The 227,346-nt window shown below is 71.6% G+C and carries 210 protein-coding genes, 2 tRNA genes and 5 pseudogenes (1 of these 217 cut by a window edge); 94 read left to right on the forward strand and 123 right to left on the reverse strand.

The features are described 5' to 3' along the window. Window positions 1-43 precede the first annotated feature (43 nt). Entirely contained in the window at window positions 44-853 is an 810-nt protein-coding gene (locus QQG74_RS25715) for an SURF1 family protein (RefSeq protein WP_341717269.1), read from the forward strand. 55 nt (window positions 854-908) lie between these two features. Here QQG74_RS25715 and QQG74_RS25720 read toward each other — a convergent pair whose 3' ends face one another. From QQG74_RS25720 to QQG74_RS25735, 4 genes and pseudogenes are all read right to left on the reverse strand, one after another. After that, window positions 909-2,615 carry an ATP-dependent DNA ligase gene (locus QQG74_RS25720; protein WP_341717270.1) on the reverse strand — a complete coding sequence of 569 codons (1,707 nt, stop codon included), beginning with the start codon at window positions 2,613-2,615 and terminating at the stop codon, window positions 909-911. Between the two features lie 159 nt (window positions 2,616-2,774). Beyond that, on the reverse strand, window positions 2,775-2,981 hold the full coding sequence (locus tag QQG74_RS25725; RefSeq protein ID WP_341717271.1) for a hypothetical protein: 207 nt from the start codon (window positions 2,979-2,981) through the stop codon (window positions 2,775-2,777). Between the two features lie 145 nt (window positions 2,982-3,126). After that, window positions 3,127-4,467: pseudogene (locus QQG74_RS25730) on the reverse strand (dipeptidase); the annotation flags it as partial. Between the two features lie 66 nt (window positions 4,468-4,533). Then, on the reverse strand, window positions 4,534-5,178 hold the full coding sequence (locus QQG74_RS25735; protein WP_341717272.1) for a hypothetical protein: 645 nt from the start codon (window positions 5,176-5,178) through the stop codon (window positions 4,534-4,536). 92 nt (window positions 5,179-5,270) lie between these two features. On the opposite strand from QQG74_RS25735, the gene QQG74_RS25740 reads away from it, so the two are divergent. Next, window positions 5,271-5,672: a rhodanese-like domain-containing protein gene (locus QQG74_RS25740; protein WP_341721382.1), complete on the forward strand. Its 402-nt coding sequence runs from the start codon at window positions 5,271-5,273 to the stop codon at window positions 5,670-5,672. A gap of 122 nt (window positions 5,673-5,794) precedes the next feature. Here the strand turns inward: QQG74_RS25740 and QQG74_RS25745 are convergent, their stop codons facing one another. From QQG74_RS25745 to ssb, 3 genes and pseudogenes are all read right to left on the reverse strand, one after another. Next, window positions 5,795-7,336, reverse strand: a complete 1,542-nt coding sequence (locus tag QQG74_RS25745; RefSeq protein WP_341717273.1) for a cobyric acid synthase — start codon at window positions 7,334-7,336, stop codon at window positions 5,795-5,797. Beyond that, complete coding sequence (locus QQG74_RS25750; RefSeq protein ID WP_341717274.1) at window positions 7,333-8,427, reverse strand: cobalamin biosynthesis protein; 1,095 nt, start codon at window positions 8,425-8,427, stop codon at window positions 7,333-7,335. Before QQG74_RS25750 ends, QQG74_RS25745 begins: the two co-directional genes overlap by 4 nt. A gap of 752 nt (window positions 8,428-9,179) precedes the next feature. Further along, a pseudogene (gene ssb, locus QQG74_RS25755) lies at window positions 9,180-9,626 on the reverse strand (single-stranded DNA-binding protein); the annotation flags it as partial. A 347-nt stretch (window positions 9,627-9,973) separates the two neighbouring features. On the opposite strand from ssb, the gene QQG74_RS25760 reads away from it, so the two are divergent. The 6 genes from QQG74_RS25760 to QQG74_RS25785 all read left to right on the forward strand — a co-directional run bounded on the left by QQG74_RS25760 (window position 9,974) and on the right by QQG74_RS25785 (window position 13,311). Further along, the gene (locus tag QQG74_RS25760; protein WP_341717275.1) at window positions 9,974-10,399 is read left to right on the forward strand and encodes an HPF/RaiA family ribosome-associated protein; all 426 of its coding nucleotides are present in this window, start codon (window positions 9,974-9,976) and stop codon (window positions 10,397-10,399) included. Window positions 10,400-10,457: 58 nt separating this feature from the next. Beyond that, window positions 10,458-10,664, forward strand: coding sequence for a hypothetical protein (locus tag QQG74_RS25765; protein ID WP_341717276.1), 207 nt, complete (start codon window positions 10,458-10,460; stop codon window positions 10,662-10,664). Between the two features lie 140 nt (window positions 10,665-10,804). Beyond that, complete coding sequence (locus tag QQG74_RS25770; RefSeq protein WP_341717277.1) at window positions 10,805-11,794, forward strand: alpha/beta hydrolase; 990 nt, start codon at window positions 10,805-10,807, stop codon at window positions 11,792-11,794. 61 nt (window positions 11,795-11,855) lie between these two features. Next, window positions 11,856-11,928, forward strand: a tRNA-Arg gene (locus QQG74_RS25775). A gap of 252 nt (window positions 11,929-12,180) precedes the next feature. After that, window positions 12,181-12,738, forward strand: coding sequence for a hypothetical protein (locus tag QQG74_RS25780; RefSeq protein WP_341717278.1), 558 nt, complete (start codon window positions 12,181-12,183; stop codon window positions 12,736-12,738). Window positions 12,739-12,831: 93 nt separating this feature from the next. Then, window positions 12,832-13,311, forward strand: coding sequence for a GNAT family N-acetyltransferase (locus tag QQG74_RS25785; RefSeq protein WP_341717279.1), 480 nt, complete (start codon window positions 12,832-12,834; stop codon window positions 13,309-13,311). A 15-nt stretch (window positions 13,312-13,326) separates the two neighbouring features. On the opposite strand, the pseudogene QQG74_RS25790 reads toward QQG74_RS25785, so the two are convergent. Together QQG74_RS25790 and QQG74_RS25795 are read right to left on the reverse strand one after the other, a co-directional pair. After that, window positions 13,327-13,782 (reverse strand): annotated as a pseudogene (locus tag QQG74_RS25790) (XRE family transcriptional regulator); the annotation flags it as partial. 66 nt (window positions 13,783-13,848) lie between these two features. Continuing rightward, a complete protein-coding gene (locus QQG74_RS25795; RefSeq protein WP_341717280.1) occupies window positions 13,849-14,928 on the reverse strand; it encodes a helix-turn-helix transcriptional regulator in 1,080 nt (359 codons plus the stop codon). 262 nt (window positions 14,929-15,190) lie between these two features. Between QQG74_RS25795 and QQG74_RS25800 the strand changes: the two genes are divergently transcribed. After that, the gene (locus tag QQG74_RS25800; protein WP_341717281.1) at window positions 15,191-16,372 is read left to right on the forward strand and encodes a helix-turn-helix domain-containing protein; all 1,182 of its coding nucleotides are present in this window, start codon (window positions 15,191-15,193) and stop codon (window positions 16,370-16,372) included. Here QQG74_RS25800 and QQG74_RS25805 read toward each other — a convergent pair. Further along, window positions 16,353-16,607, reverse strand: a complete 255-nt coding sequence (locus QQG74_RS25805) for a hypothetical protein (RefSeq protein WP_341717282.1) — start codon at window positions 16,605-16,607, stop codon at window positions 16,353-16,355. The genes QQG74_RS25800 and QQG74_RS25805 overlap by 20 nt on opposite strands. A gap of 122 nt (window positions 16,608-16,729) precedes the next feature. Then, on the reverse strand, window positions 16,730-18,277 hold the full coding sequence (locus QQG74_RS25810) for a PQQ-dependent sugar dehydrogenase (protein ID WP_341717283.1): 1,548 nt from the start codon (window positions 18,275-18,277) through the stop codon (window positions 16,730-16,732). A 221-nt stretch (window positions 18,278-18,498) separates the two neighbouring features. Between QQG74_RS25810 and QQG74_RS25815 the strand changes: the two genes are divergently transcribed. The 4 genes from QQG74_RS25815 to QQG74_RS25830 all read left to right on the forward strand — a co-directional run bounded on the left by QQG74_RS25815 (window position 18,499) and on the right by QQG74_RS25830 (window position 22,455). Next, entirely contained in the window at window positions 18,499-19,707 is a 1,209-nt protein-coding gene (locus QQG74_RS25815; RefSeq protein WP_341717284.1) for an ATP-binding protein, read from the forward strand. Further along, window positions 19,697-20,992, forward strand: coding sequence for a hypothetical protein (locus tag QQG74_RS25820; protein ID WP_341717285.1), 1,296 nt, complete (start codon window positions 19,697-19,699; stop codon window positions 20,990-20,992). Before QQG74_RS25815 ends, QQG74_RS25820 begins: the two co-directional genes overlap by 11 nt. Then, on the forward strand, window positions 20,965-21,678 hold the full coding sequence (locus QQG74_RS25825) for a response regulator transcription factor (protein ID WP_341717286.1): 714 nt from the start codon (window positions 20,965-20,967) through the stop codon (window positions 21,676-21,678). The genes QQG74_RS25820 and QQG74_RS25825 overlap by 28 nt, the downstream gene beginning before the upstream one ends. A gap of 75 nt (window positions 21,679-21,753) precedes the next feature. Then, window positions 21,754-22,455, forward strand: coding sequence for a hypothetical protein (locus tag QQG74_RS25830; protein WP_341721383.1), 702 nt, complete (start codon window positions 21,754-21,756; stop codon window positions 22,453-22,455). Window positions 22,456-22,462: 7 nt separating this feature from the next. On the opposite strand, the gene QQG74_RS25835 is transcribed toward QQG74_RS25830, so the two are convergent. The 5 genes from QQG74_RS25835 to QQG74_RS25855 all read right to left on the reverse strand — a co-directional run bounded on the left by QQG74_RS25835 (window position 22,463) and on the right by QQG74_RS25855 (window position 27,471). Then, window positions 22,463-23,212: a lysophospholipid acyltransferase family protein gene (locus QQG74_RS25835; protein ID WP_341717287.1), complete on the reverse strand. Its 750-nt coding sequence runs from the start codon at window positions 23,210-23,212 to the stop codon at window positions 22,463-22,465. Window positions 23,213-23,242: 30 nt separating this feature from the next. After that, window positions 23,243-25,303 carry a glycogen debranching N-terminal domain-containing protein gene (locus tag QQG74_RS25840; RefSeq protein ID WP_341717288.1) on the reverse strand — a complete coding sequence of 687 codons (2,061 nt, stop codon included), beginning with the start codon at window positions 25,301-25,303 and terminating at the stop codon, window positions 23,243-23,245. Continuing rightward, window positions 25,303-25,671 carry an SCP2 sterol-binding domain-containing protein gene (locus QQG74_RS25845; RefSeq protein WP_341717289.1) on the reverse strand — a complete coding sequence of 123 codons (369 nt, stop codon included), beginning with the start codon at window positions 25,669-25,671 and terminating at the stop codon, window positions 25,303-25,305. The genes QQG74_RS25840 and QQG74_RS25845 overlap by 1 nt, the downstream gene beginning before the upstream one ends. A 230-nt stretch (window positions 25,672-25,901) precedes the next feature. Continuing rightward, complete coding sequence (locus tag QQG74_RS25850; protein WP_341717290.1) at window positions 25,902-26,318, reverse strand: CBS domain-containing protein; 417 nt, start codon at window positions 26,316-26,318, stop codon at window positions 25,902-25,904. 130 nt (window positions 26,319-26,448) lie between these two features. Beyond that, window positions 26,449-27,471, reverse strand: a complete 1,023-nt coding sequence (locus QQG74_RS25855; protein WP_341717291.1) for an aspartate-semialdehyde dehydrogenase — start codon at window positions 27,469-27,471, stop codon at window positions 26,449-26,451. 285 nt (window positions 27,472-27,756) lie between these two features. Between QQG74_RS25855 and QQG74_RS25860 the strand changes: the two genes are divergently transcribed. Continuing rightward, window positions 27,757-28,305 (forward strand): hypothetical protein, encoded by a 549-nt coding sequence (locus QQG74_RS25860; protein ID WP_341717292.1) that lies wholly within the window; start codon window positions 27,757-27,759, stop codon window positions 28,303-28,305. A 57-nt stretch (window positions 28,306-28,362) separates the two neighbouring features. Here the strand turns inward: QQG74_RS25860 and QQG74_RS25865 are convergent, their stop codons facing one another. Further along, window positions 28,363-29,715, reverse strand: coding sequence for a pitrilysin family protein (locus tag QQG74_RS25865; RefSeq protein WP_341717293.1), 1,353 nt, complete (start codon window positions 29,713-29,715; stop codon window positions 28,363-28,365). After that, window positions 29,712-31,004, reverse strand: coding sequence for a pitrilysin family protein (locus QQG74_RS25870; protein ID WP_341717294.1), 1,293 nt, complete (start codon window positions 31,002-31,004; stop codon window positions 29,712-29,714). Before QQG74_RS25870 ends, QQG74_RS25865 begins: the two co-directional genes overlap by 4 nt. Before the next feature lie 142 nt (window positions 31,005-31,146). Between QQG74_RS25870 and QQG74_RS25875 the strand changes: the two genes are divergently transcribed. Continuing rightward, window positions 31,147-31,875 (forward strand): phosphodiesterase, encoded by a 729-nt coding sequence (locus QQG74_RS25875; RefSeq protein WP_341717295.1) that lies wholly within the window; start codon window positions 31,147-31,149, stop codon window positions 31,873-31,875. On the opposite strand, the gene QQG74_RS25880 is transcribed toward QQG74_RS25875, so the two are convergent. Then, window positions 31,842-32,057 carry a hypothetical protein gene (locus tag QQG74_RS25880; protein ID WP_341717296.1) on the reverse strand — a complete coding sequence of 72 codons (216 nt, stop codon included), beginning with the start codon at window positions 32,055-32,057 and terminating at the stop codon, window positions 31,842-31,844. The genes QQG74_RS25875 and QQG74_RS25880 overlap by 34 nt on opposite strands. 135 nt (window positions 32,058-32,192) lie before the next feature. Continuing rightward, window positions 32,193-33,344, reverse strand: a complete 1,152-nt coding sequence (locus QQG74_RS25885; protein WP_341717297.1) for an alkaline phosphatase PhoX — start codon at window positions 33,342-33,344, stop codon at window positions 32,193-32,195. A 299-nt stretch (window positions 33,345-33,643) separates the two neighbouring features. On the opposite strand from QQG74_RS25885, the gene QQG74_RS25890 reads away from it, so the two are divergent. The 3 genes from QQG74_RS25890 to QQG74_RS25900 all read left to right on the forward strand — a co-directional run bounded on the left by QQG74_RS25890 (window position 33,644) and on the right by QQG74_RS25900 (window position 35,578). Next, window positions 33,644-34,756, forward strand: coding sequence for a 3-deoxy-7-phosphoheptulonate synthase (locus tag QQG74_RS25890; protein WP_341717298.1), 1,113 nt, complete (start codon window positions 33,644-33,646; stop codon window positions 34,754-34,756). 335 nt (window positions 34,757-35,091) lie between these two features. Continuing rightward, window positions 35,092-35,313: a hypothetical protein gene (locus QQG74_RS25895; protein ID WP_341721384.1), complete on the forward strand. Its 222-nt coding sequence runs from the start codon at window positions 35,092-35,094 to the stop codon at window positions 35,311-35,313. 67 nt (window positions 35,314-35,380) lie between these two features. Continuing rightward, a complete protein-coding gene (locus QQG74_RS25900; protein ID WP_341717299.1) occupies window positions 35,381-35,578 on the forward strand; it encodes a hypothetical protein in 198 nt (65 codons plus the stop codon). Between the two features lie 105 nt (window positions 35,579-35,683). Here QQG74_RS25900 and QQG74_RS25905 read toward each other — a convergent pair whose 3' ends face one another. The 3 genes from QQG74_RS25905 to QQG74_RS25915 form a co-directional block, all read right to left on the reverse strand. Further along, window positions 35,684-36,211, reverse strand: coding sequence for a DUF1360 domain-containing protein (locus tag QQG74_RS25905; protein WP_341717300.1), 528 nt, complete (start codon window positions 36,209-36,211; stop codon window positions 35,684-35,686). A gap of 65 nt (window positions 36,212-36,276) precedes the next feature. Then, window positions 36,277-36,594, reverse strand: coding sequence for a hypothetical protein (locus tag QQG74_RS25910; RefSeq protein ID WP_341717301.1), 318 nt, complete (start codon window positions 36,592-36,594; stop codon window positions 36,277-36,279). Then, window positions 36,594-36,917: a DUF6158 family protein gene (locus QQG74_RS25915; protein WP_341717302.1), complete on the reverse strand. Its 324-nt coding sequence runs from the start codon at window positions 36,915-36,917 to the stop codon at window positions 36,594-36,596. Before QQG74_RS25915 ends, QQG74_RS25910 begins: the two co-directional genes overlap by 1 nt. Before the next feature lie 124 nt (window positions 36,918-37,041). Between QQG74_RS25915 and QQG74_RS25920 the strand changes: the two genes are divergently transcribed. Together QQG74_RS25920 and QQG74_RS25925 are read left to right on the forward strand one after the other, a co-directional pair. Beyond that, window positions 37,042-37,527: a hypothetical protein gene (locus tag QQG74_RS25920; RefSeq protein ID WP_341717303.1), complete on the forward strand. Its 486-nt coding sequence runs from the start codon at window positions 37,042-37,044 to the stop codon at window positions 37,525-37,527. A 25-nt stretch (window positions 37,528-37,552) separates the two neighbouring features. Next, on the forward strand, window positions 37,553-37,888 hold the full coding sequence (locus QQG74_RS25925) for a DUF3817 domain-containing protein (RefSeq protein WP_341717304.1): 336 nt from the start codon (window positions 37,553-37,555) through the stop codon (window positions 37,886-37,888). Window positions 37,889-37,918: 30 nt separating this feature from the next. On the opposite strand, the gene QQG74_RS25930 is transcribed toward QQG74_RS25925, so the two are convergent. Continuing rightward, window positions 37,919-38,470, reverse strand: coding sequence for a DUF6232 family protein (locus QQG74_RS25930; protein ID WP_341717305.1), 552 nt, complete (start codon window positions 38,468-38,470; stop codon window positions 37,919-37,921). 457 nt (window positions 38,471-38,927) lie between these two features. Here QQG74_RS25930 and QQG74_RS25935 point away from each other — a divergent pair, with 457 nt between their 5' ends. Beyond that, complete coding sequence (locus tag QQG74_RS25935; protein WP_341717306.1) at window positions 38,928-39,899, forward strand: NlpC/P60 family protein; 972 nt, start codon at window positions 38,928-38,930, stop codon at window positions 39,897-39,899. Between the two features lie 98 nt (window positions 39,900-39,997). On the opposite strand, the gene QQG74_RS25940 is transcribed toward QQG74_RS25935, so the two are convergent. Beyond that, window positions 39,998-40,999, reverse strand: coding sequence for a sigma-70 family RNA polymerase sigma factor (locus tag QQG74_RS25940; RefSeq protein ID WP_341717307.1), 1,002 nt, complete (start codon window positions 40,997-40,999; stop codon window positions 39,998-40,000). Between the two features lie 464 nt (window positions 41,000-41,463). Here QQG74_RS25940 and QQG74_RS25945 point away from each other — a divergent pair, with 464 nt between their 5' ends. Continuing rightward, complete coding sequence (locus tag QQG74_RS25945; RefSeq protein ID WP_341717308.1) at window positions 41,464-42,159, forward strand: SDR family NAD(P)-dependent oxidoreductase; 696 nt, start codon at window positions 41,464-41,466, stop codon at window positions 42,157-42,159. On the opposite strand, the gene QQG74_RS25950 is transcribed toward QQG74_RS25945, so the two are convergent. Further along, a complete protein-coding gene (locus QQG74_RS25950; RefSeq protein ID WP_341721385.1) occupies window positions 42,144-42,833 on the reverse strand; it encodes a thymidylate kinase in 690 nt (229 codons plus the stop codon). The two genes, QQG74_RS25945 and QQG74_RS25950, sit on opposite strands and share 16 nt — an antisense overlap. Window positions 42,834-42,997: 164 nt before the next feature. Between QQG74_RS25950 and QQG74_RS25955 the strand changes: the two genes are divergently transcribed. The 10 genes from QQG74_RS25955 to QQG74_RS26000 all read left to right on the forward strand — a co-directional run bounded on the left by QQG74_RS25955 (window position 42,998) and on the right by QQG74_RS26000 (window position 52,047). Next, on the forward strand, window positions 42,998-43,636 hold the full coding sequence (locus QQG74_RS25955; RefSeq protein ID WP_341721386.1) for a nucleotidyltransferase: 639 nt from the start codon (window positions 42,998-43,000) through the stop codon (window positions 43,634-43,636). After that, a complete protein-coding gene (locus QQG74_RS25960; RefSeq protein ID WP_341717309.1) occupies window positions 43,633-43,908 on the forward strand; it encodes a hypothetical protein in 276 nt (91 codons plus the stop codon). Before QQG74_RS25955 ends, QQG74_RS25960 begins: the two co-directional genes overlap by 4 nt. Before the next feature lie 10 nt (window positions 43,909-43,918). Continuing rightward, window positions 43,919-44,695, forward strand: a complete 777-nt coding sequence (locus tag QQG74_RS25965; RefSeq protein WP_341717310.1) for a metallophosphoesterase — start codon at window positions 43,919-43,921, stop codon at window positions 44,693-44,695. After that, window positions 44,686-44,829, forward strand: coding sequence for a GPGG-motif small membrane protein (locus tag QQG74_RS25970; RefSeq protein ID WP_018786997.1), 144 nt, complete (start codon window positions 44,686-44,688; stop codon window positions 44,827-44,829). Before QQG74_RS25965 ends, QQG74_RS25970 begins: the two co-directional genes overlap by 10 nt. A gap of 191 nt (window positions 44,830-45,020) precedes the next feature. Then, the gene (locus QQG74_RS25975; RefSeq protein WP_341717311.1) at window positions 45,021-45,521 is read left to right on the forward strand and encodes a TspO/MBR family protein; all 501 of its coding nucleotides are present in this window, start codon (window positions 45,021-45,023) and stop codon (window positions 45,519-45,521) included. Window positions 45,522-45,806: 285 nt separating this feature from the next. Continuing rightward, window positions 45,807-47,159, forward strand: a complete 1,353-nt coding sequence (locus QQG74_RS25980; RefSeq protein ID WP_341717312.1) for an ABC transporter substrate-binding protein — start codon at window positions 45,807-45,809, stop codon at window positions 47,157-47,159. Window positions 47,160-47,223: 64 nt separating this feature from the next. Next, window positions 47,224-48,276 carry a sugar ABC transporter permease gene (locus tag QQG74_RS25985; RefSeq protein ID WP_341717313.1) on the forward strand — a complete coding sequence of 351 codons (1,053 nt, stop codon included), beginning with the start codon at window positions 47,224-47,226 and terminating at the stop codon, window positions 48,274-48,276. A gap of 1 nt (window position 48,277) precedes the next feature. Further along, entirely contained in the window at window positions 48,278-49,243 is a 966-nt protein-coding gene (locus tag QQG74_RS25990; RefSeq protein ID WP_341717314.1) for a carbohydrate ABC transporter permease, read from the forward strand. A gap of 57 nt (window positions 49,244-49,300) precedes the next feature. Beyond that, window positions 49,301-50,335 carry a LacI family DNA-binding transcriptional regulator gene (locus QQG74_RS25995; RefSeq protein WP_341721387.1) on the forward strand — a complete coding sequence of 345 codons (1,035 nt, stop codon included), beginning with the start codon at window positions 49,301-49,303 and terminating at the stop codon, window positions 50,333-50,335. Window positions 50,336-50,391: 56 nt separating this feature from the next. Beyond that, a complete protein-coding gene (locus QQG74_RS26000) occupies window positions 50,392-52,047 on the forward strand; it encodes a glycoside hydrolase family 13 protein (protein WP_341721388.1) in 1,656 nt (551 codons plus the stop codon). 137 nt (window positions 52,048-52,184) lie between these two features. On the opposite strand, the gene QQG74_RS26005 is transcribed toward QQG74_RS26000, so the two are convergent. The 3 genes from QQG74_RS26005 to xylA all read right to left on the reverse strand — a co-directional run bounded on the left by QQG74_RS26005 (window position 52,185) and on the right by xylA (window position 56,337). Further along, window positions 52,185-53,609 (reverse strand): MFS transporter, encoded by a 1,425-nt coding sequence (locus QQG74_RS26005; RefSeq protein ID WP_341717315.1) that lies wholly within the window; start codon window positions 53,607-53,609, stop codon window positions 52,185-52,187. An 87-nt stretch (window positions 53,610-53,696) separates the two neighbouring features. After that, a complete protein-coding gene (gene xylB, locus QQG74_RS26010; protein ID WP_341717316.1) occupies window positions 53,697-55,139 on the reverse strand; it encodes a xylulokinase in 1,443 nt (480 codons plus the stop codon). Window positions 55,140-55,149: 10 nt separating this feature from the next. After that, on the reverse strand, window positions 55,150-56,337 hold the full coding sequence (gene xylA, locus QQG74_RS26015; protein WP_341717317.1) for a xylose isomerase: 1,188 nt from the start codon (window positions 56,335-56,337) through the stop codon (window positions 55,150-55,152). A 76-nt stretch (window positions 56,338-56,413) separates the two neighbouring features. Here xylA and QQG74_RS26020 point away from each other — a divergent pair, with 76 nt between their 5' ends. Continuing rightward, window positions 56,414-57,649: an ROK family protein gene (locus QQG74_RS26020; protein ID WP_341717318.1), complete on the forward strand. Its 1,236-nt coding sequence runs from the start codon at window positions 56,414-56,416 to the stop codon at window positions 57,647-57,649. Window positions 57,650-57,806: 157 nt separating this feature from the next. Beyond that, a complete protein-coding gene (locus tag QQG74_RS26025; RefSeq protein WP_341717319.1) occupies window positions 57,807-59,465 on the forward strand; it encodes a PP2C family protein-serine/threonine phosphatase in 1,659 nt (552 codons plus the stop codon). Between the two features lie 123 nt (window positions 59,466-59,588). On the opposite strand, the gene QQG74_RS26030 is transcribed toward QQG74_RS26025, so the two are convergent. Continuing rightward, window positions 59,589-60,149, reverse strand: coding sequence for a MarR family transcriptional regulator (locus tag QQG74_RS26030; RefSeq protein ID WP_341717320.1), 561 nt, complete (start codon window positions 60,147-60,149; stop codon window positions 59,589-59,591). Between the two features lie 92 nt (window positions 60,150-60,241). Between QQG74_RS26030 and QQG74_RS26035 the strand changes: the two genes are divergently transcribed. After that, window positions 60,242-61,390 (forward strand): PP2C family protein-serine/threonine phosphatase, encoded by a 1,149-nt coding sequence (locus QQG74_RS26035; RefSeq protein WP_341717321.1) that lies wholly within the window; start codon window positions 60,242-60,244, stop codon window positions 61,388-61,390. Window positions 61,391-61,415: 25 nt separating this feature from the next. Here the strand turns inward: QQG74_RS26035 and QQG74_RS26040 are convergent, their stop codons facing one another. The 7 genes from QQG74_RS26040 to QQG74_RS26070 form a co-directional block, all read right to left on the reverse strand. Then, window positions 61,416-62,894, reverse strand: a complete 1,479-nt coding sequence (locus QQG74_RS26040) for a sugar transferase (protein ID WP_341717322.1) — start codon at window positions 62,892-62,894, stop codon at window positions 61,416-61,418. Between the two features lie 207 nt (window positions 62,895-63,101). Next, window positions 63,102-64,865, reverse strand: a complete 1,764-nt coding sequence (locus QQG74_RS26045) for a substrate-binding domain-containing protein (protein ID WP_341717323.1) — start codon at window positions 64,863-64,865, stop codon at window positions 63,102-63,104. 145 nt (window positions 64,866-65,010) lie between these two features. After that, window positions 65,011-66,048, reverse strand: a complete 1,038-nt coding sequence (locus tag QQG74_RS26050) for a lactonase family protein (protein ID WP_341717324.1) — start codon at window positions 66,046-66,048, stop codon at window positions 65,011-65,013. Between the two features lie 103 nt (window positions 66,049-66,151). Continuing rightward, complete coding sequence (locus QQG74_RS26055) at window positions 66,152-66,754, reverse strand: ATP/GTP-binding protein (RefSeq protein WP_341717325.1); 603 nt, start codon at window positions 66,752-66,754, stop codon at window positions 66,152-66,154. Then, on the reverse strand, window positions 66,735-67,124 hold the full coding sequence (locus QQG74_RS26060) for a DUF742 domain-containing protein (protein ID WP_341717326.1): 390 nt from the start codon (window positions 67,122-67,124) through the stop codon (window positions 66,735-66,737). The genes QQG74_RS26055 and QQG74_RS26060 overlap by 20 nt, the downstream gene beginning before the upstream one ends. Beyond that, the gene (locus tag QQG74_RS26065) at window positions 67,114-67,533 is read right to left on the reverse strand and encodes a roadblock/LC7 domain-containing protein (protein WP_341717327.1); all 420 of its coding nucleotides are present in this window, start codon (window positions 67,531-67,533) and stop codon (window positions 67,114-67,116) included. Before QQG74_RS26065 ends, QQG74_RS26060 begins: the two co-directional genes overlap by 11 nt. Continuing rightward, the gene (locus QQG74_RS26070) at window positions 67,533-70,529 is read right to left on the reverse strand and encodes a nitrate- and nitrite sensing domain-containing protein (protein WP_341717328.1); all 2,997 of its coding nucleotides are present in this window, start codon (window positions 70,527-70,529) and stop codon (window positions 67,533-67,535) included. The genes QQG74_RS26065 and QQG74_RS26070 overlap by 1 nt, the downstream gene beginning before the upstream one ends. Before the next feature lie 452 nt (window positions 70,530-70,981). Between QQG74_RS26070 and QQG74_RS26075 the strand changes: the two genes are divergently transcribed. The 3 genes from QQG74_RS26075 (at window position 70,982) to QQG74_RS26085 (ending at window position 73,167) form a co-directional block, all read left to right on the forward strand. Next, entirely contained in the window at window positions 70,982-71,650 is a 669-nt protein-coding gene (locus tag QQG74_RS26075) for a hypothetical protein (RefSeq protein ID WP_341717329.1), read from the forward strand. A gap of 10 nt (window positions 71,651-71,660) precedes the next feature. Beyond that, window positions 71,661-72,605, forward strand: coding sequence for a hypothetical protein (locus QQG74_RS26080; RefSeq protein WP_341717330.1), 945 nt, complete (start codon window positions 71,661-71,663; stop codon window positions 72,603-72,605). Between the two features lie 181 nt (window positions 72,606-72,786). Continuing rightward, on the forward strand, window positions 72,787-73,167 hold the full coding sequence (locus QQG74_RS26085; RefSeq protein ID WP_341717331.1) for a hypothetical protein: 381 nt from the start codon (window positions 72,787-72,789) through the stop codon (window positions 73,165-73,167). A gap of 313 nt (window positions 73,168-73,480) precedes the next feature. Here QQG74_RS26085 and QQG74_RS26090 read toward each other — a convergent pair whose 3' ends face one another. Beyond that, window positions 73,481-75,292 (reverse strand): glycoside hydrolase family 6 protein, encoded by a 1,812-nt coding sequence (locus tag QQG74_RS26090; protein WP_341717332.1) that lies wholly within the window; start codon window positions 75,290-75,292, stop codon window positions 73,481-73,483. A 505-nt stretch (window positions 75,293-75,797) separates the two neighbouring features. On the opposite strand from QQG74_RS26090, the gene QQG74_RS26095 reads away from it, so the two are divergent. Together QQG74_RS26095 and QQG74_RS26100 are read left to right on the forward strand one after the other, a co-directional pair. Next, window positions 75,798-76,892 (forward strand): hypothetical protein, encoded by a 1,095-nt coding sequence (locus tag QQG74_RS26095; protein ID WP_341717333.1) that lies wholly within the window; start codon window positions 75,798-75,800, stop codon window positions 76,890-76,892. Continuing rightward, window positions 76,876-77,583, forward strand: a complete 708-nt coding sequence (locus tag QQG74_RS26100; protein ID WP_341717334.1) for a class F sortase — start codon at window positions 76,876-76,878, stop codon at window positions 77,581-77,583. Before QQG74_RS26095 ends, QQG74_RS26100 begins: the two co-directional genes overlap by 17 nt. A 53-nt stretch (window positions 77,584-77,636) precedes the next feature. On the opposite strand, the gene QQG74_RS26105 is transcribed toward QQG74_RS26100, so the two are convergent. Beyond that, window positions 77,637-82,691: an NAD-glutamate dehydrogenase gene (locus QQG74_RS26105; protein WP_341717335.1), complete on the reverse strand. Its 5,055-nt coding sequence runs from the start codon at window positions 82,689-82,691 to the stop codon at window positions 77,637-77,639. A gap of 304 nt (window positions 82,692-82,995) precedes the next feature. Between QQG74_RS26105 and QQG74_RS26110 the strand changes: the two genes are divergently transcribed. Beyond that, window positions 82,996-84,936 (forward strand): penicillin-binding transpeptidase domain-containing protein, encoded by a 1,941-nt coding sequence (locus tag QQG74_RS26110; protein ID WP_341717337.1) that lies wholly within the window; start codon window positions 82,996-82,998, stop codon window positions 84,934-84,936. Between the two features lie 50 nt (window positions 84,937-84,986). Here QQG74_RS26110 and QQG74_RS26115 read toward each other — a convergent pair whose 3' ends face one another. The 6 genes from QQG74_RS26115 to QQG74_RS26140 all read right to left on the reverse strand — a co-directional run bounded on the left by QQG74_RS26115 (window position 84,987) and on the right by QQG74_RS26140 (window position 91,935). Continuing rightward, on the reverse strand, window positions 84,987-86,294 hold the full coding sequence (locus QQG74_RS26115; protein ID WP_341717338.1) for an arginase family protein: 1,308 nt from the start codon (window positions 86,292-86,294) through the stop codon (window positions 84,987-84,989). Between the two features lie 131 nt (window positions 86,295-86,425). Continuing rightward, on the reverse strand, window positions 86,426-87,337 hold the full coding sequence (locus QQG74_RS26120; protein WP_341717339.1) for a tetratricopeptide repeat protein: 912 nt from the start codon (window positions 87,335-87,337) through the stop codon (window positions 86,426-86,428). Window positions 87,338-87,436: 99 nt separating this feature from the next. Then, window positions 87,437-89,125: a methylmalonyl-CoA mutase family protein gene (locus QQG74_RS26125; protein ID WP_341717340.1), complete on the reverse strand. Its 1,689-nt coding sequence runs from the start codon at window positions 89,123-89,125 to the stop codon at window positions 87,437-87,439. Window positions 89,126-89,227: 102 nt separating this feature from the next. Beyond that, window positions 89,228-89,632: an Asp23/Gls24 family envelope stress response protein gene (locus QQG74_RS26130; protein ID WP_341717341.1), complete on the reverse strand. Its 405-nt coding sequence runs from the start codon at window positions 89,630-89,632 to the stop codon at window positions 89,228-89,230. A 93-nt stretch (window positions 89,633-89,725) separates the two neighbouring features. Next, complete coding sequence (meaB, locus tag QQG74_RS26135) at window positions 89,726-90,724, reverse strand: methylmalonyl Co-A mutase-associated GTPase MeaB (protein ID WP_341717342.1); 999 nt, start codon at window positions 90,722-90,724, stop codon at window positions 89,726-89,728. An 11-nt stretch (window positions 90,725-90,735) separates the two neighbouring features. Beyond that, window positions 90,736-91,935 (reverse strand): acetyl-CoA C-acetyltransferase, encoded by a 1,200-nt coding sequence (locus QQG74_RS26140; protein WP_341717343.1) that lies wholly within the window; start codon window positions 91,933-91,935, stop codon window positions 90,736-90,738. 61 nt (window positions 91,936-91,996) lie between these two features. Here QQG74_RS26140 and mce point away from each other — a divergent pair, with 61 nt between their 5' ends. From mce to QQG74_RS26160, 4 genes are all read left to right on the forward strand, one after another. Beyond that, window positions 91,997-92,458, forward strand: coding sequence for a methylmalonyl-CoA epimerase (gene mce / locus QQG74_RS26145; protein WP_341717344.1), 462 nt, complete (start codon window positions 91,997-91,999; stop codon window positions 92,456-92,458). Between the two features lie 438 nt (window positions 92,459-92,896). Continuing rightward, on the forward strand, window positions 92,897-94,162 hold the full coding sequence (locus tag QQG74_RS26150; protein ID WP_341717345.1) for a DivIVA domain-containing protein: 1,266 nt from the start codon (window positions 92,897-92,899) through the stop codon (window positions 94,160-94,162). A 214-nt stretch (window positions 94,163-94,376) separates the two neighbouring features. Beyond that, window positions 94,377-96,578 (forward strand): hypothetical protein, encoded by a 2,202-nt coding sequence (locus QQG74_RS26155; RefSeq protein ID WP_341717346.1) that lies wholly within the window; start codon window positions 94,377-94,379, stop codon window positions 96,576-96,578. 132 nt (window positions 96,579-96,710) lie between these two features. After that, window positions 96,711-97,907 carry an AI-2E family transporter gene (locus QQG74_RS26160; protein ID WP_341717347.1) on the forward strand — a complete coding sequence of 399 codons (1,197 nt, stop codon included), beginning with the start codon at window positions 96,711-96,713 and terminating at the stop codon, window positions 97,905-97,907. Window positions 97,908-97,913: 6 nt separating this feature from the next. Here QQG74_RS26160 and QQG74_RS26165 read toward each other — a convergent pair whose 3' ends face one another. The 4 genes from QQG74_RS26165 to QQG74_RS26180 form a co-directional block, all read right to left on the reverse strand. Beyond that, window positions 97,914-98,723: an alpha/beta hydrolase gene (locus QQG74_RS26165; protein ID WP_341717348.1), complete on the reverse strand. Its 810-nt coding sequence runs from the start codon at window positions 98,721-98,723 to the stop codon at window positions 97,914-97,916. A gap of 72 nt (window positions 98,724-98,795) precedes the next feature. Continuing rightward, entirely contained in the window at window positions 98,796-99,122 is a 327-nt protein-coding gene (locus tag QQG74_RS26170) for a hypothetical protein (RefSeq protein WP_341717349.1), read from the reverse strand. A gap of 169 nt (window positions 99,123-99,291) precedes the next feature. Continuing rightward, a complete protein-coding gene (locus QQG74_RS26175) occupies window positions 99,292-100,947 on the reverse strand; it encodes a 3-hydroxybutyryl-CoA dehydrogenase (RefSeq protein ID WP_341717350.1) in 1,656 nt (551 codons plus the stop codon). Between the two features lie 116 nt (window positions 100,948-101,063). Further along, window positions 101,064-101,546, reverse strand: coding sequence for an FHA domain-containing protein (locus QQG74_RS26180; RefSeq protein ID WP_341717351.1), 483 nt, complete (start codon window positions 101,544-101,546; stop codon window positions 101,064-101,066). 211 nt (window positions 101,547-101,757) lie between these two features. Here QQG74_RS26180 and QQG74_RS26185 point away from each other — a divergent pair, with 211 nt between their 5' ends. After that, window positions 101,758-103,254 carry an aldehyde dehydrogenase family protein gene (locus QQG74_RS26185; RefSeq protein ID WP_341717352.1) on the forward strand — a complete coding sequence of 499 codons (1,497 nt, stop codon included), beginning with the start codon at window positions 101,758-101,760 and terminating at the stop codon, window positions 103,252-103,254. Window positions 103,255-103,304: 50 nt separating this feature from the next. On the opposite strand, the gene nucS is transcribed toward QQG74_RS26185, so the two are convergent. Next, on the reverse strand, window positions 103,305-103,964 hold the full coding sequence (gene nucS, locus QQG74_RS26190) for an endonuclease NucS (protein ID WP_341717353.1): 660 nt from the start codon (window positions 103,962-103,964) through the stop codon (window positions 103,305-103,307). Between the two features lie 71 nt (window positions 103,965-104,035). Between nucS and QQG74_RS26195 the strand changes: the two genes are divergently transcribed. From QQG74_RS26195 to QQG74_RS26205, 3 genes are all read left to right on the forward strand, one after another. Next, window positions 104,036-104,656, forward strand: coding sequence for a DUF4126 domain-containing protein (locus tag QQG74_RS26195; RefSeq protein ID WP_341717354.1), 621 nt, complete (start codon window positions 104,036-104,038; stop codon window positions 104,654-104,656). Between the two features lie 95 nt (window positions 104,657-104,751). Beyond that, a complete protein-coding gene (locus QQG74_RS26200) occupies window positions 104,752-105,717 on the forward strand; it encodes a polysaccharide deacetylase family protein (RefSeq protein ID WP_341717355.1) in 966 nt (321 codons plus the stop codon). Between the two features lie 75 nt (window positions 105,718-105,792). Continuing rightward, on the forward strand, window positions 105,793-106,092 hold the full coding sequence (locus tag QQG74_RS26205) for a DUF1540 domain-containing protein (RefSeq protein ID WP_341717356.1): 300 nt from the start codon (window positions 105,793-105,795) through the stop codon (window positions 106,090-106,092). A gap of 45 nt (window positions 106,093-106,137) precedes the next feature. Here QQG74_RS26205 and QQG74_RS26210 read toward each other — a convergent pair whose 3' ends face one another. The 4 genes from QQG74_RS26210 to murA all read right to left on the reverse strand — a co-directional run bounded on the left by QQG74_RS26210 (window position 106,138) and on the right by murA (window position 110,484). Then, complete coding sequence (locus tag QQG74_RS26210) at window positions 106,138-106,983, reverse strand: ABC transporter permease (protein ID WP_341717357.1); 846 nt, start codon at window positions 106,981-106,983, stop codon at window positions 106,138-106,140. Next, window positions 106,980-107,864: an ABC transporter ATP-binding protein gene (locus QQG74_RS26215; protein ID WP_341717358.1), complete on the reverse strand. Its 885-nt coding sequence runs from the start codon at window positions 107,862-107,864 to the stop codon at window positions 106,980-106,982. Before QQG74_RS26215 ends, QQG74_RS26210 begins: the two co-directional genes overlap by 4 nt. 195 nt (window positions 107,865-108,059) lie before the next feature. Beyond that, window positions 108,060-108,908, reverse strand: a complete 849-nt coding sequence (locus tag QQG74_RS26220; RefSeq protein WP_341717359.1) for a 3-hydroxyacyl-CoA dehydrogenase family protein — start codon at window positions 108,906-108,908, stop codon at window positions 108,060-108,062. A gap of 133 nt (window positions 108,909-109,041) precedes the next feature. Beyond that, entirely contained in the window at window positions 109,042-110,484 is a 1,443-nt protein-coding gene (murA, locus tag QQG74_RS26225; protein ID WP_341717360.1) for a UDP-N-acetylglucosamine 1-carboxyvinyltransferase, read from the reverse strand. On the opposite strand from murA, the gene QQG74_RS26230 reads away from it, so the two are divergent. Both QQG74_RS26230 and QQG74_RS26235 read left to right on the forward strand, forming a co-directional pair. Next, the gene (locus QQG74_RS26230) at window positions 110,483-111,055 is read left to right on the forward strand and encodes a cob(I)yrinic acid a,c-diamide adenosyltransferase (RefSeq protein ID WP_341717361.1); all 573 of its coding nucleotides are present in this window, start codon (window positions 110,483-110,485) and stop codon (window positions 111,053-111,055) included. The genes murA and QQG74_RS26230 overlap by 2 nt on opposite strands. Further along, complete coding sequence (locus QQG74_RS26235; protein ID WP_341717362.1) at window positions 111,031-111,471, forward strand: VOC family protein; 441 nt, start codon at window positions 111,031-111,033, stop codon at window positions 111,469-111,471. Before QQG74_RS26230 ends, QQG74_RS26235 begins: the two co-directional genes overlap by 25 nt. 260 nt (window positions 111,472-111,731) lie before the next feature. On the opposite strand, the gene QQG74_RS26240 is transcribed toward QQG74_RS26235, so the two are convergent. The 13 genes from QQG74_RS26240 to QQG74_RS26300 form a co-directional block, all read right to left on the reverse strand. Next, on the reverse strand, window positions 111,732-112,322 hold the full coding sequence (locus tag QQG74_RS26240) for a hypothetical protein (RefSeq protein ID WP_341717363.1): 591 nt from the start codon (window positions 112,320-112,322) through the stop codon (window positions 111,732-111,734). 474 nt (window positions 112,323-112,796) lie between these two features. Continuing rightward, a complete protein-coding gene (locus QQG74_RS26245; protein WP_341717364.1) occupies window positions 112,797-113,252 on the reverse strand; it encodes a DUF2550 domain-containing protein in 456 nt (151 codons plus the stop codon). Between the two features lie 12 nt (window positions 113,253-113,264). Beyond that, window positions 113,265-113,546, reverse strand: a complete 282-nt coding sequence (locus tag QQG74_RS26250; RefSeq protein WP_341717365.1) for a F0F1 ATP synthase subunit epsilon — start codon at window positions 113,544-113,546, stop codon at window positions 113,265-113,267. Between the two features lie 88 nt (window positions 113,547-113,634). Beyond that, entirely contained in the window at window positions 113,635-114,792 is a 1,158-nt protein-coding gene (locus tag QQG74_RS26255; protein WP_341717366.1) for an LCP family protein, read from the reverse strand. Window positions 114,793-115,019: 227 nt separating this feature from the next. Continuing rightward, on the reverse strand, window positions 115,020-116,456 hold the full coding sequence (gene atpD, locus QQG74_RS26260; RefSeq protein ID WP_341717367.1) for a F0F1 ATP synthase subunit beta: 1,437 nt from the start codon (window positions 116,454-116,456) through the stop codon (window positions 115,020-115,022). Continuing rightward, entirely contained in the window at window positions 116,456-117,394 is a 939-nt protein-coding gene (locus QQG74_RS26265; RefSeq protein ID WP_341717368.1) for a F0F1 ATP synthase subunit gamma, read from the reverse strand. The genes atpD and QQG74_RS26265 overlap by 1 nt, the downstream gene beginning before the upstream one ends. Before the next feature lie 9 nt (window positions 117,395-117,403). Then, on the reverse strand, window positions 117,404-119,050 hold the full coding sequence (gene atpA / locus QQG74_RS26270) for a F0F1 ATP synthase subunit alpha (protein WP_341717369.1): 1,647 nt from the start codon (window positions 119,048-119,050) through the stop codon (window positions 117,404-117,406). Between the two features lie 93 nt (window positions 119,051-119,143). Beyond that, window positions 119,144-119,965 carry a F0F1 ATP synthase subunit delta gene (locus tag QQG74_RS26275; protein ID WP_341717370.1) on the reverse strand — a complete coding sequence of 274 codons (822 nt, stop codon included), beginning with the start codon at window positions 119,963-119,965 and terminating at the stop codon, window positions 119,144-119,146. After that, a complete protein-coding gene (locus QQG74_RS26280) occupies window positions 119,965-120,495 on the reverse strand; it encodes a F0F1 ATP synthase subunit B (RefSeq protein ID WP_341717371.1) in 531 nt (176 codons plus the stop codon). The genes QQG74_RS26275 and QQG74_RS26280 overlap by 1 nt, the downstream gene beginning before the upstream one ends. Window positions 120,496-120,526: 31 nt before the next feature. Then, entirely contained in the window at window positions 120,527-120,754 is a 228-nt protein-coding gene (locus QQG74_RS26285; RefSeq protein ID WP_341717372.1) for a F0F1 ATP synthase subunit C, read from the reverse strand. 95 nt (window positions 120,755-120,849) lie between these two features. Next, complete coding sequence (gene atpB / locus QQG74_RS26290; protein ID WP_341717373.1) at window positions 120,850-121,671, reverse strand: F0F1 ATP synthase subunit A; 822 nt, start codon at window positions 121,669-121,671, stop codon at window positions 120,850-120,852. Further along, the gene (locus tag QQG74_RS26295; RefSeq protein WP_341717374.1) at window positions 121,672-121,893 is read right to left on the reverse strand and encodes a hypothetical protein; all 222 of its coding nucleotides are present in this window, start codon (window positions 121,891-121,893) and stop codon (window positions 121,672-121,674) included. A 172-nt stretch (window positions 121,894-122,065) separates the two neighbouring features. Further along, complete coding sequence (locus QQG74_RS26300) at window positions 122,066-122,530, reverse strand: hypothetical protein (RefSeq protein WP_341717375.1); 465 nt, start codon at window positions 122,528-122,530, stop codon at window positions 122,066-122,068. A 35-nt stretch (window positions 122,531-122,565) separates the two neighbouring features. On the opposite strand from QQG74_RS26300, the gene QQG74_RS26305 reads away from it, so the two are divergent. Next, complete coding sequence (locus QQG74_RS26305; RefSeq protein ID WP_341717376.1) at window positions 122,566-124,044, forward strand: SDR family oxidoreductase; 1,479 nt, start codon at window positions 122,566-122,568, stop codon at window positions 124,042-124,044. Window positions 124,045-124,104: 60 nt separating this feature from the next. Here QQG74_RS26305 and QQG74_RS26310 read toward each other — a convergent pair whose 3' ends face one another. From QQG74_RS26310 to prmC, 4 genes are all read right to left on the reverse strand, one after another. After that, window positions 124,105-126,216, reverse strand: a complete 2,112-nt coding sequence (locus QQG74_RS26310) for a transglycosylase domain-containing protein (protein WP_341717377.1) — start codon at window positions 126,214-126,216, stop codon at window positions 124,105-124,107. 203 nt (window positions 126,217-126,419) lie between these two features. After that, the gene (locus QQG74_RS26315) at window positions 126,420-127,031 is read right to left on the reverse strand and encodes a phosphotyrosine protein phosphatase (RefSeq protein WP_341717378.1); all 612 of its coding nucleotides are present in this window, start codon (window positions 127,029-127,031) and stop codon (window positions 126,420-126,422) included. Next, a complete protein-coding gene (locus tag QQG74_RS26320) occupies window positions 127,032-127,676 on the reverse strand; it encodes an L-threonylcarbamoyladenylate synthase (protein WP_341721389.1) in 645 nt (214 codons plus the stop codon). It abuts the gene before it with no gap. After that, the gene (prmC, locus tag QQG74_RS26325; protein ID WP_341717379.1) at window positions 127,676-128,629 is read right to left on the reverse strand and encodes a peptide chain release factor N(5)-glutamine methyltransferase; all 954 of its coding nucleotides are present in this window, start codon (window positions 128,627-128,629) and stop codon (window positions 127,676-127,678) included. Before prmC ends, QQG74_RS26320 begins: the two co-directional genes overlap by 1 nt. A 73-nt stretch (window positions 128,630-128,702) precedes the next feature. Here prmC and QQG74_RS26330 point away from each other — a divergent pair, with 73 nt between their 5' ends. Continuing rightward, entirely contained in the window at window positions 128,703-130,256 is a 1,554-nt protein-coding gene (locus QQG74_RS26330) for a GGDEF domain-containing protein (protein ID WP_341717380.1), read from the forward strand. A 78-nt stretch (window positions 130,257-130,334) separates the two neighbouring features. Here the strand turns inward: QQG74_RS26330 and prfA are convergent, their stop codons facing one another. The 4 genes from prfA to thrB all read right to left on the reverse strand — a co-directional run bounded on the left by prfA (window position 130,335) and on the right by thrB (window position 135,333). Then, entirely contained in the window at window positions 130,335-131,423 is a 1,089-nt protein-coding gene (gene prfA, locus QQG74_RS26335) for a peptide chain release factor 1 (RefSeq protein ID WP_341717381.1), read from the reverse strand. Between the two features lie 93 nt (window positions 131,424-131,516). Beyond that, window positions 131,517-131,741 (reverse strand): 50S ribosomal protein L31, encoded by a 225-nt coding sequence (gene rpmE / locus QQG74_RS26340; protein WP_091103487.1) that lies wholly within the window; start codon window positions 131,739-131,741, stop codon window positions 131,517-131,519. Between the two features lie 265 nt (window positions 131,742-132,006). Next, window positions 132,007-134,085: a transcription termination factor Rho gene (gene rho / locus QQG74_RS26345; protein ID WP_341717382.1), complete on the reverse strand. Its 2,079-nt coding sequence runs from the start codon at window positions 134,083-134,085 to the stop codon at window positions 132,007-132,009. 294 nt (window positions 134,086-134,379) lie between these two features. After that, window positions 134,380-135,333: a homoserine kinase gene (thrB, locus tag QQG74_RS26350; RefSeq protein ID WP_341717383.1), complete on the reverse strand. Its 954-nt coding sequence runs from the start codon at window positions 135,331-135,333 to the stop codon at window positions 134,380-134,382. Between the two features lie 120 nt (window positions 135,334-135,453). On the opposite strand from thrB, the gene QQG74_RS26355 reads away from it, so the two are divergent. Further along, complete coding sequence (locus tag QQG74_RS26355; protein WP_341717384.1) at window positions 135,454-135,864, forward strand: hypothetical protein; 411 nt, start codon at window positions 135,454-135,456, stop codon at window positions 135,862-135,864. An 11-nt stretch (window positions 135,865-135,875) separates the two neighbouring features. Here QQG74_RS26355 and QQG74_RS26360 read toward each other — a convergent pair whose 3' ends face one another. The 6 genes from QQG74_RS26360 to argS all read right to left on the reverse strand — a co-directional run bounded on the left by QQG74_RS26360 (window position 135,876) and on the right by argS (window position 146,272). Continuing rightward, window positions 135,876-137,120 carry an MFS transporter gene (locus QQG74_RS26360; protein ID WP_341717385.1) on the reverse strand — a complete coding sequence of 415 codons (1,245 nt, stop codon included), beginning with the start codon at window positions 137,118-137,120 and terminating at the stop codon, window positions 135,876-135,878. A 113-nt stretch (window positions 137,121-137,233) separates the two neighbouring features. Next, window positions 137,234-140,503 (reverse strand): efflux RND transporter permease subunit, encoded by a 3,270-nt coding sequence (locus tag QQG74_RS26365; RefSeq protein WP_341717386.1) that lies wholly within the window; start codon window positions 140,501-140,503, stop codon window positions 137,234-137,236. A 223-nt stretch (window positions 140,504-140,726) separates the two neighbouring features. Then, on the reverse strand, window positions 140,727-141,776 hold the full coding sequence (gene thrC / locus QQG74_RS26370; RefSeq protein WP_341717387.1) for a threonine synthase: 1,050 nt from the start codon (window positions 141,774-141,776) through the stop codon (window positions 140,727-140,729). Between the two features lie 133 nt (window positions 141,777-141,909). After that, the gene (locus QQG74_RS26375; RefSeq protein WP_341721390.1) at window positions 141,910-143,211 is read right to left on the reverse strand and encodes a homoserine dehydrogenase; all 1,302 of its coding nucleotides are present in this window, start codon (window positions 143,209-143,211) and stop codon (window positions 141,910-141,912) included. Window positions 143,212-143,219: 8 nt separating this feature from the next. After that, complete coding sequence (gene lysA / locus QQG74_RS26380; RefSeq protein WP_341717388.1) at window positions 143,220-144,605, reverse strand: diaminopimelate decarboxylase; 1,386 nt, start codon at window positions 144,603-144,605, stop codon at window positions 143,220-143,222. A 2-nt stretch (window positions 144,606-144,607) separates the two neighbouring features. Then, on the reverse strand, window positions 144,608-146,272 hold the full coding sequence (gene argS, locus QQG74_RS26385) for an arginine--tRNA ligase (protein ID WP_341717389.1): 1,665 nt from the start codon (window positions 146,270-146,272) through the stop codon (window positions 144,608-144,610). A gap of 100 nt (window positions 146,273-146,372) precedes the next feature. Between argS and QQG74_RS26390 the strand changes: the two genes are divergently transcribed. The 4 genes from QQG74_RS26390 to QQG74_RS26405 all read left to right on the forward strand — a co-directional run bounded on the left by QQG74_RS26390 (window position 146,373) and on the right by QQG74_RS26405 (window position 148,833). Then, the gene (locus QQG74_RS26390) at window positions 146,373-147,179 is read left to right on the forward strand and encodes a DUF3105 domain-containing protein (RefSeq protein WP_341717390.1); all 807 of its coding nucleotides are present in this window, start codon (window positions 146,373-146,375) and stop codon (window positions 147,177-147,179) included. A gap of 1 nt (window position 147,180) precedes the next feature. Beyond that, window positions 147,181-147,831, forward strand: coding sequence for a DUF305 domain-containing protein (locus tag QQG74_RS26395; protein ID WP_341717391.1), 651 nt, complete (start codon window positions 147,181-147,183; stop codon window positions 147,829-147,831). A 178-nt stretch (window positions 147,832-148,009) separates the two neighbouring features. Beyond that, the gene (locus QQG74_RS26400; RefSeq protein ID WP_341717392.1) at window positions 148,010-148,702 is read left to right on the forward strand and encodes a winged helix-turn-helix domain-containing protein; all 693 of its coding nucleotides are present in this window, start codon (window positions 148,010-148,012) and stop codon (window positions 148,700-148,702) included. A 59-nt stretch (window positions 148,703-148,761) separates the two neighbouring features. Further along, window positions 148,762-148,833 (forward strand) — tRNA-Arg (locus QQG74_RS26405). 245 nt (window positions 148,834-149,078) lie between these two features. Here QQG74_RS26405 and QQG74_RS26410 read toward each other — a convergent pair. The 4 genes from QQG74_RS26410 to QQG74_RS26425 all read right to left on the reverse strand — a co-directional run bounded on the left by QQG74_RS26410 (window position 149,079) and on the right by QQG74_RS26425 (window position 150,664). After that, the gene (locus QQG74_RS26410; protein ID WP_341717393.1) at window positions 149,079-149,561 is read right to left on the reverse strand and encodes an SRPBCC family protein; all 483 of its coding nucleotides are present in this window, start codon (window positions 149,559-149,561) and stop codon (window positions 149,079-149,081) included. Further along, window positions 149,558-149,881: a metalloregulator ArsR/SmtB family transcription factor gene (locus tag QQG74_RS26415; RefSeq protein ID WP_341717394.1), complete on the reverse strand. Its 324-nt coding sequence runs from the start codon at window positions 149,879-149,881 to the stop codon at window positions 149,558-149,560. The genes QQG74_RS26410 and QQG74_RS26415 overlap by 4 nt, the downstream gene beginning before the upstream one ends. 60 nt (window positions 149,882-149,941) lie before the next feature. Beyond that, window positions 149,942-150,199 (reverse strand): glutaredoxin domain-containing protein, encoded by a 258-nt coding sequence (locus QQG74_RS26420; RefSeq protein WP_341717395.1) that lies wholly within the window; start codon window positions 150,197-150,199, stop codon window positions 149,942-149,944. 198 nt (window positions 150,200-150,397) lie between these two features. Then, entirely contained in the window at window positions 150,398-150,664 is a 267-nt protein-coding gene (locus QQG74_RS26425) for a helix-turn-helix transcriptional regulator (protein WP_341717396.1), read from the reverse strand. A gap of 73 nt (window positions 150,665-150,737) precedes the next feature. Between QQG74_RS26425 and map the strand changes: the two genes are divergently transcribed. Continuing rightward, window positions 150,738-151,556: a type I methionyl aminopeptidase gene (map, locus tag QQG74_RS26430; protein ID WP_341717397.1), complete on the forward strand. Its 819-nt coding sequence runs from the start codon at window positions 150,738-150,740 to the stop codon at window positions 151,554-151,556. A 53-nt stretch (window positions 151,557-151,609) separates the two neighbouring features. After that, window positions 151,610-152,269 carry a 4'-phosphopantetheinyl transferase superfamily protein gene (locus QQG74_RS26435; protein WP_341717398.1) on the forward strand — a complete coding sequence of 220 codons (660 nt, stop codon included), beginning with the start codon at window positions 151,610-151,612 and terminating at the stop codon, window positions 152,267-152,269. A 69-nt stretch (window positions 152,270-152,338) separates the two neighbouring features. On the opposite strand, the gene QQG74_RS26440 is transcribed toward QQG74_RS26435, so the two are convergent. The 3 genes from QQG74_RS26440 to QQG74_RS26450 form a co-directional block, all read right to left on the reverse strand. After that, window positions 152,339-153,745: an acyl-CoA synthetase gene (locus QQG74_RS26440; RefSeq protein ID WP_341721391.1), complete on the reverse strand. Its 1,407-nt coding sequence runs from the start codon at window positions 153,743-153,745 to the stop codon at window positions 152,339-152,341. 14 nt (window positions 153,746-153,759) lie between these two features. Then, window positions 153,760-154,722: an ATP-dependent DNA ligase gene (locus QQG74_RS26445; protein WP_341717399.1), complete on the reverse strand. Its 963-nt coding sequence runs from the start codon at window positions 154,720-154,722 to the stop codon at window positions 153,760-153,762. 66 nt (window positions 154,723-154,788) lie between these two features. Further along, window positions 154,789-155,559, reverse strand: coding sequence for an isocitrate lyase/phosphoenolpyruvate mutase family protein (locus QQG74_RS26450; RefSeq protein ID WP_341717400.1), 771 nt, complete (start codon window positions 155,557-155,559; stop codon window positions 154,789-154,791). 127 nt (window positions 155,560-155,686) lie between these two features. Between QQG74_RS26450 and QQG74_RS26455 the strand changes: the two genes are divergently transcribed. Together QQG74_RS26455 and QQG74_RS26460 are read left to right on the forward strand one after the other, a co-directional pair. Further along, complete coding sequence (locus QQG74_RS26455; RefSeq protein ID WP_341717401.1) at window positions 155,687-156,235, forward strand: TetR/AcrR family transcriptional regulator; 549 nt, start codon at window positions 155,687-155,689, stop codon at window positions 156,233-156,235. A 36-nt stretch (window positions 156,236-156,271) separates the two neighbouring features. Next, window positions 156,272-158,566: an MMPL family transporter gene (locus tag QQG74_RS26460; RefSeq protein ID WP_341717402.1), complete on the forward strand. Its 2,295-nt coding sequence runs from the start codon at window positions 156,272-156,274 to the stop codon at window positions 158,564-158,566. A gap of 125 nt (window positions 158,567-158,691) precedes the next feature. Here the strand turns inward: QQG74_RS26460 and QQG74_RS26465 are convergent, their stop codons facing one another. Further along, window positions 158,692-159,948 carry an erythromycin esterase family protein gene (locus QQG74_RS26465; RefSeq protein ID WP_341717403.1) on the reverse strand — a complete coding sequence of 419 codons (1,257 nt, stop codon included), beginning with the start codon at window positions 159,946-159,948 and terminating at the stop codon, window positions 158,692-158,694. An 85-nt stretch (window positions 159,949-160,033) separates the two neighbouring features. Between QQG74_RS26465 and QQG74_RS26470 the strand changes: the two genes are divergently transcribed. Next, window positions 160,034-160,225 (forward strand): DUF2795 domain-containing protein, encoded by a 192-nt coding sequence (locus QQG74_RS26470; protein ID WP_341717404.1) that lies wholly within the window; start codon window positions 160,034-160,036, stop codon window positions 160,223-160,225. Between the two features lie 9 nt (window positions 160,226-160,234). On the opposite strand, the gene erm is transcribed toward QQG74_RS26470, so the two are convergent. Both erm and QQG74_RS26480 read right to left on the reverse strand, forming a co-directional pair. Next, window positions 160,235-161,032 (reverse strand): ErmE/ErmH/ErmO/ErmR family 23S rRNA (adenine(2058)-N(6))-methyltransferase, encoded by a 798-nt coding sequence (gene erm / locus QQG74_RS26475; RefSeq protein WP_341717405.1) that lies wholly within the window; start codon window positions 161,030-161,032, stop codon window positions 160,235-160,237. A gap of 357 nt (window positions 161,033-161,389) precedes the next feature. Continuing rightward, the gene (locus QQG74_RS26480) at window positions 161,390-162,292 is read right to left on the reverse strand and encodes a Gfo/Idh/MocA family oxidoreductase (RefSeq protein ID WP_341717406.1); all 903 of its coding nucleotides are present in this window, start codon (window positions 162,290-162,292) and stop codon (window positions 161,390-161,392) included. 118 nt (window positions 162,293-162,410) lie between these two features. Here QQG74_RS26480 and QQG74_RS26485 point away from each other — a divergent pair, with 118 nt between their 5' ends. Then, complete coding sequence (locus QQG74_RS26485) at window positions 162,411-162,818, forward strand: hypothetical protein (protein ID WP_341721392.1); 408 nt, start codon at window positions 162,411-162,413, stop codon at window positions 162,816-162,818. Between the two features lie 19 nt (window positions 162,819-162,837). Continuing rightward, a pseudogene (locus QQG74_RS26490) lies at window positions 162,838-163,215 on the forward strand (hypothetical protein); the annotation flags it as partial. 146 nt (window positions 163,216-163,361) lie between these two features. On the opposite strand, the gene fabG reads toward QQG74_RS26490, so the two are convergent. Together fabG and QQG74_RS26500 are read right to left on the reverse strand one after the other, a co-directional pair. Then, entirely contained in the window at window positions 163,362-164,120 is a 759-nt protein-coding gene (fabG, locus tag QQG74_RS26495) for a 3-oxoacyl-ACP reductase FabG (protein WP_341717407.1), read from the reverse strand. A gap of 216 nt (window positions 164,121-164,336) precedes the next feature. Next, on the reverse strand, window positions 164,337-165,989 hold the full coding sequence (locus QQG74_RS26500; RefSeq protein WP_341717408.1) for an alpha-amylase family protein: 1,653 nt from the start codon (window positions 165,987-165,989) through the stop codon (window positions 164,337-164,339). A gap of 61 nt (window positions 165,990-166,050) precedes the next feature. On the opposite strand from QQG74_RS26500, the gene QQG74_RS26505 reads away from it, so the two are divergent. After that, window positions 166,051-166,647, forward strand: coding sequence for a DUF1349 domain-containing protein (locus QQG74_RS26505; protein WP_341717409.1), 597 nt, complete (start codon window positions 166,051-166,053; stop codon window positions 166,645-166,647). A 61-nt stretch (window positions 166,648-166,708) separates the two neighbouring features. Here QQG74_RS26505 and QQG74_RS26510 read toward each other — a convergent pair whose 3' ends face one another. Next, the gene (locus QQG74_RS26510; protein ID WP_341717410.1) at window positions 166,709-168,118 is read right to left on the reverse strand and encodes a cellulose binding domain-containing protein; all 1,410 of its coding nucleotides are present in this window, start codon (window positions 168,116-168,118) and stop codon (window positions 166,709-166,711) included. A 152-nt stretch (window positions 168,119-168,270) separates the two neighbouring features. Beyond that, window positions 168,271-169,686, reverse strand: a complete 1,416-nt coding sequence (locus tag QQG74_RS26515) for a carbohydrate-binding protein (protein WP_341717411.1) — start codon at window positions 169,684-169,686, stop codon at window positions 168,271-168,273. Window positions 169,687-169,887: 201 nt separating this feature from the next. Between QQG74_RS26515 and QQG74_RS26520 the strand changes: the two genes are divergently transcribed. The 4 genes from QQG74_RS26520 (at window position 169,888) to QQG74_RS26535 (ending at window position 174,905) form a co-directional block, all read left to right on the forward strand. Beyond that, window positions 169,888-171,036 (forward strand): glutamate--cysteine ligase, encoded by a 1,149-nt coding sequence (locus QQG74_RS26520; protein ID WP_341717412.1) that lies wholly within the window; start codon window positions 169,888-169,890, stop codon window positions 171,034-171,036. Window positions 171,037-171,049: 13 nt separating this feature from the next. After that, window positions 171,050-172,420 carry an FAD-dependent oxidoreductase gene (locus QQG74_RS26525; RefSeq protein WP_341717413.1) on the forward strand — a complete coding sequence of 457 codons (1,371 nt, stop codon included), beginning with the start codon at window positions 171,050-171,052 and terminating at the stop codon, window positions 172,418-172,420. Between the two features lie 80 nt (window positions 172,421-172,500). Beyond that, complete coding sequence (locus tag QQG74_RS26530) at window positions 172,501-173,922, forward strand: WGR domain-containing protein (RefSeq protein ID WP_341717414.1); 1,422 nt, start codon at window positions 172,501-172,503, stop codon at window positions 173,920-173,922. Between the two features lie 38 nt (window positions 173,923-173,960). After that, on the forward strand, window positions 173,961-174,905 hold the full coding sequence (locus QQG74_RS26535) for an aminoglycoside phosphotransferase family protein (protein WP_341717415.1): 945 nt from the start codon (window positions 173,961-173,963) through the stop codon (window positions 174,903-174,905). A 53-nt stretch (window positions 174,906-174,958) separates the two neighbouring features. Here QQG74_RS26535 and QQG74_RS26540 read toward each other — a convergent pair whose 3' ends face one another. The 3 genes from QQG74_RS26540 to QQG74_RS26550 all read right to left on the reverse strand — a co-directional run bounded on the left by QQG74_RS26540 (window position 174,959) and on the right by QQG74_RS26550 (window position 176,960). After that, window positions 174,959-175,765 carry a DNA-formamidopyrimidine glycosylase family protein gene (locus QQG74_RS26540; protein ID WP_341717416.1) on the reverse strand — a complete coding sequence of 269 codons (807 nt, stop codon included), beginning with the start codon at window positions 175,763-175,765 and terminating at the stop codon, window positions 174,959-174,961. A gap of 161 nt (window positions 175,766-175,926) precedes the next feature. Beyond that, entirely contained in the window at window positions 175,927-176,121 is a 195-nt protein-coding gene (locus tag QQG74_RS26545; protein WP_341717417.1) for a DUF397 domain-containing protein, read from the reverse strand. Further along, window positions 176,109-176,960 carry a helix-turn-helix transcriptional regulator gene (locus QQG74_RS26550; protein ID WP_341717418.1) on the reverse strand — a complete coding sequence of 284 codons (852 nt, stop codon included), beginning with the start codon at window positions 176,958-176,960 and terminating at the stop codon, window positions 176,109-176,111. The genes QQG74_RS26545 and QQG74_RS26550 overlap by 13 nt, the downstream gene beginning before the upstream one ends. Window positions 176,961-177,061: 101 nt before the next feature. On the opposite strand from QQG74_RS26550, the gene QQG74_RS26555 reads away from it, so the two are divergent. From QQG74_RS26555 to rocD, 8 genes are all read left to right on the forward strand, one after another. Beyond that, on the forward strand, window positions 177,062-177,421 hold the full coding sequence (locus QQG74_RS26555; protein ID WP_341717419.1) for a hypothetical protein: 360 nt from the start codon (window positions 177,062-177,064) through the stop codon (window positions 177,419-177,421). Then, window positions 177,418-177,675, forward strand: a complete 258-nt coding sequence (locus tag QQG74_RS26560) for a flavin reductase (protein ID WP_341717420.1) — start codon at window positions 177,418-177,420, stop codon at window positions 177,673-177,675. Before QQG74_RS26555 ends, QQG74_RS26560 begins: the two co-directional genes overlap by 4 nt. A gap of 152 nt (window positions 177,676-177,827) precedes the next feature. Continuing rightward, window positions 177,828-178,424, forward strand: a complete 597-nt coding sequence (locus QQG74_RS26565; RefSeq protein ID WP_341717421.1) for a type II toxin-antitoxin system antitoxin SocA domain-containing protein — start codon at window positions 177,828-177,830, stop codon at window positions 178,422-178,424. After that, window positions 178,411-178,998 carry a Fic family protein gene (locus QQG74_RS26570; RefSeq protein ID WP_341717422.1) on the forward strand — a complete coding sequence of 196 codons (588 nt, stop codon included), beginning with the start codon at window positions 178,411-178,413 and terminating at the stop codon, window positions 178,996-178,998. Before QQG74_RS26565 ends, QQG74_RS26570 begins: the two co-directional genes overlap by 14 nt. Before the next feature lie 183 nt (window positions 178,999-179,181). Then, entirely contained in the window at window positions 179,182-179,871 is a 690-nt protein-coding gene (locus tag QQG74_RS26575; RefSeq protein ID WP_341717423.1) for an SDR family oxidoreductase, read from the forward strand. A 149-nt stretch (window positions 179,872-180,020) separates the two neighbouring features. Further along, window positions 180,021-181,022, forward strand: coding sequence for a thrombospondin (locus QQG74_RS26580; RefSeq protein WP_341717424.1), 1,002 nt, complete (start codon window positions 180,021-180,023; stop codon window positions 181,020-181,022). A gap of 438 nt (window positions 181,023-181,460) precedes the next feature. Next, complete coding sequence (gene ddaH, locus QQG74_RS26585; RefSeq protein WP_341721393.1) at window positions 181,461-182,276, forward strand: dimethylargininase; 816 nt, start codon at window positions 181,461-181,463, stop codon at window positions 182,274-182,276. Then, the gene (rocD, locus tag QQG74_RS26590) at window positions 182,273-183,487 is read left to right on the forward strand and encodes an ornithine--oxo-acid transaminase (RefSeq protein WP_341717426.1); all 1,215 of its coding nucleotides are present in this window, start codon (window positions 182,273-182,275) and stop codon (window positions 183,485-183,487) included. Before ddaH ends, rocD begins: the two co-directional genes overlap by 4 nt. 80 nt (window positions 183,488-183,567) lie before the next feature. Here the strand turns inward: rocD and QQG74_RS26595 are convergent, their stop codons facing one another. The 8 genes from QQG74_RS26595 to QQG74_RS26630 form a co-directional block, all read right to left on the reverse strand. Beyond that, window positions 183,568-184,716 (reverse strand): FHA domain-containing protein, encoded by a 1,149-nt coding sequence (locus QQG74_RS26595; protein ID WP_341717427.1) that lies wholly within the window; start codon window positions 184,714-184,716, stop codon window positions 183,568-183,570. Continuing rightward, window positions 184,713-185,006 (reverse strand): 4a-hydroxytetrahydrobiopterin dehydratase, encoded by a 294-nt coding sequence (locus QQG74_RS26600; RefSeq protein WP_341717428.1) that lies wholly within the window; start codon window positions 185,004-185,006, stop codon window positions 184,713-184,715. Before QQG74_RS26600 ends, QQG74_RS26595 begins: the two co-directional genes overlap by 4 nt. 87 nt (window positions 185,007-185,093) lie before the next feature. Beyond that, complete coding sequence (locus QQG74_RS26605) at window positions 185,094-185,282, reverse strand: hypothetical protein (RefSeq protein ID WP_341717429.1); 189 nt, start codon at window positions 185,280-185,282, stop codon at window positions 185,094-185,096. Between the two features lie 43 nt (window positions 185,283-185,325). Next, a complete protein-coding gene (locus tag QQG74_RS26610; protein ID WP_341717430.1) occupies window positions 185,326-187,545 on the reverse strand; it encodes a hypothetical protein in 2,220 nt (739 codons plus the stop codon). Continuing rightward, entirely contained in the window at window positions 187,542-187,757 is a 216-nt protein-coding gene (locus QQG74_RS26615) for a hypothetical protein (RefSeq protein ID WP_341717431.1), read from the reverse strand. The genes QQG74_RS26610 and QQG74_RS26615 overlap by 4 nt, the downstream gene beginning before the upstream one ends. Further along, complete coding sequence (locus QQG74_RS26620) at window positions 187,742-189,316, reverse strand: hypothetical protein (protein ID WP_341717432.1); 1,575 nt, start codon at window positions 189,314-189,316, stop codon at window positions 187,742-187,744. Before QQG74_RS26620 ends, QQG74_RS26615 begins: the two co-directional genes overlap by 16 nt. A gap of 84 nt (window positions 189,317-189,400) precedes the next feature. After that, window positions 189,401-190,405: a 1-acyl-sn-glycerol-3-phosphate acyltransferase gene (locus QQG74_RS26625; RefSeq protein WP_341717433.1), complete on the reverse strand. Its 1,005-nt coding sequence runs from the start codon at window positions 190,403-190,405 to the stop codon at window positions 189,401-189,403. After that, window positions 190,405-191,235, reverse strand: coding sequence for a patatin-like phospholipase family protein (locus tag QQG74_RS26630; protein WP_341717434.1), 831 nt, complete (start codon window positions 191,233-191,235; stop codon window positions 190,405-190,407). The genes QQG74_RS26625 and QQG74_RS26630 overlap by 1 nt, the downstream gene beginning before the upstream one ends. Window positions 191,236-191,448: 213 nt before the next feature. Between QQG74_RS26630 and QQG74_RS26635 the strand changes: the two genes are divergently transcribed. Then, window positions 191,449-193,068, forward strand: a complete 1,620-nt coding sequence (locus QQG74_RS26635) for a protein kinase (protein WP_341717435.1) — start codon at window positions 191,449-191,451, stop codon at window positions 193,066-193,068. Between the two features lie 43 nt (window positions 193,069-193,111). Here the strand turns inward: QQG74_RS26635 and QQG74_RS26640 are convergent, their stop codons facing one another. The 7 genes from QQG74_RS26640 to QQG74_RS26670 form a co-directional block, all read right to left on the reverse strand. Then, window positions 193,112-194,173, reverse strand: coding sequence for a glycosyltransferase family 4 protein (locus QQG74_RS26640; RefSeq protein WP_341721394.1), 1,062 nt, complete (start codon window positions 194,171-194,173; stop codon window positions 193,112-193,114). Window positions 194,174-194,332: 159 nt separating this feature from the next. Next, a complete protein-coding gene (locus tag QQG74_RS26645; protein ID WP_341717436.1) occupies window positions 194,333-195,004 on the reverse strand; it encodes a BON domain-containing protein in 672 nt (223 codons plus the stop codon). A gap of 169 nt (window positions 195,005-195,173) precedes the next feature. After that, window positions 195,174-196,841: a trypsin-like peptidase domain-containing protein gene (locus tag QQG74_RS26650; RefSeq protein WP_341717437.1), complete on the reverse strand. Its 1,668-nt coding sequence runs from the start codon at window positions 196,839-196,841 to the stop codon at window positions 195,174-195,176. Between the two features lie 62 nt (window positions 196,842-196,903). Next, entirely contained in the window at window positions 196,904-198,478 is a 1,575-nt protein-coding gene (locus QQG74_RS26655) for a HAMP domain-containing sensor histidine kinase (protein WP_341717438.1), read from the reverse strand. Next, entirely contained in the window at window positions 198,475-199,176 is a 702-nt protein-coding gene (locus QQG74_RS26660; protein WP_341717439.1) for a response regulator transcription factor, read from the reverse strand. Before QQG74_RS26660 ends, QQG74_RS26655 begins: the two co-directional genes overlap by 4 nt. 80 nt (window positions 199,177-199,256) lie before the next feature. Continuing rightward, complete coding sequence (locus tag QQG74_RS26665; protein WP_341717440.1) at window positions 199,257-200,177, reverse strand: lysophospholipid acyltransferase family protein; 921 nt, start codon at window positions 200,175-200,177, stop codon at window positions 199,257-199,259. Then, window positions 200,174-200,932 (reverse strand): GNAT family N-acyltransferase, encoded by a 759-nt coding sequence (locus QQG74_RS26670; protein WP_341717441.1) that lies wholly within the window; start codon window positions 200,930-200,932, stop codon window positions 200,174-200,176. Before QQG74_RS26670 ends, QQG74_RS26665 begins: the two co-directional genes overlap by 4 nt. Window positions 200,933-201,097: 165 nt before the next feature. Here QQG74_RS26670 and QQG74_RS26675 point away from each other — a divergent pair, with 165 nt between their 5' ends. From QQG74_RS26675 to QQG74_RS26700, 6 genes are all read left to right on the forward strand, one after another. Beyond that, complete coding sequence (locus QQG74_RS26675; RefSeq protein WP_341717442.1) at window positions 201,098-201,745, forward strand: hypothetical protein; 648 nt, start codon at window positions 201,098-201,100, stop codon at window positions 201,743-201,745. 146 nt (window positions 201,746-201,891) lie between these two features. Continuing rightward, window positions 201,892-202,827 carry an ATP-binding cassette domain-containing protein gene (locus tag QQG74_RS26680; RefSeq protein ID WP_341721395.1) on the forward strand — a complete coding sequence of 312 codons (936 nt, stop codon included), beginning with the start codon at window positions 201,892-201,894 and terminating at the stop codon, window positions 202,825-202,827. Next, window positions 202,824-203,639, forward strand: coding sequence for an ABC transporter permease (locus QQG74_RS26685; protein WP_341717443.1), 816 nt, complete (start codon window positions 202,824-202,826; stop codon window positions 203,637-203,639). Before QQG74_RS26680 ends, QQG74_RS26685 begins: the two co-directional genes overlap by 4 nt. Window positions 203,640-203,933: 294 nt before the next feature. Beyond that, window positions 203,934-207,704 (forward strand): multifunctional oxoglutarate decarboxylase/oxoglutarate dehydrogenase thiamine pyrophosphate-binding subunit/dihydrolipoyllysine-residue succinyltransferase subunit, encoded by a 3,771-nt coding sequence (locus QQG74_RS26690; RefSeq protein ID WP_341717444.1) that lies wholly within the window; start codon window positions 203,934-203,936, stop codon window positions 207,702-207,704. Between the two features lie 78 nt (window positions 207,705-207,782). Beyond that, window positions 207,783-207,965 (forward strand): DUF6104 family protein, encoded by a 183-nt coding sequence (locus tag QQG74_RS26695; protein ID WP_341717445.1) that lies wholly within the window; start codon window positions 207,783-207,785, stop codon window positions 207,963-207,965. 45 nt (window positions 207,966-208,010) lie between these two features. After that, complete coding sequence (locus tag QQG74_RS26700) at window positions 208,011-209,036, forward strand: glycoside hydrolase family 6 protein (protein ID WP_341717446.1); 1,026 nt, start codon at window positions 208,011-208,013, stop codon at window positions 209,034-209,036. 39 nt (window positions 209,037-209,075) lie between these two features. Here the strand turns inward: QQG74_RS26700 and QQG74_RS26705 are convergent, their stop codons facing one another. After that, the gene (locus tag QQG74_RS26705) at window positions 209,076-211,229 is read right to left on the reverse strand and encodes a glycosyltransferase (protein ID WP_341717447.1); all 2,154 of its coding nucleotides are present in this window, start codon (window positions 211,227-211,229) and stop codon (window positions 209,076-209,078) included. Between the two features lie 120 nt (window positions 211,230-211,349). Between QQG74_RS26705 and QQG74_RS26710 the strand changes: the two genes are divergently transcribed. The 3 genes and pseudogenes from QQG74_RS26710 to QQG74_RS26720 all read left to right on the forward strand — a co-directional run bounded on the left by QQG74_RS26710 (window position 211,350) and on the right by QQG74_RS26720 (window position 215,292). After that, window positions 211,350-211,799 carry a hypothetical protein gene (locus QQG74_RS26710; RefSeq protein ID WP_341717448.1) on the forward strand — a complete coding sequence of 150 codons (450 nt, stop codon included), beginning with the start codon at window positions 211,350-211,352 and terminating at the stop codon, window positions 211,797-211,799. A 227-nt stretch (window positions 211,800-212,026) separates the two neighbouring features. Then, window positions 212,027-214,075 (forward strand): annotated as a pseudogene (pta, locus tag QQG74_RS26715) (phosphate acetyltransferase); the annotation flags it as partial. Window positions 214,076-214,173: 98 nt separating this feature from the next. Continuing rightward, complete coding sequence (locus QQG74_RS26720) at window positions 214,174-215,292, forward strand: acetate kinase (protein WP_341717449.1); 1,119 nt, start codon at window positions 214,174-214,176, stop codon at window positions 215,290-215,292. Window positions 215,293-215,551: 259 nt separating this feature from the next. Here QQG74_RS26720 and QQG74_RS26725 read toward each other — a convergent pair whose 3' ends face one another. Then, on the reverse strand, window positions 215,552-215,719 hold the full coding sequence (locus tag QQG74_RS26725; protein ID WP_341717450.1) for a hypothetical protein: 168 nt from the start codon (window positions 215,717-215,719) through the stop codon (window positions 215,552-215,554). Window positions 215,720-215,844: 125 nt separating this feature from the next. Between QQG74_RS26725 and QQG74_RS26730 the strand changes: the two genes are divergently transcribed. Together QQG74_RS26730 and QQG74_RS26735 are read left to right on the forward strand one after the other, a co-directional pair. Then, window positions 215,845-216,738 carry an alpha/beta hydrolase gene (locus tag QQG74_RS26730; RefSeq protein ID WP_341721396.1) on the forward strand — a complete coding sequence of 298 codons (894 nt, stop codon included), beginning with the start codon at window positions 215,845-215,847 and terminating at the stop codon, window positions 216,736-216,738. 148 nt (window positions 216,739-216,886) lie between these two features. After that, window positions 216,887-217,891 (forward strand): chlorophyllase, encoded by a 1,005-nt coding sequence (locus tag QQG74_RS26735; RefSeq protein WP_341717451.1) that lies wholly within the window; start codon window positions 216,887-216,889, stop codon window positions 217,889-217,891. A 173-nt stretch (window positions 217,892-218,064) separates the two neighbouring features. On the opposite strand, the gene QQG74_RS26740 is transcribed toward QQG74_RS26735, so the two are convergent. The 3 genes from QQG74_RS26740 to QQG74_RS26750 all read right to left on the reverse strand — a co-directional run bounded on the left by QQG74_RS26740 (window position 218,065) and on the right by QQG74_RS26750 (window position 220,772). Beyond that, a complete protein-coding gene (locus QQG74_RS26740) occupies window positions 218,065-219,027 on the reverse strand; it encodes a zinc-binding dehydrogenase (RefSeq protein ID WP_341717452.1) in 963 nt (320 codons plus the stop codon). 76 nt (window positions 219,028-219,103) lie between these two features. Then, the gene (locus tag QQG74_RS26745; protein ID WP_341717453.1) at window positions 219,104-220,282 is read right to left on the reverse strand and encodes an NADP-dependent malic enzyme; all 1,179 of its coding nucleotides are present in this window, start codon (window positions 220,280-220,282) and stop codon (window positions 219,104-219,106) included. Between the two features lie 139 nt (window positions 220,283-220,421). Then, window positions 220,422-220,772 carry a S24/S26 family peptidase gene (locus tag QQG74_RS26750; protein ID WP_341721397.1) on the reverse strand — a complete coding sequence of 117 codons (351 nt, stop codon included), beginning with the start codon at window positions 220,770-220,772 and terminating at the stop codon, window positions 220,422-220,424. 69 nt (window positions 220,773-220,841) lie between these two features. On the opposite strand from QQG74_RS26750, the gene sodN reads away from it, so the two are divergent. Together sodN and QQG74_RS26760 are read left to right on the forward strand one after the other, a co-directional pair. Further along, window positions 220,842-221,246, forward strand: a complete 405-nt coding sequence (gene sodN / locus QQG74_RS26755; RefSeq protein WP_111245248.1) for a superoxide dismutase, Ni — start codon at window positions 220,842-220,844, stop codon at window positions 221,244-221,246. Window positions 221,247-221,347: 101 nt separating this feature from the next. Then, window positions 221,348-221,755: an ATP-binding protein gene (locus QQG74_RS26760; protein ID WP_341717454.1), complete on the forward strand. Its 408-nt coding sequence runs from the start codon at window positions 221,348-221,350 to the stop codon at window positions 221,753-221,755. Between the two features lie 37 nt (window positions 221,756-221,792). Here QQG74_RS26760 and QQG74_RS26765 read toward each other — a convergent pair whose 3' ends face one another. Next, window positions 221,793-222,182: a hypothetical protein gene (locus tag QQG74_RS26765; RefSeq protein ID WP_341717455.1), complete on the reverse strand. Its 390-nt coding sequence runs from the start codon at window positions 222,180-222,182 to the stop codon at window positions 221,793-221,795. A 42-nt stretch (window positions 222,183-222,224) separates the two neighbouring features. On the opposite strand from QQG74_RS26765, the gene QQG74_RS26770 reads away from it, so the two are divergent. Continuing rightward, a complete protein-coding gene (locus QQG74_RS26770) occupies window positions 222,225-223,169 on the forward strand; it encodes a diacylglycerol kinase family protein (RefSeq protein ID WP_341717456.1) in 945 nt (314 codons plus the stop codon). 444 nt (window positions 223,170-223,613) lie between these two features. After that, complete coding sequence (locus tag QQG74_RS26775; protein ID WP_007072794.1) at window positions 223,614-223,871, forward strand: WhiB family transcriptional regulator; 258 nt, start codon at window positions 223,614-223,616, stop codon at window positions 223,869-223,871. Window positions 223,872-224,008: 137 nt separating this feature from the next. Here QQG74_RS26775 and QQG74_RS26780 read toward each other — a convergent pair whose 3' ends face one another. The 4 genes in view from QQG74_RS26780 to QQG74_RS26795 are tightly spaced (at most 59 nt apart) and all read right to left on the reverse strand, a layout consistent with a single transcriptional unit that may run on beyond the window. Beyond that, window positions 224,009-224,734, reverse strand: coding sequence for a CbiX/SirB N-terminal domain-containing protein (locus QQG74_RS26780; protein WP_341721398.1), 726 nt, complete (start codon window positions 224,732-224,734; stop codon window positions 224,009-224,011). A gap of 59 nt (window positions 224,735-224,793) precedes the next feature. Beyond that, window positions 224,794-225,552 carry a phosphoadenylyl-sulfate reductase gene (locus tag QQG74_RS26785; protein WP_341717457.1) on the reverse strand — a complete coding sequence of 253 codons (759 nt, stop codon included), beginning with the start codon at window positions 225,550-225,552 and terminating at the stop codon, window positions 224,794-224,796. After that, window positions 225,549-225,710 (reverse strand): hypothetical protein, encoded by a 162-nt coding sequence (locus QQG74_RS26790; RefSeq protein WP_341717458.1) that lies wholly within the window; start codon window positions 225,708-225,710, stop codon window positions 225,549-225,551. Before QQG74_RS26790 ends, QQG74_RS26785 begins: the two co-directional genes overlap by 4 nt. Before the next feature lie 13 nt (window positions 225,711-225,723). Beyond that, window positions 225,724-227,346, reverse strand: the 3' portion of a protein-coding gene (locus tag QQG74_RS26795; RefSeq protein ID WP_341717459.1) for a nitrite/sulfite reductase. It continues 99 nt past the right edge of the window; 1,623 of the gene's 1,722 nt are visible here — the last part of the coding sequence; the start codon falls outside the window, past its right edge; it ends in the stop codon at window positions 225,724-225,726.

Here is a 227,346-nt window from a genome sequence, read left to right on the forward strand (position 1 = left end):
GGCGCGGCACAGTGGCGGCGGTCATAGCGGTAGCCTTCCAGGGGTGTACCGGTTCCTGCTGACGCCGCGCTGGCTGGGCATCCTCGCGTTGACGCTGGTCGCCGCCACGGTGATGGTGCTGCTCGGCAACTGGCAGCTGGACCGCTACCACGGCCGTACCGCGGTAAACGAACGGATCGACGCCGGCCTGCGGATGGCACCGGTACCGCTGCGCGAGGCGTTGCCCGCGCCGACCGGCGGCCCGGGCACGGTCGGCCCGCCGCCGGCCGAGGAACGGACCTTCACCCGGGTCACCGTGACCGGCCGCTACGACACCGAAAACGTCGTCCTGGTCCGGGGCCGCACGGTCGAGAGCAAGGTCGGCTTCGAGGTGGTCACGCCGCTGGTGCTGGCCGACGGCACGGCGGTGCTGGTGGACCGGGGCTGGATCCCGCCGGCCCCCGGCGGGGCGACGGCGCAGCCGGAGGTGCCGGCGGCACCGGCCGGTGAGGTGACCGTCGAGGGACGGGTGCACGCGAGCGAGAGCGGCGCCGGCACGGTGACCAGGCGTGACGGCCGGTTGGAGACCCGCCGGATCGCAGTCTCCCAGCTCGCCCGGGAGCTGCCGTACCCGGTGCACGGGGCGTACCTGCTGCTCGACGAGCAGACCCCGGCCGCCGACCCGGTGTTCAAGGCGATCCCGGTCGGGCACGCCAACAACTGGCAGAACCTCGGCTACGTCGTCCAGTGGTGGATCTTCGCCGCGATGACCCTGTTCGGCTACGGCTGGATCGCCCGCCGCGAGGCCCGCCGGCTGGCCGGTGTGACCGACGACCGTCCCCGCGACCGGGCTGCCGAGACCTCCGCCAGCTGACCGTTGCCAGCCAGCACCACCGGCACCCGCCACCGGGCCCGCGCCAACCGCGTCGTCAGCCGCCGCTGCGGGCGGTGTGGATGGCGCGGACCGCGTCGATGGTGTCGGCCTCGGCGGCGGTCTTGTCGTCGCGGTAGCGGACCACCCGGGCGAAGCGCAGGGCCACCCCGCCCGGGTAGCGCGAGCTGCGCTGCACGCCGTCGAAGGCGATTTCCACGACCTGCTCGGGACGGACCCGGACCACCCAGTCGCCGCGTTCGGTGGCCAGGCCGAGGAAGCGTTCGGTCTGCCAGCGCAGCAACTCGTCGGTGAGCCCCTTGAAGGTCTTGCCGAGCATCACGAACCCGCCGGTGGCCGGGTCACGGGCACCCAGGTGCAGGTTGGACAGCCAGCCGGTACGCCGCCCGCTGCCCCACTCGACGGCGAGCACGACCAGGTCCAGGGTGTGTCGGGGCTTCACCTTGACCCAGGCGGCACCACGCCGACCCGCGTCGTACGGTGCGTCGGGCGCCTTCACCACCACGCCCTCCTGGCCGGCGTCGAGCGCGGCGGCGAACGCCGCCCCGGCCTGCTCCGGCCCGTCCACCTCCACCCGCCCCACCAGCAGCGACGCGTCCACGGTGCCGCCGAGGGCGGCCCACCGGTCCCGGCCGGGCAGGTCGATCAGATCCGTGCCGTCGAGGTGCAGCAGATCGAAGAAGTACGGCGTGAGCACCGTCTCGCCGGTGCGTGCGGCGGCGGCGCGGACCGCCGGAGCGACCGGCGGGCCCTCGGCACCGCTGCCCGACCCGATGCCGTCTGGCCCGGTGTCATCCGGCGCGGTGTCATCCGGCGCGGTGTCGTCCGGCGCGGTGTCGCCGTCGTCGGGTTCCGTGCCGTCCGGCTCACCCGGTCGGGTGCCGGCCGACCCGGAGCGGCGGGCCGCGGCGCTGGAGGTCTGCTGGAACGGCAGCGGCCGACCGGTCTCGTCCAGCCCGATCGCCTCCCCATCCAGGACCAGTTCCCGGGCGGGCAGGGCGCGCACGGCCGCGACCACCTCGGGTACCCGGGTGGTGATCTCGTCCAGGCTGCGGGTGAAGACGGCGATGTCCCGGCCGCTGCGATGCACCTGGATGCGGATGCCGTCGAGCTTGACGTCGACCACTGCCGGTGTGCCGGTGGCGGTGAGCGCCTCGTCGACCGACGACGCGCTCTGCGCAAGCATCGGCGCCAACGGCCGACCGACCCGTAGCCCGAAGCCGGCCAGCGCGGCGGCCCCGCCGGTCAGCGCGGCCACCGCCACCTCCCGCAGGTCACCCGCGAGCAGCAGGGCCCGACGCACCGCAGTGACTGGAACCCCGGCCGCCCGCGCGATCGCGTCGGCGAGCAACCCCGCCTGGGCACCGTGTCGCAGTTCGCCGAGGAAGAGCCCGGTCAGCAGGCGCTGCTCGTCGGCGGTCGCGGCGGCGTAGAGGGCGTCCACCAACCCCCGGCGGCGGGCCTGCGACCCGGTGCCGCGCACCGCCGCGATCCGGTCGATGGCGGCGTCGACCGCAGCCACGGTCAGGGTCGGCTCCGCTGCCGGCGGCGGCAGGTCGCGCAGGCTGGCCCAGCCCACCCCGGTCTGCCGCTGCCGCAGCTCACCGGCGAGCCAGCCGGATCCCGCCGCGACCTCGGCCGGTTCGAGCCGGCGGAGCGCGTCGGCGAGCAGCTCGACCTTGGCCCGCCGGCCGCTGGTGGCGCCGACGGCCGCAGAGGTGGCAGCCACATCGAGGAATCGCATCGCCCCAGCGTAAGGAAGGGCCCCCGGTTAACGCCTGGTGTATAGCAGGGGACCCCTCCTAACCACCGGGTGGGACACCAGGTGCTGGGCCAGTGCTGTGCAGCGGGCTCGGGTCGGCACCCGCTGCACACACCACGTCGTCCAGGGTGGCGGTGTCGGTCAGGCCGGCACCGGTTCCTCGACGCGCAGGCCGCGGGCGCGGACCTCCTCGGCGATGCGGGACAGCGACGTGTCCAGGGCGACCAGGGCGGCGGACAGCTCACCGAGCTGTTCCTTGAGCGTGTCCTCGGGCCACGCGGAGACATCGACGTCCCCCAGTGCGCTGACGGCGGCCTCCAGGCGGGCCATCACCTCATTCGTACGCATGTTCGAGAGGCTGCAACAGCCTGACGTCCGACACACCGGAAACGCCCACCTCAACCGCGAAGTTACGGATTCACCCGCGATCCGTCTCGGCCCCTGCGGCGCGACCGGCCTGCGCCGCTGCGGCGCGACCCGCCTGAGGCGCTGCCCGACCCGCCTGCGCCACTGCGGCCAGCAACAACGCCTCGGCCAGGCAGACCCGGGCGAACTCGCCCAGGTGCAGGCTCTCGTTCGGCCCGTGCGCCCGGGCGTGCGGGTCCTCCACCCCGGTCACCAGGATCGCCGCCTGCGGGAACAACTCCTGGAACGTGGCGATGAACGGGATCGAGCCGCCGACGCCGATGTCCACCGGGTCGGTGCCGTCCCAGGCGGCCCGGAACGCCGACCGGGCCACGTCGAACACCGGCCCGGTCGCGTCGATGACGCAGGGGGCGCCGTCGTGCTCGAAGGTGACGCTCACCTGGGCACCCCACGGGACGTACCGCTCCAGGTGGTCGCGCAGCGCCGCGTACGCCCGGGTCGGCTCGTCGCCCGGCGCCAGCCGTACGCTCAACTTGGCCTTGGCGGCCGGGACCAGGGCGTTCGGTGCCTCCCCGGTGGCCGGGGCGTCGATCCCGAGCACCGCGAGCGCCGGCTTGGTCCAGAGCCGGTCGGTGATCCGGCCGGTGCCGATCAGCTGTACGCCCGGAGCCAGCCCGGCCTCGGCGCGGAACCGCAGTTCGGGGTAGTCGACGGTGGCGGTCTCCGCGCCGACCAGTCCCGCCACGGCGACGTTGCCGGCGTCGTCGTGCAGCGTGGCGAGCAGCCGGACCAGGGTGGTGAGCGCGTCCGGCACCGCACCGCCGAACATGCCGCTGTGCACCGCGTGGTCCAAGGTGCGTACCTCGACGAAGCAGTTGACGATGCCGCGCAGCGAGGTGGTCAGCGCCGGTACGCCGACATCCCAGTTGGCCGAGTCGGCGATCACGATGACGTCCGAGGCGATCGCGTCCCGGTGCTCGACGAGCAACTGCTCCAGCGAGTCGGAGCCGTACTCCTCCTCACCCTCGACGAAGACCACCACGCCGACCGGCAACCGGTCACCGAACGCGCGCAGCGCCGCCACGTGGGCCATGATGCCGGCCTTGTCGTCGGCGGCACCGCGCCCGTAGAGCCGGCCGTCCCGCTCGACCGGCTCGAACGGGTCGGAGTCCCAGAGCGTCCGGTCCCCGACCGGCTGTACGTCGTGGTGGGCGTAGAGCATGACCGTCGGCGCGCCGGGCGGCGCCGCCTTGCGGCCGATCACCGCCGGCTGGCCACCGGCCCGCACGATCTGCACGTCGAGCCCGCAGCCGCGCAGCAGTTCGGCCACCGCCTCGGCGGACCGTTCCACGTGCGCGTGGTCGAAGCCGTCGAAGGCGATGCCGGGGATGCGGACCAGCCGCTCCAGGTCGGCCCGAACGCCGGGCAACTCCCGCGCGATGGCGGCCCGCAGGTCAGCCTCGGTCATGATCGGTATGGTCATGCCCGGCATCGTATGCCGAGCTCACCGGCAGGCAGCGCCGGCATCCGCAGGTCAGCCCAGCGAGGTGCGAGCGCCGGGGCGGTCGATCCGCAGGTAGTAGCGGTCGGCGTCGTGCGGCAGCGTGGGGGCACCGTCGATCACCACGTCGGCTCGGGCCTCGGTGCCGTCGGCGGCGAAGTGGACCTGCTCGCCGACGTGCCAGCGGCGCAGCTCCGGCAGGATCGACGGGCCGTCCCGGGTCACTGCCCGGGTCAGCCGCAGCGGTGCCGGGGCGGTGACGAAGACCGCCAGGGTCAGGTCGGGACCAGCGGTGGCGCGGGCCGCGCTCACCCCCTCCAGGATCAGCACCGGCGCGGCCGGCACCGGCACCGGCTGGGGCAGGAAGCGGCGGCGTACCCAGCTGTAACGGTGGTACGCCCCGGCCCGGCCGGCGCGTACCGGCGCCAGCACCGACTCCTCCAGCCGGGGCCAGAAGGTGAGCTGGTCGTCCCACCCGTCGAGCAGGTCATCGGTGTGCACCACCGGCACCCGGCCGCTGCCGACGGCGGCGAGGGCGTCGGCCAGGCGGGCGGCGAAGGCCGTCTTGCCCGCGCCGCTCGGCCCGTCGACCGCCACCAGCCGGGTACGCCCCAACCGGGCCGGCCGGACCAGCAGCCGTCGGGCCAGTCCGGTGTACGCCTCGAAGACCGCCACCACGGGCACCGACGTTACCGATCGGGTTGTCCCGCACCGCTTTGGACCGCAACCATTCAGGCGGGCGGCATGATCGTGCCGTGTCCCATTCCGTGATGAGTCCCGGCGTCGAGGCGTTGCTGGAACAGGCCCGCGCGGGCATGAACCGGTTGACCCCACAGGAGACGGTGCAGGCCGCCACCCGGGGTGCGCTCGTGATCGACACCCGTACCGAATTGCAGCGTCGGGAGCAGGGCGACCTGCCCGGCGTCATCGTGATCGACCGGACGGTGCTGGAGTGGCGGCTCGACCCGGCCAGCGACTGGCGTATCCCCGAGGCCACCGGGTACGACCTGGAGATCGTGGTGGTGTGCCGCCAGGGCTACAGTTCCAGCCTCGCGGCGGCGAGCCTGCGTGCGCTCGGCCTGCACCGGGCCACCGACATGATCGGCGGGGTGGACGCCTGGCGGTCGGCGGGCCTGCCCTTCTCCGACCAGCCCGCCGACGTCCGCTACTGATTCACCCGGCCAGGCTCTGTTCGGCGGGCCTCCTCCGGCGACGGTCATCGATCACCGCGAGATGGTGACCACCCGGATTCGCGCCCTGGCTGCCCGGCGGTGGAGCAGATCGGCTCACGGACTCATCGGGGTGGCGCGCCGGGCGGGACGAAAGGTAGGTCGGCGGGGGGTCCGGACTCGATCAGCCGCCACAGCGCCGTCGTGTCCAGGTGTTCCTCGACCAGGTCGCCGAGCAGGTCGAGGGTGCGTTCGCGGGCGGCGGCGAACGAGGTGCCGGGCGCGACCCGGAAGCCGGTACGCCCGGCGAGGCCGGCCACCCGGGTGAGGAACCAGCGACGGAACTCGTCGGACTCGAAGGTGCCGTGCCAGTGGGTGCCGTGCACGACGCCGTGCAACGCACCCTCACCGGCACCGCCGGTCGCCCGCAGCAGCGGGGACAGGTCCGGGTCGGTGGCCGAGACGTACCCGTGGTGGATCTCGTAGCCGCGCACCGGGAGGCCGTCGACGGCGCTGCCCTGCGCCAACCGGACGGTTTTGCGCGGCTCGAAGGTGATCTCGATGGGGAGCAGGCCGAGGCCGGGCACGCTGCCCTGGCGGCTCTCCACCTCGTCGTGGATGGCCCGGGCCAGCATCTGGAAGCCGCCGCAGATGCCCAGCACCGGCCGGCCGGCCGCCACGTGCGCGGCGATCGCGTCGGCGAGGCCGGTCGCGCGCAGCCAGGCCAGGTCGGCCACGGTCGACTTGGAGCCAGGCAGTACGACCAGGTCGGCGGCGGCCAGTTCGGCCGGCTCGACGGTGAGCCGCACCCGTACTCCCGGCTCGGTGGCGAGCGCCTCGACGTCGGTGGCGTTGCTGACCCGGGGCAACCGGACCACTGCCACGTCCAGCCACTCGGTGCCGTGCGGGGCGGCCGGGCGACCGAGCACCCGCCCGTAGGCGAGTGAGTCTTCCGCGTCCAGCCACAGGTCCAGCGCCCAGGGCAGCACGCCGTACGTCGGCCGCCCGGTGAGCTGGCGCAGCATCTCCAGCCCGGGAGCGAGCAGGCCACGGTCACCCCGGAACTTGTTGACCACGAAGCCGGCGATCAACGCCTGGTCGGCGGGGTCGAGCAGGGCCAGGGTGCCGAACATGGCGGCGAAGACACCGCCCCGGTCGATGTCGCCCACCACGACGGTGGGCAGCCGGGCGTGCCGCGCCAGGCCCATGTTCACGTAGTCGCCGTCGCGCAGGTTGATCTCCGCAGGGCTGCCGGCCCCTTCACAGATCACCACGTCGTACGCCTTCCGCAGCTCCGCCAGCGCGGCGTACGCCGTCTCCGCAAGCCGGGGACGCAGCGACCGGAACGTGTCGGCGGTGATCGTGTCGACCGCCTCGCCCAGCAGCACCACCTGGCTGGACAGGTCGCTGCCCGGCTTGAGCAGCACCGGGTTGAACCGCAGGTCCGGGGCGAGCCCGCAGGCTGCCGCCTGCATCGCCTGGGCCCGACCGAGTTCACCGCCCCGACCGTCCGGCCCGACCACGACGGCGGAGTTGTTGGACATGTTCTGCGCCTTGAACGGCGCCACCTTCACACCCTGGCGGTACAGCCAACGGCAGATCCCGGCGGTGAGCACGCTCTTGCCGGCGTCGGAGGTGGTCCCGGCGACAAGCAGCCCCCCGCTCATCCCCGCTGCCCGCCCCCGTCGGCACCGATCGCCGACCGGCCGACCGTACCGGCCACACCGCCCCGGGACCGGCCGCTCAACCGGCCCACCGCATCGGCGGCGCCGGCCCGTGCGGCTCGGCGGGTCAGGGCACCGGCCAGGCGGCCGACGGTAAGTGGGTACGCCGCGGCGAGCCCGAGTGCCGCCAGCCCGACCGCGCCAGAGATCCGGGCCGCCCGGGGTAGGTGCCGCGCCTCGGGCCGGGGACCGTCGCCGAGGAACGGGCGCACCTCGGAGCGGCCGAAGTAGACGTTGCGCCCGCCCAGCCGTACGCCAAGCGCCCCGGCCATCGCGGCCTCGCACTGCCCGGCGTTCGGGCTGGGGTGATCGGCCCGGTCCCGCCGCCACACCCGCCAGGCCCGTCCCCGGTCGCCGCGCCCGAGCGGAGCCACGGCGACGGTCAGCAGGCCGGTCAGCCGCGCCGGCACCAGATTGAGCAGGTCGTCCAGGCGGGCGGCCGGGGTGCCGAAGCGGGCGTAGCGGGTCGACCGGTGCCCGACCATCGCGTCGAGGGTGTTCGCCGCGCGGTAGCCGAGCAGACCCGGCAGCCCGGCGACCGCGCCCCAGACCAGCGGGGCCACCACGGCGTCGGAGGTGTTCTCCGCGACCGACTCGACCGTCGCCCGGGCCAATTCGGGCTCGTCAAGCGTCGACGGGTCCCGCCCGCAGAGGTTTCCGAGCCGCTGCCGGGCGGCCGGCACGTCGCCGTCGCGCAGTGCCCGACCCATCGCGTCCGCCTCGTGGCGCAGGCTGCGCCCGCCGAGCGCCGCCCAGGTGCCGGCGGCGACCAGTACCGCCCGAGCCACCGGCCGACGCCGGGTCCCGAACGCGGCAGCCGCCCCGATCAGCACCGGCCCGCCGACGGCGAGCGCGGTGAAGGCGGCACCGGAGCGCCGGTCGGGCCGGTAGAGGCGACGTTCCAGGGCGGCGGCGGCCCGACCGAAGCCGGCGACGGGATGACCGCGACGCGGGTCACCGAAGATCGCGTCCAGCGCGTAGCCGGCGACCAATCCCGCCGCGTCAGCCCCCGCGCCCGCCTGCCACTCCCGCATCCCGCACCCCCGTCGCCCCCGATCGGCCAACCACCCTAACCCGCCCCGGCACTGATCACGTCCCGGTGCGATCCGCCCGTAGATCTTGGTCCGAAACCGCCCTTCCGGGGGCACTTTCGGACCAAGATCTACTCGATCCGAGGCAGGCGGAGTGGGTCACCTGGTTAGGCCGGCTGGGGCTGGCGTGCGCGTCCCCGTCGACCGCGACCGGTGACGCCCGCCCCCGATCCCTCCGGGCGTCCCGCCGGTTCGTCGCCGGTCACGCTGATCTCGCCGGCCGCTGCCAGCTCGTCGGCCGATGTCGCCCGCCCGCCAGCGGATGCCGGCAGCGCGTCGACCGATGTCGCCAGTTCGTCGGCGGATACCGGCTCGTCGGCCGATGTCGCCAGTTCGTCGGCGGGGGCCGGTCGGAAGTCCAAGCCGGCCGCCGCGTCCGGGCCGTCGGTGTCCACCGCGGCCAGGTCGTCGGCGGGCCCGGCCGACTGCTCCTCGACGTGCACCGCGGCCAGGTCGTCGGCGATCTCGGCCGGCTGCTCCTCGACGTGCACCGCCAGCTCGTCGGGGAAGGTCGGCCCGGCGTCGACCCGGGTCAGCTGGTCGGCGCGGTTCTGCCCGCGACCGACGATGTCGTCGTACGGATCGTGCGGCGGGTGACCGGGGAGGCGCCGGGCCCCGTCGCCCCGCGACGGCAGGAAGCCGCGCAGCTCGAATTCGTCGTCCAACCGACCGTCGTCCAACCGGGCGGGCGCCTCGTCGTCCGGCACCGGCTCGGTGGCCTCACCGTGCACCCGCTGCTCGGCCTCGGCGTCCGAGACGACGCTGGTGCTGAGACTGGGCCGGTTGCGCAGAAACCGGCCCCGCCCCCGGGACAGGTCGTGGCCGACCGCGACCGCCTCCAGCTCGTACAGCGTGCGGTGGTTGCCGGCGTCGTCCGTCCAGTCCCGGGTGTAGAGCCGCCCGCAGACCACCACCGGATCGCCGACCATCACCGAGGCGGCCACCCCCTCGGCGAGCTTGCGCCAGCAGTTCACGCGTACTCGCAGGCTGTTGCCGTCCACCCAGCGCCCGCTGTCCCGGTCGAGTCGCCGGGCGGTCGAGGCGACCTTGAAGTTGGCCACCAACGTGTTGCTCTGGGTGGTACGCCGCCACTCGGGCGCCGTCAGAACATTTCCGACAATTGTTACATGGGTATCGAACATCGTCCCTCCAGTGGGGGTCCGGGTCTGCCTCGGCGAGCCGACTCGGGACCGAGCCTGCGTCCCGGTGGCGCGGCGGCGCAGCCCCGGACCCCACGCCTGTGGACAACCAGGCCGCCTGTGGACGAACGCCTGATCAAGGTCCCGGTGTGATAGGGGCCTACGGCCCTGGGACGCCGCCGGACAACGCTCGATGATCAAAAGGCAACGGAAATACTCACGTTCCGGACGCACCCGACCTGGGTAGAGATCCTTTCAACCGCACCTGTGCACACGACGTCGAACGAAAGGTCAACGATCATGAAGATGGCCGCCATCCGTTCCGCCCACGTCCCCGGTCAGGTGCAGCGATGACCGAGAACCCGGCCACCGCCGCGAAGTGCCTCCGGTTCAACGCCGGCTTCTCCCAGGGCGACCGGGAGTGGATCGTCCCGCTGTTCGGCACGCTCGATGCCCGGCTGGCCACCTTCGACGCCGACGCCACCGACCTCGAACTCTCGGTCAAGGACCGCGAGGCCAAGGGCCAGCGGGTCACGCTGGAATGCCGGGTCGCCGGCCTGCCGAAGATCGTCACCACGTCGAGCGAGGAGGATCTGCGGGCCGCGCTCAACGACGTCCGCGACGACCTGCGCCGCAAGCTCAACGACGCGAAGACCCGGCAGGAGCCACGCAACAACAAGCACCTGCGGGTCAGCACCCCGCCCGGCCAGACCGAAGCGCCGACCGAGCCGCCGGTCGACGACCTGGCCGGCGTCGGGACGACCGACGAGAGGTGACCACGCCGCCGGCCGGGACCGACCGGCCGGCGCGCCGACCAGGAAAGAGGTGATCGGCATGCCAAACGTGCAGCAACCGGAAATGCGCCGCAGCGGCGAGACCCGACTGGTCCAGGACAGTGACGGCCCGATCGAGGGCGGCGGTACCTCGGCCAGCCGGGAGCACCGCTCGGTGCCGGTGGACCAGATTTCCCCGTACGGTCCCGACCGGGGCCGGGCCACGACCTCGCACGAGCCGACCGGCCGCGAGACCCAGGGCGACTGAGCGCGTACGCCCCCGCCCGCTGCGACCTGCGGGCGGGGGCCGCCCGGCCGACGGGGGCCGCAGGTCCACCGGGTGACGCCCGCGCCACATGCGAGGAGCCGGCCTACCGTCCGGTAGCTTGCCGGCGTACCGTCGGCGAGGTGGAACCGGATCTGCTGGGACCGCCGTACGAGCGGCACACCATCGACCTGGGCAGCGACGACGAGGGCCCGGTGATCGCCACCCTGGTCCGCCGCCGAGCCGAGCGCCCCACCCGACGGGCCGTGCTCTACGTGCACGGCTTCGTCGACTACTTCTTCCAGACCCACGTGGCCGACTTCTTCGCCGCCCGGGGCTGGGACTTCTACGCGCTCGACCTGCGCAAGTACGGTCGCAGCCTGCTGCCGCACCAGACCGCCAACTTCTGCCGCGACCTCGGCGACTACTTCCCCGAACTGGACGCCGCCGCACAGATCGTCCGCAACGAGGACGGGCACGACACCCTGCTGGCCATGGGCCACTCCACCGGCGGCCTGATCGTCTCGCTCTGGGCCCACGCCCGCCGGGACGCCAACCTGATCGACGGAATCTTCCTCAACAGCCCCTTCTTCGACCTCAACGCCCCCTGGTTCGTGCGCAGACCCATCGCCGCCGCCGTCGCGCGCCTGGGCCGCCGCGCGCCGCACCGCATCCTCCCGCTCGGGCTTGGCACGGTGTACGGCGAGAGCATCCACGCCGATCATCGCGGTGAGTGGACGTACGACCTGACCTGGAAGCCGCTCGCCGGCTTCCCCGTCCGGGCCGGCTGGCTGAACGCCGTACGCACCGGCCAGCGCCGGCTACGTGCCGGCCTGGACATCCCGGTCCCGGTGCTGCTCGCCTGCTCGACCCGCTCCTACCGGAGCACCAAATGGCACGAGTCAGCCACCCTCGCCGACGCCGTCCTCGACGTCGAGCACATGGTCCGCTGGGCGCCCCGCCTCGGCCGGCACGTCACCCTGGCCCGCTTCGACGGCGGCCTGCACGACCTGACGCTCTCCGGCCCCGCCGTACGGGAAAAGGTCTTCACCGAGGTCGGACGCTGGGCCGAAGGGTTCCTCTGCGCGGGCCCCACCGCCACCCACCCCGACACCCCCGGCATACGAAACTGACCCGGCCACCCGTTTCCGCACGCCGGGCCCGGGCGGCGGTACCCTTCTCGCGCGGTACCACGCGCCCGTAGCTCAGCGGATAGAGCAGGGGACTTCTAATCCCAAGGCCGCAGGTTCGAATCCTGCCGGGCGCACCCTCACCACAGCACGAGAGGACCGCCCGGTCGCACATCCTGGTCCGTGCGGAAACCGCCCACTTCCGAGTCACCCTGCGGGCTCCGGATGCGGGTACGACGTCCGCGCCGAGCGGCCAACTCGCGTCGCGAGGAGGCGGACGCCCCGTAATGGCTAAGCTGCGCGGGCAAGGATGTCGTCGCCGTGCCTGCCGAAGGATCGCGCCGTTGGTGGCGCTCGTTACGATGCCGGCGAGGCGACAGGGGGATGCTGTGACAGTTCACGCCACGGGCCGGCCGATCACCCGGCTGGAGGCCGCCAGAGCACAGGCGGAGCGAGCGCTCGGAGCGCGAACGGCCAAGCGGATCGCGATGTTCGACAACGGTGCCCTGTACGTAGGGGCGGGTTCGGGGCGTCAGTTCCTGGCCTGGCTCATCGACTTCACGGTCTACCTGTTCGGCGTCGGGGCGGGTCTCGTCGCGGTGGCCTTGGCGGACCGAGCGATGGACCTCTCCGACGACATCGTCACCGTACTGTTTCTCTCGATGTTCGTCCTGATCCCGCTGCTGTACAGCCTGTGCTTCGGCAACGGCCGGGCGCTCGGCGCGGTCCTCACCGGCACGCAGCTCGTCCGGGTCAAGGACGGCAGCCGAATCGGGCTCAAGGCATGGTGGGCCATGCTGGTCCGGACGCTCTTCCTGCCGGTAATGATCATCGTGGCGATGTTGAACGCCTTCAACAACGGAGGCGGGCAACTGGCCGGCTCGCTGGTGCGGATCAGCATCGACCCCACCGCCACCCGGCAGCTCCACACCGCTGGCATCCGTTGACCCGCTGCTCTCCACGGAAGATCATGGTCGGGCGGTAGGAGGCACCGCCATGGGCGGCAGACGAGTATCGGCACGGCGTGCCAGCATGTTCGGGTGAATTCACCGACTGTCACCCTGCGCCCGATGCGTCAAGACGAGTACGAAAAGTACACGACGCGACGTGACCTGGAATATGTCCAGGCCCTCGCCGAGACGATGCCGGCCGAGGCGGCGCGGGAGAAGGCGCGACAGGATCGAGCCCAGTTCCTGCCCCGGGGACTGGCGACGGAGCGCCAGCGGATTCTGGTGGCCGAAGACACCGAAGGTCAGGTTGTCGGCTACGCGTGGGTCGGGTTGGAGGAACCCCGAACCAAGACGACCGACACCGCGTGGCTCTACGACATCAGCGTGGAAGAGCCCTACCGGCGGTCCGGCTACGGGAGAGCGATCCTGGCGGCAGTAGAGGCGGTGGCCCGGGAAGCGGGTGCAGATCGGCTGGGGCTCAACGTGTTCGGCGACAACACGCCCGCGATCTCGCTGTACCGGGCGTGCGGCTACGAGGTCACCGCCCAGCAGATGGCAAAGCGCCTGTAGCGAGCGGTCCGAGCTTCATTCCCGCGTGTGGTACCGGTCGAGCGTGGCCTTGGACGTCGAGGCATCCTGAAAGATCAGTTCCCATGGGCCGGTGTTGACCTCCATGTCCTTGCCGAACCCGACCTACTTTCCGGCCATCCGCCGCCCCGTGGGCTCGGCCAGGAGTTGGATTGCGCCGTGATAGCGAGCGCCCCGGTAGTAGCCGGCCGGCTCGGTCTGCTCCACCCACGTGCCGGTGATGACGGAACCGTCCACAGTGAGATCGAGTGACAGCGACGATGCCGCTGAGCCGGGCAGGCTGCGCGCGGTCAGCCGGTCGCCGTGCTGAAGCAGAACCACGAAGTGCTGCCCGGCGAAGGACTCCCCCCGACCGCTGGAGTAGTACTGGTAGCGGCTCAGCCAGACACCCTCGAATGACCTGAGGGCCGTGACTGGCCCGGACGTTGGCGTCGGTGTGGACATGGATGTCACTTCCTGTGTCGTAACGGTCGACGTCATTCAGGCATCGCGAGCCCTTGGGCGGGCCTGTCTGTGAGTTCAGCGTGGCCGTCGGGCGGCTCTCTCGACTTCTCGCAGGACGAGTCCGAGGGTTTGTGAGCGGCGGTCTGCTGGTAGCGCGGTCCAGGCTCGTCGGGCGTAGGCCAGTCCGGCGGTTCGGTCGCCGGCCTTGGTCATCATGAGTGCGCGGTGAAGTTCGATGTGCGTGGCGAAGCGGGTAAGCGACGGTGGTCGGAGGCGGTCGGCGTCGGTCTGGGCTTGTTCGCCAGCGCGGGTGATGCCAAGGCGGGCGTAGAGCATGGATCGAAAGGTGGCCATGCGCCAGGCCGGTACGGCGGCGTCGGAGATCTCGTTGTCGGGCGAGGCGGTCTGGTCGAAGACTCGTTGGGCTTCCTGGTCGGCGGCGATGGCTGCGGTGGTATCGCCTCGCCCGGCGGCGACGTGCGCGCGGGCCATCAGCGCTTGAAGGCGACCGAGTGACGGGCGGCCGGACAGAGCGAGTGCTTCGTCGGCATAGCGCTGGGCGACGGGAAGTGCGGCACCCTCGTAGGCCAGGGCGATGGCGGCCCGACCGCGTACCCAAACTCGGACGGCGAGGTCGTCGGAGCGGTCGGCGGCGATGCGGGCGGTGTCGTACCAGCCGACGGCCTCAGTTGGGTCCTTTGTGGTTTTGCCGTAGGTGGTGAGGGCACGGGCGGCGGTGGCCCACATGGTGGGGTTGTCGAGTTGTTGTTGCATGACCACGAGGTCGTTGGCGAGCCTGGTTTGCAGGCAGTCCGCGCCGATCTCCATGTAGTCGCGGCCGTACTGGTCGACGCGGTCACGCCACCGATCGGGGCTGTCGCGATGTCCGGCGAGGGCGGCGGTGAAACCGCTCCGGATCAGCTCGTTGGCCGCGATCGGGCCGATGGTGGCAGCAGCTAGCAGGTCTCTGCGTCTCACGTCGGCTTCTCCCAACGCTCGCGCATAGGCGAGCACGATGTCCGGCGTCGCGGTCCGGCGTCCCGCTTCGACGTTGCTCAGGTGCGAGGCCGAGTAGCAGGTGCGCGCCGCGATAGCGGCAAGCGTTACGCCAGCCTCAACGCGAGCGTGCCTCAATTGCGCACCGAGGTCATCCATCCGAGCCCCTGTGAAAGGTCTTGAAAGCATCGAGATACTTCCGAGCGTAGTCGCGCGATTACCAGAGTAGATCCCGTACGAGGCAGGGCCGGAAGCACTGCGGAGGTAGGGATGAGCGACAGCGGTTCCCGCGACAGCATTGGCGAGCGGGTGCAAGAAGCGGAACGGGAAGCAGCCAAGCAGCGGCTTCTTGCGCAGGCTGAGGCGGAGCGGGTTCCGGTTGAGGAGACGACTCGGGCGGTGCCGGATCGACGGTGGCGTCGTGACCGGTGACCGGGTGCCGATCGGTCGGCGGGTGGCGTATCTGCGGGCGCGGCGGCGGTTGTCGCAGCAGACGCTTGCCGACCGGTTGGGCAAGTCGAAGAGTTGGGTCGACAAGGTCGAGCGTGGGGTTCGCCGCCTGGAGCGGGTGTCGACGATCCGGGAGATCGCTACCGTGCTGCGGGTCGACGCGGCGACGCTGCTCGGTCGGGACGCCCAGCCCGCCGACGCGGCCGAGCGGGACGAGGACGTGGCGTCGATCCGGGCGGCGTTGTCGGCGTACGAGGAGGTGCGTGACCGGCCGGCGCCGGTGCTGCCGGTCGATCGGGTGGCCCGGCACGTCGCGTACGCCTGGACGGCATTTCAGCATGCTCGGTATCCGCAGGTGGTGGAGCTGCTACCGAGCCTGCTGGGCGGCGTGCAGCGCACCTACGCCCGGGAACCGGCGGCTGGCCGGGCAGCGGTGGTGGAGGCGCATCGGTTGACCGCAGCGCTGCTGATGAAGCTGGACGAGGCGGATCTGGCCTGGCTGGCTGCCGATCGGGCGATGTCTGCCGCTGCCGGTGATCCGGTGTTGGTGGCATGCGCGGCGGTGCAGCTTGGGCAGGTGTTGCGGGGCTCGGCGCGGGCGCGGTCGGTGCTGCTGGCTGCCGCGTACCGGATTGCTCCGCCGGATCTTGCGGGTGGCTGCCCGCCGGAGTTGGCGCTCTGTGGGGCGCTGCTGGTGCAGGCGGCGTTGGTCGCGGCCCGGTCCGGTGCCGAACGCGCGAGCGGCGAGTTGCTGGACGAGGCTGCGGAGTTGGCGGCCCGGGTGGGTGACGGGCTCGATTTTCATCGGACGGCGTTCGGGCCGACGGCGGTCGAGTTGGCCCGGTGTGCCGCTGCGGTGGAGTTGGCTGACGGGCCGGCAGCGGTCGCCCGGCACCGACAGGCGATCCGGCGGGACGGGTGGCGGTTGCTGCCGGTCGAACACCGGGCGGCGCACCTGATCGACGCCGCCCGCGCCTACCTTCAGGCCGACGATCCGGCCAACGCGGCGCGGGTCCTGCTCGCTGCGCAGCGGCTGGCACCGTACGAGGTACGCCGCCGGCCGTCCGGGCGGAACGTCCTCGCCCAGGTGGCTCGGGACCCGAAGGCCCCGGCGGCGGTCGCCGAGCTGGCGCTCAGTCTCGGGTTGGTGTGACGGGTGCCCGGCCCTGGTTGCGCAGGTTGCGGAACAACCACCAGACGCCCTGATGAATCAGTACGCCGACGCCGGTGTTGAGGAGCGCGAACCCGGTCGCGATGAGCAGTCTCGGCTCCACGCCAAGCGTGCTGGTGGCCACGAGCAGGGCGGGCCAGCCGATGGCGGTCACCGCGAGGGCGGAGCGCCACCAACGACCGAACACCAGGCCGAACAGGATCAGCGTCGGAATCATCGCAGCCTCCCTCCCGCACCCAACCTTATGCCGGTAGTCGATGGAAGGGTGACCCAATCTTGGTACGAAAACGCCCCTGGAGGGGCACTTTCGTACCAAGATCTACCGCGCTTCGGGTCGGGTCAGGCCGGTTGGCAGGGGGTGTTGTTGAGGCGGAAGTCGGTCGGGCGGTTGTTGGTGCCGGAGTAGGTCGCCTGGAAGCCGAAGCTGGCCGTGCCGTTTGTGGGCAGGTTGCCGTTCCAGGCCACGTTGCGGGCGGTCACGTTCTGGCCGGACTGGGTGACCTGGGCGTTCCATGCGCCGGTGACCTGCTGGTTGCCGGTGAACGACCAGGTGAGCGTCCAACTGGTCAGGGCGGCTCCCCGGTTGGTGACGCGGACCTCGGCGGTGAAGCCGTTGTTCCACTGGTTGACCGTCCAGTTGACCGTGCAGGCGCCGGGGCCGGTCGTGGGCGCCGGGGTGGTCGGCGGCGGCGTCGGGGTCGGGCTGGACGTCGGGGGCGGGGTCGGGGTGGGCGACTGCGTGCTGCCGTCGCGGGGCGGGAAGCGCAGGATGCGGTCGTCGGTGGCCGCCGGGTTGCCCCGGCCGTCACGGTTGCTTGTGGTCACCCAGAGCCAGCCGTCCGGGCCGTACTCCACTGTGCGCAGCCGTCCGTAGCTGCCGAGCAGTTCGGCGGTGGGGGTGCCGACGCCACCGGAACCGGTAAGCGGCACGTTCCACAGGCGGTTGCCGCGCAGGCTGGCCACGAAGAGGCGATTGCCGGCGATGGTGGCGCCGCTTGGCGACGCCTCGGCCGGGGTCCAGACCAGCAGCGGGTCACGGAAGCGAGGGTCACCGGCACGTCCCTCGACCGTGGGCCAGCCGTAGTTGCCGCCCGCGACGATCAGGTTGATCTCGTCCCAGGTGTTCTGGCCGAACTCGGTGGCGTACAGCCGGCCCTGGGCGTCCCAGGCCAGGCCCTGTACGTGCCGGTGGCCGAGGCTGTAGACCGGCGAGCCGGCGATCGGGTTGCCCGGCGGGACCGTGCCGTCCGGCCGGATCCGCAGGATCTTGCCGTTGCGGCTCTGCGGGTCCTGGGCGGTGGCGGTCTGGCCGGCATCGCCGACGCCGACGTAGAGCAGCCCGTCGGGTCCAAAGGCGATTCGTCCGCCGTTGTGGATCGCGGCGCGGGCCAACCCGGTGAGGATGGGCTCCTGGTTCTGCGGAGCGGTGAGCCGGAAGCGGGCGATCCGGTTGTCGGTCGCGGTGGTGAAGTAGACGTAGATCCAGCCGTCCTGCGCGTAGCTCGGTGAGACGGCGAGGCCGAGCAGGCCACCTTCGCTTGTCGCGGTCACGCCGGCGATCTGGGCCACCGGCTCGGGCGACTGCCCGGGGCGTACCCGCACCACCTGGCCGGTGGGACGCTGGGCGACCAGGGCGCTGCCGTCGGGCAGGAAGTCCATCCCCCACGGCACCTGGAGCCCGGTGGCGACGGTCTCCGGCCGGGTGAAGTCGAAGTCACCGACGGCGAGTGCGCCGGGTGGCCCGCCGGCTGCGGCACCCGGTGCCGGGTCGCCGACGGCGGGTGGGCCTTCGGTGCTCGGTGCCGCGCCGGCCAGCCCGCCGACACCGACGCCGCCGGCCAGCAGCCCGGCGGCGAGTGCGGCACCGACCGCGAGTCGGATCTTCATGCCACCTCCTTACATATCGACAATTTTGAATAGAATACGTCGAACCTGCGTCGGGCGCCCGGCGGGCGACATCGAGTGGCGCGAGAGGCTCGGCACGGGCGACGCGGCCGACCCGATCGTCACCCAGCGCCACCGGGCCACCTGCCCCGTGTTATTCTCCGACGTCGATCTCCGCAGCGCGGACCCGGATCGGGTCGTTTGTCGCAAAGGACGCCTGCCCGATGCCGGCCTTGCCCAACCTGAGCGTGCCGCCACCGGTCGGACCGGCGCTGCCGGGCTGGTCGACGCCCGAGACAGTCGAGCGTCCGGCCGCCAGTGCGTTGGCGTTCATCTTCACCCGATTACCGGCGCTGCTGCGGCTCACCTGCGGCCTGGCCAGCGCGGTGGTGTCGCTCGCCGTGCGTACGCCGCCGGTGCGGACCGAGTTGCTGGTGCCGGCGGTGGCGGTGCTTACCGCGTGGTCGGTCTGGTACGCGCTACGTGCCTGGCGACACGGCATCGGCGCGGCACTGATCGCCGGGGACGTGGCGCTGACCACCGCCGCCTGTCTGGCGATCCCGGTCCTGGTCGCGCCCGAGGTGCTGCCCGGCGAGGCCAGCTGGATCGCGGTACTCGCCAGCACCACCGTGATCAACGCGCAGGCGACCGCACCGGCGCGCTTGTCGATCCCGGCGGGCCTGCTGGTCACCGTCGGGTACGTGATCGGCGCCCACGCGGCCGGCGACAGCACCGAGGCCAGCGCCCACGCGGCGACCCTGCTCGGACAGATCGGCTGCACGGCACTGCTGAGCACGGTGATGCGGCGGCGCATCGCCCGGGCCGACACCGCCTTCCTGGCCAACCAGCGAGCCAACCGGGAGGCGCTGATCGCGCGTACCGCCCGCGAGGCGGAACGGCAGCAGAACCGCGACCTGCACGACACCGTCCTGGCCACGCTCACCATGGTCGGGCAGGGCGCGGTCGCCGGCCCGTCCGTGGCGCTGCGCGAGCGCTGCGCCGCCGATCTGCGTACCCTCGCCGCGTTGGCCGAGGCCCGGTCGACGCCGGGTACGTCCCGGGTGGACGAACGGCTGCGGGCGGTGCTGAAGCGCCTGCCCGGCCTGCCCGTCAACGCCGACCTGCCGCCGTGCACGGTGCCACCGCCGGTCGCCGAGGCGATCGCCGAGAGCACCCACGCCGCCCTGGCCAACGTGGCGCTGCACGCGCCCGGCGCGGCGACCCGGCTACGCCTGCGGCAACTCGCCGGCACCGTCTCGGTCGAGGTGATCGACGACGGTCCCGGCTTCGACCCGGCCACCGTCCCCGCCCACCGGTACGGCCTACGCGAGGCGGTACGCGGTCGGATGGCGACTGTCGACGGGCGGGCCGACATCGACTCCGCGCCCGGTCGCGGCACCCGGATCCGGCTGGAGTGGTCCGATGTCGGCTGACCCGGGCCTCGCCGGCCAGACGCAGAGCCTGCCGGCACCGCGTACCCCCGAACTGGTCCTGGCGACCCGGGCGGGCCGGGCGGCCGCTGCGGTGGTCCGCATCTCCGACCGGGGCGCCCGGATCGTGGTGGTGACCATCGCGCTGGTCTGGCACCTGGCCATCGGGCTGCCCGCGGTGCTGGCCAACCGGGCGGAGTTGACCCTGCCGCAGGTCGTGATCGGCGGCTGGCTGCTGGTGGCGGTGCTCGGGGTGATCGCCGGCGGCCGGCTGCTGCGTGACGCTCCGCTACCCGCACCACCGCTGGCCGCGCTCCTGCTCACCGTGGACGTGGTGGTCTTCGCCGCGGTGGGCCGGTCCCAGCTGTTCGGCCCAGCCAACTGGGTGTGGGGCGGGCTCGCCTGGTTCTTCGTGGTGGTTATCTGGCGACAGCCGGTGCGCTGGATCTTCGCCCTGCTGGCCGCCCACGCCTGCACCGGGATCACCGCCGTGGTGTGTTACGGCGCCATCGCGGCTGCCGACCTGGCCCGCGCCACGATGGCGCTGTACGGCACGTCCTCGTTGCCGGCGGCCGTCTTCGCCGGGGCCGCCACCCTCGCGGCGCTCTCCCGGGACCGGGCCGCCACCGCCGCCACCACGAACACGATGGTGGCCGAACGCGAGGCCGCCGAGCGGGCCCGGCGGGACCGGCACGAGCGGTTGGCACTGGTCAGCGCAGCCGCCGGAGAGGTACTGACGGAGCTGGCGCAGGGACGGGCCGAGCCGACCGACCCGCAGGTGCAGCGACGCTGCGCCCATGCCGCCGCCCGGCTACGCCGGCTGATCGCGGAATCCGACGATGTGCCTCATCCTCTGCTGCACGAGTTGCGGGCCGCCGCCGATCTGGCCGAGCGCAACGGTTTGCGGATCGACCTGGTCACCATCGGCAACCCGCCGCCGTTGCCGGTGCGGATCCGCCGGAAGCTGACCGACCCGCTCATCGCCGTGCTCGCCGACGCGCGGGACTGGGCCCGGCTGACCGTCGTCTCCAGCTCGGACGAGGTGGAGGTCGGTCTGGTCACCCCCGACGACGGTCGGGCCCCCACCGACGGCGGTCCGGCCGCCCCGGACGGCGTTCCGGTAGCCGCCGACGGCGGTCCGGCCACCGTCAGTGGCGGTCTGGTGACCTTCGCTGCGGCGGGCCACGATGCCAATGGGCCTCCATCGGCGCATGGTGAGGGACAGGTCGAGCACCTCTACGAACGGGACGGGAAGATCACATGGACGCAGACGCGCTGGCACCGGTGACGCCGGAGCGGCCCGTCGGCGTGGCGATCGTGGACGACCACCCGGTGGTCATCGACGGGGTACGCGCCTGGCTGGCCACCGAGCCGCGGCTGACCGTACTGGCCACCGGTGACGATCCCGACGAGGTGCTGCGAGCCGCCCCCACCGCCGACGTCATCCTGCTCGATCTCCGGCTGCGCGGCCGGCTCGTGCTGGACAAACTGGCCGAGCTCAGCGCCGCCGGCCGGCGGGTGGTGGTCTACTCGGAACACTCCGACCCGCCGACGATGCTCGCCGCCCTGGATGCCGGGGCGGTGGCCTTCCTCGCCAAGCACGAGGGACGGGAACACTGCGTGGCGACGGTCCTGGACGCGGCGGCCGACCGCCCGTACGTGGCGCCCGCGTTGGCCGGCGCGATGGTCGGCGACTCACGGCCGGACCGGCCGGTGCTCTCCGACAAGGAACGCCAGGCCCTGCTGCTGTGGTTCCAGTCGATGTCGAAGGCGTCGGTGGCCCGCCGGATGCGGATCAGCGAACACACGGTCAAGCAGTACGTCGACCGGGCGAGGATCAAATACAGCCGGGTGGGCAGGCCGGCGGCGACGAAGGCGGCGTTGCTCGCGCGGGCGATCGAGGACGGGCTCATCCGACCGGAGGAGATCGGCATCTACCGGTCGCACGCGGCGACCGATTGGCCGACCCCCTAACAGGCGTCATGACACCGCCGCCGGACCTGGGCGAGGCTCGTCCACAGCTGCCGTCTGCACCGGAGGTCCATGACGATGCACGATGACGCGTCCCCCTTCTTCATCACACCGCATCGGTTCGATGTGGAGGACGACGGCACCGGCCCACTGTTCGACCGGCGGCACGAGTTGGTGCCGGAGAACGGTGAGCAGGTGCTCGGGCGCCACCGCCTGGAGGTGGCGGGCTACCTGCTCGGCCCGACCGAGACCTGGCTGCGGTGGACGCTGCCGGCTCCGGTCACCCTCACCGTCACCGACCGTCGGATGGTCTACATCGGCACCGGCTCGCAGCTGGCCCTCGTCGATGCCGGACACCGTCGAGGGCGGCGGATGCCGGCGCTGGTGAGCGGGCAGATCCGCTGGCAGTGGCCGTCCCGGCTGGAGTCGGTGCCGGCCACCGAACAGACGCCCGCACGGCTGCTCGTGGTCTGCGACGCACTGCGTACCATCCAGCAGCCCGCGCTCGCGCTGATCGGCCCGGGGACCCAGATCACCGAGCTGGGCCAGCGGATCCGCCGGGCGGTGGCCACGTTCCGGCTGACCCGGCCCGAACTGGTGGACCTCTCCCCGCCCGAGCGGGACGCGCTGTCCCGGCTCGCCCGCGTCGCGCCGCGTCCCGGCCAGGCGCGGGTGGTTCTGCCCGGCTCGCTGCCGGTCGAGTTCCATTCCCGGGACGACTACTACCGGCCACGGCACGCCGACCAGATTCCGTACGGCGCGGCGTCGGGGCAGCGGTAGCCGCCGGTCAGGCGGTGCGGGAGTGGCGCTCCTCGGCGTCGAGCGCGGCGGCCTGCTCCGGCGTCGGGGCGGTGCCGCCGAGGTGTGCCGGCAGCCACCAGCGGTCCGTCGGCCCGGCGGGCTGGTCCGGGTACTCCCGCTGGGCCCGGTCGACAAGCGCGTGCAGCCGACTGGCCAGCTCCGCGTTCATGGCGGCGGCGTCCGGGAACGCGGCGGGCTCCATCGGCTCGCCGACCAGCACGGTGATCGGCGTGTGCCGGCGGGTCAGGGTGCGCGGGCGGCCCTTGGTCCAGAGCCGCTGGGTGCCCCAGAGCGCCACCGGCAACACCGGTACGGCCGCCTCGCGGGCCATCCGGATGGCCCCGCTCTTGAGTTCCTTCACCACGAAGGAACGGCTGATCGTCGCCTCCGGGAAGACGCCGACCACCTCGCCGGCCCGCAGCGCGGCCAGCGCGGCGGCGTACGACTCGGCACCCGCGCGCCGATCCACCGGAATGTGCCGCATCCCGCGCATCAGTGGCCCGGACACCCGGTGCCGGAACACCGAGTCCTTCGCCATGAACCGGACCAGCCGCTTGGACTCCAGCGCCCCCAGCCCGCAGAAGATGAAGTCCAGGTAGCTGACGTGGTTGCTGGCCAGCACCGCCCCGCCGGAGCGCGGCACGTGGTCGGAGCCCACGACGGTGAGCTTCAGGTCGAGCACCCGGAACATCGTCTTGGCGGCGGCGATCACGGGTGGATACACGAGTTCCGGCATGCCGGAGACTTTATCCCGGGTAGGTCCGGCTCACTCGGCGAGCTTGTGCAGGTCCATGCGGCCCCGGGCGAAGGCGTCCACCCGGCCCCATCGGCCCGGGATGTCCAGCACCTCGATCCGGCCCATGCCGATCGGCAGCCGAGGCTCGACCGCCAGGTGCCCCTCGTGCGGTTCCAGGCCGAGCATCGTACGCAGCAGCAACAGCGGGGCACCCGTCGACCACGCCTGCGGGCTGCACGCCGTCGGATACTCCACCGGGAACTTCGTCTGCTCGCGCGGATAACCGCCGAACGCCTCCGGCAACCGGCCGTCGAAGTAGCGGGCGGCGTCCAGGATTCCGCTGGCGATGGTGGCCGCCTCCTCGGCGAAGCCGTAGCGGCGCAGTCCCCAGGCGCACAAGGAGGTGTCGAAGGGCCACACCGTGCCGTTGTGGTAGCCGATCGGGTTGTACCGGACCTCGCCCTCGGCCAGCGTACGCACGCCCCAACCGGAGAAGAGCCGCTCGCCGACCAGGTGCTGGGCGACCTGCTCGGCCCGATCGGCGTCGACGATCCCGCTCCAGAGCAGGTGGCCGATGTTGGAGCTGAGCACGTCGCACTGCCGCCCGTCCGGGTCGAGCGCGAGCGCGTAGTAGCCGCCGTCGGCGACCCACCAGTCCCGGTTGAACCGCTCCTTCAGCGCCGCGGCCTCCCGCTCCAACTGCTCGGCGTACGCCGGGTCGTCCCAGAACTCGCGGGCCATCCGGGCCGCGCGCATCTTCGCGTCGTACGCGTACCCCTGCACCTCGCAGGTGGCCCGGGGAAACGGCGGCAGCGTGCCGTCGGCGTACGAGATCGAGTCCCAGGAGTCCTTCCAGCACTGGTTCTCCAGGCCGGTGTCGGTGTTGCGGCGTTCGTACCAGATGTAGCCGTTGCCGACCAGGTCGGCGTAGTCGTCGATCCAACGCAGCGCCCGGCGGCACTCCTGCTCCAACTCCTTGACCAGCGCGACGTCGCCGGTCCACCGCTCGTACTCGTCGAGCAGCACCACGAACAGCGGCGTCGCGTCCACCGAGCCGTAGTACGGCGAGTGCGGTTGTTCCTCGAACGCGGCGCTCTCGCCGTAGCGCATCTCGTGCAGGATCCGGCCCGGATCCTCCTCCCGGAAGTCGTCGAACCGGGTGCCCTGGAGCGCGGCCAGGATCCGCAGCGTGGTGGTGCTCAGATCGGGCGTGAACGGCAGGGTCTGTAGGCAGGTCAGGATGCTGTCCCGGCCGAACATGGTCATGAACCAGGGCAGCCCGGCGGCGGGCAGCGTCTGGCCGCCGAGCGACAGCGGCGAGAAGCGCAGCGCGGCCAGGTCGATCATGCATCGCCGGTAGGTGGCGGCGAGTTGGTCGTGCTCGCTGTTCACCTTCGGCGCGTTGGCGATCCACTCCTCCAGGTCCTGCTCCAGGGCGAGCCGTTCCGCACCGTGCACCCGCAGCCCCATCCGCAGGTCCCGGCCCCCCGGGCCGAGCGCTCGGGTCTGCACGTCGATGGCGGTGTGCCACTGTTCGTTCGGCTCCAGGTGGATGGAGTACGCGAAACCGTTGCGGTCGTACCGCGCCGGCACGGAGGAGGAGATGATGGTCTCCCGGTTGAAGTTCCCGCGCCGGTAGCCCAGGCGCAGCCGGTCCGATTCCACCTCGGTGTAGATCTCGCCCTTCTTGTTCAGGATCTCGTCCTTGACCTCGAACAGGTCGGCGAAGTCGCAGCCGGCGTCGATCCTGATCTCCAGGTCGACCGCCTTCTCGTCGTGGTTGAGGATGGTGATGCCCTCCCGGAAACTGCCGCCAACGGCCCGCTCCCGGATGATCGACAGCTTCGCGTCGACGTAGTGCGTGGCCAGGCCGGGCACCAGGAAGAAGCGCGACTCGTAGTACTGGAGGTCGTCGTAGGACAGGGCGTTGAGCCGCTCGCCGTTGACCGTGAGCACCCACTTCGACAGAAACCGGGTGTCGAGGGAGAACAGTCCGGTGGGTTCGGTGGGCGTGGCCTCGATGTCGCCGGTGGCCTCGCAGACGACGAAGGTGTTGCCGTCCAGGATCCGGACGGTGTGGGAGGGGGCCATCAGCGCACCCCCGTCCGGTAGCGGCGCGGCCCGAGGGCGTGCGCAGGTCCGGGGAAGATCCGTTCCAACTGCACGAGTATGCGGGCGTCACCGCTCACCGTCATGTCCCCGCGCAGCAGCGCCGCCAGCCCGTTCTCCCGGCCGGTGACCAGATCCTCGAAGATCGCCGGACTGACGCCGACCACCGTGTCCGCCTCCAGGTCCTGCCGGTCGACCTGGATCGTCCCCCGATCGATGCGTACCAGCCAGTGCGTGGTTTGTGGCCCTTCGTGCAGGTCGAAGCGCAGGGTTCCGGAGGACTTCGCCAGCAACGGGTCGTACCCCCGCTGGTCGAGATCCTCGAAGAACCGCATGGTCGCGTCCGCCATCGGATCCTGTCCTCCCCGTCGGTCCCGGCCGGCTGCGGGCGGGCGTCCTGCTCCCCCCGCCGACCGGCTTCTCGCGTCCGACGAGGGTCCCCGCCCGGTACGCGGTCAATCTCGCCCGGATCGGGTGAGATCCGTTCGCGGGGACGCCGGCTGGTCGGCACCGGGGGACTCGCAAGCGGGGAAAGCCGGCTCCCCGGGTCGGGGTAGCCGGCTTTCGCCTGCGGTACGGGTCAGTTGTTTGGCTCGTCGGCGCTGATGTCGGCGAGCACCGACTGCGGTTCACGCTCGACGGCCAGGTCGCCCATTGACACGAGGCCGATCAGCCGGCCGTCATCGATCACCGGCAGTCGCCGTACGGCGTACGTCCGCATCAGGTCGGCGGCGGCGACGGCGTCGTCGTACTGGCTCACCGTCACCACGTCCTTGCTGGTGATCTGGTTGAGCCGGGTGGTGTTCGGGTCCATGTTCTCGGCCACGGCCCGAACCGCGATGTCCCGGTCCGTGACGATGCCGACCACGTTGTCGCCGTCGGTCACCACCACGTCGCCGATCGCCGAGTCACGCATTTCCTGGGCCGCTGCGGCAAGCGTGTCGTTGCCGTCCATGGTCACCAACCGGGTCGTCATGAACTCTCCGACCGTTGTCATGGCGCCTCCCTCTCGGTGTAGGGCAACCATGCGTCTACCCGACCGCCGCGACCAGTAACGCCGCCGCCGACCGGCCCGGACGCGGGGCACGGTCGGCGGCGGATGCGGCGCTCGACGGGCGGGGCGGTGCTCAGCGCTCGGCGGCCACCAACTCCGCCAGCTGTACGGCGTTGAGGGCGGCACCCTTGCGCAGGTTGTCGTTGGAGCAGAACAGCGCGAGCCCGTGCTCGACGGTCTGGTCGGCGCGGATCCGGCCGACGAAGGTCGGGTCCTGCCCGGCGGCCTGCAACGGGGTCGGCACGTCGGTAAGCGTCACCCCGGGCGCGTCGGCAAGCAGTTCGTGGGCCCGCTGCGGGCTGATCGGCCGGGCGAACCGGGCATTGATCTGGAGCGAGTGCCCGGTGAAGACCGGTACCCGGACGCAGGTGCCGGAGACCTTCAGGTCCGGAATCTCAAGGATCTTGCGGCTCTCGTTGCGCAGCTTCTGCTCCTCGTCGGTCTCCGCCGACCCGTCGTCGACGATCGAGCCGGCGAGCGGAAGCACGTTGAACGCGATCGGCTGGGCGAACGAGCGGGGGGCGGGAAACTCCACGGCACTGCCGTCGAAGGTCAACCCGGACGCGCCCTCGGCGACCTTGCGGACCTGCTCGTCCAACTCGGCGACGCCGGAGAGCCCGGCACCGGAGACCGCCTGGTACGTCGAGACGACCAGGCTGACCAGCCCGGCTTCGGCGTGTAGCGGGCGCAGCACCGGCATCGCGGCCATCGTGGTGCAGTTGGGGTTGGCGATGATGCCCTTCGGCCGGTCGGCGGCGGCGTGCGGGTTCACCTCGGCGACGACAAGCGGCACCTGCGGATCCATCCGGAAGGCCGACGAGTTGTCGATGACCACCGGACCGGCGGCGGCAACCCGCGGCGCCAACTCCTTCGCGGTGCTCTTGCCCGCGGAGAAGAGCACGATGTCCAGCCCCGAGTAGTCGGCGCTGGCCGCGTCCTCGACGGTGACCTCCTCGCCGCGCCACGGCAGGGTACGCCCGACCGACCGCGCCGAGGCGAACAACCGCACCTGCTCCGCCGGGAACTCCCGGGCCGCCAACACCTGCCGCATGACGCCACCGACCTGGCCGGTGGCCCCCACAATGCCGATCCTCATGCCCGCGAGGCTACCCATTGCGGCAGGTCGACCGGGAATGCTTTCCCACCGCCCGGGCCCGACACCGGCGGCGTGACCTGCCGCTGGCCGGACAGCCACCCGGTGGGCGGCCGGATCCGGCGGAAGAACGACGCCGCACCGCCCTCCCCCACCGCAACATCTCAGCCGTCCCAGCAGACCGCCGCGACCGACATCACACCCCGAGCGCTCGGTAGGCTTGCCCAAGCGTGGCGGGAAGCACAACCGACGAGCCGCCTCGACCGTGGCCCGGGCGATGGAGGTGCCATGAGACCGGAGATCCGGACCATCCTCGCCGCCAGCGGCATCGCCGTGGGCGCGGCCGGCAACCTGCTGGCGATCGTGTCGCTGCCCTGGTCCGCCTACGGGGCCATCGAGATGCGCCTCGACCGGTTCCCCGGCTGGCGTTGGCACGTCGCCGCCGTCGCCGCGCTGTACGTCGCGGCGGTCTGGGCGCTGCTGGCACCGGCGGCCCGACGACGACTGCCGATCGCGACAAGCGCGGTGGCCGGGCTCGCCGCCGCCGGGTCCGCCATCGCCCTCGCGACCCGGTACGACGACAGCAGCCTCTTCTTCGACACGTTCGTTCCGGCGATCAAGCCGCTGATCGGCACCGGCCCGGTGCTCGCCGTGCTCTGCGTACTGGTCTGTCTCGCCTCGGTCGCCGCCTGCTGGCCGCGATCGGGCGTACGTCCGGCGCCGCACCGGCCCGACCCGGCGGTGCCGCAACCGCCCTCGACGGCGCCGCACCGGCCCGACCCGGCGGTGCCGCAACCGCCCTCGACGGCGCCGCACCGGCCCGGCCCGCCGGGCTGACCCGACGGGCGGAGCGACGGCGGCGGAGCGGGCCGGGAGCGGGCCGGAGCGGTCGGGTCAGTCCGGCGGAGCGTGGTCGATCAGATCGCCGAGACCGGTGGCGGCCAACTCGTCCCGGATCACCGCGGCGTCGCCCTCCACCACCAGGGTCAGCGACTCCGGATGCAGGTGGCTGGCGGCGGCGGCGGAGACCTGCGCGACGTCGGCGGCGAGCAGGGACTCGCGCAGCCGGGCGTGATAGTCGTCCGGCAGATCGTGCACCACAAGCGTGGTGAGCGCCCCGGCGATCGCCCGCGGGCTCTGCAACTCGACGGAGAGCTGCCCCGCCCGCCAGGACCGGGCCACCGCAAGCTCGTCCTCGGTCACCCCACCGGCCTGGGTACGGGCGATCTCCCCGACCGACTCCACGAGCGCCGGCGCGGTGACGGCGGTCTGCACGCCGGAACTGACCGCGAACCGGCCGAACCGGCGGGACGAGGCGAAGTCGCCCCGGATGCCGTACGTGTAGCCGCGTACCTCCCGAATCAGGTGGTTCAGCCGCGAGGTGAACGCGCCGCCGAGCACCGTGCCGGCCAGCGCGATCGGCACGTGGTCCGGGTGGGCGCGATGCGGCGCGGGATGGCCCAGGCGCAGCGTGGACTGCACCGAGCCGGGCCGGTCGACCAGGATGATCCGGCGGGTGGTGTGCAGCGGCACCTCGATCGGCGCGCCCCGGTCCACCGGCCCGCCGACGGTGCCGGCGAACGCCGTCGCGGCCAGCCCGTCCAGGTCGATCCGATCCAGGTCACCGGCGACCACAAGGGTCCCGGGCCGGATGAACCACTCGGAATGGAAGACGGTGACGCCCTCCACGTCCAGCGCGGCCACCGAGTCCGGGGAGCCGTACAGCGGACGGCCCCACCGGTTGTCGGCACCGAACAGGTCGGCGCGCAGCACCGCGTCGGCGCGCGGCCCGGGATTGGCCCAGTCCATCCGCAGCGCGGTCGCCTCGTCGTCGCGGACCCGCCGGACGTCCTCCGGGTCCAGTTTCGGGGTGCGGACCGCCTCGGCGAGCAGTTCCACTGCGGCGCCCAACCGGTCCACCGGCACCTGCACACTGGCCTGGAAGGTGTCCCAGTCCAGCCCGGTCACCAGTTCCGTGCCGAGTGCCTCGATGGCCAGCGCGTACGCGGTGGCGTTGCGCTGGACGGTGCCCTCCTCCAGCGCCTTGGCCAGCACCCCACCGAGCCCCTCGGAGCCCACCGGCTCCCGGCCGGCCCCCGCGTCCAGCAGCAGCAACGCCACGGCGAGGTTCTGCCCCGGCAGGTGCGCGGCGACGACCTGGCCGCCCGCCACGCTGCGCCGGAGCACCTGGGGAAAGCGGTACGGGCGGGCCGCGCCCGGACCGGGACGATCGGCGATCAGAGTCACGGCTGCTCCTCGGGCTGGTAGGTCAGGGTCACCCGGTCGTCGGCGCCGAGCAACTCGGCCGCCGCCTCGGTGATCTGGTCGGCGGTCACCGCCAGCCAGGCCGGCAGGCGCTCGGCCACGGTGGCCGGGTCGCCGAACTGCGTGGCGTACCGGCCCAGCGCGTCCGCCCGACCGTCCACCGTGGACATCTGCCGCCACCAGGCGGTGGTCAGCAGCGCCTTCGCGCGGTCCAGCTCGGCGGCGGTCACCGGCACCGTGGCCAGTTCGTCGACCACCTCGGCCAGCCCGGCGGCCAGCCGCTGCCCACTCACCCCGGGCCGAGCGGTGGCGGTGGCGATAAGCGGCGCCGGCCCGTGCGCCAGGTCCACCCCGTACGCGCCGACCAGATCCGGCTGGGCGATCCGCTCACCGTCGGCGAGCCGCTGGTAGAGCCGGCTGCCCCGGCCACTGCCGAGCACGGTGGCGAGCACGGTCACCACGTCGTACCCCGGGCTGCCGTACGGGTGGGTGCGGTGCGCGACGTACACCCGGGGCGCCGGCACGTCGGTGATCACCGTCTCCTGGACCGGCACACCGCTTGCCGGCACGACCCGGCCGTCGGGTGCGGACGGGATCTCCGAGCGGGCCGGGATGGCCCCGAAGTACTTCTCGGCCAGCGCCACGACCTCGTCGGTGTCGGTGTCGCCGACGACGGTCAGCACCGCATTGTTCGGCGCGTAGTAGGTCTGGTGGAACGCCTGGAAGGTGGCCAGGTCGGCGGCGTTCAGGTCGGCCATGGAGCCGATCGTGGGGTGATGGTACGGGTGCCCCGGCGGATAGAGCAGCGGCAGCAACCGCAACCAGGCATCGCCGTACGGCACGTTCTCGTAGCGCTGCCGACGTTCGTTCTTGACCACGTCACGCTGGTTGTCAAGCGTCTCCTGGGTCAGCGCCGGCACCAGCCCGCCCATCCGGTCGGCCTCCAGCCAGAGCGCCAGTTCGAGGTGCTCGGCCGGAACCGTCTCGAAGTAGTTGGTGCGGTCCGGGTTGGTGGTCGCGTTCAGCGATCCGCCCGCACCCTGCACCAGCTTCATGTGCTCGGTCTTCGCGACATGCTTCGAGCCCTCGAACATCAGGTGCTCGAAGAGGTGCGCGAAGCCACTCTGTCCGGTCGGCTCGTGCCGCGAGCCGACGTCGTACCAGAGGTTGACCGCGACCGCCGGGGCGGTGCGGTCCTCGCTGACCACCACGCGCAGGCCATTGTCCAGTCGAGTCGTCGAGATGGGCCAGGGGTAACCGCTGTCGGGCATGGCTCCGACGCTATCCGATCGCCCGCCCAGGCACGTTCCGAGACGTCCACCGGCGAGCCGGGTGCGCCCCGAGACACCGCCCTGCGGCCGAACCCGCGGGCGGGCAGGCATCGACGGATGCGGGCCGGGTACTCCGCACGTCATGCCGCCGACCATCACCCCGCCGCGCCCCGCCGACCTCGTCGAACGCACGGCTCGGGCGCTGGCCCGACTGCGCCGGGGACGCCTGCTGCATCCGGCCGGTCGCTCCTTCGCCGGTGAGGTGGTCGTCTGGGATACGCCGGGCCCGCCGACCGGCGTCCGGTTGCTGGACCTGCCGGATCGCTACCCGGCCACGATCCGCCTCTCCAAGGGCACGCCCACCCCGGGCAGTTGGCCTGACGTGCTGGGGCTGGCCGTGCGGGTGCACCGCCCGACGGGGCGACCGTTCGACCTGCTGGTCAGCTCCAGCGCCGCCGCGCCGGTGTTGCGACAGCTGCCCCTGCCCCGGCGGCGCTTCGCCGGGACGTACAGCTCGATCATGTCCTACCGGGCCGGCCGGCGGCGGCTCTGGCTCGCCGCCCTGGCCGACCCGGACGCGCCCGACCTGGGCCGCGACCTGGCCTCGGTGGCGCGGGCGGACGCGCCCCGGCTGGTCCTCGCGGTCGCCTCCGCCACCGGGTCGTGGCGACCGTTCGGGCAGGTCATCCTCGGCGACCAACTCGACGCCCGCGAGGACGCCGCGCTGGCCTTCGATCCGGTGGGCAACCTGCCCGAGGAACTGCGCCTGGTCGGACCGCTGCGCTGGCTGCGCCAGCACTCCTACCGGGGCTCCCGCCGGGGACGCGGTGCCGGCGCTCAGTCCGGCGGTTCGATGGGGGTCACGGTCTGATCCGAGGTACGCCGCTCCAACACGGTGTCCGGGGCGGCGTTCCGGTCGGCCTCCCGCATGTCGGACTCGGTGAGGATCGCCTCGGCCTGTGCCTGCGCGTCGTCGCTGCCGGCAGCGGCCTCCTCGGGCAGCAGGTGGGCACGGGACTGCACCCGCTCCTGGTCGCTCAGTTCATCACTCATGCCGCTCCTCATACCCCACCCCACCCGCCCGCACGCGAGAAAGGAAGGGCCCCTTGTTAACGCCTGGCGTAGTAAACGGGCCCCCTCTTAACACTTTCGACGGCACCGGCCGTCCATCCCAGCGGACCGCGTACCTCAGCGGAAGGGGCCGCGTACCTCGTAGGTGATCCCGCCGGACGACGAGCCGGAGGTGCCGCGCTGTGAGGAGAAGTAGAAGCGGGTGCCGTCCGGGGAGAAGGCCGGCCCGCAGATCTCCGAGGCGGACTGGCCGGTGATACGCAGGAAGGGTGCCACCACCTCGTCGGGCGTGATGACACAGATCTCCATGTCGCCGCCGTCCTCGGCGACGTACAGGTCGCCCGACCGGGCACCGGTGATGTTGTCCACTCCGGTCAGCGGCGCGGTGCCGGAGACGAGTGAGTCGTCGTACGCCAGGGCGATGCGCTGGTTGACCGCGTCGTACGCCCAGACCCGGTTGTCGCCCTTCGTGGTGAACCAGCAGGTGCCGTCGGCGTACCAGCAGCCCTCCCCACCGTTGAAGCGCTTGGCGCCGGAGACCTGGCTGCGGGTCTGCGTGCTCGCCGCCGCGGGGTCGGGCACCCGTGCCCAGGTCACCGGGCCGCTGGTGGCGGTACCGGCGACCAGCACCTCAAGCGTGCCGCTGGCGAGGTTGCCCCAACTCGTCGGGCGGAACCGGTAGAAGCAGCCGTTGCTCTCGTCCTCGGTCAGGTAGATCACCCGGCGGTCCGAGTCGCAGGCGGCGGCCTCGTGCTTGAACCGGCCCATCGCGTCCCGGCGCACCGCCGACGTGCCGCCCTGCGGGTACGTCTCGTAGACGTACCCGCGACTGACCTCCTCGCAGGAGAGCCAGGTCGCCCACGGGGTGGCGCCGCCGGCGCAGTTCTGGTTGGTGCCGGAGAGGATCCGGTACGCCGAGGCGATGCTGCCGTCGGCGTTGAACCGGATCGCCGACGCCCCGCCGCCCGGGGTGATCTCAGAGTTCGAGACGTAGATCCAACCCGTGCCGGCGGCGAAGCAGGCACCGCCGTCGGGCGCGTCATGCCAGGTGTACGACGTGCCGGCGACTGCCTGGCGGGACCGGGCCACGACCCGGCTGGTGAAGCCGGCGGGCAGCCGGATGCCGTTGGCGTCGGCGGCACCGAGCGGCCCGTACGGGCCGGGACCGGGCTGGGCGGGAGCGGCCAGGGCGGCACCGGCCCACAGGCTGCCGGAGAAGGCGGCGGCGCCACCGGCGACGGTGGCACGCAGCAGAGTACGACGATCCATCGGGACCTCCGGTCGATGACGTTCGCGAGCGGACCTATCCGCGACCCTCATCGACGGGGGTGAACACTGAACGAGGCGCTGCCGACCAGGGGGTGATGGCTCGGCCACGGTCGGGTACGCTTACCGCCGTGACACGGTCGTATCGATGGTTTAGGCAGCCGGCTCGCAGGCCGGTGACCTCACCATGATCTGACGTCACCGTTTTCGAGCCGGCCGGGCAGGAGCTTTCGTTCCTGCCCTTTCGCGTACGAGCAGCCGGCTCGACCCGGGCACCGGCCCCGGGAACGGTCGGCGAAAGGATGCCCACCGTGACGACCCCGGACAATCACCGGGTCATCGACCAGCGGATCGACCGTGTCGTGCCGCTGACCACCCCGGCGCTGCTGCACCACGAGCTTCCTCTGGACGACCACCTGACCTCGGCCGTGTTGGCCGGCCGACGGGCCGTCGGCCGGGTACTCGACCGACAGGACGACCGGCTGCTGGTGGTGGTCGGACCCTGTTCGGTCCACGACCCGGCCGCGGCCCTGGACTACGCCCACCGGCTCCGCGAGGCGGCCGAGCGGGTCGCCGACGACCTGCTTGTGGTGATGCGGGTCTACTTCGAGAAGCCGCGCTCCACGGTGGGTTGGAAGGGCCTGATCAACGATCCCGCGCTGGACGGCTCCGGTGACGTCAACACCGGGCTACGCAAGGCCCGCGCGCTGCTGCTCGACGTGCTGCGCCTCGGCCTGCCGGTGGGCTGCGAGTTCCTCGACCCGATCACTCCGCAGTACATCGCCGACACCGTGGCATGGGGTGCGATCGGGGCGCGTACGGTCGAGAGCCAGGTGCACCGCCAGCTCGCCTCCGGCCTGTCCATGCCGATCGGCATGAAGAACCGCCCCGACGGCAGCATCGCCACGGCGGTGGACGCGATCCGCGCGGCCGGCGTACCGCATGTCTTCCCCGGCATCGACGTCTCCGGCACGCCAGCGATCATGCACACCCGGGGCAACGCCGACGGTCACCTGGTGTTGCGCGGTGGTGGCGGCCGGCCGAACTACGACGCGGCCTCGGTGGCGGGCGCGCTGGACCTGCTGCGCGCGGCGGGCCTGCCGGAACGGCTGGTGGTGGACGCCAGCCACGCCAACAGCGGCAAGGACCACCGCAACCAGCCCGCGGTGGCCGCCGACGTGGCGGGGCAGATCGCTGCCGGGCAGCGGGGCATCGTCGGCATCATGCTGGAGAGCTTCCTCGAAGCTGGCCGCCAGGACCTCGACCCCACCCGCGAGCTGACCTACGGCCAGTCCATCACCGACGCCTGCATCGGCTGGGACACCACCGACGAGGTGCTCACCCACCTCGCCACCGCCGTCCGTGCCCGCCGAACCACCTCCACCCACCCCACCCCCACCCCCGCCCCGGCCTGATCACCGCCGCCCTGCCGCCGCGCCGGTCATGAAGTTACTGCTACGGAAAGCGCCTTCCGGTGGCCATAACTTCATGATCGACGGGGGCGGAGACGGGGAGACGCGGAAGGGAGTGGGCGGGCAGGGAGCCGGGGAGGGGGTGGGAGTTTGGTGGGTGGGGGTGCGGGTAGCTGACGGGGGTGACCGACGACGTACCCGTGACCAGGGCGCCTACGGCACCCACGGCACCCACGACCGAGGCGCGGCTGCCGGACGCCATTCTGGCCGACGTGCCGGTGGTCGACACCGCCGCGATCGATCCACCCAGCACCGACCTGCCGGGTACGGCCGCCGCCGTGCCCGACGAGGTGCAGACCGAGGAGGTGGACACTCGACCGCTTGACGAACTGCTCGACGATCTCTACCACGGTCAGGAGCGGATCAGCCAGGTCGACATCTACCGCCGGGCGGTCGCCGCGGAACTGCCGGCACAGCTGCTCTCCCGGCTGAACGCGCTGCCACAGGGCGAGTACGCGGTGGACGAGCTGACCGATCTGCTGGGTGGCTCGATGAGCTGAGTCAGCGCATGAGCCGATCCGCCACCGCCGTGCGGAAGGTCCGCCCGCCAGCGACGAGAGGAGCGCAATGTCGCAGCCTGAGGAACAGCACCACGAGCCGGTCCCCGCGCTCGGCCAGCCCCCGGAGGGTACGGACACCCTGCCCGAGGCGGACTTCGCCAACGAACACGACCGTACCGCCGTCGACCGGGACATCATCACCGGCGCCGACGAGGACGAACGTGAGCCCGAGTCGCCGCGCGGCTGGTCCGGCATGCAGCGCTGACCGCGGCTCGGGCAGGCAGCGCTGACCGCGGCTCGGGCAGGCAGCTTGCGGAAACGACGATGCCGCCGGCCGGAACAACCCGGGCCGGCGGCATCGCACTGCTGATCAGTCCTTGTCACCCTCCGCGCTCTGCTGGGCCGTCGCGTACGCCATCTGGAGGAAGTCCGACGCGGCGACCGCGGTGAGCGCGGTGGCCACCAGGCGGGTCAGTCTCGGAGCCAGCACCAGGCCGCCGGTGAAGCCGGTGGCCACCCAGACCGCCAGGCAGAACGGGCAGCTGAGCAGCTCGCCGATGGCGTGTCGGGTGGCGCTGCCCGAGTCCCGGACCTGCTCCATCACCTCGCCGCTGCCGATCGGCCGGTCGTAGCGGGTGAACGGCGCACGCAGCGGGCTGGTCACCGCGTCCTTGGACAGCAGTCGGCTGAGCTTGTGGGTGGCGATGGAGAGCAGCACCACGTCGGACGTGGCGGGCCGCTCCGGCACGCTCCGGCCGGTCGCCTTGACCAGGGCGGCGATGGCACCGGCCACCCCGGCGTAGGTGCCCATCGCCACCAGGTAACCGCCGAGCGGGCGGTGCTCGTGCGGGGCGTACGCCTGGCGTAGTCGTGTCACCTTCTGCTTGAGTTCGCTCACCCGGCCTCCTTCGGGTCACATGAACTTCTCAACCGCCCCGGGGAACAGGGGCGGGCTGGGCCGGGTCAGCCGGCCTGGAGGTTGTCGGCCACCTCGCGGGCGAGGTTGGTCAGGGCCTCCTCGGCCAGCCGGTCGGTCCCCTGGTCGTCGCCGACCAGGTCGAGCCGGAGCCGGGCGCCGCCGGCATCGACCGGTTCCACGGTCAGCTCGGCCGACCAGGCTGTGCTCGACGCTTCCCAGCGGGCCCACAACTGCTCGGCGTTTCCGTCGCGGGACGCCGACAGCAACGGCTCGGGCAGCCAGGCCGGGCTCCGCTGCGGGTCGGTCGCCGTGTTGAAGACGACCTCGGGTGGGGCGGAGACGCCCCGTTCCGCGTACGCCATCAGGCGTCCCGCAGCCGGCTCGGGTCGACCTCCCGGCCGGGGTGCCGGGCCAGGTACTCGGTCTCCAGATCGGCGGTGCGCCGCAGGTGGGTGGCGAGCGCCGAGTCGGTTGCGTGCCGCAGCGTGTCCAGCCGGGTGCGGTGCAGGCTCTGCATCTCCCGGATGAGGTCCTCCTCGGGCAACTCGGCCGGGTCGATGCCGGGCAGGTCCGCGTCGAGGGCCGGCGTCGCGACCCGGTCGTCGCTCCACTCGGGGATCCGCTGCTCGGGGCTCACTTCCGTGCCACCGGCGGGGAATCCGTCCTGCTGTCCCGATGCGGTCATCTCGCGCCCCCTCGTGCGTCATGGGCTGGCGTCTGTACGGTTGCCCACGCCGGCTGCGGCCAAACCACCGCCGCCACTACGACACCGCGTCGGAGAGCGGTGCCGGTCCCGGTACCCTCGTGGCATGAAGCGGCTCTGGACCCCGGCGTGGATAGCCCGCCACGTGGCCATGGTCGTGCTTGTGACGTGCTTCCTCGGGCTGGGCTGGTGGCAGGTCAGCCGGGCCGCTGCGGGCAACGCCATCAGTTGGGGCTACGCCGTGGAGTGGCCGATCTTCGCGGGGTTCGTGGTGTTCGTCTGGTGGCGTGAGGTCCGACACGCGCTGCGTGGGGCGTCGGGGACCGGGGAATCCGGCCCGGCCGGTGCTCGGCAGCCGGAGGACGCCGGTGCGACGGCCACCGCGAGCACGCCGGGCACCGCCGGGCCGGCCGCTCGCACCGCGGATTCCGACCGTACGGTCCGGACCCGACCCGCGATCCGCCGGCCGGTACGGGTCACCCGCGCCGTCGTCGACGACGGCGGGGAGGACGCCGACCTGGCTGCCTACAACCGCTACCTGTCATGGTTGAACGCCAATCCGGGCGCGAAGCCCGGTGACTATCCCGGCTGAGCCGGCCCGGAAGGACGGACGAGAAGTGCGTGCTGCCCTCACCCGCTACCGAGTGATCGCCTGGATCGTCGGTGTGGTGCTGATCCTGCTGGTCGTGATCGGCATGCCGCTGAAGTACGGCTTCGACGAGCCGATCGTGGTGGAGACCGTGGGCCAGGCACACGGCTTCCTCTACATGGTCTACCTGGTCGCCGCCTTCGATCTGTCCCGGCGGGCCAACTGGCCGCTCAAGCGCATGATCCTGGTGATGCTTGCCGGCACCGTGCCGTTCCTCTCGTTCTGGGCCGAGCGCCGGGTGAGTTCCCTGGTCATGGCCGAGCAGCGGGAAGGCGAGCAGGCCCCGGAGCCGGTGGCCGGCTGATCACCGCGCCGACCGACCGGACCGGCTCGGTCAACGCTGCGGTCGCCACGGGCGCGTGCTGCGCAGCGGATCGTCCCAGCCGCCGTAGCTGTGCATTTCCCGCGCCCGCCGCACCGCCCGGCTGACCTGGCCGAACTGCTGCTCGTTGTCGCTGCTGAACAGCAGCTCCTCCGCGTCTGCGCGCCGGCCCCACAGCTCGTACGGGGGCGGACGCCACCGGTTGCCGGCTGCGGCGAGCAGCACCGGCACCAGGAACACGGCACCGAGCAGCAGGTACGCCTCGGCGGTGAGCCGTTGCAGTCCGCCGGTGAAGCCGAGCACCAGGCCGGCACCGGTGATCACCGCTGCGGAGATCAGTGCGGCCCGGGTCGCCAGTCGGTCGTGCGGTCCCCGGGTGGTGTGCAGGTGGGTCAGCTCGGCGATCCGCCAACTGGTGCTGCCGACGGTGAACCGGTCGGCCGTGACGATGATCCCGGGTCGGGCGTAGAGCAGCGTCGGCTCCGGGCCAGCGGCGCGTCGGGGTGCGCCGGTGGTGGCGTGCGGAGAGCGCAGCGGTCGGGTGGTCGTGCGGTCAGGATTCACGGTCCCTCCCTTCACGGCTGGTGTAGCCGGGCCGGTCCCCGCCGCCGGCCATTGACAGCAGGCTCGCGGGAATTGCGACCGTGCGATTCATTGTGTGCCGCGTTCGCCACCTGCGCCGTACCGTTTCCGGTGGTCAACGCGTTGGTCCGGGACCAGGTCGGCGGGATCGCGGGCAGCAAGTCCGGGTTGTCGGTTATGGGCAGCACGTTTGCCGACGTCATGCGTCGAGACCGACCATCCGGACAATCCTCCCAGAACGGCCCCATCCCGTCGTAAGTGAATGAGCTTCGTCTCAGGCTCACCATTGGTCCCGTCTTTCCCTGCGCATCACACCTGCCCCGTACTACCTTGGGCGGGTCGGCCCGGTCGGCCGCCGTCCATCCGGACGGCACCGGGTCGGTGCCGTCCGCAGCGCCTCAGCAACCCCGCGACGGCCTGGGAGAGGAGCAACCCGCTCTTGTCGCCCCTGATCCACACGCTGCGCGCCCTGACGGTCGCCGCCTGCACGCTGGCGCTGGTGGCGCCCGCGACGGTGGCCCGGGCCGAGCCTTCGCCCGCCGAGCTGACCCGGCGGATCGAGAAGTCCTCCGCCGAGTTGGAACGGGTGGTGGAGGCCCACAACGAGCTACGCGAAAAGATCAAGGACAACCGGGCTGCCGTCAGCCGGCTGCGCAAGCAGATCGGCCCGCTGGAGCAGCAGGCCGCGCAGAGCCGCGCGGATGTGGGCGAGATGGCCGCCACCGCGTACAAGACCGGCAACCTCGGCGCCGTGGACGCACTCATGCACGCCGACGACCCGGCGTCGGTGCTCGACCGGCTCGGCACGCTTGACCACCTGACCCGACAGCGCCAGGCGAGCATCGCCAGCTACACCGCTGACCAGCAGCAACTGCTCGACCAGAAGACCCGGCTCGACGTGACGCTCAGCCAGCAGGCGGCGCGGTCCAAGGAACTGAGCACCACGAAGCAACGGATCGAGCGCGACCTGGCCAAGCTCTATGAAATGCGGCGGCAGGCGTACGGCCGGGCCACCGAACGTCCGGCCAGCCGCGCGAACAGCGCCGATGACGCACCCGCGGTCTCCGGCCAGGCAGGTGCCGCCGTGCGGTACGCCTACGGGGCGCTGGGCAAGCCGTACGCCTGGGGTCAGGACGGGCCGAACGGCTACGACTGTTCCGGGCTGACCTCGGCGGCCTGGCGGGCGGCGGGCAAGCAACTGCCGCACAACACCAAGATGCAGTGGGGCGTGGTGTCGCACATCAGCCGCAGCCAGCTACGCCCCGGTGACCTCGTCTTCTATCGCAGTCTCGGGCACGTGGCGATCTACGTCGGCGACGGGCAGGTGATCCACGCGCCGACCTTCGGTCGCAACGTGGAGAAGCGGAGCGTGGACCTGATGCCGCCGTACGGCTACGGCCGGGTCCGCTGAGCTAGGTGACGCGAACGGCCGGCGTCCCCCTATCGGACGCCGGCCGTTCGTCGTCATTCCTACCAGGCCAGGCCGTTTACCGGCCCTGCACTGCCAGGTCAGGCCGCCTGTAGGCCCTCCGCGCGAGCCAACTCCCGGAGCCGGCCGAGCGCCTGGATCTCCAACTGCCGGATCCGCTCGCGGGACAGCGAGAACCGCGACGCCACCTCGGTCAGCGAGTGCTCCCGACCGTCCTCAAGGCCGTAGCGGGCCCGCATGATGCCGGCGGAGCGGTCGTCCAGGTGGTTGAGCAGACCCTCGATCCGCTGCCGCTCCAGGCCGGTGAGCACGATCTCCTCCGGCGACGGCGCGTCGCTGTCGGCGACCAGGTCACCGAGGTTGGTGTCGCCGTCGTCGCCGACGGGTGTGTCCAGCGACACGGTGTCCTGCGACCAGCGGACCAGTTCGTTGACCCGCTCGACGGTCACCCCGAGCGCCGCCGCGATCTGCTCCGGCTCCGGGTCGCTGCCCAACTCGCGGGTGAGCTGACGGGCCACGTTCCGCATCCGGTTGACGTCCTCCACCAGGTGCACCGGCAGCCGCACGGTGCGCTCCTGCTGGGCGATGGCCCGGCTGATCGCCTGCCGGATCCACCAGGTCGCGTAGGTGGAGAACTTGTAGCCGCGCTCGTAGTCGAACTTCTCGACCGCCCGCACCAGACCGGTGTTGCCCTCCTGGATCAGGTCCAGCATGGGCATGCCGGAGCGGACGTAGCGCCGCGCGATCGACACGACCAGCCGCAGGTTGGCCCGGATGAACAGGTCCTTGGCCCGCTCACCCTCGGCCACCAGCCGGCCCAGTTCCTCCCGGGTGGCGCCGGCGGGCACGCGGTCCTCGCTGAGCAGGTGCTCGGCGTAGAGGCCCGCCTCGATGGCCTTGGAAAGATCGACCTCCTTGGCGGCGTCCAGCAGTGGCGTCCGGGAGATCTCGTGCAGGTAGACTCCGACCAGGTCGCGCTCCTCGGCGACCTCATCAGTTCGCATACCGATGTTCTTGTCCACGTTGCCCACGGTCCCCTCGCTCGCGCCGGTTGCCCGGTTCCTTGCCGTCTCCACGCTCATCAGCCCTCCCCCGTAACCTCCGCTGTGCCCACCGGTGCTGACACCTACACAACAGATGAGACGTGTCGGGGATTCCATGTGATGGGTCGAAAGTGTCACGAATGCCTGATAATCAGCTGAGAGCACGGTCCATATTTGCTGTCAGCACCCTGCCCGCCGCTGGCTGACAGGTGCCCCGTGAGGCGGACGGATCGACGGATCGCCGATCCTCCCGGTCCATGGCAACACTGCCTGGCCACCGGCACAGCGACCCGGGTCACCGCCGTGCTGCGATCCTGGTCACTGCCAGATACGCGCAGGCGGACCGGTTGGTTCATCCACGCTGGTGGTATTACCCCACGCCCTGATGAACAATCGGCGACCCGGTCCTATGCCCGCTTTCGACCAGCCGGTCCCGCACCCCGGCAGAACCGATGGGCGGGGCGGGTCAGCAGCCGACCGGCTGTGCGGACTAGCGTGGGCCCATGGCGGATCGCAGTGTGCTGATCACGGGAGGCACGGGCGGGCTCGGCACGGCGGTCACCGCCGTGTTCGCGGCAGCGGGCTGGCGGGTGATCGCACCGCAGCGCCGATCGCCCGCCCCGATCCCGGACCCGGGTGCCAACGCACCGGTCCGGCTGGTCGCGGATCTCACCGACGCCGCCGATGTGGCGCGGGTGGCCGAGGTGGCCGCCGGTGATCCCGAGGCACCACTGCGCGCCGTGGTCAACCTGGTCGGCGGGTACGCCAACACCGGGCGGGTGCACGAGACCCCGGTCGAGGAGTTCGACCGGATGCTCACCCTCAACCTGCGTCCCACCCATCTGGTCACCCGGGCCACGCTGCCGCACCTGGTCGCCGCCGGCGGCGGTGCGGTGGTCTGCGTGGCGGCCCGCGCCGCGCTGAGCCCCTTCCCGGGCGTCGCCGGCTACGTGACCGCGAAGGCCGCGGTGCTCGCCTTCGCCGCCGCCGTGGCGGTGGAGTACAAGGCGTCCCGGGTGCGCTGCAACACCGTGCTGCCGAGCGTCATCGACACCCCGGGCAACCGCGCCGCGATGCCCGACGCCGACCACTCGCGTTGGGTGGACCCGGCCGAGATCGCGGCGGTGATCCGTTTCCTGGCCTCGGACGAGTCCGCGCCGACAAGCGGTGCCGCCGTGCCGGTCTACGGCCGGGCCTGAGCCGGGATCAGACCGGGCGCCGGGGCGGCGACCCGCGACCTCTTCCGCCCGGAATGACGGCCGGTCGGCCCGTCGCCGGCCGTCAGCCAGCCGGCCAGATGCCCCTCGATCTCCCGGGCCACGTCGGCCGCCGGCCGACCCGCGTCGACCACCACGAAGGTGGGGTACTCCGGCAGGGTGCGGTAGGCGAGGTCGGCCGCCGTGAGGTAACCCAGGCTCTCGTGGTCGGTGCCGCGCCGCTCGATCCGCCGGTACGCCTCCGTCGGGTCCACCGCGAGCAGGAAGGTCACCTGGGGTCGCGGAAAGAGCCGGTACCCGGCGCGGACCAGTCGTTCCCAGCTCCGGCCACCGCCGTGCGCCCGCAGGCTGGCGTACTGGCAGACGGCGTACCGGTCCATCACCGCCACCCGGCCGGTCAGCAGGCCGCCGAGCAGCGCGATCGCGATGGCCAGCCAGCGCAGCACGGACTCCAGCACCAGCAGGCCGTCCCGGCCGAGCAGCGCCTGGGCGTCCGGCCGGCCCAGCCGGTGTGCCGCGCGCCCCAGCCAGCGCCGTCCCCCGGCGTTGCGGTGATAGGTGGCGGCCCGGCCGGCCGCGGTGAGTGTCCCCGCGAGTTGCTGGGCCTGAGTGGTCTTGCCCGAGCCGTCGATGCCGATCAGAGCCACTGTGCGCAGTCGGGGGCGGCGGCCTTCCGTGGCTGGTGGGACCGGTTGCCTGACTCGCGTTGATCTGGCCACTCTCGACAGACTATCCGACCCGTGCATGCTCGCTGCGTAGTTGATCCCGGTTCCACACCGTTCGCGCCCTTCCGCAAGCTACCCAGGTGTGGACGACCGGAATGCCGGGTACCGATCCGCCATCCACCCGGTGCCGATTCGACGGGAGAGGCGAGATGGCCGAGCGCGACGACGAGACTCTCCTACACACCCTGAAGAAGGTCGCCGCCGTGCTCAAGCAGGCCGACATCCCGTTCGCGCTCGGCGGCAGCTTCGCCGTCTACGCCCACGGCGGCCACTCCAGCGAGCACGACGTCGACTTCCTGATCCGGGAGCCGGACGTGGAAGCCGCGCTGGAAGCGCTGGTGGCGGCCGGTTTCACCGCCGAGCGACCGCCGGAGGACTGGCTGGTCAAGGTCTACGACGGCGGGCGGATGGTCGACCTGATCCACCGGCCGATCGAGACGCCGGTGACCGAGGAGACCTTCACCGACACGGTGGTCCGCCCGGTCGACGCCATCCACATGCCGGTGCTGTCGGCCACCCAACTGATGGTGCACAAGTTGCTCAGCTTCTCCCAGCACTACTGCGACTTCGCCCGCGGGCTTCCGTTGGCCCGGTCGCTGCGGGAGCAGATCGACTGGGAACGGGTACGCAAGGAGACGCAGCACTCGCCGTACGCCGAGGCATTCCTGGTGCTGCTGGACAGGCTGGACGTCGTGCCGCAACCGGGCACGGCCGACGGGAGGGAACTACCGTGACCACCGACCGCGACCTCGGCCCCGGGCCACCTGACGAGTACGTCGAGGCGGAAATCCATCGGCTGCTCACCGAGGATCCGGCCGTCGCCGAACAGGGCATCACCGTGGTCCGCACGGAGCGTGCCCTCGTGTTGTACGGCGAGGTGGAGAGCGCACACCGGCGGGACGAGATCCTGCGTCGGGTGTCCGAACGCTTTCCCGACGTGCCGATCACCAGTGACATCGGGGTGATCCGCAAGCAGGCGCCCACGGAGATCGAGCAACTGCCCTGAGGGAGGTTCGATGGTTATCCGGATCGCCGCCGTGGGCGACGTGCATCTGGACCAGGACGTGGTCGGCCGGTTCCGGCCGGCCCTGGAGGAACTGCCCGGCAACGCCGACGTGTTGCTGCTCGCCGGTGACCTGACCCGGCACGGCACCGAGGCCGAGGCGCGGTGCGTGGCGCAGGAGTTCGGCGGGCTGGGCGTACCGGTGATTGCCGTGTTGGGCAACCACGATCACCAGTGTGACCAGGTGCCGCAGGTGATCGGCGCGCTGGAGGAGGCCGGCATCATTGTGCTGGAGGGCAGCGGTGTGGTGCTGGACTGTCCCGGCGGCCGGCTCGGAGTGGCCGGCGTCAAGGGCTTCGGTGGCGGTTTCGCCGGGCGCTGTGCCAGCGACTTCGGTGAGCCGGAGATGAAGGCGTTCGTGCGGACCACGACCGACAGCGCCGACCGACTGGGCGAGGCGCTGCGCTCGCTGGACTGCGACGTGCTGGTGGCGCTGACCCACTACTCGCCGGTGCCGGACACGCTCGCCGGTGAGCCGCTGGAGATCTACCCGTTCCTCGGTTGCTACCAGTTGGGCCAGGCGATCGACGCCGCGCCGACCGCGCTGGCCCTGCACGGCCACGCACACCACGGCTCGGAGCGGGGCACCACGCCCGGTGGCGTCCGGGTACGCAACGTGGCGCACCCGGTGATCAAGCAGGCGTACAGCATCTTCCACCTGGGTGATCACCTCGATCAGCCGCAGGTTTCCGGGATCGGGGCAGGGGGTACTCAGCAACCATGGAGCTGATTCTCTGGATTCTCGCAGTCGTACTGGTGGTTGCCGGCATTCTCGCGCTGTTCCGCCGGCAGATTCTCTGGGGCATCGTCCTCATCGTGGTCGGGCTGTTGGTCGGCCCGGGTGGTGTCAGCATCTTCAGTTGACGCGGCGGCGCAGGGCGCCGCGGCACACCGGACCCGCCGGGGTCGTCGCGACCGGAACTCCGTCCTCCCGACTGGAGCCACCGGACGCGGCGACCTCGGCGTGTTTGTCGTCGGTTTGTCGCACGCCGACGGCGGGTGAGACGCGGCCGGATGGCAGGTTTGCCGGCCCGGCCGGTGGAGAAACCAGAGCCATGTCGACGACTGCGGAACACACCCGGCGCCCCACCCAGGGAGCCCGCCGGTGGTGGGCACTTGCCGGATTCGCTGCGGCGGTGCTCGTCGCCGCCCTCGTCGGCAACCTGGCCGCCTCGAACTCCTCGGCCGAGTACGCCCGCATCGAACTGCCCGCCTGGGCGCCGCCGTCCTGGCTCTTCGGGCCGGTCTGGACCATCCTCTACGTGGCGATCGCGGTGGCCGGCTGGCTGGCCTGGCGACGGGTCGGCTTCGGCCCGGCGCTTGTCGCCTGGGTGGTCCAACTCGTCCTCAACGCCGCCTGGACCCCGCTCTTCTTCGCGGCCAACCGCTACGGGCTGGCCTTTGCCGAGATCGTCCTGCTCTGGCTGGCGATCGGCGCGACCGTGCTGTTGTTCTGGCGGGCCAGCCGTCCGGCGGCGCTCCTGATGCTGCCCTACTGGGCCTGGGTCACCTTCGCCGCCGCGCTCAATTTCGCCGTCTGGCAGCTGAACAGCTGAGCCCTCGGCTCTCGCCCACTTCCCTTCCGGTCACCGGATCCTGCCTGAGTTGATACATCGATGCCCCTGGCCGGCGCGCTGGCCAGGGGCATCGACGAAACCATTTCGGCCTGCTGGGAGCGCGCCCAGCCGCTCCTGGGCAGGTTTCTGGATTGTTACTCGGTCGTGTCCCGCCAAGGTCTGGACCCCACCCGATGCAAGCGCTTACATGTGGAAACGCCCATCGGACCGGCGCCAGGTCACTGGAGCGACCCTCGGCCAGCGCCGGATAGGAAGGAGGACGGCATGGCGTTTCACGCCAGGCCCCGCCAGGCCCTCGCGATCGCCGGCGCGATCGGGCTGGCGCTCAGCGCTGCCGCCTGCGGCACCGGGAGCAGCGACAACAGCAGCGGCAACAACAACGCCGGTTCCGCAGAGTGCGCGCCATACGAGAAGTACCAGGGCCACGACGGCAAGAAGGTCGGCATCTACTCGTCGATCCGGGACATCGAGGCCGATCGGCTCGACCAGTCCTGGAAGCAGTTCGAGGAGTGCACCGGGATCGACATCACCCACGAAGGCAGTGGTGAGTTCGAGGCCCAGCTGCCCGTACGCGCCGACGGCGGCAACGCCCCCGACATCGCCTTCATCCCGCAGCCCGGTCTGCTCCAGCGGTTCGCCGAGCGCGGCCAGCTGAAGCCGGCCAGCGCCGAGACCAAGGCGATGGCCGAGGAGAACTACCCGGCCGACTGGCTGAAGTACAGCACCGTCGACGGCACCTTCTACGGCGCGCCGCTCGGGTCGAACGTGAAGTCGTTCGTCTGGTACTCGCCGAAGATGTTCCAGGAGAAGGGCTGGACCGTCCCGGAGACCTGGGACGACCTGATCAAGCTCAGCGACACGATCGCCGACAGCGGCATCAAGCCGTGGTGCGCCGGCATCGAGTCCGGTGACGCCACCGGTTGGCCGGCCACCGACTGGATCGAGGACGTGCTGCTGCGGACGCAGACCCCCGAGGTCTACGACCAGTGGACCACGCACGAGATCCCGTTCAACGACCCCCGGATCGCTGACGCGCTGGACCGCGCCGGCACCATCCTGAAGAACGAGAAGTACGTAAACGGTGGCTTCGGCGGGGTCCGCAGCATCGCCACCACCGCCTTCCAGGAGGCCGGCGTGCCGATCACGCAGGGCAAGTGCGCGCTGCACCGGCAGGCCTCGTTCTACGCCAACCAGTGGCCGGAGAACACCAAGGTGGCCGAGGACGGCGACGTCTTCGCCTTCTACTTCCCGGCCATCGACCCGGCCCGGGGCAAGCCGGTGCTCGGCGGCGGCGAGTTCGTCGCGGTCTTCAACGACCGTCCCGAGGTGCAGGCGGTGCAGACGTACCTCGCCTCCGGTGAGTACGCCAACAGCCGCGCGAAGATCGGCGACTGGGTGTCGGCGAACAACAAGCTCGACCTGGCCAACGTCGCCAACCCGATCGACAAGCTCTCCGTGGAGATCCTTCAGGACGAGAACTCGGTCTTCCGGTTCGACGGTTCCGACCTGATGCCCGCCGCCGTCGGCGCCGGGACCTTCTGGAAGGGCATGGTCGACTGGATCAACGGCAAGGACACCGCCGCCGTGCTCCAGGGCATCGAGGGCAGCTGGAAGTGAGTCCAGTGGGGGGCCGGTCCGCGCACGCGGGCCGGCCCACCGGCTCCGTCCCCTGGGAGGGTTGATGAACTTCGACTTCGCCGCTCAGTCGCCGAAATTCATGATGCTGCTGTGGGGGCTGGTCGCCTTCGCGGTGGTCATCGGCGGCCTGCTCGTCCTACTCGACGCGGTACCGGCGTTCTTCGCCCGGCGCCGCGAGGCGCAACTCGTCGCCGCGTCCGCCAGCGGAGCCCCGCTGCCCGCCCGGACCAAGCCCAGGGAAGGACTGTTCGCGCTCTTCTTCCTGCTGCCGACGGTGTTGCTGCTGCTGATCGGCCTGGTCGTCCCGGCGATCCGGACCACCCTGCTGTCATTCATGGACGGCAGCAGCCAGAACTGGGTCGGCCTGGACAACTACCGCTGGATGTTCGCCGAGGACGCGATCGAGCGGGTGCTGCTCAACACGCTGATCTGGGTGGTCCTGGTCCCGCTGGTGGCCACCACCATGGGCCTGCTCTACTCCGTACTGGTCGACAAGGCCCGGTTGGAGGTGGTGGCGAAGTCCCTGATCTTCATGCCGATGGCGATCTCGTTCGTCGGCGCCAGCATCATCTGGCGATTCGTGTACGCCTACCGCGGCGAAGACCAGGAGCAGATCGGCCTGCTCAACCAGATCGTGGTGAGCCTCGGCGGCGAACCCCGGCAGTGGTTGCTCGACTCGCCGCTGAACACGCTGCTGCTCATCGTGATCATGGTGTGGATCCAGGCCGGTTTCGCAATGGTGGTGCTCTCCGCGGCGATCAAGGCCATCCCGGCCGACATCGTCGAGGCGGCCCGCCTCGACGGGGTCAGCCCGTGGCAGATGTTCTGGCAGATCACCCTGCCCAGCATCCGGCCCGCGCTGATCGTGGTGGTGGTGACCATCTCGATCGCCACGCTGAAGGTCTTCGACATCGTCCGCACCACGACCAACGGCAACTACGACACCAGCGTGATCGCCAACGAGATGTACAACCAGGCGTTCCGGTACGGCCAGAACGGGCAGGGCTCGGCACTTGCGGTCTTCCTGTTCGTACTGGTGATTCCGATCGTGATCTTCCAGATTCGCAACCTGCGTCGGCAGCGCCGGGAGGGCTGAGATGACCACCACCACTCCCCCCGCCACCGTCGGGACGCAGGCCACCGAGAAGCGGCCCACCCGGGCCGCACGGGTCGGCAAGCGACTGAACAGTCGCATCGCCACCCTGGCCGCGATCGTGATCGCGGTCGTCTGGACCATCCCGACCTTCGGTCTCTTCGTCTCCTCGTTCCGCCCGGAGGAGCAGATCAAGACCACGGGCTGGTGGAACTTCTTCACCGACCCCCAGTTCACCCTGGCCAACTACCAGGACGTGCTGTTCGGGCAGTCCGCCTCGTCCGGTCAGCTCGCCAACTACTTCATCAACTCGCTGGTGATCACCGTGCCGTCGGTGCTCTTCCCGATCGCCTTCGCGTCCCTGGCCGCGTACGCGCTGGCCTGGATGAACTTCCGGGGCCGGGACTGGGTGTACATCAGCATCTTCGCGCTCCAGATCGTGCCGTTGCAGATGGCCCTGGTGCCGCTGCTGAGCTTCTTCTCGCGCGGGGTCAGCCTGGGCGGCATCACCCTGCTACCCGCCTGGAACCTCGACGGCGCGCAGAACTTCGCCCAGGTGTGGTTCGCGCACACCTGCTTCGCCCTGCCGTTCGCCGTGTTCCTGCTGCACAACTTCATGTCGCAACTACCCAGGGACCTGATGGAGGCGGCCCGGGTCGACGGGGCCACCCACCCCAAGATCTTCCGCACCATCGTCCTGCCCCTGGTCGCCCCGGCGCTGGCCGCGCTCGGCATCTTCCAGTTCCTCTGGGTCTGGAACGACCTGCTGGTCGCGCTCATCTTCGCCGGTGGCAGCGACGTCACCGCACCACTCACCGTCCGCCTGGCCGAACTCGCCGGCACCCGGGGCAACGAGTGGCAACGGTTGACCGCCGGAGCGTTCGTCTCGATCGTCGTACCGCTGATCGTGTTCCTGTCGTTGCAGCGCTACTTCGTTCGTGGACTGCTCGCCGGCAGCGTCAAGGGCTGATCCGTCGTGGTGCCGCCGCCGAGGCGGCGGCACCACGACGACATGAGCGGGGTTAGCGTGACGAGGATCGACGACGTCGCCCGGCTGGCCGGAGTCTCCACGGCCACCGTCTCCCGGGCGCTACGCGGACTGCCGACGGTCTCGGCGGCCACCCGCCGTCGAGTGCTGGCAGCCGCCGAGCAGTTGCAGTACGCCGTGTCGCCCAGCGCGTCCCGGCTGGCTGGCGGCCGGACCGGTAGCGTCGCCGTGGTGGTCCCCCGGATCACCCGATGGTTCTTCGGTGTCGTCGTCGAGTCGGTCGAGGACTTCCTGCACGAGTCCGGCTACGACCTGCTGCTGCACAACCTCGGTGGGCGGGAGCAGAACCGACAGCGGGTGCTGCGCACCACCGCCCTGCACAAGCGGGTGGACGCGATCATCCTGGTCGCCACCCCGCTGCGCGATGCCGAGGTGGACGCCCTGACCGCGCTCGACCTGCCCGGCGTCACCATCAGCTCCGGCACCCAGATGCCCGGCTGGCCCTGCGTACGCATCGATGATGTGGCCGCGGCGCGGACCGCCACCCGGCACCTGCTGGATCTCGGCCACCGGCGGATCGCGCACATCTCCGGCGACCCCGACGACGAACTCGCCTTCACCGCGCACCTGGACCGGCGTCGGGGCTACCAGGAGGCGTTACGCGAGGCCGGGCTGCATCCGGACCCGGGCCTCGACGTGGAATCCACATTCGACATCCCCGGCGGCACCCGGGCCACCGAGGAACTGCTGCGCCGCGGCGACCCGCCGACGGCCATCTTCGCCGCCTGCGACGAGATGGCGATGGGCGCGCTTACCGCGCTGCGCGATGCCGGCCTGCGGGTGCCGGAGGACGTCAGCGTGATCGGGATCGACGATCATGCCCTCTCCGGCGTACTCGGCCTGAGCACCATCGCGCAGCCGGCGGCGGAGCAGGGTCGGCTGGCCGCGAAGATGCTGCTGGACCCGCTCGCCGGCCCGACCGGCGGAACCGGCATGATCACTACAGATACGCCGGTGATCCTGCCCACTCGGCTTGTCGTGCGTGAATCGACCGGACCTGCGCGGGCACACTGAACGACAGTCACCACCGTCGCCCGGAGGACCCACCGGCTCGACCACGGGAGTACGCCCTGAACGACATCGCGACCCGCCAGGAACAGCACGCCGACCGCACCACCCGCTGGTGGACCGAGGCGGTGATCTACCAGATCTACCCGCGCTCGTTCGCCGACTCCGGCGGCGACGGCATCGGTGACCTGCCGGGCATCACCGCCCGTCTCGACCACCTGGCGGAGCTGGGGGTCGACGCGATCTGGCTTTCCCCGTTCTACCCGTCACCACAGGCCGACGCCGGCTACGACGTGGCCGACTACCGGGACGTCGAGCCGCTGTTCGGCACCCTCGCCGACGCCGACGAGCTGATCGCCCAGGCCCGAGCCCGTGGCCTGCGGGTCATCGTCGACCTGGTGCCCAACCACACCTCCAGCGCCCACCGGTGGTTCCAGGCCGCGCTGACCGCCGAACCGGGCAGCGCCGAACGGCAGCGCTACATCTTCCGCGACGGCCGGGGGCCGGACGGTGCCGAGCCGCCGAACGACTGGCAGAGCGTCTTCGGCGGGCCCGCCTGGACCCGGGTCGCCGACGGGCAGTGGTACCTGCACCTGTTCGACCCCGCACAGCCCGACCTGAACTGGGACAACCTCGAGGTGCGGGCGGAATTCCTGGACGTACTGCGATTCTGGCTGGACCGGGGCGTGGACGGCTTCCGGGTCGACGTGGCACACGGCCTGATCAAGCAGGCCGACCTGGCCGACTGGCGGGAGCCGCAGGAGATCCTCTCCGGGCAGGAGGTGGACAAGCCGCGCCCGCCGATGTGGGACCAGGACGGCGTACACGAGATCTACCGAGAGTGGCGGCGGCTGCTGGACGGCTACCCCGGCGGCCGGATCCTGGTGGCCGAGGCCTGGGTGGAACCGGCCGAGCGGCTGGCCCGGTACGTCCGCCCCGACGAGATGCACCAGGCGTTCAACTTCGAGTACCTGCTCGCCTCGTGGACGGCCCCGGCCCAGTACGCGGTGATCACCCGGTCGTTGGCGGCCACCGACGCGGTCGGCGCCCCGACCACCTGGGTACTGTCCAACCATGACGTGGTGCGGCACGCCTCCCGGCTGGGACTGCCGATCGGCACCACCCGCCCCAACGGCATCGGCGTCGGCGACGAACAGCCGGACCCGGCGATCGGCCTGCGCCGCGCCCGCGCGGCCACCCTGCTGATGCTCGCCCTGCCCGGTTCGGCCTACCTCTACCAGGGCGAGGAACTCGGACTGCCGGAGCACACCACCCTGCCCGACGAGGCCCGCCAGGACCCCACCTGGGAGCGCAGCGGTCACACCCAGCGGGGCCGGGACGGCTGCCGGGTACCGATCCCGTGGGAGGCCGACGCCCCGTCGTACGGCTTCGGGCCGACCGACGCGAGCTGGTTGCCGCAGCCCCCCATCTGGGCCGAGTACGCCCTGGACCGCCAGCGCGCAGTGCCCGGTTCGACGTACGAGATGTACCGGACCGCACTGCGCCTGCGACGCGAGCACGGGCTGGGTCGGGGCACCCTGGAGTGGCTCTCCTCCGGCGACGAGGTGCTGTCGTTCCGCAACGGCAACCTGGTCGTACTGACCAACTTCGGCACCGCCGCCGTACCGGCGCCGGCCGGCAAGCTGCTGCACAGCAGCGGCCCACTCGACGAGTCCGGCCACGTCCCCACCGACACCACCATCTGGGTCCAGGTGTAAGGAAGGGCCCCTTATTAACGCCTCCGGTAGAGGAAGGGTCCCTTATTAACAACGCGCCGGGTTGGACGTGGTGGTGTGTTAATAGGGGGCCCTTCCTCTACACCAGGCGTTAAAAGGGGGCCCTTCCTTACATCCGGCTAGAGCTTTTGGGCGCGGGTGTGCAGGAGGTCGCGTACGTCGGCGATGTCCTTGGGTGAGCTGCGGGCGGCCAGCCAGTACATGATGCCGGTGGGGATGAAGAAGAGCTGGAACGCGGCCAACCCGACCGCGTAGTTCAGCGGCGGCGGGAACGCCGCCCGGAGCGCGTGGAAGGCCACCCCGACCAGGCCGTTGCCGGCGGCCCGGCCGACCCCGTTTACCAGGTTGCCCAGGCTGTAGACCGTGCCCCGGTGCTCGGGCGGGTTCGCGTCGGCGATCAACGCGAACCAGTTCGGCGAGTTGGCCGAGGTCAGCGCCAGTGCGAGCAGCGCGGTGAGCAGGCTCAGCCCGACCGTGGGCTCGGTGAAGACGCTGCCGAGTACGGCTGCCACCACCGCGCCGGTGCCGGCCCCGTCGGGCACGTCGATGCGGATCGGCACGAAGAAGAGCACCAGGTAGAACGGCAACGCGGCGAGCACACCGACCGCCGCGACCAGCGCCCGGCCCGAGGGCGTACGCCGTTGCAGGGCGTCGCCGACCAGTCCACCGACGATGGAGAGCACCCCGCCGAGCTGGAACAGGGTGGCGAAGACGCTGCCCACCACGATCGCCGTCGCCGAGGAGTATCCCTGGTCGCGGGCCCGCTCGGCGAAGAGCACCGGCAGCCAGACAAGCGATCCGAAGGCGGCCTGCGCGGTGAGGCCCTGGAGGATCAGCCAGCGGTTGGTCCGGCGGCGCAGGATGGCGGGCAGGTCGGCGCGGCTGATCCGGTAGTCGTACTCGGCGCCGGTGGCCATCGCGCCGGCCAGTTCCGGTTCGCTCTGGCCCCGCCGGATGTCGTACGTGAACAGGTACGCCGCCGTGGCGGCCAGGCCGACGACGGTGAGCAGCAGGAACGGCCGCCGCCAGTCGGTCGCGCCGAGCAGCCCGCCGACCAGGGTGCCGGCCAGCGTGCCGGCGCCCTGGGACAGCCCCCAGAAGCTCATCACCAGCCCTCGCCGCCGGGGCGAGATCAGGTCGGTGACGACGGAGAAGCCGACCGAGCCGACCGCACCCAGTCCGATCGCCGCCAGCAGCTGCGCGGCCAGGAAGGTCGGATAGTTGCCGGCGAGGCCACTGCCGCCGGTGCCGGCCGCCCAGAGCAGGGTGCCGATCATGAGCAGCGGCTTGCGGTTGGTGCGGTCGCCGAAGTACGCCCAGCCGACCGCCGCCACCGCGCTGACCAGGAAGCTGACCGCCGTGACCAGGCCGAGCAGGCGCTGCGGCACCGCGAAGGACTCGGCGATCGCGCCGTACAACGGCGGGACCAGGCCGATCGCCACGTTGTCCAGCGAGGCGAGCAGCACGAACACCACGACGCTGTAGAGCCGGTGCGCGGCACCCCCGCCCCACGCCCGCGCGGGTCTGCCCCTGCTCAAGGTCATGCGGGCAGCCAACCAGGGCCGGATAACGAGCCGATCACCGGGTCGACACCGCGCCCGGTCGGACGCGGTGTCGAAGCCCGGGTGAACTCACCCCTTGGTCGGCCGGTCCAGGTGGTGTTCCCGGGCCTGCGCGTAGCGCTCCCGGATGGCGCCCACCGGTGCGGCGGCGTACTCCTCGGTGCCGGCCGGTGTCCAGGACGGCGGCTCGGATCCGCCGAGGGCGAGCCAGGCGGCCTGGCGGGCGGCACCGTCGGCGACGTACTCGCCGGGCGGTGGGACGACCACCGGGCAGCCGAAGACCTGCGCGGCGATCCGGCGGACCGCAGCGGAGCGGGCCCCGCCGCCGACCAGGATCACCCGGCGGGCGGCGGCCCCCTGCGCGACGAGGGCGTCCAGACCGTCCGCGAGGGCGCAGAGCATCCCCTCGACCGCCGCGCGGGCCAGGTGCGCCGGGGTCGAGGTGCGCAGGGTCAGTCCGTGCACCGACCCGGTCGCGTCCGGCCGGTTCGGGGTGCGTTCACCCTCCAGGTACGGGACCATGACCAGCCCGTCGGCGCCGGGCGGCGCGGTGAGCGCCAGCTCCGCCAGCTCGTCCAGCCCGACCCGCAGCATTGCTGCGGCGGCGTCCAGCACCCGCGCCGCGTTCAGCGTGCAGACCAGCGGCAGGAACCGGCCGGTCACGTCGGCGAAGCCGGCGACGATGCCGCTCGGGTCGGCCGCCGGGGCGTCCGCGACGCTGAACACGGTGCCGGAGGTGCCGATCGAGACCACCACGTCGCCGGGGCGGGCACCGACGCCGAAGCCGGCGGCGGCGTTGTCACCGGCACCCGGCCCGAGCAGCACCCCGCCGGAGCCGGCCGCCGCCCCGCCGCCCAGCACCGCCGGATCGAGGTGGCCGGCGGCCTCGGCCGGGCCGAGCACCGTGGGCACCCGCAGCTGCCGGCCGAATGCCTGCTCCAGCAGGTCGAAGCGGTACTCGCCGGTGGCCGGTGACCAGTAACCGGTGCCGCTGGCGTCGCTGCGGTCGGTACGCAGCGCGGCGAGCCCGGGTGCACCGGCCAGCCGCCAGGTGAGCCAGTCGTGCGGCAGGCAGACGGCAGCGACCCGGTCGGCGTTCGCCGGCTCGTGCCGGGCCAGCCAGCGCAGCTTGGTCACGGTGAAGCTGGCCACCGGCACGCTGCCTACCGCGTCGGCCCAGTACCCTCCACCGCCGGCCTCGGTCACCAGGTCGGCGGCGGCGTCGGCGGACCGGGTGTCGTTCCACAGCAGGGCCGGGCGGACCACCTCGCCCGTCTCGTCCAGGCAGACCATGCCGTGCTGCTGGCCGGCGACGGAGACCGCGGCGACGTCGGCCAGCCCGCCGGCGGCGTCGACCGCCGCCGCCAGGGCGGACCACCAGGCCGCGGGGTCGACCTCGGTGCCGTCCGGGTGCGGGGCCCGGCCCTGCCGGACCAGGGCACCGGTCTCCGCGTCCCGGACGACCACCTTGCAGGACTGGGTGGAGGAGTCCACCCCGGCGACGAGCGGCATGCCGACCGCCTCAGCGTGCGCCGAGCACGTGCTCGACGGCGAGTTGGTTGAGCCGGACGAAGCCGAAGCCCTTGGCGGCGGTCGCCTCGACGTCGAAGTTCTCGAACGCGGCGGTGTCGGCGAGCAACTCGGAGTAGCCCTCGCCGTCACCCAGGGTCGGCACGCCCAGCTCGGCGACCTTGCTCGCGGCCAGCGCCTCGGCCACCTCAGGGTCGGCCCGGAACGCCGCCGCCCGCTCCTTGAGCAGCAGGTAGGTACGCATGTTCGCCGCCGCCGAGACCCAGACCCCGTCGACGTCCTCGGTACGGGACGGCTTGTAGTCGAAGTGCCGGGGCCCGTCGTACGCCGGGCCGCCACCCGGTGCGCCGTGCTCCAACAGGTCGACCAGGGCGAAGGCGTTGAGCAGGTCACCGTGACCGAAGACCAGGTCCTGGTCGTACTTGATGCCACGCTGACCGTTGAGGTCGATGTGGAACAGCTTGCCCTGCCAGAGCGCCTGGGCGATGCCGTGGGCGAAGTTCAAGCCGGCCATCTGCTCGTGGCCGACCTCCGGGTTGACGCCTACCCGCTCGGGGTGGGCGAGGGTGGAGATGAAGGCCAGCGCGTGTCCGACGGTGGGCAGCAGGATGTCGCCACGCGGCTCGTTGGGCTTCGGCTCCAGCGCGAAGCGCAGGTCGTAGCCGCGGTCGATGACGTACTGGCACAGCAGGTCCACCGCCTCGCGGTAGCGCTCCAGCGCGGCCTGCACGTCCTTGGCCAGGTCGTACTCGGCGCCCTCCCGGCCGCCCCACATCACGAAGGTCTTGGCACCCAGTTCCGCGGCGAGGTCGATGTTGCGCAGCACCTTGCGCAGCGCGTACCGCCGCACGTCGCGGTCGTTGCTGGTGAAGCCGCCGTCCTTGAAGACAGGCTGCTGGAACAGGTCGGTGGTGACCATCGGCACCACCAGGCCGGTTTCGTCGAGCGCCTTGCGGAACCGGGCGATCTGGGCGTCGCGGGTGGCCGCGTCGGCACCGAACGGCACCAGGTCGTCGTCGTGGAACGTGACGCCGTACGCGCCCAGTTCGGCGAGCCGGTGCACCGACTCCACCGGGTCCAACGCCGGGCGGGTGGCGTGACCGAACGGGTCTCGGCCCTGCCAGCCGACCGTCCAGAGCCCGAAGGAGAACTTGTCGGCAGGGGTGGGACGGGGTGCCATGGCAGACCTCCGGTGGTGTCGTCCGCTATTTGTTCAGTGGTTGAATTAAATGGCCGCGATGTGGCAGTGTCAAGGGGTGAACGCAACCGCTGCCCCGGCCGGCGGAGTGCGCCAGGGCAGCCTGCGCGAGCTGAATCTCGCCCTCGTCCTCGGCCGGATCGCCGCCGCGTCGCGCCCGCCGTCGCGGGCCGCGCTGGCCACCGAGACCGGCCTGACCCGGGCGACCGTCTCGGCCGTGGTGGAGGATCTCGTCGCCGGCCGGTTGGTCACCGAGGCGGAGCCGACACCCCGCGCCGGTGCCGGCCGGCCGGCCCGTGGGCTGGTGCTCGCCGGTGACGGCCCGGCCGGGCTCGGCTTGGAGATCAATGTCGACTACCTGGCCGCCTGCGTCGTCGACCTGGCCGGCACGGTACGCCACCACGTGGTGCACCGTGCCGATCTGCGGCCCGTCAGCCCGGCCGACGCACTCGGCCGGTTGGCCCGGCTCGCCGCCGAGGCCCGCGCCGCCGCCGACGCGCAGGGCCTCACCCTGGCCGGTGCCGCCCTCGGGGTACCCGGGCTGGTCGACGCGGCCGGCCAGGTCCGGCTCGCGCCGAACCTGGGCTGGCGCGACGTACCCGTGCCGGAGCTGCTCGCCGACCATCCACCGCTCACCGAGTCCGTGCCCGGCGTGCCGGCGCTGGTGGTGGAGAACGAGGCCAACCTCGCCGCCCTGGCCGAGTTGCACGCCGGTGCCGGTCCGGGCAGTTTCCTGCACATCTCCGGTGAGGTCGGCATCGGCGCCGGGATCGTGCTCGACGGGGCGCTCTACCGGGGCAGCCGCGGTTGGAGCGGCGAGATCGGCCACATCCCGGTCCGCCCGGACGGCCCGCCCTGCCGCTGCGGCGGGCGGGGTTGTCTCGAACGCTACGCCGGGCAGGAGGCGATCCTCTCGGCCGCCGGCCTGGTCGGCGCCGACCTCCCGGCCGACACCGCGCCCACCCGGCTGGTCGAGCTCGCCGAGGCCGGCACGGTCGCCGTGCTTGACGCACTGCACGAGGCGGGTACGGCGCTCGGCGTCACCGCGGCAAGCGTGGTCAACCTGCTGGACCTGGACACCGTGGTACTCGGCGGCGGATACGCCCCGCTCACCCCCTGGCTACGCCCGCCGATGCTCGCCGAGATCGACCGCCGGGTGCTCACGGCGGCCTGGTCACCGGTCACCGTCCGGCCGGCCACCCTCGGTGCCACCGCCGCCGCGGTGGGCGCGGCCGGATCGGTGGTACGCCGGATCATCGCGCGTCCCGCCGGCTGGCTGACCCGGGCCGGCTGACCGCCTTCGGACCCCGCGCCCGTACGCAGGTCCGGCTCGGCGGGCATACCCTGAGGCGCCTCGGTACTCTTGCCCGGGAGCAACCAACCGTCGAATTCGAGGAGTGCGGTACCGGCATGCGCAGAGGCCGACAGCGCAGGGCGTACGGCGACCGCCGGTGACCGGCACCCGGGAGGGCACAGTCGCCGGGCCCACCGGCAGCGGGCGGACGGGCACCCGGTCGTCCCGTACGACGGAGCCCGTTGACGCGGACCTGGCGCGGGAACTTCTCGACGGGCTCGCCGACGCGGTGCTGACCACCGACGAGGCCGGGTTGGTGGTGCTGCGCAACGCGTCGGCCGCGGCGTTGCTCCCCGAACTCAACGCCGGCACCGACCTGGCCGGCTGCTCGGTACCTGCCCTGGCGGCGGCGGTCGTCGACGGAGTCGGCGTCTTCGAGGCAGAGCACCGTCAGCGGCGGCTGCGCGGCTTCCGCCGTCCCCTCTCCGGCGGCGGCTCGGCCTGGTACGTGCGCGACGTGACCGACGAACACGGCCGCGTCGAGGCGCTGCTGGCCGAGCGACGGCGCACCGCCTTCCTGGCCCGTGCGGGTCACCGGCTCGGGTTGACGCTGCACCGGGCCCAGGCCCTCCGGGCCGCCGTGACGCTGCCCGTGCCGTTCCTGGCCGACCTCGCCCTGATCGTGCACCTGCCGGTACTCCCCGGGGATCACCGGCCGCACTGGATCCGGCACACCGACAAGCAGCCGGAGCCGGTGGAGGAGGTCGCCGACTGGGCGCTGACCACCGCCGTACCCGGGCTCGCCGAGGCGCTCGACGGGCAGGCCACGCCGCCGATGTCCTGGCTGCCCGCGGCGGGAGACGGCCTGACGATCATTCCGGCGGGCTTCGATCCGGCCGCGACGCTGCTGGTCAGCCCGATGCCCGGCGCCGGGCAGGTGGCCGGCGCCCTGGTGCTGCTGCGACGCGCCGGGCGGGCCGGGTTCGAGCCGCGCGACGTCGAGCTGGCCCGGGAGTTCGCCGCCCGGGCCGGTGCCGCGCTGGCCCTCGCCGAACTGTACGACGAGCAGGCCCAGCTGACCCGGGTGTTGCAGACCAGCCTGCTACCGCCGCGACTGCCCCGACTCACCGGCATGGATTTCGCCGGCGGCTACCGCGCGGCCGGTGACAGCCTGCGCATCGGCGGCGACTTCTACGACGTCCTACCGACCACCGGCGGCGCGCTGTTCGCCCTCGGCGACGTCGCCGGCAAGGGGGTGGCCGCAGCCGTGCTCACCGGGCGGGTCCGCCAGTCATTGCAGACCCTGCGGCTGGTCGAGCAACGCCCACGGAAACTGCTGGAGTTGCTCGACCGGGCGCTGCTGGGCATGCCGGACGCCGCCCGGCGCAGCCAGTTCACCACCCTGCTCCTCGGCACGCTGCATCCGGAACCGGACGGCGGGTTGCAGGTCCGGATCGCCGGTGGCGGGCACCCGGACCCCGTCGTGCTCGGCAGCGACGGCACGGTGACCGCGGTGCGGGTCGGCGGCATGCCGGTCGGCGCGCTGCCCGCGGCCCGGTTCACCGAGGCCACGCTGCGACTGTCCGGGGATGACGTGCTGTTCGCCCACACCGACGGCGTCATCGGGGCCTGGGGCGGCCCGCAGGGCACGGAGATGTTCGGTGAGCGGCGCCTGCACCAGGCGCTCACCTCGGCCGCCGGGCTGGCCCCGGCCGCCCTTGTCGACCGGATCCTCCACCTGCTCGACGAGTGGTGCGGCGGGCATCGGCACGACGACGTCGCAATGCTGGCGGTGGGCCCGGCCGCACGCGCCTGAGGCCGGCGGTCGGTCAGGCCGCACGCGCCTGAGCCCGGCGGTCGGTCAGGCCGCACGCGCCTGAGCCCGGCCACACGTCGCAATGCCGGGCCGGTCGTGGGCCGGCTACCGGCGGGTGGTCGGTCAGGCCGTCCGGGACACCGCGGTCTCCCCTGCCGACCAGCTCCGCAGCGGCTGGTCGGTGCCGCTGCGGGCCTCCGGCAGCGGCGTCGGGTGGTCCGGTTGCTCGTCGGGCTGTGGCACCAACGGTGACACCGGGCGGACGACCCGGGCGCGAGCCGCCTCGTCGAACTCGCGGAGCCCGCGCAGCAGCGCCTGACGCCCCTCGGGCGTCATGTCACCGAGGATCTTCGCCAGATGCTGCCGGCGATCGTCGCGCAACTCGGCGAGGAGTCGACGGGCCTCGGCGGTCAGGTGCAGCGAGATCTCCCGCCGGTCGGCCCGGCCGGGCTCGCGCTCCAGCATCCCGGCAGCGACCAACCGGTCACAGAGCCGGCTGGCCGAGGAGAGCAGCATGTCCAACCCGGCGGCCAATCGGCGCAGGTTGATCCCGTCCTGCCGTTCGACGAGCATGACGGCACGAAGCTGGGCGGTGGAGATCCGGTTCGCCGTCCGCTCCCGGGCACCGTCCCAGACGGTCAGCAGGGCGCCTGCCGCAGTGTCCAGCTCGGCAGCCATACTCATCTCGGGTCCTGGTGGACCTTGCAGTTCCGCCATGGTGGGCCTGAGCGTACTCCGATTCTGTCGGTCAATGGGCTTGTGATCAAGGAGAGACCATGAGCGAGTCGGTCGACCGGGCCCGGTCCGCCCTGCTCACCGCCCCGGTGGACCTCCTGACCAAACGGGTCGCGACGCTGTTGGAGCGGGAACACGGCATCACCGAGACCGAACTCCTCCAGGTCGACTACCGGCTGGCGGCGTTGCTTCCGCTCGGCGGCGGCGAGGAGTTGCGCGCCCCCGGACATCCCGCCTGGCGCTGCTTCGACCATCAGCAACCGGTGTACGCCGACGGCACCGGCTACCTGCCGGTCAGCATGCGCGGGGAACGGCGTGGGGTACTCCGGGTGGCCCCGGTCGCCGACGAGGGCCGGCTGACCGGCCTGGTGGGGATTGCCACCGCGTTGGCGCACGAAATCACCGCTGTCGACCCCGGCACCGACGTGTACCGGGTCGCCCGGCGCAGCCGGCGGCTCACGCTCGCCGCCGAGATGCAGTGGGAGTTGCTACCCGGGCGCAGCCGGACCCGGCCCTCGTTCAGCCTGGCCGGGCAGCTGGAACCGGCGTACGCGGTGCGCGGCGACAGTTTCGACTGGTCCGACGACGGCACGCAGGTCTGGACCGCGACGATCAACGGCATGGGCGAAGGGGTCGTCGCGTCGATGCTCACCACCCTCGCCACCTGCGCGCTGCGCAACGCCCGCCGGGCCGGCATCTCGCTGGCCGACCAGGCTGCGCTGGCCGATCAGGCGATCTACGACCTGCATCGGGGCGAGCAGTACGTCGCCACGCTGCTGCTCCGACTCGACCTGCACAGCGGACTGCTCACCGCCATCGACGCCGGCTCGCCCCGACTCGTCCTGCTCCGCGACGGCGAGGTGAGCGTGCAGGCGCTGGAGGCGCAGTTCCCGCTCGGCATGTTCGAGGGGACGCACTACCGTGAGCAGTACATCCAGCTTGAGCCCGCCGACCGACTCTTCATGATCAGCGACGGCGTGCTCGAGGCGACCGGCAGGAACGTGCGGTACGGCGAGACCGCGCTGGACCGGATGTTGCGGCGTACCGCACCGATGAGCCCGCTGGACGCGGTGCGCTCCGTCCTCGGCGATCTGCGGGCGTTCGTCTCCGGCGATCTGACCGACGACGCCGTGGTGGTCTGCCTGGACTGGTTCGGACCGCAGGCCGGCCCGAAGCACGGGTCGGCCTGACCGTCGACGGCCCCGCCGAGCGTGCTCAGTACGCGCCCCGTCCGTTGACCACCGCGCCGACGGTCTTCCAGAGGATGCTCAGGTCAGCCGCCAGCGACCAGTTCTCCACGTAGTAGAGGTCCAGCCGGATGCCGTCCTCCCAGCTGAGGTCGGACCGGCCACTGACCTGCCAGAGCCCGGTCATGCCGGGCTTGACCAGCAGCCGGCGGGCCACGTCGCCGTCGTAACGGGCGACCTCGGAAGGCAGTGGCGGCCGGGGGCCGACCAGGCTCATCTGGCCCCGCACCACGTTGAGCAACTGCGGAAGCTCGTCAAGTGACCACTTGCGCAGCAGCCGGCCGACCCGGGTGACTCGCGGATCGTCGCGCATCTTGAACATCAGACCGTCGGTCTCGTTGCGGGAGACCAGTTCCGCCAGGAGCGCGTCGGCGTTCGTCACCATGGTCCGGAACTTGAAGACCGCGAACTCCCGGCCGCCCTGCCCGACCCGGACCTGCCGGAACAGCACCGGCCCTCGGCTGTCCAGCCGGACCGCGAGCGCGATGACCAGCAGCAACGGCAGCAGCAGGGCGAGCGCCAGCAGCGAGCCCAGCCGGTCCACGAAGCCCTTGACCAGCTGACGCGGCCCGCGGAACTCCGGCGCCTCCACGTGGATCAGCGGCAGACCGGCGACCGGGCGGGTGTGGATGCGGGGACCCGCGACGTCGGTCAGCGCCGGGGCCAGCACCAGGTCGATGCCGGTGCCCTCCAGTTGCCAGCCGAGACGGCGCAGTCGGGTGGCGGTGAGTTCACCGGAGGCGGTGACGGCCACCGTGTCCGCGCCGATCGTGTCCGCCGCCTCCGGGATGCCCCGGAACGAGCCGACCACCGGTACGTCGCCGAGCCGCTGGGCCACCGGAGCCAGCAGGCCGTCCGGGATGCACGCGCCCACCACGTGATAGCCCGCGTACGGCTCGCGCCGCAGGGTGTGCACCAGATCCAGCACATGCGTGGCGTCGCCGACCACCAGCACCCGCCGGGACCAGCCGCTGCCCCGGGACCGGGCCCGGTGCAGGCGCTTGCGGGCGACGAACCGGGCCGCTTCGAGACCGATGATGCCGACGGCGAACGAGATCGCCAGGAAGCCCCGGGAGACACCGAGGTCGGCCACGTAACCGGCGATGGCGACTGCGCCGGCCAGCCGGAGACTGGCCATGCTGACCCGGCGGTACTCGTCCGCGCCGTAGCCGATCACCCGGTTGTCGTAGCAGCGCATGACCTTGAGGCTGACCAGCCAGGCCAGGACGAGCCCGGGGGCGAACAGGACGTACGGCACGCCGCTCGGGGTGGAGTCACCGAACCGGGCCGCGTAGCCGATCAGCACCGCGACGGTAAGCACGCTGGTGTCCAGCACGACCAGGCTGCGGACGTAGCTGCGCAGATCGCCGCGCACGGACGCGAAGGACGAGACGCCCTCCGGCCGCGATGACGATCTGGCGGGGGTCAATAGCGTCGTCGAGGTCACCAGGCCTCCCACATCGCTCGCCGACGGCAGGAACCCGCCCCGAACCCGGGGCGGATCCACCGGTGCACGACGACATCCTGCCCTGACAACTATGGCCACCGATTGCGTCCGACTTATTGCCGTCACTTTCCGAGGCGGCGGACAACCCAAAAAGGACCGGTGGTACCGGATTTCCGGTACCACCGGCCCATTGCCGGCACGATCAGCTCAGGCAGGCGCCTTCCGCAGCGCGATGGCCCGGAGGAAGATGTCGCTGATCTTGGTGGGGTCGGCGGCGATGAAGGCACCACCACCGGCGCTCTCCGCGATGGTGTCCAGCTCCGCCTTGCTGACCTCGGTGCCGATGCCGATGATGATCACCTGGATCGGCTGGTCCGGATCCTTGAGTTGCTCCAGCTCGGCGAGCAGTTGCCGCTGCGAGATGCCGTCGTCGTCCTCGTTCTTGCCGTCGGTGAAGAGCACGATCGAGTTGACCTTGCCTGGCTCCCAGCTCTGCTGCACGTCCTTGTACGCAGCCAGCAGCGTGTCGTACAGGCCGGTGTCGCCGCTTGAGGAGACGACCGTGTCCAGTGAGCGTTCCAGGGTGCCGCGCTGGCGCGACAGCGGCCCGATGGGCACCAACTCGCGGTAGTCACGGGAGCCTTCGAGCTTGGTGGAGAAGGTCCAGAGACCGATCGACCAGGAGTCGTCGAAGAGGTTCAGACCGCGCCGGGCCGCCTCCGTGGTGACCTGCTGACGGGTCGCGCCGTTGGCGGTCGGCACCGGCTTCTTCATCGAACCGGAGACGTCGATGATGCAGAGCATCCGGCCGGAGAGGGTGGCGATGGACCAACTGGAGACAGCACGCTCCACCGCGTCCGGTGCCAGTCCGCCGGCGGCGACCCCGCCCTGCGGCGGCGGCGCGGCGGAGGCGTCCCCGCCCGCCGGGCTCGGTGCGCCCTGCGGCGGGCTGAAGCCGTCGCCCCAGTTGCCGTCCGGCGCCCGCAACGACTGCGCAGCCAGCCGGTTCTTGAACGAGGGCGTGGTGAGCGCCTCGAACAGCACCCGCGCCGCCGAGGCCTTGGCCGGCTCGATGCCGGGCAGCACCGCGTACGGGTAGTCCAACGGCAACGGGGCCGGCTTCAGGTAGAGCGCCGCCAACGGCACGGGCGGCTTCTTGGCGTTGTACTCGATGACGTCTTCCTCGGACAGGGCAGCCGCGCCGAGCGCGCTGGCCAGCGTGGTGCCGTCCGTGGCGGTGGGGAACTTGGCGAGCAGGTCCTGCCGCAGCGCCGAGGCCCCCGAGGCCAGGGCGCGCAGCGCACCGATGCGGTCCTGTTCGGCGGTGGCACCGCCGGTGGACGCGGCGGCCGTCATCAGCGAGAGCAGGCCGGACAGGCCGGCGGCGTCCCGGGTCGGCTCGACGATGCCGGTCTTGAGCGGCCGGTCGCTGTTGACCCGGGTCAACAGGTCGGTCCAGCCCAGTTCCTTCTGCGGCCAGCCGAGCCGGGCGGCGATCGGCTCCGGCATGGCGACGACCACCGGGCTGCTCGCGATGGACGCGCCGTTGCCCGGTTCGAAGGCCGCGGCACCACCGGTCTTGAGCCGCAGCAACCAGGTCGACGAGTCCGGAATCCAGACGTCGGGGCTCACCGCCGTGCCGCTGGCCTGGCCCACCCCGGCCAGGGTCGCACCGTGCTTGGCCGCCACCACCGCGGCCACCTCGACCGGGTCGGAGGCTGCCACGGTCACGTCGATGCAGGTGCCGTCGACGAACGCGCCCTTTTCCTCCCAGTCGGAAGCGGCCTCGTCGACCGCCGGCGCGAGTTCGCTCGCCACCGCCACCGACAGTTCGATCTTGCCAGAGCAGTCGGGTCCAGCTAGTTGACGGTAGCCCACCCACCCTCCGGCGGTGACGACGAGCACGCCGACCGCGGCTGCGGCGGCGGCACCGTGAATACCTGAACGCATGCGATGGCGGCCTGCTGACACGCTGACCATCTTGCGTACCTGATTGAGCGACTGCCATGGCCGTTCGGTCGAAAGTTACAGAGGAGAAACAGTTCACCCCGATTTAGTAACTCTGAGTAATGTGCCAGCGCCACAATGTAGGCGCATCAATGTCCAACGCCCACGATCAGGGCAGAACGCAAGTAGGGCTCGGAATCTCCAACGGCTCGCCGACCGGAGCCGGCACGCCGGTGGTCCGGTCGACCCGGAAGGTACGCACCATGTCCGCCCGCTCGTCGGCTACGTAGAGGTGCTCGCCGATCAAGGCGAAGTGCCGGGGCCACTCACCGCCGGTCGCCACCTCGTCGACAAGTTCCGGCAGACCGGACCCCAGCGCGAAGACGGCCAACGTGCCCACTCCCCGGTTCGCCACGTAGAGGAAACGACCGTCGGCACCCACGGCGATCTCCGACGGCTGCACATGCCCGGCCCGCTGGCTGGCGTCGACACGACCCCGCTGGTGCAGGGCACCGTCGTCGGTCAGGTCGTAGGCCAGCACCGAACCGTCCAACTCACCGGAGACGTAGCAGCGCCGCCCGTCCGGATGCCGGGCCAGATGCCGTGGCCCGACACCCGACGCCGTACGCACCCGGGGCGCGCGGGGCACCAACCGGCCGGTGGCGGCGTCCAGGTCGTACCGGTAGATCGAGTCGGTGCCCAGGTCGACCGCGAGCAACGGCTGGTGCCCGGTCCCCGGCGAGACCATGTGCGCGTGCGCCCGCTCCTGACGCTCGGGGTCGGCGCCGTGCCCCTGGTGCTCCACCAGGTCGGTGCGTTCGCCGGGTACGCCGTCGGCAGCCAACGGGAGGACCGCCACGCTGCCGCCGCCGTAGTTGGCCACGAACAGGTACCCGCCGTCCGCGGCGACCGCCAGGTGACACGGCTCCGCGCCGCCGGTGGGCCACGAGCCGAGCGCCGTCAGCCCGCCGTCGTCCGCCATCCGCCACGCGCTGATCTCGCCGCCGGGCAGCTCGTTTACCGCGTACAGGACGGGTCGGCTCGGATGGCGGGCGAGGAAGGACGGCGACGCGGTGGCCGCGACCGTGCCCAGCGAGGTCAGTTCGCCGCTTCCCGGGTCGCGCCGGGCTGCCACGATGCCGGTGGCCCGCCCTCCGCTCTGCGCGGTGTACCCGCCGATGTACACGACCTCGCCTCGACCTGCCACTGCTTCCGCCTTTCCCCGATCCTGCGTCGATCCCACCAGATCCCTTCCCCCGACACCTGTGGGTTAGACCTGGTATCCCGCCGGTGCCGCCACGGACCGCCGGTCAGGCCGCCGGAACCGGCTCACCGCGCTGCCGGGCCACGTGCTCCACCAGGGAGATCAGCACGGTCTTTCCGGACTGCCGGTCGCGGGCGTCGCAGAGCACCATCGGCACCTCGGGGTCGAGATCCAGGGCCCGGCGCACCGCCTCCAGGCTGAACCGGCGCGAATCGTCGAAACAGTTCACACCGACCACGAACGGGATACCCCGCTGCTCGAAGTAGTCGATCGAGGGGAAGCAGTCGGCGAGCCGGCGGGTGTCGGCAAGCACCACCGCGCCGAGAGCACCGAAGGCCAGTTCGTCCCAGAGGAACCAGAACCGGTCCTGTCCCGGCGTACCGAAGAGGTACAGCTGTAGATCATCGTTGATGGTGATCCGCCCGAAGTCCATCGCCACCGTGGTGGTCGACTTGGTCTCCACCCCGGAGAGATCGTCGGTGTCGATGCCGGCACCGGTCAGGATCTCCTCGGTCTGCAACGGCCGGACCTCGCTCAACGCGCTCACCAGCGTCGTCTTGCCGGCGCCGAAGCCACCGGCGATGAGTATCTTCAGCGCGATCGGGACGTGGTGGCCCCGCCGCTCGGCGTCATAACGCACGGAGTCCATCGACCACCGCCTTGAGGATGTCGTTGTCGGGCAGGTACGTGGCACGCGGCGGCTGGTGCACGGACACCAGCCCCCGGGACAGCAGATCACCGAGTAACACCCGGACCACACCGACGGCAAGATCCAGATCGGCGGCGAGTTCCACCAATGGCGTTCCCCGACCGGCCAGCTCCACCAGCAGCCGGTGCTCCGGGTGCAGCTCCGGGTACGCGGCGAGATCCGGCTCCGGCCGGGCCAGCACATAGGCCACCAGGTCGAAGCCGTCCGCGTCGGGCCACACCCGGCCGCCGGTCAGGGTGTACGGCCGCACCACCGGGCCGGCGTCGTCGTCGAGCCACTCGTGCTGGTGCCCGGGTAAGTCAGTCCGCATCGGCGACACCCACCGACGCACGGGCCGGCGCTTGCAGGTTCTCACCCACCCGGGTCACAAGCATTGCCATCTCGTACGCCACCAGGCCGATGTCCGCGTCGGTGTCGCTGGCCACCGCCAGGCAGGTGCCCTGGCCGGCCGCGGTGACGAAGAGGTACGCGGACTCCATCTCCACCACCGTCTGCCGAACCGGCCCACCGGCGAGCTGCCGGCTGGCACCCCGGGCCAGGCTGGCCAGGCCGGAGGCCAGGGCGCACAGGTGTTCGGCGTCGGCCCGGTCCAGCTCCGCGGAGCAGCCGAGCAGCAGGCCGTCCGCCGAGAGCACCACCGCCTGCCGCGCGGCCGGCACCCGCTCCAGCAGGTCGTCGAGCAACCAGTCGAGATCGGCACTCTGCCTCGTCGATCGCATCAGGCGTCCCTCTCAGTCGTGGTCGGCGATTGCGCGGTCACCGGGCCGCCAGCCGGCCGGCGGGTCTGCTCGGTGCCCCGGTCCGCTCTGCCCCGGTCATCATCGGTGCCCCGGTCCGCTGGGCTCGGGGCATCATCGGCACCCCGGTCCGCTGGGTCCGGGTCGTCGGTCCGCTGCTTCTGCTGCCCGGCAGCGGTCGCCTCCCGGCCAGCGGCGGTCGCCTCCCGGCCAGCAGCGGTCGCCTCCCGGCCAGCAGCGGTCGCCTCGCGGTCGGCGGCGGCCAGTCTGCCGCGCGCAGTGCCGGCCTGTAGGGCCGACATGACCCGGCGCGCCTCCTCCGGGCTGCGCGGTGCCGGGTCGCGGACCGGCATCGTCCGGGGCGCCACCACGGGCTGCCGCACGGTCGGTTCGTCAAACGTCGTCCGCCGTGCCGTTCGTGCGGTCAGTGCCGGCAACCGGACCGTCGGCGCGTCCACCGAACCGTAAGCGTCGTCGGTGCCGGGCGGCACCGCTCGCCGGTTCGCCCCGCCGGTCGAACCTGCCGTGCGCGCCGACCCCGCCGGGGCGGGGTCCGGCCCGGCTGCCGATTCCAGCACGCCGTCCGGGTCCGACCCGGCAACCGGCGTGGAATCGGCAGCCGGCGTGGGATCTGTGGTCCGCGTGGGATCGGTGGTCCCCGTGGGATCGATGGTCCGCATGGGATCGGTGGTCCGCGTGGGATCGGTGGTCGGCTCCGCGACGGCAGTCGGCTCCGATTCGGCTGCCGGCTCCGCAGCGCCGGCCGGACCCGACACGGCGGACGACGGATCGGCGGCCCCGGTCCGGCGGTGCCGCCGGATCCGGCGGGGCAGCCCGTCGACCTCCGCCGCCTCGACCGTCGAGTTCTGGTCCGGGCCACCCCACTGCGCTGCGGATTGGCCGGGCGAGCGTTGCGGATCAGCGGACGCACGTTGCGGCCGGCTCCCCGAGCGGGACCGCTGCCGGGGCACCGTGGTCAGCCGCGTCGCCCGGGCCAGCCGTCGCTGCTGGAGGGTGCCGCCGGCCTCCTCCGCCGGTGGTACCTCCGGCTCGGGCAGCGGCGAGGGCTCGGCGGTGATCAGCTCGGTGGGGATCAGCACGACCGCGGTCAGGCCGGCCCCGTCCGAGGCGCGCAGCCGCACCCGTACGTTGTGTCGCGCGGCCAACCTCGCCACCACGAACAGTCCCAGCCGGGCGGTCTCGGCGGGGTCGAACTCCGGCGACCGGGCGAGCTTGCGGTTGGCCTCCTCGATGGCGGCCGGACTCATGCCGAGCCCCTGATCGGAGACGGAGAGCGCGTACCCGTGCGCGACGTGTTCGCCGGAGACCTCCACCCGGGAGTCGGGCGGCGAGAACGCGGTGGCGTTCTCGATCAACTCGGCGAGCAGGTGGATGATGTCGCCCACCACCCGGCCGAGCGCGCCGGCGGCCTGCACGGTGGTGATGTCCACCCGGTCGTACGACTCGACCTCGGAGATCGCTCCCCGGATGAGATCCACAATCGCGACCGGGTTGCGCCAACCGCGCCCCGGTGCGGCTCCGGCGAGGATGACCAGGTCCTCCGCGTGCCGTCGTTGTCGGGTGGCCAGGTGGTCGACCCGGAACAACTCGGCCAGGTGGTCCGGGTCCTCCGCGTCGCGTTCAAGCCGGTCGAGCAGGGCGAGCTGACGATGCACCAGCCCCTGGCTACGGCGGGCGATGTTCAGGAAGACCTCGTTGAGCCCTCGGCGCAGCGAGACCTCGACCATGGCGGCCTGGATCGCGACCTTCTGCACCTCCGTGAACGCCTGCGCCACCTGGCCGATCTCGTCGGCCCCCCGGTCGGCCAGCGACGTCTCCCGGGCGACGTCCACCTGCTCGCCCCGTCGCAACCGCTCCACCACGTCCGGCAGCCGCCGTTCGGCGGTCTCCTTCAGCGTTCCGCGTACCAGGGTGAGCCGCTGCGCGAGGGAGCGACCGACCCGCAGCGCCACCACCACCGAGACCACGACGGCGATCAGGCCGAGCAGGCCGGAACCGGCCAACCGCGCCAGGGTGCGTACCGCCATCGGCACCGACCGGTCGGCCAGCCCGTCGGCCTGGGTCAGTTCGAAGTCCCGCAACGACTGCTGGACGGTGTCATAGCTCGCCTGCCACGCCTGCGGGTCGACGCTGGGCCGGGCGGCGGGGCCGCCCGCGATCAGCTCGTCCTGCATCGTCCGCAGCCGGTCGAACGCTGTCTGCCCGGTCAACCGCTGGTAGGCCGCCTGGTCCGGTTCGGGCAGGTCGGCCACTGCGGACTCGGCGAGGAACCACTGGTTACCGATGCTCCGGACGAGCAACGTGTGCTCCCCCTCGGCGAACCGGCCGCTGGCCAGCGCCCCGGCCAGCAACGCGTCGGTCTGCCCGAGCAACTCCCGCGACCGGCCGAGGTCGGTCAGGGCCAGCGCCTCCCGGTTGAGATCCTGGTCCGGCAGGTTGGCAAGCGCCTCGAAGGTCTGGAACGCGGCACCGACCATGCCGCTGTAGAGGTCGAGCACACCGACCCGGTCCAACTCCCGGCGGTCGATGGAGTCCCGGCCCGTCGGCAGCGTCTCCAGTTGCTGGAGCAGCCGGTCCAGCCGGGCTTCGAGCAGTTCACCGGCGGCGTCCCGCAGCTTTTCTCCACCGACCCGTCGGCGCAGCTCGGCCACTGCCGAGTCGGTACGGGTCCGCTGCTCCGCCAGCGCGGGAAGCACACACCCTGCCGCTGACTGCGCACACGCCGAGCGGGTCGTGGCGAGCTGCACCACCGAGAGCCGCCGCTCCCGTTGCAGCTCGGCCACCACCGTCTCGCCCGGCCGGCCCAGGTCATAGAGGAGGGTCCGGGCGGCGAGCAGGTCGAGCGCCGGTCCGAAGGTGAGGGTGGTGGCGAATATCCACAGTGCCAGCAGCGCGGTCACCGGCACGACGACCAGGGCGGTCAGCTTGGAGCGGATCGGCCAGTCGCGGGTGTTCAATCGGACCTCGCCCGGAAGGGGTGGCTGGAAGGGCTCCGGCACGGCCGGGCAGCGCCATCGCCGGTGCGCACCCCGGTTGCCCCGCCGGGACGCCGGCTCGGGCGCCTTGGGCAGGATACGTAATCCGCGCCGAGCGCACTACCGTCCGTCGAGACTACCGGTACGTTGACGAACGTCCCGACCGCCCCGACCCGGCCGGATTGCGACCCGCGCTGTCTCGCTCCGGCCATCCGGAAGGCTGGCCGGGGTGTCGCCGCCACGGCCTTCGTCCGTCTCGCCACCCGGCCACGCTCTTTCGGATGGATCACACCTTTTTGGCCGGTTCGTCTGGTGGGTACGGCAGCCGGTACCCGAGATCCGCCCGCCGCCACCCAAGCCGGGCGAGGAAAGTGCTCCGGAACGGGATTGGCGATCAGTGGCCGGAGGGAATACCTGCAGGCGAAGGAGGAGCCATGTCGCCCACGCAGATAGTCGTCACCGTCCTCGTCATCCTGCTCGTCGCCGCCATCGTCGCGGCCGTCGTCGTCGCGGCTCGCCGCCGCTCGCTGCGGCAGCGGTTCGGCCCCGAGTACGACCACGTGGTCGCCGAGCGGGACAGCCGCAGCGAAGCCGAGCGGGAACTGCGCGAGCGGGAACGCCGGCACGCCGAACTCCAGCTGGTTCCGCTCGCCCCCGAATCCCGCGCCCGGTACGCCGAGGCCTGGGAGGAACTCCAGGTCCGTTTCGTCGATTCCCCCGCCGAGACCGTCGGCCAGGCCGACGAACTGGTCACCCGACTCATCGCCGAACGCGGCTACCCCACGGGTGACTTCTCCGACCAGATCGCCCATCTCTCCGTCGAGCACGCCCGCACGCTCAGCCACTACCGGGACGCCCACGAGATCCACCTGCGCAACTCCCGGGGCGAGGCCAGTACCGAGGACCTCCGCCAGGCCGTCGTCCACTACCGCGCACTCTTCGCCGACCTGCTGGGCGACGAGCCGGTCGCGACCCGTACACCGGACGAGCCGACCGTGACCCGCACACCGGACGAGCCGGTCGCGACCCGTACGCCGGACGAGCCCGTCCGGACGCCGGAGCAGCGCCACGCCGACGCCACCCAGGACGCCACCAACCGCTGAGGAGACCACCATGCGGCAGCAAGAGCAGCAGCTCAACAACGACCACCCCGAGGCCGTCCGGTCCGCCCCGGTAGCGGTGCCACCGGTCGACGACCGGGACCTCGCCGACGACGTCGACGAGCCGACCGACCGCGACCGGTCGGAGACTGACGCCGACCGGGCCCGCCCGTGGGACGGCCGTCCCGGCGAAGACGGCGAGCGGCCCGAGTTCCACGAGCCCGCGCCCGTGCCGACGGCCTTCGGTGCGACCACCGTCGGCGGCGCGGTGGCCGCCTCGGCGCTGGCCAGTCCGCGTCCCGAGGACGAGCCCGCCCCCCGCGAGGAACGCACCGCGCAGCCCGGTGACGGCGCCCTCGACGGCGAGCGCGAGGGCCTGCGGGCCGACCCCGAGGCCGAGTTCGGCCGCCGGGACGAGCGGACGGAGCACGACGTCGACGCGACCGGTGACACCCGGGAGGTGGACGCGGACCTCAGCGGCGACGAGGTGGCAGCAGACGACCTGGACCGGCGCGCCGGTACGCCGGACGCCACCGAGGACGCATCGGAGCGGACCGCAGTAGTCGACCCGGTCGCGGCGGAGACGGCCGGCGGCGCCGGCTACGGCAGTGCCGCCCCGTCGATGGTGGACCCGGACACCCGGCCGGCGAGCGACGACACCTCCGACACCCCGGCGACCGTGCCGGCCGGTGCCGCGACCCTGTTCGACGAGACGACCGCGCAGGGCTTCCGGGACCGCTGGCGCGATGTCCAGCTGCGCTTCGTGGACGATCCGCGGGCCGCCGCCGGTGAGGCGCAGTCGCTTGTCGACGAGGCGATGCAGGCCCTCTCCGCTGCGCTGGCGGAGCACAAGAAGAAGCTCGGCGGCTGGCAGGAGGCCGGCTCGACCGACACCGAGCAGCTGCGGGTGGCCGTACGCGGGTACCGCGACTTCCTCGACCGGGTACTCGGGCGCTGATACCGCGCACACCAGGGCGGGCGTTCGGGAGCGGACGCCCGCCCTCGTCGTGCCGGCCGCAGGTTCGCCACCGCAGCCGATGGCCGGCCCGCTGCCGCTACCGGCGGCAGGCATGTCGAGCGGTCAGCCGGGTACGCGCAAGCAGCCGCGGAGACCGGCTGCGGACAGGAGGGCAGCAACGATGACGGATCGGGACCGGCAACGGCCGCTGGAGGAGCGCCCCGAGGTGGCCGCGGCGGTGGACGACGACACCGGCATTCCGGAGCTGATGGCCGAAGGTGGACCCGGCCGGAACAACCCGGCCTTCGCCGAGCCGGGCGAACAGCCCGACGGTGCTGGGACCGAGGACATCATCGGCGACCCGTACGCCGCCGGCACCGGGGCGACGGGGACCGGCACCGGTGCCGGCGGAGACAACATCCGTACCGGCGCGGAGCAGCCCTGGGACCCGGAGGACCTGGTGCTGGCCCGGGGCCAGGACCCGACACCGGAGAACATCGAGCGGGCCCGCCGTGACCTGACCGAAAACGGTCAAGCCGCAATCGAACGGACCGTCCCGTAAGGAAGGGCCCCTTATTAACGCCTGGTGTATAGGAAGGGCCCCTTCCTAACATCCGCCACGCGGCGCGGGCGCCACCGCAGCGCGGCGGGCGCCACCGCCACGCGGCGCGGGCGCCACCGCCACGCGGCGCGGGCGCCACCGCCACGCGGCGCGGGCGCCACCGCCACGCGGCGCGGGCGCCACCGCCACGCGGCGCGGGCGCCAGCGGTAGGCGGCGCGAGGGCCCTGGTCCGACCGGTGCGGTCGGACCAGGGGCCCGGGGAACCTGCCGCCGCAGTGCCTCACCTACTGTGGCGGCGGGTGTGCCTGGCTGTCAGGACAGCGGCGGGTAGGCGTTGCGCATCAGCTCGGCGAACTGCGCCGGGAACCAGGCGCCCGAGATCGGGGCGTCGGCCAGGGCACCGCTGCGGCTGTTGCCGTTGCGGTCGTTGCCGGTGTAGGTCGGGTCGCACATCCGGTCGAAGCCCTTGCCGTCGGTGTTGGGGATCTCGCGGCTGGAGCCGTCCGACTCACCCGGGGGCTTGATCCAGACGTACGCGTCGATGCCCGACGCCGGCGCGGCCTTCGGCCGCTCGCCCATACCCGCACCGGCCTGGTTGCACCAGTTGCCCTTGTGGATACGACGGTCCACCCGGCCGCCGTCCACGTAGGCGTCCACGCTGGTCGTCGGGCCGGCGGCGGTGGGCCGGTTCGGGCCACCCCAGCCGTTACGGGAGGTGTCGATAAGCATGCCGATGCCGCTGGGGAAGCCCTGCCGGACCAGTTCCTGACGGAACGCCTGAGCGAAGCTCTGCTCGTCGTTGTACTGGTTCCAGTCGATCCACTTCGCCTGGCGCACCGTCTGCCCGTTCACCGAGTCGGTGACCTTCGCGTACGGCTCGATCAGGGCGGAGTAGTTCGCCGTGTTGGTGATGAAGCCGTGCACGTTGTTCACGGTGCTACCGGAGGCGGTCGCGGCCTCCTTCAGGACCTGGGCGGTCGGGGTGAAGTTGCTGTCCCAGCCGAGCCAGCCGTGGTGCCCGGCGTCGACGTAGTTGTAGACGTTCGGGATCGCGCCCAGCTTGGCCAGGGCGTAGCCGACACCCTGCACGTAGGCCCCGTTGGCCTTCACCGTGTCGCACATCGCGGTGCCACCCGGGTTGTTCGAGGTGTTGGTGACCAGGTTCGGCAGCGAGTCGACCTCGATGACGTTGATGATCCGCAGGTTGCGGTACTTCGCGTCACCCTGAATCGCCGAGATCGGGTCGATGTACTCGGCCTTGTACCTCGGCAGCTCGTCGGCCTTCAGCTCACCGTTGGAGGCGAGCGCCGCGCAGTCGCGGCCGGGCAGGTTGTAGATGACGAACTGGATGTACTGCGCGTTCTGCCGCAGCGCCTCGTCCAGGTGGTCCCGAATGCCCATCGGGCCGTTGGACTGGCTGTCCTCGGTACCCTCGATCGCGGCGATCCGGTCGATCCAGACGGCGGTCGAGATGCTCGACACCCGGTTACCGCCGCTTACCGACTCGGCCTTGGCCTTCCACTCCGGGTTCACGTACCCCTGGGCGTTGACGTACGGGTTGTCCACCCGCTGGCCAGGAGGCGGCGGAGTCGTGGTGGGCGGCGGCGGCGCGGTCGTGGTGGGCGGCGGCGGGGCCGTGGTCGTGGGCGGCGGCGGCGCGGTCGTGGTGGGCGGCGGCGGGGCCGTGGTCGGGTTGGCACCGTTGCAGGCCACCCCGTTGATCGTGAACGCGGTGGGGCTCGGGTTGCTACCGCTCCAGCTGCCGTTGAACCCGATGTTCGTGCTGGCGCCGGTGGCGAGCGAGCCGTTGTAGGACTCGTTCTGCGCCGTCACGTTCCGGCCCGACTGGCTCCACCGAGCCGACCAGCCCTGCTGGACGCGCTGGTTGGCGTCCGGGAAGGTGAAGCCGAGGGTCCACCCGTTCAGCGGGTCGCCCACGTTCCTGATGGTGATGTTGGCGGTGAAGCCGCCCTGCCACTGGTTTGCGGAGTAGGTCACGCTGCACTGCGTAGCCGCGTGCGCCGCAGTGACCGGAATCGTCACCAACCCGCCCGCGACCAGCGCGCTCGCGCCGGCTAGCGCGACGGCCCGGCGTGGGCCGGACAGTTTTCTCCACACATTCATGCCACTGATCTCCTTGGGCGAGACCGGATCCGCGTACGGCCCGGCACGTGGCGCCAGGGCGTCCGTCCTGTATGGACTACCGCCGGTGCCAACGGGATTTTCGGAGACGCCCGACCCGGACGGGCGTTGGTGGTGGTGCGACGGCCGGACGTGCCGGCCGGTACGGCGAGTGGTCGTCCGGTCAACCCGGTGCCCTCGACCTCCGCCTGCGCGGTGTCAGCTCCCCAACCGCGTGCAGCGATTCTTGCATGGGAGCGCTTCCATGGCAATGGTTCGATATTTTCGAAACTCTACCGGACAAACGGCCCACCTCGCGCAGCCCGCGCACCGGGCGCAGCCATCCCACCGGACGCCACAGGCGCGACCAACAGCCCTTATGGCCGCAAGAGCGGACTAATACCAAAACACGAATCTTTCCCTGCATAAGTCATGAATCGGTCTAACGTCGGTTCTGGCTCGGTTGTTGCCGGCCGCAGGACAAACCAGGGATGGAGTGACGCAGGTCATGGCTAAGAAGATGCTTGGGAAGGTGGTAGCGGGGGCCGCCCTCGGCGGCGCCTCCCTGCTGGTGTTCGCGCCGGGGGTCGCGTACGCCGACGGCCAGCCACACGAGGATGAGGGCAAGGTCTTCGCCAAGCCGCACGCGGTCAAGCCCGGCGAAGAGGTCAAGCTGGTGGAGATCTGCGCGGAGCCGCAGGAGAACGCCTTCGTCTGGTCCAAGGTCACCGGCAAGGTCAAGCTCGAACCGGCCCGCGACGGCCATGAGCGGGGTGCGGACCGCAACAGCCGGGGCGAGGAGGACTCGTACGAGCACGGCAAGAGGGACTTCTACGAGCACCGGAAGGACTTCTACGAGCACGGCGAGGACGGCGCCTACGAGCACGGCAAGGGCGACCAGGGCTGGCCGGGCGAGGAGAAGGACTGGCAGGGCGACAAGGACTGGCAGGGCGACAAGGGCGAAGAAAAGGACTGGAAGGGGGAAGACAAGGACTGGCAGGGCGGCGAGGGCCGCGAGGAAGGCCACGGCCCCGAGGAAGGCCGCGGACCCGAGGAAGGCCGCGGACCCGAGGAAGGCCACGGCCCCGAGGAGGGCAAGGACGGCGCGAAGCCCGGCGAGGACGCCGCCAAGCCGAAGCCGAAGGACGGTGCCGGTGGCGGTGCCATGGCCGATGGCGACCGCGACTGGAGGGGCGAGGAGCACGGCCAGGACCCCGAGGGCCGCGACTACACCGAGCGCGAGAGCTACGAGCGCGGCGAGAAGTCGGGCTACGAGGGCGGCCGGTGGGCCGACGGTGGCTGGGAGGACGAGAAGTCCGGGGAGTACGGCGAGAGCGACCGCTGGGAGCACAAGAAGGACTTCGTCTACTACGGCGAGGCCCGGGTCGCCGAGCACGCCGAGCCCGGGACGTACAAGCTCAAGGGCTCCTGCGGCGAGGGCGAACTGGTAGTCCTGCCGCGCGGTGGCGTGCATGCCGGCGACGGCGGTGCCACCGGAGCCGACCGGGGCCTGGCCACCGCCGGGGTGAGCCTGGTCGGCGCGGCCGCCCTCGGTGGCCTCGTGCTGCTGCGCCGGCGTCGGGCCGATGAGTTCGCGGCCTGACCCGACGGCGAGACGGGCCGGCGGCCGTCACGGCAACCCGTGGCGCGCCGCCGGCGCCGCCGTCGTCGTCCTACTGGCCATGGTCGGCTCCGGACTGGTCGGCGCCGCACTGAACGGCACCGCACCGCCGCCGCAGCCGATCGCACACGCCGGGACCGGGCTGCCCGATCCCCGACCCGCCGACCCGAGGGCGCACGCCGAACCCGGCGACGCCGGGCAGGGCCCGCTGGGGCTGTCCCGCTCCGCCCCCGTCAAGATCAGCATCCCTCGCATCGGCGTCGACGCGGACATCATGTCGCTGGGCACCAACCCGGACGGCACGGTGCAGGTTCCCCCGCTACAGCAGGCCCTGCTCGCCGGCTGGTACGAGCCAGGACCGAGCCCGGGCGAAGTGGGCAACGCGGTGATCGTCGGACACGTCGACTCGGCCGCGATCGGACCGGCGGTCTTCTACTCCCTCGGTGCCCTGCAACCCGGTGACACCATCACGGTCAGCCGGCAGGACGGCAGCTCGGCGAGCTTCCGGGTCGACTCGGTCTCCGCCCACCCGAAGGACGACTTCCCCACCGAGCAGGTGTACGGCCCGAGCGACCGGCCCGGACTGCGGGTGATCACCTGCGGCGGCCAGTTCGACGAGGCGAGCGGCGACTACCCCGACAACGTGATCGTTTTCGCCTCGCTGCTCGACTGAGCGAACCCCCCACGACGGTGGCCCGGCGGCTTTGCCGCCGGGCCACCCGGCCGTCAACTGGCTGCGGAGGTGCGGACCAGGGTGCGGATCTGGCGAAGCAGGACCGACAGGGCCGCGAGGTCGGCGCGGGACTCGTCGAACTCGTCCATCGCCCGTTCGGCACGGTGGATCGAGGTCGCGTTCGACTGTTCCCACTGCTGCACCCGCTCCTGCGGCGGCAGGTCGACCGGCGTCGAGTCGAGCACCTCCGCAGTGAGCGCGGCCAGCGCGGCGTACAGGTCGTAGCGCAGCGCCATCCGGGCGAGGGTCTGCCAGCGGTCCTCGCGCGGCAACAGCGAGATCTTCGACAGCAGCGCGTCCACCCGGAACCGGTCCGAGAGTACGAAGTAGACCGAGGCCACCTCGCTCACGTCGCGCCCGGTCCCGGCGGCGGTCTCCACCACGTCGAGCAGACCGAAGCTGTACATCAGGCGGGTGCTCTGCTCGGCGAGCTCGCGGGGCAGACCGCGCTCGGTCATCGAGTCGATGTGCGCCGCGATGGCCGCCCGCTCGTCGCCGAAGAAGAGCGTCTCCAGGTCAGGTAGCAGCTGAGCCACGCCGGCACGCAGCCGATCGATCTCCGCCGGCACGTTCAGCGGCGAACGCCGGTTGGTCACCAGCCAGCGCACCGCCCGGTCGAGCAGCCGACGGGTGTCCAGGTAGACGTCGGTCTGCAACTGCGGGTCGACCTTGTTGTCCAGCGCCTCGACCGCGTCCCAGAGCTCACGCAGCCTGAACACGTCGCGGACCACCACGTACGCCCGGATCACGTCGGCCGCCGACGCGGCGGTCTCCTCCACCACCCGGAAGACGAACGAGATGCCGCCCCGGTTGATCGCCTCGTTGACCAGCACCGTGGTGACGATGTCACGGCGCAGCCGGTGCCGGCCCATCCGCTCGGCGAAGCGCTCGCGCATCGGCGTCGGGAAGTAGTTGGTCAGGACCTCGTTGGTCCACTCCTCGTCGGCCAGCCCCTCGCCGAGGATCTCCTTCTCCAACGCGATCTTCACGTACGCCAGCAGCACCGCGAACTCCGGCGCGGTCAGCCCGGCCTCGGCCCGTACCGCCAGTTCCTCGTCCGCGGGCAGCCCCTCAAGCGCCCGGTTCAGCGTCCCGGAACGCTCCAGCTCGATGATCATCCGGCGGTGCACCGGGAGCAACGAGGCGGCCTGGGCCTGCGAGTTGTTGATCGCCCGAGCCTGGTCGTAGTTGTCCCGCAGCACCAGCTCGGCGACCTCTTCGGTCATCTGGGCGAGCAGCTCGTCCCGTTCGGGGACGGTCAGTTCACCGTCGGCGACCGCGGTGTTCAGCAGGATCTTGATGTTCACCTCGTGGTCGGAGCAGTCCACCCCGGCCGCGTTGTCGATGAAGTCGGTGTACATCCGACCGCCCGACTGGGCGTACTCGATCCGGCCATGCTGGGTGAAGCCCAGGTTGCCACCCTCGCCTACCACCCGGCAGCGCAGGTGGCGGCCGTCCACCCGGATCGCGTCGTTGGACTTGTCACCCACCTGCGCGTTCGTCTCGCTGGACGCCTTCACGTACGTGCCGATGCCGCCGTTCCAGAACAGATCGACCGGCGCGGTCAGGATCGCCTTCATCAGCTCCTGCGGGCTCAACTGCTCGACCTCGTCGGGCAGTCCGAGTACCGCGCGGACCTGCGGCGACACCGGCACCGACTTGGCCGTACGCGAATAGACCCCGCCGCCGGCCGAGATCAGCTCGGCGTTGTAGTCCTCCCAGCTCGAACGGGGCAGCTCGAACAGCCGCTTCCGCTCGGCGTACGAGGTGGCCGCGTCCGGATCCGGGTCCAGGAAGATGTGCCGGTGGTCGAAGGCGCCCACCAGCCGGATGTGCTTCGACAGCAGCATGCCGTTGCCGAACACGTCACCGGACATGTCACCGACGCCGACCACGGTGAAGTCCTGGCTCTGGGTGTCGTGGCCCAGCTCGCGGAAGTGCCGCTTGACCGACTCCCAGGCGCCCCGGGCGGTGATGCCCATCTTCTTGTGGTCGTAGCCGGCCGAACCGCCGGAGGCGAAGGCGTCGCCCATCCAGAACTCGTGCGCGATGGAGATCTCGTTGGCGATGTCGGAGAAGCTCGCGGTGCCCTTGTCCGCCGCCACCACCATGTACGGGTCGTCGCCGTCGTGCCGGACCACGTCCTCGGGCGGCACGATCTCACCGGCCACGATGTTGTCGGTGACGTCGAGCAGGGCGCCGACGAACTGCTGGTAGCAGGCGACGGCCTCGTCCCGGTCACCGGGCTTCTGCTTGAGCACGAAGCCACCCTTGGCGCCCACCGGCACGATCACGGCGTTCTTCACCATCTGCGCCTTGACCAGGCCGAGCACCTCGGTACGGAAGTCCTCCCGCCGGTCGGACCAGCGCAGGCCACCCCGGGCCACCGGACCGAACCGCAGGTGTACGCCCTCGAACCGGGGCGAGTACACGAAGATCTCGAACTTCGGGCGGGGCGCCGGCAGCTCCGGGATCGCCTGCGGATCCAGCTTGAACGCCACGTACGGCTTGGGCCGTCCGCCGACCGGCTTCTGATAGAAGCTGGTCCGCAGGGTGGCCTGGATCAGCGACAGGTACGACCGCAGGATGCGGTCCTGGTCGAGGCTGGCCACGTCGTCCAGCGCGGCCTGCAACTCGTCGACCAGCTCGGCGCTGCGCTGCGCACGCTGTTCGTCGGTGAGCGACCCCGGCTGGAACCGCGCCTCGAAAAGCTGCACCAGCAGGGTGGCCAGGCGCGGGTACGCGATGAATGTCGACTCCATGTAGTCCTGGGAGAAGACGGTGCCGGTCTGGCGCAGGTACTTCGCGTACGCCCGCAGCACCACCACCTGCCGCCAGGTCAGCCCGGCGCGCAGCACCAGCTCGTTGAAGCCGTCCACTTCGGCCTCGGCCCGCCACGCCGCGGCGAAGGCGTTCTCCACGTGCGGACGTACCTCGGACAGTTCCTGGTGTCCCTCGGGCAGTTGCAGCCCGAAGTCGTACAGCCAGATCCGGCCGTCCACCCGTTCCACCTCGTACGGGTGCTCGTCGACCACCCGTACGCCGAGCGAGTGCAGCACCGGCAGCACCGCCGAGAGCATCATCGGCTCGCCGTACCGGTAGACCTTGAACCGGACGTCCATCGACTCGTCGACATCCGGGCCCCGGCCGCCGGCACGCGGCGTCAGCTGCTTGCGGAACAGGTGCATCTCCAGCTGGCCAGGCTCCTCCAGCAACTCCAGCTTGGCCAGGTCCTTCATCGCCTCGTACGGCGTGTGAGTGTCCTTGTAGCCCTCCGGGAAGGCGTCGGCGTACCGACCGAACAGGTGCTTGGCCTGCTCGTCGCCGAGCTTGCGCTCCAGCACCAGCCGGTAGTCGTCGTCCCAGAGCCGGGTGGCGTCGGCCAGCTCCTCGGCGAGCAGATCGGCATCGATGTCGCCGGGCGGCCGGGTCGGGTCGGTACGCACGATGAAGTGCACCCGGGCCAGCATCGACTCGGTCACCCTTGTGGTGTAGTCGACCCCGACGCCGTTCAGCTCACGGAGCAGGATGTCCTGCATGCGCAGCCGGTTCTGGGTGGTGAACCGGTCCCGGGGCAGGTAGATCAGGCAGGAGATGAACCGCCCGTACGCGTCCCGGCGCAGGAAGACCCGCAACTGCCGGCGCCCGGCCATCCGCAGTACGCCGATCACCGCGTGGTACAGGTCGTCGGTCTTGATCTGGAACAGCTCGTCGCGCGGGTACGTCTCCAGGATCTGCAACAGGTCCTTGCCGGAGTGGCTGCGCAGGCTCAGGCCCGACCGGTCCAGCACCTCGGCGACCTTGCGCCGGACCACCGGCAGCTCCTGCACGCTGGTCCGGTACGCGGCGGTGGAGAAGAGGCCGAGAAAACGCCGCTCCCCCACCACGTCGCCGTTGGCGTCGAAAATCTTGAAGCCGATGTAGTCCAGGTAGGCCGAGCGGTGCACGGTGGCCCGCGAGTTGGCCTTGGTGATGATCAGCAGGCGCTTCTCGGTGACCTTCTCGTGCGCCTCCGGCGTCATCGACGACAACGCGCGGGCCTCCGGCGAGTCCTGCCGCAGGATGCCCAACCCGGTGCCGAGCACCGCCTCCAGCGCCGGCCCACCCTGGGCCGAGTCCGGCACCAGCCGGTACTCCCGGTAGCCGAGGAAGGTGAAATGGTCGTGGGCGAGCCAGCGCAGCAGCTCCACCGAGTCGGTGATGTCCTTCTCCGGCACCGGCGGTCGGTTGTCGCCGGTCCGTGCGGTGGCCAACTCCTCGGCGAGCGCGAGGGCCCGCTGGCGCATCTTCGGCCAGTCCTCCACGGCCTCCCGCACGTCGGTGAGCACCCGCTGCAACTCCCGGCGCAGCCGGTCCCGTTCCTCCGGGTCGCGGACCGGGTCGATCTCGATGTGCATCCAGCTCTCGACCAGGTCACCGGAGATCGCATCGTCCGGCTCCACGTCGGCGGCCACCTCGACCAGCCGGCCCAGCGGCTCCCGGCGCACCACGACCAGCGGGTGCACCAGCAGGTGCACGTCCAGGTGGTGGGTGTTGAGCAGGGCGGTCACCGAGTCGACCAGGAAGGGCATGTCGTCGGTGACGATCTCTATGACGCTGTGGTGCTGTTCCGCGTCGGGTGAGTGGATCCGCAGCTTCAGCTCTCCCGGCACCCGCTGAAGGGCCAGCTCCCGGTGGGCCCGGGCGGCGTCGAGCATCTCCTCGGCGGTGAACCCGATCAGCTCCTCGTCCGGCGCGAACCGCCAGAACCGGCTGACCAGGGTCGCCGCGTCGTGGTCGTCGCCGGCCAGCGCCACCGCCTGGGCCACCAGCCGCTCGGCGTTCGGTACCGGCTCGTCGAGCTCGGCGTCCTCCACGTCGTCCGCCAGCGCATCCGGCGGCAGGCCCAGATCGTAGAGGGTGTCCATGCTCGAACCGGTCATGCCGGTCACTCCTGAGTCGAGCCGGCCGAAGCCGTCCCCGTCGGTCGCCGTGTCGAAGCTGTCGTCCCGGCCGGTATCAGCCTGCCGGAGGTCGGGTTCCGGTTTTATCGCCGGACGCCGGTCCATCGGTGCCACTCCCCTCGACCCACCGCGTTGTGGGTCACTCTGCCGCCAAGCCTAGGCCGACCGACCGGTTCCCACGTCGGCGGACCCCGGCCGGACTTCCGGTTCGAGACGGTCGTCCTTTCACCCGTTGCGGTACGAGGTTCGGCCGGCTCCGGAGTACTCGGCCGGCTCCGGAGTACCCCGCCTGATGTTGTTCATCACAACCCGCTGGCTCGTCTTTTCCCCCGTCGCGGGCCGACCGGGGCGATGCGGGGCGCCGACACGTACTAGCGTGCAAGTCACCCGACCAGGAGGAAACCACCCGATGCACCGGCCTCGTCACCCCCTGTCACGACTCGCCGCCGCCACCGTCGGTCTGCTGGCCTCGACCACCCTGGTCGCCTGCTCCGGCGAGGACGGCCCGCAGCGCAGCGTGGACGCCTTCCTGGCCGGCTGGCACTCGGGCGACCTGAACGCGGTCGGCTTCGTGGACCCGACCGGTGCCAAGATCGCGGCAGCGGACGTCGTGCGGGAGATCAAGACGCTCTCCGGCGAGCTTGTCGAAACGCCGCCCAAACTGACCCGGCAGGGCGACCCGAAGGTGGTCCAGAACACCGCCACCGCAACCATCCGGATCGAGTGGGCGCTGCCGGGCGAGACGAGCTGGGCGTACGACCGCCCGGTGCGGCTCGCTCAGGGCCGCGACGACGAGTGGCAGGTGATCTGGGAGCCCTCGCTCGTGCACGAACAGCTCACCAGCGGCGACCGGCTCGGCCTGCGGCGGGTGCCGGCCGCCCGGGCCGGCGTGCTCGACGGTGCCGGCGAGCAACTCGTCACGGCGCGCCCGGTGGTCCGGGTGGGCGTGCAGCCGAACCAGGTGACCGACCTCAAGGCGTTGACCCGCCAACTGGACAGCGCGTTCCGCGCGATCAAGCCGGCGATCACCCCACCGGTGGACCTGTCCGGCCTGGCCAAGCGGGTCGACGAGGCGCAACCGACCGCGTTCGTCGAGGTGGTAACCCTGCGCGACGAGGCGTACCGGCAGATCAAACCGCGGATCCACGGCCTGTCCGGCACGAAGTTCGTCACCGACGAGTTGGATCTCGCCCCGACCCGCGAGTTCGCCCGCGCGGTGCTCGGCACCGTCGACCCGGCCCAGGCCGACGACCTGGCCAAGTTCCCCGACCGCTACTCCCCCGGCGACATGGTGGGGCACGGCGGATTGCAGGGCCGGTGGGACGAGCGGCTGCGCGGCGTACCGGGGCTGAGCGTGATCATCAAGCGACCGAAGCAGGACGGGACCCTGGAGGCCACCGGCACCGAGGTGTTCCGCCGCGAGCCGCAGGCCGGCGAGCCGGTCCGGTCCACCCTCGACGTGGCCACCCAGAAAGCTGCCGACCAGGCCCTGCGCGGGGAACGCCGACGCTCCGCCCTGGTGGCCGTACGGATCAGCGACGGCGCGGTGCTCGCCGCCGCGAACGGTCCCGGCGCCGCCGGGGAGAACCTGGCCTTCACCGCGCAGGTGCCGCCGGGCTCCACCTTCAAGATGGTAAGTGCGCTCGGGCTGGTGGAGCGCGACGCCGTCACCCCGGACACCACTGTCGACTGCCCCAAGACCGCCACCGTGGACGGCCGCTCGTTCAAGAACTCCGACGACTTCGCCCTCGGCAAGGTGCCGTTCCGCACCATCTTCGCCAAGTCCTGCAACACCGCCTTCGCCACGCTGGCCCCGCAGCTCGGCCCCGACGGGCTCGCCGCCACCGGCCGGACGCTGGGGCTGGAGGGGCAGTGGCAGGTGGGCCTGGACGCCTTCACCGGCAAGGTCTCCGCGAACGGTGGCGCCACCGAGCAGGCCGCCGCCGCGATCGGGCAGGGCACCACCCTGGTCAGTCCGCTGGCCATGGCCGCGGCGACGGCGGCGGTGGCCAAGGGCGGTTTCATCCCGCCGAAGCTGATCCTCGACCCGGCTCCCGAGCCGGCGGCCGAGCCGGGCCCGGAGCTCAACCCCGAGGCGGTGGCGGCGGTACGGGCGATGATGCGCGAGGTGGTCACCAGCGGCACCGGCAGCGCCTTGCGGAACGTGCCGGGCGAGCCGGTGCACGGCAAGACCGGCACCGCCGAGTACGACGACAATCCGAAGAACACCCATGCCTGGTTCGTCGGTTGGCAGGGCGACATCGCGTTCGCGGTCTTCGTCGAGCAGGGCGGCTCCGGCAGCGGCACCGCCGCACCCATCGCCGCCCGTTTCCTGCGCGCCCTGTCCTGATCCGGCGGTTCAACCGGGACCGGCCGGTCCGGCCGCCAGCAAGAACCAGCTCAGGCGGTCAGGCCGCCGGGAGTGGACGCGGAACGGATCTCCTCGGCGGGGTCACCGGTGCCGCCCAGGCCCGACTCGTCGTCAACCGGATCGTGGCCGCCCAGTGCCGGGCTCCATTCGTCCGGGCTCGCCTGCACCGGCCGCTCCTGCTCGTCGAACCGCGACGGCTCCTCGAACGCCGGCGGCTCCTCGAACGCCGGCGGCTCCTCGAACGCCGGCGGCTCCTCGAACCTCGGTGGCTCGTCGAAGGTCGGCGGCGGGAGCAGTTCCGTCGGCACCTCGACGCCGACCGCGCCCGGTGTGACCGGCGGGCCGGTGCGGTCGGCGGGACGGCGGGGCGGCGGGGCGGCCCGGTCGGCGGTCTCGGGGCGCAGCCGGGGCGGCACCGAGCCGGGGGCGGTGACCGGGCGCAGACCGGCGACCACGGTGTTGACGATCTCGGCGGCGTACGCGCCGTCCGGGTCGTAGTCGGGGTCGAAGACGGTCAGCTCGACGCCGAGGCAGTGTGGGGTGTCCACCAGGCCGGCGAGCAGGATCTCCAGCTCGGCGAAGGCGATGCCGCCGGGGTCGGGGGCGTCGACCGCCGGCATCACCGCCGGGTCGAGCACGTCCACGTCGACGTGCACCCAGTAGCCGGCGCAGTCGGCGAGCTGCTCGTGCGCCCACTGCGCGGTGCGCGCCGCACCCTCGGCCCGCAGCGCCGGCACCGGTCTGGTGATGATCCCGGCGGCTTGCAGGTCGAGCCGGTACTCGTCCTGGGCGCGGATGCCGAGCACCACCACGTCGATGTCGCGGAAGTAGGGCCGCCGGCCCTCGATGGCCGCCAGGTCGGCCTGACCTCGGCCGGTGACCAGGGCGAGGTCCTCACCGGCCGCCGCGCCCACGTACGAGGCGTTGCCCGGGTGCCGGAAGTCGGAGTGGCCGTCGACGAAGACCAGCCCGATCCGGCCGCCGACCGCCTCGCCGAGCCGGTGCATGGCCAGCGCCGAGCCGAGCAGGATCGAACAGTCGCCGCCGAGGACCACGGGAAACTCGCTGCGGTCGATGATCTCGCCGATCCGGTCGGCCAGTGCCACCGAGTAGTCGGCGATCTCCCGCGCGTGGCACACCCCGTCGCCCGGCCGCCAGTCACCGGCGTCGTAGCGGGGCGGCGTCAGGCAGCCGGCGTCACGCGCCCGCAGCCGGGGCAGCAGACCCTGGTCGCGTAGGGCACCGGGGGCCTTCCCACAGCCCGGCACCGAGGTCGGCGTGGGTGGGCGCAGGCCGAGGTTGCTCGGCGCGTCGAGGACGGCGATCCGGCGCATCATGGGCTGCTGTCGTTCGCGACTGCGGGGCTCGCAAGCTCACTCCTCGGCGCACTCACCTGGGCTCCCGTCCTCGGTGTGTTCTGGGGCGGGCCGGCGGCGCTACGCCGGCCCGCGCTGGCGTGGCAGTGCTTTCAGAACAGGGCGCTGGCCAGGGCCCGGCGAGCCGAGGCGACCGCGGGATCCTCCGGGCCGGCGATGCTGAAGAGGCCGACGAGGTGCTGGCGTACCTTCTCCCGGTCGTCGCCCGCGGTGCGCCGGACCAACCCGACCAGCCGCTGGTACGCCTGCTCGGCCAGGCCACTGAGCACCTCGATGTCGGCCGCCAGCAGCTGGGCGTCGACATCGTCCGGCGCGGTCGCCGCGGCGGTGAGCGCCGCCTGCGGGTCGGTGCCGGCCACCCGGCGGGCCAGCCCGACCTGCGCCAGCCCGGCCTCCGCCGCGGCGTCCGCCGGGGTCTCCGCCAGAATCTTGCGGTACGCCTGCTCGGCCGCGTCCAGGTCGCCGCTCATCAGGGCGTCGTCCGCCTCGTTCAGGCGCGGGTCCTCGGGTGCCGCCACGGCCACCCCACCGGCCTTGAGCACGGCCTGGATCCACTGCCGCAGCTGCTGCTCGGGCACCACTCCGGAGAAGGCGTCGACCGGCTGCCCGCCGACCACCGCGTACACCATCGGGATGCCCTGCACCCGGAACATCTGCGCGAGCCGCGGATTGGCGTCCACATCGACCTTGGCGAGCACCCAGGCGCCGCCGCCCTCCACCGCCAGCCGCTCCAGCACCGGCGAGAGCTGCTTGCAGGGCTCGCACCACTCCGCCCAGAAGTCCACCACCACTGGTGTCGTCAGCGAGCGCTCCAGCACCTCGGACTGGAAGGTCGCTTCGGTCACGTCGATGACGGTGACGCCGCCGACGGCGCCGCCGGGCGCACCGGCGGGTGGACCCGCCTGTGCCGGGGCCGGGGCGGAACTGGGGGCAGGGCTGCGCAGCGCGCTGAGGTCGACCGCGCCGCGGGTGAAGATCGACGAGGTGATCCGTGGGTCGCTCATGGTTATCTAGTCTCGCACGCGATTTGCCGAACTCAGATCAACCGCGGCCCGCGCAGTTACGCCCGTCACCGCTGCCCAGCCGCCCTGATGGGGCGGATGTCAGAACCGCGCGGGCTCGCGGTAAACGCCCCATTCGGCGCGCAATGCGTCACAGATCTCGCCGAGGGTGGCCTCGGCCCGGACCGCGTCGAGCATCGCCGGGATCATGTTCTCCCCGGTCCGGCTGACCGCCACCATGGCCTCGATCGCAGCGCGTACCCGGGCGTCGTCGCGGCCGGCCTTCCGCTCGGCGAGCACCCGCCGCTGCTCCACCTCCACCTCGTGCGAGATGCGCAGGATCTCCAGATCCTTGGCGACCGTCCCGGTGTGGCAGTTGACCCCGACGATCTTCTTGTCGCCCTTCTCCAGCGCCTGCTGGTAGACGAACGCCGACTCGGCGATCTGGCCGGTGAACCAGCCGTCCTCGATGCCGCGCAGGATGCCTGCGGTCATCGGGCCGATGGCGTGCGGCCCCTCGCCGCCCAGCGCACGGATCCGGGCGAAGATCTCCTCCGCCTCGGCCTCGATCCGGTCGGTGAGCGCCTCGACGTACCACGAGCCGCCGAGCGGGTCGGCCACGTTTGTCACCCCGGTCTCCTCCATCAGCACCTGCTGGGTACGCAGGGCGATCTCGGCGGAGGAGTCGGTGGGCAGCGCGAGGGTCTCGTCGAGCGCGTTGGTGTGCAGCGAGTTGGTCCCGCCGAGCACCGCGGCGAGTGCCTCGACGGCGGTCCGGACCACGTTGTTCACCGGCTGCTGCGCGGTCAGCGACACCCCGGCGGTCTGCGTGTGGAACCGCAGCCAGAGGGCCTTCTCGCTGGTGGCGCCGTAGACGTCGCGCAGCCAGCGGGCCCAGATCCGGCGGGCGGCCCGGAACTTGGCGATCTCCTCGAAGAAGTCGACGTGCGAGTCGAAGAAGAAGCTCAGCCCGGGCGCGAAGACGTTGACGTCCAGGCCGCGCGACAACCCCAGCTCGACGTAGCCGAAGCCGTCGGCGAGGGTGTACGCCAACTCCTGCGCGGCGGTCGAGCCGGCCTCGCGGATGTGGTAGCCGGAGACCGAGAGCGGCTTGTAGCGCGGGATCTCGGCCGCGCAGTACGCCATCAGGTCGCCGATCAGGCGCAGGTGCGGCTCGGGGTCGAAGAGCCACTCCTTCTGCGCGATGTACTCCTTGAAGATGTCGGTCTGTAGGGTGCCGTCGAGGGTGGACAGGTCGGCGCCCTGCCGCTCGGCGGCGACCAGGTACATGCAGAACACCGGCACGGCCGGACCGGAGATGGTCATGCTGGTGGTGACGTCGGCCAGGTCGATGCCGTCGAAGAGCACCTCCATGTCGGCGGCGCTGTCCACCGCCACCCCGCAGTGCCCCACCTCGCCGAGCGACTGCGGGTCGTCGGAGTCGCGCCCCATCAGGGTGGGCATGTCGAAGGCGACCGAGAGGCCACCACCGCCGGCACCGAGGATCATCCGGTAGCGCTCGTTTGTCTGCCGGGCGTTGCCGAACCCGGCGAACTGCCGGATGGTCCAGGTCCGGCCACGGTAGCCGGTCGGGTGGAGACCTCGGGTGTAGGGGAACTCACCCGGCCAGCCGATCCGCTCGAAGCCCGGGTACGCGGCACCCTCCGGGGGCCCGTAGACCGGCTCCACGGGCATCCCGGAGAGCGTGGTGAAGTCGGCGTCCCGCTTCCGGGCGGCGTCGTACCGGGCCTGCCAGCGGGCCCGTCCGGCAGCGATCTCGTCGGCGTTCATCCCGGGGCTCCTCCTCGAGTCCTCGACTGACGTCGAGTCTAGAGCCCCACCTGAACGATCGCTAAGGAAGTTCGTACCGGGCGGTAACCGAGCTGGGTCGGCTCAGCCGGCCGGCCCGTCGATGGCCACGTCGTCGACCCGGATGTTGATCTCGTCGACCCGCAGCCCGTACGCCTCGACCGCCTGGGTCACCCCGGCCCGCACCGCCGTGGTCACCTCCGGCACCGGATGCCCGGCGTCGATCACGATCACCAGGTTGATCACCGCGCCACCGTTTGTGACATGGGCGGAGCAGCCGCGCCGGGCGTCACCCACCTGGTCCAGCCCGACCCGGTCGAGCACCGCGTTGAAGAACCGGGCGATGTCCCCACCCAGCTCGACCACGCCGGGCACGGCCTTCGCCGCAGCCACCGCGATCTTCTCCACCACCTCGTCCGAGATGTGCGTACGCCCACCCGCCACCGCGTCCGGCGTCATCGCCAACTCCTGCGTCATCTCGTGGTCCATGCTCTCCCCAGCGACCGTCACCCCACCCGCGCGGCTGCGCCGGCGGTGCGAGCGTAACCGCCAACGCCGGTCCGCAGTGGACGTCGGACCCGCTCAGAGCGAGGCGAGCAATGCGTCGGCGGCGGTGTACGGATCGGTGGCGCCAGTGGCCACCTCGGCGGCGAGCGCCGACAGCTGCGTACCGTCGCGCAGCGAGCCGATCCGAGCACGCAGCGCGCCGAGCGCGATCGCCTCGATCTCGGCGGCGGCCCGCGTCTCGCGGCGGCGGCGCAGCTCGTCGTGCTCCATCAGCCAGCCACGGTGCTTGTCGATCGCGGCGGCGACGTCGTCGATTCCCTCGCCCCGGACCGCCACCGCCCGCACCACCTGCGGACGCCACTGGCCCGGGCCGCGCTCGCCGAGGGCGATCATGCCCTGGATGTCCCGGACGGTGGCGTCGGCGCCGTCCCGGTCGGCCTTGTTGACCACGAAGATGTCCGCGATCTCCAGGATGCCGGCCTTCACCGCCTGGATCGCGTCGCCCATCCCGGGCGCCAGCAGCACCAGCGTGGTGTCGGCAAGCGAGGCCACCTCGACCTCGGCCTGCCCGACTCCGACGGTCTCCACAAGCACCACGTCGCAGCCGGCGCCCTCCAGCACCCGGACCGCCTGCGGGGTGGCCGCCGACAGTCCGCCGAGATGCCCCCGGCTGGACATCGAGCGGATGTAGACGCCCGGGTCGGTGGCGTGGTCCTGCATCCGCACCCGGTCACCGAGGATCGCCCCGCCGGTGAACGGGCTGGACGGGTCGATGGCCAGCACACCGACCCGGTGACCCCGCGCCCGCAGGGCGCGCACCAACTCGTTCGTGGTGGTCGACTTGCCCACGCCCGGCGAGCCGGTCAGGCCGACCACCTGGGCGTGACCGGTGTAGGGGGCGAGCGCGGCGGCGATCGCCGGCAGCGTCTCGTCGCCGGACTCGACCAGGGTGATCAGCCGGGCCACCGCGCGCGCGTCACCCTCGCGGGCCCGCGCCACAAGCATCGGTACGTCCCGGCTGCGCCGCACCGAACCGGTGGCCGCGCCCGGCCCGCCGCCGTCGGACCGGCTCATACTCCTCGCGGTCACTGACCACCCTCGGCGGGGGCGGGCACGTGGATGATCAGGGCGTCGCCCTGGCCACCGCCGCCGCAGAGCGCCGCCGCCCCGGTGCCACCGCCGCGCCGCTTGAGTTCCATCGCGAGGGTGAGCACCAACCGGGCACCGGACATGCCGATCGGGTGGCCCAGCGCGATCGCGCCGCCGTTGACGTTGACCTTGTCCGGGCTGACCCCGAGGTCACGCATGGACTGGATGCCGACCTGGGCGAACGCCTCGTTGATCTCGATCAGGTCGAGGTCGGAGACGCTCAGCCCACCCTTGCGCAGGGCGTGCTGGATGGCGTTGGACGGCTGCGAGTGCAGGGAATTGTCCGGTCCCGCGACGTTGCCGTGCGCCCCCACCTCGGCCAGCCAGGCCAGGCCGAGTTCCTTGGCCTTCGCCTTGCTCATCACGACCACCGCGGCGGCGCCGTCGGAGATCGGCGACGAGCTGCCGGCGGTGATGGTGCCGTCGGCGCTGAAGGCCGGGCGGAGCTTGGCCAGGGAATCGACGGTGGTGTCCGGCCGGATGCCCTCGTCCTCGCTGATCACCAGCGGGTCACCCTTGCGCTGCGGGATGACCACCGGGGTGATCTCGTCGGCGAAGTGACCGTTCTTCTGCGCGGCGGCGGCCCGCTGGTGGCTGGCCGCGGCGAACTCGTCCTGCTCCTGCCGGCTGATGCCACGGGCACTGCCGTGCCGCTCGGTGGACTCACCCATCGAGCAGCAGTCCCAGGCGTCACTCAGGCCGTCGAGCGCCATGTGGTCCTTGAGCGTCACGTCGCCGTACTTGTAGCCGCCACGCTGGCCGAGCAGCAGGTGCGGGGCGTTTGTCATCGACTCCATGCCGCCGGCCACCACGATGTCGAACTCGCCGGCCCGGATGAGCTGGTCGGCCAGGGCGATCGCGTCCAGGCCGGAGAGGCAGACCTTGTTGATCGTCAGGGCCGGTACCGACATCGGAATGCCCGCCGCCACCGCCGCCTGGCGCGCCGGGATCTGGCCGGCGCCGGCCTGTAGCACCTGCCCCATGATCACGTACTGCACCTGGTCCGGGGCGACCCCGGCCCGCTCCAGCGCCGCGGAGATGGCAATCCCACCCAGCTTGGTCGCCGGGAGGTCCTTGAGGTTGCCCAGCAGGCGGCCCATCGGGGTCCGCGCGCCGCTGACGATCACCGAAGCCATACCTGCCTCCGAGGGGGTGCCGACCTGTACGCCTTAACGACTATTCGGCCAGACTAACGTCATGCCTGAGAACTCCCCCGTCGAGCCTGCTGCCGACTATGTCACAGACATCGGCCTGCTCCGCATCGACCATGTCGGGATCGCGGTCGCGGACCTGGACGCCGCGATCGACTTCTATCAGCGGACGTTCGGCATGCGCTGTGTGCACACCGAGACCAACACCGAGCAGGGCGTACGCGAGGCGATGCTGGCGGTCGGGCCGACCGCCGAGGGCGGCTGCGTACAGCTGCTCGCCCCGCTGACCCCCGAGTCGACAATCGCGAAGTTCCTCGACCGCAACGGTCCGGGCGTACAGCAGGTCGCCTACACCGTGGCGGATCTCGACGTCGCCTGCACCGCGCTGCGTGCCCGCGGTCTCCGGCTGCTCTACGAGACACCGCGGCGGGGCACGGCCGGCTCGCGAATCAACTTCGTCCACCCCAAGGACGCCGGCGGCGTCCTCATCGAACTCGTCCAGCTGTAAGGAAGGGGCCCTTCCTAACGCCTCGTGCACTGTAAGGAAGGGGCCCTTCCTAACGCCTCGTGCATAGGAAGGGCCCCCTTTTAACAAGGCCCTGCTCGCCACGCTGCCCGGCTCCGACGCAGACTCCGCCGGGCACCGCGACAGCATCGACCGGGTTCTGCGGACGCTGGCCTGACGGCCGAGTCGGCGATGGCCATTCGGCGAACCCGATTGGCTTTCACTCACGCGACCGGACACCCATTCGTGGGATGGAGAACAATGGGCCGGGCCGGCGGCCCGCACTGTCCTATTCCACGTCACGCTCCGTGCCACCCTGCTCGCCCCGGAGCTGGCAAGATCGCCCCTCGACACGACCCCGCGACGGCTCGTCGTGTTGACCATGTAATGAGGACGGCCCGCTCTTGCGAAGCACCCCGGGGGGTCTGCCAGTATGTCCCAATGCCCCAGCAACCGTCCTCCCCTCTCGCGTTCTTCGATAACGCGAACTCGCAGCCCGATTTCACGGTTGGCCTGCGCGGATACAACACCGGTCAGGTCGACGACTTCATCGGCCGGCTGAACGCCGCGCTGAGCCAGGCCAACAAGGACCGCGCCGACGCCGAGCAGGCGCTCAACGACGCGCAGCGCCGGCTCCGGCAGTCCGAGCAGCGGCTCACCGCCCTGGAGCAGAAGCTCACCGACACCAGCAAGCAGCTGGAGGAGAACAGCCGGCCCACGCTGTCCGGCCTCGGCACCCGGGTGGAGCAGATCCTCCGGCTCGCCGAGGAGCAGGCCAACGACCACCGCAACGAGGCCAAGCGTGAGTCGGAGGGCATCCTCTCCGCCGCCCGCCTGGAGGCGCGGGAGATCACCGACAAGGCACGCGCCGAGGCTGCGGCGATGAAGGCCACCGCCGAGCGGGAGGCGGGCAACGTCCGCACCGCCGCCGAGCGGGAGGCCGCCGAGGTCCGGGTGCAGGCCCGCCGTGAGGCCGACACCCTGCGCGCCGACGCGGAGCGGGAGACGAAGCAGCTGCGCACGGTGACCGCACACGAGGTCGCCGAGCTGAAGTCCACGGTCGAGCGGGAGGTGGCCACCCTGCGGGCCACCGCCGAGCGGGAGATCACTCAGCAGCGGGCCAAGGCCGCCCGCGAGGCGGAGGAGAAGCGCGCCGAGGCGACCAAGCTGCTCACCGACGCCCGGGACAAGCGCGACAAGGACCTCCAGGCCCTTGAGCTTCAGCTCGCCGAGCGGCGGGAGAAGGCCGAGCGCGAGGAGTCGGAGCGGCACGCCGCCCAGGTGGCGCAGACCCAGAAGCTGGTCAACGAGGCCGAGCAGCGGGCCCGGGCCGCGCAGGAGCGGGCCAAGGAGATCGAGCAGCGCGCCGAGGCCCGTCGGGTCGAGTCGGAGCGCACCGCCACCGAGACCGTGGAAAAGGCCAAGGCGCTGGCCGACCGGACGTTGAACGAGGCCCGGGCCGAGTCCCAGCGCCTGCTCAACGAGGCCCGCACCGAGGCCGAGCTGACCACCCAGGCCGCTCGCCGCGAGGTCGAGGACCTCACCCGGCAGAAGGACGCCGTCACCTCCCAGCTCGGGCAGATGCTCTCCGGCCTGGCCGGCATCGTGCCGGGCGTGCCCAACTCGAACGCAGCCGCCGCGGAGAAGGCGCCGGCCAAGAAGGCGGATGACGCCGACGAGAAGGTGACTGCGGAAACCTCCAGCTGACCAGAACCCACCGGGGCATGATCCACGGCGCGGGGTGACACCGGTCGACCGGTGTCGCCCCGCGCCGCCCTGCCGTTGCCGACGGGCACGCCGACCTGATGATCGACCGCTGCCGAACTGCCGTCCGAGCACCTGTCCCGAGGCGTGAAACAGCTCGCCAATCCTGGGCGTCCGTATCGCCCCAGCCGGGTCGGATGCGTGTGAGGATGGGTGTATGTCGCACGGCGAGGAACTGTTCGCCCTCGGCGGGGATGTGACCACGGAGCCCAGCTTCGAGTCCGCCCTGCGGGGGTACGAGAAACGGCAGGTGGACCGGTACGTCGCTCGGGCGGAGCACGAAATCGCGGCGCTCGCGGCCGAGCGGGAGCAGGCGTACACCCAGATTCACAAGCTGGCCGGCCAGGTCGAGGTGCTGCAACGTGACCTGGCCCAGGTACGCAAGCAGGTCGGGGTGGTCGACCGGGCCGCGTTCCGACACCTGGGCCCGCGGGTCGAGCAGATCCTCGGGCTGGCCGAGGAGCAGGCCGAGGACATTCTCGCCGCCGCCAACGAGGAGATCGAGGCCCGCCGAGCCGCCGCCGAACACATCATCGAGGAGGCCCGGGGCGAGGCCGCGAAGGCACTCAAGGACTTCGAGATCGCGCTTGCCGCCCGCCGGGCCGAGGAGGAGCGGCAGGCCGCGGCGCGACGGGCCGAGTCGGAGGCCGCCGCCCGCTCGGCCAAGGAGGAAGCCGCCCGGCTGCGCAAGGCCGCCCAGGAGGCGCTGGCCCGAGCCGAGCAGGAAGCCACCCAGCTACGCGACGCCGCCAAGGAGATCCACGCCCGCGCCCAGCAGGAGTCGACAAAGCTCCGCGAGGCCGCACGCACCGCGCTGGCCACCGCCCAGCAGGAGGCGACCCAGCTGCGCGACGCGGCCAAGGAGGTGCACGCCAGCGCCCAGCAGGAGGCGAAACGGCTGGTCGACCAGGCCACCGAGGCGGGTCGGGCCACCCACGCCAAGGCGCGCCAGGAGGCCAAGCAGATCATCGACGACGCCGCAGCGGCCGGGCGGGCAACCCGCGACAAGGCCCGCCAGGAGGCGGAGCGGCTGACCCTCCAGTCCACCGAGGCGGCCAAGCGCACCCGTTCCGAAACCGAGGCGTACGCCCAGCGCATGCGCGGCGAGACCGAGGCGTACGTGCAGCACGCGCGGGCGCAGGCGCAGCAGGAGTTGGGTGCCTGGCGGGCCGGGGTGGAGAAGGAGGTGAACGCCCGACGCGAGGCGGCCGACCGCGAACTGACCGAGCGCAAGGCGACCGCCGAACGCGAGTTCACCAGCCGCCGCGACGAGTTGGAGAAGCAGTACAAGAACCGTAACGCCGAACTGGATCAGCGGATCGCTGCCCGCACGGCGGAGCTCGACGAACAGATCCGCACCCGCACCACCGAGTTCGAGGCACAGCTGCGTACCCGCACCGCCGAGCTGGAGTCCGGGTTCGAGAACCGCCGGGCGGAGCTGGAGGCGGATTACACCACCCGGAAGAACGAGATCGAGCAGGGTGCCGACCAGGTCCGGCAGGCCGCCGAGCAGGATGCCGTCGCGCTGCGCGAAGAGGCCGAGGAGTACGCCGCCACCACCCGCCGGGAGGCCGACGAGTACGTCACCAGCACCCGACGCGAGGCCGAGGAGTACGCCGCGACCACCCGCCGCGAGGCCGACGAGTACGTGGCCTCCTCCCGCCGCCAGTTCGAGGAGTACGCGGCCACCACGCAGCAGCACCTGGCCACCACCCAGCAGCACCTGGCCGCGACGCAGCAGGAAGCGGCGGCCAGCCGCCAGCAGCTCGCCCAGGTGATGCTGGAGATCGCCAAGGCCCAGCAGCAGTTGGCCGATCTGCGCCAGGAGACCTGGAAGTCCCGCCAGGAGTCCGACGAGTTGCAGCGCAAGCTGCTCGAACTACGTCTGGAGACGGCCACCACGCCGCCGGCTCCGACCTCGCCCGCTGGTGCGGGCCCGGGTACGCCGTTGTCCGCCGGTGCGACCGCCCTGGCCGCTGCCGCCGCGACCGTCGGCGACACGTCGGCCGACGGCGGGCGGCCCGACTCGGCCGCGCCGGTCACCGTTCCCGCTGGTGCCTCCGCCAACGGCACCGGACCTGGCACGGATGCCGTCCCGGCGACGAAGCCGGTCGCGGAGCCGGTCACCACGGTCGAGGACGCACCGGTGACGAAGCCGGCCGCCGAACCGACCACCGTCGATGGCAGCGCCGCGAGCGCCGGGGTGGACGGCGAACCGACGGTCGCGGCCATGCCGGGCGAGGGTGGCCGGGGCGCCACCCCGACGAAGATCACCAGCACCGGTGAGAACGGCAAACGCCGCACCAAGCCGACCACCGACGAGCGCAGCGCCAAACCGAGCAAGGTCACCTCGGACTGATCCGGACGGCCCACTCGCCGACACCCCGGCTCGGTGACCCGGTCGACGGCGGCGATCTCGCTACCCTGTCGGCGCGGTGCGGGGCGGTGGCGCGACGGGCACTGAGCCACCGGACGCGAACGGGGAGGCTCAATGGTTCAGGACGAGGCGAAGCAGTCGGCGCCGGACGCGGCCGGCAGCGACGAGAAGGCGGAGCAGGCCACCTCGGCGCCTGCGGCAGCCGCCCCGGCAGTGCCGGCACAGCGCCCGGGTGCCGAGGAGAGCACGGTGGGCGGGGACGCCGGCCGGTTCGGCACTCCCGGGCGTCCGCTGCGGCGCAACAGCTTTCTGGTCGGCTTCACCGGTGCGCTGGGCGTACTGCTCGCGTACGCCGTCTATCTGGGCCTGCGTAACGCGGCCGGGATCCTGGTCCTGGTGGTCATCGCGTTGTTCCTCGCGGTGGGCCTGCACCCGGCGGTGGTCCGGCTGCGGTCCTTGGGGCTGCCGCGCGGGCTGGCCGTGACGGTCGTCGTGCTGATCATGCTGGCGCTGCTCTGCGCCGGGGTGCTGGCTCTGGTGCCGCCGATCGTGACGCAGACCGGGCAGTTCATCGAACAACTGCCGAGCTACCTGGAGACGCTGCGGCGCAACGAGACCATCAACGACCTGGTCGTACGCTTCGACCTGATGCGCCGTGCGCAGGAGGCGGCAAGCGCGGACGTGGTCGGCCGCGCGCTGGGGGGCGTGCTCGGCGGCGCCCAGTTGGTGTTCGGCACGGTGTTCCGGGTGCTGACCGTGCTGGTGCTGACCATCTACTTCCTGGTCTACTTCGATCGGATGCGCGATCTCGGCTACGCGCTGGTCCCCCGGTCCCGGCGCGAGCGGGTGCAACTGATCGGCGACGAGATCCTCACCAAGGTCGGGGCGTACATGGTCGGGGCGCTTACCATCGCGGTGCTGGCCGGCGCGGTCGCGTTCGTCTTCGCGCTCGCGGTCGGCCTGCCGTACCCGTTCGCGCTGGCGGTGGTGGTCGCGGTGACCGACCTCATCCCGCAGATCGGCGCGACGCTCGGCGCGGTGGTCGTCAGCCTGGTCGGCTTCGCCACCAGCCCGTCCGTCGGCATCGCCTGCGTGGCCTTCTTCGTGGTCTACCAGCAGATCGAGAACTACCTCGTCTACCCCAAGATCATGAGAAGGTCGGTGCAGGTCAACGAGGTCGCCGCGCTTGTCGCCGCGCTGCTCGGGGTCTCCCTGCTGGGCGTGATCGGCGCGCTCATCGCCATCCCGACCGTGGCCGCCATCCAGCTCATTCTGCGCGAGGTGGTGATCCCCCGTCAGGACGCCCGCTGAGCCGCGCTACTCGGCCTGACGCTGTTGCGGGCCGGTCACCGGGACGTCCGCGAAGGCGGCCACCGTGCGGTCGGCGTACGCGCTGGCGTCGCCGGTCTCCATCGGGCCGTCCCAGGTGGTGGGGAGCGGCACCGGCACCGCCGGGTTGATCCGCCGGACCACCTCGTCGAGTACGGTCTCGGCATCGCCCACCCAGAGGTGCTTCGCGCCCGGCACCCCGACCACCTCGGCCTGCGGCACCGCGGCGAACCGCTCACGGGCCTGCTCCGGGCGCAGGTAGTCGTCGAACTCCGGCACCAGCGCGGTCAGCGGCTTGCCGGACTCCGCCCAGTGGGTCAGGTCGGCCGGCGCGGAGAAGCGCAGCGGCGGAGAGAGCAGGATCGCCCCGGTCACCGCCGGGTCGCAGCCGTACTTGAGCACCAGGTCGGTGCCGAACGACCAGCCGAGCAGCCAGATGTCGGGCAACTCGTGGAACTCGGCGTACTCGATGGCGGCGGCCACGTCGAAGCGCTCACCGACGGCCGAGTCGAAGGCACCCTCGCTGGTGCCGCGCACGCTGCTGGTGCCGCGCGTGTTGAACCGGAGCACCGCCACGTCGGCCAGGGCGGGCAGCCGCCAGGCCGCCTTGCGGAAGACGTGGCTGTCCATCATCCCGCCATGGGTGGGCAGCGGGTGCAGGCAGACCAGGGTGGCCGCCGGCTCCCGGTCGACCGGTCGGGCCAGCTCACCGACCAGACGCAGGCCGTCCGCGGTGTGCAGCTCGATATCCTCACGGTGGCCGGGCAGTATCGAGGACGCGCGGATGGTTCTGCTCATCCCCACAGTCTCCCGTCTGTCCCGCTGTGCCGCCCGCCGAGCCACCGAGGTGTAAGGAAGGGCACTGCCGGGTCAGCCGTGCCGGGGTGCACCACGACCGCGTTGGATGAGCGGAGCACGCCGGTCGCGGGCCCGCCAGCACCCACTGTGCCAGTGCCGCCGGTCGGTGAGGTCGCCCCGGTCGTCCGCCGGCCACGCCACCACATGCGCCACGCCGGGGCGAATCTCCTGGTCGCAGCCGGGACAGCGGTACGTCTTCACCGACGCCCCGCCGCTGATCCCGCGTACCTGCCAGTCGCCGTCGCGCCAGCGCTGCACCGCGGCCACGCCGTGCCGGGCCCGTTCGACGTCCAGGCCTTCGGCGTCCTCGCGGCGGGGGCGGTTACGACGGGGGCTCACAACATCCAGCGTACGACCGGGGCGGCGACGCCCCGGCGCGGGCTCCAGCATCGATCCGGGCCCGGTCGGCGGCGCCGGCCGACCGGCCGAGGGTCAAGCCGGCCAGCTGAGTGTTAAGAAGGGGCCCTTCCTATACCGCAGGCGTTAATAGGGGGCCCTTCCTTACACCTCAGCGGAAGCCGCGGCCGGTTTTCTGGCCGAGGTGGCCGGCGGTGACCAGATGCTCCAGCAGCGGTGCCGGGGCCAGGCCGGGTTCGCGTGATTCCAGGTAGAGCTTGCGTTGGATGTCCAGCGCCACGTCCAGGCCGACCGCGTCGAGCAGCTCGAACGGGCCCGTCGGGTAGGCGCAGCCGAGCTTCATCGCGTGGTCGATGTCGTCGACGGTCGAGTAGTTGGCCTCCAGCATCCGCACCGCGTCGTTGAGGTAGGGGAACAGCAGCGCGTTGACGATGAACCCGGCCCGGTCGCCGCAGGTCACGCCGGTCTTGCCGAGGGCGGCACAGACCGCCCGAGCGGTGGCGGCGGTCTGCGCCGAGGTACGGATGGTCCGCACGATCTCCACCAGCGGCGTGGTCGGCGCGGGATCGAGGAAGTGCAGGCCCAGCACGTCCGCCGGACGCTGGGTGGCCATCGCCACCTCGATCACCGGCAGCGACGAGGTGGTGGTGGCCAGCACGACGCCCGGCTTGCAGGTCTCGTCCAGGCTGGCGAACAGCGCCTTCTTGGCAGCCAACTCCTCGGCCACCGCCTCGATCACCAGGTCGACGTCGGCCAACGGCTCCAGCGTCGCCTCCGGCGCGACCGAGACGACCTCGTAACCGGCCTTGGTGAAGACCTCGATGAGGCCGGCGGCTCGCGCGCCGGAGCCGACCACGCCCACCTTCGCGATGCCGCGCGCCTCGGCTGCCGCCGCCTGCGCCGGGTTCGGCGTCTGCTCGTCCGGTACGACCTTCGGCGAGCCGGGCCGTTCGTAGGTGTAGAAGCCCCGGCCGGACTTGCGGCCGAGCAGCCCGGCGGTGACCATCTGCCTGAGCAGCGGCACGGGGGCGTGGCGGCGGTCGCGCCCGCCGCGCCGGTACATGGTGTCCAGGATTTCGTACGCGGTGTCCAGGCCGATCAGGTCGAGCAGGGCGAGCGGCCCCATCGGCAGCCCGGCACCGAGCTTCATCGCCGCGTCGATGTCCTCGCGGCTGGCGTACCGGGCCTCGACCATGTCGACGGCATGGTTGAGGTAGCCGAACAGCAGCGCGTTGGCGATGAACCCGGCCCGGTCGCTGATGGTCACGTCGACCTTGCCGAGACGCCCGCAGAGCGCCTCCACGTCGGCCACCACGTCGGCGGAGGTGACCACCGTACGCACGACCTCGACCAGCTTCATCACCGGTGCCGGGTTGAAGAAGTGCAGCCCGACGACCTGGCTGGGTCGGGCGGTGGCCACGGAGATCTCGGTGACGCTTAGCGACGAGGTGTTGGTGGCGAGGACGGCCTCCGGTCGGCAGACCCGGTCCAGCTCGGCGAAGAGCCGCTGCTTGATGTCGAGGCGCTCGGGCACCGCCTCGATCACCAGATCCACCGGGCGCAGCGCGTCCAGCCCGACGGCGAAGGTGATCCGGCCCAGCAGCGCATCCCGATCGGCCTCGGTGAGCTTGCCCCGGGCCACCGCCCGGTCCGTGGAGCCGGTCAGGTTGCTCCGCCCGCGGTCCAGGGCCGCCTCGGAGATCTCCACCGCGACCACGTTCACGCCGTTGCGCGCGAAGACCTCGACGATCCCGGCACCCATGGTGCCCAGACCCACCACACCCACGCTTGTGAACTCACGTGCCATGCCCCGGCCTCCCCTGTCCGCTCGACATCGGCCGGAATTGAACGGCCGCTAAGGTCATGCGCGCGAGTCTGCCACGTGGCAGCTGGTTGGTGCGGCGTGGTGGGTCACGTCACCGGCTAGGAGGTGACCGCCGAAGCGGGTGCCCGGTCGCCGGCAGCGGATGGGTACCGCTCGTCGACGTCCGGCCCGGCGGTCGCGTCGGCCGTGGTCAGGGGAAGCATCAGGGTCTGTTGTCGAGTCGTCCGGGCCGCACCGAAGCTCAGCCCCACCGGATCGGTCCGCGCCACCCCCGGATCATGGAACCGCAGCTCGGTACGGCCGAGCCGGATCACGTCACCGTCGCTGAGTCGGGTCACGCCGGTGCTCCGGTCGCCGTTCACCCAGGTGCCATTCGTGGAGCCCAGATCCTTCAGCGCCACCCCTTCGTCGGTGAGCCGGATCTCGACGTGCCGCCGGCTCAGGTGCGGGTCGCGCATGACGATGTCGACCCTCGGGTCCCGGCCGATCACCTGCGGCTGCCGGCTCAATCGGAACCCGACCCCGCGCATCGGGCCCTTCGATACTGTCAGCAGCGGCGATAGCTGCGGATTCTCCTTCATGGACAGTTCAACTCCCCCAACACCGTACGATCACCCTGCGTCAGGGTGCCATCACCAGATGATCACCTGCACCGCCGCCCGGCTACCCATAAGTGACCGGGCGGGCACTTTCCGTTCGACCCTTGCGGTGCTCAGGCTCGGCACCGACCGGGTGCCGCCCCGCCCACCCACTCCCCTACCGGCCGGTAGCATCCGGGTCTAGACTTCCGCCATGAAGGCTGTGCAGCTGGCCGGCAGCGTGGTGATCGAGGGCAACCAGCTGGTTTCGACCAGCCCGGCGACGGGCGGCGAGGCGGGACGGGTCCCGATCGCCGACACGGCCGAGGTCGTACGCGCCGTCGAGCAGGCCCGCGCCGCAGGTCAGTGGTGGGCGGGGCTCGGCTTCACCGGCCGGCGCGAACGGCTCATGCGCTGGCGACGCCTGCTCGCCCAGCGGATGGAGCAACTGGCGGAGCTGGTGCACGCCGAGGGCGGCAAGCCGATCCCGGACGCGCTCGTCGAGATCGTCACCTCGGTGGAGCACGTCGACTGGGCGGCGCGCAACGCACGTCGGGTGCTCGGTCCCCGCCGGGTCCGCTCCCGGCTGGTCCTGGCCGAGTTCTCGGCCCACCTGGAGTACCAGCCGTACGGGGTGGTCGGGGTCATCGGCCCCTGGAACTACCCCGTTTTCACCCCGATCGGCTCCGCCGCGTACGCGCTTGCCGCCGGCAACACGGTGGTCTTCAAACCCAGCGAGTACACCCCGGTCGTCGGGCAGTGGCTTGTCGACACCTTCGCCGAGGTGGTGCCCGAGCAGCCGGTGTTCACCGCGGTACACGGGCTCGGCGACGTCGGCGCGGCACTGTGCCGGGCCGGTCTCGACAAGCTCGCCTTCACCGGTTCGACGGCGACCGCGAAGAAGGTGATGGCGGCCTGCGCCGAGACCCTGACTCCGGTGCTCGTGGAGGCCGGCGGCAAGGACGCGATGATCGTGGACGCCGACGCCGACCTGGACGCCGCCGCCGAGGCGTGCGTCTGGGGCGCGATGACCAACGCCGGCCAGACCTGCATCGGCATCGAGCGGGTCTACGCCGTCGAGCCGGTCTTCGACGCCTTCGTCGAGAAGGTCGTCGAACGCGCCGGGCGGCTCACCGTCGGTGCGGAGGGTGCCGACATCGGCCCGATCACCATGCCGAGCCAACTCGACGTCATCCGCCGGCACATCTCCGACGCCCTGGCCCGGGGCGGTCGGGCGGCCCTGGGCGGGCCGGAGGCGGTGCAGCCGCCGTACGCGCACCCCACCGTGCTTGTGGACGTGCCCGAGGACTCCGCCGCGGTCCGCGAGGAGACCTTCGGGCCCACCCTCACCGTCAACCGGGTCCGCGACCCGGACGAGGCGATCGCCCGCGCCAACGCCCTGCCGTACGGTCTGGGTGGCTCCGTCTTCGGTCGACGCCGCGCGGTGGCCATCGCGCGGCGCTTGCGCTCCGGGATGGCCTCGGTCAACTCGACCCTCACCTTCGCCGGGATGTCCACCCTGCCGTTCGGCGGGGTCGGCGAGTCCGGTTTCGGCCGGATCCACGGCGAGGACGGGCTGCGCGAGTTCGCCCGCGCCAAGGCGGTCACCCGCCGCCGGGCCCGGTCGCTGCTGCCCTCGACGACCTTCGAGCGGACCCCGACCGACGTCGCCCGCCTGGTCAGGGTGATCAAGACGCTGTACGGCAGGTGACCCGTACCGTTGCCCGGTTCGGGCAGCGACGGCCCGGCAGCGCGGGCGGGCTAGAAGAGGGTGAGTTCGTCGCGCTCGATGCCGCGTAGCCGGTGGTAGTCCAGCACCACGCAGCGGATGCCGCGGTCCGTGGCGAGCACCCGAGCCTGCGGTTTGATCTCCTGCGCGGCGAAGATGCCGGTCACCGGGGCGAGCAGCGGGTCCCGGTTGAGCAGTTCCAGGTAGCGGGTGAGCTGCTCCACGCCGTCGATCTCACCGCGGCGCTTCACCTCGACCGCGACGGTGCCCTGGTTGGCGTCCCGGCAGAGCAGGTCGACCGGGCCGATGGCGGTCATGTACTCGCGCCGGATGAGGGTGAACCCCTCGCCCAGGGTCTCCGGGTTGGCCGCCAGCAGTTCCTGTAGGTGCGCCTCGACGCCGTCCTTGCGCAGCCCGGGATCGACACCCAGGTCGTACGAGGTGTCCTGGAAGATCTCCTCCAGGGTGATCCGCAGTTCCTCGCCGGCCTTGTTCACCACCCGCCAGACCCCGGGCGCCTCCTCCAGCCGGCACGGCGGACTCATCCAGTTCAACGGCTTGTACGCCCGGTCGTCGGCGTGGATGGAGACCGACCCGTCCGCCTTCACCATCAACAGCCGGGTGGCCGGCGGCAGGTGGGCCGAGAGTCGTCCGACATAGTCCACCGAGCACTTCGCAATCACCAACCGCACCCGACGAGGGTAGCGGAGCCGGCGGGAATCGCCACCGAGCACCGCTGGCGTGCCGGTGCGATGCTGAGATCGTGCTCGAATTGCTCACCGGTACCGGCCTCGCCGCCTCGGCGGGACTCAACGCGTACGTTCCCCTGCTGGTGACGGGTCTGCTGGCCCGCTACACAAGCGTGATCGACCTGCCCGGCGGCTGGCAGTGGCTCGGCAACGAGTGGGTGCTGGGCATCCTCGCCGTGCTGCTCGCCGTGGAGGTCGTCGCGGACAAGGTGCCGGTCGTCGACCACATCAACGACGTGGTGCAGACCGTGGTCCGACCGACCGCCGGCGGACTGGCGTTCGGCGCGGGTTCCGCCGCCGAAACGGTGACGGTGACCGACCCGGACAGCTTCTTCGGCAGCACCGGCCAGTGGCTGCCGGTGCTGGTCGGGGTGCTCATCGCGCTCGGCGTACACCTGCTCAAGTCCGCCGCCCGACCGGTGATCAATGCAACCACGGCCGGCTTCGGCGCCCCGGTGGCCAGCACCGCCGAGGACGCCACAAGCGTGCTGATGTCGCTCGTCGCGATCATCCTGCCGGTGCTGGTGCTGGCGTTTCTGGTCGGCTTCGTCCTCTTCCTGCCCTGGTTCCTCAGGCGGCGGGCGGACCGCCGCCGGGAGCGCCAGGCCGCCCGGGACGCCGGCTTCCGGGTCTGATCGACGGTACGCGCCAGCCGTCTGCACCATGCCGGCCGCGGTAACCAACCGCTCGGCGGTCGCCACCCGCCGAACGACGTTGAGAAAATCTCGCGGTGTCCGGAAGAATCTCCCGCGGTCCGCTCATCGCGACCGCCGCCGCCGTGATCAGTGCGGTGGCCCTGCTGGTCGTCACGAATCCACTTAGGCAGCCCGACGGCGTCGGCGCCTTCGTCGACCCCGCCGCCGGAGACCGGGCGGCTCTCGTCGACCAGAGCCAGGGGCCGGACGGGTCCGCGACGACTGGCACTCCGACCCCCGCCGGGGCGGGTCCGGCGGACACGTCGGCCCCGCCGACCGACACCCCGCCCGGGGCGACCCCGCCGGGAACCCTGCCGCCGGTGGTCGACCACGGCCCGCGTACCGGCAACAAGGTGGCGCTCACCTTCGACGCGGACATGACCGACGCCATGCGGTACCAACTGCGCAGCGGTGCCGTCCGGTCGTACGCGAATCTGAAGATCATCGAACGGCTGGAGCAGGACGCGGTGCCGGCCACCTTCTTCCTGACCGGCAAGTGGGTCGAGCAGTACCCGGAGGTGACCCGGCGGATCGCCGACAATCCCCGCTTCGAGTTGGCCAACCACACCTACGGGCACCTGGCCTTCACCGGGGACTGCTACGGGCTGCCCCGGATCGCGCGGCGGAAGATGACCGACGACGTGGCTCGCACCTTCGACATCGTGGCCGCGTACGGCGGTCGGCAGACCCGCTACTTCCGCTTCCCCGGGCTCTGCCACGACCGGACCGCGCTCACCGAACTGGCCCCGCTCGGCCTCACGGTCGTCGACGGCGACGTGGTGAGCGGAGATCCCTTCGCGACCGCCTGGCGACCGATCGTGCGGGCCGTACTGGACGGAGTACGACCCGGCTCGGTGATCGTCCTGCACGTGACGGAGGCCAACGCGCCGATGACCGACGAGGCGCTGCCGCACATCCTGGCCGGACTCGCCGAACGCGGCCTCGAACCGGCACCGCTCTCCGAGGTCCTCGGCGCCCCGGCGGTCGCGCCAGCCAGGTAGCGAACAATCGGGCGAACCAGGTCAGCCGACTCCGTCAAATGCCTAAAATCAGGCAACAGCCTAGAGGAGGTCGCGATGACCGCAGCGATGGAGATGCCCCGGGTCCAGGAATGTGTGGTGGCCGCCTGCGCGTACAACCACACCGGCGACTGCCACGCCTTCGCCATCACGATCGGCAGCATGGACCACGCCCACTGCCACACCTTCATCGAGATGCCCACCGTCCGCGCGGGCGCGGACGGGCAGGTCGCCCAGGTGGGCGCGTGCCAGCGCGCCGACTGCCGCCACAACGAACAGCTGGAGTGCCACGCCCCGTCCATCCGGGTCGGCCCGGACGCAGACATGGCGGACTGCATGACGTACGCCAGCCGCTGAGGCCGCGCCCGACGAGCCGCTGACGGCGCCGTCCTTCCCTGGCCGTCAGCCGTCGCGGCGGGCGGTCCAGCGGAAGGTGGTGACACAGAGCACCAGGCCGATCACGCACCAGGCCGCCAGGACCAGGGCGACCCGGGTCAACTCGAACGAGCCGCCGGGTTCCTGGGCGCCGAAGCTCTCCGGCAGGAAGACCGCGCGCAGCCCCTGGCACATCCACTTGAGCGGGAAGATCGCCGCCACCTGCTGCATCCAGGTCGGCAGGTTGGTGAAGACGAAGAAGACCCCCGAGATGAACTGAAGCACCAGCGCCACCGGGGTGACCACGGCCGAGCCACTGCGGGCGGTACGGGCCAGCGACGAGATCGCGATGCCGCAGAGGGTGCAGGCGGTGATACCCAGGGCGCTGACCCAACCGAAGGTCAACCAGGCGGTCGCGGTGCCCGGCAGGTCCAGGTCGAACAGGACGACCGAGACGGCAAGCAACAGGGCCGTCATCACCACGCCGGTCACCAACACCATGATCACCTTGCCGGCGAACCACACCCACTTCGGCATCGGCGTACCCCGGTAGCGCTTGAGCACGCCACGGTCCCGCTCGATCGGGATCCAGATGCCGAGGTTCTGGAAGCTGACGGTCATCAGACCGGTCGCGATCATGCCGGTGACGAAGTACTGCGTGTAGCTCACCCCCGGCGCGATCTCGTCGTTGAAGATCGACGCGAAGATCAGCACCATGATGATCGGGAAGCCCAGGGTGAACACCACGGATTCCCGGCTGCGCAGGAACTGCCGGATCTCCAGCCGCCCCTGCCGCAGCGCCAGGCTGGCCGGACCGAGCCGACGGGACGCCGGGGCGGTGACCGGCGTCGCCGGATTCGTCGTGGTGGTCATCGGTGTCCGATCATCCGCAGGTAGATGTCTTCCAGGGTGGGCCGGGTGACGGTCAGGCCCGGCACCTCGCCACCGAAGCGCGTGGCCAACTCGGTCACCAGCGCCGTCGGCGTCGCGCTCTGCGCGCTCTCGACCCGACCTTCCGGCGTACGCCAGGAGACCGTGGCCAACGCATCCTGCCGGTTGCCCAGGCTGGCCGGGGTGGCCACCTCGATCAGCCGACCACCGGCGATCACGCCGACCCGGTCGGCTAGCGCCTCGGCCTCGTCCAGGTAGTGCGTGGTGAGCACGATTGTGGTGCCGGCGGCGGAAAGATCCCGGATCAGCTCCCAGAACTCCCGCCGGGCCTCCGGGTCGAAGCCGGTGGTCGGCTCGTCCAGGAAGAGCAACTCGGGGCGGCCGATGATGCCCAGCGCCACGTCCAGCCGCCGCTTCTGTCCGCCGGAGAGGCTGTGCGTACGGGCGCGGGCCTTGCCAGTCAGTCCGACCCGCTCGATCACCTTGTCCGGATCGTCACCGCCCGGGTAGAAACCGGCGAAGTGGCTGACCACCTCGGCGACGGTCAACTCGTCGAACTCGCCGGTGCCCTGCAACACGATGCCGACCCGGCTCCGCCAGTCCGCCGCCGAGCACCCCTGCGAGCCTCGCGGGCGCGAACCGAAGACCAGGTCCGGGTCCAGGCCCAGCACCTGCACCTCGCCGTCGTCCCGGCGACGGTAGCCTTCCAGGATCTCCACCGTGGTGGTCTTGCCCGCGCCGTTCGGCCCGAGCAGGGCGAACACCTCGCCCCGATGGACGTCCAGGTCCAGCCCCGCCACCGCGACGTTCGCGCCGTACGCCTTGCGCAACCCCCGGACCCGGATCGCGACCTCGTCACTCATGCCCTCAAGTGTGCGACCTGCTCCTACCCCCCGTTCGAGGGGGGTGCTGGTGTAAGGAGGGGCCCCTTATTAACGCCTCGGGTAGAGGAAGGGCCCCTTATTAACAATCCACCCGTGCCGGCATCACGCGTTGTTAAAAGGGGGCCCCTGCTATACACCAGGCGTTAACAGGGGGCCCTTCCTTGCACCCCACCCTCAGTAGGAGTAGAAGCCCTGGCCGGTCTTGCGGCCCAGGTCGCCGGCGGCGGCCATGCGCTGGAGCAACTCGGGCGGGAAGAACTTCTCGTCGGCGGTGTCGGTGTAGATGTTGCGGGTGGCGTTGAGCAGCACGTCGACGCCGGTCAGGTCCACGGTGGCGAGCGGGCCCATCGCGTGCCCGAAGCCGAGCTTGCAGGCGGTGTCCAGGTCCTCGGCGGAGATCACACCTGCCTCGACCAGCTTGACCGCCTCCATCGCCAGGGCGCAGATCAGCCGGGTGGTGACGAAGCCGGCGATGTCCCGGTTGACCACCACGACCGTCTTGCCGATCTCCTCGGCGAACGACTTCGCCGTGGCCAGGGTGGCGTCGCTGGTCTTGTAACCGCGGACCAGTTCGCAGAGCTTCATCATCGGCACCGGCGAGAAGAAGTGAGTGCCGACGACCGCCTCGGGACGGTCGGTGGCCGCCGCGATCTGGGTCACCGGGATGGCCGAGGTGTTGGTGGCCAGGATCGCGTCCGCCTTGCAGATCTTGTCCAGCGCGCGGAACACCTCGTGCTTGAGGTCCAGCCGCTCGAAGACCGCCTCCACCACGATGTCCGCGTCGGCCGCCGCTTCCAGTTCGGTCGTCGGGGTGATTCGCCCGATCGTCGCCTCGACGTCGTCCGGGGAGATTTTCCCCTTTTCGGCGAACTTCTCCAGCGACTTCCGGATGCCGTCCACGCCGCGGCGCGTCGCGGCGTCGTCCAGGTCCCGCAGGGTCACCTGCCAGCCTGCCTGCGCCGCCACCTGGGCGATGCCCGAGCCCATCAGTCCGGCACCGACGACCGCAAGTCGACCCGCCATCTGCCTCTCCCTCGCTGCTGATCGAGTGTCTACCTGCACCCTAGTCGGCGAGCCTGAACGGAGGCTAAGGCGGCACCGTCGACGGCCATGTCGAGGCGGAGCCGCCAGCACCGGCCCGGCGACGGACGGCGGGTCAGATGGCCAGGTCGGGTTCCTCGGGCGCGGTGGCCCGTTCGACCTCGATGCCGAGCGCCCGCAGGTCGGCGACGAAGTCGGGATAGCCCCGGTCGACGTGATGGACGTGGGAAACCTCGGTCATCCCGTCTGCGCAGAGCCCGGCGATGATCAGCCCGGCGCCGGCCCGGATGTCGGTGGCCCGTACCGGCGCGCCGGAGAGCCGCTGCCGGCCGCGTACCACCGCATGATGCCCGTCGGTCTTGATGTCCGCGCCCAGCCGCATCATCTCGTTTGCGAACATGAACCGGCCGTCGAAGATGTTCTCGGTGATCAGGGAGGCGCCGTCGCTGAGTGCGGCGAGCCCGATCGCCATCGGCAGCAGGTCGGTGGCGAAGCCCGGATAGGGCAGCGTCACGACGTCGACTGCGGTGGGTCGGTCGTCCATGCGTACCCGGAAGGCGTCCGCCCGGGTCTCCACCAACCCGCCGGCCGCGACCACCTTGTCCAGCGCAACCTCCAGAAACGCCGGGTCCACGCCGGTCACCGTGACGTCGCCGCGGGTCATCGCCGCACCGAAGGCCCAGGTCCCGGCGACGATCCGGTCGCCCACCGTCGCGTGTCGGACCGGTTGCAGCCGGGGTACGCCGACGACCGTGATGGTGGAGGTGCCCTCCCCCTCGATCAGCGCACCCATCCGGATGAGCATGGTGCAGATGTCCACGATCTCCGGCTCGCGGGCGGCGTTGTCGATCACGGTGGTGCCGTCGGCCAGCACCGCCGCCATCAGCAGGTTCTCGGTCGCCCCGACGCTGGGAAAATCCAGGGTGATCTCCGCGCCGTGCAGGCCGTCGGGCGCGGACGCGATCACGAAGCCGTGCTCGCCGGAGATGTCGGCACCCATCCGGGTCAGCCCGGAGACGTGCATGTCCAACCCGCGCGAGCCGATCGCGTCGCCACCGGGGTGGGCCACCCGCACGTAGCCGCGCCGGGCCAGCAGCGGGCCGAGCACGCAGATTGACGCGCGCAGCCGGCGGACCAGGTCGTAGTCGGCCTCGACGCCCGGCCGTTCGGGCACGTCGATGGTGACCGAGCGGGATCGGGCCACCCCGCCGCCGGCAACCATCGGATCGACCGGGTCGTCCGCGTCGAACCGTACGTCGCAGCCCAGCCGGCGCAGCACCTCACCCATGATGGCGATGTCGGTGATCCGCGGCACGTTGGTGATCATGCTTCGGCCGGGGGCGAGCAGCGCGGCGGCCATCAGCTTCAACGCCGAGTTCTTCGCCCCCACCACGTGTACGGTGCCGGCGAGCCGGGCTCCGCCGGAGACCCGGATGACGTCGACGTCGGCGATCCCGGGATCACCCGCGTCACCCGGCCCTACTCCGACGACGCGGCCCGGGCCAGGCTCCGGTCGCGCGGGGATGGTCAGGTCCGGTATCCGTAGGCTGTGCGTCATGGCCGTCCACCTCACGCGCATCTACACCAAGGCCGGCGATGCCGGCATGACCAGGCTGAGCAACAACGAGCAGGTGCCGAAGACCGATCCCCGGATCGCCGCGTACGCGGACGTCGACGAGTGCAACGCGGCGCTCGGCGTGGCCCTCGCCCTGGGCCAACTCGACGACGAACTACGCGCGCTGCTCGGGCAGGTCCAGAACGACCTGTTCGACGTCGGGGCCGACCTGTCCACCCCGGTCGAACCCGAGCCGAAGTACCCACCACTGCGGGTCACTGAGGGATACGTCGAGCGCCTTGAGGGCTGGTGCGACGAGTACAACGGGCGCCTGAGCAAGCTCGACTCCTTCATCCTGCCCGGCGGCACCCCGGGCGCGGCACTGCTGCACGCGGCGCGGACGATCGCCCGGCGCGCCGAGCGGTCGGCCTGGGCCCTCGTCGCACACGACCCCGACCGGACCAGCACCCTTCCGGCAAAGTATCTCAACCGGCTCTCGGATCTGCTCTTTATCCTGTCAAGAACGGCAAATCCCGCCGGAGATGTGCTATGGGTACCCGGCGGAGGCCGGTGACGGTCGGTTCGCTGCACCACGTGGAGCTCTGGGTACCCGACCTGGGCGCCGCAATGCACAGTTGGGGCTGGCTGCTCGGTGAATTGGGCTGGACGCCCTTCCAGGAGTGGCCGGCCGGTCGCTCCTGGCGGCTCGGCCCGACCTACCTGGTACTGGAGAAATCCCCCGCACTCTCCGGTCGGCGGCATGACCGGCTCGCGCCCGGCCTGAACCACCTGGCCTTTCACGCCGGTCCACCCGCCGCGGTGGACCGGCTGGTCGAGCAGGCCCCAGCGTACGGCTGGGAGTTGCTCTTTCCCGACCGCCACCCGTACGCCGGCGGCATCGACACCTACGCCGCGTACCTGACCGACGGGCAGGGTTACGAGGTGGAACTGGTGGCATCCGATGGCGAGCCGCCCGGCCCGTCGCGCTGAGCGGGCTCGGCCGGGAGCAGGACGGTGCGGCCGGGCCGGAAAGGAGTTCGTCAGCGTCCGCGCTAACCAACCGGCCGTGCGCATCACCCTGACCGGCCAGCGGTACGAGGCACTGGTCGTCGGTGTCGACGACGCGGCGGCCGTGGCGGCTGCGGTACGCCGATGAGCACCGACCGCGCACTCGATACGAGCTGACCTGACCCGAAGACGCCGGAAAGCCGGCACCCGCTCCCGGGTGCCGGCTTTCCGTTCGTCTGTGGTCAGCTGTTCCAGTGTTCGGCGACCAGGTCAGCGGCCTGCTGCTCCCACTGGGCGTACAGGAACGGGTGCGCCGACACCTGCACCGTCTGCGCGGCCTCGGTCAACGGCATCTCCTGCCACCCGTCGACCTGCTTCAGACCCTTCAGGAACGCCGTGGTCGAGTACTGCGGATCGGTGATCTGCTCCACCGTGCCCCAACCCGAGGACGGACGCTGCTGGAACAGGCCCTGCGAGTCGTGGTCGTTGCGGTCACCGAGGTGACCCAGGTTCTCCAGCTTCGACTCCTGCAACGCGGTCGCGATCGACACCACCGCGGCCCGCTCGTCCATACCGGCCTTCTTCGTCGCCGCGATGATCGCCTTCACGTTCTCGGTCTGCTCATCGGTCAACTCGATCCGCGACTGCTCACCCTGCACACCATGCGGAATCAGCTTGCTGTTGTCGGGCTTGTCGGCCTGCACCACACCCACCGGCTTACCGGCAGCCAGCGCGCCACCATCGACGTGCGCCGCGACCGGACCGGCGACCATGCCACCGGCAAAAGCCAGACCAGCAATACCCAACACACTCTTACGCAGCATCGTGTTCATGACAAAGGCTCCATTCGGGGGTTGGCGCACACACCGACGACACGGGGGATGCCGGGCGCACGCAAGCACCGTCCGGCGCTCACAAACAAGGGAAAGATCAGAGATCCAGCACGCGGGGCCAGAAAGCCACTTCGCGACGCCGGGACCAGGTATAACCACCGCCGGCCCGCCATCATTCCGGGCCCCACGACCCGGGGCACATCCCAGGGGCCTGCTGCGGTCGGTCACCCGGTTACAACGCCCCGGCCACCCCGCCGATTCCGCGCCCAGGATGCCGCCGGTCACAGCGGGATACGACAGCCGGCAGGGCATCTGACATACCACGCGAAGACCCCGGTCGAGCGAAGGCGGACACCTGGCACATCCGGGCAGAGCGCACGCAGCGCGCGGTCTGGCCCGCCGTGCCCGGCGGAGGGATCACGCCTGACCGCCCGGAGCCGGGCACGGCGGGCCACACCCCTCAAGCGGTGGAGATCAGGCCGCCGGCCAGTCCTGGGAGGCCACACGTGGCGAGACCGCCCCCGGAGGGGCGGCCTCAAGCCAGGAGAGGAATCCGGTGACCGTGGACCGCGCCATGGCGATCTCGACCGGAGCGTGTCGACTGGTACAGCGGAGGATGATCCAGTCAGCCGGCATGGACATCCGTTCCTGCCCCTCGGGCAGTCGCCGTCGCTCCACGGCGAGCGTGTCGCGGGACAGCACCCGCCGGGGGCGTACCGCGAAACTGAACATCCGGTACCAGCGGAGTTCGTCGCCGACGAACCGGCCGAAGCCGGGCGCCCAGCCACGACCGTCGAGCACGGTGGTGGTACGGACGCTGAGCCGGATGATGCCCCCGCTACGCGTGACCAGGGCCCGCCGAATGAAGAGGAACAGGATCGCGCCGAGGACTACGGCGAATCCGATTCCGATTCCTTCGACGATCTCCATCGGCGGGTCGGCTCAGTTGCCCGCAGCGGAGGTCGGGGTCGCGGTCTCGGCCAGCACCGTGACACCCCGGTCGCTCACCGACAGGAAACCGCCGGCCACCTCGTAGGCGATCTGCTCGCCACCGGGAAGCTTGATGCGTACCTGACCGGGCTCGGCGAGTTGACCGAGCATGGGCGCGTGACCCGGCAGCACGCCCAGCTCACCCTCGGTCGTCCGGGCGGTGACCAACTCGGCCTTGCCGGACCAGACCTTCTCCTCGACGGCCACGAGCTGGACGTTAAGCGGCTCTGCCACGCTGTCTCCTTGCTGAGCGGCGGATTGGGGAAATTCTAGTCGCGCCTCGGACCTGTTCATCATGCGGGTGCCGAGACCTGCGCCACGATCAGCCCTTGTTCACCAGCTTGGGATGTTCCAGCAGGAAGTGATCCAGCAGATTCCGTTCCAGGGCGACGAAGAAATCCTCGACCTCGGGCTCGAACCGCTCACCGCGGTACTTCCCGTTCTCGAAGACGCCACCGCCCGGTAGCTTGATCATCTGGATGTTTCCGGGACGGATGTCCTTGAGTGCGAGGCCGAAGTCGACCACGCTGTGGCCCCGACCGCTGAAGATCAGCGACTCGCCGGCCGCCCGGAGCACCCGGTCCAGCTTCACCGGGTTGGTCACCACGTCGGCGCTGAACGCCTGGCCGGCCATCGCCTTGACGAACTGCTGCTGGTGCCGCTGCCGTCCGTAGTCACCGTCGGGCACCCCGTTCTCCGGGTACCGCTGGCGGACGTAGTCAAGCGCCTGCCAGCCGCTCAGGTGCTGCTTACCCTTCGGGTAGACCGCCTGTGGCCCGATGTAACCCTCGCCGTTGGGGTTGCCCTTGCGATGCTTGCCGTCCGGTTCGCGGTGTTCGGAGCGGACCTCCCGCTCGATGTTCATGGTGACGCCACCCATGGCGTCGACGATCTTCCTGAATCCGGCGAAGTTGATGATCGCGCCAGCGTCGAAGCGCTTGATCCCGGTGACCTTCTGTGCGGTGAGAGCGAGCAGTTCGAAGCCGCGCGCCGGGTCCGGCTTCCCGTCGGGCACCCGGCTGCCGAACGACATCGCGTCGTTCAGCTTGCTTGTGGTGCCGTTGAAGCCCGCCTTGGGAAACGGCGGGATCTCGACGTAGAGGTCTCGCGGCAGCGAGAAGAGGTACGCCCGGTCCAACTCCTCGGGCACATGCAGGACCATGATCGCGTCGGCCAGGGGCGGGGTGTCGTCGTCCCGCGGGTCGATGCCGACCAGCAGGATGTTGAGCGGACCCTTGATGTCGCTCTTACGTTCGCTGGCACCGGCCGCCTGATCGCCGAAGAGGTCCGCCTTGCCGACCGCGCCCTCGTAGCGGGCCATCAGCGCCTCGGCACCCACCAGGGACGTGCCGCTGAGCACCATCAGGACGACACCGAAGATGGTGCAGAGCTGCGCCCAGCGGGGCACGCCCCGCCACACGGACGGTTTACCGCCACGCCTGCCGCGCCTGCCACCCCTGCCGGCCTTGCCCACGAGCATCTCCGTTTCGTCGCGCCCCCTGGGGGATACGTGCGCGCGTAGCCGATTGGTTGAACATTCTCGCCGCCCACTTGCAAAGAGCGTGGCTAGACGGTATCTCGCGATCGACCAGATCGCCGAGCACCGAACCGTCGCCGACGGCACCGGGTGGCTCGGCGCGACAATGCGGAAGGCCGCCCCGGCGTTCACCGGGACGGCCTTCCTGCGTCGGGTCGAGGACCCGGACGTCAGCTCTTCATCAGCTCGGCGGCCTTCTTCTCCAGGTCGTCGAGCCCACCGCACATGAAGAACGCCTGCTCGGGGAAGTGGTCGTACTCACCCTCGCTGATCTTCCGGAACGCCTCGATGGTCTCCTTGATCGGGACCGTCGAGCCCGGCACACCGGTGAACTGCTCCGCCGCGTAGGTGTTCTGCGACAGGAAGCGCTCGATCCGACGGGCCCGCTGGACCGTGATCTTGTCTTCCTCGGAGAGCTCCTCGATACCGAGGATGGCGATGATGTCCTGTAGGTCCTTGTAGCGCTGGAGGATCCGCTTCACCTCACTGGCCACCTGGAAGTGCTCCTGGCCGACGAACTCGGGAGCCAGGATCCGCGACGAGGACGCCAGCGGGTCCACCGCCGGGTAGATGCCCTTGTCGGAGATGGAACGCTCCAGGTTGGTGGTCGCGTCCAGGTGGGCGAAGGTGGTCGCCGGGGCCGGGTCGGTGTAGTCGTCCGCCGGCACGTAGATCGCCTGCATCGAGGTGATCGCCTGGCCCCGGACCGAGGTGATCCGCTCCTGGAGCTCGCCCATCTCGTCGGCAAGCGTCGGCTGGTAACCCACCGCGCTCGGCATCCGGCCGAGCAGGGTGGAGACCTCGGAGCCGGCCTGGGTGAAGCGGAAGATGTTGTCGATGAAGAGCAGCACCTCCTGCTTCTTCACGTCCCGGAAGTACTCCGCCATGGTCAGCGCGGAGAGGGCGACCCGCAGCCGGGTGCCCGGCGGCTCGTCCATCTGGCCGTAGACCAGCGCGGTCTTGTCGATGACGCCGGAGTCGGTCATCTCGTGGATCAGGTCGTTGCCCTCGCGGGTGCGCTCACCCACACCGGCGAAGACCGAGGTGCCACCGAAGTTCTTGGCGACCCGGGTGATCATCTCCTGGATGAGCACCGTCTTGCCCACGCCGGCACCGCCGAACAGGCCGATCTTGCCGCCCTTGACGTACGGGGCGAGCAGGTCGATGACCTTGATGCCGGTCTCCAGCATCTCGGTCTTCGGCTCCAGGTCCGCGAAGGCCGGGGCCTTGCGGTGGATGCCCCAGTGGTCGTCGGCCTGGATGGTCTCACCCTCGGTGAGGTTGAGGCACTCGCCGATGGCGTTGAAGACGTGGCCCTTTACCGCGTCGCCGACCGGAACCCGGATCGGGAAGCCGCTGTCGCGCACCTCGGCACCACGGACCAGACCGTCGGTGGGCTGCATCGAGATCGCGCGGACCAGGTTGTCACCCAGGTGCTGGGCGACCTCCAGGGTCAGCGTCTTCTCGCCGCCGGAGAGGGTCACGTCGACGTTCAGGGCGTTGAACAGGTCCGGCATGGCGTCGCGCGGGAACTCGGCGTCGACGACCGGGCCGATGACCCGGACCACGCGACCCGTGGCCGTCTTGGTCTCTACTGGGGCAGTCATCACACTTCACTTCCCGACGCGGCCAGCGCGTTCGCGCCGCCGACGATCTCACTGATCTCCTGGGTGATCCCGGCCTGGCGGGCCGAGTTCATCTCACGCGTGTACTTGTCGATCATCTCTTCGGCGTTGTCGGTGGCGGCCTTCATCGCCCGCCGACGGGCCGCCGACTCGCTCGCCGCCGACTCCAGCAACGCCGCGTAGATCCGCGTGTTGATGTACTTCGGCAGCAGCGCGTCGAGCAGCGCCTCCGGGTCCGGCTCGAAGTCGTAGTCCGGCAGGGCACCGGGCGCCGCCTCCGCGCGGGGACGCTCCTCGACCTGCAACGGGCCGATGATCCGGGTGACCGGAGTCTGGGTCATCAGCGACTTGAACTCGGTGTAGACGATGTGCAGCTCGTCCACCCCACGCACACCGTCCGGGCCGGGGCCGCCGTCGACGTCGTCCGCGCCGGCGGTGAACGCCTTGATCAGCGTCTCACCCACCTCGCGGGCGTCGGCGAACGACGGCTGCTCCGAAAAGCCCGTCCAGCTGGCCTCGATCGGCCGGTTGCGGAAGCGGTAGAACGACACCCCCTTGCGCCCGACGACGTAGAGCACCGGCTCCTTGCCGTCGGCCTGAAGGCGGGCGATCAGCGACTCCGCCGTACGGATGGCGTTGGAGCTGTAACCGCCGGCCAGACCCCGGTCGGCGGTCACCAGCAGCACGCCCGCCCGCCGCACCTGCTCGCGCGGGGTCAGCATCGGGTGGTCGATCCGCGCGTTGGAGGCCAGCGCCGTGAGGACGCCGGTGATGGCCCGGGCGTACGGCAGGGACGCCTCCACCCGGGCCTGGGACTTGGCGATCCGGCTCGTCGCCACGAGCTCCATCGCCTTGGTGATCTTCTTCATCCCCTTCGCCGAGCGAATGCGTTGACGAAGAACACGTACCTGCGCCGCCATGGCCCGGCCCTACTGCTTCTGGGCCGGAGCCCCGCCGCTGTAGCGAGTGACCGTCTCGTGCTCGGCCTCGCCCTCCAGCGGCGCCGCCGGCGCCTCGTTGATCGAGCGCTCGTCCTCGCGGCCGAGGAAGCCCTGCTTGAACTCGGTGACGGCCGCGTCGAGGGTCGCGATGATCTCGTCGTCCCACTTGTTGTCGGCGATCGCCTGGAGGGTGGCGCTGTGCTTACGCCGCAGGTGCTCCAGGAACTGCGTCTCGAAGCGCCGCACGTCGCCGACCGGGACGTCGTCCAGCTTGCCCTCGGTGCCGGCCCAGACCGAGACGACCTCGTCCTGCACCGGGTACGGCGAGTAGTTCGGCTGCTTGAGCAGCTCCACCAGCCGGTAGCCGCGGTCGAGCTGCGAGCGGGAGGCCTTGTCCAGGTCGGAGGCGAAGGCGGCGAACGCCTCCAGCTCACGGAACTGGGCCAGGTTCAGCCGCAGCGAACCGGCGACCTTGCGCATCGGCTTCACCTGGGCGGCGCCACCGACCCGGGAGACCGAGGTGCCGACGTTGATGGCCGGCCGGACGCCCTGGTTGAACAGGTCGGTCTCCAGGAAGATCTGACCGTCGGTGATCGAGATGACGTTTGTCGGGATGAAGGCCGAGATGTCGTTGGCCTTCGTCTCGATGATCGGCAGGCCGGTCATCGAGCCGCCGCCCATCTCGTCGGAGAGCTTCGCGCAGCGCTCCAGCAGCCGGGAGTGCAGGTAGAAGACGTCACCCGGGTACGCCTCACGGCCCGGCGGGCGACGCAGCAGCAGCGACACGGCCCGGTACGCCTCGGCCTGCTTGCTCAGGTCGTCGAAGACGATCAGGACGTGCTTGCCGCCGTACATCCAGTGCTGGCCGATGGAGGAGCCGGTGTAGGGGGCGAGGTACTTGAAGCCGGCCGGGTCCGAGGCCGGGGAGGCGACGATTGTGGTGTACTCCATCGCGCCCGCCTCCTCCAGCTGCCCCTTGATCGAGGCGATGGTGGAGGCCTTCTGGCCGATCGCGACGTAGATGCAGCGGACCTGCTTCTTCGGGTCGCCGGAGGCCCAGTTCTCCCGCTGGTTGAGGATGGCGTCCAGGGCGACCGTGGTCTTGCCGGTCTTCCGGTCACCGATGATCAGCTGCCGCTGGCCGCGACCGATCGGGGTCATCGCGTCGATGGCCTTGATGCCGGTTTGCAGCGGCTCGAAGACGGACTGCCGGGCCATCACGTTCGGAGCCTGCAGCTCCAGCTCGCGGTAGCCCTCGTCGGCGATCTCACCGAGGCCGTCGATCGGCTGGCCGAGCGCGTTTACCACGCGGCCGAGGAAGGCGTCACCGATCGGCACCGAGAGCACCCGGCCGGTGCGCTTGACCCGCTGCCCCTCCTCGATACCGGAGTAGTCGCCGAGGACGACGACACCGATCTCCCGGACGTCGAGGTTCAGCGCCACGCCGAGCGTGCCGTCCTCGAACTCCAGCAGCTCGTTGGTCATGGTCGAGGGCAGGCCCTCGACGTGGGCGATGCCGTCACCGGTGTCGGAGACGGTGCCGACCTCCTCACGGGAGACGTCGGGCGAGTAGGAGGAGACATAGCGCTCCAATGCGCCGCGGATCTCCTCCGTCGAGATGGTCAGCTCGGCCATCCTCTGCTTCCTTAAGTATCAGGGGCCCGGGATACCTAGTACCGACCGGTCCTCGGGGCGACTGTCGTTTCCGGGCGCTTCGCGGGGTGCTGGTCAGCGCTTCGCGAGCGCGTTACGGGTCTCGTTGAGGCGGCGCAGGATCGTCCCGTCGTACAGGTCCGAACCCACCCGGACGCTCGCTCCGCCGAGGATCGTCGGGTCAACCGTAAGCTTGACAGCGACCTGTCGATCGTATATGGCGGAAAGCTGATCGCCCAGCCGTCGCTCCTCGTCCTCACTGAGCGGCGCCGCGACGGTCACGTACGCGACCTGCCGGTCGCGCCGCTCGGCCGCCAGCTCCACCAGGCGGGACAGCGCGACGGAGAACGTCCGACCGCCGAAGCCGGCCAGCGCCGCCTCGATCAGCCGCACCGTCGCCGGCCGGGCCTTGCCCGTCAGGAGCATCCCGACCAGCTCGGCCCGCTGTGGCACCGGCGCGTTCGGGTCGGACAGGGCGTTCGAGAGCTGCGGGTCCGCGGCGACCACCTGGCCGAAGCGGAACAGCTCGTCCTCCACCTCGCTCAGCTCACCGGCGCGGTCAGCGCTGCCGAGCAGCGCCTGCACGCCGAGGCGCTCGGCGCCGTCGAGCAGCTCCGACGGCGCCGACCAGCGGCCGGCCACAAGCGCACCGAGCAGGTCGAGCGTCTCCGCGCCGACCTTGCCAGCGAGCACCGAGGTCAGCAGCCCGGTCCGGTCCGCACCGTCCCGGGCCGGGTCGGAGAGCGCCCGGCGCAGCCGGACCTCCCGCCGCAGCAGGTCCGCCACGGCGAGCAGTTCGCCGCCGGTGGTGGCCACCGTCGACGCCTCGGTGCCCCGGACGTACTCCTCCAGCCGCTGGGCCGCGGCGGCGTAGGACTCCCGGCTGGCGGCCTGCATCAGCGGGCCCCCGCGCTCTCGAGATCGGTGAGGAACCGCTCGACGGTGCCCTTACGGCGGGCCTCGTCGGCGAGCGACTCGCCCACGATCCGGCTGGCCAGGTCGACCGCGAGGCCGCCGACCTCCGCGCGCAGCTCGCGCACGATGGTCTGGCGCTCCACGGCCAGCGACTCCCGGCCGGCGGCGATGATCCGGTCCGATTCCTCCCGGGCCTTGGCCAGGATTTCGGTACGGATCGACTCGGCGTCGGCGCGAGCGTCGTCCCGGATCTGCGCCGCCTCGGTACGCACCTCGGCGAGCTGGGCCCGGTACTGCTCGAGCAGCTGGTTGGCCTCGGCCTGAGCAGCCTCCGCGCGCTTGAGGCCGCCCTCGATCGCGTCGACCCGCGCCTGGTACATCGTCTCCATGCGCGGCATGACGAACTTCAGCAGGACGAAGCAGAGCAGGGCGAAGGCGATCGACCCGATGACGAGCTCCTGCCAGATCGGCACGAGCGGGTGGTGCTCCACGCCTTCAGCGGCGAGATTCATGTCAGACCTCCGGGTCGAGGAGTGCGGCGCGTCAGCCGCCGACTGCGAACGCGAGCACCAGGCCGAACAGCGCGAGCGCCTCGGCCATGGCGAAGCCCAGGATCAGCCAGGTGCGGTTGTAGCCGGCCGACTCCGGCTGGCGGGCGCTGGCCTGGATGTAGGCCGAGAAGATGATGGCCACACCAATGGCACCACCGATGGCGGCGAGGCCGTAGCCGATGGTGTTGACGCTGCCCTCGACGGCGGCAATAACGTCCATTGCGGGTATTCCTCCTAGTAGACGCGTGACTTCTCACGCGTACGCGGTCGTGCCGGAAGCTTGGTCGGGCCGGGCGGCCCGCCGGGGTCTGTGGATCAGTGCTCGTCTGCCAGCGAGCTGCCGATGTAGTTGGCGGACAGGATCACGAAGACGTACGCCTGCAACAGCGAGACGAGCACCTCGAAGAAGGCCATCAGGATCGCCATCAGGAACGCGGCGACCGAGGACACCTGAATGAAGAGGTTGTCCGAGGCGAGCATCACGAAGCCACCGACGGTGAAGACCAGCAGGATCAGGTGGCCGGCAAACATGTTTGCGAAGAGACGCACCGCAAGCGTGAACGGCCGGACGATGAACGTCTGAAGGAACTCGATCGGGATCAGCAGAATGTGCATCGGCCACGGCACGCCCGGCAGGATCAGGCTCTGCTTGAGGTATTGCCCAAGACCGTGCTTGCGGGCTCCGATGTAGATGTACATCACGTAGGAGACCAGGGCGAGCACGATCGGGAAGGCAATGTGCGAGTTCGGCGAGATCTGCAACCCGGGGGTGATCCCGAAGAGGTTGGTCAGCGCGATAAAACAGAACAGCACCGTGAAGTAGGGCGCGAACTTGATGCCTTCCTTGCCCATCTGTTCCCGGGCGATGTTGTCCCGCACCAGGCCGTAGATCGACTCCGCCATCCACTGGCCCTTACTCGGCACCAGCTTCGGGTTCCGGTAGGTGGCCATGAAGAAGATGATCAGCAGCCCGACGGCCAGCCAGATCATGAGGGTGAACTTCGTGACCCACGGACCGGCGACATCCGGCAGGTAGAAGTCTTCGACCCTCGGGGGCCAGGGAAGGCCCTCAGCGGCGACAAGCTGTCCGCTCACCGTGTCATCCTCCGCACTCGACAGACCCGCGCGTGCCGGCACTCAGGCACTGAGCCTCTTCATGATCAGGTAGATCGCTCCGGCTGCGCCGAGCATCATGCCCACGGCGATCCCGATGCCGGTCGGCAATCCGAGGAGGTCCCCCGCCAACCAGCCGAGGAATCCCCACACCACGATGCCAGCGAACAGGTAGCCAAATACGGCTCCGGCTGCGCCCTTTGACGGGTATCCGTCGGGGCGGTCGCGGTGTGGGTTGTCGGCCATGACGAGGCGAACACTATCAGCCGAGTGTTTCGCGAGTGTGCGGCACCCCCCACACTGCGAACAGCGTGCGGGCGGCGGGTACGGGCGCGTCAAGCCGTGCGTCAGCCTACTCCTGTCCAGCCAGCCGGACAGGCCGACGAAACACCCGGAAACGCCAGCCGTACGGACAGTGCTACGGCGAACGACGCACGGTGGGCAGCGGCGTGCGCAATGCCCAGGTCAGGTGGGCTCCGGTCCAGACAACCACGGCCGCGATGGCGGCCACTCCCAGATCCGGCAATCCGGGCCAGCCGGCCGCCGCGAGGGCCATCATCACCAGGCCCAGGACAACGATCTTCACGCCGTAGGTGGCAAGTCCCACCGGCATGATCAGCTTGGGGTGCACCGCGTCGGCCCAGGCGACCGAGAGGCCGGAGATCAGGTAGCTGACCACCACCAGGGCGATCCCGGCGGCCACCCCGGCCGCGCCGGTCGGACCGCGCAGCCAGGCCGCGGCCGGCACGCCGAGCACGGCCAGCACGGCGCAGGCGAACAGCGGCAGCCGGAGGTAGGGCAGGCGGGCGCGGATGGCGCCCGGTTCCCCGGCGCTGGGCTGCTCGGCGTACGGCCCCCAGACGGTGTCCTTGGCGGTCTCCACAACGCCCGAGTCTATGCGGCCTCAGACTGGAGACCGTGAGATGCCTGGTCACCGGTGCCACGGGGTACATCGGCGGGCGCCTGGCGCCCCGCCTGCTCGCCGAGGGATATGAGGTGCGCTGCCTGGCCCGCCGGGCCGGACGGCTGCGCGACGTGCCCTGGGCCGGCGCGGTCGAGGTCGTCGAGGGCGACCTGAGCCGGCCGGAATCGCTCACCGGAGTGTTCGACGGGGTAGACGTGGCGTACTACCTGGTGCACTCGCTCGGGCAGGCCGGCTTCGAGGCGGCCGATCGGCAGGCCGCCGAGAACTTCGCGACGGCGGCCCACGCGGCCGGCGTACGCCGGATCGTCTACCTGGGTGGGCCGGAGCCGGCAGCCGACCAGGGCGCCTCGTCGGCGCACCTGCGCTCCCGCGACGAGGTGGCGCGGATCCTGCTGGCCAGCGGGGTGCCGACGGTGGTGCTCCGGGCGGCGGTGGTGATCGGCTCCGGCTCGGCCTCGTTCGAGATGCTGCGCTACCTGACCGAGCGGCTGCCGGTGATGGTCACCCCGCGTTGGGTGCGCAACCGGATCCAACCGATCGCGATCCGCGACGTGCTGCGCTACCTGGTCGGCTGCGCGACGCTGCCGCCGGAGCTCAACCGGGGCTTCGACATCGGCGGCCCGGACGTGCTCACCTTCGCCGACATGATGCAGCGGTACGCCCGGGTCGCCGGCCTGTCCCGCCGGCTCCTGCTGCCCGTGCGACCGCTGACGCCCACGCTCTCGTCGTACTGGGTCGGGCTGGTCACCCCGGTACCCAACGCGCTGGCCCGGCCGCTTGTGGAGAGCCTGGTGCACGAGTCGGTGGCGCACGAGCACGACATCGCGGCCTACCTGCCGGACCCGCCGGAGGGGTTGACCGGCTTCGACCGGGCGGTCGAACTGGCCCTGGCCACCATCCGCGACGCGGAGGTGGAGACCCGGTGGTCGACCGCGGCCGGGCCGGACGCCCCCGCCGATCCGCTGCCCAGCGACCCCGGCTGGAGCGGCGGCAGCACCTACACCGACATCCGGGAACGGCCGGTGGCGGCACCCCCGGAGGTGCTGTGGCAGGTGATCGAGGGCGTCGGCGGCGAGCACGGCTGGTACTCGTTCCCGCTCGCCTGGTCGGTGCGGGGCTGGCTGGACCGGCTGGTCGGCGGGGTGGGCCTGCGGCGCGGCCGGCGTCACCCGCACCGGCTGCGGGTGGGCGAGGCGCTGGACTTCTGGCGGGTGGAGGAGATCGTGCCGGGCGAGTTGCTGCGGCTGCGCGCCGAGATGCGCCTACCCGGCCGGGCCTGGCTGGAGATGCAGGTGCAGCACGACGGCGACGTGGTCCGCTACCGGCAGCGCGCCGTCTTCCTGCCGCGCGGGCTGGTCGGGCACGCGTACTGGATCGCGGTGGCACCGTTCCACGCGCTTGTCTTCGGCGGGATGGCCCGCAACATCGCGGCAGGCGCCGAACGCCAGATGCAAGGAAGGGCCCCTAGTTAACGTCTCCGGTATAGCAGGGGCCCCTGCTTAACATTTCCTCCGGCTTAACATTTCCTCCGGTCACTCGCCGGTACGTTGCCCGGTGGCCTGCCAGGCCGTCCGCTCGCTGGGCGGCACGAAGTCGCGTACCGGCTGATCCCGCAGCGCGAAGGCGAGGATCTCCCCCACCGACTCGACCATGCCGCTCTGCACCGTCCGACCGACCCCGTCGCGGGGGTTGTCCGGGTTCGTGGCGATCGCGGCCACCGCCAGTTGCGGGGTGAAGGCCACCACGGTCTCCGTGGCGTACCGCTCGGAACTGCCGGTCTTGCCGCCCACCGGGCGGCCGAGCTGGCTACGCAGCCGGGTGGCCGTGCCGCCCGCGCAGGCGTGGTACATCGACTGGTCGCCGACCGGGCAGCGGGCGGCATCGGCCCCCGCCCGGGCCACGTCCACGTCGAGCACCTGCCGGCAGTCCGGCTGCCCGGCGAGCACCCGGCGGCCGGCCGCGTCGGTGATCGAGCTGATCGGCGTGGGTGCGCACCAGGTGCCCTCGGCCGCCAGTGTGGCGTACGCGCCGGCCAGGTCCAGCGGGGTGGTGGCGGCCACGCCCAGGGTGAACGGACCCCACTCACGCGCGCCGTGCCGGGCCAGTTGCGCGTCCTCCTCGGCCCGCAGCACGATGCCCAGCCGCTCGGCCATCTCCACCACCCGGTCCGCGCCGACCCGCTCGGTGAGCCAGGCGAAGTACGTGTTTACCGAGCGACCGAACGCGGTCCACATGTCCTGTTCGCCGGTGGTAAGCGAGTTCGCGTTCTGCGGGCACCAGTAACCGCCGCAGCTCGCCTCGCCGCTGACCCGGAAACCGGTGACGATCCGCCGGGGGGCGTCGAAGACGGTGTTCAGCGGCATCCCGGCCTCCAGGGCGGCAAGCATGGTGAAGAGCTTGAACGTGGAGCCGGCCTGGTACCCGACGATCGTGCCGCCACCGGCCACGAGCTGGTTGACGGTGTTCGGGTGATTCTGCTGCCCGGGCGGGTTCGCCGCCACGCTGTAGACCCGGTTGACCGACATGGCCAGGACCCGCCCGGTGCCCGGCTGGACGACCGCGGTCGGCATGGCGAACCGGTCCTCGGCCGAGTAGATCCGCCGGACCTGTTCGGTGGTCGCCCGCTGCACCCCCGGGTCGAGCGAGGAGACCACGGTGAAGCCGCCCCGGCGCAGCGTGCGCTGGCGTTCGTCGACGCTGCCACCGAACGCCGCCTGGTCGTTCCACCAGCGGGTGAACCAGTCGCAGAAGAAGCCCCAGTCGTTGTGCCCCTCGGGCACCGCCGTGCAGTCGTTCGGGGTCTCGCTGGGACGCAGGTTCAGCGGCTCGGCCTTGACCCGGGCCGCCAGGTCGGGCGCCAACTGGCCGGCCTCGACCATCCGATCCAGTACGTAGCCACGGCGGGCCAGCGCGCTGTCCGCGTCGCCGTTGATCGGGTCGTCGGTGTGCGGGGAGCGGACCAGCCCGGCCAGCAGTGCCGCCTCGTCCAGCGTCAGCTCCGCCGGTGAGCTGGAGAAGTAACGTTTGCTGGCGGCGGCGATGCCGTACGCACCGGCGCCGAAGTAGGCGATGTTGAGGTACCGGGTGAGGATCTGGTCCTTGCTCAGCTCCCGTTCCAGCGCCAGCGCGTACCGGATCTCCTGGAGCTTGCGGGCGGTGCTCACCTCGGTGGCTGCGGCCCGCTGCGCCTCGCTCAGCCGGGGATCGGTGCTCAGCACATTGCGGACGTACTGCATGGTCAGCGTGGAGGCACCCTGCCGGGTGGCCCCGTCGCGCCGGTTGGCGGTGAACGCCCGCGCGATGCCGCGCAGGTCCACGCCGCTGTGCTGGTAGAAGCGGGCGTCCTCGGCGGCGATGATCGCCTGCCGCAGCACCGGTGCCACCTCGCCGAGCGGCACATCCACCCGGTCCTCCTGGTAGAAGGAGGTGATCAGGGTGGTGCCGTCGTTGGCGTACAGGTTCGTCCGTTGGGCGGTCGGCGGCGTACGCAGGGTGTTCGGCAGCTCCGCGTACGGCGCGGCGAGCGCCGAGAAGCCGATTCCGAAGACCAGCGCGGCCGGCAGGGCCGCTGCGGCCAGCACCAGCCCGGCCAACGTGCCGGCCAGCAGGACGGTGAACACTTTCGGCAGAAACGCCCGGGTCATCAGCTCTCCCCGCAGGAGCCGGCAGGACCCTCCCAGAATGGCGCTAATCGCCCTTCGGGCCGCCCTTTCCACCAACCCGGAGGAAATTCACACTTTCAGGGCAACAGGCCCCCGTCAGGCAACGCGCACCGTCAGGGCAACAAGCCCCCGTCAGGCAACGCGCACCGTCAGGGCAACAAGCCCCCGTCAGGCAACGCGCACCGTCAGGGCAACAGGACAGCGGCCAGCGGGTGCACGGTCTCCTCGATCTCGTCGGCCACCCGGGTGAAGCACTGGTCGCCGCGTCCCCACGGGTCGTCGAGATCGTCGGTGGGCAGCGCGGTACTGCCCTGGCGGGCCGCGTGCGCGGCGTCCACCAGCGCCACGCCACGGGCGTAGACCGCGTCCGGGGTGGCTTCGGCCGGCGGCAGTCCGGCCGGATCCAGGGCCGCCAGCAGCCGGCCGAACTCACCAAGCACGAAGGTGCGGGAGGCGGCGTCGGGACGCAGTGCCACCACGTACTCCTGCTGGTCGGCGGTGGCGGTCAGGACCAGGTCGGCCGCGTCGATGTGCTCCGAGCGCAGCCGGCGCGCGGCGAACCCGGAGACGCTGCCGCCCCGGCTGGCCACCTGGCGAGCCGCGGGCGGGTTCATCTCCTCACCGGCGTGCCAACCACCGGTGCCCGCGCTGTGGCTGTGCAGCAGTTCGTCGGCCCGGCCCGGGTCAGCGTCGCGTCGACTCAGCCGCTGTCGCACGGCGAGGGTGAGCAGCCGCTCGGCCATCGGCGAGCGGCAGATGTTTCCCATGCAGACGTGCAGGACGGTGAAAGGAGGCACCTACGCCACCTGGCTCTCGCGTAGCTCCGGTACCACGTCGCGCAGTCTGGCCAGGGTGATCGCGCCCTCCCGGACGAGCACCGGTTCGTCGCCGGTGAGGTCCACGATCGTGCTCGGCACCGGGTCGACGGCCGGCCCGGCCTCCAGGTACGCCCGCACCGAGTAGGCCAGTTGGTCGCGCGCCTCGTCGGCGGTGAGCGCGGGCGGCTGACCGGTCTTGTTGGCCGAGGCGACGGCCATCGGGCCGGTCTCCCGCAGCACCTCCAACGCCACCGGGTGCAGCGGCATCCGCACCGCGACCACGCCGCTGTCGTCACCGAGGTCCCAGCGCAGGCTCGCCGAGTGGCGCACCAGGATGGTCAGCGCGCCCGGCCAGAACGCCTCCACCAGGTCACGCGCCGCGGCCGGCAGCGTGTAGACCAGGCCGTCGAGGGTGTGCCGGGAGCCGATCAGCACCGGCGGCGCCACGTGCGCCGCACCCTTGGCGTCCAGCAGTGCCTTCACCGCGTACGGCGTGAAGGCGTCCGCGCCGATCCCGTAGACCGTGTCGGTCGGCAGCACCACCAGCTCGCCGTTGCGGACCGCCTCAATGGCCGCAGCGATGCCGCGGTCCCGGTCGGCGAGCGACCGGCAGTCGTAGAGCATCACGAGGAGCCAGTCTGCCACGTGTCGGCCGGTGCGGGCGGCGGGCGGTCCGCGCGGCGGGACGCGGTCGCGAATCGGGGCCGCCCGGCGAGGTCCGCGTGGTCGGCGATCGAGCCGTAGCGACCGTCCGCCGCGAGCAGTTCGGGCAGCACCTCGCCGTGCGTGTCGTCGTGCTCGATGCCGAGCCCGCCGCCGGGACGCAACAGCGCCGCCGCCCGGTGGATCACCGGACGGATGACGGCCAGGCCGTCCGCCCCGCCGAACACCGCCTGCGCCGGATCGTGCCCGGCCACCTCGGGCGGTACCGCCACCGACCGCGGCACGTAGGGCGGGTTGCACACCAGCACGTCCACCTGGCCGACCAGCTCGGCCAGCAGGTCCGGATCGGTCGCGTCCGCCTCGACCACCTCGATCGGCCGGTCTCCGGCGGCAACCCGGGCCGCGGCGTTGCGGCGCAACCAGGAGAGCGCCGCCGGGGATCGTTCCACCGCCACCACCCGCGCGGCCGGTACCTCTTGGGCCACCGACAACGCGATCGCCCCGGAACCGCTGCACAGGTCCACCACCAACGGCGTCGGCCGGGCACTGGCGCGGGCCTGCTCGATGGCCCAACCGGCGAGCAGCTCGGTCTCCGGGCGCGGCACGAAGACGCCAGGCCCGACGGCCAGGTCCAGATGCCGGAAGCCGGCGCTGCCGGTCAGGTGTTGCAGCGGTTCCCGGCGGGACCGGCGGGCCACCAACTCTCGGTAGCGATCGAGTTGACCTTCGGTGAAACCGTCGGCGAGGGCCAGCCGTCCCCGGGGCACCCCGAGCACGAACGCGGCCAACAGTTCGGCCTCGGCCCGCGCCGAAGTCACGCCGGCTTCGGCCAGGTCACGGGCGGCGTGGGCCACTATGGGAGTGGGACGTCGCCGTCTCGTCCCTTCGGACGGGTGTTGCGGCTCGGTGGTCACGCAATAATCATGAGGCGTCGCATGCACGTGCATAAGCAGGTGCAGCCGGCGACACACCGACGGGAGGTCGCGGGTGGGCTGGCTCGACCGGGTCGATGACCAGGTTGACGCCCTGACGCAGGCGCGGGCGTTGCAGGAGGTGAGCCGTTCGGTCGAGGCGTGCACGATCCTGGACCGGGTGATCTGCACCACTCGGGATCCACACGCTCGCGCCGATGCGCTGGTGCAGCGCCTCTCGGCGCTGATAAATCTGGGCCGGACAGCCGAGTACACCCGGGCCATCGAGGAGGCCGCCGCGACGGTGCGCGACCTCGCCGAGCCCTACCTGCACGGGCACCTCAACGCGCTCGCCGCACTCGCCGCGCACCACCAGGGCGCGTTGGACCGCTGCGTGACGCACCTGGTCAAGGCCGCCCGCGCGCTGAGCGCGGTGGACGACTCGGACCGGGACACCGCCTGGGGCTGGCACGACCTGGCGATGGCCTACTCGTACCTCAGCTTCCACGGGTACGCGCTCGGTGCGATCGAACGCGCCCGGCAGCTCGGCACCGCCGCCGGCATTCCGGAGGAGACGTTCGCCGCACCGGGCATCCGGCTGCGCAACGCGGTGGCGCTGGACCACACCGGCGACAGCGACGGTTGCCTGCGCGTACTGCGCGATGTCGGGGTCGACCTCGACCGGTTCGTCGCGGCCGGGCGCGCCGACCGGCTACGCCCGAGCAGCCTGGCCGCCTACGGGTACGCCGCCGCCCGCCGGGCCGCCCTCGGCGACAGCGTGGACGAAGCCGGCGGGGACACCGACCCGGCCTGGCTGCTCGGGCACGGCGCGGACAGCGCCCGGGCCCGGGACATGCGCCAACTCGGTCAGGTCTGCCTGGCCATCGCCGCCGGTCGGCCGATCGAGGCGGTCGCCCGGCTGGACACCGTCCAGGTCTCCGCCGAGACCCTCGGTGCCGCCGAGGCGGCCCGGCTGCGCAGCATGGCGCTGAGCCGGGCGGGTGATCACGCCGCCGCGCACCGCACCGACCGGCTGGCCTTCCGACTCGCCGCCCAGCGGCACGACCGGCTCCGGGACGTCTACATCGACGGCATCGCGGCCCGGATCGACCACGAGGAGATGCGCCGCGAGGCGGCGCGGTTCGAGGGCGAGGCGCTTACCGACCCGCTCACCGGGCTGCCGAACCGGCGTCGGCTGGAGCGCTACATCGCGGCGGTGGTCTCCCGGGGCGAACGGGTGGTGATCGGCGTCTGCGACCTGGACGGGTTCAAGGCGGTGAACACCCGGCACGGGCACCACTCCGGCGACCTCGTCCTTCAGCGGATCGCCGGGGTGATCAACCGGGTGATGCGCCGGGGTGACTTCGTGGCCCGCTACGGCGGCGACGAGTTCGTGGTGGTGCTACCGGGCGCCGGAATGACCGAGGCGACGGAGGTGGCCCGCCGCATCGACGCCGCCGTACGCACCGAGGACTGGGAGTCCCTCGTGCCCGGCACCCCGGTCGGCGTCAGCATCGGCTTCTCCGAGGTGGGCTCCGGCGGACCGGGCCAGCGGGACGCGCTCAGCGCCGCCTTCGAGGCCGCCGACCGCGAGATGCTCCAGGCGAAGGTCCGTCCACGCAGCGCCTGAGGCTGATCAGCACGCAGCACCACACCCACATCAGCGCGCGGCGCCGCAGCCACGTCAGCGCGCGGCGCCGCAGCCACGTCAGCGCCTGGCGAGTTCCGCGTCGCCGGCCAGGCGGGCCGCCCGGTCCGCCTCGCTGAGGGCGTCGAGCACCCCGTCCAACTCTCCGGCGAGGGCCAGGTCGAGGTTGTACGCGGTATAGCCGATCCGATGATCGGTGATCCGGTTCTGCGGGAAGTTGTAGGTGCGGATGCGCTCCGAGCGGTCGACCGTACGCACCTGCGCCTTGCGGGCGTCCGAGGCGGCCGCGTCGGCCTGCTCCTGAGCCGCGGCGAGCAACCGCGCCCGCAGGATGCGCATCGCCTGCTCCCGGTTCTGCAACTGGGACTTCTCGTTCTGGCAGGAGACCACGATGCCGGTGGGCAGGTGGGTGATCCGCACCGCCGAGTCGGTGGTGTTCACCGACTGGCCGCCCGGCCCGGACGAGCGGAACACGTCGATACGCAGCTCGTTGGGATCGATGGTGACGTCTACCTCCTCGGCCTCGGGCAGCACGAGCACACCGGCGGCACTGGTGTGGATGCGCCCCTGCGACTCGGTGACCGGCACCCGCTGGACGCGGTGCACGCCGCCCTCCCACTTCAACCGGGACCAGACCCCGTTGCCGCCCTCCGGCACCCCCTTGGCCTTGATCGCCAGCGAGACGTCCTTGACCCCACCGAGGTCGGAGTCCTGAGCGTCGATCACCTCGGTGAGCCAGCCGCGCCGCTCCGCGTACCGGGTGTACATCCGCAGCAGGTCACCGGCGAACAACGCCGACTCCTCACCGCCCTCGCCGGCTTTGATCTCGACGATGACGTCCTTGGCGTCATGCGGATCACGTGGGATCAGCAGCTCGGCCAGCCGCTCCTCCAGCTCGGGCAGGGTCGACGCGATCGCATCGGCCTCGGCCGCGAAGGACGGATCCTCGGCGGCCAGTTCCCGGGCCGCGGCCAGATCCGCCCGAGCCTGTGCCAGCTCGGCGGCGGCCTTGTGCAGCGGGACCAGTTCGGCGTAGCGCCGTCCCACCCGGCGGGCGGTGCCCTGGTCGGCGTGGATGGCGGGATCGGCCAACCGCTTCTCCAGCTCGGCGTACTCGTCGAGGAGGGCGGTCAGGCGCTCGCTGCTCATGTGGGGGATCGCTCCTTGCACGCGGACAGACCGGGACAGATACGGCCGACGCCCGCGCCCGGCGGAAACCGGACGCGGGCGTCGAACGAGGAGCTACTTGGCCTTCTTGGCCTGAACCTTGGCGTACTTCTGCTGGAACTTCGCGACCCGCCCAGCGGTGTCCAGGACGCGCTGCTTGCCGGTGTAGAACGGGTGGCAGGCGCTACAGGTCTCGACGTGGATCGAGCCGCCCTTGGCGGTGCTGCGGGTGGTGAAGGTGTTGCCGCAGGAGCAGGTGACGTCGGTGGTCACGTACTCCGGGTGGATGTTGGGCTTCATGTCGCCTCGGTCCTCTCGTGATGGTCGCCGGGTCGCCCTCGCGCACCAGGCGCGCTGATCAGGGCGTGAACCGGAACCGGTGGCCGATTGACCAGTCTGCCATGGGCCGGGGCCGACCCCGGAGGCGGCCCGCACCGGACTGGTCGCCGGTAGCAACATCGGGCCGTCCGTCAGCATTCCCGCCGCCCGGCGGGAGCATTCCTGGTACGCCGAGGGGCGTGGCCGATGTCGGCCACGCCCCTCGGTCGATCGTCGTCGGGAGAGCTCACTCCCCCGGCGTCGACTTGGCGATCTGCATCAGGAACTCGATGTTCGTCCGGGACTGCTTGAGCCGGTCCAGCAGGAGGTCGAGCGATGCCTGCGAGTCCAGCGAGTGCAGCACCTTGCGGAGCTTGTGCACGATGGCCAGCTCCTCCGGCGCGAGCAGGATCTCCTCCTTGCGGGTGCCGGACGCGCTGACATCCACGGCCGGGAAGGTCCGCTTGTCGGCGATCTTCCGGTCCAGCTTCAGCTCCGCGTTACCGGTGCCCTTGAACTCCTCGAAGATGACCGTGTCCGCCATCGAACCGGTCTCCACAAGCGCGGTGGCGAGAATGGTGAGCGAACCGCCGTTCTCGATGTTGCGGGCCGCGCCGAGGAAACGCTTCGGCGGGTAGAGCGCGGTGGAGTCGATACCACCCGACATGATCCGGCCGCTGGCCGGCGCCGCCAGGTTGTACGACCGACCGAGCCGGGTCACCGAGTCGAGCAGTACGACCACGTCGTGGCCCAGCTCGACCAGGCGCTTGGCCCGCTCGATGGCCAGTTCGGCGACGGTGGTGTGGTCCTGCGGCGGACGGTCGAACGTGGCCGCGATGACCTCGCCCTTCACCGACCGCTGCATGTCGGTGACCTCTTCGGGTCGCTCGTCCACAAGCACCACCATCAGGTGGCACTCCGGGTTGTTGTGCGTGATCGCGTTCGCGATCGCCTGGAGCACCATGGTCTTACCGGCCTTCGGCGGCGAGACGATAAGCGCCCGCTGGCCCTTGCCGATCGGCATGACCAGGTCGATCACCCGGGTGGTGAGGATGTGCGGCTCGGTCTCCAACCGCAACCGCTCCTGCGGGTAGAGCGGGGTGAGCTTGTAGAACTCCGGCCGCCGCTTCGCCTCGTCCGGCTCCATCCCGTTGATGGTGTCCAGCCGGACCAGCGGGTTGTACTTGTCCCGCCGCTGCTCACCGTCGCGGGCCGCGCGGACCGCGCCGGTGATCGCGTCACCCCGCCGCAGGCCGTACTTCTTGATCTGGGACATCGACACGTACACGTCGTTCGGCCCGGCCAGGTAGCCGGTGGTCCGGACGAAGGCATAGTTGTCGAGCACGTCCACGATGCCGGCCACGGGGACCAGCACATCGTCCTCGCCGACCTGCGGCTCGCGGCCGCTGTCGCCACCGGACTCGCTGCGGTCGCCACGACCACGGCGACGGTCCCGGAAGCGGCTGCGCCGGCTACGCCGACCGCCGCCGTCACCGTCGTCATCACCGTCGTTGTCCCGCTCGGCCCGCTGCCCGCGCTCGTTACGGTCACCCCGGTCACCCCGGTCACCGCGTTCGTTACGGTCGCCCCGCTCGGCGCGGTCGCCGCGCTCGTTACGCTCGGCCCGCTCGCCCCGGTCGCCGCGCTCGTTACGGTCGGTGCGCTCAGCCCGCTCGCCCCGCTCGTTACGGTCGGTGCGCTCAGCCCGCTCGCCCCGCTCGTTACGGTCGGTGCGCTCGGCCCGGTCGGCACGCTCGTTCCGGTCGGCCCGGTCCGCCCGCTCACCACGCTCGGCGCGGTCGGCACGCTCGGCGCGCTCCTCACGCTCCGCCCGGTCACTCCGCTCGGCGCGATCACGGCCCGTACGGCCCTCGGCCCGCTCGCCGGACTCGGCGGCGGCCTCCTCGGCGCGGGGCTCAGCCGCCGCAGCTGCCCGGCTGCGCCGGGTCCGGGTGGTACGCACCTCGGTCTCGGTGCCCGCCGCCGGCTGCTCGGCGCCACGCCGTTCGGCCTGCGGCTGCTCAGCCGTGTCGCGTACCTCCGCGTGGACCTCCTCGCGGACCGGGGCGGCGGCCGCCGCGACCTCGGCCCGTGGTCGAGGGGCCCCGGCGGCGCTGCCCTGCCGCTCGGTGATCGCGCTGATCAGCTCGCCTTTGCGCATGCGAGCCGTACCAGAGATGCCGAGCGACGCGGCCAGGCTCTGCAACTCCGGCAGCAGCATCGCCGACAGGCCGGTGCCGCTGCGCCGGCGGCGGGCAGGGGCAGCGGTGGTGGCATCGCCAGCGACGTTGGAAACATCCGACGTCACGTCGGTGGTGTCGCTCAATGGATTCCTTCCCTCGATAGGCCGGGACTGCCCGGTGTCGAAATCAGGTGGCCGGGCGGCCTCGGTGCACCCGCCTCGCATGACGCTATGCGGGAGTCTGTGACACAGCAGCCGGTCGGTCGCCCGACCCACCAGGAGACCGGTGAGCGGGTTTCGCCGTCTGCGGCGACCGGTGAAGACTGCGGTGCGGCGTGGGCCTAGGCAGGGATGACGGGCTTACCGCCGAAAGCTTCGGGGGTGCGCCGACCCGCAGGAGATCGCATGCTTCGCGGCTGTGCTAGGTCTAGAGCGTAATCAACTCTTCCGACCTGCGGCAACAGGGTCCCGCTCCGCGTGTCCGAGTCTACCCTGCCCGACCTGGGCACCGGGTACGTCTATCGCCAACCGCAGGACTTCCCAATTTGTTCCCGGATCGAAGCCTTCGGGCAGCTCAGACAGGGCGAGCACGGTCGGCCCGGCCCCGCTGACCACGGCGGCCACACCAGCCTCACGAAGCTGCCCGACCAGGGCTGCGGTGGCGGGCATCCCGGATGCGCGGTAGTCCTGATGCAGCCGGTCGACCGTGGCCGGCAGCAACAGCGCCGGCTGTGCGGTAAGCGCGTGCACCAACAGGGCCGCCCGGCCGGCGGTCAACGCGGCGTCGGCGTGCGGCACGGTGGCCGGCAGGGCCGCCCGGGCGGCGGCGGTCAGGCCACGCTCGGCGGGAACCAGGACCGTGGGGCGTACGCCGTCGGCCACCGGCAACGACACGGCCCGCGCGCCGGCCGGTTCCGTCCAGGCCACCGTGAAGCCGCCGAGCAGGCAGGGCGCCACGTTGTCGGGGTGCCCCTCGATCCGCGCGGCCAACCGCAGCGCGTCCTGCTCGTCGAGCCGCTGCACCCCGTCCGTGACCAGCGACCGGGCCAGCAGCACCCCGGCGACGATGGCCGCCGACGAGGACCCGAGGCCACGAGCCTGCGGAATCCGGTTCACGCACTCCACCGCCAGCCCCGACGGCTGCCCGCCGAGTTCGTCGAAGGCCGCCCGCATGGCGCGTACCACCAGGTGCCCGTCGTCCAGCGGCAGGTCACCGGCGCCCTCACCGACCACCGAGACGGTCACGCCGCTCGTGGTCACCTCGGCGGCCACGTCGTCGTAGAGCGCGAGGGCGAGCCCCAGCGCGTCGAAGCCGGGGCCCAGGTTCGCACTGGTGGCGGGGACCCGGACCCGGACCGGGCCGGCGGCGAATGTGGTCGGCACGTCGCCCATGCTAGGGCTCCACCGGGGACGTCCGGCGCGCGGTCCGTCCCCTGGGACGCGTGCCGTGCCTGAGCACGCTTGCCCACAGGCTCTAGAGTCTGGCCCGGTCGACGGCTTCGGGAGGACTGCGTGAAGGACTTCGGTTATCTGCTGGTGCAGCTGGCGCTGCAACTGCCCACGCTTGTGGTGCTTATCGTCGGAGGTGCGCTGGCGGCGTCCGCCCGGGGCCGGCTACCACGGGCAGCCCGCCGCCTGCTGGTGGCCGGGCTCGCCGTCCTGCTGGTCGTCACGCTGATCAGCACCGTGTGGTCGGTCACACTGCCCTGGACGGCCGACGGCGGCGCCCAACGGCTCGGCGCGCTGTCCATGCTCGTCGGAGTGGTCCACGCGTTGCTCTTCCCGGTCGGGGTCGGGCTGCTGATCGCGGCCGCGTCGGCCGGCCGCCGGACCGGGTCGGCACCCGGCCCGGCCGTCCCCAGCGCCCCCGCAGCCTGGGGCCCGCCGGCCGATCCGCACCTGTCTCCCACCGGCACCCACTAGCGCGACGGGGCCTAGCGAGTTCCGGTCTCGGCGACGGCCGGTGTCACGGCGGCGAGCGAGAGTCGCCGGGTGGCGATCCGCCAGCCGATCGCGTAGACCAGGGTGACCAGGCCACAACCGGCCAGCACCACCCGCTCGTCCACCAGGTCCACCACCCCCGCGACCACCAGCTGGCTGACCGAGATCGCCAGGGTCGCCAGCATCATGTCGGTGGCGAAGACCCGTCCCCGTAACCGGTCCGGCACCTGCCCCTGCAACGCGAAGTTCGACATCACCCAGTTGCTGCCACCGGCGAAGTGCGCCACGAAGACCAGGACCAGCACCAGCCAGAACCAGGGCGCCACCGAGGCACCGAGGTAGGCCAGCCCGTACGCCGACATGGACAACGCCAGCCCCGGCAGCAGCCAGGCCCGATTGGTCAACACCCGGCGCATCAGGATCGGGCCGAACAGGGCACCCGCGCCGCGTACCGCAAAGAGCAGGCCGGCACCCACCGGACCGACCGCGTACACCCCGGCGAGCAGCGGAAAGACGGTGAGTACGCCGTTGCCCAGGCCGACCGCCGACTTCACCGTCACCAACGCCAGCACCGGCGGGCGGTGCCCGATGTAGCCAAGTGCCTCGCGGATCGCGGCCCAGGTCTGTGGCGTCGCGGCGCCCCGCTCCCGCGGTGCCTGCAACGGCCGGCGGATGCGCGTGGCCAGGCCCGCCGCGCCGATCAGGGCCACCGCGCCGACCCAGAAGCAGACGTACGGCCCGACGGCGGCGCTGAGCACGCCGCCGAGCGACGCGCCGACGATTGTCATCGTGCCCCAGGCCGACCCCGCCACCGCGTTACCCGCGGCCAGTTCCGCCGGGTCGAGCACGTTGGGCAGCGCGGCCTGGGCAGCCGGCGAGTAGAACGCCTTCGCCACCGCGACCACCCCGATGCCGAGCATCGCCAGCCAGGCGGTGTCGGCGCTGCGCACGCCGAGCAGCAGCAGTACGCCGACCAGCGCGGCGACGTTCGCCACCATCATGATCTTGCGACGGTCGAAACGGTCCGCGATGGTGCCGGTGTACGGCAGCAGCAGCGCCACGATGCCGGTGTCCACGGCGAGCACCAGGGCACCCCACACGCCGCTGCCGGTCAGTTTCGGCAGCAGCACCAGCAGCGGCACCATGACGAACCAGTCGGCACCGAACATCACCAGTTGGGCCAGGAACAGGTTGCGGAAGTTCCGGTTACCGGTGAGCACGGAGCGGGTGGACGCCACGGAGCCGAACCATACCTGGCGACCGGCGGCGGTCGAATCCCAGCTGGGACGGCAGCTTGGCAGGGCGACGCCCCCGGCGGGCCGGGACCCACCGAGGGCGTCGGGTCACCCGCTCAGCTGTTGGGCGGGAAGGGCGACTGGCGACTCTTCGGCAGCCGGAGCACCTCGAACTGGTCGGTGCCGTCCACCAACGCACCCGAGGGTGCCGGCGGCACCGGTCGGCTCTGCGGCGCACCGTCTCCGGTCGGCGTCGGCTCGGCCGCGGCCGGCTCGGCACCGGCCTGCTCCGGGTCGACCGGGGCGTCCTGCCGCTCGTCGGCGGAGCGCGGCTGGCGCCGGCCCCGCAGCGCCTGCTTGGTGTCCTCCACCATCGCGTAAAGCGTCGGCACCAGGATCAGGGTGAGCAGGGTGGAGCTGATCAGCCCGCCGATCACCACGATCGCCAGCGGCCGGGAGATGAAGCCGCCCTCGCCGGTGAGCCCGAAGGCCATCGGCGTCAACGCGAAGATGGTGGCGATGGCGGTCATCAGGATCGGGCGTAGCCGGTGCCGGCCACCCTCGACCACCGCTTCCCGCACCCCGAGCCCCTGGGCCCGGTACTGGTTGACCAGGTCCAGCAGCACGATCGCGTTGGTCACCACGATGCCGACAAGCATCAGCACGCCGATCAGCGCCGGCACGCTCAGCGCGGTGCCGGTGACCAGCAGCAGGGCGACCGCGCCGGTGGCCGCGAACGGGATGGAGACCAGCAGGATCAACGCCTGCACCACGCTGCGGAAGGTCGCCATCATGATCAGGAACACGATCGCGATCGCGGCCAGCACCGCCAGACCCAGGTCGGCGAAGGTTTCCCGTTGTTCTTCGCTGACCCCGCCGAGGGTGAGCGTGGCACCCGGCACGTCGATCGCGTCGAGCCGGCTCTGCAACTCGGTGCTGATCGCGCCGAGGTCGGAGCCGGTGACCGTACCGGTCACCGAGGCGCTGCGCTCACCGTCGATCCGCCGGACCTGCTGCGGTCCCTCGGTCTCGGTGACCTGGGCGATGGCGTCCAGCCGCACCGGGCCGACCGGCAGCGCCTTCAACTCCTCCACCGTCACCGGCGGCTGCGCCGACAGCCGCAGCACGATGTCCCGCCGGTCGCCGTCCAGGCTGACCTGACCCACCGGCGTACCGCGGAACGCCTGCCCCACCAGCTCGCCGACCGCAGCCTCGGTGAGCCCGGCCCGGCTGGCGGCGATCCGGTCGACGGTCACGTCGATCCGTGGCACCCGGTCGGCCAGGGTGGTCGACACGTCCTCGACCCCTCCGATACCGGCAAGTGCCGCCTGGGCCTGCTCCGTGGCGCGGGCCAGCGCCTCCGGGTCGGCGGCCCGGACCACCACCGCCAACTCGTTTGCGGCGGCGCCACCCTGACCCGCCGGGAAGGTGATCTCACCGGCCGCCGGTCCGAGCTGCGCCAATCGTTCCCGCAGGATGCCGCGCATCTCGGTGGCGTCGGTGTCGCCACCGAGCCGCAGCGCGTAGCTGGCCACGTTGTTGCCGGCGCTGCCGGCCCACGGGTTGTCTCCGCCCCCGGCGGTCACCTGGTACGACTGGATGCCCGGGGTCTCCGCCAGCACCGCCTCGACGCGGCGGGCCGCGGCGTCGGTACCGGCCAGCCCGGTACCGACCGGCAACTCCTGCCGGATGTTGAGCGTGTCCTGACCGGAGTCGTCGAGGAAGTTCGTCTCCAACTGGCGGGCCAGGCCGAAGGTGCCGAAGAGCACCAGCAGGCCGGCGGCCAGGGTCGCCCAGCGGTACGCCCGCCGCCCGGTGGCGAACCGGATGATCGGCAGGTACGCCCGCTGCAACGGGCTGCGCAGCTCGCGCTCCTCGGCGGCCCGGCGGATCGCGGCCCCGTCGGCCCCGGTCACCGGCTTGAGGAACCAGTACGCGAGCACCGGCACCACCGTCAGCGAGACCAGCAGCGAGGCGAGCAACGCCACGGTGACGGTGATCGCGAACGGCGCGAACAGCTGGCCGACGAAGCCGCCGACCAGGGCGATGGGTGCGAAGACGGCCACCGTGGTGAGGGTGGACGCGGTGACCGCCCCGGCCACCTCGCGGACGGCGGTGAGGATCGCCTCCCGCTTCGACCCGCCGTACGTCAGATGGCGTTTGATGTTCTCCAGCACGACGATCGAGTCGTCCACCACCCGGCCGACCGCGACGGTCAACGCGCCGAGGGTGAGCAGGTTGAGCGAGTAGTCGCCGATCCAGAGCGCGAGCAGTGCCACCACCACGGACAGTGGAATGGAAACCGCGGTGACCACCGTGGAGCGCACCGAGAGCAGGAACACCAGGATGACCACCACGGCCATGATCAGACCCAGCAGGCCCTCGGTGCTCAGCGTCTTGATGGACTTCTCCACGAAGGGGGCCTGGTCGAGCACGACGGTCAGCTCGGTGCCGGTGGCCTCGCGTAGCTCGGCGAGCCGGTCGGTGACCGCGTGCGAGATCTCCACGGCGTTGCCGTCCGGGTCCGCGGTGACCGCGATGCCCAGACTCTCCTCGCCGTTGGTGCGGGTGATCGCGGTGGGTGGGGCGAGCTGTTCGGAGACCGTGGCCACGTCGCCGAGGAGCACCGGGCCGGCCCTGCGGTTCGGCGGCGGCCCGACGACGATCGCCCGCAGCTCGTCAAGTGTGGTCAGCGGGGCACCGACCTGCACCGGCAGGGTGCGCTCGCCGTCGACCACGGCACCGGCCGGCACCGTCACCCCGTTGGCCCGCAACGCCGTGCCGATCGCGGTCGGCTGCACCTTCGCCCGCGCCAGCTTGGCCGGATCCGGCGTGATCACCACAAGGTCGTCCCGGACGCCGGTCAGCTCGACGCTGCGGACGCCCTCGATCGCCGCCAGCTCCGGCACCACCGTGTCCCGCAGCTTGCCGGCCAGGGCACGCGCGTCGGCACCGCCGCCGGTCGCGGCCAGGACCACCGCGGGCAGGTCGTCGGTGCTGCCGGCGAGCACCTGCGGCTCGACGCCGTCGGGCAGCCGGGTGCGGTTCAATGCGTTCTGCATCTTGTTGACCACGTCGTCCAGGTCGGTGCCGAACTCGTACTGGACGGTGATCGTGGTGAGGCCCTCGCGAGAGGTGGAGGTGACCGTGTCGAGCGCGGGAATTCCCCGCAGGCTGTTCTCGATCGGCTCGGTCACCTGCGCCTCGACGACCTCCGGCGCGGCGCCGGGGTACGAGGCCACGATGAAGGCGGCGGGGAACTCCAGCGACGGCAGGAGTTGCTGCTTCAGCGACGGCACGGCGTACGCACCGAACGCCGTGGTCACCACCGCGATGAGGGCTACCAGCCCCCGGTTGGCGAGGCTGAATCTGGCGAGCAGCGACATCGGCGTGGCTCACTCCTGAAGGAGACGGACCTAGGGTACGAGCAGTGTGCCCGACCCGGTTCGCCCACCGGTTTCCGGGGCAGTGCCGATCCGTAACGACGCCACCAGATCCCGCCCCACCCGGTTGATCATGAGGTTAGCGGCAGTTGTTGATCTTCAAACTGCCGCTAACCTCATGATCAACCGGGTGAGGGTGGGGTGGGGGTGGGGGTGGGGGTGGGGGTCAGGTTAGGTCTAGGGAGCGGGCGGCGGCGAGCGGGTCGTTGGCGATGGTGACCGGGGTCGGGGCGGTGGAGATCGCCCATTCCGGATCCTTCAGGCCGTGCCCGGTGACCGTGCAGACCACTGTGGAGCCGGCCGGCACCCGACCGGCCGCGGCCTGCTGGAGCAGCCCCGCCACGCTGGCTGCGCTGCCCAGTTCCACGAAGACACCGACCTCGCGGGCCAGCAGCCGGTACGCGGCGAGGATCTCCCGGTCGGTGACCGCGTCGATCAGACCGCCGGAGGCGTCCCGGGCATCCAGCGCCTTGGTCCAGCTCGCCGGGTTGCCGATCCGGATGGCGGTGGCGATGGTGGACGGCTCGGCGACCACCTGACCGGTGACGATCGGCGCGGCACCGGAGGCCTGGAAGCCGTACATCTTCGGGGTGCGGCTGGCGTTGCCGGCGGCGGCGTCCTCGGTGTAGCCCATCCAGTAGGCGGTGATGTTGCCGGCGTTGCCCACCGGCAGGCAGTGGATGTCAGGCGCGTCACCGAGCGCCTCGACGATCTCGAACGCCGCCGTCTTCTGGCCGTGCAACCGGTCGATGTTCACCGAGTTGACCAGGGCCACCGGGTAATCCTGGGAGAGCTTGGCGGCCAAGGCCAGGCAGTCGTCGAAGTTGCCGTTGATCTGGAGCAGCTTGGCACCGTGCACCAGCGCCTGAGCCAGTTTGCCCAGCGCGATCTTGCCCTGCGGCACCAGCACGGCGCAGGTCACCCCGGCCCGGGCCGCGTACGCGGCGGCGGAGGCGCTGGTGTTGCCGGTGGATGCGCAGATGATCGCCTTGTTGCCGGCCTCGACCGCCTTGGAGACCGCCATCGTCATGCCACGGTCCTTGAACGAGCCGGTCGGGTTCGCACCCTCCACCTTGAGGTAGACGTCGCAGCCGAGCCGGGCGGAGAGCACCGGTGCGGGCAGCAACGGGGTGTTCCCCTCGTGCAGGGTGACGACGGGCGTGGCCGCGGTGACCGGCAGCCGGTCCCGGTAGGCGTCGATCAGGCCCCGCCACATGTCGCTCTCCTCGTCTGTGTCCCGTCCGGGTCACCATCAGCCTCGCGTAGCCCGGCGGACCGCGTCCCGCCGCACCCTCGCGCACCCATCTGGCGGGACACCGGATCCCGCCGCACCAGCCGATCAGCTGCGGTCAGAGACCGCCCTCGACCCGCAGCACGCTCGCCACCGACCGGACGATGTCCAGGCCCCGCAGCTCCTGGACGGTCGCGGCGAGTGCCGCGTCCGGCGCCACATGAGTCACGATCACCAGTACGGCGTCGCCGTTGCCGCCGCCCGACGGGCCCTGTCGCACCGTGGCGATGGAGACGTCGTGCCGGGCGAAGACGCCGGCCACCGCCTCCAGCACACCCGGCCGGTCGGCCACGTCGAGGCTGATGTGATAGCGGGTGAGCGCCTCCCCCATCGGCCGGACCGGCAGGGCCGCGTACGCGGACTCGCTGGCCACCCGGACCCCGGCGAGCCGGTTGCGGGCCACCGCCACCACGTCGCCGAGCACCGCGCTGGCGGTCGGCGCACCACCCGCGCCCCGCCCGTAGAACATCAGCTGCCCGGCCGCCTCCGCCTCGACGAAGACCGCGTTGAACGCGTCGCCGACGCTGGCCAGCGGATGGGTCAGCGGGATCATCGCCGGGTGCACCCGGACACTCACCGTTTCCCGGCCCTGACCGTCCGCGCCCCGGGCCGCGATGCAGAGCAGCTTGATCGTGCAGCCCATCGCCTTCGCGCTGGCCATGTCGGCCGCGGTGACCTCGGTGATGCCCTCCCGGTGCACGTCGGCCGCGCCGACCCGGGTGTGGAAGGCAAGCGAGGCGAGAATGGCCGCCTTGGCCGCCGCGTCGAAGCCCTCCACGTCCGCGGTCGGGTCGGCCTCGGCGTACCCCAGCTCGGTTGCCTCCTCCAGCGCCTCGGCGAAGCCGGCGCCGGTGGCGTGCATGGCGGAGAGAATGAAGTTCGTGGTGCCGTTGACGATGCCGGTGACCTGGGTGATCCGGTCGCCGTGCAGCGACTCGCGCAGCGGGCGCAGCAGCGGGATGGCCCCGGCCACCGAGGCCTCGTAGTAGAGGTCGCCGCCGCCCTCGGCCGCCGCGTCGTGCAGCGCGCCGCCGTCCTCGGCGAGCAGGGCCTTGTTGGCGGTGACCACGCTCTTGCCCGCCCGCAGCGCCTCCACCAGCCAGCCGCGCGCCGGCTCGATCCCGCCGATCACCTCGACCACCACGTCCACGTCGTCGCGCTTGATCAGCCCGAGCGCGTCGGTGGTGAACAGGCCCGGGTCCACCGGCAGGTCGCCGCGGTCGCGCCCGAGCCGGCGTACGGCGATGCCGGCGATCTCCAGCGGCGCACCGATCCGGGCGGCGAGGTCCGCCGACTGCTCATTCAGCAGCCGGACCACCTCGGCACCCACGGTGCCGCAACCGAGCAGGGCCAGGCGCACAGGTGACTTCATCCAACATCCAATGCCAGCAGGTCCTCTTCAGTCTCCCGTCGAACGATCAGCCGAGCTTGGCCGTTACTTACCGCGACCACCGGGGGGCGGGGTACATGGTTGTAGTTGCTGGCCATGCTGCGACAGTAGGCACCCGTGCCGGGTACCGCGACAAGATCTCCGGGCTGCACGTCGGCGGGCAGGAATTCATCCTTCACCACGATGTCCCCGGACTCACAATGCTTTCCCACCACGCGGGCGAGCATCGGCTCCGCGACGCTGGCCCGGGAGGCCAGGGTGGCCGAGTAGGAGGCGTCGTAGAGGGCCGTGCGGATGTTGTCGCTCATCCCGCCGTCGACACTCACGTACGTGCGGATGCCATCGACATCCTTGATCGTACCCACCTGGTAGAGGGTGAACACGGCCGGGCCGACGATCGCCCGGCCGGGCTCGATGGAGAGCTGCGGCACAGCCAGCCGCTCCGCCGCGCACTCCGAATCCACGATCTTGCGCAGCCGCTTGGCCAGGTCGTGCGGGGTCGAGGGGTCGTCCTGCGTGGTGTACGCGATGCCGAAGCCGCCGCCGAGGTCCAGCTCGGGCAGCTCCACGCCCCGGGCGTCCCGGATCTGCGCCTGAAGCGCCAGCACCCGGCGGGCGGAGACCTCGAAGCCGCTGGTGTCGAAGATCTGCGAGCCGATGTGCGAGTGCAGGCCGCGCAGTTCCAACACGTCCTCGTCGAGGATGCGCAGCGCGGCGGCGATGGCCACCCCGCCGGCCAGCGAGAACCCGAACTTCTGGTCCTCGTGGGCGGTGGCGATGAACTCGTGGGTGTGCGCCTCCACGCCGACGGTGACCCGGAGCAGCACCCGGGGACGTACGCCCCGTTCGCGGGCCAGCGCGGTGAGCCGGTCGATCTCGGTGAACGAGTCGACGATGATCCGGCCGACCCCGACGTCCAGCGCCCGGCCCAGTTCCGCCACGGACTTGTTGTTGCCGTGGAAACCGATCCGTTCCGGGGGCATCCCGCCGGCCAGCGCCACGGCCAGTTCGCCGCCGCTGCACACGTCGAGGAAGAGCCCCTCCTCGGCGATCATCCGGACCACCGCGCGGCAGAGGAACGCCTTGCCGGCGTAGTAGATGTCCTCGGTCGGGAAGGCGGCCCGGAAGTCCCGGCAGCGCGAGCGCAGGTCGTTCTCGTCAAGCACGTAGACCGGGGTGCCGAACTCGGCGGCCAGGTCGCGTACGTCCAGGCCCGCGACGACCAGGGCGCCGGCGTCGCCGCGCGTGGTGTTGCGCGGCCACAACTGCGGCGTCAGGGCGTTGACGTCAGCCGGGGTACGCAGCCAGGCCGGCCCCCGGTTGCCGAGGTCGCCGTGCAGGGCACCGGCCTCATGAGCGCGCATGTCTACATCCTCTCCGGTGCCGAGACGCCGAGCAGGCGCAGCCCGTTGGCGATCACGACCCGGGTGGCGTCGTTGAGCCAGAGCCGGGCCCGGTGCAGGTCGGTGACCTCCTCGTCACCCCGGGGCAGGATCCGGCAGTTGTCGTAGAACCGGTGGTACGCCCCGGCCAGGTCCTCCAGGTAGCGGGCGACCCGGTGCGGCTCGCGCAGCTCGGCGGCGGCAGCGACCACGGCCGGGAACTCGGCGAGCGCCTTGAGCAGCTCGTTCTCCTTGTCGTGGTCGAGCAGTTCGGGCCGGAAGGCGTCGGCGTCGCCCCGGGTCAGGCCGACCTCGGCGGCGTTGCGCCCGACGCTTGCCGTCCGGGCCGCCACGTACTGCACGTAGTAGACCGGATTGTCCCGGGTTGCCCGGGTCCACAGCTCGATGTCGATGTCGATCGGCGAGTCGGTGGAGTAGCGGGCCAGCGCGTACCGGGCGGCGTCCACCCCGATCGCGTCGACCAGGTCTTCCAGGGTCACCACGGTGCCGGCACGCTTGCTCATTCGCACCGGCGCACCGTCGCGCAGCAGGTTGACCAGCTGGCCGATGAGGATCTCCAGGGTGCGGTCGGGGTCGTCGCCGAAGCAGGCGGCCATCGCCTTCATCCGGCCGAGGTAGCCGTGATGGTCCGCGCCCAGCATGATCACGACACGGTCGAAGCCGCGTTCCCGCTTGTCCAGGTAATACGCGCAGTCCGCGGCGAAGTATGTCCACTCGCCGTTGGACTTGCGCAGTACCCGGTCCTTGTCGTCGCCGAAGTCGGTGGTCCGTAGCCAGGTGGCGCCATCGGCGTCGAAGACGTGCCCCTGCTCGCGCAGCCGGGTCAGGGCCAGCTCCAGCTCGCCCCGGTCGTGCAGGTCCTTCTCGTTGAAGTAGGTGTCGAACTCCACCCCGAAGTCGCGCAGCGAGGACTTGATCTCCTCGAACATCAGCGCGACGCCCTCGACCCGGAACACCTCCTGGGCGGCGGTGTCGGCCAGTTCCAGCACGTCCGGCCGGCGGGCGGTGACCTCGGCGGCGATCTCGCCGAGGTACGCGCCGCCGTAGCCGTCCTCCGGCGCCGGCTCGCCCTTGGCGGCGGCGAGCAGCGAGCGGGCGAATCGGTCGATCTGCGAACCGGCGTCGTTGAAGTAGTACTCCGTGCCGACCTGGGCACCGGTGGCCCGTAGCAGCCGGCTCAGCGCGTCGCCGACCGCCGCCCACCGGACCCCGCCGATGTGCACCGGGCCGGTCGGGTTCGCCGAGACGAACTCCAGGTTGATCTTCAGGCCGGCGAGCCGGTCGCCCCGGCCGTACTCCGCGCCGGTCTCGACGATCGTCCGGGCGAGCTGGCCGGCGGCGGCGGCGTCGAGCCGGATGTTCAGGAAGCCCGGCCCGGCGATCTCCACCGACTTGATCCCCGGCGTGCTGGCGAGCTGGGCGGCCAACGCGGCGGCCAGTTCCCGGGGCGGGACGCCCACCTTCTTGCTCAGCTGCAACGCAAGCGTGGCCGCGTAGTCGCCGTGCTCGGGGTTGCGGGGTCGCTCGACCGTCGTGTGCTCCGGCAGCGCGGAGCGGTCCAGCCCTCGGTCGGCGAAGACGGCGTGAGCGGCGGCGAGGACGGCTTCGGCGAGTTCTGCGGGAGTCACCGATCCATGTTATCGGGGGTAGACTCGGTCCCCGCGGCGGCGACCCGGCATCGGGGGCCGGGCCGCCGGATCCCCTGACCAACCGACCTGACGAGGACCGATGAGCATCAGCACCCCGGGCGGCCCGCAGCGCCGCCCGACCGTGGTCAGCACCGGCAAGAAGCCGGCGGCGGGTCGGCCGGCCGCCGGCGCCAAGGCTGGTTCCGGCAAGCCGGCGAACCCCCAGCGCTCCGGCGGCGGCGGCAAGGGGCCCCGCAAGCCGATCACCCCGGTCAAGGTCAGCCAGGGCCGGCCCTGGGGGCCGATCGCGCTCTTCGTCGCCGTGGGTGTGCTCGCCACCGCCATCATCGGGTACGGCGCCTGGGCGACCTTCAAGGGCAGCCAGTCCTGGCAGGACAAGGCGGCCGCGATCGAGGGCATCGTCAACTACCGCGAGACGGACCCGGAAGCCATCAGCAACCAGGAGCACCGGTCCGGCAAGCAGGAGTACGCGCAGAGCCCGCCGGTCGGCGGTCCGCACAACAACACCTGGCAGCGCTGCCTCGGCGACGTCTACGACTCGCCGATCGCCAGTGAGCACGCGCTGCACAGCCTGGAGCACGGCGCCGTCTGGCTCACCTACCGCCCGGACCTGCCCGCCGGCGACGTGGAGAAGCTGGCCAGCGTGATCCGCGGCAACGACTTCATGCTGATGAGCCCGTACGAGGGCCTCGACAAGCCGGTCTCCATCCAGGCCTGGGGTTACCAGCTCAAGGTCGACAACGCCGACGACCCGCGGATCAAGGAGTTCGCCACCACGCTGGCGCAGAACGCCTCGGTCGAGCCGGGCGCCACCTGCTCCGCCGGCAACTACACCACCGGCACCGGCACCGAGCCGCGCGAGCTCCAGCCGTCGATGGGTGGCTGACATGTCCACCGCCGTACAGGAGCCAGCGGCCGTGGAGGGCACCGGCGGGGCCCCGCCCCGCTCCGCCCGGACGCTGCGCTACCTGACCCTGGCCGTGGCGGCGCTGCTGCTGCTCGGCGTGGGTTGGACGGGCGCGACGCTGTTCGCTGGGCGTACCCCGGGCGAGGAGTCGGCCGAGGCCGGCTTCGCCCGGGACATGTCCCGCCACCACGCCCAGGCGGTGGAGATGGCCATGATCGGGTACGCCAACGGCCAGAATCCCGAGATCCGGCAGATCAGCTACGACATCGCCCTGACCCAGCAGGCCCAGGTCGGTCAGATGCAACGCTGGTTGCAGGAATGGGACCTGCTGCCGACCGGCTCCCGCCCGGCCATGGCGTGGATGCCCGACGGGGTGGGGGTGGACGAGAACGGGCTGATGCCCGGGATGGCCACCCGCGAGGAGATCGTCCAGCTGCGCGAGGCCCAGGGCGCCGAGGTCGACAGGCTCTTCCTGGAGCTGATGATCAAGCATCACATCGGCGGCGTCCACATGGCCGACGGGGTGCTCAAGGCCACCGACCGCCCCGAGGTGATCCGGATGGCCGAGGCGATGAAGCAGGCGCAGCAGAAGGAGATCAACGAGCTGCGCAAGCTCCAGCAGGCCGGCTGACCCGACCGCCGCCCGAGACGACCCGACGCCGCCCCGCTCACCACGAGCGGGGCGGCGTCCTCGTTGCCGCACAACGCCTTTAAGTACGGGGATGAAGCTTTCCGCACCATGTTGAGGCCATAAGACCGATTTTCCCTCTAGGGGTTACTTAGGGGGAAGTGCACTCGTTGTCCAGCACGTGGGGGTTGCACTCAGAGACGCGCAGCGCTCGGTCACCAGTTGGTGCCGGCGCCACACCATCGGTGGTGACGGGACGGTAGCCGCCGTCCGTCGCGGACAGCGGCAGGGTGAGCCGGGAGCACTCAGCCGCGAACAGGAGCTGGAACTCATCGACACCCTCCGGGGCGCCCACCCCGACGCGTTCGGCCTGGACGAGGAGCTGTGGACCCGACAGAGTCTGCACGCCCTGATCCAGCAGCACTTCGGGCTGACCCTGGACGTCGGAGCGGTCGGGGCGTACCTGCGGGCCTGGGGACTCGGCCCGCGTGAGCCTCGGGAGCGGGCCTGCGGGCTCTGCGTCGGCGCGGTCGAGCGCTGGGTACGCAGCGAGTACCCGGCGATCACGCGGGCGGCCCAGGAGCACCTCGCCGAGGTCTACTGGATCGGTCGGGTCCGGCTGCGCGGCACCATGCCGGCGGCCGACGTGATCTCCGCCGTCTCCTCACGGGGTCGGGTGCGCTTCATGATCACCACACCGTCGGTGGACCCGCGGCTGCCGCGCGACTTCGTGCTCCGACTCAGCGGCGCCGAGCAACGCACCGTCCACCTGATCGTGGACGGTTCCTGGGCCCGCAGCGAGTGGCCGCGCCGACTCCCCCGCCGCATCGTGCCGCACCCGTTGCCCAGCTGCGGGCGGGCGCTTGCCGCTTGACCCACGGGTACCGATTCGGCGATCGGCTACGGGGTTTGCTAATCTTCTCCAGTCGCTGAGCCCCCGTAGCTCAGGGGATAGAGCACCGCCCTCCGGAGGCGGGGGCGCAGGTTCGAATCCTGCCGGGGGCACGTCACAGAACTGCAACAGCGCAGCCTGGTCGATCGCGTGCTGCACATCGAAGCCACCTTCACGCTTCCTGATCAGCGTCCAGAGGCCCAGTCACTCGACTGGGCCTCTGCCCTTTTCGCCGGTAGGGCCGGTTCGTCGGGGCTGACGGGGACCTTGCCTTGATCAGCCCTGTACGGGTCGGTGGCGTAGGCGAACACTTCCCCGGCGGGCCGGTCGACGTCGGTGCTGGTGGTGATCGGTGGCATCATCTGTCCTGGGTAAACAGGGCGGCGTAGCGGCTGAGGTAGAGCGGCCAGCCTTCGTCGTGGGCGACACCGTCACGCACGGACTCCCAGCCGGGGCCGTGCCGGTCGAGGTTGCGGTGTTCGAGTTCGACCCGGGTGCGGGTGGGGGTTTCAGCGACGAAGGTGACCTCCACCTCGCTGGCGTTCTCCGGCTCGGTCTCGATCTGCCACTGCGGGCTGATGTCCCAACTGAACACGACCCGGTGGGGCGGGTCGTAGGCCAGGACGCGGGCCCAGCGGCACTCGCTGCCGTCGGCGCCACGGTCGTAGATGTGGCCGCCCACCTTCGGCTCGAACACCGTTTCGGCGATCGGGGCACCGAGGAGGTTGTGCTCCGGCGGTTTGAAGTCGCCGAACCGTTCGGTGAACACGGTGAAGGCCCGCTCGATCGGCGCGTTGACGATGATGTGCCGGCGAACCGCCACGGCCGCTGGTTCGGTCATGAGTTCTCCTCGGTGGGCTGTTCGACGACGTCCTGGAAGCTGTCCAGGGCGCGGTTCCAGAACGCCTCAAGCTGATCACGTAGGGCGCTGAGACCGGCGGGATTGAGCCGGTAGACGCGGCGAGTCCCAACGGCGTGGTCGGTGACCAGTCCGGCGTCTTTGAGGATCTTCAGGTGTTGGGAGACCGCAGGCCGACTGATCGGCAGTTCGTGGGCGAGTTCGCTGACGGCTCGTGGTCGTTCGGCCAGGCAGGTGACGATGGCGAGCCTGGTGGGGTCGCCCAGAGCTTCCCAGCCCTCCTGGGCTTGGTAAGTAGCCACGAACGGTAAGCTACGACTTACCGATGCTCTTGGTCAAGGCTGCGGAGCTGGTAAAGCCGATCACCCGCGAGCGAGCTGGTCGACCGTGGCCGCTTTGGGGTTGACCAGCCATTGACCGCCGACGTGGACGGTAGGCACGGTTTCGTTGCCGTCGGCGACGGCGCGGACGGCCGCCGCCGCTTGAGGGTCGGCCCAGATGTTGATCTCGGTGAAAGTCAGGCCACGGCGGCGGAGTCCTCGGCGCAGCAGGTAGCAGTAGGGGCAGCCGGGTCGGCTGTACACGGTGATCGGCGTGTGGGACGCCTCGGCGTCGGTCATGGCGTGGATTCTCCACTGGGCCGGGTGGCGGTGCCGCAGATGTGCGGAGCAGCCGGACTGCTCGGTCCGGTGGCAGGGATCACCCTTCTCACCCACGAGCGGCCAGTTCTTCGACCATCGCTCACCGACGCGCGATCAAAGTAGCCATGATCCGGCTCATGGCCGTGCCCGGCTGTGCCCAGCGGGGCGGCGGAGCCGCTAGGAGGCCTGGCGGACGGGCATGTCGGCCAGCCAGACCTCGGCCAGGTCGCTGAGCGGGACGTCGAGGGCCTGGCTGAGGCAGACCACGGTGCCGAAGGCAGGTGCGGGAAGGCGGCCCGCCTCGATCTTGCGCAGCGTCTCGGGGGAGATGCCGGCCGCCAGCGCCACCTCGACGAGGCTGCGGCCGGCCCGCGCGGCCCGCAGGGCGACCCCGAGGCGCTGCCCCGCTGCGATCTGTTCCGCGGTGAGTGGTTGGCGAACCATGCCAGCAGGATATCGCCCCGGCCCGGGCGAACTGGCGTGGTATAAAAATACCGCATACGGAGGGGAGGCTGTCATGATCGAACTCAAGTCCGCCGAGGAGCTCGGCCGGATGGCGGTGACCGGCCAGTTCGTCGGTGAATTACTCGCCGAGCTGAGCGAGGTCGCCGCGGTCGGCGTCAACCTGATGGACCTCGAACACCACGCCCGCCGCCGGATCTCCGAGCGCGGCGCCGAATCCTGCTACTGGGACTATGCCCCGTCGTTCGGCCGCGGCCCGTTCCGCAACGTGCTCTGCCTGTCGGTAAACGACGCGGTGCTGCACGGCCTGCCGCACGACTACCTGCTGCGCGACGGTGACCTGCTCAGCATCGACATGGCCGTCGGCATCGACGGCTGGGTCGCCGACTCCGCCGTCTCCGTCATCGTCGGCACCCCCGACCCGGCCGACCTGAGGCTGATCGAGGCCACCGAGGTCGCCCTGGCAGCCGCCATCACCGCCGCCCAACCCGGCGGCCGGCTCGGCGACATCTCCGCCGCCATCGGCGAGGTCGCCCGCTCCTACGGCTACGGCGTCAACGGCGAGTTCGGCGGCCACGGCATCGGCCGCACCATGCACGAGGCACCGCACGTGCCAAACAACGGGCGCCCTCGCCGTGGCCTGAAACTTCAGCCCGGCCTCGCCATCGCCATCGAGCCCTGGTTCTGCCGCTCCACGGACAAAATCAAGTTCGACCCGGACGGTTGGACCATCCGCTCCGCCGACGGCTCCCGCACCGCCCACTCCGAACACACGGTCGCCATCACGGACTCCGGCCCCCAGGTCCTGACCCGCCGCCCCACACGCGACGCCACCTCGGCCGACCCCACCAGAAAGCCCGCATGCACCCCCTGATCCGGGTCCGCCGGGTCCGCCGCACGCCGATGTCCCGCATATCATCGAGCACCGTGATCGAACGAATCCTGCCGCCGGCCGTGGTGGTGGTCGAGTCCCGCACCGACCCCGACGAGGTCACGCTCTTCCCCGAGGAGGAGGCGGTAATCGCGAGGGCGGTGCAGAAACGTCGGCGCGAGTTCAGCACGGTGCGCGACTGCGCCCGCCGGGCGCTGGGCCAGCTGGGGCTGGCGCCGGCACCGATCCTGCCGGGCGTACGGGGTGCGCCGGTCTGGCCGGACGGGGTGGTCGGCAGCATGACCCACTGTGACGGCTACCGTGGCGCGGCCCTCGCCCGCTCGACCGAGATCGCCAGCATCGGAGTCGACGCCGAGCCACACGCACCGCTGCCGGAGGGCGTGCTCGACGCGATCGCCCTTCCCGACGAGCGGGTGCGTACCGCGACCCTGACCGCCGGCCAGCCGACGATCTGCTGGGATCGGCTGCTGTTCAGCGCGAAGGAGTCGGTGTACAAGGCGTGGTTTCCGCTTACCGGCCGGTGGCTGGGGTTCGAGGAGGCGGACATCGAGCTGGACCCGGCCGGCACCTTCGTCGCCCGGTTGCTGGTGCCCGGCCCGCTGCTCGGAGGCAAGCCGGTGAGCAGCTTCCACGGCCGGTTCCTGATCGACCAGGGCCTGCTGCTCACCACCATCGCCGTACCCCTCGACGGCTGAGCCGCCGCGAGGCCGACCGACGGCGCAACCGCCACGAGAGCCTCCGATGGCTGAGCCGGCGTCGGCCGGTCAACCCGTCGGCAGCCGGTTCTTCTGCACCTTGCCCAGGGCGTTGCGGGGCAGCGCGTCGACCAGCCGTACCTGCCGTGGCCGCTTGTGCACCGACAACTGCCGGGCCACGAAGTCGATCAGCTCCACCTCGCCCACGTCGTCGCCGACCACGTACGCCGTGACCTGCTGGCCGAGATCCGGATGGGGAGTGCCCACCACGGCGGCCTCCCGAACGCCGGGATGGGCCAGCAGCACCTCCTCGACCTCCCCGGCACCGATCCGGTAGCCACCGCTCTTGATCAGGTCGGTGGCGGACCGGCCGATGATCCGGTGCCAGCCATCCGGGCCGATCGTGGCCACGTCACCGGTGCGGAACCATCCGTCCGGAGTGTGGCTCGCCTCGTCGGCGTCCGGCCGGTGGAGATAGCCGTCGAAGAGGGTTGGCCCGCGGACCTCAAGTTCCCCGATCGCGGCACCGTCGGTCGGCAGCGGCTCCCCCCGCTCGTCCACCACCCGGGTCTGCACCCCCGGTAACGGCACCCCGACTGCGCCGGGACGGCGGTCACCGTCCGCCCGGGCGCTCACCGTGATCAACGTCTCGGTCATCCCGTACCGTTCGACCACCCGGTGGCCGGTGAGCCCGGCCAGGTCGGCGAAGACCGAGCTGGGTAGGCCCGCGCTGCCCGAGACCAGCAACCGCGCCGCACGCAGCGCCCTGGCCGCGGCCGGATCGGCCGCGATCCGCGACCAGACGGTGGGGACTCCGAAGTAGAGCGAGCCGGCGGCGGTCGCGTACCGCTCCGGGTGGGGTCGACCCACGTGGCGCAGCCGGCTGCCCACCCGCAGTGGACCCAGTACGCCGAGCACGAGGCCGTGCACGTGGAACAGCGGCAACCCGTGCACCAGCAGGTCGTCCGGGGTCCAGCGCCACGCCTCGGCGAGCCCGTCGAGGCAGGCGGCGACCGCCCGTCGCGAGAGGACGACGCCCTTCGGCGGCCCGGTGGTGCCGCTGGTGTAGAGCACCAGCGCCGTCCGGGCCGGCTCCGGCTCGGCGTACCCGGTGTCCGAACGTCGCGTCAGGTCGACGGGGATGATCGGCGGCCCCGATCCGTCGCCCCAGCCGGTCCCAGGCGGGGCGAGCATCGCCCGGGCCGCCGAGTCCCGCAGGATGTGGCCGCGTTCCACCGGGCCGGCGTCCGGCGGCACCGGCACGACCGCCGCGCCGGCCAGCAGCGCGCCGACCACGCCCACCACCGTCTCCAGGCTGGCGGTCGCCTCGACGGCGACCCGGTCCAGCCCGCGTACGTCGTCGGCGACCGCGGTGGCGAGCTGTCGCAGTTCCACCCAGGACACCGCCCGGTCCACGATGCGGACCGCCTCCGGGGACTCGTCGGTGGTGGCGGAGAGCCAGTCGAGCAGCGGCACGGCAGTCACCCTTCTCAGTCGGTGGCGGCGCGCCGGGCACGGGCCCGACGACGCCCCTCGTGCATCGCCTGCACCCGCGGCACCGGAATGCTCCGGCCCTCCGCCACCAGGTCGGCGGGGAGTTGCTGCGGCGGCGGCATCAGCTCGGTCCACGGGTCCCGGTCCACCAACAGCTCGGGGACCGTCCGGATGGTGAAGTCGGCAGGTGTCACGGACCCCAGCTCCGGCCAGGGCACCGGGAAGGAGACCGGCACCCCGGGTCGTAGCCGTGGGCTGTAGACCGACACGACGGTGGCGCCACCGGACCGGGTCGGATCGACGAAGACCTTCCCGCCCCGGTCCTCCCGGATGAACGCGGTGGTCGCCAGCGCCGGATCCAGCCGCTCCGCGTGCGCCGCGAGGGCCCGGGTGGCCGCGGCCAACTCCTCGGCGTCCGGGCCGGGGGCGATCGGCACGAAGACGTGCACACCCTTGGCTCCGCTGGTCTTCACCGCACCGGCCAGCCCGGCGTCGTCGAGGGCCTGCCGGACCAGCAACGCGGCGGCCACCCCGGCGGCGAAGCCGCCGTCGGCGGGCGGGTCGAGGTCGAGCACCAGGTGGGTGGGGCGGCTCAGGTCGTCGACCGTGGCCAGGGTCGGGTGGTACTCCACCGCCCGCTGGTTGGCGAACCAGAGCAGCGTACGGCGGTCGTCGCAGAGCGCGTACGCGATCTCCCGGCGCGACGCCTCGGCCCAGATCGGCACCCGGCGTACCCAGTCGGGGGCGTAGTTCGGCAGGTTCTTCTGCATGAACGGTGGCTGGCCCGGACGCACCCGGACCACCGACAGCGGACGGTCCCGCAGCTGCGGGACGAGGCGGTCGGCGACCGCGTCGAGGTAGTCGACCAGGTCGCGCTTGACCGCGCCGGAGCCGTCGAACAGCACCTGGTCGAGATTGGTAAGCGCCACACCGTCCCGGGTCTTCTCCGCCCCGCTCACCCGACCACCATCCCGGTCCTACGCCCGGCGGTCAACCGAGACACGTCCCGATCCCGGCATGCTCGCTCAGTTGAGTGGACCTCCGGCGGCGACCGCGGCGAGCAGCCGGGCGGTGTGCGCGCGGGTGGCCGCGTACAGGCCGGAGCCGTAGCTGACCCGGGCCACCCCGAGGGCGGCCAACTCGGCGATCGTCGGTACTCCGGCACGGGCCAGCACGTTCACCGGCGCCGCCATCGCCTCGACGAAGCTGCCCAGCGCTGCCGGCTCGGCCAGCACGATCGGGTAGACGCAGTCCGCGCCGGCCGCCAGGTAGCGCCGGCCACGCCGGATCGCCTCGGCGAGCCGCTCGGCCGGCTTCCGGTCGGGGTGCAGGAAGACGTCCACCCGGGCGTTGAGCACCACCGCCACCCCGGCCGTATCGGCCGCCGCGCGTACTCCGGCCAGCAACTCGGCCTGCTCCTCGGCGTCCACCAGAGCGCCGGTACGCGGGTCGGAATCCTCCAGGTTGAGCCCGACCGCACCGGCTTCGAGCAGGCGCGTGACCAGCTCGTCCGGCTTCCGGCCGTACCCCCGCTCCAGGTCGGCGGTGACCGGCACGTCGACCGCCCGGGTGATTCGCGCCACGGCGCCGAACATCTCGTCCAGCGGGAGGTTCTCCCCGTCGCGGTGGCCGAGCGACTCGGCCACGGCGGCGCTGCCGGTGGCCACGGCCGGGAAACCGGCGTCGGCCACCGCCCGGGCCGAGCCGGCGTCCCACACGTTGGGCAGGACCAGCGGGTCACCCGGCCGGTGCAGAGCGCGCAGCGCGCTGGCCCGCGCGCTCAGAGAAACGGACATGGGGTGGATTCTCGGGCAGCCGGCTGGCAAGCCTGAAGGACCAATCCAGGGCGAGTGGCTGTGGGGAACACCACTGATCTGACCGATCGGTCAGCTGCTGACCGATCGGTCAGGCATGCTGGGGGCCATGGCCCGCACCACCCCGCAGACGCATGGCGAGATCCTGGCCGCTGCGGCCCGCCGCTTCGGCGTCACCGGCTACCGGGGCACCTCCCTACAGGACATCGCCGGTGAGGTCGGCTGCTCGAAGGCGGCGGTGCTCTATCACTTCGCCAACAAGGAGGCCATCCTCACCGAGTTGATGGCTCCGGCGATCGAGGTGCTGCGTTCGCTCGACAAGCGGATCGCGGCCCAGGCAGATCCGGCGTCGGCCCAGCGGGTCGCCGCCGAGGGCTTCGTCGACCTCGCGGTCCGCTTCCGCGGCGAGATCGCGCTGCTCCGCGGTGAGTTCCCGGAGCTGATGCAACAGCCCGGCTTCGCGCACATCCAACAGATCTCCGAGCGGCTGCTCGACGCGCTCGCCGGGCGAAGCGCGCGGGCGCCGGCCCGGATCGCCGCGTTCGTGCTGCTCGCCGGCGTCGCCGAGACCTGCGGCGAGTTTGCCGACGTGCCCGACGAGGAACTGCGCAGATCGCTGCTGACGCTGCTGCGACGGGCCCTGGAACCCGTCAACTGACCCGTTCCACAAGCAACTACCGAGGGAAAGGACCTCATGGCGACCCTGCTCTACCGGCTTGGCCGGGGTGCGATGCGCCGACGGCGACTCGTCGCCGCGATCTGGCTCGTCGTACTCGTCGGGCTCGGCCTGGCTGCGGCGACCCTGCGCGGCCCGACGGCCAGCAACTTCACCATGCCCGGCACCGAGTCCCAGCGCGCGATCGACCTGCTCGCCGAGCAGTTCCCGGCGGCAGCCGGCGCCACCGGCACGATCGCGGTCAAGGCACCGGACGCCGGCCAGCTCGGCACACCCGAGGGTCAGGCGGTGGTCCAGGGCATCACCCAGGAGGCGACCGCCGTGCCCGGGGTGATCGGTGCGGTCGACCCCTTCCAGGTCGGTGCCGTCTCGCCAGACGGCCAGTACGCGCTGGTCCAGGTGCAGTTCAACGGCGGCGTGGACACGATGACCGACGAACAGCGGGACGCCTACCAGGAGGTGGGTGCCCAGGCCAAGGCCCAGGGCTGGCAGGTCGCCCCCGGCGGTGAGGTGCTCAACGCCGAACCCGAGGTCGGGTCCACCGAGGCGATCGGTGTGGCGGTGGCACTCGTCGTCCTGATCGTCACCTTCGGCTCGCTGGTCGCGGCGGGCATGACCATGCTCAACGCGCTGATCGGCGTCGGCGTCGGCATGGCCGGACTGTTCGCGCTCAGCGACGTGATCGAACTGACCAGCACCGCGCCGATCCTGGCGCTGATGCTCGGCCTCGCCGTCGGCATCGACTACTCGCTCTTCATCACCTCCCGGTACCGGCAGAACCTGCTCGACGGGCTACCGGCCGACGAGGCGGTCGGCCGGGCGGTCGGCACCGCCGGCTCGGCGGTGGTCTTCGCCGGCGCCACGGTGGTCATCGCCCTGGCCGGACTCGCCGTGGTGAACATTCCCTTCCTCACCGTGATGGGTCTGGCCGCGGCCGGCACGGTGACCGTCGCGGTGCTGGTGGCGATCACCCTTCAGCCGGCCCTGCTGGGCTTCGCCGCCGGCCGGGTGCTGCCCCGCCGACTGCGCAACTCGGTCCCGGTGACGACCGGAAACAGCGATCGGGCCACCGGGGAGAGCGACCGGACCGCCGGGCACAACGCCCCGGCCGACGGCACCGGCGACACGTCGACCGACGGCAGCGGCAGTGCGTCGACCGACCACCCGGCGCCGCAGGCCGCCACCATCGCCGGGGAGGACCGTTCGGCGTTCGGATTCCGCTGGGCCGAACTGATCACCCGCTTCCGGATCCCGGTGATCCTGGTCGGCGTACTCGGTCTCGGGTTGCTTGCGCTGCCCGCGCCGGACATGCGGCTCGCCCTGCCGGACGCCGGCACCGCGCCGACCGGCACGGCCGCCCGGGTCTCCAACGATCTGATCACCGAGGGCTTCGGACCCGGCTTCACCGGCCGCCTCGCGGTGGTCGTGGCCGGCGACGACGCCGCCGCCACCGCGGCGGCGATCCCGCAGGTGACCGGCCTCGTGCAGCGCAACGAGAACGTGCTGGCGGTGGCGCCGCCGCAGCTCAGCCCGGACGGCCGGACCGCGCTGCTCGGGGTGATCCCGCAGACCGGGCCGACCGACCCGGCCACCGAGACGATGGTGCAGGACATCCGTACGGCCGTCGCCGACGTCCCGAACGCGGACGTGCTGCTTACCGGCGTGACCGCGGTCGGCATCGACATCTCGGAGAAGCTCTCCGACGCCCTGCCGGTCTACCTGACGCTTGTCGTCGGGCTGTCGATCCTGCTGCTCATGCTGGTGTTCCGGTCGCTGCTGGTGCCGGTCAAGGCGGCGCTTGGCTTCCTGCTCACCGTGGCCGCGACGTTCGGTATCACGGTGGCGGTGTTCCAGCAGGGTCACCTCGCCGACCTGGTCGGCCTGGACACCCCCGGTCCGCTGATCAGCTTCCTGCCGATCCTGCTGATCGGCATCCTGTTCGGCCTGGCCATGGACTACGAGGTCTTCCTGGTCTCCCGGATGCGGGAGGACTTCGTGCACGGTGACACCGCCCGGCAGGCCACCATCAACGGGATGGGCCACGGCGCCCGGGTGGTGACCGCCGCCGCACTGATCATGACGTCGGTCTTCGGTGGCTTCGTCTTCCTCGACGACCCGGTGATCAAGTCGATGGGCTTCGCACTCGCCATCGGCGTGGCCATCGACGCCTTCGTGGTCCGGATGACGATCGTCCCGGCGGTGATGTCGCTGCTCGGCAAGGCGGCCTGGTGGCTACCGCGCTGGCTGGACCGGGCGCTGCCAAACGTCGACATCGAGGGCGAGAAACTCCGCGCCCAACTCGACAAGGTGTAGGCAAGCAAGGATGCAAGGAGGGGCCCCCTGTTAACGCCTCGTGCATAGCAGGGGGCCCTTATTAACGCGCCTCCGCCTTATTAACGCGCCTCCGCCCGATTAACGCGCCTCCGCCCGCGCGTGACTCAGACGCCGGCCGGGTACGTCTCCATCTCGCCAGGCGTGGAAAGCGCGGGCAACGGATGCAGCGCGGTCGTCTCGTCGCACCAGATGAAGGCGTCGTACCGCGCCCCCAGCTGGGTGGGCACGTAGTTGCCCCACGACTCGAACGACGGGTCGTACACCACTCCGATCGCCCGGTGGTCGTAGGTGTCGGTGACCCAACCGGGCTGGTCCGGTCCGCCGAAGATCAGCACCGCGCGTTCCGGCATGAGTTCGTGCAGCCGGTGCTCCACCGAGCCGGGACGGGCCGGCGGCACCAGCATCGCCTCGGCCGGTGACCCCCAGCGCGGCGCGGCGATCGCCGTGCCGCGCCAGCTGCCGAAACCGATGAGCACGACGCCGTCGGCACCGTGGCGTTCCCGGGCCAGCTGGCCGATGTTCACCATCCCGTCGTCAGCCATGTCGGTCGCCCGCGCGTCGCCGACGTGCGTGTTGTGCGCCCAGACCACCCCCCGGGCGCCCGGCCCGTAGCGGTCCAGCAACCGGTCAAGCGTGTCGGCCATGTGGGTGTCCCGGACGTTCCACGAACCCGGACCACCGGCGACCATCTCCCGGTAGTAGCGCTCGGCGCCGGCCACCACCTCCGCGTTCTGCCAGGCCGAGAAGGCGCCCGGTCCGTCCACGGCGGCCTGTTCCCGGGTACGCGCCAGCAGCCGTACCACCTCCGGCTCGCAGCGTGCGGAGACGAACCGGCTGGCGATGCCGTACTCCTCGACCCGCTTGCCGTACGGCTCGAAGCAGCGGTACGCCTCCTGCGCGGCCTCCAGCGACGCCGGGTCCTCCTCGCCCAGATAGTCGAAGATCGCCTGCATCGACTCCCAGAGGCTGTAGACGTCGAGGCCGTGGAAACCGGCCCGGGCCGGCTCGGCCCGCTCCATGTTCCACGCCCGCAACCAGCGACAGAAGCGGGCCACCTCGGCGTTCGCCCACATCCACGTCGGCCACCGCTCGAAGCGCTCAAGCGCGATCTGCGGCTCGACCGCACCGCCCGGCGCGCCGACCACCGAGCGGTGCACCCGGTCGCAGTCGGGCCAGTCACCCTCCACCGCGACGAAGTTGAAGCCGCACTCGGCGATCAACCGGCGGGTCAACTGCTCCCGGATCCGGTAGTAGTCGTAGCTGCCGTGCGTCGCCTCCCCGATCATCACCACCCGGGCGTCCCGAACGCGCTCCAGCAACGGGTCGAAGTCGCTCGGCGCGCCGAGCCGCTGTACGAGCATGACCGCGGCTACCCCGCACCCCGGCGGGCAAACGCGGGGCGGCGCGGTGGTGTGCCGGGACGGTCGGCGGGGTAGCTCTGACGGCATGACCGACAGCGGTGTCTCCCTGCCGGAGTACCTCGTGGGCCTGGACTACCCCGTGTCCCGCGAGGACCTCGTCCGCTGGTGCCAGGAGAACGGCGCGAGCACGGCGGAGTTGCAGACCGTACGGTCGCTGCCGGTGGAGCAGTTCGGTTCCCCCGACGAGCTGGCCGAGGCGCTGCGCAGCACGCTCTGACCGAGCACCTCAGCGGGCGTGCAGCAGGCGGTGCAGGACCAGCCACTGCTCCGGCCAGACGTGCCCGACCGGGGCGGCCGGGTCGAGTCGGCTGGCCCGCAGCGCCGCCGCCAGCCGGGCGCGCGGATACCGGCGGCCAAGCGACGCCGCGAGGGAACCGCCGACCCCGCCGAAGCCCAGCTCGACCATCGAGCGGTACGCCGGCAGGGCGGACGGTGCCAGCAGCGGCTGGGTCCGCCGCTCGATGCGCAGGATGCCCGCCTCGACCCGGGGCACCGGACGAAAGGCGGTACGCGGAATCCGCCCGGCGTAGCGCCAGCCGAACTCCGGCCAGGTCAGCACGGTCAACCGGCTCCACCGGCCGTAGTCACCGGCACGGCGACGGGCGTACTCCAACTGGGTGAGCAACGTCGCCGTACGCAGCCGGGGCGCGGCCAGGCACCAGCGCACCACGGCCGCGGTAAGCGACCACGGGATGTTGCCGACCACGGCGAACTCCTCGCGCGGCGGCGACGCGGCGAGGAAATCGGCCTGGCGGTGGGTCACCGTGGGCAGGGCCGCGCAGACCCGGGCCAGTTCCGCACCGGCGTCGGGATCCACCTCGTAGGCGACCAGCCGGCCGCAGCGCGCGGCCAGTGGCCGGGTCAGTTGGCCACGCCCGGCGCCCACCTCGATCACCAGACCATCGGGATCCGGGCGGGCGGCCTCGACCATCCGCGCGATCGCGGCCGGGTCGGCGAGGAAGTTCTGGGAGAGTACGCGACGGGACCGGTCGCGCTCGGTGGTGCGGGTACGGCGGGGTGCCATCTGGCGGTCGTCCTGTCTGTCGCCGAAGGGGCGACGGATGCGGACAGGCAGCCGGAGTCGGGGCCTGTCCGAGGGATCGGGACTCGGACGACCCTGGTGAATTGGCGCGAGAGCAGCACCTGCGGGGCAGGCGGTGCCGAAGGCGTACGCGGAGGCGTCAGTCGCGGATCATCGCGCCGGCCAGGGCCGGGCGCCGGACTCGCGGGCGGGCCTGCGACAGCGGCCCGAACGCGGCCGACGCAACGGCCGCGTTGATCAGAGCGTACGTACCCATGGCCGCGACCCTACGACCCGCCGGCCGACCCGGCCACCGCTTTTTCGGTAGTCGAGGCCGGCCTCGGCGCTGCGCGGGTCGGCTCAGCCGGCCAGGTCGACGGCGGTGGACCGGGTGCGGGCGGCGTCGGCGGCGGCGAGTACGGCCACCACCTCGCGGCCGAAGCGCACGTCGCAGCGGTGGTCCCGGGTGCCGGCGTCGATCTCCGTAAGCAGTTGGTCGATCGCCGCCCCGAACGCCGTCGCCGAACTTCCGCTCGGGTTGGGGAGGGTCTCGACCCCGTTCTCGCCGTAGAAGACGAACTCGCTGGCCACCGCCGTCGGCGGGGCGTCCAGGGTCAGCGACACCGTGCTGACGGCACCGCCGTCGTGAGTGAGCAGCAGGTGCACCAGGCCGCCCGGACCGTCGACGGCCACCACCCGGGTCACCCGGCCGAGCACCGGCAGCAGGATCGCCAGGGCGTGCGGGCCGATGTCCCAGAGTGCGCCGTGCTGGCGGCGCCAGGGCGACTGTCCGTACGGGCTGCTGGGCTGGAAGATCGAGGCGAACCGGATCACGTGTGCGGTGTGCCAGCCACCGGCGGCTGCGGCGGCGGCCACGAAGCCGGCGACCTCGGGCTGGTAGCGGGCGGTGAAGAAGACCACCGACGCCACGCCGGAGCGGGTCGCCGCGTCGACCACCCGGTCGGCGTCGGCGAGGCTGAGCGCGAGTGGCTTGTCCAGCAACAGGTGCCGCTTGGCGTTGGCGGCCCGCACGGCGATCTCCGCCTGGACGTCCGGCGGCAGCGCGACGGCCACCACGTCACAGGCTTCGATAAGCGCGTCCACGTCGTCGAAGGCCGGTACGCCGTAGCGGGTGGCGAGCGCGGCGGCCCGATCCCGGTTGCGACCCCAGACACCCACCAGTTCGGCCCTCGGGTGCGCGTCGAGCGCCGCCCCGTGCGTTTCCGCCGCCCAGTGCCCGGTGCCGAACAACCCGAACCGCATCCCGCGAACCTCCCCATCGTCGTCGATGCCGCAGCCGGGCCACGGCACGCCCACGCTATCGGTTGCCGGGCGCGACCGGGCTTTACTACGGGGCTTAGTAGAGTGATGCGGTGAGCGAATTGAGCGCCGGACGGCGTCGGTGAGCGGCACCGGGTCCCCGGTCGACGGCGTGCTGGCCGTCGCCGCCATCGTGTTGTCGCTGTTGGTCGCCGCCTGGGCACTTGTGGCCACGCTGCGCCACCGGCCACCGGACCGGGTGCAGTTGATCGGCCTGGCCGTAATGGAACTGCTTCTGCTCGGGCTGGGGGTGTTGGCCGGGGTGGCGCTCGCCGGTGGCGAGCAACCGGGCGAGCCGGGTGCGTTCTTCGGCTACCTGGTCACGCTTGTCTGCCTGCCGCCGCTGGCGGCGGTGCTGGCCCGGATGGAGCCGACCCGCTGGGGGTCGGCGATCGTCTGCGCGATCTGCCTGGTGACGCCGGTGGTCGTGATCCGGCTGCAACAGACCTGGGAGTTGATCGGTGGCTGAGCTGCGGACCGCGCGGTCGATGCGGACCAACGCCGGCCCGGGCCGGCTGCTGATCGCGGTGTACCTGATCTTCGCGATCGCGGCCACCAGCCGGGCCGGCCTTCAGATCGTCACGAGGTTCGACGAGGCGCCACTGGCGTACCTGCTCTCCGCGCTCGCCGCGGTGGTCTACATCGTGGCGGCGGTGGGCCTGGCCCGGGCCGGGCACGCGGGCCGCCGGGTCGCGCTCGCCTGCTGCGCGGTCGAGCTGGTCGGGGTGCTCGGGGTCGGCGCGTTCAGCCTCGTCCGACCCGACCTCTTTCCGGACGAAACGGTCTGGTCCGGTTTCGGCAGCGGCTACGGCTACATCCCCCTGCTGCTCCCCATTCTCGGCCTGGCCTGGCTCGCGAAGACCCGGTAAGGAAGGGCCCCTTGTTAACGCCTGGTGTATAGCAAGGGCCCCCTATTAACGCAGCAATCCGCTTAACGCACCCAGCCGCCTAGCGCACCCAACCGCTTAGCGCACCCAACCGCTTAACGCACCCAGCCACGCGCAGCCGACGATCAGTCCTTCGGACCGCCCGCGACGTAGACGACCTGACCGGAGACGAAGGACGCGCCCTCGCTGACCAGGAACGCGATGGTGTGAGCCACGTCCTCGGGCCGCCCCACCCGGCGGACCGGGATCTCCGCCTCGGCGTGCTTCTGCAACGCCTCGAAGTCGATTTTCATTCGCGCGGCGGTGGCGGCGGTCATGTCGGTGACGATGAAGCCGGGCGCGACCGCGTTGACGGTCACCCCGAACGGCCCCAACTCGATGGCGAGGGTCTTGGTGAAGCCCTGCAAACCGGCCTTGGCCGTCGAGTAGTTCGCCTGACCCCGGTTGCCGAGCGCCGAGGTGCTGGAGAGGTTGACGATCCGGCCCCACTTGGCCTCGACCATGTACTTCTGCGCGGCCTGGCTGAACAGGAACGCGCCGCGCAGGTGTACGCCCAGGACCGTGTCCCAGTCGACGTCGGTCATCTTGAACAGCAGATTGTCCCGGAGCACACCTGCGTTGTTGACAAGCACGGTCGGCGCGCCCAACTCGGCGGCGACCCGCTCGACGGCGGCCTCCACCTGGGCCCGGTCGGCCACGTCCGCGCCGACGCCGAGCGCCCGGCCGCCGGCCGCCGTGATCGCGTCCACGGTTTCCCTGGTCGCCGACTCCTCGATGTCGATCACCGCGACGGCGAGCCCGTCGGCGGCCAGCCGCTTGGCGGTGGCCGCCCCGATCCCCCGCGCCGCCCCGGTCACGATGGCGACCCGCTGCCCCTCCGACATGCCTACCTCCCGGTAACTTGGCTTGACCGCAGGAGCCTAACCCACCCGAAACCCGGCGAGATCCGGCTAGCACCGAAGCCCGCCGGGTCCCACCGACGCCACCTCGCGTGACCACGCGGAGCCGCGCCGCCACGCTCGGAGCCGCGCCGCCACACGCTCGGGGCCGCGCCGCCACGCTCGGAGCCGCGCCGCCACGCTCGCTCGGGGCCGCGCCGATCAGGTACGCCAAGAGCGGCAGAGCCGGATCCAGCGGTAGCCGTAGCCCGCCAGCGCCAGCTTGTCCAGCTTGCCCACGTCACCGTAGTTGCGGTCGGCGAGCACGTCGATGGGCAGGTCCGCCTCGGGCTGGAGCAGGCTCAGGTCCACCTCGACATCGGTGGTACCCAGGTTGTGCAGGAAGACCATCGTCCCGCTCGGCCCGTCGGCCCGGTGCGCCAGCACGCCCGGCGGCATCGGCACGTCGATGTGAGTGGTGGAGCCGAAGCCGATCTCCGGTGCCTCCCGGAGCGTACGGATCATCCGCTCGAACCAGCTGAGCAGCGAGTTGCGGTCCCGCCGCTGGAGGGTGACGTTCACCTTCTCGTACCCGAAATCGCCCTTGTCGATGACCGGGCGGACCAGCTTCTCCGGCTCCGCCGCGGAGAAGCCGGCATTGACCTGGCTCGACCACTGCATCGGGGTACGGATCGCCTCCCGCCCGTCCAGCGACAGGTCCTCGCCCATCCCGATCTCCTCGCCGTAGCGCAGCACCGGGGTGCCGCGCAGCGAGAACTGGAGGGAGTACGCCAACTCGATGCGCCGCCGATCGTTGCCCAGCATCGGTGCCAGCCGGCGGCGGATGCCCCGGTCGTAGATGCGCATGTGCTTCTCGGGGCCGAACTGCTCGTACACCTGGTTGCGTTGTTCGGCGGTGAGCCGGGACAGGTCGATCTCGTCGTGGTTTCGCAGGAAGGTGGCCCACTGCCCACCCTCCGGCAGGGCCGGGGTGTCGCGCAACGCCTCGATCACCGGTTCCGGGTCCTGCCGGGCCAGCGCCAGCATCAGCCGGCCGTTGAGCATGAAGTCGAAGAGCATGTGCACCCGGTTCGCCGAGCCGCCGCTGTCACCGAAGAAGGCGGGCAGTTGGTCGGGCTCGACGTTCGCCTCGGCGAGCAGGAGGCCGTCGCCGCGCCGCCACTGCACGTGCTGGCGCAGCTCGGTCAGGAACGGGAAATCCAGCTCCGGGTTCGGGTCGCCGGGCTCGGTCCGCTCGATGATGAACGGCACCGCGTCCATCCGGAAGCCGGCCACCCCGAGCTGGAGCCAGAACGACATGATCTTCTTGATCTCGGCGCGTACCGCCGGGTTCTTCGTGTTCAGGTCGGGCTGGAACTTGTAGAAGCGGTGGTAGTACCACGCCTTCGCGGTGCGGTCATAGGTCCACGTCTCGTGCTGCTCGCCGGGGAAGACCATGCCCTGGTGCCGGTCGGCCGGTTCGCGCTCGGACCAGACGTACCAGTCACGGTAGGGCGAGTCCGGCGAGGAGCGCGCGGACTGGAACCACGGATGCTGATCGGAGGTGTGGTTGACGACCAGGTCGATGATCACCCGGATGCCCCGGTTGTTCGCCTGGTGCAGCAGCTCGGCGAAGTCGCCGAGGGTGCCGAACCGGGGATCGATGTTGTAGAAGTCCGTCACGTCGTACCCGTCGTCGTCATTCGGCGACGGGTGGATGGGGTGCAGCCAGAGGCAGGTCACGCCCAACCGGGCCAGGTAGTCCAGCCGGCTGATCAGCCCCGGGATGTCGCCGACTCCGTCACCATCGGAATCGGCGTACGTGTCGATGTCGAGGCAGTAGACGACCGCCTCCGAGTACCACCTGTCAGACATGCCCCCGTACCTTCTCCGAGGTGGGCGGACGGCAAACCCGTCAGCCCGTTACGGTGCCGTGATGCGAAGCATCGAGTGGTCGAGCGGCAGTTGGCGGCAACCGCCGGTACGCGTGACCGAGGAGCCGGACGGCAGCCTGAGCGTCGAGCCGGCCGCCGGCAGTGACCTGTGGCGGCACACCAGTTACGGCTTCGTGCACGAGGACGCCCCGGCACTGCTCGCGCCCTTCCCCACGGGCAGCGCGGTCGAGGTGGACCTCCGGCTGGACTATGCCGAGCAGTTCGACCAGGCGGGCGTACTGGTGTGGGTGGACGACCGCAACTGGGTCAAGGCCGGCGTCGAGGTCAGCGACGGCCAGCCCCAGGTCGGCGCGGTGGTGACCCGCGAGTCTTCCGACTGGTCGGTCGCGCCGGTTCCGGACTGGGCGGGCCGGGAGGTCAGCGTACGGGTCAGCCGCTGCGGTGACGCGCTGACCGTACGCGCCCGGGTGGCCGGGGAACCCTGGCGGCTGGTCCGGCTCGCCCCGCTGGCACCGGACGCCACCGCCTTCGCCGGCCCCTACTGCTGTGCACCCTCCCGGGCCGGGCTCACCGTCCGCTTCACCGGCTGGCGGCACGGCTCGCCCGACGAAACCCTGCATCCCGACCCGCCTCATTGATCATGAAGTTGTCGTTACCCGTCACGACAACAACTTCATGATCAACGGGCGGTAGCGCGGGTCAGGGCAGCGTGCGCAGGTGCGGGGCGACGGTGCGGGCGAAGTTGTTGTTGTGGGTGACGTCCCAGTTGACGGACCAGGTCATCGCACCGCGCAGGGCCGGGTAGGTACGCGGCGGACGGAAGCTGCCGCAGTTGGTGCCCCGGGTCAGACAGTCCAGTGCGGCGTTGACCACGCTGGGCGCGACGATGCCACCACCGGCCGCCCCGGGACCGGCCGGCAGGCCGAGCCCGACCTGGTCGGGCCGGAGCCCCGCCTCCAACTGGATGCAGGCCAACGCCACGATGAAGTTCACCGTGCCCTGGGCGTACGCGGCGTTGTTGTCGCAGCCAAGCATCGCCCCGGAGTTGTAGAACTGGGTGTTCACCACGGTCAGGATGTCCCGGATGTCCAGCGCCAGCTTGAAGTAGCTGCTCGCCGGGTTCTGCATGTCTATGGTCTGCGGCGCCATCGCGATGATCAACCGGCTGCCCACCTTGGACCGCAGCGACCGTAGCGCCTGCGCCATGTAGGTCGGGTTCAGCCCGTTCTCCAGGTCGACGTCCACGCCGTCGAAGCCGTAGCGCTGAATCAGGGCGTACACGCTGTCGGCGAAGGCCGTCGCGGACGCCGCGTTGTCCACCACGACCCGACCGGTCTCCCCACCGACCGAGATGATGACCTTCTTGCCCCGGCTCTGGAGGGTCCGCACGTCGGCGGCGAACTCGGCGTCGGTGTAGCCGCCGAGCGACGCGGCGAGCCCGGGGTCGACGGCGAAGCCGACCGCGCCGGGGGTGCCGGTGGCGTCGGCGAAGGCGACCGCGACCAGGTCGTACTCGTTCGGCACGTCGCGCAGCCGCAGCTCGACCGCCGGGTTGTCGAAGTTGTGCCAGTACCCGGTAAGGATGTGCTTCGGCAGCCCGGTGACCGGCGGCGAGGTGGTCGGCGGCGGCGTACTGGTGGGTGAGGTGGTCGGCGGCGGCGTGGTGGTGGGTGGCGGCGTGGTCGGGGGTGGCGGCGTGGTCGGCGTGGTTCCGCCGCCGCAGGCCGCGCCGTTCAACCGACAGTTCGTCGGTACGCCGGAACCGTTGCCCAGGAAGCCGAAGGAGACCGAGGTGCCCGGGGCGATGGTGCCGTTCCACGAGCGGTTGGTGAAGGTGTACCGCTGCCCGGTCGAGGTGAGCAGGGCGTCCCAGTAGGTGCCGACCGTGCTGCCGGCGGGCAGGTCGAAGCTCAAATTCCAGCCGTTGACGGTGGCGGTGCCGCCGTTGGTGATCGTGTACTTCCCTTCCCAGCCCGAGCCCCAGTCGGACGTCTTGACGAAGCTCGCGGTGACTCCTGCGGCGTACGCGGCAGGTGCCAGCCACACCGCGCCCAGTGCGGCGGCCAGCGCACCGACCACCGACAGCACCAGGGTCCTGGACCGTTTCATGTGCCCCTCCAGACCGGACAGAAATCCATCGTCGTCAACCTGACGCCTATTATTAAGACTGTTAACTATTTCTGTCCAGAGGGGCGGTGCGAGTGGTTAATAAGGGGCCCCTGCTCTACCGGAGGCGTTAACAAGGGCCCCTTCCTTGCACCTCAGCGGCGGAAGTGGAACCAGTTGACGTTTACGAAGTCGTTCGGCTGGCCGCTACTGAAGGTGAGGTAGACCGTCTGCCGGCCGGTCACCGAGGAGACGTTGCCGGGCACCGTGCGCCAGCTCTGCCAGCCGCCGGTGTTGGCGATGGCGAAGCTGCCGATCGGCGTGCTGGTCGGGCTACCGATGCGCACCTCGACCAGGCCACTCACCCCGGCCGCCGCGCCGGAGGCGACTCGCGCCACGAAGTCCCGGGGGCCGGGCGAGCCGAAGTCCACGTTGTCGAACCGGACCCAGTCGCCGTTGCGTAGCGCACCGATGTTCTGTCCGCCCTCGGAGCAGCTCTCGACGAGCACCCCGTTCTGCGCGTTGAAGGACTCGGCCTGGATCGTCGCGTACGCGTCCCGCGCGCCGCTCGGCGGCGGGGTGGTGGTGGCCGGCGGTGGGGTGCTGCCGCCGCCCCGGCTGTAGACGGCCACGTAGTCGACAAGCATCGGCCGCCCCGGCACCGTCGCCGAGGTCGGCGTGACGCTGCCAGCCACACCGTCCGGGAAGGCACCGCCCATCGCCACGTTGAGCAGCAGGAAGTAGCCGGCGTGACCGGTCATCTGGGACCAGTACGGCTCGCCGATCCGGCTCTGGCTGACCGTGTGGTAGAGCTGCCCGTCGACGTACCAGCGCAGTTGCTGCGGGCTGACCGAGGCGTCCCACTCGAAGCGGTAGGTGTGGAAGGCCGACTGGCAGGTGCTGCCCGGGCAGGCACGGGAGGCGCCGATGCCGTTGAACTCGTCGCACGGCCCGCCCGGCGCGACGCCGCAGTGCAGCACGCCCCAGACCGTGTTGAGCCCGTTCACGTTCTCCATCACGTCGAACTCGCCGACGCCCGGCCAGTTCTGGTAGTTGCCCCGGTACGGCGATCCGAGCGCCCAGAACGCGGGCCAGTAGCCGGAGGCGGCGGCACCGGTCACGTTTGGCATCTGGATCCGGCCCTCGATGGCCAGTACGCCGCCGGAGGGCGGCTTGAAGTTGCTGCGTACCGTCTCGATCCGGGCCGAGGTCCAGCGACCGGAGCTGTCCCGCAGCGGCGTGATCCGCAGGTTGCCGCTGCCGTCGTGACTGACGTTTGCGGTGCTGTTGGTGTACGTCTGGATCTCGCCGGTGCCCCAGTTGGGCGGGCCGCCCGGGTAGCTGGTGCCGGTGTCGATGATCCAGTTGCTGGCCGAGGGCAGGGTGCCGGCCGCGCCGGTGAAGTCGTCGCTCCAGACCAGGCTCCAGCCGGACGGCGGCGGCGGCACGGCGGCGTCGGCGGTGGCGGCGAGCCCGGCCAGACCGGTGGTGGCGGTGATGAGCAGGGCCAACGCCAGCGGCAGCCGGCGTCGAGCGGGCAGGGCGGCGGGGGCCGCCGGGACAGGTGACATGGGACGTGCCTCTCTACGGGAACGGGCACAGAGAGCGCTCTCTCACGAGTTGTACGTCGCACCCTCGCAGTTGTCAATGCATCGATGGAGCGGATCGGTCCAGGTGCCGACCCGACCGGGTTTCCCGCGCCCAGCACAGCGGGTACATGCCGGCGACCGGGCGCGGACGGACCGCACCGGCAGGAGCGGACGGTGGTGGCGATGGTCAGGCAGGCAACGGCAGCTCCGAACCCGGCGGCCGAGCAGACCGACCTGCTCACGGTGGGTGTCGAGGAGGAGTTCCTGCTCGTGGACGCGGACCGTGGAGTCGCGGTGTCCGCCGTCGACGCGGTGCTGGACCAGGTCCCCGCCGAGCTGCGGGGGCAGGTGGAGCGGGAGTTCCAGACCAGCCAGATCGAGATCGGCAGTCCGCCGGGGCTGGAGCTGGCCTCCATCCGGCACTCGCTCGGCCTGCTCCGCACCGCCCTGGCCGACGCCGCCGAGCGGGCCGGCGTACGGCTGCTCGCGATCGGCACCGGCCCGGTCGACGGCCCGGTGCCGCCGGTGGTCGACAAGCCCCGCTTCGACCGGATGGTCGAGCGGTACCGGCTGCTGGTACCCGGACCGGGCAACAACGGCATGCACGTCCACGTCGGGGTGCCCGATCCCGACACCGGCGTACAGGTGCTCAACCACGTCCGGCCGTGGCTGCCGATCCTGCACGCGGTCACCACCAACTCACCGTTCTCCCGGGGCGAGGACACCGGTTACGCCAGCTGGCGTTCGATCGAATGGGAACGCTGGCCCTCGGTGGCACCGACCCCGTACCTGGTCAACCACGAGCATTACCAACGGCTGATCCGCCAGCTGATCGGCAGCGGCGTGATGCTCGACGAGGGCATGCTCTACTGGTACGCCCGCCTGTCGGCCAAGTATCCGACGGTGGAGCTGCGCATCGGCGACGTCTGCCCGACGGTGGACGACGCGGTGCTGGTCGCCGCGCTGGTCCGCGGTCTGGTGGCGACCGCACTTGACGACATCGCCGCCGGCCGGCCACCGCTGCCCACCGACCATCATCTGCTGGTCGGCGCGCACTGGCGGGCCGCGCACGACGGGCTGGAGGGTTCGGCGGTCGACCTGAACACCGGTGAGCTGCGGCCGGCGTGGGACGTGCTGCACCAGTTGGTCGGGCGGCTCGGTCCGGCCCTGGAGCGGCACGGTGACCTCGCCGAGGTGACCGGCCTGCTGGAGCAGCTGCGTCAGCACGGCACCGGCGCGGCGCGGCAGCGTTCCGCGTACGCGCGCACCGGTCGGATGGAGGATGTGGTGGTGGAGGTGGCGCGACAGACCCGGGGCGAGCTCCCGAAGTGACAGGAGGGTTCCCGTGGTGGAACGGATGATCGTGGTCGGTGGGGACGCCGCCGGAATGGCGACCGCCGCCCAGGCGCGGCGGCGCCGGGACCGCAGCGATCTGGAGATCGTGGCGTTCGAGCGGGGACACTTCACCTCGTACTCGGCGTGCGGCATCCCGTACTGGATCAGCGGTCTGGTGACCGATCGCGAGCAGTTGGTGGCGCGGGATCCGGCGACCCACCGCGAGCAGTTCCACATCGACGTGCGGATCCGGCACGAGGTGACCGCAATCGACCTGGACCGCCGCGAGGTGGTCGCCCGTGACCTGGACGGCGGCGGCGAGGTCCGGGAGCGCTTCGACACCCTGATGTACGCGGCCGGGGCGGTGCCGACCAAGCCGGACTGGGCCCGGACGACCGCCGCCGGGGTGTTCGGCGTGCAGACCCTCGACGACGGCTCGGCGCTGCGCAAGTGGCTGGAGGACGAGCCACGGCCCCGGCGCGCGGTGGTGGTCGGCGGCGGCTACATCGGCGTCGAGATGGCCGAGGCCCTGGTCCTGCGCGGCCTGTCGGTCACCCTTGTGGAACGGGACGAGCAGCCGATGTCGACTGTGGATCCGGACATGGCCCGGCTGGTCACCGAGGCGATGCGCGGGCTGGGCGTGGACATCCGCACCGGCGTGCAGGTCACCGGGCTGGCCGAGCGCGACGGCCGGGTCCACGGGGTGGACACCGACGCCGGGCACATCCCGACCGACCTGGTGGTGCTGGGTCTCGGCGTACGCCCGAACACCGCGCTCGCCGAGGCGGCCGGCCTGCCGCTCGGGCCGACCGGCGGGATCCGGGTGGACCGCCGGATGCGGGTCACCGGGGTACCCGGGGTGTGGGCCGCCGGGGACTGCGTGGAGACCCTGCACCGGGTCAGTGGGATGCCGGTGCACGTGCCGCTCGGCACCCACGCCAACAAGCAGGGCCGGGTGGCCGGGATCAACATCGGCGGCGGGTACGCCACCTTCGCGGGCGTGATCGGCACCGCGGTGACAAAGGTCTGCGACCTGGAGGTGGGGCGTACCGGGCTGCGCGAGCGGGACGCCCTGGCCGCCGGCTTCGAGTTCGTCTCGGTGATCGCCGAGTCGACCAACCGGGCCGGCTACTACCCGGGGGCCCGGCCGATGTCCGTGAAGCTGATCGCCGAGCGGCCCAGCGGACGGCTGCTCGGGGCGCAGATCGTCGGCCGGTCCGAGGCGGCGAAGCGGATCGACACGCTGGCCGTGGCGCTGTGGAACCGGATGACGGTGGACGACATGACCGCGCTGGATCTGGGCTACGCCCCGCCGTACGCCCCGGTCTGGGACCCGGTGCTGGTCGCCGCCCGCAAGGCCGTCGACGCCCTGGCTGGCTGACCCGTTTCTGTCGGTGGTGGGGGTTAGCGTGTGCGCGCGACCGTAGTCAAGGGCCGGCGCCACACCCCTCGGAGGACCCCATGCCGCAGGAGACGACCTACCTCGAACTGTCCGAAGTGGACGGTGGTGCGCACAAGTTCTACGAGGTGGTGGTCGACGACGCCAGGATGACCGTGCGCTACGGCCGGATCGGCGACCAGGGCCAGGTGAAGACCACCAGCTACCCCGACAACGCCCGGGCGCGGGCCGCCGCGGCCAAGAAGATCGGGGAGAAGGTCCGCAAGGGGTACGCCCCGGCGGTGCTCGGCGTACGCCAGAAGCGGGCCGTCTCCCGCCGGCAGATCGTCAGCACCCGCTCGACCGCCCGCACCGCACCGGTGCTCTGGCGGTACCACTCCGGCGCACCCGCGTTCGGCATCTTCGTCGACGGGCGCACCTGCATGGTGGGCAACGAGCGAGGAGTGATCACCACCCTCGACCACCAGGCGCGGGTGCTGGACCAGGTCCGCCTGCCCGACGGGGTGAAGTGCATCGTGGCCGACGACGACTGGATCTACGCCGGCTGCGACGACGGAAACGTCTACGACCTCTCCGGCAAGATCCCCCGGGTGGCGTACGCGATCGCGCCCGACATCGACATCTACTGGCTCGACATCCACGACGGCGTGCTGGGTGTCTCCGACGCCGACGGCGGCATCGCCGCGATCGACCACGAGGACGAGTTTCTCTGGCGACGGGCCGGGCGCGGCCAGTCGGCCTGGATGGTGCGCTGCGACGCCGACGCCGTCTACCACGGTGACTCGACCGGGGTGAGCGGCTACGACTGGCGTACCGGGCACCAGTTGTGGCACACCCGCACCGGTCCGGTGCTCTTCGGCTGGCAGGAGCGCGACGCGGTGTTCGCCGGCACCGCCTCCCGTGACGTGGTACGCCTCGACAAGGACGGCCGGACGGCCCGCAGATACCACGCCGACGCGCCGGTCTTCTCCTGCGCCACCGCCTCCGACGGCCGCTACGTCTTCGCCGGTGACAGCCACTCCTCGATCTACTGTTTCGCCGCCGACGGCACCCGGCTCTGGAAGCTCGGCACCGACTGCGGTTCGGCGTACTCGATGCAGTACCACGACCAGCGCCTCTACCTGGTCACCACAAGCGGCTACCTGGCCTGTGTGGACGCCAGCGAGCCGGCGATCCGGGCGGCGCAGGCGGGCGACCGGCCCGAGGTGGTCGACGTGAAGGCTCCCGCCCGACTGCCGGAGCCGGCCGCGTACACCCAGGTCGAGGTGGTCGGCGACGGCGGTGACGGGGTGGTCGTGGAGTGCGTCGAGCACGGCGGCCGGCTGCGGGTGCACGTGCTCTCGACCGGCTACCACCGCGACTGGTCGGTGCAGTTCCCCAAGGGCATCCGCGAACCCGGAGCGCGCTACCTGGTCACCGAGGTCCGGGAAGCCGGCCGGGGCGGCTTCTACCGGGCGTACGGCGACATCCGCCGCCTACGCTGACCGTTGTGGGACCGGGCGGACTCCGCCACCATGAGCCGGTGACCGGTGCGCTGCGGATCCCCGACGAGTTGAATTGGTTGCACGGCATGGCGGGCGGTCCGCAGTGGTTGGCCGGGCTGCCGGACCGCCTGGCCACCTGCGCCGCGCGCTGGTCGCTGCGGGTCGGCCCACCCTTCGGGTACGGGATGACCTCCCTGGTGGTGCCGGCCGACCTGCCGGACGGCACCCGTACGGTGCTCAAGTTGCAGTTCCCCGACGCGGAGAGCGAGCACGAGGCGACCGCGCTGCGCCGCTGGAACGGCGAGGGTGCGGTCCGGTTGCTCGCCCACGATCCCGACCTGCGGGCCCTGCTGGTGGAGCGCTGCGAACCCGGCACGCCACTGCACACCCTGCCGCTGGACGACGCCCTCGACGCGCTGGTGGGGCTCCTCCCCCGACTCTGGGTGCCGGCGACCCCGGCCCCCGACGACACGCCCCGGCCGACCCAGTCGCCTCCCGACGCGGCGGCTGGGCCGGCCGGGCAGCCGTTCACGACGCTTGCCGATGCGGTGGCCGGCTGGACGGTGCGGCTGCCGACCGCGTGGGAGCGGGCCGGCCGGCCGTACGATCGCCGGCTGGTCGACCTGGCGCTCGACCTGCTGGCCGGGCTGGCCGACAGCCAGGGCGAGCAGGTGCTGGTCAACCAGGACCTGCACGCCGCAAACGTGCTGCGGGCCGAGCGCGAGCCGTGGCTGGTGATCGATCCGAAGCCGCTGGTCGGCGAGCGCGAGTTCTCGGTAATACCGATGGTGCGCGGCACCGAGCTGGGGCACTCCGGCGCGGCGGTCCGGCGTCGACTGGACCGGCTCAGCGCCGAGCTGGGGCTGGACCGCGAGCGGGTACGCGGCTGGACGATCGGCCAGACGATGGCCTGGAGCATCGCCGGCGACAAGGTCTTCCACGACCACATCGAGGTGGTCCGCTGGCTGCTCGGCGAGCCGTGAGATGTTAGGAAGGGACCCCTCCTATACACCAGGCGTTAAAAGGGGGCCCTTCCTTACCTCTGGCAGCCCGAGCACCAGTAGAGGTTGCGGGCGGTGATGGTGCCCCGGCTGACCGGGGTGCCGCAGACATGGCACGGCTGGCCCGCGCGGCGGTACACGTACACCTCTCCCCCGTGCCGGTCGACGCGGGCCGGGCGGCCCATCGCCTCGGGCAGGTGCGCCGGCCGGACGGTGTCGATCCGGCCGGTGACGACGGCGAGCGTCATCAACTCCACCAGGTCGGCCCAGAGCGCCTCCCAGCCGGCGCGACTGAGGTCCCGGCCGGGCAGCGTGGGCGGCAGCCCGGCACGGAACAGCGCCTCGGTCACGAAGATCAACCCGGTGCCGGCCACCACCGACTGGTCCAGCAGCAGCGCCGCCAGCGGCGTGGAACTGCGCACAATCCGGGCGTACGCCCGCTGCGGGTCAGCGTCGCAACGCAGCGGATCGGGCCCGAGGCGGGCGCGCAGTGCCGCCGCCTCGGGCGGGGTGAAGAGTTCGCAGGCGGTCGGCCCGCGCAGGTCCAGCCAGTGCCGCTCGGTGACCAACCGCAGCCGGATCTGCCCCACCGGCTCGGGCGGCGCACCGTCGCCGTCGGTGACCTTGCCGTACAGGCCGAGGTGTACGTGCAGGATCAGCTCACCGGCGTAGTGGTGCAGCAGATGCTTGCCGTACGCCTCGGTGTGCTCCAGCACGGTGCCGGAGAGCAGCGCGGCACCCTCGGCGAACCGGCCCTGCGGGCTGGCGGCGAGCACCTTGTCCCCGGCGAACAGTTCGGCGTGCCGGGCCGCCAGACGATGAATGGTGTGTCCCTCTGGCACGCCGCCAAGCTTAGAGAGACCGGCACTTCACGCCGCTGCCGACCGGCCAGGAGCACATCCCTGAAGAGGCTTGATTTCAGCATGAAATATTGATTTCAGCATGAAATCAGACTCCTGACGACCATCGCCTCCACACGCCAGCCGGCTCCGCAGCGGCGGGTTCAGCGCCGGCCGACGAGGTGGGTGACGAACGCGCGCCAGGCGGTCGGGGCAAAAGTCAGCGCCGGACCAGCCGGGTCCTTCGAGTCCCGTACGCCGACCACGCCGGGCAGGTTGTCGGCGACCTCCACGCAGGCGCCGCCGTTGGTAGAGGAACGGGACGACTTGCGCCACCGCGCACCGGTCAGATCGTCCATGTCTTCGCCGCCTCCTTGAGCACGTCGAGGGTCTGCCCCAATGGGAGGGCTTCGCCACGGACCGCGTCCCATGCCAAGCCCAGGCTAGCAACCGCTCCGGGCTGGCCCGTGATTTGCGCGGCCACCTGGTTGTCCACATAGCCGGCGCGTGATCCGTCGGGCAGGTCGGCCAGGATGAACGCCCCGGCCAGTCCTGAGTAGATGCCAGCGGACAGTGGCACGATCTGCAACCGAATATGCGGCTGCTCGGCACAGGTCAGCAGGTGTTCGACCTGCTCAGCCATTACGTCAGAGTTGCCACACGGTCGTCGGATGACCATCTCGTCCAGCACCACAAAGAGCTGAGGAACCGGCTCACGGGCGAGGACTGCCTGCCGTTCCATCCGTGCCGCGACCCGTTGATCCAGCTCGGAAATGGGCGTGCCTGCCGCCCGGAACGTCGCCCGGGCGTACGCCTCGGTCTGAAGAAGTCCCGGCACGAACGAGTGTTCGTACCAGCGGAACGCGGTGGCCTCCCGCTCGATCTGTATCAATTCACGCAGCCAGACCGGAGCGGCGTCGTCCTTGACCAGTTCCTCCCAGAGGGTTGCGAGATGGCCGCCGGTGTTCAGCGCCTTGTCGACGGCGGTGAGGTAGGGCAGGGTCGGCGGCTTGGTTCCGGTCTCGATCGCGCTGACCTGGGAGTCCGAGCAGAAGACCAACTCGCCGAGCTGGGCCTGGGTCAGCCCGGCGGCCCCGCGGCGTCGCCGCAGCTCACGAAGCAGATACTCGGACGGCGAGATTCCCACAGCTTCCACACCCTTCCCTGGGGCGACACATCGTTCCGGATCGACTTGCACTCGTTCGCTACTTTCCGCGATCGAGCGATGACTATTCCGAGGCTAGAGGGCCAGCGTCCAGGGTGGAAGGACATCCAGACCACCGACGGAGGAGGCCACCCGTGTCCGTGCCAAGGCCCGCAAATGCCGTTCCGGTGTCCCGCTGGGCGAGCCGCCCAGCCCGCCCGGCCCCTGGTCGGCGCGCGGACGGGACGCCCCGGGTCGAACCCGGGGTTTACCTGCTGGCCCGGGATGCGTCACCGCAGTTCGCCAAGCCGATCACGGTACGAGTGATCCGCGAGCTGACCGACCGGCACACCTACCACGAGTGGACCTGGATCCAGGTCTACGAACTCGATCCGCACGGCGACGCCGTCGCCCGCCGCGAACTGTTCGTGCGCCCCGCCGGGATGCTCCCCGCACCCGAGCCGGGCAGCCGTCGCGCCCCCGGGCGGCGCGGCACGGCGAGGGACCACCGATGAGACCGTACCCGCGCGATCACGTCGCGTCCCGCCCGACGTGGCGCTGCCAGGCGTGCGGGATCGCCTGGCCCTGCTCGCCAGCGAAGCTGCGCCTGTTGGCCGAGTACCGGGACAACCTCCCGGGGCTCATGGTTTACCTGGTCACGCTGCGCGAAGAGGCCGCCGAACAGCTCGCCGAACAGAACGGCGGCACCCACCAGACGGACCTGCACTACCGCTTCACCGACTGGGTCCGCGCACAACGCTCCTCCTGAGGGCGATGGTTTATCGAACAAACGTTCTACCGACTCGGTCTCGGTGCAGTAGGGTCGAAGTAGCGACACTGAATCGAGCCCAGGTGACAAGTCTCCGCTGGTCGCTAGGCTCACCGACAGACAGACGCCCAAGCTGAAAGGGGGTGCCAACGGTGACCAGCGCGCATGACGTCGCAGCGGCGGTGCTAGGTGAGCTGGGCTCCATGACCGCCATGAAGCTGGAGAAGCTCGTCTACTACTGCCAGGGCTGGCACTTGGCACGCGAAGGGCGCCCCCTGTTCCAAGAGGCGATCGAGGCATGGCGGCAAGGTCCAGTGGTGCCACTCCTCTATCGCCATCACCGACGCCAGCGTGTGGTGTCCGAGTGGCCACACGGCGAAGCGTCCCGCCTGACACCTCCCCAGGTTGCCACCGTTCGCTACGTGACCAGCAGCTATGGCCAGTTCTCGGCGGCGGAGCTGTCAGTCATGACCCACAACGAGCTACCTTGGCGCGCCGCCCGGGGCGCTCTCCCCGAAGCTGCCAGTTCAACAGAACAGCTCGACGTCGACCTCATGCGCAGGTACTTCGCCCGGCAGGTAGCCAACGTCGAAACGGCTGTCGCCCTCGCCTCCGCGAACGCCGCCCTCGAGGGCAAGGAGTTTGACGAGGACTGGCAGGACAGACTCCGGGACGTCGCCGCCGGAGTTATCGATGCCGACGAGCTGATCGCTCAGGAAATCGCTCGGACCACCGGTGACCGAGACTGACCCTTACTGCTGGCCGGGTACGGACTGCCTACAGAACAAGCTCGGCATTACCGACGCCGATCAACTGAGCGAGGTCGAGTTCCGACTCGCGTCGATCCGAGAAGTACAGGCATCGCGGATGATCATCCCCGGCGGCTACGGCTTGGATCATCTCCAGTGCTTCCACCGGCACCTCTTCTCCGACATCTACCCATGGGCCGGGCAGACCAGGAGAGTCGACATCAGCAAACCCGGTGCGCGGTTTTGCCATTGGCGCTACATTGATGATCAAGTGAGCACCGTCCTCGGCCGGCTATCCGACGACGGCTTCCTGCTCGGCCTGCGTCCAGACGCATTTGTCGAAGCCTTGGCGCACTACTACGGAGAATTGAACGTCTGTCATCCCTTTCGCGAGGGCAACGGACGCACGATCCGCTCATTCCTGCGGCAGCTCGCGGCTGCGGCAGGTTACCTGCTGGACTGGTCCGAGCTGAACCCGGAAGCGAACATCACCGCCTGCCAACAGCACCTCGCCACTACCGACCCCAGTCTCCTGATCACCGTGTTAGGCCCGGTTGTCCGGCGGCTTCCCTGAGACGGTGAGTGACCGTTGCCGGCAGAGGGCCGGCCGGTCCGGCAGCCGGGATCACGGCCGCGTGCCCGGCGTCCGGGGCAGGGCGCTGTTACTGGGTGGTAGGGATTCTGGCCCGGTGTCTGGTTCAATTGCGCGTCGGGCCGCCGGCAAGGCAGCGGTCGAGCGCGACGAGGACGGTGGGTCATGGCGGATCGGATGCGTTGCGCGGTGCTGATCGGCAACAGCGACGGGATCGGGCTGGCGTTCACCCGCCGGTTGCTGGCTGACGGGTGGCGGGTCGCCGGGTTGTCCCGGCGGGACAGCGGCATCAACGTCCCGACGTACACCCACCACACGGTGGACGTGACCGCGCCGGACTACCCGGAGGTGCTGAGCAAGGCGATCGACGAGTTGGGGCGGATCGACCTCTGCGTGTACGCCGCCGGGATCGGTGAGCCGGTCGACCTGGCCGACCTGGACGCGCAGGCCCGTACCTTCGAGGTGAACCTGATGGGTGCGGTCCGCACGGTGACCACGGTCGTGCCCCACATGGTGGCCGTTGGCGACGGCCACATCATCGGGCTGTCCAGCCTCGCCGACCGGCTGGTCTCGGCCGAGGCACCCGGGTACGCCGGTTCCAAGGCCGGGCTGTCGTCGTACCTGATGGGGCTCTCGGCGGCGCTGCGCGGGCAGGGTGTGAGCGTGACCACGGTCCGGTTCGGCTTCGTGGACACCAAGATGGCCAAGGGTCCGGTACGCCCGCTGATGATCCCGGTCGACCGGGCGGTGGAGATCCTGGCGCGATGCGTACGCAATCGCCCGGTCTCGATCTCCCGTCCGCGCCGGATGGCTCTCCTCACCTCGGCGCTGGCTCCCTTCATCCGCCCGCGCTGATCCGCGCTGAATCCCGGTCGGCTCTCCGCCTTGGGCCGGCGCGGGTGTCGGGCAGCGGGCGGGTGGGTATCTGCGGGTCATCGACGCGCGTGGGTGGTGACGATTCACGGGGCTTGCGGCGCCCTCACGCACTACCAGGAGGTCAAGCCATGAGATTTCCTTCTTTCTCGCGCCGCGAGGAGCCGGCGGCCACGACGGCCGGCGAGGACGCCGACCGCAACGGTGCGGTAGCCACCGACACCCGCACCACCACCACCCGGCCCACCGTCGAGGAGCGCGACGACAGCCGCACCACCTACCGCAGCGGCACGGCGGCCCGCGCCACGGCCACCGACCGCGTCGCCGGCCGGGACGGCACCGGCATCGCCGGCCGGGACCGTACGGACGAGGTTGCCGGCCGGGACCGGGCCGACCGTGTTGCCGGCGAAGATCGCGCCGCCACCGAGCAGACGGCCGAGCAGCCCACCGGGGAGCGGGCCGCGGCGGCCCGTGCTGCCACCGCCCGTTCCAGCGTCGGCGGCTCCCGGCGTGCCCGCACCGCCGCCCCAGTCGGCACTCCGGACGCGGACCGGACCGCCGATCTCGACCGCCCCGCCGACCCGACCCGCACGACCGACCGGGACGGCACCGTCGAGCAGAGCCGCACCGTCGCGCCCGCCCGCACGACCGACCAGGACGGCACCGTCGAGCAGAGCCGCACCGTCGCGCCCGCCCGCACGACCGACCAGGACGGCACCGTCGAGCAGAGCCGCACCGTCGACGGGGAGCGGACGGTCGACCGGGATCGGGGGCCCGCTCCGGATGCCCCGCCGGCGCCTGCGGGACCGCGGCCCCGGGCCAGCCTGCTGGCCACCCTCGGGCTGATCGGCGCAGTGGCCGGCCTCGGCTTCGTGCTCACCGGGATCCTCGCCGGCTACGGCATCGCCCTGGGCGCGCTCGGTGCGGTGCTCGCCGTACTCGGGCTGATCGCCACCCGGCGGCGGCACATCGCCGGTAAGTCCGACGCGCTGTTGGGGATCGTCCTCGGCCTGGGTGCGGTGGTCGTCGGTGTGCTCGCGATGACCGGCCAGTACGACTGGCCGACCACCGACGGCGACACCGTGGCCCGCTTCCGCGAGTGGCTTGACTCACAGTTTGTCGATCGTTTCTAGTGGGCACATTTCGGCCCGCCGGTGGTTCACCGGCGCCCGGTCGGCGAGTTACCGGCCGAAGCCCGACCAGTTCTGGTGGTTCACCAGCCGGGCGCACTTACTCGTCAGGGGCGGCGATCAGCCGCCCCTGACGTCGTGTCCGGCCCTCTTCTCCTCCCCCTGCGCCGCCGTTACGCCGGTCTGGCGCCTTCCGCCCCGGCCGGATGCCGCCGTCCCGCCGGAACGGCGTTGATCAGGTCATCACCGCAGACGGCGTCGATCGAGCGGGCGTTGCAACGAACAGCCGACAAATGCCGCGCAGACGCAACGATCAGCTGCTCGTCGCAATACTCGACGGTGGATCCTGCGGGTCGACGCCGCATAACGTTGAGCCACGGCGCCAGCCCGTGGGCCGACGGTGGCCGGGCGCGCGGAGACCCTGGGAGCAGGACAATGACGATGGACGCCACCCGCCAGCGCTTTCTGATGTGCCGGCCGACGTACTTCGCCGTCGACTATGCGATCAACCCGTGGATGGACCCGAGCGCCCCGGTCGACACCGACCTCGCGGTCCGCCAGTGGGACCGACTGCGCCAGGTGTACCGCGACCTGGGCCACACCGTCGAGGAGATCACCCCGCTGCCGGGCCTGCCCGACATGGTCTTCGCCGCCAATGGTGGCACCGTGATCGACGGCAAGGCAATGGCCGTGCAGTTCCGCGACCCGCAGCGCGCCGACGAGGCGCCCGCGTACCGCGCCTGGTTCGAGGCCGCCGGCTTCGAGATGTACGACCCGAAGCAGGTAAACGAGGGTGAGGGCGACATCCTGCTGGCCGGCGACCACCTGCTCGCCGGCACCGGCTTCCGGACCGCACACGCCGCGCACGCCCAGTTGCAGGAGGTCTTCGGCTACCCGGTGATCACCATGCAGCTGGTCGACCCGCGCTTCTATCACCTGGACACCGCGCTCACCGTGCTCGACGAGCGGACCGTGGCGTACCTGCCGGAGGCGTTCAGCCCCGGCAGCCAGGCCGTGCTGCGCCGACTCTTCCCGGACGCGGTGCACGCCACCATGGCCGACGCCGAGGTGCTCGGCCTCAACGCGGTAAGCGACGGCCGGCACGTGGTGCTGCCCGCCCAGGCCACCGGTCTCGCCGCCCAGTTGCGCGACCGGGGCTACGAAACCATCGGTGTCGACCTGTCCGAGCTGCGTAAGGCCGGCGGTGGCCCGAAGTGCTGCACGTTGCGACTCCGTCAGGGAAAGGCGAGCAAGTGATCGAGGACATGCTGCGGACTCCGGCCGCGGTGCAGGACGCGGAGCGCCACACCGCGCACAACTACCACCCGCTGCCGGTGGTGATCTCCGCTGCCGAGGGTGCCTGGCTTACCGACGTCGACGGTCGGCGCTACCTGGACTGCCTGGCCGGGTACTCGGCACTGAACTTCGGCCACCGGCACCCGGCGCTGATCGCCGCCGCACACGCCCAGTTGGACAAGCTGACGCTTACCAGCCGGGCGTTCATCCACGACCAGTTCGCCGACTTCTGCCGCGAACTGGCGGCGCTCTGCGGCAAGGAACTGGTGCTGCCGATGAACACCGGCGCCGAGGCGGTGGAGACCGGCATCAAGGTCGCCCGCAAGTGGGGCTACCAGGTCAAGGGCGTACCGGCCGACCAGGCCAACATCGTGGTTGCGGAGGGCAACTTCCACGGGCGTACGACCACCATCGTCAGCTTCTCGACCGACTCCGACGCGCGGGCCGACTTCGGGCCGTACACCCCCGGTTTTCGGATCGTTCCCTACGGTGACCTGTCGGCGCTGGCCGAGGCGGTCGACGAGCACACCGTCGCGGTGCTGCTGGAGCCGATCCAGGGCGAGCAGGGTGTCGTGGTGCCGCCAGCGGACTACCTGCCGGGCGTCCGCCGGCTCTGCACCGAACGGAACGTGCTCTTCATCGCCGACGAGATCCAGTCCGGCCTGGGCCGTACCGGCACCACCTTCGCCTGCGACCAGGACGGCGTGGTGCCGGACATGTACCTGCTGGGCAAGGCGCTCGGTGGCGGCATCGTGCCGGTCTCCGCGGTGGCGGCCGACGCCGACGTACTCGGTGTGCTCAAGCCGGGCCAGCACGGCTCCACCTTCGGCGGCAACCCCCTCGCCTGCGCGGTGGCCACCGAGGTGGTCCGGTTGCTGGCCACCGGCGAGTTCCAGCGCCGCTCGACCGAGCTGGGCGAACGGCTGCACGCCGGTCTGCGGGCCCTGATCGGCAAGGGCCTGGTCGCCGTACGCGGCCGGGGCCTCTGGGCCGGTCTGGACATCGACCCGGCGCTGATGAGCGGCCGGGATGCCTGCGAACGGCTGATGGCGCGCGGGGTGCTGGCCAAGGACACCCACGGCTCGACCATCCGGCTCGCCCCGCCGCTGGTGATCACCGCCGAGGAGATCGACCACGCGGTCGCCCAACTGGCCGCCGTGCTCGCTGGCTGACCAGCCGATCCGACGACGGGCGCCGGGACTGATCATCCCGGCGCCCGCGTCGTCGTTGTCGTTGTCGTTGTCGGGGCAGCTCAGCGGGGCAGACGCATCGCCATGGTAGGCGCCTCGGACATCACCGAGTCGGGGTTGTACGGTGCGCCGGCCGGCAGGTCGGCCGGGCGACCGATCTGGACGCCGGGGTAGAGCTCCACCATGTCGCCGGCACCGAGGACCCGGGACTCCTGCGGTGGCAGGGGAATCCGGTCCGCCTCCGCCATCGAGCCGGCCGGCCGGATGCCGGAGCCGTTGGTGCTCACGTCGATGGCGACGACGTCGGTGCCGCGTAGCTCGAACCGGAGGTGAGTGCGACTGATCCACCGGCGCGCCTCGTCGTTGAGCCACTGGCCGAGCGTGATTCCGCTGGAGCCCTCCGGTGCCCGGCCGACCGTCACCGGCTGCTCCTCGGTGAGCACGAAACGGCGCCGGATCAGGCCGCCGACACGTACCGCGAGGACCTGGCTTCGCGGCCGAGGTCCGGCGTCGCGGAGGCGGGTGCCGTGCCGGGGACAGGTCGGTACGCCGTTACGCAGGGACGGTGGCGGCTGGCCGGTCGGCGCGCGGTCCACCCGGGCCAGGTCGGCGAAGGCGCCACCGCCCCCACCACCGCCGAACAGGTTGCAGCCCGATTCCGGGCAACGCCACTCCCGGGCGAGCAGTTTCGCCGCAGCCGGCGACGGCGGCCCGGACGCCGGGCTGTGACCACCACCGACGTGGGCGATGAAGACCGGCCCGCCCGCACCGGGTACCGGCGCGACCACCCGGCCGGGCTGCTCGGCCAGCCACGGGAAACGCCCACGCAGACCGTCGAAGCGAACCCGGCTGAGCACCGGCAGGCCGAGCAGGTCGGCGACCTCCAGCATCCGGTCGCCCGGGTTGTCCAGCACCTCGACCAGGCCGTCGTCGGCCCAGCGACGCACCACCATACGTTCGTTTGAAGTCAGATCGGCGTCGGAGAGCACGCCACGGTGCACCACCGCGTAGACCGGCACGCTGTCCTCTTCCAGGCTGCGCGCCAGCGCGTCGATGACCATGCCGAGGCGCAGCGTGCTGGCCGGCCGGCCGCCGTCGAGGTCCTGGTACCGGATGATCTCCGCCAGGTCGATCACCGCCCGGACCAACTGTGGGTCGGTGCAGACCCGCCCCTCGATGGCATCCAGCACCTTGCTGATTTCGAACCTCATCGGCCGCCCCCCACGATCTCGTCGATTCGCCGGGCCAGCTCGAAGTCGCGCCGCGTGACACCGCCGGCCGAGTGGGTCACGCAGCGAAAGGTCACCGTACGCCACCGGATGTCGATGTCCGGGTGGTGATCCAGCTCCTCGGCGATCGCGGCGACCCGGTCGACCACCTCGATGGCGTCCGGGAAACTGGCCAGCTCCACCGTGCGGGTGATCGCCGCGGGGTCTCCCGACCAGCCCGTCAGCTCACCCAGCTCGTCTCGCACCGCCTCGGCGGTGAGCACCTCTGCCATGGCCAGACCCTACCGGTGAGCTTCGCAGGCCACCGCGCCCGGCAGCGCCGGTGGCCCACGGACCGGCAACGAAGGCCAAGCCGGACGTCAGCGCGGGCCGACCCGCCGAGCGGGTCGGCCCCTGACGGCAACGCGGGCCACGCCGGACCGCAACGCGGCCACGCCGGACCACAACGCGGCCACGCCGGACATCAGCGCGGCCACGCCGGACATCAGCGCGGCCACGCCGGACATCAGCGCGGCCACGCCGGACATCAGCGCGGCCACGCCGGACATCAGCGCGGGCCGACCCGCCGGGCGGGTCGGCCCGCGACGTCGGTCAGCTCATCCGGGTCACCGCATTGCGCAGCCGGGCCAGATCGCGGCGGCGCCGCTCGTAGGTGGCCGCCAGGCCGATCAGCGCCAACCCGGCGGCACCGAGGTAGATCCACCGGGGCATTAGGTCCCAGCTGCGTACCACCTCGTGCAGGGCGAGCAGGGCAAGCGTCCCGCCGCCCAGCACCACCGGTGCCTGCCAGCGACGGACTGCGCCGAGCAGCGTAGCGGCGAGGGCAGCGGCACCGAGCAACAGCCGCCGCCACGGCTGGGGGTCGCTGCCGACCAGCACGGCGGCCAGGCTGGGCAGCAGCAGGGCGGCCAGGCCGGGCCCGAGCGCCAGCCAGCTGTTCAGACCCGGCCGGGTGCGCAACGCCAGCGCGCCAGCGACCAGCGCCAGCACGGCCAGCGGCACGGTGTACGACTCCAGCACCGTCACCCCGCCGGCCCGCAGCAGCAGCCAGGTCGCGAGCAGCTCGCTACCCCCCGCTATGCCGGCGAAGGTCCACCGTCGCCCGGCCGACTCGCCCCGCCGCAGCAGCCGTACGCCGACCGCAGCGCCCCAGAGCACGCAGACCGTCGCGCCGTGCCGCGCCGAGCCCAGGGTGAGCAGCAGCGCGAGCAGCGCCACCGCCTGCGCGGCGGCGTCCAGCACCCGGCTCACCTGCGGCACCGACGCCACGCCCCGCACCGCACCGGCGGGCCCGGCCACCCACGGCCCGCCGGGCCCGACCATTCCGGCGGACGCGGCGGACGCGGCGGGGGCGGATGCGGCGGACGCGGCGGACGCGGCGGACGCGGCGGACGCGGCGGGGGCGACGGGGGCGACGGGGGCGACGGGGGCGACGGGGGCGGATGCGCCAGTTCCGGCGGGCGCGGCGAATGCGGCGGGTGCGCCAGTTCCGGCGGACGCGGCCACCTGCGGTCCGCCAGGTCCGCCGGGTCCGCCAGGGGCAGCGGACGTGGCAGAGCCGGCGGGCCCGCCAGTTCCGGCGGGCGCAGCGGACGCGGCCACCTGCGGGGCGGGGCGCCAGCGCTCGGGTGCCACGGCGGCGAGCGCCAGGGCGAGGGCGGCCACACCGAGCACCGCGAACGCGGCCATCCGCAGCGGCAGCCCGCCGGCCAGCGGAGCGACGATCGCGAACGCCGTCGCCGTGCTGATGGTGACCAGCCAGCCGAGCAGGCGTACCCCGGGCTGCCGCGCGGCCACCGCGATGCTGGCGGCGGCCACCACCAGCAGGCCCAGCCCGGCGAGGGTGCCCGCCCGGGTGGCCTGGAGGTTGAGCAGCCCCGACCCGGTCAGCACCAGTCCCAGCGGCACAGCGACCGCGAGGAACGGACCGCGCGGGGTGGCCAACGCGGTGGTCAGCAGCAGCGCCACGCCGCCGAGCAGCGCCGTCGCCGGCACCACCGGCCAAGGCGCTCCCCCAGCGGTCAGCAGCACCTGCCCGGCAGCCGCCACGAACGGCAGCACCATCGCCGCCACCCGCCATCGGTCGATGTTAAAAGGGGACCCTTCCTCTACCGGAGGCGTTAATAGGGGGCCCTTCCTTGCAGCAAGTGCTGCGGCGAGGGCCAGGATCGCCAGGGCCAGGCCGGGCGGGAAGGCGTTCTGGAGCGGCTCGGCGTCCGGGACGCCCGCCCACACGGCAGGCGGCGGGCCGTACGGCGCCACCAGGGCAAGCACGGTCACCGGGACGGCCGCCAGCACCGCCACGACGGCCAGGCCCAGCCCGGCCACTGACAACGCGCCCGCCTCGCGGGTCCGGAACCAGGCCAGCGCGACAAGCAACGCCGCCACTGCCGCGTAGACCGACACCGGTTCCTCGGCTGGTACGGCGACCGGCGCGAGACCGGTCAGGACGGCGGTCACGGCGAGGCCCACCGTGGCGTACGTCCGCAGCTCGGACCAGTGTCGACGGAGCGTGAGCAGCGCGACCGCCGGCAACGCGACGGCGGCCAGCGCGGCGCGGGACTGCCACCACGGCGGGGCGCCGGCACCGATCAGTGCGATCGCCGCACCGGCCGGCACCACGAGCACCGCCGCGAGCAGGCCGTACCCGGCGACCCTCCGCTGCACCGGTCCGCCGTGCCGGCCGATGGTGGCCGCGACGAGACCGGCGGCCAGGATCACCGCGCAGGCCGCGCCCGCCCCGGCCGGACCTGCCAGGCCGACCAGCAGCCCGTGCCCGAGCAGCACGGTACCGGCCAGCGCCGCCGTCAAGGCGGTGGCTCCCAGGCCACCGAGCGGGCCGCTGCGGCGACCAGCAGCGCCGCCCCGACCGCCAGGTCGATGGCGACCACGGCCGGCCAGGGCGCGGCCCAGGCCGCCGGCGCGGCCAGCGCGGTCGCGGCGGCGCCGGCCGCCGCGATCGCCGGCCGGGCGGCCCGGGGCAGCAACCAGGCCACCGCGAGCGAGATCAGGGCCACCGCCACCGGCAACTGCCAGCCCCAGGCGTAGGCCGGTCCCGCCGTGGCCCCCGCCACGGCGGGACCGACCGGCCCACGGCGGCGCCGGCCAGCACCACCGCCACCACGGTGGTCAGCGTCGCGGTACCGCCGGCCACCAGCAGCGCACCGATCCGGGGGCCGGGTCGCCAGCCGGCCGGCAGCAGCCGTACGGCACCGGCCAGCGCCGCCACCACCAGCGCCGCCACCACCAGCAGCACGGACGAGCGCAGCTCCGCCACCGGCCGCAGCAGCGCGCCGGCCAGGACCGGCACCAGCACGCCCGCCGTCAGCGCCCGCACCGTCCCGTCGCCCAGCAGCAGCGCCGTGGCGAACGCGGTAAGCGCCACCAGCAGCATCGGCCCACCGGCCAGCAGCGGTATGCCGCCCGCCCGGCCGACAAGCAGCGGCACCAGCGCACAACCGCCGGCCAGCAGCAGCGCACCGGCGTACCCGAGCCCGGCGACCACCTGCCCGCCGAGCAGCACCCCCGGGGTCGTCGCGGCCCCCTCGCCCGCGACGTGTTCCGGCCGGCGCCGCAGTAGGACGAACACGGCCAGGTCGAGCAGCGCCACCGCGACGAAGACCACGGCCCAGCCCGCCGGCTCGGGTCGCGCCTCGGCGGCGAGCAGCGGCAGCACCGGCTGTGCGCCGATCAACGCGGCGAACCACGGCACCGTCAACCGGCTGAGCCGGGCGTACCCGACCGCGACGGCCACGCTGATCACCGCGACCAGTGCGGCGTACCGACTGCCCGGCCAACCGGTCACCCCGAACAGGTCCACCGCCCAGACGGCGTACCCGTCGAGCAGCACGAGCAGCAGCCCCACCGCGGCGAACGTCTCGGCGGTGCCGCGCAGCCCGCGCCAACGCGCGACCAGCGGCACGGCGAGCAGCAGCGCGGTGAATGCCAGCAGAATCAACGCCCGGCCGGTGATCCCGACCGAGGACCAGGCGACCGCCGTGAAAACCGTCGCCGCCGTACCCAGCAGCAGTCCACCCAGGACGAAGAGCAGCCACTGGACGGCGCGGGACGAGGTCTCGGCCCCACCCGGCCGGCTCGCCGGCAACGCCGGCCCCGGCCGCCACCCGCCGACCGGCGCAGCGAACGGGCCGGCGGCGACCGGGCGAGTGGGGACCGGGCCGGCCGCGACCGGGCGAGTGGGGACCGGGCCGGCCGCGACCGGGCGAGTGGGGACCGGGCCGGCCGCGACCGGGCGAGTGGGGACCGGGCCGGCCGCGACCGGGCGAGTGGGGACCGGGCCGGCCGCGACCGGGCGAGTGGGGACCGGGCCGGCGGCGACCGGGAACTCGGCCCGTACCGTGGCGGCCAGTTCGTTGCGTCGGCGCCGGATCGCGGCCAGCCGCCCGGCCAGGCCCTCGTACGCCTGACGGGCCCGGGTCACTTCGCCATCGAGTACGACGATCTCCCGATCCAGCCGGATGACCTCGGCGGCTGCGGGATGCGGTGGCCGGCCACAGCCGGTGCAACCGGAGTCGAGGAGCGCTCGTGCACCGCATGCCGGGCAGGGATAGGCGTTGTCCACGCGATCATATTGGTCGGGTCGGAATGCGCACGCCAGAGTGTGCGTACTCAGCCGATCGGTGTAATCACGGCCGCACTGAGCGTGCTAGCGATTCTCTTCGATCCACCGGTCGATCCGGCTCCACCACTCGTAGAGCCAGTCGATGCGTTGCTGCCGTCCGGTCGGGATCTCCTCCGGGGGCACCGACCAGAACCGCATCACGAGCCGCTTGTCCATCGGCAGTTCCCGCCACACGTCGGCGACGGTGAGCATCCGGTCCAGGCCGGTGTGGGCCACGAAGATCACTCCGGCGTCCGGCGCGGCGTCCAGCGCGGCCAGCACCCCGCCGGGCTGCGGGGCGATCACGTGCTGCATGGCCTCGGCCTTCACCGCCATCCGCTCGTGCCCCCGGTCGCGCAGCCGGTCGATGGCGCGCAACCGCCGCCGGGGGGTGAAGTTGCCACCCTCGGGAAAGATCACGAGGGCGTCGTCGTCGTCAAGCCCGGTGGCCAGGTGCCCGACCTGCTCGGTGAGCGAGTCGGGGCTGTGCTGACCCGGCGCGATGAAGCGGCTCGGCAGCCGGTTGAGCAGCACGTCGATCGCGGGGTCCCACTGGAGGGTGTCCTTGAGCACGATCCGTGGCTCGCGACGGAACCAGTTCACCAGAGAGTGGATCAGGATGAACGAGTCGCCCGGACCGGCGTGCCGGCAGAGCACCAACTCGGGCCGACCGGGCATGGCGGTGTCCGGGTCGGTGCCGACCACCTCGATGCTGAGTCGCAGCGTCCAGCGGGCCTGCCAGAACATCACCCGGAGGAACCAGCCCGCCAGCACGTAGTGGGCACGTTGGAAGGCCGGCGAACGGACCCGCCAGCCGAACCCGGCGGCGACCCAGAGCCCGAACAGGCAGAGCAGCGCCGCCGCGTCCCAGATCAGGTAGAACAGGCCGATCCACAACAGCCGCAGGGGCCGCAACCGCCCCGGGACGAACGGGGACACGAGCAGCGCCAGCAACGCCCAGATCGGCACCGTGGTCACCAGCAGGAGCACCAGCAGCACCACACCGGGTGCCAGCAGCAGACGACGGAGCCAGCGGGGCGGCAGCGGCATCAGCGTTCCAGGTTGGCCAGGTAGTGCCGGGAGGCCGCGTAGGCCCGGCTGATCCGCCGCCCCACCGCTGCCATGTCCCGGTACGCCCAAGGCGTGTCGTCGCGCGGCTCCAGCCCACCGGTGGGCAGCACGTGCACCTCCACCCCTTCGGGCAGCGCGGCCATCTCCCGGGCGAACCGGTGCCGGCGGGCGATCTCGAACGCGACCTGGGCGATCTCCCAGGGTCGCCGGGGCGGAGTCAGCGCCCGCTCGATCCGCCCCACCTGGAGTACGAAGATCCGGCCGGCGCCGGCCGCCACCGCCTCCCCGATGGGGATGGAGTTGACGATCCCGCCGTCGAGGTAGTGCTGGTCACCGATGCGTGCCGGCGGCAGCAGACCCGGCACGGAGGCGGACGCCAGTACGGCGGGCACCACCGGCCCGCTGACGAACCAGTGTTCCGCCGCTCGTTCGATGTTCGCCGCGCAGCAGCGGAAGGGGATCTTCAGGTCGGCGAAGGTGGTTTCCGCGCCCAGTTCGCTCTCCAGCAGTTTGCGCAGCGGCCGGGGTGAGTGCAGGTGGGTACGGGCGGCGAAGCGGCGCAGTTGCCGGGCCACCGAGTCGCCGTACACCTCGCTCGCCTCGGGCGAGGCCCAGAGTCGTACCAGCCGGTCGGTGACCGCCTCGGTCGGGTCGGCGGCGACCAGGGCGCCGTTGACCGCGCCGATCGACGTGCCGAGCACCAGGTCGGGCCGGATCCCGGCGCGGAACAGGGCCCGCAGCATGCCCACCTCGACCGCGCCGAGGACGCCGCCGCCCCCGAGCACGAACGCCACCGGTCCCCGCGCCATGCCGTCAATCCTGGCACGCCCCGCCGACGCGCGGTCATCCCGATCCACCTGCGCTCCGCTCCACCGTCACCGGGACTCGCGCAGGGTAACCCTGCCGAGCGCGCTCACGTACCGGCCGTGTCGTGCCCCGCACCGATGGCTGGCGATGCGTTGACAGCGGAGCAACATTCGCGCAACCTGATACCGCTACCACCTATGAGGCAGGTGCGATCCGTGAAGCCAGCACTGCAGCCCGGCCGGTTGCTGGCCACCAGATACCGGCTGATCAACCAGATCGGTGCCGGTGGCATGTCGGTGATCTGGCGAGCCCACGACGAGGTGCTCGACCGGGTGGTCGCACTGAAGGTGCTCGCCCCCTCACTTGCCGCCGACGCCCGGTTCCGGGACATGGTCCGCGAGGAGGCCCGGGCCGCCGCCCAGCTCGTCCACCCGCACGTGACGTCGGTCCACGACTACGGCGAGACCGTCTCACCGGACGGCTCCATCACCTCGTTCGTGGTGATGGAACTGCTCTCCGGCGAGGAGTTGGAGTTCCGGCTCACCGAGGGACCGCTGCCCTGGCCCGAGGCGGTGGAGATCAGCGCCCAGGTCGCCGACGCGCTCGCCAGCGCGCACCGGCTCGGCATCGTGCACCGCGACATCACCACGGCCAACGTGATGATGACCCAGGTCGGTGCCAAGGTGCTCGACTTCGGCATCGCCACCCGGATCGGCACCCCGGACGACGACGAGGACGGTGCCACCTTCGGCACCCCGGCGTACGTGGCTCCGGAGCGGCTCGACGGGGCACCGGCCCAGCCGGCGACCGACGTCTACTCGCTAGGCGTGCTGCTGCACGAGACGCTTACCGGCCGGGTGCCGTACCCGGCGGACACCTGGGAGGAACTCAGCGTCGCGTTGACTGAGGGTGCGCCGCCCACGCTCTCCGGCGTGCCGGGCCTGCCGCCCGCGGTGGCCGAGATCTGCCTGCGCTGCCTGTCCCGCGACCCGGCCGACCGGCCCACCGCCCGGCAGGTGGCGACCGTGCTCCGCGACCAGCTGCTGCCCGCCGATCCGCAGGCCAGCACGATGCTTGCCCCCACCGTGACGCTTCCTGCGGTCGAGCCGCCCCGAGAAGCCCCGGAGGAGGCACCACCGGCCGTTCCCGAGGTCGCGGGTATCGCGGTCGGCCCCGCCGCCCTCGGCTCACCGGGCGCACCCGACCAGCCGGCACGCGCACCCGACCAGCCGGCACGCGCACCCGACCAGCCGGCACGCGCACCCGACCAGCCGGCACGCGACCCCGTCGGCAGTGTCCGACCTGGCGGAGCGGCCCGGCTGCTGCGGCCCGCGCTTCTGGTGCCGGTGGCGGCGACGGCGCTGGTCGCCGTGGCACTGGCAATTGTGGCGCTGCTGCCGGAGGAGCACGAGCCACCCGCCGCGCTGCCCAGCAACGGGCCGACCGCGCAGGTCGAACCGACGCCACCGGAGGACACCGCAAGTCCCCAGCCACCGGTCACGCCCTCGACCACTGCGGCGCCACAGCCGAGGCCGTCTGTCACGCCCTCCGAGCCGGGCGGGACGGACACCCTGGTCGAGGCGGCGAATCGGCTCGAGACGGTGATCAGCTCCGGTCTCGCCGACGGCGGCATCCGCGAGGACGTCGGCCTCGACCTGCGCAACGAGCTACGCAACCTGACCCGGGCGGTGACCGGCGGCGAGGGCGAGTTGGGGCCGGGCGTCGCCCGGCTGCGCGAGAAGGTCTCCACCCGGCTGGGCGAGCAGGCACTGAGCCCGGCGTACGCCCAGGAACTGGATGCGGCCATCGCCGCGCTGGGCGCCGCGCAGACCTGATCCGGGCCGGTCAGCCCGGCGTGCTGCGCTCGGCTTCCTCCGGTCAGCCCGGCGTGCTGCGCACGGGTTCCCGCGCCACACCGCCGGACGGCGTGGCGGCGAGGAACCGTCGGTACACCGCCTCGTAACCGGCCGCCATCCGCTCGGTGGAGAAGGTCCGTGCGACGTGCGCCACGCACTCCGCCGGGTCGAGATCGGGTGCGTCGCGCAGTGCCGCCGGCAGTTCCTGCGCCGTGGCACAGACGATCCCGGTGACGCCCGGCCGGACCAGTTCCGGCACCGCTCCCCGGCTCAGCGCCACCACCGGCGTACCGGTGGCCATCGCCTCCAGCATCACGATCCCGAACGGCTCCTCCCACTGGATCGGCATGATCAGGCAGCGCGCCTCGATCAGCAGCCGGAGCACCGCCTCCCGGTCGGCGTCGAGCACCACCGTGACATCCGGGCCGAGCAGCGGTCGCACCACCTCGTCGTAGTAGCGCCGCTCGGCGGGTTCGTTGCACTTGCCGGCCAGCACCAGCGGCAGGCCGGCGGCGCGGCAGGCCCGGATGGCCAACTCCGGTCCCTTGTCCGGGCTGAACCGGGCCAGCCACAACACCGGGCCGTGACTGGGTTCGCTCTTGCGCGGAAAGGCGTCGGTCTCCATCGCGTTGTGCACGGTGCCGACCCACGGCAGCCGAGGGTTCAGCCGGCGTTGCGCGTGCGAGATGGCCACCAGGCCGACGCCCCGGTCGGTGTCGCCGAGCACGGTGCCGTACTCACCCACCGGGTTGCCGTGCACGGTTGCCACCGTCGGCACCGCCCGCCGGCCGGCCACCAGCGGGCCGACCGTGGTGTGATCGTGCACCAGGTCGAAGTCGGCCGCGCTGAGCAGTTGGTTCACCCGGGCCAGGAGGGCCAGTTCCGGCAGCGACTCGCCCAACCGGTCGTACTGGAGTTCGTCGAGCATGGCGAGGTAGTCGGCGGCGGTGCCGTGCGCGTCACCGGCACCCATCAGGGTCACCGCGTGGCCCCGCTCGATCAGGGCATCCACCAGGCCGGCGACCACCTGCTCCAGCCCTCCGTAGCCGGGCGGAGGCACCGACAGCCAGGGCGGCACCACCATCGCGATCCGCAACCGGTACGCACCCTCGGCGTGGTTGTCGGGCACGGCTCCTCCCCCCGTCGGTCGGTGGCGTCAGGTCCGGCAGGCGACGCCGCGCCGTGCCGGACCGGAGCGATTTCCCGGTGCCAGCCCCGGCAAACCGGACATCACGCGCGTCATTCAGCCGCCCACCAGCAGGTCGACTCGTACCGCGCACACCCCCTCGGCTGACCAGGCCACCCGTTCCGCCTGGTCGCGTTCCCACCAGGACCGCACCACCCCGCTCAGGACCACCGTGTCGCCCTCCACCTCGACCGTGACCCGTTCGGTGCCGATCCCGCGGAGCAGGGCGCGCTGCACGTCGCGACGGATCCGGTCGGCGTCGGCCGGAGCGGCGGGCGTGACCTCGACCAGGTTTGTCACCCCGCGTACGCCCCGCAACCGGCGTAGCTCCCGCTCGGCCGTACGCCGCTGCCAGCCGAACTCCACCTCGCCCCGCAGCATCAGCCAACCGTTCGAGACGGTCAGGTCGAGCCGCTCGGCTGGCACGAAGCTGTTCCACTCAAGCGCCCGGCTGGCCGCGAGAGCCAGCGCGTCGTCGGTGATGTCGACCGGCCCGATCGGGCGTACCTCGATGTCGTCGGCGACCGCCCGCACCCCGCGGATCCGCTGGGCGACCCGGACCGCGGCCCACCGGCGCGCGGCGCTGTCCACCTGACCGGTCAACGTCACCACGCCGCCGCCCACGGTGACCCCGATGTCGAGCGAGCGCACCTGGGCGTCCCAGGCGAGTTCGTCGAGCACGTCGCGCTGGATCCGGTCATCGGTCCGAGCCGCTGCCGTGGTGCTCATGGCTCTCCCATCCGCCGCACGAGGTCTGCACCGGTGAGGCTGCCGGCCGGACGGGTGAGCCCGGTTCACCCGCTGCGGGTGAACCGGGCTCAGGAGGAGGGCGGCAGGCAGCGCGGCCAACCCCCTTGGCCGCGCCGCCCGCCGCCCGGGAGGGAGGCAGGTCCTTGGGTTAGGACGCTTCGGCGAGCGTCACGGTTGCGTTCGCCTCGGACCCATTTCGTTGGAAGGTCACCTCGACCTGATCACCGACCTTGCCGGCCTGTACGGCACCGACGAGGTCGTTCGCGTCGTTGATCACCTTGTCGCCGAATCGGGTGACCACGTCGCCGCGTTGCAGGCCGGCCCGTTCGGCGGCGCTACCAGGGGTGACGTTGTCGATCCGGGCACCGCCGTCCGGCGCGTCGTTCACGCCCACGCCGAGCGACGGGTGGCTGACCTTCTCGCCCCGCTGGAGCTTGTCCGCGACGTCCTTGGCCTTGTTGCTCGGGATGGCGAAGCCCACGCCGATGTTGCCGGTGTTGCCCTGCCCGGCGGTGGCGATCGCGGTGTTGATCCCGATCACCTCGCCCCGGGTGTTGACCAGGGCGCCGCCCGAGTTGCCGGGATTGATCGGCGCATCGGTCTGAAGCAGGCCGGAGATCGAGCTGACCGCCTGGCCCGGCAACTGCTGCCCGCCACCGGCCTGGATGGTGCGGTCCCGGGCGCTGAGGATGCCCGCGGTGACCGAACCTTGCAGACCGAGCGGGCTGCCCAGCGCGAGCACCTGGTCGCCGACCTGCATCGCATCGCTGTCACCGAAGGTGGCCGGCTTGAGGTCGCGTACCCCGCTGGCCTTCAACACCGCGAGGTCGGTCTTCGGGTCGGTGCCGCGGACCTCCGCCTGGGCGTTTGTGCCGTCGGCGAAGAACACCCGGACGTTGCCCCCGTCCGCACCGGCGATCACATGGTTGTTTGTCAACACGAAGCCGTCGTCGGTGAGCACCACCCCGGAGCCCTCGCCGCTGCCGGTGCTGATCGAGACGACGCTGTCCTGCACCGAGGCGGCGATGCGGGGCAGGTCGGCGCTGTCGATGACCGGTGCGGCGGAGTAGGTGCGGGTGATCCCGCCGCCGTCGTTCAACGCCAGGGCGAGCGACCCGCCGGCGACGCCGCTGCCGAGCATCAGCGCGAACACCGCCACGCCGGCGCCGACGAACTTGGCGACCCGGCCCGGCCGTACGCCGCCCGACGGCGTCGGCGACCACGGTGCCGGCTGTCCGGGGTAACCACCGCTCGTACCGCCCGGATAGCCGGCGGTCGAGCCGCCCGGATAGCTGCCCGGGTAGCCGCTGGCCGAGCCCGCCGGATAGCCGCTGGCCGAGCCCGCCGGGTAGCCGCTGGCCGAGCCGGTCGAGTAGCCGTGCTGCCCCGGATAGCCCGGGTGCCCGCCGGTCGGCTGGGCGCTGCTGCCGCTCCAGCTGGACTGGCCGGAGTACCAGGGGCTGCCCGGGTAGGGCGGGGCGGAACCGGGCTGGGTGCTCTGGTGCGGGTACTGGCCGGTCGGCGCCCAGGCGGGCTGTCCGGAGACCGGCGGGGTCGAGGCCAGCTGGCCGGTGGTGGGCGCGGCCGGCTGGCCGGTGGTGGGCGCGGCCGGCAGAGTCGGCTCGCCGTCGGATCCCACGGAGCCGGACGGCGTCTCGACGGCACGGACCGGGACGGTTCGTGCCTCGGCGGTCGAATCGTCCGCCGGTACGGATGAGGAGTCGGACCGCGCGTGCTCGGCGCGGGACAGCTCGGAGTGCGACGGCTCGGCGTCGGTGTGTGCCGGCCGGCGCGGGTCGGACTCGTACTCGGTCATGGCCCTACCCTCTCCCATCGCTCTGCGATCCGCCTTAGCCTGGCCTGAGGATTCGCTGAAAGTCACTGCTGGTCGGCGTCCGCGTCCGGGGCGAGCGGCAACCGGACCCGGAAGGTGGCTCCCCCGCCCGGGGTCTCGGTCACCTCGACGGTGCCCTGGTGCACTGTCACCAGCGCGGCGACGATGGCCAGACCGAGGCCGGTGCCGGTGTTCCCGCCCAGCCGACGGGTGCGCGAGGCGTCCGCCCGGTAGAAGCGCTCGAAGACCCGTTCCGCCTGCTCTCCGGTGAGCCCGGGACCGGTGTCGGCCACCTCGATCACTGCCAGGTTGTCCGGTTCGGTACGCAGCCGCAGCGTGACCGCCGCCTCGGGTGGGGTGTGCCGCAGCGCGTTGGTCATCAGGTTGCCGATCACCTGTCGCAGCCGCGCGTCGTCGCCGCGTACCACGAGCGGCCCGGAACCGGACTCGATCTCCAACTCGATCCGCCGGTCCGGTGCCATCGCCCGGGCGGCCTCCATCGCGTCGGCGGCCAGCACCGGCAACTCCACCGGGGCGAGCGAGAGCGGCCGCTCCCGGTCCAGCCGGGCCAGCAGCAGCAGATCCTCCACCAGCAGACCCATCCGGGCCGCCTCGTCCTCGATCCGGCGCAGCAGGTCGGCGGTCTGCTCGGGATCCCGGGCGGCACCCTGCCGGTACAGCTCGGCGAAGCCGCGAATGGTGGTCAGCGGCGTCCGCAACTCGTGCGAGGCGTCCGCCACGAACTGCCGCATCCGCTCCTCGGAGCGGCGGGCCCGGGCCTCGGAGGCGCGGGCCGCTTCGGCGGCCTCGCGGGCGGCGGCCTCGGCGAAGCGGGCCGCGGACTCCGAGGCCGCGCGGGCGGTGAAGGCCATCTCGATCTGACTGAGCATCGCGTTCAGGGCCCGGGAGAGCCGCCCCAGCTCGGAGGTCGGACAGGGCTCACCGCCCTCCGGGTCGGGCACCCGCCGGCTCAGGTCGCCACCGGCGATGGCGGCGGCGGTACGTTCGATCTCGACAAGCGGCTTGAGGCTGGTCCGCACGATCGCCGCGCCGACCGAGGCGAGCAGGATCAGCACCGCCCCGCCCACCAGCACATCGATCCAGACCAGCCGGGTGACGGCCCGGTCGACGTCGGTCAGGTGCTGGCCGATCGCCACCCACTGCCCGTTGGGCAGCTCGGTGTAGAGCATCTGCCAGCGCACCTCGCTGCCCCGGGACTTGGTGGGGAATGGTTCACCGGCGAGGTTGGCGAACCCGGCCGCGTTCTCCGGCCAGGGCGGGAGGTCGGCTTCGCTGAACCGCCGGCTGTCGAAGCCAGTGTCCTCGACCGCGCCGGAGTCCCGGTTGGTGATCACCACCACGTAGTCGGTGGGCACGACGCTGTCGCTACGCAGCACGAGGGTGGCCCAGGGCCGGCTGTTCAACTCGTTCTCGAGCTGGTTGACCACGTCTGTCAACTCCGCATTCACCTGGTCGACCAGGTAGCTACGCAGGAAGAACGTGGTAAGCGAGCTGATCACCAGCAGCGCGGCGGCGACCAGGGCGAGGACTGCCGCGACCAGCTTGACGCGCAGCGGTACCGCGCGCAGCCGGGTCTTGCCCTGTTGTAACGCGTTCACGCCGCCGGCTTGCGCAGCACGTAACCGACGCCCCGGAGGGTGTGGATCAGCCGAGGCTCGGTGTTGTCGACCTTGCGTCGCAGGTACGAGATGTACGACTCGACGATGTTGTCGTCGCCCCGGAAGTCGTAGTTCCACACGTGGTCGAGGATCTGCGCCTTCGACAGCACCCGGTTGGCGTTGAGCATCAGGTAGCGCAGCAGCTTGAACTCGGTCGGCGAGAGCTGGACCCGCTGACCGGCCCGGTACACCTCGTGGGTCTCCTCGTCCAGTTCCAGGTCGGCGAAGGTGAGCCGGGCCGGCGTCTGCTCACCGGTGCTGGTGCGGCGCAGCACCGCCCGGATCCGGGCGGTCAGTTCCTCCAGGCTGAACGGCTTGGTGACGTAGTCGTCGCCGCCCAGGGTCAGGCCGCGGATCTTGTCGTCGGTGGCGTCCCGCGCGGTGAGGAAGACCACCGGGGTACGCGTGCCGCCCTCCCGCATCATCCGGATCACCTCGAAGCCGTCGAGGTCCGGCAGCATCACGTCGAGCACCACCAGGTCGGGTCGATGATCCCGGGCGGCGCTGAGCGCCGCCGAGCCGCTGGTGGCGGTGGCCACGTCGAAACCCGCGAAACGCAGGCTGGCGGAGAGCAGTTCGAGGATGTTGGGATCGTCCTCGACGACGAGCAGTCGCGCCTCGGTCTGGGTAGCGGCCATGCCGCCCATCATCCGCGCAATCGCTGCGCCACCGCTGGGCAGACCCTGAAAAAAGCCTGTGAGCGGGTGGCCCGTTCGGATCAGGCGGCCAACGGCAGCTCGGACACGTCGGCCGCAGCCGGCCGGGCCAACGGCAGCTCGGACACGTCGGCCGCAGCCGGCCGGGCCAACGGCCGAATCAGCGGGTGGACGGCCGCCTCGGCGACCCGGGCGAGCGCCCGGCGGTCGGCGCGACGGGACGGGTGCAGCGGCGCGGTGATCTCCACGGTGACCGTCAACTGCCGCAGGGCGAGCACCCGGCGCACCGACCGCAGCAGGGTCTCGTCGCCGAGGAAGGCCGGTGCCGTGGTGGACTCGCCGGTCACCGCGCAGCGGTAGCCGATCCGGATCGGTACCACCGGCGCCCCGGTGTCGATCGCGGCCTGGAACATCGCCGGCCGGAACCCGGGGCGAGGGCGGCAGGCGGCAGCTGTCTCACACCAGGTGGTGCCCTGCGGGAACACCGCCACGCAACGGCCCGCCCGCAGCGCCGCCGCCACCCGGCCCACCGTGGCCGGCAGCTGGCGGGGCCGGGTGCGGTCCACGAAGACCGTGCCGCCGGCGCGGGCGAGCAACCCCACCAGGGGCCATCGGCGCACCTCGTGCTTGGCCACCAGCCGGGCCGGCGCGACCGCAAGCAACGCGAGGATGTCCCACCAGGAGACGTGGTTGGCGACCAGCAGCGCACGCCGACGGGGCAGCCGGCCGCGCACCTTCAGACGTACGCCGCAGGCGCGGGCCGTGGCCCGGGCCCAGCCGCTCGTCAGCGTGCGCCGCTCACGGCTGGGCAGCACGGGGAGCACGGCGGCCACGCCGATGCCGAGCCCGAGCATGCCGAGCAGGGCGATGGCCCGGCCAAGTTGCTGGACCGCCGGCACCGTCGGGGTCTCGCCGGGGCGGGGCAGGCAGTCGGGGCCGCAGCCGGAGCTGGGCCGCCAGAGCGGGTGGGCCAGCGTGGTCACGGCTGCCCGCCGAGGAAGTGCCGCAGGTAACGGGGGTTGATCCGGTCCATGGAGAGCAGGACGTAGAAGTCGGCCACCCCGAAGTCCGGGTCGTACGCCGGCTCGCCGCAGATCCAGGCGCCGAGCCGGAGGTAGCCGCGGAGCAGCGGCGGGACCAGCTTGGTCGCCCCCGCGACCGTCTCGGTCGGCACACCCGGTTCGGCGAACCAGGGTCGCCGCGGCCGTACCCGCAGCGGCGGCGGCGCCAGATGCCGGGCCTGGGCCCACACCTCGGCGGCGGCCAGACCGCCGTCGGCAACCGGCACGGACGCGCAGCCGCCGAGCCAGCCCAGACCACGCAGATGCAGGTAGCGGGCGATGCCCGCCCACATCAGGTTGATCACCGCACCGGTGCGGTGGTCCGGGTGCACGCAGGAGCGGCCCGCCTCGACCAACTGGGCACGCAACGCATCGAGCGCGGCCAGCTCGAACTCGCCCTCGGCGTAGCGCCGGGTGGTCCGGCCGGGCGGGAGCAGGCGGTACGTGCCGACCACCTCACCGGTGCCTACCTGCCGCACCAGCAGGTGGTCGCAGTACGGGTCGAAGGCGTCCCGGTCGAGACCGGCCGGGTTCGGCGCCACGGTGGCGCTCAGTTCACCTGCGAACACCCGGTGACGCAGGCGTTGGGCCGCCTCGACCTGGCGCAGATCGTCGGCGATCGAGAGAACGTAGCCGCTTGTCGTCAGAGGAGCGCCGGCGGCGGGCAGAGCGGGCATGCGTTCTGTGTAGCGCCTGGCGGGTTGCCGGCCCTGGTGAGAAGCGATGTCGATCCGGTGAACGCCGGTCGGCGCCTGGTCGCCGACCCGCCCTCGGTGTGCGCGTCGCGGCCGTGCGAAGCTGCCGGGACGGTCGGCGACGGCCCCCGCCGCAGGAGGAGTCCGATGATCATCGAGGCACGGTTCAACGGCCCGTCCGGCTCGGGCAACGGCGGTTGGAGCGCCGGGGTCTTCGCCGAGGCGTACGGCGTCCCCGGTCCGGTCGAGGTGACGCTGCGCCGGCCACCACCGCTGGACACCGCGCTGGCGCTTGTCGACGGGCAGGTGCATGACCCGGCCGGTGCGGTGATCGCGCAACTACGGTCGACGGAACCGTTCGACGACGTGGTGCCACCGGTCGACCTGGCGACCGCACGGGCCGCCTCGGCGGCGTACCCCGGGCTGGTGGCGCATCCCTTTCCCGACTGCTACGTCTGCGGGCCCGGGCGTGCCGACGGGCTGCGGATCTTTCCCGGCCCACTGCCCGACGGCCGGACGGCAGCGCCGTTGAAGGCCCCGGAGCGGGTGAGCATCGCCACCGTCTGGGCCGCGCTGGACTGCCCCGGCGGCTGGGCGGTGCTCACGGCGGGCCGGCCGTACCTGCTCGGCCGGATCACCGCCCAGGTCGAGGCGCTCCCCCGTCCGGGTGACGAGTGCGTGGTGACCGGCGTGACGGTCGGCACCCAGGGACGCAAGGCGTCGGTACGCACCAGCCTGTACGCGCCGGACGGCAATCTGCTCGCCCGTGCCCACGCCACCTGGATCGCCCGGTAGGGCGATTCGTCGATCGGGTCGTACCTGGGGATGAGACGGCTCCTGCCTGCGACGGAGAGGGATCTCCGGAGCGCGCCCGATTGATTTGGTTGACCGCTAGCGTCACGCTGTGCAACGGCGCCTCCCGGCGCCACGGGAGGAGAATGATGTCCGACGGGCAGCCACGCCCCAACAATGACGCGCAGATCGTGGTATCCGGCCTGACCAAGCAGTACCGCAACGTGCTCGCGGTCAACAACCTGTCGTTCACGGTCGAACCGGGCCGGGTCACCGGCTTCCTCGGTCCGAACGGCGCGGGTAAGACCACCACGCTGCGCATGCTGCTGAACCTGGTCACGCCGACCGCCGGGGCGGCCACCATCGGCGGTCGCCGGTACCCGGATCTGGCCGATCCGCTGCGCCATGTCGGCGCGGTGCTGGAGGCGTCCAGCGCGCACAAGGGCCGCACCGGGATCAACCACCTGCGGGTGATCTGCGCGGCGGCCGGACTGCCCCGGGAGCGCGCCGACGAGGCGCTCGCCCTGGTCGGGCTGTCCCCGGCGGCCAAGCGCAAGTTCAAGGGATACTCGCTGGGCATGAAGCAGCGGCTCGGTATCGCCGCCGCGATGCTCGGCAATCCGCAGGTGCTCATCCTCGACGAGCCGGCCAACGGGCTCGACCCCGAGGGCATCCGGTGGATGCGTGGGTTCCTCAAGGGTCTCGCCGCCGAGGGCCGCACCGTGCTCGTCTCCAGCCACCTGCTGTCGGAGATGCAGCTGCTCGCCGACGACGTGGTGATCATCGCGGCCGGGCAGCTGGTCCGGCAGGGACCGGTCGATCAGGTGATCGGATCGATGGCGCAGGGCGCCCGGGTCCGGGTCCGCACCCCGCAGGCGGAGGCGCTTGCCGCCGCGCTGGCGGATGGCGCCGCCACCGTGGAGGCCGACGGTCAGGGCAACCTGCTGATCGCCGGGGTGGACGCGCCGGCGGTGGGCCGGGCCGCGCTGTCGGCCGGGGTGGAGCTGCACGAGCTGACCACCGAACGACCCGACCTGGAACGTGTGTTCCTGGAACTGACGGCCGGAAAGGCGGGCATTCGATGAGCAACCTGGTCCGCTCCGAACTGCTCAAGATCCGTACGACCAGCACCTGGTGGTGGCTGGCCATCGGGGCGTTCCTCTCGATCGCCATGGCCTTCCCGTTCAACGCCTGGCTGTTCAACGAGACGGTGAGCGGCGGCGGTGAGGAGTTCGGCGTCACCGGTGACGCGGCGTCCGCGCCCGCCCAGGCGGCGAACCTCTACACCTCGGGGCAGTACCTCGGGCTGATGTTCGTGATGCTCATCGGCATCCTGATGGTCACCAACGAGTTCTTCCACCAGACCGCGACCACGACCTTCCTGGCCACCCCGCGGCGCACCGCGGTGATCGTCAGCAAGCTCATCGCGGCCAGCCTGCTGGGCTTCGCGTTCTGGCTGGTCACCACGGTGATCGACCTCATCGGCGGGGCCGCCTTCCTGGCGCTCAACGATTACGGCACCCTGCTCGGTGAGTGGGAGGTCCAGCGGGCGCTGCTGCTCAACCTGATGGCGTACGCCATCTGGACCGTGCTCGGCGTCGGCATCGGCACGCTGATCACCAACCAGCTGGGTGCGGTGATCACCGCCTCCGTGCTCTACCTGATCGGCACGCAGGTGGTGGGCCTGCTCTTCCTGCTGCTGTCGAACTGGCTGGACAGCATGGCCGTGCTCAAGTGGCAGGTGATCTGGCCGGCGGCCGCGTCCCAGATCATGATCACCCCGGGCGAGAACGAGATGCTGCCGGCCTGGTGGGTCGGTGCGCTCGTGCTGGTCGGGTACGCCCTGGTCAGCGGCATCGTCGGCGTACTGATCACCAGGCGCCGCGACATCTCCTGACCCTGGCCGGCCCGGTGCGGGCCGAGTTGGCGACCGGCGGGCCCGGTTCACCGGTGACAACCGGCGGACCGGGCCCGTCTCGCCGTCACCGGCCCGATCTCTCCTAGCAGCAAGCAACGGAACACGCAGCGCTTACCAAACTTCTGGCATCTTCTGTGAATCCGACCACGGGGTGGAGGCGGAAATGCCGCAGGGATCGCTACGGCGTAGCCTTGGATCCGTCCTGTGCGCCCGTGCGGCGGCACCGGACACCGCGTGACACACAAACCCGCGTGAAAGAGGCGATTACCGGCCGTGTCGACCCAGCAGACTTCGCAGGAGAACCCACTGGCGGGTTTCGGCCCGAACGAGTGGGTCGTCGAGGAGATGTACCAGCGCTACCTCGCCGACCCCAGCAGCGTCGACCCGGCCTGGCACGACTTCTTCGCCGACTACCGGCCCGGGCCGGGCGCGGCCCGGACGACCGAGGGCGATGGTGCCGGCAAGCCGGCCCAGGCCACCCGCCCGCAGCCCGCCCCGGCCAAGACCGCAGCGGCCGCCAAACCCGAGCCGGCGCCGAAGAACGAGCCGGCGGCGAAGGCCGCCGCGCCGGCCAAGGCCGAGCCGCGCACCGCGCCGGCCCCGGCCAAGACCCAGCCGGCCAAGACCGGCGAGTCCGCCAAGGCCCGGCCGGCCAAGGCCGAACCGGCGAAGAGCACCCCGAGCGCTACCGGAGCGCAGACCACGCCGCTGCGCGGGGTGGCCGCCAAGATCGTGCAGAACATGGACGCCTCGCTCGCGGTGCCGACCGCCACAAGCGTGCGCGCCGTGCCGGCCAAGCTCCTGGTCGACAACCGGATCGTGATCAACAACCACCTCGCCCGGGGGCGCGGTGGCAAGGTGAGCTTCACCCACCTGATCGGCTACGCGCTGGTCCGGGCGCTCGCCGCGCACCCGGAGATGAACAACTCCTTCACCCAGGCCGACGGCAAGCCGGCGATGCTCCGCCCGGAGCACGTCAACCTGGGCATCGCCATCGACCTGGTCAAGTCCGACGGCAGCCGCAACCTGGTGGTGCCCTCCATCAAGGGCTGCGAGCGGATGGACTTCCGGCAGTTCTGGCAGGCGTACGAGGACGTCGTCCGGCGGGCCCGCCGCAACGAGCTGACCATGGAGGACTACTCCGGCACCACCATCTCGCTTACCAACCCGGGCGGCATCGGCACCGTGCACTCGATGCCCCGGCTGATGCAGGGCCAGAGCGCGATCATCGGCGTCGGCGCGATGGAGTACCCGGCGCCGTACCAGGGCATGAGCGAGGCCACCCTCGCCGAGCTGGCGGTCAGCAAGGTCATCACGCTGACCAGCACGTACGACCACCGGATCATCCAGGGCGCGCAGTCCGGCGAGTTCCTCAAGGCCATGCACGAGCTGCTCCTCGGCGAGCACGGCTTCTACGACCAGATCTTCACCTCGCTGCGCATCCCGTACGAGCCGGTGCGCTGGATGCGCGACGTCGCGGTTGACAGCGAAGGCCAGATCAACAAGACCGCGCGGGTGCACGAGCTGATCCACGCCTACCGGGTGCGCGGCCACCTGATGGCCGACACCGACCCGCTCGAGTTCAAGATCCGCAAGCACCCCGACCTGGACGTGCTCCAGCACGGGCTGACCCTGTGGGACCTGGACCGAACCTTCCCGGTGAACGGCTTCGCCGGCAAGCAGCGGATGAAGCTGCGCTCGATCCTGGGCGTGCTGCGCGACTCGTACTGCCGGCGGGTCGGCATCGAGTACATGCACATCCAGGACCCGGAGGAGCGCCGCTGGATCCAGGAACGGGTCGAGCGCAAGTACGAGAAGCCGCCGGCCGACGAGCAGAAGCACGTGCTCAACCGGCTCAACGCGGCGGAGGCCTTCGAAACCTTCCTGCAAACCAAGTACGTCGGCCAGAAGCGCTTCTCGCTTGAGGGCGGCGAGTCGCTGATCCCGCTGCTCGGCGAGGTGCTTGAGTCCTCCGCCGAGGCGGGGCTCGACGAGGTCGTCATCGGCATGGCGCACCGGGGCCGGCTCAACGTGCTGGCAAACATCGTGGGCAAGCCGTACGAGAAGATCTTCTCCGAGTTCGAGGGGCACCTGGACCCGCGCTCCACCCAGGGCTCGGGTGACGTGAAGTACCACCTCGGCCAGAACGGCAAGTTCACCACGCCCGACGGCGATCACGCGGTGAAGGTCTCGGTGGTGGCGAACCCGTCGCACCTGGAGGCGGTCGACCCGGTGCTGGAGGGCATCGTCCGGGCCAAGCAGGACCGGATCGACCTCAAGCTGGAGGGCTACACGGTGCTGCCGCTGCTGGTGCACGGCGACGCCGCCTTCGCCGGCCAGGGCGTGGTGGCCGAGACGCTCAACCTCTCCCAGCTGCGCGGCTACCGCACCGGCGGAACGGTGCACGTGGTGGTCAACAACCAGGTCGGCTTCACCACCGCCCCGGAGTACAGCCGCTCCAGCCTCTACAGCACCGACGTGGCCCGGATGATCCAGGCGCCGATCTTCCACGTCAACGGCGACGACCCGGAGGCCGTGGTCCGGGTGGCCCGGCTGGCCTTCGAGTACCGGCAGGCGTTCAACAAGGACGTCGTGATCGACCTGGTCTGCTACCGGCGGCGCGGACACAACGAGGGCGACGACCCGTCGATGTCCAACCCCCAGATGTACAAGATCATTGACTCGAAGCGGTCGGTCCGCAAGCTCTACACCGAGGAGCTGATCGGGCGGGGCGACATCACCGTGGAGGACGCCGAGGAGCTGCTGCGCGACTACCAGGCCCAGTTGGAGCGGGTGTTCAAGGCCACCCGGGACGCGGCCAGCGCGCCGCGCCAGCTGAGCCGGCCGGCCCGGCAGGATGAGCCGGAGCCGCAGGTGGAGACGGCCACCGACGCGTCGGTGGTGAAGGCCATCGGCGAGGCGCACGTCAACCTGCCCGAGGGCTTCACCCCGCACAAGCGGATCCAGCAGCTGCTCGACCGGCGGGCCCGGATGTCCGTCGAGGGCAACATCGACTGGGGCTTCGGCGAGATCATCGCCTTCGGTGCGCTGCTGCACGACGGAATCACTGTTCGGCTCGCCGGCCAGGACTCGCGGCGCGGCACCTTCGTGCAGCGGCACGCCTCGGTGGTCGACGCGGAGACCGGCGAGGACTACCTGCCGTTGCAGTCGCTGACCGGTGACGGCGAGCGGTCCCGCTTCTTCGTGCACGACTCGCTGCTCTCCGAGTACGCCGCGATGGGCTTCGAGTACGGCTACTCGGTGGAGAACCTCGACGCACTTGTCTGCTGGGAGGCGCAGTTCGGCGACTTCGTCAACGGCGCCCAGTCGGTGATCGACGAGTTCATCTCCTCCGGCGAGGTGAAGTGGGGTCAGCGTTCGGCGGTCACCCTGCTGCTGCCGCACGGTCACGAGGGGCAGGGCCCGGACCACACCTCCGGCCGCCCGGAGCGCTTCCTCCAGCTCTGTGCCGAGGACAACATGCGGGTGGCCATCCCGACCACCCCGGCGAACTACTTCCACCTGCTGCGCCGCCAGGCCCTCTCGCCGAAGCGCAAGCCGCTTGTGGTCTTCACGCCGAAGTCCCTGCTGCGGCACAAGCTCTGCGTCTCGTCGGTGGAGGACTTCACCACCGGCACCTTCGCGCCCGTGCTCGCCGACGGGGCCGCTCCGGCGCCGGAGCAGGTCAAGCGGGTGCTGCTCTGCTCGGGCAAGGTCTACTACGACCTGTTCCAGGCCCGCCAGGAGCGCGGCATCACGGACACCGCGATCGTCCGGCTGGAGCAGCTGTACCCGATGCCGGTCGAGGAGATCCGGGCCGCGCTCGCGCAGTACCCGAACGCCGAGGACTTCGCCTGGGTCCAGGAGGAGCCGGCCAACCAGGGTTCCTGGTCGTTCGTGGCGCTCAACCTGCTGGAGCACCTCGACGGGGTCCGGCTGCGCCGCATCTCCCGCCCGGCCGCCGCCGCCCCGGCCGTCGGCTCGGCGAAGATGCACGAGGTGGAGCAGACCGCCCTCATCGAGGCGGCGCTGCCCCGTCCGTAACCCGTACCGCCCCGCCCGCCTGCTCACCCGGTTCTGGTGAGCAGGCGGGCGGGCTCATGCAGAGCGAGAGGACGTACCGTGTATTTCACCGATCGCGGGATCGAGGAGTTGGTCCAGCGGCGCGGCGACGAGCAGGTCAGCATGGAGTGGCTCGGCGAGCGGCTGCGCGACTTCGTCGACCTGAACCCCGAGTTCGAGACCCCGATCGAGCGGTTCGCCACCTGGCTGGCCCGCCTCGACGACGAGGACGACGACGAGTAGACCTGGCCACCTCCACCGGCCGGATCACCAGGTAGCGTGACGGCCATGCCGCCCAGCTCCCGCCGCCCCGCCCTGCTGGTGGGGATCGCGCTGGCCGTCCTGCTCGCCGGGTGTGGCGCCGAGGCAGCCGGGCAGTCACCGACCGAGACCTCAAGCGCCGGCCGTTCGGCAGCGCCGCTGCCGCCCGTCTTCTACGTCGATCCGGGCGGCGCCGCCGGGTGGCAGGTCACCGAGTGGGAGCGGGAGGGCCGGGCCGAGGAGGCCGCCACGCTGCGCCGGATCAGCACCCGCCCAACCGCACGCTGGCTGGTCGGTGACTCGGAGACGGTCACCGAGGAGGTGTCGGACTTCCTGGCCGGGGCGAAGCGTTCCGGCCAGACGCCGGTGCTCGTCACCCACAACCTGCCGGAGCGCGACTGCGGGCGGCAGGGCTCGGGTGGTGCCGAGTCGGCCGAGGCGTACCAGGACTGGATCCGGCGGGTGGCCCGTGGGGTGCAGGGACGCCCGGTCATGGTCATCATGGAGCCGGGTGCGGTCCCGGACGCGGTGGACCGCTGCGTCGACGACGTCGAAGAGCGACTCGGCCTGCTGCGGGACGCGGTGGCGGTGTTGAGCAGCACCGGCAGCGCCCAGGTCTACCTGGATGCCGGCCACCCGGCCTGGATCAAGGACACCGACCGGTTGGCGGCGGCCCTGGGCCAGGCCGGCGTCGCCGACGCCGACGGCTTCGCGCTCAACGTCGCGAACTTCATCGGTACGCCGCAGAACGTCAGCTACGGCCACCGGATCTCCGACGCCCTCGGCGGCACGGCCACGTTCGTCATCGACACGAGTCGCAACGGCAAGGGTCCGTACCCGCGCGAGACCGTGCGCTCCGCGCCAAGCTGGTGCAACCCGCCGGGGCGGGCGCTCGGCGCGGATCCCACCACCGACACCGGCCTGGACCGGGTCGACGCCCTGCTCTGGATCAAGTACCCGGGCGAGTCCGACGGCGCCTGCCGTCCGGGCGAGCCGGAGAGCGGTGTCTGGTGGCCCGAGTACGCCCTCGGACTCGCCGAGCGCGCCGGCTGAGGCGCTGGCCGCCGGCTGACCGGGGCGGCCTGCCGCGGGTCAGAAGCTGACCTGCCGGGCGGTGGCCGCGTCGCCCGGTACGGGCCGCACCGGCCGACCGCCCGGCCCGGCCGGATCCAGGCCGGTACGTTTCAGCTTCTGCCAGCCCAGCCGCCCACCGGTAAGCGCGGTGACCACCGACTGGAGCAGTACCAGATACATCAGTTGGCGATAGACGAACTGCTGCAACGGCAGCACCCAGAGGACGCCGAGCTTCTCCTTGTCGAGGCGGAAGGCCACGATCGCGGTGAGGAACTGCAATCCCAGCATGGCCACCCAGGCCAACGCCGTCTCGGTCCGGTCCAGGAAGATCAGGCCGTAGATGGCGAGCAGGTCGATGACCGGCGCGGTGATCGGCAGCAACACCCCGAACACGGTCAGGAACGCCAGGCAGCGCCGGCTGAACCGGCCGGAGACACCCTTGTCGAGCACCGAACGGCGGTGCTTCCACATCGCCTGCATGGTGCCGTAGCTCCACCGGTACCGCTGCTTCCACAGTTGCCCGATGCTTGTCGGCGCCTCGGTCCAGGCGCGGGCGCTCTCCTCGTACACCACCTTCCAGCCGGCCCGGCCCAGGGCCATGGTGACGTCGGTGTCCTCGGCCAGGGTGTCGTCGGTCATCCCGCCGACGTGGTCCAGTGCCTCGCGGCGGAACGCGCCGATCGCGCCGGGAATGGTGGGCATGCACCGCAACGTCTCGTAGAGCCGGCGATCGAGGTTGAAGCCGATCACGTACTCGATGTGCTGCCACTTGGCGATCATGCCGCGCCGGTTGCCCACCTTGACGTTGCCGGCGACCGCACCCACCTGCGGATCGCCGAAGGGTTGGACCAGGCGACGGACCGATTCGGGTTCGAAGATGGTGTCCCCGTCGACCATCACGATCAGGTCGTGCCGGGCCAGGGCGATGCCGGTGTTCAGCGCGCTCGACTTGCCGCCGTTGGGCTTGCGGACCACCCGTACGTTCGGCAGGTTGAGCCCGGCCGCGAGGTCGGCGGTGCCATCGGTCGAGCCGTCGTCGACCACCACCACCTCGATCCCGCCCGGATGGTCGCCGGTGGCGAGTGAGCGGACTGCGGCGACGATCCCCTCCTTCTCGTTGTAGGCGGGCACGATCACCGAGACCGGCTGGGTGACCGGCGGGCCCCAGGCGAAGTCCCGCCGACGCCGCTTGCGGGCGTGCCGCAACGCCAGCACGAACAGCAGCAGGGTACGGCCGATGGTGAGCACGCCGACGAGCACGAAGAGCACACCGAACCCGACGAAGGTGCCGTCGGCGGCGCGCACGGCCATGATCAGCATCTGGCCCCGCCAGCGCTCGCCCGGGGTCGCCTCGACCGGACCGGCCGTGGCGCCGGTGACCCCGGCCTCGGCGAGCGCCTGGTTCAGTCCGCCGCTGACCGTGGTGAAGGTGTATCCCCGCTCCTTCATCATCGGGATGTACCGGTCCAGCGCCTCGACCGTCTGCGAGCGATCGCCGCCGGAGTCGTGCCAGAGCGTGATCGCCCCGGAGTAGCCCGGCGGGATGGTCCGCTCGATCATCCCGTCCGGGCCCTGCCGCTCCCAGTCCCGGCTGTCCAGGTCGTTGACCACGGTGAGGTAGCCGAGCTCACCGGCCTGTTGCAGCAGTGGCCAGTCCTGGTCGACGAAGGCGTCCGACCGCGACGAGTACGGGAACCGCAACAGGTTGGTCCGGATCCCGGTGGCCCCGGCGATGGCCAGTTGGGTCTGGGTGTACTCCATCCGCCGCTGCCAGCCGGGAATCTCCGTGAGATGCGGGTGGGTGAAGGTGTGCACGCCGAGTTCGTGCCCCTTGGCGGCCAGTTCGCGGACCAGTTCGGGGCTGCGCACCACCTGGTTGCCGAGGACGAAGAAGGTGCCGGGCACCTGGTGTTTCTCCAGCACCGCCAGCACGGCCGGGGTCCACTGCGGGTCCGGCCCGTCGTCGAAGGTGAGCACGACGGTCCGCGCCGGCAACCGGTAGGACTGGGGGCGCTCGGCGGTGGTGTTCACGATCGGGCCCCCTTCGAGAATCTCGTCGGGGACGTCGTACTGGCCGCTGCCGATGGTGTTCTCCGCCCGGTAGTCGGGGATGAACGAGCCGTTGGCGTAGGCGTGGACGAAGAGGATGCCGCCCAGCAGCACGAAGATCATCGCATAGATCGTCCAGCTTGGACGCGGGACGAGTCGCCGGGCACGCGCCGCCGGGCCGGGTCGGGTTCGCTGCCGCTGCGTGGTACGGGAGGGGGCCTGGTATCCCGGTCGGCCGGGCTGGTGCGGCTGGTTCATCAGGGGGCGGTTGCCTCACTCGGCGGATCCGGTGGCGGGGACGGCGACGCGGGGGGCGCCGGGCTGTTCGAGGGCGGGTCGCTGGCCGGCGGGGCGGTGGGCGAAGGAGAGCGCGAGGGAGTACGCGCCGGGGTGGCGCTCGGCCGGGCGCTGCGCGTCGCCGTCGGGGAGGGGCTCGGTGCGGGGCTGGTGGAGGTCGCACCGGTGCTGGGCGTGGTGGAGGTACCGGGTGCGGTGCGGGACGGCGTGACCGAGGTGGGCGACGGGGTGGCGGTCACCGACGGTGCGGGCGTGGCCGCTGTGGAGGCGGGCGGTGGCTCCCAGGTCTCGGTGGGCTCGACGAAGGGAATGATCGTCTCTGGGCGGACCGGCCCACCGGCGAAGCTGACGCCGACCATCGCCGTGTACGCCAACCCCGCCAGCCCGAGGAAGTAGGCGGTCCGGCGCAGCCACCGCCGCCGCCGGCCAGTCGGATCAACGAAGACGGGGGGTGGTTCCGGCGCGACAGGAATGATCTGTGTTGGTCCCTCCACGTACGCGAGTCTAAACGTGAATACCTTTCACCTTCTCCGTCACGTGTCCCATCTGACATGCGGGAACGAGCCTGCTCACCCCGAGTTGGTTGTCCAGCCGCAACCAACCGGACCGAGTAGGTTGGCCGCATGGCCCGCAGCGTCTACCTCACCAGCGTGGGATCCGGCGGCGGAAAATCGACGATCGCGCTCGGTCTCGCCGAGCTGCTCTCCCGACAGGTCGAGCGGATCGGCGTGTTCCGCCCACTGGTTCCCTCCACCGGCCCAGATGACATCCTTGCCCTGCTCCGCGACCGGTACCGCGTGGAAGGTACCCCCTCTGACCTGGCCGGAGCCACATATGCCGAGGCCACGGCCCTGGTCTCGGACGGACGACGGGAAGAACTGATCTCCCGGGTGGTGCAGCGTTACCGAACGGTCGAGCGGCAGTGCCCGGCCGTCGTGGTGGTGGGTAGCGATTTCGCCGATGCCGGCGACGGCGCCGCCCCACGTGAACTGGCCTTCAACGCCCGACTGGCGAACGAGTTCGGCAGCGTCGTGGTGCCGGTGGTGGACGGGCAGGGCCAGTCACCGGAGGCGATCGCGGCGGCAGCCCGAGGCGCGTACCACGATCTCGTGGACCTCGGCGCGACGGTGCTGGCGGTGATCGCCAACCGGGTGCCCGAACCGATGACCCTGCCCGACCTGCCGGTGCCGGTGTACGCGATCCCGGAGGTGCCGACCGTGTCGGCACCCACGGTGGCCGAGGTCGCCGCCGCGCTCGACGCGACCCTGCTCGCCGGTGACGAGGCGGCCCTCGGCCGCGACGTGCTCGACTACGTGGTCGGCGCGGCGCACGTGCCGACCCTGCTGGAGCACCTGACCGACGGCTGTCTCGTGATCACTCCCGGCGACCGGGACGACCTGCTGGTGGCGGCGAGCGCCGCGCACGTCGCCGGACAGGTCTCGGTGGCCGGACTGGTCCTCACCCTCGGTGAACAGCCGGATCCTCGGGCGCTGCGGCTCTTCGAGGGGCTGAACACCGGGCTCGCGGTGCTCAGCGTGGCCAGCGACAGCTACGACACGGTCGCCGCGTCCAGCCGGATCGAGGGGCGGCCCAGCGCGGCAAACGCCCGCAAGGTGGAGGCCGCCCTCGGCGCGTTCGAGGCCAATGTGGACACCGATGACCTGGCCCGCCGGCTCGCGGTCAGCCGCTCACCACGGGTCACCCCGATGATGTTCGAGTACGACCTGATCGACCGGGCCCGTGCCCAGCGCCGCCACCTGGTCCTTCCCGAGGGCACCGAGGAGCGGATCCTGCGCGCCACCGAGATCCTGCTCCGTCGGGGCGTCGCCGACCTCACCCTGCTCGGCGACCCCGACAGCGTGGCCCGGCGGACCCGGGAACTCGGCGTCGACATCAGCGGTGCGACAGTTGTCGATCCGGCGACCAGCCCGTGGCGCGACGAGTTCGCCGAGGCGTACGCGAAGCTGCGCGCCCATCGGGGCGTCACCGCCGAGCTGGCGTACGACATCGTGGCGCAACCGAACTACTTCGGCACCATGATGGTGTCGGCCGGCCACGCCGACGGCATGGTCTCCGGCGCCACCCACACCACCGCGGCGACCATCCGCCCCGCCTTCGAGATCGTGAAGACGGTGCCGGAGGTCTCCGTCGCCTCCAGCGTCTTCTTCATGCTGCTCGCCGACCGGGTGCTGGTGTACGGCGACTGCGCGGTCAACCGCGACCCGGACGCCGCCCAACTCGCCGACATCGCGATCTCCTCGGCCGACACCGCGGCCCGGTTCGGCATCGAACCCCGGGTGGCCATGCTGTCCTACTCGACCGGCAGCTCGGGCGCGGGTGCCGACGTGGAGAAGGTCGCGGCGGCCACCGCGCTGGTCCGCCAGCGTCGGCCCGAGTTGGCCGTGGAGGGACCGATCCAGTACGACGCGGCCATCGACCCGGCCGTGGCGGCGACGAAGCTGCCCGGCAGCACGGTCGCCGGCCGGGCCACCGTCTTCATCTTCCCGGACCTGAACACGGGCAACAACACGTACAAGGCGGTGCAGCGCTCGGCCGGGGCGGTGGCCGTCGGGCCGGTGATGCAGGGCCTGCGCCGGCCGGTCAACGACCTTTCCCGAGGAGCCACCGTGCCGGACATCGTGAACACCGTGGCGATCACCGCCATCCAGGCCGCCGCGCTCGCCGAGACCCCGACCCCGCCGGACGCGGCGTCGACGCCGGGTGCCACCGGGTCGGTTTCGGTTCCGGTTTCCGGGGACGAGGTGGCGCGGTGAGCAAGGTGCTCGTGCTCAACTGCGGCTCGTCGTCGGTGAAGTACCGGCTCTACGACGGCGAGCGGGTGCTGGACCGGGGCACCGTCGAACGGATCGGCGAGCCGGACGGCGGCCCAGCCGACCACGCCGGCGCGGTACGCCAGATCCTGGCCGACCTGGACCTGACCGGGCTGACCGCCGTGGGGCACCGGGTGGTGCACGGCGGCCGGCGGTTCACCGCGCCGACGCTTGTGGACGATGCGGTACTGGCCGCCATCGCCGACCTGGTGCCGCTCGCCCCGCTGCACAATCCGGCCAACCTCGCCGGCATCGCGGTGGCCCGCGAGGCGCTGCCGGACGTGGCACAGGTCGCCGTCTTCGACACCGCGTTCCACCACACGCTGCCCGAACCCATCGCCACGTACGCCATCGACCGGGAGGTAGCGGAGCGCTACGGCATCCGACGGTACGGCTTCCACGGCACCTCGCACGCGTACGTCTCGCGGCGCACGGCGGAACTGCTGGAGCGCCCGTACGACGAGATCAACACGATCAGCCTGCACCTGGGCAACGGCGCCAGCGCCTGCGCGGTCGCCGGTGGGCGCAGCGTCGCCACCTCGATGGGGATGTCCCCGCTGGAGGGGTTGGTGATGGGCACCCGCAGCGGCGATCTGGACCCGACCATCGTGTTCCACCTGCGCCGCGAGGGCGGACTGGGCGTGGACGAGATCGACGACCTGCTCAACCACCGCAGTGGCCTGCTCGGGCTGACCGGCGCCAACGACATGCGCGAGGTCCTGGCCCGGCGGGCCGCCGGAGATCCTGCGGCGGCGCTCGCCTTCGACGTGTACTGCCGGCGGATCACCGGCTATGTGGGCGCGTACTACGCCCTGCTCGGCCGGGTGGACGCGATCGCCTTCACCGCCGGCGTCGGCGAGCACGCGGCTGCGGTACGGGCCGCCGCGCTGGCCGGGCTCGACCGGCTGGGCATCGCCGTCGACGCGGGGCGCAACGCGGGCAGCGGCGACCGCTTGATCTCGCCGGACGGCGCCGAGGTGGCGGTCTACGTCATCGGCACCGACGAGGAACGGGAGATCGCCCGCGCGGCCAGAGCGGTGGTCGAGGCAGCTGGTTGAACAGCCGGCCGCAATACCCGCCGGGGCGGGGTCGCAGGCGACAGCCGGGACCGCGCCGGGGCGGGGTGCGCAGGCGACAGCCGGGACCGCGCCGGGGCGGGGTGCGCAGGCGACAGCCGGGACCGCGCCGGGGCGGGGTGCGCAGGCGACAGCCGGGACCGCGCCGGGGCGGGGTGCGCAGGCGCGCCGGGAGGAGCCAGCGGGCGCCGGCCGGGGACCGCGCCGGCAGGAGCGTCAGGTGCCGAACCCGGCGGCGGGGTCAGCCGAGGGCGAGCCAGCCGGCGGCGGCGATCAGCAGCGCCGCGATCACGACCGCCCCGATGATCAAAGGGGTGCGCGACGCTGTCTGGGCCGGGGCGTCCCCGGTGTTGGCGAAGGCGCGGAACGCCTCGGTGTTACCGCTCGGGTCGGTGTAGTTCTCAGCCATGCGCGTGACCCTAGCGAAACCGGTCCAGTCGGGTCGTCCCGCAGTTACGCGGGTCCAGGTGTCGTACGACACCGGGTAACGGCACCCGGACGGGTGACTCGGGGCCTTACCGTGAGGCCGTGGGAATTCCACGGCGGTGCGTCGCAGTGGCGATCGCCTTCCTGTTGGCCGGGCTGGCCGGGTGCGCGGCGACCGGCGACCCGCCGGGTCAGGTGGCGCCGACCGGAGCGGCACCCCGGCTCCAGTACGCGGTGGGCGTCCGGACATTCGTTGTCGATCCCGGCTCGGCGCGCCCGCTGCCGGTGACCCTCTGGTATCCGGCGCAGGGCAGCCGGGTGGCCGACGGGCGGTTCCCGGTGGTGCTCTACAGCCACGGCCTGGCCAGCCTGCCCGAGCAGCACTCCGGGCTGACCGCCCGGTGGGCCGCCGCCGGTTTCGTGGTGGCCGCTCCGGAGTATCCACACACCCGACGTGGTGCCGCCCGTTTCTCCCGGGCAGACGTACGCCACCAGCCGGCGGACGGATGGCGGGTGATCCGGCACCTGGTCCGGCTCGACCGTCGGGCCGGCGACCCCCTCGCCGGGCATCTCGACGTGCAGCACATGGCTGCCGCCGGTCACTCGGCGGGCGGCTTCACCACTGCCGGGATGTTCACCAGCGGGCATCCGGCCCGGCTGCGCGCCGGCATCGTGATCGCCGGTGGCGGGATGGCGGGCAGCTTCGCGGGGCCGACCGCACCCATACTCTTCGTGCACGGCACCGCCGACTCCGTGGTACCACTGAGCGTCGGCCGAGCCGCCTACCGCCGTACGCCCGGACCGGCCTACTTTCTGAGTCTGCTGGGTCAGGGGCACGGGGAGTACCTGGTCCCCGGCCGCCCCGGGTTCGCCCAGGTGCTCGGCACCACCACCGACTTCCTCCGCTGGACCCTCTACGGAGACCCCGAGGCCGCCCGCCGCCTCCCCGCCCGCGCCCTGCTCCCCAACGTCACCACCTTCGAAACCCACCCCACCCGCTAACCACCCCCCACCCCCACCCCACCCTCGCGATCTTGCACTTTCCGTCGCGACATTTACCCTGGAAAGGAACTTTTTGCCGACCTAAAGTGCAAGATCGGCGCGGTGGGGGTGGGGAAGGGTGGCGGTGGCGCAGGGCACAATCGAAGGCATGTCGCGCCGTGCCGCCTCCGCCCTGCTCGCCAGCACGCTGTTCGTCAGCGCGCTGGTCGGCTGCTCCACCGATTCCGGACCCGCCCCGCAGGCGGCCCCCGCCACACCGCAGCCGACCTCAGCCGCACCGCAGCCGACCTCAGCCGCACCGCAGGCGAGCGGAACGGCACCGGCGATACCGGCCGGCAGCGCCCCGGAACGCCAGTTCGCGGTCGGCGTACGGCAGCTGAAGCTGAACCGCGACGGCGACCGGGCGCTGCCGGTGACCGTCTGGTATCCGGCGGCCGGTCGCGCCGGAGGCCAGCCGACGACTTCGGCCGACGCCGCGACCGGGAAATTCCCGGTGGTCATGTTCAGCCACGGCCTCGGTGGTCGACCCGCCGACTACGCCGAGCTGCTCACCCGCTGGGCGGCGGCGGGTTTCGTGGTGGCCGCGCCGACCTTCCCGCACACCTCCCGGTCCAGCGACCAGAACGTGCTCGACGTGCTCAACCAGCCCGCCGACGTGTCGTACGCGCTGACCCAGGTGCTCGCCCTCAACACCCGCAATGGCGACCCGCTGCGCGGGCGGCTCGCCGCCGACCGGGTGGCCGCCGCCGGGCACTCGGCCGGCGGGGTGACCACGATCGGGCTGTTCACCACCGGCCGGGACGAGCGGCTGGCCGCCGGCATCGTCTTCGCCGGCACCGCCCTCGGGGTGGGCACCGCGTTCGCCGGAGCCGCAGCACCGCAACTCTTCGTGCACGGCGAGGCCGACGAGGTGGTGCAGTACGCCTCCGGCAAGGCCGTCTACGACAAGGTGCCCTGGCCGAAGGCGATGCTCAGCCTGCCCAAGGGCGACCACGGCCGAGCCCTGCTCAGCGACGGTCCCGCCCTGCGGGTGGTGGCCGACACCACCATCGAGTTCCTCCGCTGGACCCTCTACGGCGACGCCGACGCCCGGGACCGCATCCCCGCCGCCGGCACCCGCGACGACATCGCCACCTTCGACAACCGCTTGTAGATGTAAGGAAGGGCCCCTTTTTAACGCCTCGTGTATAGCAAGGGCCCCTTCTTAACACTGCGGCTCAGCCGGCGCGCTGCGGCTCAGCCGGCGCGCTGCGGCTCAGCGTGCGCTCCCGCTCCGACAGCGCTCCGGCTCGGTCGGCAGGCTACGGCTCGTCCGGGCGCTGGGGCTCAGCGGGTGTGGTCGATGACGATCTTGCCGAAGACGTCTCCGGAGTGCAGGCGGGCGAAGGCGTCCGTAACCCGGCTGAACGGCACCACGCTGTCCACGACCGGCCGGACGCCCCGCTCGGCGCAGAACGTCAGCAGGTCGGTCAACTCCCCCGGCGTACCCATCGAGGTGCCCACGATCTCGAGTTGCATCGCGAAGACCCGGCGCAGGTTGACCTTTGGTTCGTGCCCGGCGGTCGCCCCGGAGACCACGATCCGGGCCCCCGGCGCGGCGGACTTCAGCGAATGGTCGAAGGTGGCCGCGCCGACGGTCTCGATCACCACGTCGACCCGCTCACGCAGCCGCGCGCCGGGCTCGACCGGGGTCGCCCCCAGCTCGGCGATCCGCTCCCGCTTGCCCGCGTCCCGACTGGTCGCGTACACCCGCTTGCCCATCGCGACGGCCAGCGCCACCGCCGCGGTGGCCACGCCGCCACCGGCGCCCTGGACCAGCACGGCGTCGGCGGTGTCGACGCGGCCCTTGGTGGTCAGCATGCGCCACGCGGTCAGCCAGGCCGTCGGCAGGCATGCCGCGTCGGTCGCCGCCAGGCCCGCTGGCAGCGGCAACAGATTCGATCGGGGTACGGCCACCCGCTCGGCCAGGGTGCCCGGGAAGTGCTCGGAGAGGATCGAGACGCCACGCGGGTCGCCGGGGGTGACCACCACCGGGTAGACGACCACCTCGTTGCCGTCGGGGTCCACCCCGGTCGCGTCGCAGCCCAGGATCATCGGCAGCTGCTCGGCGCGCAGCCCCACGCCGCGCAGCGACCAGAGATCGTGATGATTGAGCGAGCTGGCGGTGACGCGCAGGACCACCCAGTCGTCGTCGGGCAGCGTCGGCTCGGGTTGCTCACCGACGGTGAGCGCGGCGAGCGGATCGGCGTCGTCGAGGCGGGAGGCAAAGGCGGCACGCATGATCCGCACGGTAACAAGCTGAGCGGCCGTTAAGAAGGGGCCCTTCCTATACACGAGACGTTAAGAAGGGCCCCTTCCTTACACCTCAGGCGCGGGCGACGCCGTCGCGGCGGGCGGCTTCGGCGACTGCTGCGGCGACAGCGGGGGCGACCCGTGGGTCAAGCGGGGAGGGCACGATCGCTTCGGGGGTCAGCGTGTCGGCCACCACGGCGGCGATGGCGTCGGCCGCCGCCACCTTCATGGCGTCGGTGACCCGGGTGGCCCGGGCCTGCAACGCGCCCCGGAACACACCGGGGAAGGCGAGCACGTTGTTGATCTGGTTCGGAAAGTCGCTGCGGCCGGTGGCGACCACCGCGACGTGCCGGCCAGCGACCTCCGGATGCACCTCGGGGGTGGGGTTGGCCAACGCGAAGACGATTCCACCGGGGGCCATCCCCGCCACCGCCAGCTCGGGGATCTGCCCGCCGGAGACCCCGACCAGGACGTCGGCATCGCGGAGCGCCTCGACGATGTCGCCCCGGCGGCCGTCGGCGTTTGTGAGCTCGGCCAGTTCGGCCTTGGTGCCGGTCAGGCTGGCCCGGTGGGCGGAGATGATGCCCTGGGAGTCGCAGACCACCACCTGGTCCGGGTCCACTCCCCCGGCCACCAGCATCTTGGTCACCGCCACCCCGGCCGCACCCGCGCCGCTGACCGCCACCCGCAGGTCGCCGAGCTTGCGGTTGAGCAGGGTGGCGGCGTTCCGCAGCGCGGCCAGCACGACGATGGCGGTGCCGTGCTGGTCGTCGTGGAACACCGGGATGTCCAGCGCCTCGTCGAGCCGGCGTTCCACTTCGAAGCAGCGCGGGGCGCTGATGTCCTCCAGGTTGATCCCGCCGAACGAGGGCGCGAGCGCGGTGACCGTGGCCACGATCTCGTCGACGTCCTGGGTGTCCAGGCAGACCGGTACCGCGTCGACCCCGCCGAACTGCTTGAACAGCACGGCCTTGCCCTCCATCACCGGCAGCGCGGCGCGCGGGCCGATGTTGCCGAGGCCGAGTACGGCCGAGCCGTCGGTGACGACCGCGACGGTGTTCGACGCCCAGGTGTAGTCGTATGCGAGCGTCGGGTCGGCAGCGATGGCCTCGCAGACCCGGGCTACCCCGGGGGTGTACGCGAGGGAGAGGTCGTCCCGGCTGTTCAGTGGCACCGTCGAGACGACGGCCATTTTGCCGCCTCGGTGCAGGGAGAAGACGGGATCAGCAGGGTCCACGGTGGACGTAGGCATGGTGACTCCAGGATCTGTCGAGCAGCTGGACCGGCCGGTCGGACGCACGGTGAGGCGGCGAGCGGCGGCACGCGGTGCGGGGGGTCACCCGGGCGTCTTCGAGCATAGTGGGGCGGGTGGGGCCGGCATGTGAGCAGGGTCATAACCGGCGGGCCGGCACCCGACCGGGCCGGGGCCAGTACCGGGCCACCACCCGGCCCACCACGTCGGCCACCCCGTACACCCGGGAGTCGTCGGTGACCAGGTCGTTGTCCCCGTACAGCCACCAGCCGCCGTCGGCGGGGCGGATCGCGCGCTTGACGACCAGCAGGTCGGGGCGGCTGCGGAAGACCGCCACCACCACGTCGCCGGAACGTACGGCCCGACCGCCGCTGCGGACCAGCACCGCGTCGCCGTGCCGCAGCGTGGGCGACATGGACGGACCGGTCACCAGTACGGCGGACAGCGGCCACCGCAGCCGGGGCACGGACACGGGGGGTTTCACCTCCAGCAGCCTCGGGGACCACCGTCAGGAGTAATGTCGTCTTGGATCATCGCAAACTTCCCATGGAGGATCCCGATGCGACTTCCACGCATCCTCGCGCCTCGCGTGACCGCCAGCGCGCACTGCGACCTGCCCTGCGGGGTCTACGACCCCGCCCAGGCTCGGATCGAGGCCGAGTCGGTGAAAATGATCTGTGAGAAGTATCAGGCCAACACCGACCCCGAGTTCCGTACCCGAGCCATCCTGATCAAGGAGCAGCGGGCCGACCTGGTCAAGCACCACCTCTGGGTGCTGTGGACCGACTACTTCAAGCCGCCGCACTTCGAGAAGTACCCGCACCTGCACCAGCTGTTCAACGAGGCCACCAAGCTGGCCGGTGCCGCGGGTGCCAAGGGTGCTACCGACCCGAGCAAGGCCGACGAACTGCTCCAGAAGATCGACGAGATCTCGAAGATCTTCTGGGAGACCAAGCAGGCGTGACATCGCCGGCCACGGCGGCCGACGCGTCCGCACCGGGCGCGTCGGCCGCCGGCATGTTTGACCGCCTCAGCGGGTAGAGTCCCCGACCGGGGGGATGAGTGGTGACTCAACTGACCGGCCAGCCAGCGACCGATGACGACGTCGTGCACCTCACCGTGCCCGCCGACGGTGGCTATCTCGGCGTGCTCCGCACCGCCACCGCGGGTCTCGCGGCCCGGCTTCAGTTCGCCCTCGACGAGATCGAGGATCTGCGGATCGCCGTCGACGAGGCGTGCGCCATGCTGCTCGCCATCGCCGCCCGAGAGGCCGACCTCGACTGTCGGTTCGCGGTGACCGAGGACGCGCTCACCGTCGAGGTCACCGTGCCGACCGTGCCGGGTGCCAAGCTGCCCGCCGAGTCGTCGTTCGCGTGGAAGGTGCTCACCGCGCTGACCACGTCGGCCTCGGCCAGCGCGACCGACGGCCGGGCCACCATCGCCCTGCTGACCCGGCGTGCGCCGGGTTGGTGACGGTCAGTTCACTCGAAGCCCAGTGGTGACGGTCAGTTCACTCGAAGCCCAGGGCGCGCGTGGTGGGCGGGCTCACCAGCAGCCAGGTGACGCCGGCCCCGAGCGCGATCAGCGGTACGCCGAGCCAGCCCAGCCCACCCTGGATCATGAACCAACCGATCGGCAGCAGCATGAGCTGGAGCACGATGGCCGGAGCGCGGGCGCCCGCCCGGCGACGCAGCAGCGCCCCGCCCAGCGCCCAGAGCGCGGCGGCGGCACCGACAGCGAAGGCCGTGACCAGCAATGCCGAGGTCAGGTCGGTTCGCGTGGCGGTGAAGTCGGCGACGACCAGCCAGGCCGCGACCAGACCGACGGCGATCGACTCTCCTCGTAACAGCCGGACCGCCCAACGGAGCGTGACGGGGGTCGGGACTGAGTCGATGGCCACGCGGACACGATACCCGTGACGGTCCGGAGTACAGTGCCGCCCATGCGGGCCGTCCTGCTGGTCAATCCGAAGGCCACCACCACAAGTGAGCGCGCACGGGACGTACTTGTCCGCGCGCTACGCAGCGAGGTCGACCTCTCCGTGCGCTACACCCGCCGGCGCGGTCACGCCACCGCCCTGGCCCGGGAGGCCGCCGTCGAGGGGGTCGACGTGGTGGTGACCCTCGGCGGCGACGGCACGGTCAACGAGGTGGTCAACGGGCTGATGGCCGCCAGCACGGCCGGTGGCCACCCGCCGTCGGCCGAGCGGCTGCCCGCCCTGGCCACCGTGCCGGGCGGCTCGACAAACGTCTTCGCGCGGGCGCTGGGCCTACCTCGGGAGTGGGCGGAGGCCGCCAGCATGATCCTGGAGGGCCTCCGGCTGGGCCGACACCGGACGATCGGCCTCGGTCGGGCAGACGACCGCTACTTCACGTTCTGTGCCGGCTTCGGGCTCGACGCGGCGGTGATCCACCGGGTCGAGGAGGCTCGTCGCAAGGGTCGGGTTTCCTCGCCGGGGCTCTACTTCCGCGCCTTCACCGCGCAGTTCCTGTTCGGCTCCGAACGGCGACACCCGGTGATCCGGCTTGAACAACCGGGCGAGGAGGCGGAGGTGGAGCTGTCCACCGTCATCGTCCAGAACACCGCCCCGTGGACCTACGTCGGGGACCGGGAGGCCAACCCGAACCCGGAGGCGTCGTTCGATCTGGGGCTCGATGTGTTGGCCCTGCGCCAGCTTGGCGTCGCCAGTACGACACGTACGGTGACACAATTGCTCTCCAACACGCCCGATCCGCGTGGTCGTCACGTGCTGCGACTGCACGACGTGGCCGAGTTCACGCTGGTGGCGGGCCGTCCGCAGGCATTCCAGCTCGATGGCGACTATCTTGGCGAGCGGGAAAAAGTCAGATTCACCTCCGTTCCGGCCGCACTCAGAGTAATCTGTTAGGCCTCCGGCATCGCCGGGTAGAGATGAAGCGGTGTGGCCCCCGACACCCGGCTTCGCGACACCCGGTAGTCGTGTCGGAAATGTCAGCATTGTCCGCCGGACTGTACTATATTGATCATTAGCTGTGATACGGCGGGCAGCCGGAGCGATCCGGAACCCGGACAAATGGGTTGTGGGCTTGCTCACCGCCCGGAGTTTTTCCGAGCGCCACCCTTGACATTGCGTAAGTTCGTGAAAGTATTCACAAGCGAACTTGAGTTACCGGGACATTGCCTGGCGCGCTCAGCAAGTTGAGCCGTTCCAGCAGGTCCCGGGAGCAACCAGCCTGCTCACGCAGTGCCGAATTGACGGATGCAAACCGTCACCATCGACATTGCGGATGCATATAGGAAAAGCACTAACAGCAACATCTGCCACCCATCCAGAATGAGGAGTGTTGCCGCCATGGACTGGCGCCACCATGCTGTCTGCCGCGACGAGGACCCGGAGCTGTTCTTCCCGATTGGGACGTCCGGTCCGGCTCTCCTTCAGGTCGAGCAGGCCAAGGCCGTCTGCCGGCGCTGCTCCGTGACCGACCAGTGCCTGCAGTGGGCGCTGGAGTCCGGTCAGGACGCTGGCGTCTGGGGCGGGATGAGCGAGGAGGAACGGCGCGCCGTCAAGCGTCGCGGTGGCCTCCGGGTGCTGCGCGCTCACTCCGCCTGACCACAACCCGCACCGAAGCGACACGCCCCGGCTGGCACCGCCCGCCGGGGCGTTCTGCTGTCCCGGGTCCGCCGACTCGCCGTAGCGGCGACGCGCGGGCCCGCCAGCTGTCTCCCGCCGGCGGCTCGGCACGCCCGTCAGCCGGCCCGGTACCCGGTGCCGTCCACCCGGCGCAGCACCAGGTCGACAAGTTCCGGAGCATCGGTAAGCGGCGCGGACACCGCCACCGCACCGGCGGCCCGCGCCGTCGTCGTCACCGCGTCGTGGAACAGCCCGGGAGCCAGGAAGTAGGCGGCCACGGCCACCCGTCGCGCACCAGCCGCCCGGAGCCGGGCCACCGCCGTACCGGCGTCCGGAGGCGCCGCCGAGGCGTACGAGACCCGGGTCGGGGTGCCCAGTGCCGCGCCCAGCGCGGCGGCCACTCGACCGACGGACCCCCGCGCCCCGGCGTCCCGGGTTCCCGCCGCGGCCAGCACCAGAGCGTCCCACCGGCCCGGATCCACCTCGGCCAGCCGGCGTCGCAGGCCGGCCAGCAGCGCCGGGTCCACCTGAGCGGCGACCGGGCCGAGCACGTCGGTCACCCGCACCGCGATCGGGGTACCGGAGCGGTTGGCTGCCGCCACCGCCGCCGGGATGTCCACCCGTCGGTGGTACGCGGCAGTGAGCAGCAGCGGCACCAGGACCGCCCGACGATGCCCGGCGGCGGCCAGCGCCTGCAACGCCTGCGCCGGATCCGGCTGGGTGTGATCGAGCCAGCTCGCCAGCACCGGGGTGCCGGGCCGGGCCGCCGCGACCGCGCGGGCCAACGCCCGGGTCGCGTCGGCCGCCCGGGGATCGCGGCTGCCGTGGGCGACCAGGAGCACAGGGTCGGTGCCCGGCCCGGACGCACCGGGCCGGCTCCGACAGTCGTCGACCGATCCGCTCAGAGATGCAGCCCGCACTCGGTCTTCTCGAACATGGCCCAGCGGCCGGCTCGCGGATCCTCCCCGGCCTTGGTCCGCCGGGTACAGGGCCAGCAGCCGATCGAGCCGTAGCCACGCCGGAACAACTCGTTCACCGGCACGTTCCACCGGGCGATGTACGCGTCGACGTCCGCCTGGCTCCAAGCCGCGATCGGGTTGACCTTCACCTTGCCGCGCCGGGGGTCGAACGCCACCACCGGCGTGTTGGCCCGGCTCGGCGACTCGTCGCGGCGCAGCCCGGCCGCCCACGCGTCGTAGCCGGCCAGCGCCCGCTCCAACGGCTCCACCTTGCGCAGCCGGCAGCACTCGTCCGGCGACCTGTTGAACAGCCGTGGTCCGTACTCGCCGTCCTGCTGGCCCACGGTGAGTCGCGGCCGGATCGACCGGACGGTCACCGGCAGCGTCCGGGCCACCTCGTCGCGGACCGCGAGGGTTTCCGGGAAGTGCAGGCCGGTGTCGAGGAAGACCACGTCCACGCCGGGCGCCACCCGGGACACCAGGTGGGCGAGGACCGCGTCCGCCATCGAGCTGGTCACACAGAACCGGTCGCCGAAGGTCTCCGCGGCCCAGCCGGCGATCTCCACCGCCGGTGCGCCCTCCAGCTCGCGGCCGGCACGCTCGGCCAGCTCCCGCAACTCGTCCGGGGCACGCCGGCCGGCCGGCGCGGGTGCGGTGGTGCCGACCAGCCCGAGGCCGGCGGCGGAGATCAGGCCGCTCATCGGTCCACCGCCCGGGAGAGCAGGCCGGTGAACCGGACGGTGAATGCCCGGGCGCAGGCGTGGCACTCCCACGCGCCAGGCCCGGCCTCGCTCGGTCGCAGGTCCTCCTCGCCGCAGTACGGGCAGTACAACGGTGCGGCCCGGGTCTCGCTGCTCATCGCGCCACCTCGCTCATCGCAGTTCCTCCTCGTCGGCACGGATAACCCAGTTGGCGAACGTCTCCTCCGCGGTGCGGCCGGCCAGGTAACGCCGGACCAGCCGCTCGACGTACTCGGGAAGTTCCTCGGCGGTCGTCTTCAGGCCGCGCAGCTTGCGCCCGAAGCCGGCGGTCTGGCCCGCGGCCATGCCGAGCCCGCCGCCGAGGTGTACCTGGAAGCCCTCCACCTGGCGACCGTCCGGTCCGGTCACCAGCTGGCCCTTCAAGCCGATGTCCGCCACCTGGGTGCGGGCGCAGGCATTCGGGCAGCCGTTGAGGTGGATGGAGATGTCGGCGTCCGTGAGATCCGCATCGGCCAGCCGCTCCTCGAGCCGGGCCACCAGCTCCTCGCCGCGCGCCTTGGTCTCGACGATGGCGAGCTTGCAGAACTCGATGCCGGTGCAGGCCATGGTGCCGCGCCGCCACACCGACGGGCGGGCCTCCAGGCCGATCCCCCGCAGCGCCGTGACAAGCGACTCCGTCCGCTCCGCCGGCACGTCGAGCACCAGCAGCTTCTGGTACGGGGTGAGCCGCACCCGGCCGCTGCCGTGCGCCTCGACCACGTCCGCGAGTTGGGCCAGCTGGCTGCCGGAGACCCGGCCGACCACCGGTGCGGCACCGACGTAGTGGCGACCGTCCCGCTGGGTGTGCACCCCGATGTGGTCGATCGGCTTCTCCGGCAGCTCGGGCGCGGGACCGTCGAGCAGGGTCCGGCCGAGGTACTCCTTCTCCAGCACCTCGCGGAACTTCGCCACGCCCCAGTCGGCGACGAGGAACTTCAGTCGTGCCCGGTTACGCAGCCGGCGGTAGCCGTAGTCCCGGAAGATGCCTACCACGCCGGCCCAGACGTCCGGCACCTCCGCCAACGGCACCCAGACACCGAGGCGCTGGGCCAGCATCGGGTTGGTGGAGAGGCCGCCGCCGACCCAGAGGTCGAAGCCGGGACCGTGCTCGGGGTGGTCGACGCCGAGGAAGGCGATGTCGTTCGCCTCGTACGGGGTGTCCACCAGCCAGGAGATCGACGACTTGAACTTGCGGGGCAGGTTGGAGTACTGCTTGTCGCCGACGTACCGCCGGACGATCTCGTCGATCGCCGGGGTCGGGTCGATCAGCTCGGCCTCGGCCACCCCGGCCACCGGGCTGCCCAGCACGATACGCGGGCAGTCGCCGCACGCCTCGGTGGTCTGTAGGCCGACCGACTCCAGCCGCCGCCAGATCTCCGGCATGTCCTCGACCCGGATCCAGTGGTACTGGATGTTCTGCCGGTCGGTGATGTCGGCGGTGTCCCGGGCGAACTCCCGGGAGATCTCGGCGATCGTCCGCAGCTGTGCCAGGTCGAGCTGGCCGCCGTCGACGCGGACCCGGAGCATGAAGTACTCGTCTTCCAGCTCGTGCGGCTCCAGCACGGCGGTACGCCCACCGTCGATGCCCGCCTTGCGCTGGGTGTAGAGGCCCCACCAGCGGAACCGGCCGCGCAGGTCCTGCGGGTCGATGGAGGCGAAGCCGCGGTGGGCGTAGATGTTCTCGATCCGCTCCCGCACGTTCAGCGGGTCGTCGTCCTTCTTGATCCGCTCGTTGGGGTTGAGCGGCTCGCGGTG

The organism is Micromonospora sp. FIMYZ51, assembly GCF_038246755.1.
In the GTDB taxonomy this organism is placed as follows: Bacteria; Actinomycetota; Actinomycetes; order Mycobacteriales; family Micromonosporaceae; genus Micromonospora.

Bases quoted from the DNA above. Each gene is read 5' to 3' on its own strand.
- QQG74_RS26390 (WP_341717390.1), top strand. From the start codon at position 146,373: ATGAGCATCAGCACCCCGGGCGGCCCGCAGCGCCGCCCGACCGTGGTC.
- QQG74_RS26455 (WP_341717401.1), top strand. From the start codon at position 155,687: ATGGCCCGCACCACCCCGCAGACGCATGGCGAGATCCTGGCCGCTGCG.
- QQG74_RS25740 (WP_341721382.1), top strand. From the start codon at position 5,271: ATGAGTCCCGGCGTCGAGGCGTTGCTGGAACAGGCCCGCGCGGGCATG.
- QQG74_RS26705 (WP_341717447.1), bottom strand. From the start codon at position 211,229: ATGATCTTCGTGCTGCTGGGCGGCATCCTCTTCGTCCACGCCTACGCC.
- QQG74_RS26630 (WP_341717434.1), bottom strand. From the start codon at position 191,235: ATGGCGCGGGGACCGGTGGCGTTCGTGCTCGGGGGCGGCGGCGTCCTC.
- QQG74_RS26685 (WP_341717443.1), top strand. From the start codon at position 202,824: ATGAGCAACCTGGTCCGCTCCGAACTGCTCAAGATCCGTACGACCAGC.
- erm (WP_341717405.1), bottom strand. From the start codon at position 161,032: ATGGCACCCCGCCGTACCCGCACCACCGAGCGCGACCGGTCCCGTCGC.
- QQG74_RS26055 (WP_341717325.1), bottom strand. From the start codon at position 66,754: ATGGACTCCGTGCGTTATGACGCCGAGCGGCGGGGCCACCACGTCCCG.
- QQG74_RS26100 (WP_341717334.1), top strand. From the start codon at position 76,876: ATGAGTTCGCGGCCTGACCCGACGGCGAGACGGGCCGGCGGCCGTCAC.
- QQG74_RS26545 (WP_341717417.1), bottom strand. From the start codon at position 176,121: ATGGACGATCTGACCGGTGCGCGGTGGCGCAAGTCGTCCCGTTCCTCT.
- QQG74_RS26030 (WP_341717320.1), bottom strand. From the start codon at position 60,149: ATGAGTATGGCTGCCGAGCTGGACACTGCGGCAGGCGCCCTGCTGACC.
- QQG74_RS25890 (WP_341717298.1), top strand. From the start codon at position 33,644: ATGCCCACCGTGACGACCCCGGACAATCACCGGGTCATCGACCAGCGG.
- QQG74_RS26065 (WP_341717327.1), bottom strand. From the start codon at position 67,533: ATGCGATCGACGAGGCAGAGTGCCGATCTCGACTGGTTGCTCGACGAC.
- QQG74_RS25955 (WP_341721386.1), top strand. From the start codon at position 42,998: ATGCCGGGTACCGATCCGCCATCCACCCGGTGCCGATTCGACGGGAGA.
- QQG74_RS26510 (WP_341717410.1), bottom strand. From the start codon at position 168,118: ATGAAACGGTCCAGGACCCTGGTGCTGTCGGTGGTCGGTGCGCTGGCC.
- QQG74_RS26680 (WP_341721395.1), top strand. From the start codon at position 201,892: ATGTCCGACGGGCAGCCACGCCCCAACAATGACGCGCAGATCGTGGTA.
- QQG74_RS25855 (WP_341717291.1), bottom strand. From the start codon at position 27,471: ATGAGGATCGGCATTGTGGGGGCCACCGGCCAGGTCGGTGGCGTCATG.
- QQG74_RS25985 (WP_341717313.1), top strand. From the start codon at position 47,224: ATGAACTTCGACTTCGCCGCTCAGTCGCCGAAATTCATGATGCTGCTG.
- xylA (WP_341717317.1), bottom strand. From the start codon at position 56,337: ATGGCACCCCGTCCCACCCCTGCCGACAAGTTCTCCTTCGGGCTCTGG.
- QQG74_RS25965 (WP_341717310.1), top strand. From the start codon at position 43,919: ATGGTTATCCGGATCGCCGCCGTGGGCGACGTGCATCTGGACCAGGAC.
- QQG74_RS26650 (WP_341717437.1), bottom strand. From the start codon at position 196,841: ATGACCGAGTACGAGTCCGACCCGCGCCGGCCGGCACACACCGACGCC.
- QQG74_RS25885 (WP_341717297.1), bottom strand. From the start codon at position 33,344: ATGGATCGTCGTACTCTGCTGCGTGCCACCGTCGCCGGTGGCGCCGCC.
- QQG74_RS26520 (WP_341717412.1), top strand. From the start codon at position 169,888: ATGGTCAGGCAGGCAACGGCAGCTCCGAACCCGGCGGCCGAGCAGACC.
- QQG74_RS26310 (WP_341717377.1), bottom strand. From the start codon at position 126,216: ATGACCCGGGCGTTTCTGCCGAAAGTGTTCACCGTCCTGCTGGCCGGC.
- QQG74_RS26625 (WP_341717433.1), bottom strand. From the start codon at position 190,405: ATGCCGCTGCCGCCCCGCTGGCTCCGTCGTCTGCTGCTGGCACCCGGT.
- QQG74_RS26735 (WP_341717451.1), top strand. From the start codon at position 216,887: ATGTCGCGCCGTGCCGCCTCCGCCCTGCTCGCCAGCACGCTGTTCGTC.
- QQG74_RS26600 (WP_341717428.1), bottom strand. From the start codon at position 185,006: ATGGCAGAGGTGCTCACCGCCGAGGCGGTGCGAGACGAGCTGGGTGAG.
- QQG74_RS25940 (WP_341717307.1), bottom strand. From the start codon at position 40,999: ATGAGCGTGGAGACGGCAAGGAACCGGGCAACCGGCGCGAGCGAGGGG.
- QQG74_RS25825 (WP_341717286.1), top strand. From the start codon at position 20,965: ATGGACGCAGACGCGCTGGCACCGGTGACGCCGGAGCGGCCCGTCGGC.
- QQG74_RS26515 (WP_341717411.1), bottom strand. From the start codon at position 169,686: ATGTCACCTGTCCCGGCGGCCCCCGCCGCCCTGCCCGCTCGACGCCGG.
- rpmE (WP_091103487.1), bottom strand. From the start codon at position 131,741: ATGAAGCCCAACATCCACCCGGAGTACGTGACCACCGACGTCACCTGC.
- QQG74_RS25915 (WP_341717302.1), bottom strand. From the start codon at position 36,917: ATGACCGCATCGGGACAGCAGGACGGATTCCCCGCCGGTGGCACGGAA.
- QQG74_RS26090 (WP_341717332.1), bottom strand. From the start codon at position 75,292: ATGAATGTGTGGAGAAAACTGTCCGGCCCACGCCGGGCCGTCGCGCTA.
- QQG74_RS26700 (WP_341717446.1), top strand. From the start codon at position 208,011: ATGCCGCCCAGCTCCCGCCGCCCCGCCCTGCTGGTGGGGATCGCGCTG.
- QQG74_RS26480 (WP_341717406.1), bottom strand. From the start codon at position 162,292: ATGCGGTTCGGGTTGTTCGGCACCGGGCACTGGGCGGCGGAAACGCAC.
- QQG74_RS25815 (WP_341717284.1), top strand. From the start codon at position 18,499: ATGCCGGCCTTGCCCAACCTGAGCGTGCCGCCACCGGTCGGACCGGCG.
- QQG74_RS26150 (WP_341717345.1), top strand. From the start codon at position 92,897: ATGCCCCAGCAACCGTCCTCCCCTCTCGCGTTCTTCGATAACGCGAAC.
- QQG74_RS26130 (WP_341717341.1), bottom strand. From the start codon at position 89,632: ATGGACCACGAGATGACGCAGGAGTTGGCGATGACGCCGGACGCGGTG.
- prfA (WP_341717381.1), bottom strand. From the start codon at position 131,423: ATGAGCAGCGAGCGCCTGACCGCCCTCCTCGACGAGTACGCCGAGCTG.
- QQG74_RS26295 (WP_341717374.1), bottom strand. From the start codon at position 121,893: ATGGCCGACAACCCACACCGCGACCGCCCCGACGGATACCCGTCAAAG.
- QQG74_RS25845 (WP_341717289.1), bottom strand. From the start codon at position 25,671: ATGGCGGACGCGACCATGCGGTTCTTCGAGGATCTCGACCAGCGGGGG.
- thrB (WP_341717383.1), bottom strand. From the start codon at position 135,333: ATGGGCGACGTGCCGACCACATTCGCCGCCGGCCCGGTCCGGGTCCGG.
- QQG74_RS25975 (WP_341717311.1), top strand. From the start codon at position 45,021: ATGTCGACGACTGCGGAACACACCCGGCGCCCCACCCAGGGAGCCCGC.
- QQG74_RS26660 (WP_341717439.1), bottom strand. From the start codon at position 199,176: ATGGCCGCTACCCAGACCGAGGCGCGACTGCTCGTCGTCGAGGACGAT.
- QQG74_RS26595 (WP_341717427.1), bottom strand. From the start codon at position 184,716: ATGAGGTTCGAAATCAGCAAGGTGCTGGATGCCATCGAGGGGCGGGTC.
- QQG74_RS26505 (WP_341717409.1), top strand. From the start codon at position 166,051: ATGCGAAGCATCGAGTGGTCGAGCGGCAGTTGGCGGCAACCGCCGGTA.
- QQG74_RS26235 (WP_341717362.1), top strand. From the start codon at position 111,031: ATGGGTACCCGGCGGAGGCCGGTGACGGTCGGTTCGCTGCACCACGTG.
- QQG74_RS26230 (WP_341717361.1), top strand. From the start codon at position 110,483: ATGGCCGTCCACCTCACGCGCATCTACACCAAGGCCGGCGATGCCGGC.
- QQG74_RS25760 (WP_341717275.1), top strand. From the start codon at position 9,974: ATGACCGAGAACCCGGCCACCGCCGCGAAGTGCCTCCGGTTCAACGCC.
- QQG74_RS26080 (WP_341717330.1), top strand. From the start codon at position 71,661: ATGCGGCAGCAAGAGCAGCAGCTCAACAACGACCACCCCGAGGCCGTC.
- QQG74_RS25835 (WP_341717287.1), bottom strand. From the start codon at position 23,212: ATGCCGGAACTCGTGTATCCACCCGTGATCGCCGCCGCCAAGACGATG.
- QQG74_RS26395 (WP_341717391.1), top strand. From the start codon at position 147,181: ATGTCCACCGCCGTACAGGAGCCAGCGGCCGTGGAGGGCACCGGCGGG.
- QQG74_RS25725 (WP_341717271.1), bottom strand. From the start codon at position 2,981: ATGCGTACGAATGAGGTGATGGCCCGCCTGGAGGCCGCCGTCAGCGCA.
- mce (WP_341717344.1), top strand. From the start codon at position 91,997: ATGCCTGAGAACTCCCCCGTCGAGCCTGCTGCCGACTATGTCACAGAC.
- QQG74_RS25820 (WP_341717285.1), top strand. From the start codon at position 19,697: ATGTCGGCTGACCCGGGCCTCGCCGGCCAGACGCAGAGCCTGCCGGCA.
- QQG74_RS26115 (WP_341717338.1), bottom strand. From the start codon at position 86,294: ATGATGCGCCGGATCGCCGTCCTCGACGCGCCGAGCAACCTCGGCCTG.
- QQG74_RS26095 (WP_341717333.1), top strand. From the start codon at position 75,798: ATGGCTAAGAAGATGCTTGGGAAGGTGGTAGCGGGGGCCGCCCTCGGC.
- atpA (WP_341717369.1), bottom strand. From the start codon at position 119,050: ATGGCCGAGCTGACCATCTCGACGGAGGAGATCCGCGGCGCATTGGAG.
- QQG74_RS26125 (WP_341717340.1), bottom strand. From the start codon at position 89,125: ATGAACGCCGACGAGATCGCTGCCGGACGGGCCCGCTGGCAGGCCCGG.
- QQG74_RS25840 (WP_341717288.1), bottom strand. From the start codon at position 25,303: ATGGCCCCCTCCCACACCGTCCGGATCCTGGACGGCAACACCTTCGTC.
- QQG74_RS26465 (WP_341717403.1), bottom strand. From the start codon at position 159,948: ATGCTCGTACAGCGGCTCGGCGCGCCGAGCGACTTCGACCCGTTGCTG.
- QQG74_RS26605 (WP_341717429.1), bottom strand. From the start codon at position 185,282: ATGTCCGGCGTGGCCGCGCTGATGTCCGGCGTGGCCGCGCTGATGTCC.
- QQG74_RS26120 (WP_341717339.1), bottom strand. From the start codon at position 87,337: ATGAGCGACCCACGGATCACCTCGTCGATCTTCACCCGCGGCGCGGTC.
- QQG74_RS26255 (WP_341717366.1), bottom strand. From the start codon at position 114,792: ATGCTCGTGGGCAAGGCCGGCAGGGGTGGCAGGCGCGGCAGGCGTGGC.
- QQG74_RS25970 (WP_018786997.1), top strand. From the start codon at position 44,686: ATGGAGCTGATTCTCTGGATTCTCGCAGTCGTACTGGTGGTTGCCGGC.
- QQG74_RS26075 (WP_341717329.1), top strand. From the start codon at position 70,982: ATGTCGCCCACGCAGATAGTCGTCACCGTCCTCGTCATCCTGCTCGTC.
- QQG74_RS25900 (WP_341717299.1), top strand. From the start codon at position 35,381: ATGTCGCAGCCTGAGGAACAGCACCACGAGCCGGTCCCCGCGCTCGGC.
- lysA (WP_341717388.1), bottom strand. From the start codon at position 144,605: ATGCGCGCTCATGAGGCCGGTGCCCTGCACGGCGACCTCGGCAACCGG.
- QQG74_RS26320 (WP_341721389.1), bottom strand. From the start codon at position 127,676: ATGCTCTACGACTGCCGGTCGCTCGCCGACCGGGACCGCGGCATCGCT.
- QQG74_RS26265 (WP_341717368.1), bottom strand. From the start codon at position 117,394: ATGGCGGCGCAGGTACGTGTTCTTCGTCAACGCATTCGCTCGGCGAAG.
- QQG74_RS26785 (WP_341717457.1), bottom strand. From the start codon at position 225,552: ATGAGCGGCCTGATCTCCGCCGCCGGCCTCGGGCTGGTCGGCACCACC.
- QQG74_RS25860 (WP_341717292.1), top strand. From the start codon at position 27,757: ATGAGACCGGAGATCCGGACCATCCTCGCCGCCAGCGGCATCGCCGTG.
- fabG (WP_341717407.1), bottom strand. From the start codon at position 164,120: ATGTCGGAGGGGCAGCGGGTCGCCATCGTGACCGGGGCGGCGCGGGGG.
- map (WP_341717397.1), top strand. From the start codon at position 150,738: ATGATCGAACTCAAGTCCGCCGAGGAGCTCGGCCGGATGGCGGTGACC.
- QQG74_RS26220 (WP_341717359.1), bottom strand. From the start codon at position 108,908: ATGGCGGGTCGACTTGCGGTCGTCGGTGCCGGACTGATGGGCTCGGGC.
- QQG74_RS25880 (WP_341717296.1), bottom strand. From the start codon at position 32,057: ATGAGTGATGAACTGAGCGACCAGGAGCGGGTGCAGTCCCGTGCCCAC.
- QQG74_RS26775 (WP_007072794.1), top strand. From the start codon at position 223,614: ATGGACTGGCGCCACCATGCTGTCTGCCGCGACGAGGACCCGGAGCTG.
- QQG74_RS26420 (WP_341717395.1), bottom strand. From the start codon at position 150,199: ATGACCGACGCCGAGGCGTCCCACACGCCGATCACCGTGTACAGCCGA.
- QQG74_RS25805 (WP_341717282.1), bottom strand. From the start codon at position 16,607: ATGATTCCGACGCTGATCCTGTTCGGCCTGGTGTTCGGTCGTTGGTGG.
- QQG74_RS25875 (WP_341717295.1), top strand. From the start codon at position 31,147: ATGCCGCCGACCATCACCCCGCCGCGCCCCGCCGACCTCGTCGAACGC.
- QQG74_RS25765 (WP_341717276.1), top strand. From the start codon at position 10,458: ATGCCAAACGTGCAGCAACCGGAAATGCGCCGCAGCGGCGAGACCCGA.
- meaB (WP_341717342.1), bottom strand. From the start codon at position 90,724: ATGAGCCGGTCCGACGGCGGCGGGCCGGGCGCGGCCACCGGTTCGGTG.
- QQG74_RS26675 (WP_341717442.1), top strand. From the start codon at position 201,098: ATGATCATCGAGGCACGGTTCAACGGCCCGTCCGGCTCGGGCAACGGC.
- QQG74_RS26530 (WP_341717414.1), top strand. From the start codon at position 172,501: ATGCCGCAGGAGACGACCTACCTCGAACTGTCCGAAGTGGACGGTGGT.
- QQG74_RS25870 (WP_341717294.1), bottom strand. From the start codon at position 31,004: ATGCCCGACAGCGGTTACCCCTGGCCCATCTCGACGACTCGACTGGAC.
- QQG74_RS26035 (WP_341717321.1), top strand. From the start codon at position 60,242: ATGAGCGAGTCGGTCGACCGGGCCCGGTCCGCCCTGCTCACCGCCCCG.
- QQG74_RS25920 (WP_341717303.1), top strand. From the start codon at position 37,042: ATGAAGCGGCTCTGGACCCCGGCGTGGATAGCCCGCCACGTGGCCATG.
- QQG74_RS26285 (WP_341717372.1), bottom strand. From the start codon at position 120,754: ATGGACGTTATTGCCGCCGTCGAGGGCAGCGTCAACACCATCGGCTAC.
- ddaH (WP_341721393.1), top strand. From the start codon at position 181,461: ATGGACGCCACCCGCCAGCGCTTTCTGATGTGCCGGCCGACGTACTTC.
- QQG74_RS26725 (WP_341717450.1), bottom strand. From the start codon at position 215,719: ATGGCTGAGAACTACACCGACCCGAGCGGTAACACCGAGGCGTTCCGC.
- QQG74_RS25830 (WP_341721383.1), top strand. From the start codon at position 21,754: ATGCACGATGACGCGTCCCCCTTCTTCATCACACCGCATCGGTTCGAT.
- QQG74_RS26210 (WP_341717357.1), bottom strand. From the start codon at position 106,983: ATGACCACCACGACGAATCCGGCGACGCCGGTCACCGCCCCGGCGTCC.
- QQG74_RS26240 (WP_341717363.1), bottom strand. From the start codon at position 112,322: ATGAACACGATGCTGCGTAAGAGTGTGTTGGGTATTGCTGGTCTGGCT.
- QQG74_RS26500 (WP_341717408.1), bottom strand. From the start codon at position 165,989: ATGTCTGACAGGTGGTACTCGGAGGCGGTCGTCTACTGCCTCGACATC.
- QQG74_RS25980 (WP_341717312.1), top strand. From the start codon at position 45,807: ATGGCGTTTCACGCCAGGCCCCGCCAGGCCCTCGCGATCGCCGGCGCG.
- QQG74_RS26175 (WP_341717350.1), bottom strand. From the start codon at position 100,947: ATGGCACGTGAGTTCACAAGCGTGGGTGTGGTGGGTCTGGGCACCATG.
- QQG74_RS26770 (WP_341717456.1), top strand. From the start codon at position 222,225: ATGCGGGCCGTCCTGCTGGTCAATCCGAAGGCCACCACCACAAGTGAG.
- QQG74_RS26670 (WP_341717441.1), bottom strand. From the start codon at position 200,932: ATGCCCGCTCTGCCCGCCGCCGGCGCTCCTCTGACGACAAGCGGCTAC.
- QQG74_RS26110 (WP_341717337.1), top strand. From the start codon at position 82,996: ATGCACCGGCCTCGTCACCCCCTGTCACGACTCGCCGCCGCCACCGTC.
- thrC (WP_341717387.1), bottom strand. From the start codon at position 141,776: ATGTGGCGGGGCCTGATCGACGCCTACCGGGACCGGCTGCCGGTCACC.
- QQG74_RS26560 (WP_341717420.1), top strand. From the start codon at position 177,418: ATGAGACCGTACCCGCGCGATCACGTCGCGTCCCGCCCGACGTGGCGC.
- QQG74_RS26165 (WP_341717348.1), bottom strand. From the start codon at position 98,723: ATGAGCAGAACCATCCGCGCGTCCTCGATACTGCCCGGCCACCGTGAG.
- QQG74_RS26180 (WP_341717351.1), bottom strand. From the start codon at position 101,546: ATGAAGGAGAATCCGCAGCTATCGCCGCTGCTGACAGTATCGAAGGGC.
- QQG74_RS25720 (WP_341717270.1), bottom strand. From the start codon at position 2,615: ATGCGATTCCTCGATGTGGCTGCCACCTCTGCGGCCGTCGGCGCCACC.
- QQG74_RS25750 (WP_341717274.1), bottom strand. From the start codon at position 8,427: ATGCGGGAGTGGCAGGCGGGCGCGGGGGCTGACGCGGCGGGATTGGTC.
- QQG74_RS26645 (WP_341717436.1), bottom strand. From the start codon at position 195,004: ATGAGCACCACGGCAGCGGCTCGGACCGATGACCGGATCCAGCGCGAC.
- QQG74_RS26105 (WP_341717335.1), bottom strand. From the start codon at position 82,691: ATGGACCGGCGTCCGGCGATAAAACCGGAACCCGACCTCCGGCAGGCT.
- QQG74_RS26155 (WP_341717346.1), top strand. From the start codon at position 94,377: ATGTCGCACGGCGAGGAACTGTTCGCCCTCGGCGGGGATGTGACCACG.
- QQG74_RS26425 (WP_341717396.1), bottom strand. From the start codon at position 150,664: ATGGTTCGCCAACCACTCACCGCGGAACAGATCGCAGCGGGGCAGCGC.
- atpD (WP_341717367.1), bottom strand. From the start codon at position 116,456: ATGACTGCCCCAGTAGAGACCAAGACGGCCACGGGTCGCGTGGTCCGG.
- QQG74_RS26580 (WP_341717424.1), top strand. From the start codon at position 180,021: ATGAGATTTCCTTCTTTCTCGCGCCGCGAGGAGCCGGCGGCCACGACG.
- QQG74_RS26215 (WP_341717358.1), bottom strand. From the start codon at position 107,864: ATGAGTGACGAGGTCGCGATCCGGGTCCGGGGGTTGCGCAAGGCGTAC.
- QQG74_RS25990 (WP_341717314.1), top strand. From the start codon at position 48,278: ATGACCACCACCACTCCCCCCGCCACCGTCGGGACGCAGGCCACCGAG.
- QQG74_RS26280 (WP_341717371.1), bottom strand. From the start codon at position 120,495: ATGAATCTCGCCGCTGAAGGCGTGGAGCACCACCCGCTCGTGCCGATC.
- QQG74_RS26140 (WP_341717343.1), bottom strand. From the start codon at position 91,935: ATGGCTTCGGTGATCGTCAGCGGCGCGCGGACCCCGATGGGCCGCCTG.
- QQG74_RS26745 (WP_341717453.1), bottom strand. From the start codon at position 220,282: ATGCCTACGTCCACCGTGGACCCTGCTGATCCCGTCTTCTCCCTGCAC.
- QQG74_RS26185 (WP_341717352.1), top strand. From the start codon at position 101,758: ATGAAGGCTGTGCAGCTGGCCGGCAGCGTGGTGATCGAGGGCAACCAG.
- QQG74_RS25795 (WP_341717280.1), bottom strand. From the start codon at position 14,928: ATGGATGACCTCGGTGCGCAATTGAGGCACGCTCGCGTTGAGGCTGGC.
- murA (WP_341717360.1), bottom strand. From the start codon at position 110,484: ATGACGCACAGCCTACGGATACCGGACCTGACCATCCCCGCGCGACCG.
- QQG74_RS25810 (WP_341717283.1), bottom strand. From the start codon at position 18,277: ATGAAGATCCGACTCGCGGTCGGTGCCGCACTCGCCGCCGGGCTGCTG.
- QQG74_RS25910 (WP_341717301.1), bottom strand. From the start codon at position 36,594: ATGGCGTACGCGGAACGGGGCGTCTCCGCCCCACCCGAGGTCGTCTTC.
- QQG74_RS26460 (WP_341717402.1), top strand. From the start codon at position 156,272: ATGGCGACCCTGCTCTACCGGCTTGGCCGGGGTGCGATGCGCCGACGG.
- QQG74_RS26205 (WP_341717356.1), top strand. From the start codon at position 105,793: ATGACCGCAGCGATGGAGATGCCCCGGGTCCAGGAATGTGTGGTGGCC.
- QQG74_RS26005 (WP_341717315.1), bottom strand. From the start codon at position 53,609: ATGACCTTGAGCAGGGGCAGACCCGCGCGGGCGTGGGGCGGGGGTGCC.
- QQG74_RS26640 (WP_341721394.1), bottom strand. From the start codon at position 194,173: ATGGTGGTGCCGCCCTGGCTGTCGGTGCCTCCGCCCGGCTACGGAGGG.
- QQG74_RS26060 (WP_341717326.1), bottom strand. From the start codon at position 67,124: ATGCGGACTGACTTACCCGGGCACCAGCACGAGTGGCTCGACGACGAC.
- QQG74_RS26575 (WP_341717423.1), top strand. From the start codon at position 179,182: ATGGCGGATCGGATGCGTTGCGCGGTGCTGATCGGCAACAGCGACGGG.
- QQG74_RS25850 (WP_341717290.1), bottom strand. From the start codon at position 26,318: ATGACAACGGTCGGAGAGTTCATGACGACCCGGTTGGTGACCATGGAC.
- xylB (WP_341717316.1), bottom strand. From the start codon at position 55,139: ATGCCGCTCGTCGCCGGGGTGGACTCCTCCACCCAGTCCTGCAAGGTG.
- QQG74_RS26790 (WP_341717458.1), bottom strand. From the start codon at position 225,710: ATGAGCAGCGAGACCCGGGCCGCACCGTTGTACTGCCCGTACTGCGGC.
- QQG74_RS26410 (WP_341717393.1), bottom strand. From the start codon at position 149,561: ATGACCGAACCAGCGGCCGTGGCGGTTCGCCGGCACATCATCGTCAAC.
- QQG74_RS25745 (WP_341717273.1), bottom strand. From the start codon at position 7,336: ATGAGCGGGGGGCTGCTTGTCGCCGGGACCACCTCCGACGCCGGCAAG.
- QQG74_RS26470 (WP_341717404.1), top strand. From the start codon at position 160,034: ATGACCGACAGCGGTGTCTCCCTGCCGGAGTACCTCGTGGGCCTGGAC.
- sodN (WP_111245248.1), top strand. From the start codon at position 220,842: ATGCGACTTCCACGCATCCTCGCGCCTCGCGTGACCGCCAGCGCGCAC.
- QQG74_RS26160 (WP_341717347.1), top strand. From the start codon at position 96,711: ATGGTTCAGGACGAGGCGAAGCAGTCGGCGCCGGACGCGGCCGGCAGC.
- QQG74_RS26275 (WP_341717370.1), bottom strand. From the start codon at position 119,965: ATGCAGGCCGCCAGCCGGGAGTCCTACGCCGCCGCGGCCCAGCGGCTG.
- QQG74_RS25945 (WP_341717308.1), top strand. From the start codon at position 41,464: ATGGCGGATCGCAGTGTGCTGATCACGGGAGGCACGGGCGGGCTCGGC.
- QQG74_RS26245 (WP_341717364.1), bottom strand. From the start codon at position 113,252: ATGGAGATCGTCGAAGGAATCGGAATCGGATTCGCCGTAGTCCTCGGC.
- QQG74_RS26085 (WP_341717331.1), top strand. From the start codon at position 72,787: ATGACGGATCGGGACCGGCAACGGCCGCTGGAGGAGCGCCCCGAGGTG.
- QQG74_RS26450 (WP_341717400.1), bottom strand. From the start codon at position 155,559: ATGTCCGTTTCTCTGAGCGCGCGGGCCAGCGCGCTGCGCGCTCTGCAC.
- QQG74_RS26365 (WP_341717386.1), bottom strand. From the start codon at position 140,503: ATGTCGCTGCTCGCCAGATTCAGCCTCGCCAACCGGGGGCTGGTAGCC.